We start from the raw sequence: 230,686 nt of genomic DNA, 5'->3' as shown, positions 1-230,686 counted from the left end.
TCAAACGGATAAATCAAATCAAATGTGGCCTTATAACAGCCTGCACTGTTTGAACACAATCAAAATTCTCATTAGGAGAAAATCTAAACTCATAAATAAATGATTTTGAGAATTTTGAGTGTGTGAGTTTGCAGGGTGCAGTTTTTTTTGCTTCGTTTTTTTTCGAAAAAAAATGAAGGCCCAGGCGGCAGCCGACACAAAGAATTTAATAAGTTGTTTTTCTATTTTTAACAAAATATCATCTAAATGTAAATTTGGGTCTATTTTTTAAGTTAAAAAAAAATAACCGATTGACAGTATATTTAAAATTAGGCTAATCCATATCAGATTGCCAAATCGCGAGAGCCAGTCTGATTTTGCCGTAATCGACATTACCTTCAAAATGCTCAAATATGGGCTTCAAAGGTTCTCCAAACAGATATTTTAACTCTTTGGCAGCATCTACTATGGCATTTAGATCCCAGGAATCTATCAATTTTGACAGATCAATATCAGCCCCATTTTCTTTCATTTTTATCAAATGTGAAGCTATGGTTCCGGCCGTAAAACCCCGTTGCTGGGCTATCTCTTCAATGCTCATGCCCTCTTTGAAAAGCTCATATGTGACCTCATAAGTCAGGCCTTTAGGTAAGCTTATTTTTTCATCAGATTTTGATTTAATAAATTCCAGAATCTCCTTGATAAACACCTCTCCGTACCTCCGGAATTTCTCCTGACCTACACCTGACACCGCCTTAAACTGAGCCTCGCTGATGGGCTTTTTCTGGGCCATTTCTGATAGCGTAGCATCGTTAAATACCACATAAGGAGGCACTCCCATGGCATCTGCAATTTGTTTTCTCAAAATTCTGAGTTTTTCAAACAGCTCATTTCTGATAATATCCGATTTCCGCGGGCTGGCTTTTAGTTTTTCTTCTTCCTGCTCTGCCTGACGCTCAGCAGGTGATATATATTCCGAAATCTCCACTTTTCTATGACCCTTCAAAATCTGCCAGCTCACTTCATTGAGTTTAAAGACGTGCCCTTCGTCATAAGCGATATCAAAAGCTCCATAGTTGAGCAATTGCAAAATATAATCATACCACACTTCTGACCTCAGGTCCTTCCCTACTCCAAAAGTCGGAATCTGGTCAAAGCCGGCTTTCATGATGGTTTGGTTTCTACTGCCACGCAATATATCCACAAGATTAGTCAGGGCAACTTTCTCATTTGTTCTAACTATGGCCGAGAGTGCTTTTTGTGCAATCACGGTGGCATCAAACTGGCGGCGGGGATTTTTGCATACATCACAATTCCCGCAGTTTTTCCCTATATCTTCATTGAAATAGCTGATTAATATCCTCCTCCTGCAAATATTGGCTTCGGCATATTGCCGCATCCGCTCAAGTTTTGCATTCATGAGTTCTTTTTGCTCATCAGGCATTTCGGAGTCCTGAATCATGCGGTTACGCTGGATTACATCGGCAAAACTGTAAAAAAGAATGGTCTTAGTGGGAAGTCCATCTCTTCCGGCCCTACCGATTTCCTGATAAAAACCTTCCACATTTCCAGGCATATTGTAATGAATAATCCACCGCACATTGGATTTGTCAATGCCCATACCGAAAGCGATGGTGGCCACAATAATGGGCACTTCCTCAGTGATAAACATCTCCTGCACTTTTGAGCGTTTGGCTGCATCCATTCCGGCATGGTAGGCTTTGGCTTTAAAACCCAGGGAATTTAAGTCTTCGGCAACATTTTCAGTTGATTTCCGGCTCAAACAATAAATAATGCCTGAAGTATTGGGCATTTTACTGATAATCTGCTGAATCTGTTTGATACGTTGACGGCCGGGCAATACTTCGAGGCTCAGATTAGGCCTGTCAAAACTGCTTATATAGATATTTTCTTCATCAATGTTGAGCTGTTTACAGATATCCCGACGTGTTACTTTATCTGCTGTGGCGGTCAATGCCAACACGGGTACACCAGGGAAATAATCTCTCAGCACAGAAAGTTGGCGATATTCGGGTCGGAAATCATGCCCCCAGCTTGAAATACAGTGGGCTTCGTCAACGGCAATCAGGCTCAGGCCCAGTTCCTGTAAAAACGGAAGCGTATTTCCCGAAAAAATCCTTTCCGGTGCAATGTAGAGCAATTTCAATTCACCCAATTTTGCCGCCCACTGTACCCGATCCTGCTCTTCGGGAGCCAAGCTGCTGTTGAGAAATGCAGCTTGCACACCATTGGCTTTCAATCCTTCCACCTGATCTTTCATCAAAGCTATCAATGGGCTGACCACCAAAGTCAAACCAGGCTGCATTATAGCCGGAATCTGATAACAAATGGATTTTCCACCTCCGGTCGGCATAATCACCAGTGCGTCTCTTTTATTTAATACTTCTTCGATGATTTCAGATTGCAGAGGTCTGAATTCATTGTATCCGAAATACTTTTTTAGTATGGAATTTTTGTTCATGATTTCAAAAAAATTATCTTTTTCTTTTTTTTGTGATTTTAGTTTCGTTTTCTAATAGGCGTGCAACTATGATTTTTTTAATTAATATTTCGGGAATCTCTTCATCAAATTTAAATCTGATTGTGTTTTTGGCAAAATCAAGACCTTCCATTTCGGATCTGAATTCCAGAAAACCTGAATTGTTCATAGCATAAAAAGCCACATGATTTTTCGTATATCCTATCGCACAAAGTACCCCAAAATATAGGTATGTGGGTATTCCATAACTTATTACTTCTTCGGCTTCGGGCACAACTTCTTTGATAATTGCCTGTAATTTCCTCATATTTTTTAGGCAAATTTCAGGAGCACGCAAAAAGAATTCTTCGTGATTGGAAGCGTATGGCCTGGTTATCATTTTTTGAAAATTTACATTTTCTTTAGTTTAATAATAATACCTTTTCCTGTACCCGGATTTATGGTGTCGGATAAGTATCCTTCTTTTTCAAATCTCAAAAGCAGTTCGGGACAGTCTGATGCCGGTCCTATTTCTGACTTTTCAAAATACCCGTTTTGATCTGTTAAATCCTCTGTGTCATAAGCGGCAATATTTTGAACTTTTACGCCTGAAAGAGGCAGACCGCTGGCAGCATCAACTACTGTTCCGGATGCACTTTGAAAGCAGTCGCAACTGATAAGGAAAAGAGAAATTAGAAGCAGACCTTTTTTCAAATCAAAAATATCTTTTCCCAAAACTAAAAAATATCCTTAACAAATGCTAACAACGAAAAAGCTCCCCGGAAAATCCGAAGAGCTTTTTAACTTTTCTGGTCGAATAAATAATTAATTAAAAACAAATAAAGAATTTTTCATCAGAAAAAACCGGTTTGGTTACCCTCCCACGGTTTTCCCAATAACCTCAAATATGTTCTCGAATTAAATATACTGGTTAATAATCATTTCAAACAGCTCTTGTTTGCCGCTGATTTGAGCGGGTTCACCAACTTCTTTGGCAATTTTGGCAAGATCTTCAAGGCTCAATTCACCTTTTTCAAACTTAGCACCGTTACCGGTATTAAACGAAGCATAACGCTCGTCACGAAGTTGGGTATATTTTGATTTGGTCAAAATAGCATCGGCAGCCAAAAGGGCTCTTGCAAAAACATCCATACCACCAATATGTGCGATGAATATATCTTCCAAATCTGTTGAATTACGACGGGTTTTTGCGTCAAAGTTGATACCACCTGTTTTGAAACCACCGTTTTCAAGAATCACCAACATGGCCTCGGTCAATTCGTAAACATCAACCGGAAACTGGTCAGTATCCCATCCGTTTTGGTAATCACCGCGGTTGGCATCAATGGATGAAAGCATACCAGCATCAGCTGCCATTTGCAGTTCGTGAGCAAATGTATGACCAGCCAATGTAGCGTGGTTAACTTCGATATTCAGACCGAAATCTTTATCCAAACCTTGAGCTCTTAAAAATCCGATAACTGTCTGAGCATCAAAATCATACTGATGTTTTGAAGGCTCGGCAGGCTTAGGCTCAATATAATAAGTGCCTTTGAAACCTTGTTTGCGGCCATATTCAGAGGCAGTTCTTAGAAACTGTCCCAAATGGTCAAGTTCTTTTTGGGTTTTGGTATTCAGAAGCGACATGTAGCCTTCTCTACCTCCCCAGAAAGTGTAACCTTCGCCACCCAAAGCGATTGTAGCGTCGATACAGTTTTTAACCTGTAATCCGGCATGAGCCACTACTTCAAAGTTGGGGTTGGTTGAGGCCCCGTTCATATAACGAGGGTTTGAAAATAGGTTTGCTGTACCCCAAAGCAACTGAGCTCCGGAAGCTTTTTGTTTGGCCTGGGCGTATTCCACCATTTTGGCCAGATTTGATTCATATTCTGCTAATGAACTTCCTTCAGGAGACATATCTACATCATGGAAACACCAGAATTTTGTACCTAATTTTGTAAAAAACTCAAATGCGGCATCCATTTTTTCATGAGCTGCCTGCAATTTGTTGGCATTGCTATCCCAAGGGAAATTCTTTGTACCTGGTCCAAAAGGATCGCCACCAGTACCACAGAATGTATGCCAGTAAGAAATAGCAAATCTCATGTGCTCGGCCATAGTTTTTCCGGCAACTACTTTATTTGCGTCATAATATTTAAATGCAAAAGGATTATCTGATTCTTTTCCTTCAAATTTGATTGCTTCTTTTATAAATGGGAAGTACTCCTTTTCACCCAGAGTTACCTTTAGACTAGACATATTCTATATTATTATTTCAAGTTAAAATATTAAAAAACTTTATTAAGTGTCAAAATTACATTTATGATTTGTTTTTCCAAAACATTTTTTAAATTTTTTCTAAATTTTTTTTTAAGCGAATCAATTAAATAGTTAATTCTAAAATATTTGGCAAAAAATATGACCAAAATGCCCCTTATTTGAAATAATTTTGAATTCGTAATTAAAAACAATGAACCGACTTGACCGTCTTTCTGCCATTCTGATTCAACTACAATCCAAAAGAATTGTAAAAGCTCAGGAAATTGCTGACCGATTTGAAATCAGTCTCAGAACCGTTTACCGTGACATCAGGTCACTTGAGCATGCCGGAATCCCGATTATGTCAGAAGCAGGTATTGGATATTGGCTCATGAAGGAGTACAGGCTTCCGCCTGTCCATTTTACTGAGCATGAAGCCATGGCTTTTGTTACTGCTGAAAAATTGGTTTTGAAAATGACTGACACTGAAACCACCAAAAATTACCAGTCGGGTCTTTTTAAAATCAAAGCGGTGCTGGGTTCAGAAATTCAGGAAAAAGCCAATGATGTAGGCGAACATATTGCAATGGTAAAAAATCAATACCTTCCTGACTCAGTTCCTGAAAACATTCAGTTGAAAACAATTCTTGATGCCGTTTTAAATAAAAATCTTATAAAAATTGAATATCTGACTAATGCTTTTTTACAGGTAAATACCAGAACTATTGAGCCTGTGGGAATTTACGCCCAGGGTAATTACTGGTATTTAGTGGCTTTTTGTCAGCTGAGAAACGATTACCGAAACTTTAGGTTGGACAGGATTATTAAAAGTGAAGTTCTAAAAGAGCGGTTTCAGCAAAAACATCCGGCGTTACAATCATTCATTGAAAATACCTCCTCAGAAAAAAATCTGACTAAAGTTGTCATCAGATTTGACCGCCAGCACTTCAGATATCTGGGTGACCAACATTATTATATGGGTTTTGTTTCACAAAAAGATCTGGGGGAACAAATAGAAATTACTTTTCTGAGTGGTAACCTTATTGGCTTTTCGGTGTGGTTTATGTATTTGGGTGCTGTGGCAGATATCATTGAACCGGTAGAACTAAAAGAACTGGTAAAAAAGAATGTAGAAAAAGTAACCCTGAGACTTAATGGCTGAAAATCTAATAATTACTGAAAGAGAATATGTTATTGAAAAGTTTCCGGGTAAAGGTGGCTGGACTTATATCAAATTAGAAGTAATTCTAAATAAGGAATATTCAAAAGGAGGTTGGACCAAAATCCGCGGAAAAATAGACAATGAGATCATCGAAGGATACAAAATAGCACCTATGGGGCAGGGCATTTCGATGTTGCCACTTAAAGCCGACCTCAGAAAAAAGTTGAACAAAGGCCAAGGAGATAAAGTTTTCGCCCGGTTGGAATATGATTTAAGCACTTACATGGTGCCCGATGAAATCATGGAATGCCTGGAGCATTTTCCTGAGGCCAGAAAATTCTTTTTATCTATGACCGAATCAAACCAGCGGTATTTTGTGGATTGGATTGCAGAGGCTAAAAACGATGAAACCAAAGTCAATAGAATAAATAAAGTAATCGACAGACTTTTGGAAGGAAAAAGGATGTATGATTTATAAAAAAACAAAACCCTACTGACATACTGTTGACATTCGGTCATCATACTTTTGATAAAAAAATCAGAGGTATGGAAAAGATAGATCTTACAAAAAAACACAAAGATTACTTCAATGCGGGCACCAAACCTTTCCTGGTTGAGTTTGGCTCATACAATTTTCTTCAAATCTGTGGCAAAGGCGATCCCTCATCTGAAAATTTTGCTGCTGACATTCAGGCTCTTTACAGTTTGGCCTATGGATTAAAACCGGCATATAAACCCCGCGATTTTGTAGTTTCCAAACTGGAAGGGTTATGGTTTTTTGATGAAAAAAAATATCCCGGACTCACTGTCGAAAACTCTTCGATACTAGTTCCCCGGTCGGAATGGGAGTATAAACTTATGATTATGATGCCCGATTTTGTAGAAAAAAATAATGTGGAAAAATACAAAGAATGGATAAGCCAGAAGAAAGGAATCGAAAGGGTCAAAGCCATTGAATTTGTGACCATAAATGAAGGTTTGTGTGTGCAAATGATGCACATAGGTCCTTTTTCAACCGAACCCGAAAGTTTTAAACTCATTCAGGATTTTTGTAAAAAAGAAAATTTGGGCAAGAATGGCCTGCATCATGAAATCTACCTTTCAGATTTCAGGAAAACGGCTCCTGAAAAACTAAAAACAATATTGCGAGAACCGGTCAAGCGATTGACGATTTAACGATTGATTCGATTTATGATTGATGATTTAACAATTTTGGATTTACGATTAAAAAAAAAGAATTTTTTACAAATCAAATTATAAAACTATGATGACATTTATTGAAGCTTTTAAGAAAGAGTTGGCACAGGAAGGTGTACAAACCCGCCGAATGCTGGAAATAATCCCTGCCGACAAAATGGACTGGCGACCACACCCAAAAAGCATGGATATCAGAACTTTGGCTACTCACCTGGCCGAAATTCCGGATATGATTACCAACGGTCTTTTGCATCCAAAATGGGACTTTGCCGAAGGCGGCTGGCAACCTCAAAAATTTGATACGGCCGAAGAGATGGTGGCCCGCTTTGATGAGTGCCTTTCCCAAGCTACTGATGCCCTCAATGCCTCCACAGATGATATCCTGCAAGAAAAATGGTTACTTTGCTCCGGTGACCAAATCTTCATGGAACTCGAACGCTGGGAAACATTCCGCCATGCCATGGGTCAAAATGCCCACCATCGTGCCCAGTTGCAGGTTTGCCTTAGACTTCTGAATATTCCGGTGCCGGGTCCTTATGGTCCTAGTGCCGACGAAATGGGGGAATGAGTCTTAAGTTTAGGTTTTAGTTTTAAGTTTAAAGACCATCTTCGGATGGTCTTTTTATTTTGTTAAACTTTTTGTAAAAAATACTTGATTAAAAGTAAAATATAGTTTACATTTGGTAAAATATGTTTTACTTAAAATTATAAAATAATGGATGCCAGATTTTTGTTTCCTCATCGTTTGAAAATTTATGGAGTAGTTTTAGCAATTCCATTTTTGGTTCTAAGTTTCTTTTGTTTGTTTTATGAATTTCAATTTGAGTTTTTGACACTTAAAGTTCCGGGCTTTTTACATTTTGATTTTAATATTAATTCAAATGATATATTTGTTAAAGATTCACCGAATTTTCTTAACCTAACCAATGATTTTGCTCTACTAGGAACAACGGTTTCTCTTTTGCTGATAGCTTTTTCAAAGCATCATAAAGAAGATGAATATATTTCGAAAATCAGGTTAGAGTCGCTTCAGTGGGCACTTTATGTAAATTATGGGCTATTGCTTATTGCCACCCTTGTGATTCATGGATTTACTTTTTTATTTGTGCCTTTTTTAAATATTTTCACACCCTTAATTATATTTATTTTTAGATTTCACTTTTTAGTTTATTCGGATAAATAAATGAAAAACAAACTTAAAATCGAGCGGGCAATATTGAATATTACGCAATCCGAATTAGCTGATAAAATAGGTGTAAGCCGACAGACAATAAATGCTATGGAAAGTGGGAAATACGTACCGTCAACAGTTTTGGCATTGAAGATTGCCAGATTATTTCAAAAGCCTGTTGAAGAGATATTTATTCTTGAAGAATCAGATTGATTTTCCTTTCTTTCATTTCGAAATGATATTACAAAATGGCGTAATTTTTCGATTATATTCTAAAAAAATGGCGTATTTTTTCGATTATATTCTAAAAAAAAGGCGTAATTTTTCGATTATAAAAAATAATTGATATATATTTGAGCATAATTTTGAATGAATATGATCAAAAGAATGCTCTTAAATAACCTTGTACAGCAGTGCTTTAAGGGAAAAGTTATTATGCTTTTGGGAGCAAGACAGGTAGGTAAAACTACTCTTTTACGCACATTGACACAAACCATTGGCAAGCCGTTTAAGTGGTTTAATGCCGATGAGGCTGACATTTACAGAGCGTTTTCTGATGCTGACACCAGCACTCAGCTGATGGGATTAATAGGCAATGATACCGAACTGGTAATCATTGATGAAGCCCAGCAGATACAGGACATTGGAAAGAAAATCAAATTAATTTACGACAATTACCCTCATATTCAGGTAATTGCTACGGGCTCTTCGGCACTTGATCTGATGGACAAAACCGCCGAACCCCTTACCGGTAGAAAGCGGGAGTTTCAACTTTTCCCGGTCAGTTTTCAGGAATTAACAGATACTTTAGGAACGCTTGAGGCCAAAAGGCTTTTACATACCCGCCTGGTTTTTGGATCATATCCAGAAATAATCAACAACCCCGGAAATGAGAAGGAAGCTCTGCTCGAAATTTCGAAAAGTTACCTTTACAAAGACCTGCTGATGATTGACGGCATCAGGAAAACGGCGGTATTGGAAAAACTACTGCAAGCTTTGGCATTTCAGGTGGGGCAGGAAGTAAACTTCAACGAACTGGCAAGACTGATTGGAAATATTGATACTGCTACAGTAGAAAAATATATCGATTTACTCGAAAAAGCGTTCATAGTATTTAAGTTACCAGCCCTTAGCCGAAACCTGCGGAATGAGCTCAAAAAAGGCAAGAAATACTATTTTTATGACAATGGCATCAGAAATGTACTCATCAGCAATTACAATCCGGTAGATTTGCGGGCTGACGTGGGGGCATTGTGGGAGAATTACCTGATTTCGGAAAGGAAAAAACGGAATGCCTACACCAGTCACACCCCCAATACGTTTTTCTGGCGTACCCGCGACCAGGCCGAAATTGACTATATCGAAGAAACCGGCGGGATGCTAAATGCCTACGAAATCAAATGGAAAAACCAGAAAGTGGGCTTTCCGAAGTCTTTTTTACAGGCTTACCCTGAGCATACTACACAGGTAATTACAAATGAAAATTATGGGGAGTTTGTGGTATAGGAAATAAAATGCCGAACCATAGGTGCAGATTATTCTTTTTCGTTAATAAACTGAATAGCAAAATCCAATACTGTATCTTTTCCAAGACTAAAATCACTCAAAGATTGATTAACAAAAATATTCGGAGAAATTCCAGTTCTTTGAGTTGAAACATCATTTGGAAATCGAAAATCTATTCCTGTAAAACCAATTTCTATGTCACCAATTAGATTACAAATTGCAACATTCCCGTTTGAACCTGAGGTATTTGAACCAATCAAAATAGAATTTTTACAATATGCCATCAAAGCCATAATATTGGTTTCGCCAAAAGAATTCGCTCTTTCATTAACTAAAATGATTGCTTTTCCCATAAAAGGCTTTCTAAAAGTGGGAACAATCTTCTTTGCATTCTCTCTTAAAAGGCCTGAAATCTTTAAAGCTATTTCAAAAGATGACCCATAATAATTATCCTGTCCATAAATAAAATAACCTGGAATCTTAAAAAACGGATAATAATAAGAAGCAACACTCTTTGGTTTACCATTTAACAAATAACCATAACGCAAAACAGCCAAACTTGCATAACCCCGGCAATCAAAAATAATAAATTCTTTATGCTTTAATTTTTTGATTGCTCTGCCAAATTCAAAGTAGCCAATTTCTGATGCATTAATGAACCCAATTTTTTCTGAAATGTCTTTAGAAATAATTAATTCTTTATAATAATCATCCAAATTGATCTTTTCATCTTTAATTTTCTTGGAACTAACCTTAATTGAATCATTAAAAGTTAAGCTTACTGAATCGTTTAACAAGGTTGGTAGACTCCTGGAAAAATTAAAAAAAGCAATCCTAGAATTAGACTGAGAATGATATTTTAAAAAAGTTTGGAAAGCTGAGTCTACAGAAATTTCATTAATCTTGGTTAATAAAGCACCTTTTTTTAATGGTATCGATATCCTAACACTGTCATTTAAGATTGAAAACAGAACAATTTTATTTTCAATCGCTTTAAAACCTAATGGGTGTCTTAAATTATTATCTTTTTTATTTTTTTGCTTTACAAAAACATGAGAATCCCTCAAAATAGTGGTTAGGGACATCAATTCCATTTTAAAATTATTGTCATTATTCACCGTTAAAAATGATGGTAAATTATCATTCAAAACATTATCCCAATTTTTATCTATAGATTTGAGATGAGGATAATAATATTTAATTACATTCCAAAACTGAAAAAAACCAACCAGATATTTTAAATTACTTTGAGTGGAGTCACTTTTGAGAAAATTTTTGTGATTAATTACTTTTGACTTCTCAGTCAGATTGAAGCTTTTATTATTTTTTGGTATATAAGAGTTAATTATGCTATAAATCTTTCTTTTATTTTCTGCACTAAACGCTTCATTATTAATCCAAAAAAAGTCATTTCGGTTTTCAAATTTTTGGCTTTTCAGATATTTATTAAACCTGATAAAATCTATTGAGTCACCTTTAATACTTTTTGTTTTGAAAGCATCTAAGTATCTGTTTAATAACACATTAATATCATCATTAAAATCATTTTTTTCTACAAAACTATAGGTGTAATCTTCAATATTCAGTTTTCCACTTGCACATTCCTTCGAAAAATATTTTACCACGCCGTAAGCACGGCAAATTGTAATATAATTGTCAAATTTTGGGGTATTTGAAAATGATTTTAAAGGCAAGTTAATAAGTAATAATAAAATAAAAAGTCGCATTTCAATCAGTTTTATTTACAAAGAAAAAACTCTTTAAAACAACAAACTCCACACCAGAACCCCTAAAATCGAACTTAAAACGGAATACGTACATAAAACTCTGGGTATTGACTATTCATAAAATGAATTTCTTGCTTAAAAAACCAAGAATAACCTATTAATAATCAACCAAAATAAGACTTTTAAATTTCAGCCAAACGTATTTTACGATACTGAATACTCATGTCATTGCCCGGGTGCAATTGTATGCCGATGGGCCCTGTATTGGGTATATTTTCGGAGGTATAGGTCATCACTTCTATTCCGTTTAGCCAAACAGTATAGGTTTGACCCAAAACTTTAACTTTTAAAGTATTCCAGTCGCCAACTTTCAATATTCCTTCGGTTTTGGCCTCAACAGGGTACCTTTTGCCCGGTATATAGGGTGAAGCCGTAAGGTCTCTTTTTAGCGACCCCGAAATCCCAATCTGTATCTGGTCGTTTTCTCCCCTCAAAAAAATTCCTGAATCCACTACCCCACTCACATCCTTATATTCAACTTCAACGATAAAGTTTTTATAAGTTTTTTGCGTCCAAAGAATACTTCCTTTGCGGTCATCGCTGCTTTTTACCAAAAGCATTTTGTCTTTTACCGACCAGTTATCGTAATTAGGATTAGGGACAATCCATCCATCAAGGTCTTTGTTATTAAAAATCTTTCTGAGTTTTTGTCCATGTGTAACATGACAAAAAGAACCAATCAAAAAAATAAAAATTAAGCTTCTCATAATTAACGTTTTAAAATAACAAACTCCCCACCACAGCCCCTAAAATCGGACCTACAACCGGAATCCAGGCGTATGACCAGTTGCTGTCGCCTTTGCCGGCAATAGGTAACAAAGCATGGGCTATTCTTGGCCCCAAATCGCGGGCAGGATTGATAGCGTAACCAGTAGTGCCACCGAGGGCATTTCCAATTACTAACACCAGCATGCCTACCAAATAGGGAGATAAACCGGAGCCTTGTGAGGCATAAATAGAAGAAACACCTACAAATAAAATAAATGTACCCAAAAACTCTGCGAAGAAATTGGAAGGGGTATGTTTAATGGCCGGAGAAGTAGCAAAGACACCCAATTTTGCTGCTTTATCTTCTGTAGCTTCCCAATGGGGGTAATAAAACAACCATGTGAGGGTGGCACCAAAAATAGCTCCCAGCATTTGTGCAGCAATAAAAGGCAAAACATTACTCCAATCACCTGATTGAAAGGCAAATGCAATGGTAAGTGCCGGATTGAGGTGAGCAGCTTCACTGCCAAATTTTTGAGCTACAAAAACGCCAAAAGTTACCGCCATAGCCCATGCAGTTGTAATTACTATTAATCCGGAATTTTGTCCTTTGGTTTTCGAAAGTAAAACGTTGGCAACTACGCCGTTACCAAATAAAAGGAGCACAAGCGTGCCCATGAATTCGCCTAAAAATGGTGAAGGTTCAAGCATTTGAGTATATTTTAAGGTTGATTTTGGAAGCAATTTAGTAATTTTGCCTTTTAATAAGCAAAATATGACGTTAAATTCTCTAAACGCAATTTCACCGGTTGATGGCCGTTACCGCCGCCAAACCAGTGATTTAGCCGAATACTTCTCTGAGTTTGGATTAATCAGGTATCGTGTAAGGGTCGAAATCGAGTACTTCATTGCACTCTGTGAGCTTCCTTTGCCACAGCTGAGTACTTTTGACAAGGTTTTATACCCGGCTCTGAAGAAAATCTATGGAGAATTTACCGAGCAAGATGCCCTGGAAATCAAAGAAATTGAAAAAACCACCAATCACGACGTAAAAGCAGTGGAATATTTCATCAAGAATAAATTTGAAGGTCTCGGTGTCGGTCAGTTTTCGGAGTTTATCCATTTTGGTCTTACCTCACAGGATATCAACAATACAGCTATACCGCTTTCAATCAAAGATGCCCACGAGAAAGTAGTGCAACCGGCATTAATAGAAGTGATGCTCAAAATCAAAAACCTGGCCACTGAATGGAATCATATTCCGATGCTGGCCAAAACCCATGGGCAACCGGCTTCTCCTACCCGATTGGGCAAAGAGCTCAATGTGTTTGTGGAGAGATTGGTCAATCAGGTAGGCCTGCTGGCTTCAATTCCGTATTCTGCTAAGTTTGGTGGAGCTACCGGCAATTTTAACGCCCATCTTATAGCTTTCCCTGAACACGACTGGGTGGCTTTTGGGAATGATTTTGTAAACGGAATTCTGGGTCTCAGCCGCAGTCAAACCACAACCCAAATCGAGCATTATGATAACCTTGGAGCTTATTTTGACAATCTGAAACGCATCAATACCATACTAATTGACCTTTGTCGGGATGTGTGGCAGTATGTGTCCATGAATTATTTTAAGCAAAAAATCAAAGCGGGTGAAATTGGTTCATCGGCCATGCCACATAAGGTAAATCCTATTGATTTTGAAAATGCAGAAGGAAATCTGGGAATTGCAAACGCCCTTTTTGAGCATTTTTCAGCCAAATTGCCCATTTCGAGGCTGCAAAGAGACCTCACTGATTCTACTGTTCTTCGTAATGTTGGAGTTCCGCTTTCGCATACCATAATTTCCTTGAAATCAATATTGAAAGGACTTGAAAAACTCGAACTCAACGAGGCAGCCATCAAACAAGATCTGGACGACAACTGGGCAGTGGTAGCTGAGGCGATTCAGACGGTGTTGCGTCGTGAAGGATATCCGAAACCTTATGAGGCCCTGAAAGACCTTACCCGTAAGAATGAGAAAATCACTGAAAAAGCTATCAGAGATTTCATCGAAACGCTTGATATTTCTGACAAAGTGAAATTTGAACTGAAGCAAATCAGTCCGTTTAATTATACGGGAATTTAAAACCTGAATGTAGGTCAGCACCGAAGGTCAGACCGGTTCACAAGATAAATACTGCGTGAGGGAGAAAAATAACCTTGGTTAATTCCAAACGTAGGTCAGCACCGAAGGTCAGACCGGTTCACAAGATAAATACCGCGTGAGGGGGTGAGCGGCATGTTTGAGCCCCCGCACCACGCTATAGGCGTGGGAGGAGGCGAGTAGCGAACACCCGACCTCCTTTTGTGGAGACTTAGCGAAACAAAAGGAGGGCACGCCCAAAAAAATCAATACAGTGTTTAACCCAAAAATCTCAACAGGATTTCGATTCCGAGTCATAAATACTTCAAAATAAATTAGTTTCGGTAAAATTTTAGTCAAAAAGAGGTCACTAAAAGCAGTGCTTTTTCTTCCCAAAATTTTACTTCCAGCAAATTGATTTTATTGTATTTAAGTCTCTCATCATGAAACCTTTTGAGATTTTCGGGTTTACAGTTCAAATTTATTCTCGCCGCTTTTCAATGGCAACGTTTTTCCGGCAAAAACAAATTTCCCACTTACTCCTACCGGAAGTTTGATGATACTTTTAAGTTTGCCATTTTCTATTTTGTAGTTTACAGCAAGTTCGCCGGCGGGATGCGGAATGCTTCCCGAGGCCTCTTTGAGTTTCCCTAAAATGGGTTCGATTCTGACTTTTGAAAAACCCGGGCCGTCGGTGTCGATTCCCAAAACTGTACGGTAAAACTCGATGTTGGGGTGGGCACTCCAGGCATGGCAGTCGGAGCGACTTTTGGTGGGGTCGGTCATTTCGGGCCAGGTGCTTAGACCCTGATCCATAGCGGCATCCCAGAGATTGAGGTAGTCGAGGTAGTCGTTCATGAGACCAGCCTTGCGGGCAGCCAGATGCAGGTAATATTTAAAATAAATACTGCAAGGCATCAATGAGTTGTCGCTCAAGGTTTTCTGCATTATTTCTTTGGCTTCCTGTCCGACAACAACCCCTGTAAGCACTGCCAGCACATTGGGATGTTGACTGTAGTGTTTCCACTCGGGTGTGTCGCTAAACAAGCCTTTTTTGGTATCAAAATACTTTGGTTTTATGGCAGATTTGAGTTTCAAAATTTTGGCTTTATAAATGGCAGCCTGCTCGGCTGAGCCCAGTTTGAGTTCGAGTTCGTATGCGTTTTGTAAAGCCCACAGCAACTGTAAATCCATAACTGATGACTCTCCCTGTTCGGTTGATGGAGCACGCCCGCCATTCCAGTCGGGGTCTTCTGACCAATCCGAAAAATTCCAGTAGGGCACTTTTTTTAACGTGCCATCGGGTTGCTGTAGCTTGCCAAACCACTCCAAAATTCTACGCGATTGTGGCAATAAGTCTTTGACAAATGGAGCATCGGCCCGGTAATAGTAATAGTCATGAAGCATGCCTATCCACCATAATGAAAAAGGAGGAATTTGCTGCGGAACATAGCTTGGAAACCTACTTTGAGTGACTCCTTCAGTTAATTGTGAATGAGCAAAATGCAAAATGGCATTGCGGGCGAGGCGGTCATCACCGGCATTATAATAAGAAATCATGGCCTGAATGCGGGTGTCGCCCACATATTGGAGTTGCTCATAAAAAGGGCAGTCCATGTAGGTTTCGGTGGCACATAGTCGGGCAGTACGCCAGCCTATTTCAAGCATCTTGTTGATTTTGGGATTATCGGAACTAAACTTCGATTTCAAATCGAATGGATAGCCGGTCTGGATGGCCCGGAAATTAGTCAGGATCAGGGGTTCTTCTCCGGTTTCAATTTCAAGTTTTACATACCGGAAAGTGCGGTACCAAAGTGACTCCCAGGTCTGATTTTTCTGTCCATTGCTGATTATGAGGTCTTTTGGACCCACCATTCTGAAGTTTTCGCTTACTTCGTTTCGGTTGGGTTTGGTCATCTCTCTTCGCCAGTCTCCGGAATTTTGATTGAAATAAAATGCTTCGGTGCATTGCAGGCTCACTTTGGCGTTTTTGCCGCCGGAAAGCTCAAAAGCCGGATAGGCATTCATAAGTTCCTGCTGGTCAATCAATATCTCTACTTTACTATTGGCGGGGACGTCGAGCCGGGCCCATTCGTAGGGAAAATCCTCAGGTACGTTCATGCCTTTTGCTGATCTCACTTTTTTAAAAACCACCTCATTCCTTTCCATGAGAGGAATTCTCCGGGGCGTAAGCAGCCAGCCTTCTGACCAGTCGGTATTGGTTTTGAGAAGCCCCTGACCGGCTCCCTGAGCTTTTTTCCATTGGCTGTCATCAAAATTCATCAGCTCCCACCCTACGGGATATTTGTTCATATCGACGGTTTCCTGCGGGCCTACTACGTAATAAACGTAAGTGACTTCAGGCTTTTTTACTGAATAAGCTTCATTTCGGATTCCTTTCCAGGAATTATTTGTATTTACAATCGCTTCTTTTTCGGTTTCACCCTGCAAAATAAAACCCGTACGGAAGGTGATCTGGGCCATGGGACGTTCTTCGGCCAGTTGCCAAACCTGAGCAGCTAAAACATTCTTACCTGATTTTAAGTAAGGAGCTATATCGACAGTTTCAAAATTCCAGTTAAACACATCTCCTCTTGCCGGACCCATAGAAACCATCTCGCCGTTTATGTACAATTTATAACGGTTGTCGGCCGAAACGTGTACCACGAATTTATCGGGTTTGGACGCCAATTCTATAGTTTTTCTAAAATGATAAACGCCAAAATTATAGTCGGTTTCACCAGGGACTTTGATCCACTGGGCAGTCCAGGGCTTTTGGGCGATTGCAGAAAATGATATCAGGAGAAGAAAAAGAAATTTTTTCATCAATTTATTTATGGTTGAAATGTATTAGTAAATATATGTATTTGCAGAAAATAAAAAAAATTGAAGCTAAAGGTATTTTACTTTTTGATTTCTATTAAAAAAAATAAAACCATAACTATCTGTATATAAGATAGCTAAATATTTTTTAACATTTATTACGAAAAAAATCGTAGAAAATATTTGCACATACGAAAACTTTCGTTTTAAATTTGTACGAAACAATTCGTAAAATGGAAAATATAATAAAGCCAACCGATTCGGAACTCGAAATCCTGAATATTCTGTGGGAAAAAGGCCATGCCACAGTGAAGGAAGTCAATGAGGAAATCAACAAAACCAAAGAATCGGGTTATACCACCACTTTGAAATTACTCCAGATTATGCATGAGAAAGGACTGGTGAGCAGGTACCCAACCGGTAAACAACATGTATATCAGGCCAAAATTGAGGAAGAAAAAGCCCAGAAAGACATTCTTAACGGATTTATGCATAATCTATATCGTGGCAACGCCATGAAAATGATGATGCAGATTTTGGGCAACCACAACACGACAAAAGACGAATTGGAACAGCTACGCCAGGTTATTGATGATCTGGAACAAAAATCCTGACACTTTTACAAATTATGAAAAAGCAAATTTGAGTAATGGCCTGCGGGTCATTGCTCCTAAACAAAATCTTTATGGAAACCTTAGTAAAATTCTTGTCCGGCCCATTGGCAACCGCCCTAGGTTGGACTCTCCTTCATGCCATTTGGCAGATTTTATTATTTTCACTTGTTTATTTTTTGGTAAATCTTTTGACCAAAAATGCGACGATCCGGTACCGCACCGGTCTGTTGGTCATGACTTTACAATTTTTTACTTCAATTGCCACATTTTTGTGGATTAGTCAAAACACGTCAACCAACAATTCAGGGCTATATTTTGAAACCAAAGCTTTAACCTTATCATTTTTGGCAAAGACTCTTATTTATTTCAAACAAAATCTACCAATCATCGTGGGGCTTTGGAGTGTGGGTTTTGTGATGTTATCCTTAAAAATGCTGACGGGGTACTTTTGGATTGTAAATCTGAAAAACAAATCAAATGCGGTAATTACTCAAAATTTAATTACTCTTTTTGAAAATTTAAAAGCCAAAATGGGGATCAAAAAGGGCATTTTATTAAAAACCAGTGCAATAATCGATGTACCATTGATGATGGGTTATTTCAAACCGGTTGTTTTGCTACCGGTGAGTCTCGTGAGTGGTTTTTCGATGAGCCAAATCGAAATAATTCTTGCTCATGAATTGGCCCATATAAAACGCAATGATTATCTGGTAAATCTGCTTCAGTCGTTTCTTGATGTTGTATATTTTTATCATCCTGTTTTTTGGGTAGTTTCGGCTCAGATTAGAAAAGAAAGAGAAATATGTACCGACCAACTTGCTTTGGAATACACCGGGGATAAAATCCTGCTGGCCAACACTTTACTAAAACTACAGGAAACCCGTATTACGCCGGCACTTGCACTTGCATTTGGCAAAAAGCAAAGTGCATTTACGGAACGCATCCACAGGATTCTGGGACTAAAATCAAGCCGAAGCTTTCCAAAAGAAAGTTTATGGATATTAATGGGCTTGCTGGTAACTTTTTTCGCAGTGGCCCAAAGTAAAAAAACTGAAAAGCCTGCAAAAGTTAATAAAAGTCAATATGTTGCGGTTGCCGATACGCTATTTCCTCAGCATAACAGTATATCCATAAGTTCGGATAATAATAATTTTACGATAAAAGATAAAAAGCTGTTTTTCAATGGAAAAGAAATAGAATTGAGTCCTGAAAATAAGGTAATTGTTGATCAGCACCTTGACGCTCTTGAAGAACATAAAAGGCAAATGGATATTCAGAGTAAACTCATGGAGGAGCAATCAAAACTGATGGAAGAACAAAGCAAAAAAATGAGCGAATGGTCAGCAAAATTGAACCTGGACCTCGAGCCGTTGCAAGCATATAGCAATGAAATAACCCAACTGAGCAATGCAATCAGCAAAAAATCCGGCGATTTTTCAAAGAAAACAGCTAAGCTAAGGCCTGATTCGAAAGAGTATGAAAAATTGCAAAAAACCTACGAGACTGAGGTGGATAAGCTTAGTTCGGAAATCGATAAAATTGCTGAAAAGATGGATGAAGTCGCACAAAAAGCTGACTTAAATAATGCTGATATGGAGAAAGTTTCAGAAGAAATGGACCGAAAGGCAGCTGAAATGGATAAAATTGCTGAGCCTATGGACAGAATCGGAAAAGAAATGGATAAAACTATTAAGGCCATAGTAAACCTTTTACCACCTGAAGTAAAATCAAAAATTAATACTGATTTTCCGGAGGCTCCGAAACCGCCAAAAAAACCAAAATTTCCGAAAGGTTCAGTTCCGCCACCTCCTCCCCCAAGGCCTGCGAAAGGATTGATGCCTCCACCACCACCACCGGCTCAGGTAACTCCATTTCCCGAAACAGAAATGGCTCCGCCGCCACCTCCACCCGCACCGCCTAAGAAGAATTAAAATCAAGTACCCTCAACTCCCATGCTGAGGGTACTTTTTTATCGAACTTTCATTCTAATGAAATTCTGAAACCTCCAAAAAGCCGTATCCCCTGTAGTGATGCATACACATAAGAGGGATCAAAGGTCAGTCCATAGGGATTTTGGGCGGTTGGCACAGCCGTTCCGTTTTGATCAAAAACCACTTGCTTGTCAAATGGATCCGAGGCATTGGCGATGAGAAATGGAATATTGCGATAAGGTAAAAAATCAAAAAGGTTCTTTATGCCTGCAAAAAATTCAAAACGCTTACTCTGGGTATGTGTAATCTGTAAATTGTGGATTTGGGTAAATGGCGAATACTCAGGTCGCGGGTCTGATGCCCCCTGCAAAGGTAGCCGCATGGGGCTGAGCCAGTTAAACGTATAATCAATAGTAGAATTTAAACGGTTAAACTTATAGCTAATCAAACCGGTACCACTGGCTTTTTCGGTTAAAATCGGCCTGTTCCAACTTTTGTTTTCATGATTTCTGATATCTAGCAGACTTATACTTGTGTTGACCCTGAAACCCGAGCTGTGATTGTAATCTAATGATAAGCTAAAGCCCTTGGAATCAAGAAACCCCGGCAAGTTATCGTAGTATATTTTTTCGGGGTGACGGTCATAATCAGGTATAATTTTGTTTGAGAAATAACTATAAAAAACCGTTAAATCCAAGCCTATAAAAGCCGATTTCATAGGTAACTTCCGCTCAAAATTCGCTGAAATATTTTGGCTACGTTCGGGTTTTAAGTCATCTGAAATATAAACCGTCCGTGCTCCGGTGAGGGCGGCATGATCCTCAGAAAAAACATTGACCCACCTAAAACCATTGCCATAATTGAGTCGAAGATTGCTCAGTCGGTCAGAACTTTGGTATTTTATTGCCAGTCGGGGACTTTGCACCCATTTTTTGTTGGAAAAATAATCGATTCTAAATGCCGAAAGTGTTTTGAGCCTGCTACTCATTTCTTTTTCATATTGAACAAAAACCGCTGGGTTAAAAAGCCGCTGGGGCTGAAGGGCAGTTATCGCTGTGTTATCTTCATAAAATGTGTATTTCAAAGGCAATCCTACTAAATAAGAACCTGAGGATTTGGAAATTCTATATAAACCCTGGGCAAATGCTATATTTTGAATGGCCATGAATGGCACTTTTCCATAGTGGGAATCCTGCTTATGGCTCACAAAAGAATAATTTATATCAAAAAGAGAGGAAATTTTATTTTTCCCGATAATCTCCAACCTATGGCTTAAAATACTCTCCCCATATACCTGGTCGGTTCCCCTGAAGCGGTTATTCCATTGTGTCTGTCCTCCCCACCGGTCTTCAAAGAGGTATCGCAATGCAAGGTTTCCGGACAAATTTTTGCCGTAAGATATTTTATTAAACCAAGAAATCCTCTTTTGAAGACTAAGGTCAGTAAGGCCATCCTGATTTTTGTCAATTTTACGGTCAAAACCAAAAAGGCTCATCCCCGAAAGCAAGCTGGCCTTATTATTTCGAACGGTAATCCCCAAATCCAGAGCAGCCTCGCCCCAGGAATTGAGGTTGGTTTCCATCCAAAGTCGTGGTCCTTTGCCTGGAACTCTCGTAATAATATTGATCAAACCGGCTACTGCCTCAGTGCCATAAAGAGTTGATGCAGGCCCTTTTACAACTTCGAGCCGCTCAATCATTCCGGTAGGTATCCCCAATAGCCCGTAAACAGTCCCCAGTGATGATACTATAGGCATACCATCCACCAAAACCGCTGTATATGGCCCTTCCATGCCATTTATATGAATATCTCCGGTATTGCATATACTGCAGTTGACTTGCGGCCGCACACCGGAAATCATCTGTAAACCCTCAAACAAGCCTGGCGAGGCATTTTTTCGAAATAGCTCAGGCTTGATTATGTCAACCGCAATAATACTTTCTGATTTCGACACTTCCTTCAGAGCACCACTTACTACCACACTTTCCAGCATATTTTCGGCTGGCATCAGCTCTACAATAAGTTCGTGGTCATAGTCCTGTACTTTTAATTTTTTGTAAAAAGGTTGAAAACCTACCGAAGTTAATCTAAGTAAAACCTCCTGACCACTTAACTCTTTGAAAATAAACATACCCAGGGTATCAGTTATCACCGAATTTCCCGCAACCGTTACTGTGGCTCCCACCACTATTTCAGGTCCAGATCTCACTTTTCCAGACAATTTGTATTGTGAAAAAGCGGTATTTGCCGCCAAAATAAATGGCAGTGCCAAAAAGCTAAGGTTCCAATTCATCCAATCAAAATTTTAACAAAATTATATAAATAAAATTAAAAAGTTAGAATAATCTAACAAAAAAGATTTATCATCTCTTTTTACAGAAAAATATCTTTCTTAAATTTGAGGTATTATGACACTCACCGAAGAAAATTATCTCAAAGCCATTTTTCATCTGAGTTCCGAAAGGCAAGATGTGTCGGTGCTGGATCTGGCCAATAGCCTCGACATAAAAATGCCGACAGTCAACAGCATGGTTAAAAAGCTGGCGGCAAAGGGTTTGCTTATTTATGAAAAATACAGGCCACTTTCACTTACCGAGGCTGGTAGATTAGAAGCCGGAGTGATAATAAGAAAGCATCGCCTTGTTGAGATGTTTCTGGTCGAAAAAATGGGTTTTCAATGGGACGAAGTACATGAAATTGCCGAACAGATAGAGCATATAGATTCCACAATATTTTTTGACAGAATCAACGATCTGCTTCATAGCCCGAAATTTGACCCTCATGGTTCGCCCATACCCGATCAGGAGGGAAGAATAGCCAATACAGCCTACATGAAACTCAGTGATGGCAAGATTGATAAAGATTATATTTTTACTTCGGTTGCTATTTCCCAGAGTTCGTTTTTAAAACAGATCAACCGGCATGGCCTTAAACTCGGTGATAGATTAAAAATCAATGAAATTCTGGATTTTGATAAATCAATTGTGGTGACTATCAACAATCAATATATTGAAAATCTGAGTGGAATGGTTGCCGGAAATATTTTGGTGGATGCAAACTAATTAGCATAAAAAAGCTTCAGTTATTATTGGTCATGTCCTACAAATACATGATTTCTATTTCTCTTTTGTGAAAAATAACTCCTCGATTGGCATAATTTTAGCTCATTATCAGGTAAAAATGCACGAAAAGGCCTCCAAAGTCTTTTTTTTTGAAAAATACTTTCAGAAAATTTTGAAAATTCAATAAGACTATTTTAATTTGGAACTTCTTAAGACACGTGCAAGTACTTAAAAAAAAGATTTATGGAATTAAAAGAAGCGAAAGATAGGTTTATTCATACCTGGGGTACACTGGCTACCCAATGGGGTATCAATAGAACTATGTCGCAGATTCACGCTCTGCTACTGCTTTCGCCTAAGTCGCTCAACGCCGACGAAATCATGGACGAACTCCAGATTTCCAGAGGCAATGTAAATATGAACCTCCGCGACCTGATGAGCTGGGGGATCATCTACAAACAGCTGCTTCCGGGTGAAAGAAAAGAATATTTTATTGCCGAAAAAGACATTTGGAAAGTGGCAAGACTCATAGCCAGAGAAAGGAAAAAAAGAGAACTAACGCCAATTGTTGACACAATAGAGGACATCAAAAAGAACTTGAAAGACAATACTGCAGAAGGAAAGGAATTTCAGAAAATAATAAATGATATTTCGAGTGTGAGTTCTTTCACCGAAATGACACTGGATCAGATAGTAAAATCGGAGGAAAGCTGGTTAATCAACACTTTCCTGAAGGTATTTAAATAGAATTTTTGGGGTTAATCAGACTGTATCTTTAATATTTAAGGATACAGTTTTTATTTTGGTATCGCCCGCTCCAATTGTTTTCTTTTGTTCCATGGAGCGGTGGTTTGCCGGGCCATGTCTATTAAAACAGCTATTACTCCCAATAAAAACAAAAAAAACACGATCTTAAAAATCTTATTATTCTTCATTGTTTTCCAGACTTTTCACATCAATTCTTTTAACCATTTTCCCGCTTTTTTGTGATATTTCAGCCCATTTTACACCGTCAAATTGCAAATGTATCATTGTACATTTTTTCATGTGACCTTGTGTATCATCACGGGTAAGGTATTCCGAAAAAAAAGTAATATCGGGATTATGTCCAACTATTGCGATGGCAGAAACGGTTTCTGGAAGCCCATTTATCAATGCCAAATAGGCTCTTGGGCCACTTCCGTAGAGGCTTTCAATCATTTGTAACTTTTCTTCGCCAAGGGTCATTTGTTCTGCTATGAGCCTGGCTGTGGCCTCCGTTCTGCGTGCGGGGCTAAAAAATATTTTCTCAATTTCTGTACCTGATTCTGTTAAGTATTTACCCATTCGGGCCGACTGCATGATGCCTTTTGATATCAGTTCTCTCTCAATATCTTTAAACATGGCAGAGTTTGCTCCGTCTTCAGCAGTGGCATGTCTGATCAGATATAAGTCTTTTTTCATAATTTCCTTTGTTTTATTTTAAAAAATGGGTCATTTTGGTGCTTGTCGCAAAACTATTTTTTCTAATATTTTCGGAAAAAATCTTTTCAAAAATACACCCATTCCTTCTTTTCCTGCAATAATCACCTGCGATTTATCTGTTTTTATTGCTTCCACTATCTTTTTTCCACATTCTTCGGCCGATATTCCCTTTTCCTGGTTTTTATCCATTTTACCATAAGAAGTACCTTCCGTATTGAGTGCATTGAGTGAAATGTCGGTTTTGATATATCCGGGACAAACGAGTGTGACTTTAATATTATACTTATGCACTTCGGCTCTGAGTGCATCGAAAAAGCCATGTAAGGCGTGTTTTGAGGCGGCATAACCTGACCTTAAAGGTGTCGATACGATACCGGCCACACTACTGGTAGCGGCTATATGACCTGATTTCTGTTTTATCATGACCGGCAACACGGCTTTGGTGAGAGCCACCACTCCGATAAAATTGACCTGCATGAGTTTGGAATAAACTTCCATTTTACTATTGAGCACATCTCCACGCTGCGAAATCCCTGCGTTGTTAAATAAAATGTCTATTCTGCCAAATTTCTCCAAAACTTGCTGAACCAAACCCGGGAAAGAATCCACATTTTCGACATCCATGGGTAAAACGAGTACGTATTCATCACGAAGGTGTGTAAGTTTTTTGACTCTTTCCAACTCTTCTACTCTTCTTGCCGACAATACCAGCATGGCACCTTCGTTGGCACATGACAGAGCGGTGGCTTCTCCAATTCCTGCCGAAGCTCCGGTAATCCAAACGACCTTATTTCTGAATTCGCTCATAATATTAAATTTGCTACAAAGATATGTTTAATCATATTATTCCTTTGATTTTGGAAATAATATTGCCTGTTGCTTATTACATTTTTTATTGATTAATTTTTTTTAAATCAAGCTAATTGATTTCACTCTCAACAAAAAAAGAGCATGGTTTAGAAAAACCACGCCCTTTGAAGAATTTATAGAATCCCAAAAAATGAATATTTCATCCGTATCCTCCCCTGAATTTATAAGTACTTGCAACTTTGTCAATGGCTACAATATATGCAGCCAAACGCATAGATACATTGTGTTTTTGTGAAACTTCAAATACATTGTGGAAAGCCTCTTTCATGGCTCTGTCTGACCTGCGATTGATGCGGTCCAGTGTCCATTTATAACCTATGCGGTTTTGTACCCATTCAAAATAGGAAACTGTAACCCCTCCGGCATTGGCAAGGATATCAGGCACCACCATTATTCCTTTATCATTAATTATGTCATCGGCAGTAGCAGAAGTTGGGCCGTTGGCTCCTTCTACAATTAGTTTAGCCTGAATATTCCCGGCATTATGATGAGTAATCACATCTTCTTTTGCAGCCGGCACCAACAAATCAACAGGAAGAGCCAATAATTGCTCTCCATCAATCTTTTCTGCTTCTTTATAGCCCTCCAAAGTGCCATTATTGGCATTACGGTAGGCCATAGCTTTCTCAATATCAATGCCTTTATCGTTGTAATAAGCCCCACTTATATCGCTAATTCCATGAATGCTTACACCTTTTTCACGAAGAAGCAAAGCGGCATATGAGCCAACATTTCCAAATCCCTGCACAGCCGCGGTTGACCGATAAGGATTTAGCTTTAGTTTTTCCATACCTGACATGGCCGATACCATCACTCCTCTTCCAGTTGCTTCTGTACGACCCAGAGAACCTCCCAATACCAATGGTTTACCCGTAACCACTGCCTGAGTTGTCATACCTTTGGCTTTGGAATATTCGTCCATAAGCCATGCCATTTCTCTTGGACCAGTACCCATATCAGGGGCAGGAATATCTTTATCAGGGCCAAAAATATCGAGCATTCCCAATGTATAAGCCCGGATAAGCCTCTCAATTTCTCCTGCTGACATTTCTCTGGGATTACAGGCAATACCACCTTTAGCACCGCCATAAGGTATATCCACAACCGCACATTTCCAGGTCATCCATGCTGCCAGGGCACGCACTTCGTCAATTGTAACATCCGGATCGAGTCTGATACCTCCTTTACCGGGTCCAAGGATAGTAGAATGGATTACCCTGTAGCCTTCAAAAACTTTAATTTTGCCATTATCCATCGTTACGGGAATCCCAATTATCACTTGCCTTGCGGGTACTTTGAGAATATTATACATCTCATCGCTGATTCCCAATATTTTAACCGCCGCGTCAAATCTTGACATCATTGACTCTAACGGATTCTCCTTATCATGAATAGGAGCTGGTTCTAAATATGTCATACTGAATCGATTTTTTAATCTTATTTATATTAAAACACAAACTTATACAAATTCCTTCAATTCTGTAAAATATTATATTTTTCCTGAATTTAATACTATTGTATTTTTCGATTTTGAAAATATTTAGAAAGGGATAACACCAAAAATGCAACTGATTCTATGGCTAATCAGGACTAACTCTTATGTAAAATTTTTTTTCAAAAAAAATATTTATCAAGCTAACCCCGCACTTTGGATGATTCCTGAAAAATAAATATTTAATGTCTGATTGTTAATAATTTCTGAAAGGTTTATATTTGCGACAAATTTATACTTACTTATTTTTTATAACCCAAAATAGCTTAACAATGGCTACTTCACAAGAGGAAAAAATCAGATATTCTGACAGCGAGCTGGCGGAATTTGAGGCTTTAATAAACAAAAAACTTGCAGCCACTTATAGCGAAGTAAATTTTATTAAGGAAACATTAAGCAGAAAGAATGATAACGGAACTGACAATACCGCCGTTGGTTCAAAGACATTAGAAGATGGAGCTGATGTAAGGGAAAAGGAACAAATGAGTCAGTCTGCTGCCAGATTGCAGAAATTTGCCTCTCAACTGGAAGCAGCTTTAATCCGGATTAAAAACGGCACTTACGGAATTTGTAAAGACTCAGGTAAACTGATTCCTAAAGAAAGATTAATGGCGGTTCCTCACACCCAACAGACTATAGAAGCTAAAATGAAACAATCATAAAATGACCCCGAAAGGGGTTTTTTATTTTGTAAAGATATTCTGAAGAATAGTTATCATTCCTAAAACTGCAAATAACCCACTCATAAAAATCGCCAGTTTATAGTGGAATCTATTAAAAAATGTGCCCATAAAATAGATTATCACAGTCAAAAAAGCCAACAGAGCTATAAAAAGATACCGGTCAACAAAAAAACTATCACCCAATAATTTAGTATTGTTTTGGTCTGGTAAAAAAGGGAAACTAAGCAGACTTAAAACGAAAAATAACAAGCAAAGCCTGATTAAAAATTTACTAAAATTCACATTAAAAGTTTTTTCTAAAATTATCAGAAAATGACTGAATTGACAAAATTTTAAATTCTTAAAATCAATTCAATTTATATATTCCCATTTTAGTTCTAAATTAATTCAGAAAAAAACATTTTAAAAAATCCAATTCCCAATTTCCTCCAATAAAAAGTATGCTTTTATCTGATTTCTCTAAAAAAAATCCAAAAAAAAGAATGATTTAGAGTTTGTTTTATAGCTGCTTTTTAATAATTTTGCAGTCCAAAATCACTTGATTAATTTTAAATAATTCATAAATGGCAAATATTGGTAAAATCTCACAAATCATCGGACCTGTAGTGGACGTTAGTTTTGAGGGGGGAGCCGCTTCTCTACCTGCAATTTTGGATGCATTGTCGGTAACAAAATCGAATGGTCAAAAAGTAATACTTGAATGTCAGCAGCACCTGGGCGAAGATCGCGTTCGTACTATCGCTATGGACAGTACAGACGGACTTCAGAGAGGTCAGGAAGTAGTACATTTGGGTTCACCTATCAAAATGCCTACCGGCGAAGCCATCAAAGGTAGATTGTTTAATGTGGTTGGTGAAGCTATTGACGGTTTAGGGCCAGTTAATACCCCGGGACTTTCGATTCACCGTTCTGCACCGAAATTTGAAGATTTGGCCACTACTACCGAGGTTTTATTTACCGGAATTAAAGTAATCGACCTGTTGGCTCCTTATGTGAAGGGGGGTAAAATTGGTCTTTTCGGTGGTGCCGGTGTGGGTAAAACTGTATTGATTCAGGAGCTTATCAACAACATCGCCAAAGCATATGCGGGTCTATCGGTATTTGCTGGCGTGGGTGAGCGTACTCGTGAAGGTAACGATTTGCTTCGTGAAATGATCGAATCAGGTATTGTGAAATACGGTGAAGCATTCAAGCATTCGATGGAAGAAGGCGGTTGGGACCTGAGTGTAGTTGACCGTGAAGCTTTAAAAGAATCACAAGCAACATTTATATTTGGACAAATGAACGAGCCTCCGGGAGCCCGTGCACGTGTAGCCCTTTCGGGACTTACAGTAGCTGAACACTTCCGTGATGGTGATGGCGAAGGCAAAGGACGTGATATACTTTTCTTTATTGATAACATTTTCCGTTTTACTCAGGCTGGATCTGAGGTATCGGCCCTTTTGGGACGTATGCCTTCAGCGGTAGGTTACCAACCAACATTGGCCACTGAAATGGGTGTGATGCAGGAACGTATCGCCTCAACAAAAAGAGGTTCGATCACTTCGGTACAGGCTGTTTACGTACCTGCCGATGACTTGACTGACCCAGCTCCGGCAACTACTTTTGCTCACTTAGATGCCACTACGGTATTGAGTCGTAAAATCGCCGAGTTAGGTATCTATCCTGCAGTGGATCCTTTGGATTCTTCATCAAGAATTCTTTCGGCAGAAGTATTGGGCAACGCACATTATGACTGTGCTCAAAGGGTTAAACTTACACTTCAACGTTATAAAGAACTTCAGGATATCATTGCAATCCTGGGTATGGAAGAGCTTTCAGAAGACGACAAGCTTGTGGTATCACGTGCTCGTCGTGTGCAGAGATTCCTTTCACAGCCTTTCTTTGTAGCTGAGCAGTTTACAGGTTTGAAAGGGGTATTGGTTGATATCAATGATACCATCAAAGGTTTCAACCAAATCATGGACGGTGACTATGATCATCTTCCTGAGGCTGCCTTTAACCTAGTAGGGACTATCGAAGATGCAGTAGTAAAAGGTGAGAAATTGATTGCTGAAGCATCTGGCAATTAAGCAGCCCCTAGAGATATTTTAAAAAGAATATAGAAGATTAGAGATTAAATTAATCTTCGCATTTAAAAAAAATATGGTTTTAGAGATAATTACTCCCGAACAAAATGTGTTTCAAGGCGAAGTGGATGCAGTTTTCCTTCCTGGAAAAGTGGGTCGTTTTGAGCTATTGAAAGATCACGCTCCTATGGTAAGTACCCTGAAAGACGGTGCTTTGGTTTATGCCATTGGAAATAAAAAAGAAAGCATCGAAATTGGCGGCGGAGTTTTGCAGGTAATCAACAACAAAGTGTTGGTTTTGGCAGAAACAGTTATCTGATATTTCGAAAAAAATAATTTAAGAAAGCCGGAGTGAAAGCTTCGGCTTTTTTTTTGTTTTGAAATTTGAAAATCAGCATTTTTAAAATTACATTTTTCAAAAAATAGGTTATATTTATATTGAAAACTAAATCATAACTCTCATGAAAAAGATAATCTACCTTTTGCTTTTAGTATTTCCTATGATTTCATTTTCGCAGGAAATAAGAATTGGTGTAAATACCAATGCTTCATTTTTTAAAATAAATGAAAAGTCAGCCTCCACTTTCCGGGTAATTCCCGGGCTTGAGTTAAGTGTAAATAAAAATCTGAATAAGCTTATTGGGATAAAAACAGGTTTCAGTTTTGGCTCTTTTCAGTATCAGGCGGAGTTTCCAAATACCCCAAATTCAGAATCCGAAATATTTGTAAATAACAGATTACTCGAGATTCCGGTGATGTTTTCGGTCAATTCTAAGAAACATGGATTTAACTTTGATGCGGGGATTTCGGCTTTTGGCACCAAAGCCAGAGGGTTCAATGGAAAGACAAAAGTAAGCTCAACTGCCGATTCACCCACCAATCAGGTGTCATTTATTAATACCGAAATCAAAGATTTCAACTTTGGTATTTCTCCCAAAATATCGATTGGAAAATCTATCCTAAAAAATAAAATCATGGTAGAACTTTCAGGTGTTTTCAATATCAAAGTGCCTGATTTCACTGTATTAAGGAAGTTAAATGGGGCGGTTACGCCAAATGAGGCGGTATCCAAGGTTTCGGTTATGAGACTGGGAATTTTGTATAAATTAAAATAGCATTGATAATATTCAAAAAATATTGCCGGAGCGAAAGCCCCGGCTTTTTTTGTGCCAGAAAATTCAATTTTTCTTTATTAAAAAAATATTAATACCCTGACTTTTTAAACTTCCTTTCTCAAAAATCAAATTGCATTTCTTTATATTTACCCAAAAAAAAGAACCCTAAATGAAAAGAATCATTCTATTGGGATTGCTCAGTAGTAGTTTGGCGTTTGGCCAGACCTCCCTCCCACTGACCGACCTCTCTGATTTTGAATCAAAATCAAGCAATTGGAAGATTACCGGCGACGTAAATGTTGACATTAACACTAACAATACTATTAGTACAAAACCGGGAACGGGTGTGCTGGTATGTGAGCACCAGCAAGGAAAATATGGCACTGACTATGACCTTTTTAGCAAATTTGCACATGGCGACATGGACATAGATCTGGAATTTATGATCGCAAAAGGCTCCAACTCGGGCATTTATCTTCAAAGCCGGTACGAGATTCAGCTCAACGACTCATGGGGAGCAAAAACACCAAAATACTTTGATTGTGGTGGAATATATCAACGTTGGGACGACACCAAAACTGAGGCAGAAAAAGGCTATGAAGGTTACGCTCCCCGCTATAATGTTTCTAAAGCTCCCGGAATGTGGCAAAAAATGACCATTTCGTTTCAGGCTCCGAGATTTGATGCTACAGGTAAAAAAATAGAAAATGCCAAAATACTTTTTATAAAACTCAACGGCGTAATCATACATGAAAATGTAAGCCTGTCGGGAGTAACCCGTGGAAGTATCTCTGAGATGGAAGTGGCATCCGCCCAATTGAGGATTCAAGGTGACCACGGCTCAGTGGCTTTCAGAAATATCATAATCAATAATTTCGATAAAAAAGCGGGAAGTATCAAAGACCTGAACTATCAGGTATATTATGGGTCTTATGCCCACAATGCAGACCTTTCGACCCTGAAAATCGATGAAAAAGGCAATACCCCTGAATTGACCTGGGAGGTGACCAAAAAATCTAACGATTATGCGTTTTTAATCAAAGGAAAATACATAGCTCCAACAACAGGCAAGTATGAATTTGCTACCCAATTGGGTGGTAACAGCATGTTGAAAATAGACAATCAGGTGATTTTGGACAACATTTGGACTGTAACCTCAGAGCAGCGAAGGGCCTCCATCAATCTGACAGAAGGGGAGCATACTTTTGAAATATTCAATAATAAACGTGATGGCTGGCTAAGACCGGGACTGGGATTTTGGTCGGCAGGGCCGGGGTTCCGTCAGGTGGCACATCACACTTTTGGGTCGTTGATTGCAAGTGGTGCTTCAGATCCGATTTTGCTGACTGCCAATACGCCCAATTTACTGAGAAGCTTCATGGATTTTGAGGAAGAAGGAAAGAAAAAACGAATCGTGCATGCGGTTTCAATAGGTACTCCTTCCAACATTCATTTTACTTATGATATGGACAAAGGTGCCTTGTTTCAGATATGGAAAGGAGCCTATCTTGATGCATCACCCATGTGGAATGACCGCGGTGACGGCTCATCAAAGCCTTTGGGTAGCCTCTCTCCCCTTTCTGATCAACTGTTCATAGGCAAAGGAAAATCCGCTGCTACAGATACTACAGCATCAGGTTATAAACCACTGGGCTATGAGTTGGATGAAGAAGATATGCCAACTTTCAGATACAAAATATTTGGAAATGAAATCGCTGATAAAATAAGGATTTCGAAAGGAAAAATGGTTAGCCGGGAAATAGCATTTAAAAACAACGATTCGGAAATATTTGGAAGGCTGGCAAAGAGCAGTAAGATTGAAAAAGTAGGTGATAACCTTTATGCAATTGATGATAAATCGTATTTTATCCAAATCAATACCGGGCATGAAGCCGGAATTGTTGATGGAAATTTATTGGTGGTAAAACCGGCCGACAATAAAATCATTTATTCCATTTTATTCTGAAAGAAGAAAATAAATTTCAGGCTTTCAGTTTTAAAATTTGAAATAATAAAATATTGAAAAATAAGACTTTATAATTTTAATTATATGAAGAAAATATTAAATATAATGCTTTGGGTTATATTGACCACAGGGGTAAGTGTAGCTCAGGAATCGCCCAAAGAAGAAGATTTTTATAAAATAGCCACTCTTGCGGTGCCGGAAGGAGTGCTTCTTGAAATTGGTGGAGTAACCATGCTACCAACAGGTTCGCTGGCATTGGCAACCCGCCGGGGCGAAATCTGGATAGTGGATAATCCAACTTCAAAAAACCCTTATTTCAGAAAATTTGCTTCGGGACTACATGAAGTTTTAGGTCTGGTTTATAAAGACGGCTCATTTTACTGTGCCCAAAGAGGAGAATTGACCAGAATCACCGACAAAAATGGTGATGGGAAAGGTGATTTGTTTGAAACTGTTCACGCATGGGAAGTTTCGGGCCACTATCATGAATATTCTTTTGGACCAAAAATCGCACCCGATGGAAGCTTTTTTGTAAGTGGAAATGTGGCATTTGGAGATGAAGAATGGTGGCGTGGTGAATCAAGAGCAAAAACCAGAGGTTCGATTTTTAAGATATTTCCTGACGGAAAATATGAGCCGTGGGCATCGGGGATGAGATCACCCTGCGGCTTGGGAATGATAGATGGCGAATTGTTTTACACCGATAACCAGGGCGACTGGATGGGCTCAGGTGGATTATGGCATGTAAAAAAAGGGGCATTTGTGGGGCATCCTGCCAACCTTAAATGGGTTGACGCCAATCATCCTGTGAAAATTACTGAGCAGCAGTTTTTTGCTGAAAGAGACAACCGAAAAAACAGAGATGCCAACGGAAATGCCATTAAGCCTGAGAATGTAGTTAACGAAAAAGGCCAACTGCTATATGAACTAAAAGAAAAATATCCAGCAGTGCAGCCGCCTGCAGTCTGGCTTCCTCACGGTGTTTTGGGTATTTCAAATTCTGAAATCATCAAAGATGAAACATTAGGTGGTTTCGGACCATTTTCGGGTCAATTATTTGTGGGTGATCAGGGCCAATCAAAAATCATGAGGGTGTTTCTGGAAAAAGTAAATGGAGAGTTTCAGGGAGCTGCGTGGGATTTCAGGTCAGGATTTCAATCGGGGGTTTTGAGGATGACTTTTTCTCCTGATGGTTCCATGTTTGTGGGAGAAACCAACCGGGGCTGGGGCTCAGCCGGAGACCGCAATCAGGGGCTGCAAAGACTCATATGGAACGGAAAGGTACCTTTTGAGATGGAAACTTGCAAAGCCATGCCTGATGGTTTTGAAATCAAATTTACGATGCCTGTTAATATAAAATCGGCAGAAGATTTGGCATCGTATGCCGCTACCAGCTTTATTTACAAGCATCATCCGGTGTATGGCTCACCACCAGTCAACAAACTAGACCTGAAAATAAAAGGTGTAAAAGTGAGCGAAGATGGCCGTACAGTAAGAATTGTAATAGATGGCTTGCGGAAATGGTATATTCATGAGTTGAATCTGGAGGGAATCAGGTCGGCAGAAAAATCCTGGAGCTTGGTGCACCCTACGGTCTATTATACTTTAAATACAATACCCGAAGGCAAAAAACTGGCGGTTAATGAAATGAAAACTAGCAGTTCGGCCACAAAAACTGCAAAAAGCCAGATCAGCAAAACCAAAGAACTGAAATCGCCTGATGGTAAAAATGCTCCGGCGAAGTCAGCTGCTACTCCAATAACTTATGCTGCAGTGAAACCATTGCTGCAAAAACACACTTGTCTGGCTTGTCATGCAGCCGATAAAAAAGTGGTGGGTCCGGCATTTAAAGATGTGGCCAAAAGAGGTTATTCTAATGAGAAAATCGTGGATTTAATTTATAATCCAAAACCCGGCAACTGGCCAGACTATGCCACTGAAATGGCTCCCATGCCTCAGGTACCCAGGAAAGATGCCCTCACTATTGCGGCTTATATAAATTCGTTGAAATAAAATCATTAACAAAAAAAGTCAGGGATTATACCTGACTTTTTTTGAATTGATAAAAAATAGCTATTATTTCAAAATAGTTTTAAAAGGCTCAATGGCCTTAAGTTTTTCGTAGTCAGATTGTGAAACTTTGAAACTAAAATTATCATTACTAGGGCATTCACAAGCCTGGCAATAAATGTTTGAATCGGTAGTTTTTTTAAAATCAATCAGATTGGTTATCCCTTTATCTTTCAAAAAAGCCTTAATTCTGTTTTCCCTCGAATTGTCGGCCAGTGATGTATAAGGTTCTTTGTCCCAGAGTTCCGAACATTGCGTAGGTTTAAAGCTTACCGAAAGTAATTCACCATTTACGGCATCTTCACTTTCACATGACAAAAATCCAATAGTACAAATTGCCAGAATTTTTAAGATATTCATTTTTATTTTGTTTATGTGTATGACACTTTTTTATCCCGGAAAGTTGGAATAAAAATAATCATTTAAAACAAATCTTATTCAAAAAAATTGAAGAGGGCCTCGCTTTAGCGAAACGATACCCTCTTTAATATACTAAATATCAAGGTTTCTTAAAAAATTAATTAAAAAAACCAACTTCATTAAACTGAGCTAAAATGTCGGTCTTCTGAGCTTTTTCGTTTCTGAAAACTAAATAAACATCGTGTTTCCCGTTTACCGCCTCATTGAGTTTTATAGTTGCTTTCGTGCTTCTCGCTCTTGCCCATTCCGCAGCTCCTGCACCTGCCGGTGGTCTCTCAAAAGGTACTTCTTTATTTCCAACAAATTCGGAAACTCCCAGAAGTTTACCGGTAGGACTGTCAAGCCTTAATTCCACATTGGCACCTACTGCTCCATTTCTTGAGTTAACCTGCAAAAATGCAACCACTTCTTTGATTGAAGTTAAGTCAATATTTTTATAAAAACCATAAGACTTATCTCCAATAAATGAAAACGAATATGATAAAGTGGTGATGATCTGAACACTTGAAGAACCACTCAAATCCTGCGGACGTAAATACTGGCTTCTTAAATAAAGCATTTTTTCTGAAAGTATTGACTTGGTTTTTGCGGCTCCTTTATCTTTATAAGCTGCTCTGAGCACATAGTTTCCACCTGCATTTTCGTAAGTAGGTGCAATTGGCTCTACTTTCCCTGTCAACCCAAGTCTTGGAACATTTGCTGCTGCACCACCCAAACTAAATATATAATCTACCATGCGTTTGGCATCTATATCGCTCACATTTGGGTGAGCACTCATGCCATGTTCGCCCCAAACTCCGCTACCGCCTTCTTTGATTTTCTTTACCAAATAATTCATATTATCAGGTGTTTTGGCATATTTTCCTGCCACATCTTTATAGCTTGGCCCGATAGATTTTGTGGCATATTGATGACAAGATTTACAATCAGATGCCTCGATGAGGTTTCTACCGATAGCATATTGAGCCATGTCATCGGCACTTTTCTGTTTTGCGGCAATCTCTATAGGGTCAAATCCCTGCGGGATAAAGTCAAAAGTAACCGCTACTTCATCGTCTTTGATTTTTGAGCCGGTTTCGCCATCTTCTTTATCTTTTACTTTTACCACATAATTGATGGGCTCTTTTCCGAAATAGAATGTCTGATTGGGGGAGCTTAGTACCACTTCAATTTCAGGAGCGGCATTGCCTGCGGTAACAGGAATGGAAATGCTGTTTTTAGCACCTTTGGTGTCAGTTACTTCCAGAGTCACATTATAGTTTCCTGCAAGTTTGAAAGTATAAGTTGCCTCTTTTCCTGAAAGTAAAGCTACCTGAGCTTTCTTTGCATCGGTAATCTTCCATTTATAAGTCAGCTTATTTTGATCATAATCGTCAAAATCAGAAGACCCTTCCGCTGAAAATTTTACAGTTAATGGTAGAGATCCCGAGTTTTTGTCTGAAAAAGCAACTGCTGACGGTCTTCTGTTTCCGGCATTATATTCGATTTTCACTAATTTGGAATTGGCATTGCCCCTAAACCATGCCGAACCATATTCGAGCACATACATATCACCCGACGGGCCAAAATCCATATCAATGGCAGAACTAAAGTTCATGTCTGGCAATACTCTTTCCATTGACTGATAATCGCCCTTTTCGTCCATAGTTATGGCAAATATCCAACCTCTCATAAAGTCGGTAATTAGCCACTTGCCCTCATAATAGTCAGGCCAGGGACGGGGAGCACCCACAAAATCGGCTTTCCTGAAAACTGGTCCACCTGTGGCACTTCTTCCAGAGGTACCCAACTCAGGGAATTCCGGAGATTGCCCGTAGGGATAATAAAGCATGGCTGGCATAGGTTTTGGTAAATTCACCAAACCAGTATTATTTACCGAGTTATTTACCGGGTTATTGGGATCAAATGGCTCTCCGTAAGTTTTGGTTTCAGAGTTATACTTTCTGTAAGGCTTATTGTTTCCGATAAAATAAGGCCAGCCAAAAAATCCCGGTCCTTTTGCCTGATTAAACTCATCATAGCCTTTGGGACCCCAGGTCGAATCTTTTCCGGCATCAGGCCCAACTTCTCCCCAGTAAATATATCCGGTTTTACTGTCGATATTAATCCTCCAGGGGTTTCTGTGGCCCATGGTATAGATTTCAGGCCGGGTCTTTTCTGTTCCTGCCGGGAAAAGATTTCCCTTAGGAATGGTATAAGTTCCGTTGGCTTCTGGATGTATTCTTAGGATTTTACCTCTTAAGTCATTCGTATTTCCCGGACCTCTTTGGTCGTCTTCGTTTTCATGACCCGGAGTTTCCACAAGGTTAGAAGAGCCCTGAGGAGGGTTTACGGTATTGTTTCCTACAGTAAGAAACAAATTTCCTGCCTTGTCCCAGGCCAAACCTCCACCAGTATGGCAGCATTCTTCTCTTTGGGTTTTTACTTCCAGAATCAATTTTTCAGACTCCATCACGAGGGCATCGTCTTTCAAAACAAATCTGGTAAGTACGTGTTTTGCCTCTTTAGGATGAGCATAATATAAATACACCCAATGATTAGTCGCAAATTTTGGATCCAGGGTTACTCCCATCAAGCCCTCTTCTGCTTCGCGAATCTGGCCTTTTTTATTGGTATATTTAGTATTTACTTCAATAAATCCTGCATCCAATACTTCTTTTGTCTTTTCATTGATGATTTTTACGCCACCTTTTCTTTCCACAATCAGGACTTTATTTCCGGGCAAAAATGCCATTTCCATGGGTTCGTCGAGGCCTTCGGCAAGTACAACTTTTGTAAATCTTTTCCAATCAGGTGGGGTGGGTTTGTCGGCCTGCATTCCAAACCAAGCCATAATACTCAATAATACTGAGATAGTAATTTTAAACATTTCAATTAGGGTTGATATTTTTTCAAAAATAACATCAAAATATCTAATTGATACAATTATTAGATGGAATACATTTTTTTAAAGATAAATCTGTAAAAATGAAAGATTTTTATATCCAAATTATCCTAAAAGCCTCTCTGGTTTTTCTACCCAAAACCTCCAGAATGTAATTCCCGCTTCCAAGTTTTAATTGAACCGGAAAAGAATGAGATCCCGCCAGTAAAGGAATATTTTGAAAAACCGAAAGCCTTTGGCCGGAAAGTGTGGTTTGAAATAATGAGATTGTGTCTGGCTGAGCAAGGTTCAAATTGAGCGTAATAAATCCATCAGTGGTTGGATTGGGAAATACAGTATTTTTAGATGGTACCTCCGTGGCCAAAGGAGAGCCGGTAGTCAGGTAATCATTTAAGATTCCTCCCTGAATGTGCGTATAACGTTTCTGAAGTACTGTTTTTATTGCGGTGTCACTCCCTCCCATCCATTTGTATAAAATCTCATCATAAACCGCCCGGTAATCAAACTGATGTATAAAATCACCATTGGAATCCAACTTGCTGAAATCAAAATTATTACCATAGAGCCCGCCTTTCACTTCATCCCCAAAAACAAACATAGCCCCAGCCGCACCGTGGTCGGTCCCTCCGGATTCATTTTCATTGGGTCGGCGACCAAACTCCGAAATGGTCATTCCAATTACGTTCTTTGACAAATTCTGAGCCTTCAGATCGGCCATAAACCATGCGATGGAGTCATTGACTGACTTCAGCAAAGCAGCATGTTTGCCGTCAGTAGTACCTTGAGCCGCATGAGTGTCAAATCCATTGATATTGAGCAAGTAAACTTTGGTTTTTAAGCCGCCTGAAATCAAACGGGCCACCAATTTAAGTTCACTTACCAGGCCATCGGTTGAATAATCTTTTGTATTTTTACCCTTATCAAAAGCATCTTTTACGACTTTAGAATATTTATTAGACTTGATACTTAAATCGAGCAGATAGTTAAATTCCGAAGCATATTTTGAGGTGCCATCCACAAAACTGTCACCGGTTAAAAGGTCTTTTCCGCTTTCGTAAAATTGCACGGGATCACTTACCGCCAATCCAAAATTCTCTGCATTATGTCTGAAAATTAGCGAAGAATTGCTACCGATATTCAGGCAGTCGGGATGATCGCTGGTGCCGGGTGCTCCTTTTGAAGAAAGATAGCTCCCAATCCAGCCTGATTCCAATCTTTCTGAATCTGCCACCGGTACATTTCCACTCAACCAAATATCTGTTGACCTGAAGTGAGAAAGATTGGGATTGGGGTAGCCCACTCCTTGTAAAATGGCCACTTTCCCTTCTTTAAAAAGTCCGCTGAGCCCATTTCCGGGCCCTGAGTTAAGAGAAGGATGTAAATACGTATTTGAATTCCCAAGCCTAACGGTCTTATTTTTAGAAATATTGAGACTTTTTCGAAATTTGGAATAATACAAATCATTGTCAGCAGGGATAATTGTATTGAGGCCGTCATTTCCGCCAAACATCTGAATAATCACCAGAACCCGGTCTTCCAGTTCAGGCATAGATGGAAGATTTTGTGCCCACACGGGTACCTTTCCCAGTGCAAAACCTGCACTCAGTGTAGACAATTTCACAAAATCTCTTCTTTTCATAATCTTCAATTCAAATGAAATGCCGGTGATTTTATCATTTCAATTAAGGCAATTTTTAGTCTGAAAGCTGCCAATTCTTCATTTTTTAAAATATTTGCCCACTCATAATCTGGACTACCACTGAGCAATATTTTGGTGTACTTTTCAACTTGAGCGGTATTGGTTTCTTTTGAAAAAAACAACCTTAAAATCCTTTCTATCAACACTTTTGGATCACTTCCTGCGTCAAAACCTTCAATCCATTTTATGAGATAATCCTGTTTTTGATTCCAAACAAAATAACCCATCTGTTGCACCGCGAACGGAAAAGTACGGCTGTCCATCCACTGCCTGTACCCAGGCCAGCCTGCCACATTGGGCGGATTGAGCAATTCCTGACCCATGGTCACCATCACCCATTCTTTCCATTCTCCATCTACATCAAAATGGGCTGTAATCCCCACCACTGTTTCGGCCGGAGTTTTAATCTGAACACTCTTATTTTTAGTGTCAAAAAAATGTTCCGACTGCAATAATGCCATCAGAACCGGCTTAATTTCCCAGTCTTTACTGAAAATCGCCATCATATCACTGATTACATCGCTAGGTGGGTTTCCAGAAGAAGAATACACAAAAAACCGGTATAATTTTTCACAAATAAATCTGGCAACGGCCTCTTTTCTCTCAGTATGTATGATATCAACAAGATATTTAATTTCATTTTTCAATACCGCCTCCTGGGTGTTCTGTGTGGTTACGGGAATATTTCTGCCAAGGTAAGTTTTGCTGTTGGTATCGTGATTTTCGGGCACAAAAAACGGTACATATACCCCCGGTGGAGTACCCTCATCAGAGTAAATACTCACGTACCAGCCCGAAAGCACTCTGGCACCTTCTTTTACATCTGTTTCGGTATAATTTCCAATTCCACAGGTATATAATTCGAGAAGCTCCCGCGAAAAATTCTCATTGGGAGCTTTTTTTACACTTCCATTCCCATTCAGAAAAATAAGCATGGCCGGGTCAAGAATAATATTTTCGACCAGCTTCTTAAAATTTCCCTGATGTGAATCTCTGAAGAGTTTATTCTGCCTGTACATCAACTGGGCAGGCATCGGTTCGTCAACAACAAATTTGGTGGTAAAATGCCCATGCCAGAAAAGTGTAAGTTTCTCTCTGATAGAAGCCGTATCGTTTTTCATGGCCTCCATCCACCAGCGTTTCAGTTCATAATTTTGACCATAAACTTTGCCATAAATTTCATCGAGAGCCTTTTGAATATCATCTTTTGGGAGTGTCCAAAACATCTTAAATGCATCGTCTTTCCAGGCTGGGGCTGAGGGAGCAGGATTTTTGAGAGCATTGTCAAAAAGCAACTTTACCGCCTGGGCTGCCGTGAGATTCTCAAAAGATTTGATTGTTTTCCAGGAAGATGCGAAAGTCACCCTGCCCAGCAAATGTCGGGCATCAGATAGGTTAAGCTTCTGACTGTATGGTGTGAGCATAATTTTTCGACCGGGAAATTTTTCAAAATAACGTGTGAATTTAGGATTAATTATCTAATCTCAGCCATACAAGTATATATAAAATCAAACTTTCCTCTTCAATTCGAAATTCATTCCTAGATATACCCTGCGGACCAATTCATCGGCAGCGAGCTCCTCGGCAGTACCCTGGCGTAAGATTTTGCCTTCAAAAAGCAGATAAGCACGGTCGGTGATGGAGAGGGTTTCGTTAACGTTGTGGTCAGTTATCAATATGCCGATGTTGCGGTGCTTGAGCCTGGCAACAATACTCTGAATTTCTTCTACTGCGATGGGGTCAACTCCGGCAAAAGGCTCATCGAGTAGAATAAATTTGGGGTCCACAGCGAGAGCTCGGGCGATTTCGGTACGGCGACGCTCCCCACCGGAACACACAATTCCTTTGTTCTTTCTTACGTGCGTGAGACTGAATTCCTCCAATAGCATTTCGGTTTTTTCTTTCCGCTCTTGCTGGGTCATTTCGGGTTTGGCAAGCTCCATGACTCCCAAAATATTTTCTTCTACAGTAAGGTCCCGAAAAACTGAGGCCTCTTGTGCAAGATAACCCACGCCCAACTTAGCCCTTTTGTACATGGGCAGACTCGTGATGTCGGTATCATCGAGCCAAATTTTACCTTCATTGGGTTTTACAAGTCCCACTGCCATATAAAAAGAGGTGGTTTTACCGGCACCGTTGGGTCCAAGCAAACCCACGATTTCGCCCTGAGCTACCTGATAGCTCACCTGGTTGTTGACCAGCCTTTGTCCATATTTTTTTACCAGGTTTTCGGTGCGAAGAATCATGCTTAAGTGTTTTTGGTTTGCAAAAATACCAATAAAAGAATAAAAATATTGTTAAAAAAACTTACTGAAACTTAAAATCCCTCGCAAATAACTGCAAAGTCGTTTTATCTCTAAAAGTATTTTCTTCGAGAGAATAGGCCATACTGAAAGATTGTCCACTAAGCAATTTTTTATAATAATCAGCTACCATGTTAAATCCAACGGCGGTCATCACCGAACCCGATTCAGCGTCCAATATTTCAAGCCTTAAGTGTTTTTCCTTCATTATTCTTGGGTCAGACGCCAGCTGAAGGTTTTCGGAAACGAAAACCGGTTGCATATTTTGAGGGCCGAAAGGAGCCATCTGCTTCATGATCCGGTTGAATTTAGGGCTGATTTCAGAAAGTGGGATTTTCACATCAATCGTGATTTTGGGTATTAATTGCTCTTCTGTAATAAACTCATTTACAATTTGGTCAAAATACTTTCTGAATGCGTCAAGATTCCCGATCGGGATGGTCATGCCAGCCGCATGCATGTGGCCACCGAATTGTTCCAACAGATGTGAACACTTCTCAAGAGCACCATAAAGATCAAATCCGGGAACGGAGCGAGCCGAACCCGCAGCATAATTTTCTTTTGATTGGGTAAAAATTATGGTTGGACGATGAAAATTTTCAATACAGCGTGAAGCCACAATTCCTATGACTCCTTTGTGCCAGTTTTGGTTAAAAAGCACAGTACTTTTGGCCTCATACATTAGCCAGGGATCCTGTCTGATCATTTCAAGAGCCTCTTCAGTGATACGACTATCCAAAGTTTTCCGTTCGGTATTGTGAGCCTGAATTTCGTAAGCGAAAGCCAGAGCTTCTTCATAATCTTCAGAAAGCAAAAGACTTACCGCAGCTTTGGCATGTTTTATTCGACCGGCAGCATTGATTCTTGGCCCCAACACAAAAACCACATTTTCTATGGTCATCTCACCTGTGAATCCTGCCACTGCTTTTAGTGCTTTCAGGCCTGTTCGTGGATTTTCATTTATTTTTTTTAAGCCGAAATATGCTAAAATCCGGTTTTCGCCCACGATAGGTACTATATCAGATGCAATACTGACCATCGCCAAATCGAGGAAGTCAAATATTTCCGAAAGAGGTATATCTTTTTTTATGCAAAAAGCAGTCAGTAGTTTAAAACCTACCCCATTTCCGGTAAGCTCTTTAAACGGGTAATGACAATCGGTACGTTTGGGGTCTAGTACGGCTACAGCCTCAGGAAGCTCATCGCCAGGCTCGTGATGGTCACAGACGATGAAGTCAATCCCATGTTTTTCTGTGGCATATTTTACTTTGTCAATAGATTTGATGCCACAGTCGAGACTAATCATCAAGGTACAGCCCAATTCCGCAGCCTTATCAATTCCCTGAATCGAAACACCGTAACCTTCCAGGTAGCGGTCGGGATTGTAAGTTTCCAGATTGGGATAGTATTTTGAAAGAAAACCATAAAAAAGAGCAACTGCCGTGGTGCCATCCACATCGTAGTCACCGAAAATCATGATTTTTTCATTGTTTTCAGTAGCCTTAATGAGTCGATTTACAGCCAATTCCATGTCTTTCATTAAAAAAGGATCATGCAGGTCTGCGATATCGGGCCGAAAAAAATGTTTTGCTTCATTAAAATCAGAAATACCTCTCTGCCAAAGCATAACAGCCATAGACTCAGAAATTCCCAGGTCTTTCTGAAGATTTAGCACCTGCGTGGTTTCTGTTTCGGAGGTGGGGGTGGGTTTATATTGCCAGATTTTTTCCATAAGATTTCAAATTTAGAAAATTATGGCACAGAAATTGAATTTCTATTCAATGAAATCACAAAAAAGACAATTTACACGGTCTGAGAGGTTTTACACTTAAAGATGTAGTTTCGCTAAATTTGTCAAAATAAACTAGAAGGAAGGGTGTCGTGGAGGCACTCTTTTTTTCGTTTAAACATAAAATAACCACAATATTACTACCAAGTTTTGTTCATGAAATTGTACTAATACATTATTTTTGGGAAATTAATAATAAAAGGCGTATTCGGTTTACAAAAATCGAAATCTTGAAAATGAACAAAATACTTAACAGACTTATTGCCGGTGAAAAATTTGACTCCACAGAGGCAGAAGCGATAATCATAAATATTGGAAACGGAGAAGTTAACCCTTCACAAATAGCCGCTTTTTTGATGGGAATCCAACAAAGAGGTATCACCGTCGATGAACTAATGGGCTTCAGAGAAGGAATGCTCAAGTTGGCTAAAGCTATTGATCTTGAAGACTTTGAGGCTATGGATGTGTGTGGTACAGGTGGTGACGGTAAAGATACTTTCAATATTTCAACCACTTCAGCTTTTGTAGTAGCCGGTGCCGGACAAGCAGTGGCCAAGCATGGAAATCATGGGGTAAGTTCGGCCGTGGGGAGTAGTACGGTTTTGGAATATTTGGGAGTAAAGTTTACAAATGATGCCGATTTTCTGAGAAAAAAAATGGAAACGGCAGGAATTTGCTACCTGCATGCACCGCTTTTTCACCCGGCTATGAAATATGTAGCTCCAATCAGAAAAGAATTGGGGATCAGGACATTCTTTAATATTCTCGGGCCTATACTTAACCCTGCGATGGTCAAAAAGCAGTTTACCGGGGTATCAGATATGACTACTTTTGATTTATATAAAAATCTGTTTCTAAAATCAGGTGCTAGTTTTGGTGTGGTACATTCCTTAGATATTTATGATGAAATCTCTCTTACTTCGCCCTTTTTGCTGGCTATGGGGGAAGATGCAAAAACTTTTGAGGCAATTGATCTGGGCTTTGAACCGGTTTTACAGGAACAGCTTCATGGTGGAGCCGGGTTGGAAGATTCAGCCAAAATTATGCTCGATATTTTGCAAAACAAGGGGACTAAAGCTCAAACTCAGGCCGTGTTGGCCAATGCCGCAGTGGCTTTATCAATAGGAAAAGGTGTGAATATTGACAATGGATTAGCTCTAGCCCAAGAATCTCTCGAAAGTGGTAAGGCTTACAGTAGTTTCAAAAAACTGGTGGAATGAACTTAACAACCATAAAAACTTAAACGAAGATATCACCGCTGCCATCAAAACTGCAAGGAATTATGTGATGGAATTTTTGGATTAATCAAAAATCGCATATACTGCAAAAGAAGCCAGCCAGTGGTCTCCTCCATAATTCCCGCTGGTTACATTAGGTAGCGTATTTTTTAGAAAATCAAAAGAGGCCTTCTCAAACTTAGCCTTCAAAGGGTTGGTCTTTGGAAGACTGGCACCTATTCCTTTAAAACACCAGGCACGGCTAAGGCTCAATCCATCAAGATGTACAATCTGAAAGTCGGTACGGTCGCTCACTACTGGCTGATTCAGCACATTTTGTATAGATTTGGGTTCCAAAAAGGCCTTAAACCAAACTTCAAATTCTTTCGGCCCCAAAATTCTCCTCATAAGGTCTGCAATTTCGAGATTGGGAGAAAGGAAATCTGAACCATCAGGCTCCAAATATGCAGGGGCAGCTTTTTGCTCAAAATAAAATCGGTTGGCTTTATCTATCACAGAGATTTCAAAGTCAGTGTTTTTTGTGGCTCTGGCCCAATCGAGAGCAAAACACAGCCCAAAAGCCGTATTGGGGTGTACCCCTGTGCGATTGGGGTAAGTCTGTTTGGGTAAAAAATCATCCCAAATTCTCACAATTTCTTTGGTAAGAGGCTGCAAGGTTTGGTGCCATTTTTTGGCCATTGGATCATTCCAGGTCAGAAGTTCCTGGTCGAGTTTAAGCAACCATGCCCAGCCATAAGTTCGCTCAAACGTCTTTGTTGTCTTATATTTTGTAAAGTATTCTGACTCAGTTTTGATTTTTTCCGGCTGAAAACTATGGTCTAAAACTTTTATAATCTCTTTTCTTTGAGAAATTTCGGGATAAAGCTTGAGCAATTTTACCAACATCCAATGCCCATGAACACTCGAATGCCAATCCAGACAACCATAAAAACTTGGGTGAAACTCTGAGGGCAACAATTTGTGGTCATCGGGTCCATCGGAGCTATGGCCGGTTTTGTTTGGAAATTCCTGTGAGATACAGTGAAGAGGCATTTCGGCCAGTTTTTCTGCAATTTTGATATTAAAAAGGCTGTCGGTTTGGGCCATCCCTGTGAAATAGGTGAAAGTAAGAAAAACGAAAATAGCTTTTTTTAGCATGATGAAGGTTTTACTTTTCAAATAAAAGGAATTAATACATCTAAAACAATGATTTCAAAATTTCGGCTCAACCCATAATAATGTAAACAAAAGAATTACCAAAATCCACTTCCAAACTTCACTTATCTCCTCATAGCCTTCAGCCTCAACGTTGTTAAAGGAATTTAAATTATTATATTTCAGTATTTTAGAAATAATATTTGCTTTTTGATAAGGCAATTCGGCCTTCTCAACAAATATTTCTATGCTGTCATTTAAAGTCTGCCACCCCGGTTTTTTCAATAACATTTTCCCCGAAAAATCACTTTGTCCATTTGCCTGTAAACTAATTGAATCTCCCGCTAGAATATTGGTTTTAATCAATTTTTCAGGCTTATTAATTACTATTACCTGGAACTGCTTTTGTAAAACGGGAGCCTCAATGATTAGATTATTCTTTTGGTCAGGAATGATGACATTGATTGCAGATGCCCATATTTTCCCATATTCCAGGGAATCGCCGGAAAGCATCAACGGGTAAGTTTCAGAATATAATGACACCGCCAGTTTTTCGGGACTTACCGCCAAAATTCCTTCTTTTTCCTGTAGGTAAAAATTTGATTTTTCAAAAACGAAAGGGTGGTGAAAAGCACCGTTTTTTAACGAGATTTCAGACTCATTACTGACCCTTTTGATTCTGAACTTTTCTGCAAAAACGTTATTAATTTTATTGATTTCAACCGTCGGATTTTCGAGATTCATTACTAAAACTCCGGTACTTTTCAATTCTCTATTTTGAAGGTTTTCAGGAGAAACTATCATAATATCAGCTTTTTGTGAGGATTTTTTATTGATTTCCAAAACACTGAAATCACTTTTTGACACTTTAGAAACCAGCTCCACTTTGTGGCCTTGTTTTCCCAGCCAATCGGCCAGAGTCTTCATCTCAAAATCCGGATTTTCTGCAAGCATTTTTAAGGAGAGTTCAGGAAGTTTTTTTGTGAAAAAATTAACCTCCGCCACAGGTTTTCCTTCAAAAAATAATTCAACTTTATTTCTACCAATACCAAAGGCTGGAAAATTAAGAGAGAAACCTTGATTTTCTTTAGAAATTTTCACCGAGTCCAAAATTGTATCTCCGTATTTTACAGTTAAAATTCCGGAACTTTTAGAATAAATCTTGCCTGTAATTTCCTGATTTTCGAATTGATTCAAATTTCCTTTCCAATGTAAGTCCGATATGGTTTTTTCTTCAAAAAAAGGAAAATAAAGTATTTTTTTTCCCGATAAGGCAGCCAAAAATGCAGGTTCAAAATTGGTCCCGCTTAATATGATTTCATCATAATTCTTTAATAAATCTGAAACCTTATTCTTTTGTATAGAATTGATAGAAAGCAAATTATCCACTTTTAAGCTGTCTTTCAGATGATTCAGGAAATCCTGACTCAAGCTCTTGTCATGAATTAAGATTTTTCTTTGATTTTGATCGGCTTTCCATTTTATTGGGAAAACCAAAATCACAAGCGATAACAAAAAAAGGATATTGAGCACCCATTTCCGGGGCTTCACAGGCCGGCTTTTCCATAGCTGAAAAACCATGATGGCAATTACCATCAATAACCCCAAACTCAATATTACTATTTCTGTTTTATCCATTTATTTATTGCAACAAAGACCTGTACGCATTTCTTAGAGCCTTGTTCTTGTTTTCAAAATTATTCCTGATTTCTGCCGATTGCCTTCCCGATAAATTGAGAAGTGCATTTTGTAAGTGTTTCAATTCTTCTTCACCTGCATTTTGTCCATTAATTAATTTTTGAAGCACCGAAACCCACTTTTTATCAAGACTTTTGGCCTGAATAAATGCCTGAGCTAGGCGGGCTAATTCTACCTTATCCCTGTCTGTGGGTTTGCTTTTTTCAAGGATATCAATGGTTTCAGCAGCTAAAATCTGGATTTCTGCCGCCGAAAACGCCTTCATAAATCGCTGCCGGGCATTGTATTTGGTCAGTTCTCCGGTCAGTCTTTTCTCTTTTTCTTTAATAGGTGGTGGGTCAAATCCCGATTTTTTCACATAAGTCCGGGCTTTTTGCTGGGCCTCTTTGAGATATTCAAGTGCTTTATTTTCAAATGGAAGAGCTTTTTCCGGCTCATAAAGCCTCAAATGTAGCTCTGACTGCCACATTTGTTCAAGTGCCATTTTGAGCAGGCTGCGGGTACTTTGTTCATAAAAAGTATTGGTTTCGGCGTCGTCATGAGAATGCACAAACTGCTCCATCAAGGCGGCCAGCGGGTCATCATTCTGAGTTTCCTGACCTGCGTGCTCATGTTCGTGGTGGTGCTCAGCTTCCACATGGTTATCTTCCTGCTCCTCAGAATCATGAGCGTGCACAAATCCTTCGAGAATGTTCCCGCTTTCACCACCTGGGGCCACATGGCCAATGTTGTCTTCAAATTCCTCTCCAAGATATTGACCATATCTCAGCCTGAGCACTTTCTGATCATATCCGATTTCATTTGACTCACTTTTAAAAACCTGAGCTGCAATCTTTTTTCGTTTTTTTATGAGTTTCTCGGTGTCAATAATTATCTGCCGCTGACTTCTGAAATATTCGGGAAGAATATTCATGGCCATGGTGGCCGGCTCGGTTTCATCCTGATTGGTGGTGTCGCGATAGACCAGAAAATAGGTGTCAGATTTAGTAAAATTTGGCTCAGGCAGCCGGTTGTCAAAAGCAGCCCAATAATAGTAAAGTTCATCACCCGGACTAAAATTCAATCCTTTGAGGTCTATGTTTTTGGTAATCTGCTCAGATTTAAAATTCTTGCCTCCAACCGGCCATTTTACCTCTCTAAACTTCACGTTTTCGCCACTTCCCCGTGCCACTGTAGCCACAAGAAAAGCATTGCTGACCTTAAAATCATCAGAGATTTTGGCCGAAATACTGATATTTGAGCCCGATTTTGGAGCATATACAGAATATAGTTCTTTTGAAGCGGGTTCAATTTGAGGAGGGGCATCAGGTAAAGCCTCCAGGCGATAAAGTGGCGACTGATAAACCAGGCTGTCACGCCAGAGGGCTTTTAAGTTGTAAAATCCTGAAGCAATTAGTTTGTCGGTATGGATAAAACTCCCCCTTTTTTTTTCAAATGAAAGCCTTAAACCATATGCATTTTCGAGGAAAACATTCAGATTTTCAGAATGACTAAATCTCATTTCCCACATAATATTAGTACCCGTAATGGCTTCAAAATTAAGGTCATAACTATATTTAGTCTTCAGGCCGGTATAAGGAGGTGGGCTCAGTTTAACTTTTGCTCCGAGAAATTCCGGTGCTTTGTTTTCCGTTTTAACTTCAGGTTTTTCACTGAAAAAGGACGTCAAACTGTTTTCATTTCCTGATATTTTTTTGGGTAAAAAATTAAGGCCAATACCCAGACCCAGGAAAAGCAAGGGCAAGACCAGAGCCTTAGGAAACTCAAATATTTGCAGCTCTTTTTGTTGGGAAATTCTCTCAATTTGCAGACTTTCTACGGCATTGCTTTCAGCCAAATAGAGCAGAGGCAATGAATATTCGAGGCTTTTGTTTTTCTTATGCAAAAACAGTATAGCTTCTTCTTTTCGGAAACTAAATATACGGTATTCCCAAAAACCAAAAATAAGAATTAAAAATCTGAATATCAGTGAAATATATTTAGAAATTTCTAAATATTTGAACAAAAAATAAAAAGCAAAAACATAGCATCCTACTGACAGTATTTTGATTGTCAACAGCTGCACCGAAGTGAGTTTTACTATGTTTTTAAGTCGATTCATTGACCTATTTTAATGTTACTTCCAAAAATCTTGAAATCAAGGGGTCTATAACCTCACCCCCAACCCCTCTCCCCGGGAGAGGGGAGTTGCTTTGAAATATTCTTTCCCAATTTTTTTAAACCTTTCATTTATTCTTTTTAATCGAAAAATATCTTTCTGTTGCCACTATAACTAAAAAAGCCAAAGCCCAATAAACCTCATAAAATTTGTTTTTTTTAGGAAAATAAGCGGGATTAACTTCAAAACCGGCCTTCATTTGACTGACTGAAATTTCATTATTTTCAGGTTTTAATGACCAAATATTCAGCAGTTTATCCAGCAGCTTTTCAGGCAAAGCACCTTCAAAACTCAGATTTCCCATATCGGCATTTATGGTTTCAATCATTTGGGTCTTTGTGTCAGTTATTTCCAATTCATTTTTTGAAATTTCAAAAATCAAATCAGGTTGTTTTTCGTCGGTTTCGAAAACCAATCCATACACTTTCCAGATACTCTTTAAGGAGTTTTCAACCTTGCCCTTTTCTCCTACAATTTTATATTTTATGCTTTTATTTTCAGTCAGTTGTACATTTTGGAGACCGTTTATGGTTTCACTTTTTTTCAAAGTATTATTTTCTACATAATAATAGTTTTCACCATTTTTCAATACTCCATTTTTCTTATTTTCCTTCTGATTTCCAAAAAGTATTTTGGCCGTGTCAGGTAAAAAAATACTGCTTTCAGTCCTGTTTTTCTCTAAAATCAGCGTGGCATTTTTCTCTGTAAAAAGATATGGGTTTTTGTTTATAAAATACTGTAAGCCAGATTTTTGATCAAAGGCTATCACCTCTGAAAAATTTCCCTCTCTATTATTGATTTCAAATCTAAATTCCTCCTTAATACCCGGGGTATTTTGGTAAATCAAAACTTCTGATTTCTTAGTTTTTTTTTGAAAATCAAAATAAGGTCTGGCCAAAAAAGTCGTCAGAAAAATCACAGCCAAAATCCTGAGTACCAGCAACCACCATTCCTGAAAATTAAGCCCTCGTGCCACCGTTTGTTGTTGCTCCATGAGCCACCTCATAGCCGCCCATTGTACCACTGTGCTCTTTTTCCGGTTCCAGAGATGAATCAACACCGGAATCCCCACAGCCGCACCGGCCCAAAGCATATTTGGATTTAAAAACTCCATTTTATCTTGCTGAGGGTTTGGGTTAATATTTCGGCAACAGGCGTGTCAAACGTGAATCTGGAATAGTGGATATGCTTGTCTGTAAGCACTTTTTCAATTTCTGAGAGATAATTCTGAAAAGAGACCTTATACTTTTCTCTGATATTCCCCGCCGAAAGCTCCAGTTCTTTACCGGTTTCCAAATCCCGAAACCGATGCATTTCTTTGAAGTCGGGGTCCAGCTCTTTCTGTCCCAAAAGCTGCAAAACTATGATTTCCTTCCCGGGCATAGCCCATGACTTAATCTCATTCGCAAAATCCAAATCATCAGAAAAAAGGTCGCTTACAACTACAATTAATTCCTTTTGTTTGGTGGCAAGCACACCCTTATTTATGTTGCCTAATTCCAGCTTCTCTCCTGCTTTCAGATTTTCAAGCTGATAAAGCACATTTCTGAATGCCTGTTTTCCGGCAGGTACCAACAAGCTTATCTCTCCATTCTGAATTACGCCCAACTGTACATTATCATTCTGAATATAAGCCATATAGCCCAAAGAAGCCAACAATATTTTTGCTATCTGTAACCTCGTGACCTCACTTTCGGCATAATTCATGGAGCCGCTCAGGTCCAATAACATCGTCACCGTAAGTTGACTTTCCGAGGTCGATTCTTTTATCTGATGTTTTCCGGTGCGGGCAAAAAGCTTCCAGTCGATACGCTTGGGGTCGTCGCCTGCCACATAATGTCGGTATTGCTCAAATTCTACCCCCACGCCAGTTCTTCGGCTGCGATGCATGCCTAAAGCCACCTGCTCGCTCACCAGTCTGGCGGCAAGTTGAAGGTTTTTGATTTTTACGATTTCCTGGTTGAGCAACATCCCGCAACAGGCTTATTTTTGAGTAATTATTTGTCTGATCACATCATCAGTACTGATATTTTCAGCCTCAGCCCTGAAGTTCAGTGTCAACCTGTGTCTCATGATCGGATACGCCAGTTTCTCCAGATCCTCCGGTATCACTGCATACCTGCCATGAATCACCGCCCGGGCTTTTGCACAAAGTATCAAAGCCTGTCCTGCACGCGGGCCGGCTCCCCAGTCGCACCAGGTTTTTACATAATCGAGCTTGCTGGTCTCCGGCCGGCTTGATCTCACCCAATTATTGACAGTTTTTAGTAATTCTTCATCAATAAAAACTTCACGGGTCAAGGTTTGTAAGTCAATTATATCTTTACTGCTCAATACTTTTCCAACAGACCCAGAAGCCGTTCCGGTCGTAAGTTTCAAAACTTCAAGCTCTTCATTTTCAGCCGGGTACCCCAGTTTAATATACATCAAAAACCGGTCAAGTTGGGCCTCCGGCAACGGATAGGTACCCGACTGCTCAATAGGGTTTTGCGTAGCAATAATCAGAAATGGTCGCTCAATGGGGTAATTGGTGCCGGCATAAGTCACCTTGTATTCCTGCATGGCCTCCAGGAGGGCCGCCTGCGTTTTGGGCGGAGTACGGTTTATCTCGTCGGCCAGTACAATATTGGAGAAAATCGGTCCCTTGTTAAATTTAAAAAACTTCCTGCCCGTTTCATGGTCTTCTTCCAGGATTTCAGTACCCAGGATATCCCCCGGCATCAGGTCGGGCGTAAACTGTATGCGTTTAAAATCCATATCGAGGGCCTCCGCCAGGGTCTTCACCATCAGTGTCTTAGCCAGACCCGGTACTCCTTCGAGCAAGCAATGCCCACCGGCAAGAAACGAAATCAGAATTTCCTCCACGGCCTCCTGCTGGCCCACAATTATTTTTCCAATCTCCGTCTTAAGAGCCGGCAGCTTGCTCACTAGCGTTTTGTAATGTTCTTTGGTTTCCAATTTTTTAGCGTGTTAAAGCGTAATTTATGATGTTGACACCAAATTTGGTGTTGTCTTCTGCCAGCCATCTTTTGTTTCTGAAATCATAGTCCCACTCACAACCGTAATCTTTGTTGGAGTACAGCAAGCCTATCCTGCCACCCACCGTGATGGCCTTCAGGTAATCGTGCACCAGGTCGTCGCCCCAGCCATTTAGCTCAAAACTCGTGGTAGGCGGACCTTCAAACTCGAAGAAACTACGATAAATTTCGTGGTCATTGGGGATTTTTTTCAGGGCATTTTGGCCAAAAATACGGCCCATTTCCTGCTCAAAAGACTTGGCAAAAAGCCCGTCGATGTCGTGGTTGCAATCATCCACAAACAGAAAACCGCCGTTTTCCACATACCTTTTCAGTGCCTCGCGTTCCTGGGCGTTAAACTCCACCAGCTTATGCCCGCTCAGATAGGTAAAAGGGCTTCTAAACAGGTTTTTATCCGTCAGAAAAATCACCCTTTCCTTTTCGTCGATGGGTATGGTCGTGTATTCCACCAGCGAATTGAGCAGATTGGAGGGCATCTGTTGGTCGGTGTCCCAATCGCCTGACTGGTATTGAATACGCGTAAAAACGAAAGGTTTCAATAGCTTTTTCTTTCTTTTTAAGATGGAAATTTATGAAAAATGATGCAGATTTTTCCGAAAAATTGATGAAAGGAGAAATTTAGGTGGTGTTTCAGGAGATTTGGGATATTATTTTGGGCAGCTGCCCACGCAAAGGCGTGGTCACCGGGCTCTCCGCACTCGCTCCACGCTTAGGCGTGGGAGCTCAAACAATGCTCCGATCCCTGCTGCGGGGATGGAGGTTTTCGAACACATTTGTTACAATGAGCTTGTCAAAGCGTACTCTCTTTTGTGGCTTCGACAGGCTCAGCCAGACACTGTTTGTCACACTGAGCTTACCAATTGTAAACTTTCCAGTGGCTTCGACAGGCTCAGCCTGACATCGTTTGTCACACTGAGCTTGTCGAAGTGTAAAACTTTACAATGATTCCTCCAGGCTCAGCCTGACAATTATTCCCTACACCGCATCACTCAGACTCGAGAAGGTGAAGTCTCTGATTTTGAGGGGCGGCACCAGATTGCCACTCACACGCACAGGTTTGCCCATTTCCTCCAGGTTGTTGAGCATTATCACCGGGCTTTCATTGAATCTGAAGTTTTTTACGGGGTATTTTATCTTTCCGTCTTCGATGTAAAACGTTCCGTCGCGGGTAAGACCGGTATAGAGTAGGGTCTGAGGATCCACAAATCTGATATACCACAGGCGGGTCACCAATATGCCTTTTTTGGTTCCTTTTATCATTTCGGCCAGTGATTTGTCGCCTCCTTCCATGATAAAACCTGCTGGCGGCGGTATGGCTTTCACACCCTTTTTCTCTGCCCAATACCTCGAATAGGTCATATTTTTAACTATTCCTTTTTCTACCCAATAAACCTTTTCCTGCGGGCGACCATCACCACTAAACGCCGAGCCGGGCAAAAGCGGATTTTGAGGGTCAGAGTAGATATTTACCCTTTCGTCAAAGAGTTTTTCGCCTAATCGGGTACCGCCACCTTTTTTACTTAAGAAACTGCGGCCTTCGTCGGCATTGCGAGCGTCCATGCTACGCATCATATTTTGAAGTAAATCTACCCCTGCGGCAGGTTCCAGAATCACCGTATATTTCCCCGGCTCCAAAGCCTGTGCCTTTACCGAAGCCCTGGCTTTTTGTGCCGCTACCTCTGTGGCCGATTTAGCTTTCAGGAGACTCACATCATTGAAGTCTTGCAAGGCATATCCTGATCCGAGGCCGTCGTCTGTTCTGACCGTCACCGAAAAATCAACTTGTGATTCTTTGTTATATGCAAACAGCCCCTTATTGTTGCCCATAGCGGCAAATCCGCTGCTATCTTCCAGATAACCGGCTGCTATGAGTCCGTTTTTGGCACAAACTCCTATACTGTCGGCAGCAACTTTTGCTCTCAATTCAGGCGTAATATTGGCCGTAGCCTGGGCAAATGTCTGATTGTCCACATATACCGGTGGACCAAGGGTAGGAACATAGTCAGGGTTTTCGGGAGCAAGTTTTGCAATCTCCTCGGCTCTTCTTACAGCTTTTTCAAGTGAGGCATCATCCAACTCATTGATGGTGGCTGTACCGGACTTTTTTCCAAATCCTGAAGTGACTGCAAGAGACAGATTTTCTGACTCCCCTGCCGTCGAAACCGTATTGCGGGCATAACGAATATTGCCTCTTCGGCCACCACTGAGGGTGACGCTTATTTCATCAGCTTTCGAAAAACCAATCACTTTGTCGATGATCTTTTTGGCTTCTTCTTTTGATAATATTTTCATAATTTTTTTAGTTAACAGGGAGTAGGTAATAGTAATTTTTGACCGGTCTGACCTTCGGTGCTGACCTACTTTATTCTTTCCAACTCTTTTTAAATCTTCCTTCCGGTATTGATCACATTTACACCATTAAAGCGGGTGGTAGAGCTTCCGTGCGACACAGCCGAAACCTGAGAAGGCTGACCTTTGCCGTCAAAGAATGAACCGAAAGTTCGGTAATCGTCTTTATCGCATATTTGTACACATGAATTCCAAAACTCCTGTGTATTTGACTGATATGCCACATCTTCCAGCATTCCGGCGATTTCACCGTTTTTGATTTCATAAAACAGCTGCCCCCCAAACTGGAAGTTATAACGCTGCTGATCAATAGAATAAGAGCCGCGACCTATGATGTAAATCCCTTTTTCTACACCTTTAATCATGTCGTTCACGTTTAACTTTTCGGTGCCGGGTTTCAGAGAAACATTGGGCATCCGCTGAAACTGCACCGAGCTCCAGTTGTCGGCATAACAGCAGCCATGCGACTCATTTTCACCCAAAATATTGACCTGGTCTCGGATGGCCTGATAGTTGACCAATGTTCCGTCTTTGATGATATTCCATTCTTTACATGGCACGCCTTCGTCGTCATAACCCACTGTACCGAGGGCATTAGGTTGGGTTTTGTCTGCCACGATATTGACCAACTTGCTGCCATAGTTAAAGTTGCCGGCTTTCCACTTGTCTAGTGTGGCAAAGCTGGTACCTGCATAATTGGCTTCATAACCCAGTACGCGATCGAGCTCGGTCGGGTGACCCACAGACTCATGTATAGTAAGACCAAGGTGGTTGGGGTCAAGTACCAAATCATATTTTCCCGCTTCTACGCTCTTGGCTGTGATTTTTTCTTTGGCTTGTTGTGCCGCAAAAATGGCATCTTCAACCATGTCGTAGCTGTTTCGATAGCCTACGAGATTTTTTGGTCCGGCAATTTTCTCCGATGCCAGACCATCAAGATACTCATATCCCATGCCCATTGGTGAGCTGAGGGCATCGCGGGTTTTAAATTTCCCTGCCGCTTTATCAATTGCAGTTACCGTAAATGTGGGCCAAATTCGATGCACATCCTGATCGATATAAGAGCCATCGGTGCTGGCAAAGTATTTTTGCTCGTTGATAAAAAACAGATTTGAGGTAACAAAAGCTGCCCCGTTTTTCATTGCTTCGCCATTTACCTTCATCAGCAGGTCAATTTTTTCCTGCACGGGTATCTGAAAAGCATTTTTCTGAATGGGCGTATTCCAGGTTACTTCACCCACACCTTTTTGAGGAGCGAGTATAACCGGCTCGGTTTGCATTTTTGAATTGGCTTTGGCAATCGCTACAGCCGTTTCGGCACATCGGGCAATACCGTCAGCCGAAACGTCGCTGGTGGCAGCAAAGCCCCAGGTACCATTGGCTATAACTCTGATTCCGACGCCATACGATTCGGCATTCACAATATTCTGCACGCGGGTCTCACGTGTGAAGAGGTACTGCTGTAGATACCTGCCTATTCTGACATCGGTGTAAGTGGCTCCCTTGGATCGGGCGGCATTTAGGGCGATGTCGGCAAATTTCTTTTTGGTCGCAATGTCCACCGTATTTTCTGCCATAAGTTCGGCAGTAGTGGCCTGACCAATTATCGGGATGGACGTGGCAGCAAAGGCTCCAAGCCCCATTCCGGTCATCTGAATAAATTTTCGTCTATCCATTAGGGTTAGTTTGATGATAATAAAGATTTGTAAAAGTATTCTTTTTTTTGAAAAATGAAACCACCCATTGTGATTTTTGGAAAATCTATCGGTTAAGGGGCTGAATGGGTCGATTATTTGATTGATCTGATTTACGATTGATTCGATTGACGATTGATTCGATTGACGATTAATTCGATTTGGGATTTACGATTAACTCAATTTACGATTGATTCGATTTGGGATTTACGATTGGGGGAAATTTTTTAAATGGGGAATTTTATACAAATAATGTTAAAAAAATATACAGAGGCATCGAAATGGGAATGAAATGCGTCTATATAGATGAGTTTTTTTATTTTAAGGATAAAAGAATTAATAACTGGGATTAGAACAGAATTGCGGCTCATATTTTTTAGGCCGCAATTTTTTTATCCTTCAATTAATTTCAAAAACTCCAAAATACCCATTGCTTCTATTTCAGCATTCATAGGAAAAGTCTCCGTTCCGTTATACAAGAGAAATTTGCGGGTTGCTTTAATGTCTTCACTTGCTCTTATGAAGCCCACAGGCACTTTGGGGGTGAGATTTCTTTTTATTTCAATTGCCCATATTTCATTACCTTTTTCCAGAATTAAATCTATTTCTGTTTGTTCTGCCGAGCGATAATAACTTGCTTGCCATTGATCAGACAAGGAATTTAAAATATTTTCGATCACAAAACCTTCCCATGAATACCCCACAACCGGGTGTCCTAACAGATGCTGGAAGTCCTGAATCATAAGAAGTCTATGAAGTATGCCTGAATCTCTGATATATACTTTTGGAGACTTAACCAATCTCTTTTTGGTATTGCCTGACCAAGTTGGCAACTGCCTGACCATAAACAGTTCCGTCAAGATATCCAAATAATTTCGGGTGGTGGTATGGCTTACATCCAGGCCTTTCCCCAGAGCTGAAAGATTAAGTTGTTGTCCTTGAAGATGTGCCAGCATGGTCCAAAAATTTCGCATTCTGGATGGTGAAATGCCCAGACCTGCTCTCGGAATATCTCTTTCCACATAGGTAGAAATAAAGCCGGTTCTCCAGTCCCAGCTTACATTTTCGCTATTGGCAAGAAAACTATCAGGATATCCCCCTCGTAACCAAAGTTTTTCCAGAGAAAAATTAAAATCTTGACTTTCAACAAGTTCCTTTATCGAAAAAGGAGTCAGTTCCAGATACAAAATACGACCAGCCAACGTTTCAGAGCTCTGGTTAAGCAAATCTCTCGAAGCTGAACCCAGAAGCAAAAATTGGGCATTGGGTTCACCGGCCCGTTTTCTTTGATCGATTATCACCCTCAAAGTTCTGAAAAGATCAGGCATTTGCTGCACTTCATCAATAATGATAAGTTCGTTAAAATGTACCTTTAAAAATGCTTCCGCATCGAGGAGTTTTGAGCGATCAGCATCAGACTCCAGGTCAAGATAGATTGACTTTTTGGCAGTAAAACTTTCTGCAATCTTTAATGCCAAAGTAGTTTTTCCAACCTGTCGGGAGCCCAAAAGAGCCACCGCGGGAATATTACTTAATGCATCTTTTAGCCTATTTTCTAATTCTCTCGAAATCATATTTCCAGATTTTTTTGCAACAAATATATGATTTTTTCTTGCAAATTGAAACTTTCACTTTCAAATTACAATATTTTGAGTGAAATTCTTGCAAATTGAAACTTTCACTTTCAGATTACAAAAAATAAAATCAAAAATCTGTTTTCAAAAATGGGTTCCGGATAGTTTTTCCAGACCTTATTAAATTTCCATGAAATAAAATCCGGCTAGAAATTGAATTTATTTAATAAAAAATTTTATTAAATATAGAAGTTTTATTAATATTGTTAAGATATACAATTCTAAACCCTATTAATGGAAAAACTGCTAAAAATCCTGATTCCCGGGCTTCTTATTGCATTGACCTATTTTCAGATGCAGTGTACCACTTCTGAAGGACATAGTTTGCCTGACGTAGTGGACTATAATTTCCACATTCGTCCGATTTTGTCAGACAGGTGTTTTCATTGTCATGGACCCGATGCCAATAAGAGGGAGGCCGACTTAAGGCTGGATACCGAAAATGGGGCTTATGCAGCATTAAAAGATAATCCCGATGCTCATGTGATTGTTAAAGGAAAACCTGAGCTTTCTGAGCTTTATCTTAGAATCAGCACTTCAGATACTTCCTTGAAGATGCCGCCACCTTCATCTAATTTAAGCCTTAACGAGGAGGAAATAAAAATTATTAAAAAATGGATTGAGCAGGGAGCTCCTATCAAAAAACACTGGTCTTTCCTAAAACCTGAAAAATCAAAGTTGCCCGAAGCTAACGAGGAATGGGTTAGAAATCCAATTGACAACTTCATTTATGATAAAATGAAATCTGCAGGGTTGAAGCCATCTGAAGAAGCGGGAAAAGAAACGTTGCTAAAGAGACTGAGTTTTGATCTGACTGGCTTACCACCGACCATCGAAATGCAGGAGGCATTTTTAAAAGACGAAAGCCCGCAGGCCTATGAAAATGTGGTAAACAGACTTTTGTCTGATAAACATTTTGGAGAAAAAATGGCCATAAACTGGCTGGATGTGGCTCGTTATGCCGATTCTCATGGGTATCAGGATGATGGCCTGCGTACTATGTGGCCATGGAGAGACTGGGTTATTCATGCTTTCAATTCCAATTATTCTTACAAAAAATTCATAACCTGGCAGCTGGCGGGTGATATTCTTGCCGAGAAAATGAAGGGGCACCCAAAAGCCAAAGAAATGATACTAGCCACGGGTTTTAACCGCAACCATAAAATCACACAGGAGGGTGGAGTAATTGATGAAGAATATAGGGTAGAGTATGTGACCGACCGTACCAATACTTTTGGGAAATCAATGCTGGCTCTTACATTGGAATGTTCCAAATGCCACAGTCATAAGTTTGACCCAATAAGTCAGGAAGAATATTTTGGCACCTTTGCTTTTTTTAATCAGGTGCCCGAAAAAGGCCTCTTCGGTACTATAGATGCTTCATTTGCCGATCCACCCAATATGCGAATCAAAGATGAAGACATAAAAAGCATTTTTAAATTTATCAATAAAAAAGATACTGCCCGGCTGGATGTGATGGTCATGAAAGATTCTTCAAAAATAAGACCTACCTATTTACTGGAGAGAGGCAATTATGATGCCCACGGAAAGGTGGTAGATTTTGGACCACCGGCAGCCATTATGCCATTCAGAGGATTTGAAAAAAATCGCTTGGGACTGACTCTATGGATGTTTGATCCGCAAAATCCACTGACCTCAAGGGTTTTTGTGAACAGAATTTGGGAGCAGTTTTTTGGAAGAGGCATAGTAAAAACTCTGGGTGATTTTGGAATGCAGGGAGAGCTGCCAACTCATCCTGAACTCTTGGATTGGTTATCGGTTGACTTCAGAGAAAATGGATGGAACATGAAAAGACTTGTTAAACAAATCGTGATGTCGGCCACCTACAGACAGTCATCCACTGTAACTGAAAAACACCTCAAAACCGACCCTGAAAATAAATATTTGTCGAGAATGTCCAGGTTACGATTTCCTGCAGAAATCGTCAGGGATCATGTGCTGGCTACTTCCGACTTATTGAATCAGGAAATAGGAGGTCCAAGTGTGAAACCTTATCAGCCGAAAGGCCTCTGGGAAGTGGCTACTTCGGGAAGAGGCACCCTAGCCAGATATGTTCAGGATCATGGAAAAGAATTGTATCGAAGGGGTATGTATGTTTTTATAAAACGTACCGTGCCACCGCCATCGATGCTTATTTTTGACGCCAGTAACCGCGACCAATGTGAGGTGCAAAGAGGCCGGACCAATACCCCCTTGCAGGCATTGGCCATGCTCAACGACCCGCACGTACTGGAAAGCTCCAGGGTAATGGCTCAGTCTGAATTATTGAATAAAAAAACTATCGATAAGGCTCTTACTGATGGTTTCAGGAAAATTGTATGTAGAAAACCCTCCAGTGATGAACTGAAGATATTAAAGGCTTATTTCGAAGACGAAATGAAATATTTTCAGAAAAATCCAAAGAAAATAGAAGCCCTGAAAAAGATAGGAGAATACGAGAACAAATCGGTAAAAAACAATATTGAACTGGCCGCACTTTTACAAACCTATCAGATGATTTATAATATGGAAGAAACCCTGATCAGAATCTAAATTATGGAAAATGAATTTTTGAAAAACCGGCTGAATATTACCCGCAGGCACTTTCTGGGCAAAGCGGCAGTGGGTCTGGGCTCTGCGGCCCTTGGTTCACTTTTAATGCCGGATTTATTTGGGTCAGGGGAAACTTCAAGTGCATTTCCGGTGGGCTTACCGCATTTTGCTCCAAAGGCAAAAAGAATCATCTATTTGTTTCAAAATGGGGCTCCTTCTCAGCTCGAAAGTTTTGACTACAAGCCACTTCTCAACAAAATGGCCGGGCAAGATTTACCTGAATCCATCAGAAACGGCCAGCGGTTAACAGGTATGACTTCCGGACAAAAGAATTTTCCGTTGGTAGGTTCTTATTTTAAGTTTAATCAGCATGGAAAATCAGGAGCCTGGATAAGTGAACTTTTCCCCAATATTGCAAAAATCGCCGATGATATTTGTATCGTAAAAACAATGAATACCGAGGCTATTAATCATGATCCAGCACTTACTTTTTTACAGACCGGTGCTCAGGTGGGAAATCGCCCCAGCATGGGTGCATGGCTAAGCTATGGTCTGGGAAGTGAAAATCAAAATTTGCCGGCATTTTGTGTATTGCTGTCAAGAGGACGAGGCAATGGTCAAGGGGTCTATTCAAAACTATGGACCAACGGCTTCCTGGATTCGACCCATCAGGGAGTAGTTTTTTCGAGTGGAGAAGAACCCATTTTATATCTCAATAACCCCGAAGGAACCGACAAAGAAGCCCGCAGAAGAATGCTGGATAAACTGGCAGAACTCAACCATTTGGGTTTTGAACAAAACAAGGATCCTGAGGTGGAGGCCAAAGTTAAGCAGTATGAAATGGCCTATAGGATGCAGACCGCCGTACCTGAGCTCACCGACCTGAGTAAAGAACCTGATCATATCATAAAAATGTATGGGCCCGATTGTCTTGTGCCTGGCACTTATGCAGCTAATGCACTGTTGGCCAGAAAATTATCGGAGTCTGGGGTGCGATTTGTTCAATTGTACCATCAGGGTTGGGATCAGCACGGAAATCTCACCGGTGAGATGCCCCTCCAGGCCGAAGATGTGGACAGAGCATCGGCAGCATTGGTGATGGACTTAAAGCAAAGAGGCCTGTTAGACGAAACACTTGTGATATGGGGAGGCGAGTTTGGCCGTACCAACTACTCACAGGGAGCTTTCGGAAAAGATAACTACGGACGCGATCATCACCCCAGAGCTTACAGTATCTGGATGGCAGGAGGTGGGGTAAAGCCCGGAATAGTGTATGGTGAGACTGACGATTTTGGCTATAATATCATCAAAGACCCCGTACATGTGCATGATTTTCATGCCACGGTACTCCATCTGATGGGTCTCAATCATGAAATGCTCAACTATAAACACCTTGGTCGCAGGTATCGCCTGACCGACATTGCTGGCAAATTAGTCCCCGGAATCATCGCCTGATATGAAAAGAATTCTCTCTCTGCTGACTTTAGGGCTTAACGTCATCGGTGTTTTATTTTTTATTTTCCAGGAAAAAGTACAATCTCCTGATTGGTTAAATTATGCAGGGAAGTTCCACCCGCTCATTCTGCATTTGCCTATAGGCTTTGCGGTTGCTATACCTTTATTTTTTCTTGTTCGTTCCAATATCGAAAAGGCATCTTCTGAAATAATATTTGAATATCTTCTTTTAATCCTGGCGTTTTCGGCTGCTGTGACCACTTTTTCTGGCTTTTTGCTTTCATTTGGAGGAGATTATGAGATAACACAACTCAAGTATCATAAAACCACAGGACTGATAGTAAGCGTGTTATCATATATGCTTTATGAATTTAGAAAAAACATAACAGATAATCCCAAGCTTAGCCTATGGTCCGGAATTTTAGTTTTTGGACTAATGGCCGTTGTCGGGCATTTGGGAGGAAGTATAACCCATGGAGAAGATTTTTTGAGCTTCAAATCTGAAAAAAATACACATAATGATACGGTTTTTGGGAAGTTGGTGAATCCTATTTTACAGAATAAGTGCAAAAGCTGCCATAATCCACAAAAAGCTAAGGGAAAACTGGATGTAACAAGCATAGAATCCATTAAGAAAGGCGGGAAAAATGGTAAATTGTGGGTTGCCGCCGATACCACTAATAGTCATATTTTGAAAAGGATTGCTTTGCCCGAAGAAGATAAAAAGCACATGGCTCCCAAAGGGAAACCCCAATTGACAAAAGAAGAAATTGAAATACTAAAAAATTGGATCAAAGAAGGGACAAACTACACTTTGAAAATTAGCCAATTAACCCCCAATTCATTTTTTTTTAAATGGAAAAGCAACTTAGAGGCTCCTGAAAAAGTTTATGATTTCAAAGCCCTATCGGAGTCGGATATAGAAAAATTAAATACACCTTTTTGTACAGTTGAACCCATCGCAAATGGTTCACCTGCTTTGATGGCCGATTTTTTTGTTAACTCAAAATTTGACCTGAATACCCTTAAAAACTTAGAAAAAGCAAAGGGACAATTGGTGGGTATTAATTTAGCCAAAATGCCAGTTGGGGATGAAGTTTTTGATATTCTTGCCAAATTTTCCAACCTCGAAAAAGTAACCCTTAATCAGACCAATATTAGTGGAAAAGGTATTGAAAAGCTTAGAAACTGCAAAAATCTCAATCATCTGGCTCTTTCCAATACAAAAATCAGTTTGAATGAGCTATCCAAATTGCTGCCTTTGAAATCATTGAAGGAGTTGTATTTATGGGAGACAAAAATTACAAGTTCAGAAGCTCAAAATCTCCAAAAAAATGGATTGCTGGTTTATACAGGTTTTGTGCCCAATCCTTCGGAAAAACTAAGATTAAACCCTCCTTCATTGGTCAATGAAAGTCTGATTATCAATGACCAAACTGAGATAAAATTCAAGCATTCTCTTCCCAAAGTTACGCTCAGATATACCATTGATGGCTCTCAGCCTGATACGTTGAAGGCACAGGAATATAAAACTCCCATCAGGCTTTCCAAATACACTAAAATTAATGTTTTGGCCACCAAAGAGGGTTGGCTGGCATCTGAGGCTAAAACTTTTACTTTTTATAAGTCAGGCATAAAAGCTCAGAAAGCCGAATTGATTACTCAACCTGACCCCCAATATCAAGGAAAAGGAGGGATAAATCTAATCAATAGCAAATTGGGTGATGTCACCAATTTTAAAGATGAAAACTGGCTGGGTTATCGGGGAAAAGATTTTGAAAGTATAATTTATTTCGAAAAATCCACAAAGGCCACCGGGATGACCATCAGCTATTCCGAAAAACCTGATTCTTACATCATGCCCCCGGAGTGGGTCGAAGTATTTTATCGACAAAAAGGTAAAAGCTGGATTTTACTAAAGAAAGTCATTCCTGATCCTTTGAAAAAAATGGGCAGCCAGGCAGCAAAAGGAATTGATTTGAGTATGACAGGGACTGAAATCAGTGAAGTGAAAATTGTGGCTCATCCTGTTTCAAAACTTCCCGCATGGCATCCCGGCAAAGGAGATAAAGGCTGGTTTTTCATTGATGAGGTGTTTTTTTACTAATCATCTGCAAAAATTATTGGTCAGCAAATTCTGAATATTTGAGTTTGCAATATTTTCTTACATTTTACAGCTTAAAAGCGTAATTTTGCATTTCAAAATCTAAGAAAATGTCTGTACAAATCGGGCCAATCTCCGAAACGCTAAGCCAATATTTAAGCGATAAAAATTATTCCAAAGTGATGGTTTTGGTTGATCAAAATACCAAAAAACATTGCTATGAATCAGTTAAGCCCTTGCTTCCTGCCCATAAAGTAATTCAGATAAAAGCGGGAGAGGAAAACAAAAATCTTGAAACTTGTTCATATATCTGGGAACAAATGACTGAAAATGAACTTGACAGGCATTCACTTTTGGTCAATCTTGGTGGTGGTGTGATTGGTGATATGGGTGGCTTTTGTGCAGCAACTTATAAGAGAGGCATTGATTTCATACAGATTCCGACCACCTTACTTTCGCAGGTAGATGCCAGCGTAGGAGGTAAATTAGGCATTGATTTTCAAGGATTTAAAAACCATTTGGGAGTTTTTACGTTGCCAAATGCCGTGTTGATAGATAAAGAATTTCTTAAGTCTTTGCCCGAAAGAGAGTTGAGGTCGGGATTTGCGGAAATTATTAAACATTGCCTGATTCAGGATGCCGCCAAGTGGAAAGAAATCAAGATTCTGGATTTGGATCAACAAAATCTGGGAGATTTGATACAGCATTCGGTAGAAATTAAGAAAAAAGTTGTGACAGCTGACCCAACTGAAAAAGGACTGAGAAAAATCCTGAATTTCGGTCATACGCTCGGGCATGCAATCGAAACTTTCTTTTTAGATAAAGGCAAAAAAAGGCTGCTGCATGGTGAGGCTATTGCCGCCGGAATGATTGCAGAAGCATACATTGGATTCCAGAAAGGGATGCTCAAAGAAGACGAACTGGCTCAGATTGAGGAGTTTATTTATGCAGTTTATGGTACTGTAAATATTGATTCTGCTGATTTTGATACCATTATAAAATTAACACAACAAGACAAGAAAAACCGGGGCAAATTAGTCAGGGCATCTATTTTGAAAGGAATCGGCGACTGTGCTTATGATATTTCACTTTCAAAAACTGACATGAAAAAAGCACTTGCTTACTACTCAGGAAAATAAACGCTTTTCCGAATTGCAGCCGTGATTGAGCCATTGTTGGAGCTCCTTTTTTTGCTGGCGATAGCCGCAAAAAAGAGCGACTGGTGAAAGCACGATTTGCTGCCCAAATAATAAATTATGAAAAATATTTTTGGGTAATGATAGGTGGGTTAAAAAAAATTATTAAAATTTGTTGAAATAAGCAACTGAAAACTAAAGTATTGCGTATTTACTGAAATTTTAAAATATTTATACCCTAATGAAGAAATACCTATTACTCGCCGTGGCGACTGCCATGACTATGTTGAGCTGTAATACAGCTAAGCTGCTCGTTGACAACGATTATAGCTATGATACAGATTTTACTACTTATTCATCTTACAATTTTCTGAATTGTGAAATTGATACAAACGACATTTGTACCGAAATACAGGATGCGATAAGGCGGCAAATGAAGGCTCGTGGATATAAAATGCAAGACGAAGATCCGGGCTTGTTGGTAAGCTACAGTATTATCAAGGAAAGGGTTGGATATAAGGGGTATTTTCAGCCTTCTTTAGACAGATGGGTGAATAAATACGAGAATGAGGATGTATATAAAGTCCAGAATTATAATTTTGGGGGCGGAATGATTCTCGTATCCTTGTTGGATGCACGTAGCAGTCGATTGATATGGAGAGGATATGCTTCGGGGGTTTTCAATAAGAAAGTAAATAAGCCTGTAAATTATTACCGAAGTGTAGTGAGAAGTATTTTTGATCAATACCCTTTGTTTGCTGCCGGTGAAAAGCCGAGGAGAATAGTTGAGATGTGAGGTAAGTGGCTACAAATTAGATATTTTTTTTAACTGGAACTATTTTTCTGACAAACTACATATTATCAGCCCTTTACAATTATCAATAAAATGACGCCTTTCAAATCAAATTTTGCAAGGCGTCATTTTGTGTTAGGTTTTTGTATTTTTTTGAAAAAAGTAAGTTTCAAATATTCTGTTTGCTTGTTGAAAATCTTTTTTGTCAGTATGTTTACAGATATTTAAATTTTGTTAAACTAAGTTTAACAATTTTAATCGTTTTTAAATTATTCACAATCAATTCCCATTTTCCGGAGAATGAATAGTACTTTTTATTTTAAATTTGACAGATTCAATTCCACATTCTATTTACTTATTTTAGTGTTTTATGCAATAGTTATTACCAGGTTTAAATCCACATTTCATGTAATGGACGAAAACAGGTTCTATGCCCAGGAAATAATTAATTATTACTATAAAGAGGGATTGTGGCATTATCTATTTACTAAAGAAAGTGAGAGCCTTCCTCTTATTCAGCGTATCATCTTTCTAATCAATTTCAAATTATTTGGAACAATTAATATCAGGTATTTTTACTTAAATTCACTTGTTTTTGTTTTTGGAATAACACAGTTGTTTTACAGCTATTTCAAAACATTGCATTTTCCATCCTACTTTACAATACCGGTTTTCTTAAGTATCTTTACACTAAACCATTACATAATTTTTTGGGGTACGGCTAACTACTTTTTGTCAACCTTCTTTTTTACCCTCTTGCTTTTTCATTTGTTAATCAAAAGGCCTCAATCCTATATATTAAATTTTTTGATTTTTTTCTTGATTCCATTTGGTACTGCGAATGGGTTCATTGCATTAGTTCTGGCAATTTTATTCTCGGTATTTATTCGTAACTTCAAATTACTAATTGGGTTCATAGCAATCTTTACTTTTCATTACTTTTTGTTTTTTAAATTCACTTATACAAGTAATTTCAAACCAATTTCAGGAAGTTTAATTTCAATATTGTACAACCCATTTTATTTTCTGAAAATATTTTTTTCTGAGGTTGGAGCATTTTCGATTATATCGGACAACGAATCGCTTAAAATCCTGATGGCTTCAGGCATGGGAATCATATTTGTCGGAGTGACTATTTACTTGTTTTTCAGGAATTTTCTATTCAAGAAGGGCAATGATACAGAAAAGTGGTTGGGCCTTGTATTATTATTTTTGATTTTAAGTGTTTTTGCAGTTACTGTTCAAAGGTATCAGGAGAAATCGATTTCAGAGATTATGAATGTTTCATGGTATCTGATGTTTTCCTATCTTTCTTTTGGGTGTGTTTATATAGCAGTCTTAAAATTTTCAAATAACCGTTTAAAATCAAAAATTGCTGGTTTTGTGGTTTTATCAGCCTTTTTGGTTTTTTATATTATTCAAATCAGAACCGGAATTTCCAATTTGTATTTTTTAAGAAATATGGGAGAATCTAATAGGTTCAATTTTATTCATAATCAATATGTTGAGGAAAATGACAAGTATAGGTCAAGCTCGGTTTCCATTCAAAAATTAATAGATAAAAAAAAATATACGCTAGAAAAGTCACCGGAATTCGAATATTTATATAAAGAGAATTTTGACTACAATAAAAATAATATTATTTCAGAAATTTCTATTCAAAAAAATAACAATCCATATGAAAATGACACACTATTTAAATCTGACATAATGAAGGTTTCCATAAATGAACTACCTCAAAGTGTTGACGTAAAAAATACATTCTTACTACTTGAAAATAATTCCGGAGACAAATGGATTTTCTATCCTTATCTTTCTAAAAAACCGATTTCCGATTTTATCGTTTCCGCAATAAATGGGGACTTTTTTCAAAATAGAACTAGTTTTACTTTTTCTCTTGCAGGTATGAAAAGAGAACCATACAAAATGTCTTTGATTAGCCCCACTGAGGTACTTCCTTTTAGCAATATTACCGTAAAAAGTAAATATAATAATCCGAAATGAACTTTATGGCACCGTTATATTGGATTAAATAGGTAATGTGCCGTTACATGTAGTCAACACTTATATCTAAAGTAAAAAATAATTCTTAATTTTGTCGGTTGTATTATTTTAAAAAAATCAATCTCAAAATAGGTCAAAAGAAATATTTCAGATCTTCTCAATATGTCAAAATCTATAAAACAAACCGAAATCGATTTCTTCAAATCTGCTCTCACGAAAGATTCAGAAATAATGCCTTCGGCCAAAGTTTTGGATTGGTTAAAAGAAAAAAATGCCGAAACAAAATACAGTCTAAATCAAATCCCACTTGACAAACTTAAGTTATGGCATTTTGATATTGAAAGTGGTAATCTTGTTCATGATACAGGGAAGTTTTTTTCAATTGAGGGTATTGAAATTAATACAAATTGGGGTAAAATAGACCGCTGGCAACAACCAATCATAAATCAACCCGAAATCGGTTTTCTGGGAATTTTAACCAAAAAAATAAATGGTGTCCTGCATTTTTTATTGCAGGCAAAAATAGAGCCCGGAAATTTGAATATTGTCCAGTTGTCACCAACTTTACAAGCCACTAAAAGCAATTATACCAAAGCTCATAAAGGAAATGCCCCTCTGTTTTTGGAATACTTTAATGGCACCAAAAAAGTTATCACACTACTTGATCAGCTCCAATCTGAACAGGGTGCAAGATTCCTGAAAAAAAGAAATCGTAACATAATAATTGAAATTGAAGAAGAGATAGAAATTCCGGAAAATTTTGTTTGGCTTACATTAGGACAGATTAAAGGACTTATACAACATAACAATATAATAAATATGGATACCCGAACCGTAATTTCGGGAATTCCTTACGGGTCATATGATGCCAATACTTTAAAATTTTTCTCGAGCCTTAGCAATAAAGATGTAAATGAAATTTTACTAAATTCAGTATTAATCAGAGATGTAAGTTATAAAAATTTAGACCAAATAATTTCCTGGATTACTTTGCTAAAAATTAAGTATTTCCTTGAGATAAAAAATATCCCTCTTAAAAATGTGCAGGATTGGGCTTATGATGGAATGTCAATAATGCATAAAGACAAGAAATATTTCACTGTAATAGGCGTAAATGTCGAAATTGGTAACAGGGAGGTATTAAGCTGGGATCAACCAATGATTAAACCAGCCCAGGAAGGTATCATTGCTTTCCTTGTAAAAGAAATCAACGGCATATATCATTTTTTGGTCCAGGCAAAATTTGAGGCAGGAAATTTTGACATTGTGGAACTTGCTCCTACAGTTCAATGTCTTACAGGAAATTACCGCACCGGCAAGAACGAATATTCTGTGCCTTTCATTAATGATGTTTTGGAAGCTTCGCCAGACCAGATATGGATGTCAACTTACCAAAGTGAGGAAGGGGGAAGATTTTATAAGGAACAAAACCTTAATATGATAGTAGAAGTAAAAGAAGATTTTCCCCTAGATGTACCGGAAAACTATTGCTGGATGACATTAAACCAGATACTTACATTCATAAAGTTTAACAATTATTTAAATATTGCTGCCAGAAGCCTGATTTCTGCCATTTCGTTTTAAAAATGAACAAAAAAATAAAAATTGGAGTACTTGGATGTGCCAATATTGCTCGCAGATCAGTTATTCCTGCTATTTTGGAATTGCCGGAATTTTTTGAGTTGGTATATGTAGCGAGCCGTAATCTGGAAAAAGCTAAAACCGTCGCTTTGGAATTTAATTGCGGATATTTTGGCAGCTACCAGGAGCTCATTGATTCTTCAGAAATTGAGGCACTTTATGTACCACTTCCAACCGGATTGCATCGGGAATGGATAATTAAAGCTCTTGATTCGGGGAAACACGTATATGCCGAAAAATCTTTCGCCTCCAACTATAGTGAAGCGTGCGAGATGATGGAGCTGGCAAAAGAGAAAAATCTTGCCGTAATGGAAGGCTTTATGTTTCAGTACCACAAACAACATCAAATAGTTTTTGATTTAATAAAAAGTAACCGCATTGGTGCCATCAGAAATTTCTCGGCCACTTTTTGTTTTCCTCCTTTAGACCATGGCAATTTCAGATATGACGATATAGTAGGCGGAGGAGCCCTTCTTGATGCTGCTGGCTATACAGTTCGTGCGTGTCATTTTATGATGGGTGAAAATTTTCAACTAAAAGCCGCCTCACTTTTTATTGACAAAAACATAGGAACCAATATTTTTGGCAGTGCATATTTGGTAGATCCTGAAACCAAAGTTGGAGCATCTTTAGCTTTTGGCTTTGATAACTTTTATCAGAGCCGATACGAAATTATAGGTCAGACCGGAAAAATTACTGCAGAAAGGGCCTTTACTCCCCGAAAAGACTTCAGCCCGAAACTAATCATTGAGAATCAGGGAGAGACTGAAGAAATTATGGTAGAACCTGAGGATCATTTCGTAAATGCATTAAAAGAATTTTACGAAGTAATATTTTCTGACAAAATAAAAGAGAAACATTACAAACAAATAATGCTTCAAAGTCAAACTTTAGAACAGATAAAAAACATTGGATAAAATGGAAACCAAGCCGAAATTTTCGATTGTAAGTCCGGTATATGGAGCCTCCAGTTTATTAATAGAACTTGTTGCCAGAATCCATAAATCTGTATCAGAAATTACTGATAATTATGAAATTGTCCTTGTAAATGATCACAGCCCGGACAATAGCTGGGAAATTATTCAGGAAATAATAAAAAATGACCAAAAAGTTACTGGAATCAACCTGAGTAAGAATTTTGGCCAACAGAATGCAATTAATGCCGGTTTGGATTATGCAACCGGAGATTATATCGTAACCCTCGATTGCGATCTGCAAGATGAGCCGGAAAGAATTAAAGAATTATATTTGCCCGCATCAAAAGGAAAAGACATTGTTTTTGCCAGCAGAGTACAACGTCAGGATGATTTCATAAAAAAATTAGGGTCAAAAATTTTCAATAACTTACTTGGGTACCTTACAGAAACCCAACAAGATAGTTCAGTTGCCAATTTTATTTTATACAAAAAAAGTGCAGTAGATGCTATGGCACAATTGGGTGATTATCACAGATATTATCCAATGATCAATAAATGGGTTGGATTCGATACTGTAACGGTACCTATTCAACACGCTCAAAGAAAGGACGATGTAAAGTCATCTTATACATTTAAAAAAAGAATAAGACTGGCTCTTACAACCATCATTGCTTTTTCTGATAAACCATTGAGGTTAATTCTAAAATTCGGATTTTCTCTTGTATTGCTTACTTTTTTCTTTGCAATTTTTCTGGTTTATAATTACGTATCCAACGGAAAAGAAGTAAGTGGATGGCTATCAGTATTTTTATCTATCTGGTTTTTATTTGGAATTGTAATTATTATTTTGGGAATTTTAGGTATGTATGTTGGTAAAATATTCGAAAATACTAAAAACAGACCCAACTATATTGTTAAAGAAGTATTAAAAAATAAAAATGTCAACTAACATCCATAATACTAAAAAAGCCATTGTTTTCGGAGCCAATGGTTATTTGGGCAGACATCTGGTTCACTTTTTAAAAGGACAAAATATTGATGTCTTGCCTGTTGATATTAAAGAAGATTCAATTGATGGGCTCGAAAATTATAAAAGTATTGATGTAACTGAAAAGAGCTCCCTTGTGGAATTAGATTGGAACCAGGACTATATTTTTATTTTCTCCGGAAAAACCGGCACCATGGTAAGTATTCATAATTATGAGGATTTTGTTTCTATCAATGAAATTGGTCTGTTGAATATTTTGGAACAGATAAAAAGTCTGGAAAATAAACCAAAAATTATCTTTCCATCAACCCGGCTTGTATATAAAGGTGCCGACTCCCCTATTGCTGAAGATGGAGAAAAAGAAACAAAAACAATTTATGCCGTAAACAAACTTGCATGTGAGTCAATACTGACAGTTTACAGCAATCTGTATGGTATCCCCTATACCGTTTTTAGAGTATGTATTCCTTACGGTACTCAAATAAAAGATGGATACTCTTACGGAACAATTGGTTTCTTTTTAAAGGAAGCAAAACAACTTAAGCCTATCAGACTTTACGGTGATGGAGCTTTAAAAAGAACTTTTACGCATGTAGAAGACATTTGTAACCAAATAATTTCATCTTTAAATAATGAAAAATCAATTAATCAAATTTATAATATTAAGGGCGAAACTTTTTCATTATATGAAGTAGCTACTATGATTGCTGAAAAATATGGCTCAAGTGTTTCTTTTACTGATTGGCCTGAAAATGATTTAAAAATTGAATCTGGTCATACAGTATTTGACGGCAGTAAAATTGAAAAGGATTTTGGCATCACCCTAATAAATAGTTTCAAAAATTGGCTTGCCAATAATTTATAGCATTTACTTTTTGAAACCATCCTAATTTGAAACTAAGAAACCTCAAAAAGAAAAAGATAGGCAAAAGGAAAGAGATGCAAAAAGCGTCTCTTTATTTTTATGCTTTATGTGTCTTTAAAAGGCAAAGAGAGTCTAATAAATGAAATCAACCAAATCATTTTTCGGGTTGATTTTTCGTTATTTTTACATAAAAATCAATTTTAATCATGAAAAAAATCATCTGCATTATTCTTTCATTATTTGTTTTTTCGGCAGTAAATGCTCAGTCAATAGACGAAGTTCTTGGAAGATTTGACCAGCTCAACGACGATTCAGATAAAACCGAACTAACAACTAACCTTACCAGTCTCACTGCTGCAGTCGAAAAAGAAGCCAATGATGGTGAAGGGCAGTTTAAAAAACAATTGCTCGGTCAGGTAGGAAATATCAAAAATATTATACCGATGGTAACCGGAGGTACTGCCAAAGGAGGCATCATTCAGAAATTGATTCAGACCATAAAAATGCTTGTTGGTGCCAACAGATTGAGCAAGATGCTGGGTGGCGGTTCACTGTTAGGCAAAGGTGCCGGATTAGCCGGTAACCTGAATATGATGAAGGCTGGAGCTTCACTTTTTGGTGAAAAAGAAAGCAGCGGATTTACTTCACTGATAGGAAATATCTCCGGAAGCACATCCAAACTCGATGGCGGTGGAATGGCGGCAAAAGCTGCAGAAACTGCTCTGAAGCCTCAACTTGGCAATCTGATGGGTATGGTCGGAAAACTGATGCCTTGATAATACATTTCTAAACTTTAAAACCGTGGCATTCTAGCTGAAGACCACGGTTTTTTTTGCAAAAATAATGAAGATCATCACATGGAATTGCAATATGGCATTCAGGAAAAAAGCAAGGCATATCCTAAGCTATAATCCTGATATATTGATAGTTCCGGAATGTGAACATCCCGAAAAACTGAAATTTAAAACAGGAATACCTATTCCTAACGATATTTATTGGATAGGAAAAAATCCAAATAAGGGATTAGGCGTTTTTTCTTATAGCGAAAATAAATTCACATTGCTGGAATGTTATAATACTGATTTTAAGAATATTCTGCCACTTCAGGTTAGCAATAGTAGTTTCGAATTTGTGCTATTGGCCATTTGGGCAAATAATCCTGAAGACAAAGACGGGCCGTACGTAACGCAGATATGGAAAGCGATACAACATTATAACGACTTGTTTTTCAAAAAAAATGTAGTGCTTGCCGGCGATTTTAATAGTAATACGATTTGGGACAGACCCAAAAGAGAGGGTAACCATACCACTGTAGTTAATTGGCTGTCGGATAAAAACATCCATAGCACTTATCATTATTTTCATAAACAAGAACAAGGAAAAGAATCACACCCCACTTTATATATGTACAGGCATCTTGATAAGCCGTACCATTTAGATTATTGCTTTGTATCTCAGTCGATAATTGAGTATCTGGACCATGTTGAAATAGGTACTTTTCAGGATTGGACTCAGTATAGTGATCATGTACCGGTTATTGTGGATTTTCGAGGTCTTTTCGGATAAGTTTTAAATCTCTTTTCTATAAAAACAAAGCCCCGGAATCCTAAAGGAAGCCGGGGCTTTTACAGTTTAGAGGGTTATTCTATAATGATATTTCCAACTGAAGTGGTGATTTTCACTTCTGCTCCACCGCCATTTACTTTTCCTTTTACTTTTCCACTTTCCAGATTGTTGCTAACCTTGGCAAGTTTGGTACTTTTGATTTTTCTGGCTGAAAGATCCAGATCCATGCCCTGATTGAAAGGTAAATCCACATTGATATTACCCGCACTGGTGCTTAGATGCAAGAATTCGCCAATTTTTGTGATTTTGGCATCGATACCACCTCCGGAAGTCTTGGCACTGATATCTCCCGCCACATTATTGAGGTCAATTCCACCACCCGAGGTTTTTACATCCAGGCTTCCTTTTACAGTTTCTACGTCTATGCCTCCACCACTTGTGTAAGCCACAATATTTCCTTTCAGATTTTTGAGGTCAATGCCGCCACCCGAAGTATTAAGATAAATATCCCCTTTGCTGTTTGATGCATCGATGCCGCCACCGCTGGTGTTTAGGTTTATATTTCCTTCAGAGTCAATCAGGTCAATGCCGCCACCAGATGTTTTTCCTTCCACTTTTCCTGAAAGGCCGGCCAGTTTCAGTCCACCACCCGAGGTCTTGAATTTCAGGTTACCATTCAGGTTTTTCATGGTGATACCTCCGCCCGATGTATGAAGATCGGTGTCGATATTTTTAGGTACATCTACTTCGAATCCTATAGAAAGCTTGTAACTTCCTGACTTGGGTTCACGTGGTTTGGCCGAACAAACAATAGTACCTTCACTAAAACCCACATCAATGATATAACGGTTAAGTTCATCTTCAATTTCTTTATCTCCCTGCACGTAGTAATTGTTGTTTTTTCTTACAAAAACTCTTACCTGAGCTTCTTTTGAGTCGGTTCCGGCCACTTTTATGCCGCCACCAGAAGTGTTCACCTGTAGTTTTTCGATCTTTTCATTGCTGAAGTTTTTTACCAAAAACGGTTTTTCATCTTTGGATTGTGCAAAGACAAGCGTCAATGCAAAACACATCAAAACCAGTAGATTATACTTTTTCATAAATTTATATTTAAGTTTTTATCAAAGATGATTCCTGATTAAAATGGTTGCATGAATGGCAGAGGAAAATATTGATTTCTAAAATGATATTTCTACCAGCTTTTTTTTGGATAATATTCTATTGAAAAAAATTTCTATTTTTACAAAAAATTAAACCCAAATAAACCATGAAGTCAATAGTTTTGATTGTCAACATTCTGGCCTCTATATCTTTACTTCCGGCCTTGTATATGGCCATATTTTCACCATTTTTGTTTGACTCAGGAGCCACTACCCGCACCTGGACCTTGTTTTTCACTGTTCTGGCAATTCCGGCTTCAATCATCATTACCCAGATCATTTCATGGATTCTATTTTCGAGAGGCAATTATTCAACTGCCCTTTGGGTAAGTTTGATCCCTCTGATTTTCGTGATTTTGTTGGTAATTATGTTTTTGAGTTCAAACAAACTGACCTGAAAACTCAGCGTTTGATAAGCCTAACGGTTTTCTGAGACACGACATTTTGGTATTTTGCAAAATAAATACCTGTTGGCAAATGGCTTAGATTTAGAGAAAAATCCTTTTGAATTACCTCGATTTCCGGAATGACTACAAATCCTTTCAGGTCATAAATCTGTAAGTTACCTTGTGGATTTTCTTCATTTATTTTGAAAAATATTTCCTCAGAAAAAGGATTTGGATAAGCTTTAAGAAAATCCTTTGCATTTTCTGGTTCATTGGCAAGCAGGTTTCCGCAATTGCCCCCCAGCGTAATAGGCAGAGCTTCAAATTCATCAAAAAGAATATTTTTTATTTCGGAAGAATCGACACAAAACCAATATTTAAAAATGGATGCGTAAACCGCCCTAAAGTCATATTGCATCGGAATATTATCATTATTTCCAACTGTGGCAGATATGGTGGTAGGTTTTCCAAAATATCTGGAATTGACTTTTGCCCCAAAATAAAATAAAGGTGCAGCTGCTCCATGATCGGTTCCAAGACTAGCATTGGATTTAATCCTGCGGCCAAATTCAGAATAAGTCATGCCCATTACCCTGTCCTGAACGCCCAAAAACTTCAGGTCTTCCTGAAAAGCCTTGATGGAGTCGGCGAGTTGAGCAAGAAGGTTGGCATGCGTGCCCGTGCTGGTGTCGGTGGCTACCGCCTGTGTACTATGCGTATCAAAGCCACTGAGTTTTACATAATAAATCTTGGTTTTCAGTCCACCCGCAATGAGCCTGGCCACTATTTTGAGCTGGTTGGCAAGGTTGAGATTGGGATACTCTTTTTGCTGGCTTACTTTTAGAGCAGCTGCTTTTATTGTGGATGCATATTGATTGGTTTGACTCGAAATTTTACGAATAAAACTCAATTCTTTTCCAGCCAGGGTGTTGGGGGCTGGTTCAACTGTATCGTCAATGAGATTATAAAAATTTGCGGTGTCAGAAATAGACATACCCATGCTGAAAATTGGACCCTGAAGTGCTGTAGAGACCACAGAGCCTATCTGAATCGCAAGCGGGTCGGGATATTTTTCAGATGGATAGCCTTCCGGGAAATTGGGGTGCTCCATTGCCAGATACCGTCCTGCCCAACCACTCTCCAAAACTTCGTTAGAATCAGATGCTGTATTCCAGATATCGGTTGCTCTGAAATGCGAATAGTTGGGATTGGGATAGCCCACATCCTGAATGATACCGGCCTGCCCCTCGGCAAACATACCTGTTAAGTTTTTTAAAGAGGGATGGAGCCCGATTTGGTCACTTTGGCCAATTTTCAGAACTTTGTTTTCCGCAATCGCTATATTTTTCCTGGCATTGAGGTAATTGGCATATTGGTTGACAGGAATAATGGTATTCAGTCCGTCATTTCCTCCATTTAACTGTATCACCACCAGTACTTTATCGTTTTCCAAAAGACTCTCACTGAGGCGACCCATTCCCCACAGATTTTGTCTGTCGAGTAAAACCGGAGCCATCAAACCGGTCATTGAGTTTTTTATAAAATCTCTTCTTTTCATGGTTTAATGCAGTTGGTATTCGGGTAAATCCATCAAATATGTGAGCAGTTTTCTCAGTCTGGTATTAACCAAACTAATATTGGTATTTGTAGGTTTTTCTTTGGCAGCGGTCCATATTTCGGTCCAATAATAATCTGAGGCTTGATTGTCAAGCAAAAAATCAGTTTTGAAATCTGATTTTGTTTTTGCCGAAAAGTCAATTTGAAAAAACAAGGTAGTAAGTTCCTCGATCAAAGCGTTTGGATCTGAAGGATTCTTGAGTTTTGAAATGAAGGCAATTGGGTCAAAACTCAAAGTTTGGTTATTTCGTTTGAGACCTTTGGCTATGAAATTATCGCTTGCTTTGGTTCTTTGCGGCAACGTCGTGGAGTTGATCCAGATTTCATGAAAAACCGGTGACTGATAATATGCAGGCCAGCCCGCCACACTGGGTGGGTTACCTAAAACCTGTTCTCCTTTATCTGCTACACCACCTAAGTCATTAGCCAGCAAGTAATATTCAAGAATATAATTCTCATAAACCGGCCAGGTAGGTTCATAAACCCGCAAAACTCCCAAAATGTGATCGACCGGGCTTTTAATCACAGCTCCCCGCAATTCGCTATCATAAAAATGTTTACTCGAAAACATTGCTTTCAATACGGGGGCTATCTCATATTTATTATCTCTGAATATTTTGGCGATTGGAACAATGAATTTTTCCTCTATTTCCGCCGTTATTTCGTAGTAAAAAAAGAAAATATAAAGTTTTCTTACTATAAAAAGACTGACTTCTTCGACTGAAAATATCATAGTGAGCAGGTCGTCAAGTTCGTTTTGAGCCGAATCACCGGTGCGGCCGGTTATAGTCTTATTTCCAAAAAATGTAGAAAACTTTTTATCCGTAGTATCGTGTCTGTCCGCCTGAAAATATGAAGTTACCGTATCACGATTCACTCTGTAACCCGTCAACACTTTGGCTGCATTTTTTACATCATCCTCGGTATATTTTGAGTTAGGGCCTTTGCCCAGCGTAAATAATTCCTGAAGCTCCCGGGCATAGTTTTCGTCAGGAGCGGTTTTAGTATTATGATACCCATTGAGATAAACCAGCATGGCAGGGTCAAGCGAAATCGCTTTAACAAAATCTTTGAAATTGCCCAAAGCAAATTTTCTAATAGTATTCAGATATTTATAGCCCATTCGGGCATCATCGTAGCTGCTGATTTCGGTCGCAAAATGGTTGTGCCAAAACAAGCACATTTTTTCGTGAATGGAGGTGGTCTGAAAATGCATCTGCAATATCCACCAGGCTTTGAGTGATTGCTGGCGGCGACTGTTTACCGTTCCATCGCCATAAAGAGCGTTGACCCAGGTTTGACCCAAAGCCACTCCAGTGGTATCTTTTACTGATGATTCATAATGGTTGACCGGAGGATTGGGCGTAGCGGCAACTTTTACCAATTCATTTACGGCCTGATCCAGATTATATTTCTCAAACTTCTGTACATCTTTCAGGCTAACCCCAAAAAGAGTTCTGCTCAGTAAATGTTTTCTGGCTTTTGCATCAAATGTACCCGTAAATTTTTCATGACTGATGGGTCCGAAGGACTTCATAGGATCGGGAGTTTATACCATTTGACGCAAAAAATACGCCAAGGTTTAAAACTTCGCTTCAAATATTTTATCCTTTTCCAAAGAAATATTTTTTACATAATCTTTATACACTATCTCGGTCTCACCACCTGGTTTTCCTTTGATAGTCAAAGTTTTAAGCTTTCCTGCTTCCCAACTCATATCTACTTCAAATCCACCGCGGGCTTTTAGTCCTTTTACCGATCCGGTTTTCCAGGCATCAGGCAAAGCGGGCAGCAAAATTATCTTGTCTGAAGTACTCTGAAGCAGCATTTCGGCCACAGCGGCTGCTCCGCCAAAGTTTCCATCGATCTGGAAAGGTGGGTGTGCGTCAAAAAGATTGGGATAGGTGCCACCACCTCTTTGGTAGTTTACTTTAACTTCGTCGGGCTCCACATATTTAAGCAGCTCTCTGTACATTTTATATGCCCTGTTGCCATCCCAGAGCCGTGCCCAGAGGTTTATTCTCCAACCTTTTGACCAGCCTGTAGTTTCATCACCTTTGATTTCCAGAGTAGTTTTTACAGCTTTGGCAAGACCGGGTGTTTCGGTCATATTGAGATGTGAGCCCGGAAACATTCCATACAAATGTGACTGATGACGATGCTGGGGCTCAGGGTCGGCCCAATCATAATACCACTCCTGCAAATTCCCCTTTTTGCCCACCTGATAAGGGTGCAGATTGGCCAGCACTTCTTCAAGTTTATTTTTGAAATCCCAGTCGTTTTCCAAAACGTTTATTGCACCTATCAAATCAACAAAAAGCTCTTTTATCATCGCAATGTCAGCGGTACCCCCATAAAGTGTGGCTCCTTTGTAACCTTTATCAGTGATATAGACGTTTTCTGGCGAAGTAGAAGGCGAAGTAATGTATTGGTCGTTCTGATCTTTTACGAGCATCGAAAGACAAAATTCAGCAGCACCTTTCATGAGTGGATAGGCTTTTTCTTTCAGAAATTGCTTGTCTTTTGTGAAAAGATAATGCTCCCACAAATGCGTACTGGCCCAGGTACCTCCCATGGCCCAATTGGCCCAGACTGGGTCACCTTTGCCAAAATTACCCACCGGATTGGTCATGGCCCAAATATCGGAATTATGGTGACAAGCCCAACCGTTGGCTCCGTAAAAGGTTTTTGCAGTGATTCGACCGGTTTTTTCGAGGTTTTCAATAAATGAAAGAAAAGGGGCATGCAATTCAGAGAGATTGGTATTTTCAGCCAGCCAATAGTTTTCTTCGGCGTTGATGTTCATCGTGTAGTTACTGCTCCACGGTGGCCTCACATAAGGATTCCACAAGCCCTGCAGGTTTGCTGGTACTCCCGAAGTCCTGGAACTACTGATGAGCAAATATCTTCCAAACTGGAAATATAAGGTTTCCAGATAGCGGTCTTCAGCACCTGTGGCATATTTTTTTAGTCTTTCATCTGTGGGTAGGTCTTCGATTTTTCCGGGGTTCAAATCGAGTTTTACCCGGTCAAAATAATTTTTGTAATCTGCTAAATGTCTATTCTTTAATACTTCATAAGATTTTGACTGCATGGCACTTAATTGATTTTTTACAATGGCTTTTTCATCTTTACCTTGTGTAAATGGGTCTATATCAAATCCATTGAAACTGGTTGCCATACTCACGATGACAACGACCTCTGTGGCATTTTGAACCGAAATTGCGGTAGCAGTTTTTCCAATTTTTCCACCTTTATTTTTTAAAGTTATATTTCCAAAAAATCGTGTCCCCCGATTTTCAGCATAAACTACAGGGTCTATGTTGTTATTCACATAATTGGGATCGGCCTTAATGGGAGCTCTGCCTTCAAAAACCAAGGTCTTATTTTCGGGTTTTACCGAATATTTCAGAAGCGATTCAAACCTGAGATCAAAATTCAACTTTCCGGGGGCTGAACTTTTTATCTTGATAATTAATGCTTTATCAGGATTTGAATAAAAATATTCCCGACTGATTTTGGAACCATCCTGTTCATAATTTACTCTGGCGAAGGCATCATCGAGAGATAGTTCCCGGTAATAATTATTGGTTTTTCCTTTTTTGAAATCAAAATATAGCGTTCCCAAAGGAGCATAAGATTCCGAGAATTTCCCCTGAATATTTCTGATTAATGAATCGGCAGCCTTGTAATTTTCATTTTTCAAAGCTTCTCTTACCAATGGCAAATATTTGTAAGCTTCAGGATTCATATTGGCGTTTACCGGTTCTCCCGACCACAAAGTGAGGTCATTTAGAAATATTTTATCGGTCTCGGTACCTCCAAAAATAGTAGCTCCCTGCATCCCATTTCCTATAGGCAATGCTTCTTCAAAATAGCCTGCAGGTTGTTTGTACCACAGTTTTAAAGGCGTTTTTTGGGAAAAAGAATATTGAGAAAGCAGGAAAAAGAGAAGGAATTTGAACTTCATTTTTTTAAGGTTTGAATGTTTCTCAAAAATAAGGAAAATTGCCGATAGCAGCGTTTTATTAAAAGATGAATTGTTTTGAATTGATAAATATTGGTTTTCTTTGGAAAAATTTTAGAAAATGAAAATAGTTTTTCTTGACTCCTATACAGTAAACCCGAAAGAAGTAAATCTGGATAGATTCAAACAATTGGGGGATTTTATACATTATGACCGCACTACACCTGGGCAGGTTTTGGAAAGAGCCAAAGATGCCGAGATTATCCTGACCAATAAAGTGGTGATTTCGGCTGAAATAATGAAACAACTTCCTGATTTGAAATTTATTGGAGTCACCGCTACCGGATATAATGTGATAGATATAGCCGCCGCAAAAGAAAAAGGAATAATTGTAACCAATGCCCGGAATTATGGTTCTAATGCAGTGGCTCAACATGTAATTGCCATGATACTTGAATTCACCAATCGTTTGCCGGAGCATGATAATCTTAAAAAATGGGCCTCACAACCAGATTTTTGTTATTATGATTTTACTTTTTCAGAGCTTTCAGGTAAAACATTAGGACTTATTGGCTTTGGAAATATTGCCAAAAAAGTAGCTCAGCTGGCACTGGCCTTTGGAATGAAAATATTGGTATTTAAGCCCAATCCATTGCTGGAAAATATAGAAGGAATTTCCCAAACTAATCTTGAATCGCTGTTGGAGAAATCAGATTTTGTGAGTTTACATTGTCCATTAAGTCTAGAAAATGAGAAATTTATGAATATAGAGGCATTTGAAAAAATGAAAAAAACAGCTATTCTCCTAAATACTGCTCGTGGAGGGTTAATCAATGAAACTGATTTAAAAAATGCACTTGAAAACGAAATCATTGCCGGAGCCTATCTCGATGTTTTAACTGTAGAACCACCCCAAGTGGATCACCCTTTTCTTGGACTGAAAAACTGCAAAATATCACCTCACATAGCCTGGGCGAGTATTGAGGCCCGAAATAGATTAATGGATATAGTCTTTGAAAATATAAGGATGTTTCAGGAAGGAAAGCCTCAGAATGTGATAGAGTAACTTAAAAAAAATAAAACTTTTAGGCTATTAAAACCTCTGCCGATATTCCAAGATTCTTATGTATTTCTCTTATCATTTTTAAGCTAAGCCTTCTCTTTCGGTTTAACACCTCCGAAACACGGTTTTCACCACCAAAATATTTTGCAACTTCTTTTTGTGAAAGATTTAACATTTCCATTCTTTCGATAATCGCAGAAACCGGGTCTGGAGAAGGAATAGGAAAATGCTTTTTTTCATATTCAACAGCAAGTGTTGTAATTGCATCTAAAATTTCAAGGGCCTTTTGTCTTTGAGTGCTGTCTTCAATCATATCAGAATCAATTAGATTATTTATGATTGCATTAGCCTTTTCAAAATCTTCTGTATTTGCAATAGGCTTTATTACAATACTTTCAATATCAATGCTTTGCTTTATCATTTTTTTAAACATTATGAATATCAACTATTTTATCATATTCTTTATGAGTTCCAATAAACCTAACATAAGCTGACTGAAACTGAAATTCAAATTTCACAATTAACCTGTACTTGTTGCGACAAATATTGAAAATTATTCTATTGTTTTTTAGACTATCAGCATTTTTAAACAATCTGGTTATTTCTCCAGGCTCCTTAAAACTCGTAGCTTCAACAATTGAATACCAGGTTTCTAGTGAAGGCCTAGCATCGGGATACATATCCCAAAACTTCCTGAGGGTACCTTTACTATATATTTTCATAACGTAAATTTACAAAAAAAATTCCACTTTTTGGGAAGTCCTAATCTGTCTTTTTTTTTTTTTCAGTTGTAATAATAAATTTTATTATCCAGAAGTTTTTCTTCATTTCGGAGGGGAATTCCGGCAGGTACATGTGGAGCCGCGATACCTTCACTCAATATTAAATGACTTTTTATTACTCTTATTTCGTCATAAAGCCCGGCTTCAAAAAATGAGTTGATGGTTTTAGGCCCACCCTCAACTAAAACGGAGTGAATTCCTTTTTGAGCCAGTACCAGCATGGCGTTTTGAAGAAAATCACCTTCAATTTTTAAATATTCCAGATGACCTTCTTTTTGATTTTTTAAACTGTTAAGGATCAAGGTTGGTGCAGACTCATCAAATATTTTATTTTCTCCGGAAAGCTCCAAAACTTTATCAATAATCACCCTGACCGGGTTTTTGCCTTCCGGCCAAAGTCGATTAGTCAATTGCGGGTTATCGTTTTTCACCGTATTAAAGCCAACCAAAATTGCGTCCTCTTCTGCCCGCCAGCGATGAACATTAAAATCAACAACGCTATTTGATATTTTTACCGGAGAGCCATCTTTTGCAGCTACAAAACCATCGGCAGTTTCAGCCCATTTAATAATAATGTAGGGCTTTTTCACTCGCATGGCTTTAAAAAACCTTCGGTTGAGCCACTCTCCTTCTTTTTCTAATATTCCGGTTTCGACTTCAATTCCTGCTTCTCTAAGTCGCTTGACCCCTCTCCCGCTTACCAACGGATTGGGATCAAGATTACAGATAACTACTTTTTTTACATTCAGATTTACCAGCAAATCGGCACAGGGGGGAGTCTTCCCAAAATGGCTGCAAGGCTCCAGACTTACATACACTGTGCTCTCTGAAAGTAAACTTTGGTCTTTTACATCAGCCACGGCATTGACTTCGGCATGTGGACCACCATATTTTTGGTGAAATCCTTCCCCAATAATCAGGTCATTATGTACAATCACACAGCCCACCATTGGGTTGGGACTCACCCACTCACGAGCAAGAGCGGCCAGATCAAGAGCCCGCCTCATGTACATTTCTGCCTGATTCACCATTTACAAATTGGCAACTCTGATCGGAGTAACTTTATGTTCTTTCCAAACTCCATTCTGGATATAAGGCTCAGTACTGAGATATTCCTCTATTCCGGATTCTGTTTCAAACTGCAAAAACATTGTTGAACCATTCATTTTTTCATCGGCAGTCAAATGAGCCCCGGCCATAAGCAGGTTACCGTTGGCTTTTAGTTTTTTGGCATATTCGAGATGCTGAGGTCTGATTGCCATCCGATGCTCGAATGCCCCTTCTGCATCGCCATCGTGTCCTGTTACAAGATATTGAAACATAGTTTTTTTTTATTAAAGATTTAACCAATATGTCATTTTCAAAATAATAGCTCTGTTCTTAGGAGTCCAGGGTTGAATCCTGTACCTCGGGATTTCTTCAGCAAAATAATTGTCGGTATAAACCAAAAATATATCACTTACCGGCTTATATCTCCACTGGATTCTGGTGTTGATATTTGTATTGTTGGTTTGAGAATTATACTGAAAATAAGTATTCAAAAACAAACTTTTAGAAAACGAAACCTCGGCTTTAGGACCGATCAACCAATATCTTGTTGAATTATGCGGTTTGGGCAGATGAATGTCGTTCATGTATAAATCCATAGATACACGGCCATAGGGCTGAATTCGATAGGAAAACTTGGATTCAATCCCTGTATTTTTTCCTCCAAAATAGGTACCATGATACAAAAGAAACTCGGTGCTGAAATTATATTTTTGCGGGCTTTTTACATTTATAAATACACTTCCCATTTTATAACCTCCAGTACTCACCGGAACAACCCCTGTTTGAAAATCAGGATTAGGATTCTCACTTGCATTGGTGGGATCAAAAGGTTCATAAAGATAGGTATAGGCCATGTAATAGCCTCCGGAAAGCTCACCTTCAGCAGGCGTATTCAAAAACAAAAACACCGGTTGTTCGGTATCAAGCCTTTTACCCTTCAGGTCGAATACATCAGAGCCCTCCATTCCGATCCCATAGGCATTGATATATTTTGAAATTTTCTTATTTTTTGGATTCAAAATAATCGTGATTGGCCTGTAAACTGTATAAACTCCGGTTCTCGGAGTATAACCAACTTCTGACTGAAAGTCCTTACCAATACGGGCTACACCCAAATTGACATCTAGATGAGGATGATGATAACCAATATATTGATTGATCGTGCTGGCGTCTTTTCCCCCTATCGGGCTGAATGTCTGATGATAATAAGATTCTGTTTCAAGGCGGTTATCAGGTGAATAATAATTAAATTCCAGTCCCAGCAGCCGGTTGTATTTATTGACACCTTGTAAAGAACTTTCCGGGATATTTCCAAAAATAGTCTCTTTATTGATACCTATAACCCCAATATACGAGCGGGTCCAAAGTTGCCTTTGAAGTACACCCACCGAATAATTTGTTGCAGGCAAATACCGGTTATCACCCTTACTTACTTTGGCTGTCTGCATATTCATCAAGCCTACCCGCCAGTCTTTATTTATTTTACCGCTTAATCGTGCACCTGCAATAATAGGTACCTGCTCCACCAAATGAGTAAATGGATTTTCTGTCAAGCCTATTCTCCTCGAAAAAAATGGTCGTGAACCCGGGAAGCCAAACTTGTCAAATAGATCAGAGTTTTCAATAAAAAATTGCCTTTTTTCTGGAAAAAACAATTCAAAACGACTCAGATTGGTTTGTTGAGCATCTACTTCCACCTGCGAAAAATCAGGATTAATAGTAAGATCAAGATTTAAAGAGGGGGTAATGGCCACCTTTGCATCCATGCCAATTCCTTTGGTGGAAGATTTGTCATGGGGTAGTTCTTCCAGCTTATCTCCTCTTGGAAAGTCAACTGCATAACCTCCGGAAATGTATGGAATAAGCGAAATATTCACTCCGGGCTCAGGGGGATTATCATCCCAAATCATTTCACCGGTAAATGCAAGGTTATTGGGTCTGAAGTTCCTCGGCACAGGCGTCCAGGTGGAAACTTCGTTGGTTTTCATAAAAAACCTGCTGAAATTTATTCTCCAAATATTCTGGGATGGCCTTACTTTGTATCTGAGTGTAGTGAAAGGTATAGCCACTTCCAAAACCCAGTGGTCCTCGTGGTTGCTTACCACCGAAAACCATTTATTATCCCAAGAATAGTCAATTTCTTCTCCAAGAGAAATCAAACCCTCACGCTGAACATTTAATGGTGAAACTCCAAACTGCATTCCATTGAGTTGGTCACTGAAAGCATCAATATTTATGGAAAAAACATCACTTGTACCGCTTTCAAAATCTCTTTTAAATGAGCTGATGGTATAGTCGCTTTTTTTCTGCTGAGCCACCATAGCCACATACAAAAACTTGTCATCAAAAGTCATTTTTACCTCCGTCTGACTTTTTGCAAATGAAGTGTCAAAGGGTTTATTCAGGAAAAAATTATTAACTGTTTCCGCTGCCTGCCAAACTGCTTCATTTAATTTTCCGTCCAGTTTGATGGGTTCGTTTGATTTCCTGATATGAAAAACTTTTCGGTTATCTTGTGCAGAAATTTGTATATTTATCAAGGAAAAAATAAGAATAATTAACGAAATTCCGAAACTTCATATAGGTTTATTTGTTATCTCAAAGAAGAATTTAACTACAAATATGGTAGATTTATATTTCTAAATTTTATTTTCTACTGATTTCATGGCAAAAAGAAAGAAAAAAGGGGCCATTGCCTCGCAAAAAGAGCAGATTCACAACTTTTATAAAGAGTTTAATGACAGAATTTATACCCTCAATGACCTCTTCAATTATCTGGATGTATATGATGACGACGAGAAAGTTTTTGTAAAACTCATACTCGAAGATCTGGTAGATGAAGGAAAACTGGTACAGGTGGGCAGAGGAAGATTTGCCCTTTCTGAAAAAAACTCTGAGGTAGAAAATATTACCGGAAAAGTAGATTTTGTAAATCCGAAATTTGCCTTCATTAGATATGATGACAATGAATCGGATGTTTTTGTACCCGCCGACGACCTCAATGGAGCCCTTGATGGCGACACCGTAAAAGTGGTCATTACCGGAAAAAGAAGAGGTGGGAAAAATCCGGAAGGCAGGGTGGTTGAGATTCTGGAAAGAGGAAAAAACCGGATAGTAGGAAAAGTAAAAGTTTTTGCGAATTATGCACTGGTAAAACCTGACAACAAAGGTTTTCATGAAGATGTTTTTGTTTCAAAAGATAAAATAAACGAAGCCAAGACCAACGATCTGGTTATCGTTGAGATAGAATCCTATCCCAACGGCAGCATACAGGCTTCCGGGAAAATAATAGAAATTTTAGGACAAGCCGGCGACAATGATGCCGAAATGAACGCCATTATGGCTGAGTTTGGATTGCCAGTAAAATTCCCCGACGACGTACACAATGAAGCCGAGGCCATAAGTGAGGTAATTACCCCAGCCGAAATTAAGAAAAGAAAAGACTTCAGAGATACGCTTACTTTCACGATAGACCCGGCCGACGCCAAAGATTTTGATGATGCCATAAGTTATAAAAAACTTGATAACGGCAATGTTGAGGTTGGAGTACATATCGCAGACGTGTCACATTACCTGCAGCCAGGCACCCGGCTTGAAGAAGAGGCATACCGCAGGGCCACATCTGTTTATCTGGTTGACCGTACTATTCCGATGTTGCCCGAAAAACTTTCTAATAATCTGTGCTCTTTGAGACCTCATGAAGATAAACTAGTTTTCTCTGCTGTATTTGAGGTGAATGAAAATGCGGAGGTCCTCAGGGAGTGGTTTGGCAGGAGTATAATTCATTCTGACCGGAGATTTTCGTATGAAGAAGCCCAGGAAATATTGGAACCTGACGCCCCTATTGACCAAAAATATACTGAAGTGCTCAATAATCTCAACCGCATGGCCAAAGTGCTAAGAAATGAGCGGTTCAATAAAGGAGCTTTTAATTTCGAAACCAATGAGGTAAAATTTACCCTTGACGAAAAAGGCAGGCCAATTGGTGTTTACCAAAAAGTAAGAAAAGATGCTCATAAATTGATTGAAGAATTTATGCTGCTGGCCAACAAACGTGTGGCCATGTATGTATATAATCTCAACCAAAAAACCAAAGCTCCGGAGCCCTTTACCATGGTTTACAGGGTGCATGAGCCCCCAAATCCTACTAAAATCGACACCTTTGCAAGGTTTGCCACAAAACTGGGTTTTGAAGTAAAAACCAATACCAACGCCCAATTGTCAAAGTCTTTGAACGCTCTGATGTTTAAAATTGAAGGAACCCCCATGCAAAATGTGCTGGAATCGCTTGCAGTAAGAACCATGAGCAAAGCTCGATATTCTACTGCAAACCTTGGGCATTTTGGATTGGCTTTTGATCATTACAGCCATTTTACTTCGCCTATCAGAAGATATCCCGATGTGATGGCACACCGCATGTTGCAGCATTACCTCGATGGCGGCTCATCGCTACCGGAAGATGATTTCGAATCCCGGTGCAAGCACAGCTCCGACATGGAAAAGCTCGCCTCAGAGGCCGAAAGGGCATCCATTAAATATAAACAAGTGGAATACATGAGTTATATGCCTTCAGGAACTGTCTTTGAAGGTGTGGTAACCGGTGTAACTGACTTTGGATTATTTGCCGAAATAGAAGACACCGGCTGTGAAGGTATGGTAAGATTGGCCGACCTCACCGACGATTTTTATGAATATGATGCTGACAATTACCGTGTAGTTGGGAAAAGAAGCAACAAAATCATTGGTTTTGGAAATAAAGTAAAAGTAAAAATCCTGGCTACTGACCTGGAACGCCGAAGTATGGACTTACAACTCATTTCGGTTGAGGGAAGCAGTTTTAAAACCAGTACTAATCCTACCTCCAATAGCCGACGTTCTAAAAATCCTGGACGAGCTGATGGTAAACGTAGCAGCAAGAAGCGGAGATAATCAGGATAATGTGTTAATTGCTAATGTGTTAATGTGCTAATTATTTTTAATGTTTTGTAAAACAAAATAATTCTCGCATTTTCTCAGTTTTTTTATTTGAGGTCTTTCCCTATTTAACTGCAGCCTTTTTGCTAACTTTTTTCTTTGCAAAATATTCAGCCTCAAAAATCTTGGCATCAACCAAAAATCTAAACCAAAAGCCCTGTAGAAAATGGAAAATCAAACCTTCTTTTCCATCTAAAAATCCCATTCTAAAAAAATATCTGTAAATAAAATACAATGAAGATCGCCAAAATATAGGAGATTGGTAGTATTTCATTCTTTTGTATCGGTGGCGTTCCATGGGGTTACCATTTTTATTGGGTTTGATGGTATTTCCGGCTCCGGTTTGGGTGGTCATGCTCAATGCATCGATGGCTTCAAGGGTTGACCATTTATTATGTCTTTCGGTGAAGTTGGCCAGTGTATCTGTGATTGTATCGATTATTGTACCTTTTAAAATCAGACTTTCGCCCTCAATCACAAAATGCTGGTCGTATAATTTATCCTCACAATATCCAAAGCCTTTTTTGAAAATCACCCCATGATAAATCGGAAAATGGCCACCATGTTTCACCCACTTCCCTAAAAATATGGTCTTTCTGGAGGCCATAAACCCTTTTATATTTTCAGGAATACCCTTTTCAAAATGTGTGCTGAGTTCGGTTTTAAATTCCGGGCTAACTTCGTGGTCGGCGTCGATATTCATAATCCATTCGTTGCTGATTTTGACATTTTTCAATGCCCAGTTGCGTTGAGCAGAGTAGTTTTCGAAGGGATGCTGATATAAATTTTCAGTATATTTTTTTGCCAGATTTACTGTATCATCCGTTGAGCCCGAATCCACTACAATAATCTCCGAGGCCCAGTCATAAATACTTCCAAGACAGGTTTCAATGTTTTCTTCTTCATTGTAGGTAAGGACTATTACAGTTAAAGGTATTTTGGGCATTTCCAATGATTTTTCCCTTCAAAGATAGCAGTTAGAAATAAAAAGTGGAAATCAGAAACACAAAATAGGGCACAAACAAAAAAATCCGGGTATCTTATCGATTACCCGGATAATAATTTAGCTAAAAAAATTATTTCTTTTTTAAGGAATAAACCAAAGAGAATTTTTGAGGATTATTGCCCACTTTAGCTTCCCAGGCCTGATATGCTGAATCACTTGTGTCTAATTTAAGCAATGCAAACATCAATAAAAATGATTCAGGCGTGATAACTGTGGCATTTTCAATATCAGTCAAAGACATCCCCTGAGTTTCAAATATTACTTCTGATCCTGCAAGAGAAACTTTACAAATGCTATTAAATTGATAATCAACCCTTTCAGGTTCTCCAAAAGTTATTATTCTTTTAGAGTCATCATATTTATATTTCCCATCGAAAAATTCGAGACCATCAGGCATCACAAACGTTCCGTCTTCATTGAATTTTGCCTCGCGGCTTTCAAATTCATTCGGAATCTCAAGCTTGTGACCGTCAACATTGATTTCAACTTTCTGAAATTCATAATTTCCTACTATTGATAAAGCAGGCACAACTTCTTGCTCGGTTTTATCACATGAGACAAATAAAAACGGCAATAAAAGTACCGGGAGTAAAACTTTTCTAAACATTATTCTGGTAAAAAAATTAGTAAAAAATGGCATAATTAACCATATATTTTACATCAAATTTTTTGCCAAAACGTTAATTTTCAGATAAAAAATAAAGGAAATTGATATAGATAAAACTAAATCTTCCAAAATTTAGAATTCAAATCCCAATCTGATCTGCAAACGGTTGAGGTTTCGGGTTTCATTTACAGAATAATAGTAGTCTTCGGGATAGGACGAATTCAGCTCCAGATACTGGTATTTATATCCAAAATTTATCAGCCAGGCAGATCCATTTTTTGTTGGAAAAATAAACCCTAATGCCGGATTTAACATTATACCACCATGGGTTTCGGTCTGACTGTTTTTGGGATTAAATACTGTAGATCCATAACCTGCATCAATTCCCAATTGTAATTTTGCACCTTTGTCAGACTTCTCTACCATTATCTGTCTGATTCCCAGAGCTATGGGTGTTACCAATACACTTGCATAGGAATCAATACCCACCGTTAGCCCCAAAGTAGTATTTTTTCTGATTTTAAAACCATTGAAAGTCTGTAAACTTAAACTCGCCACATTTTTGGTGGTATAGGTTTGTTCGGGCACTACCGGATTGGGATAATAGCTGTAATAATATGGATAGTAATAATTCATCTCCTTTACTCTACCTGGCAAAAGACCAAATTCCGTTTGGTTTACAAAGGGATACTTAAAAATTTTAGTTTTTTGAGCAAAACCAGTACTAAACATGGCAACCATTAAAACAAATGCTATTGAAATATTTTTCATTTTTGATTCAGTTTTCTAATTGATATATACAATTCATTATCAAATACTTATTACTTCTTTTTTACTTCAATTTTACTTAGAAGTTTCAGGTTTTTCGGATCAGAATTGTCGTATTGATAAAATCCGTCATCACCAATCATCAGCAACAGATTGTTGTCAAGCTGAATCACATCAAAAGCATTGATGCCTTTTATATGTTGTTGAAGTTTGATATCGGTAGGGTCTGCCACATTATAGCTTTTTAATCCAAAATTACCCTCACAAAGGGTGAGTTTACTTGCCATCACTGATAATCCGTGAGGATTGTCCATCGTATATGATTTTATCAAAAAAGGATTGGTAAGGCTACTGATGTTGACTATATCCAGTTGATTTGGCGACTGCCCACACCAACCCTGACGAAGCGTAACATAAGCTTTGTCACCCTCAACCACCACCGGATCACAGGCTCTGGCATGTTGGAATATCGACTGCCTTACCGGCTTGGCAGGATTGGAATTATCAAAAATGTACATGCCTGTATTGCTGCCAATAAATAGTTTGTCTTTATACGGGAAAATCGTTTCGATACCCCAACCCAGATTAATTTTATTTACAGAATCGGGCTTTTCAGCAGTACTTATGTCAAAAACTAACAAGTCAGATTGAGTGGCTGCATAAAGGTATTTGTCAAAAATTGTAAATCTTGCCATAGATCCACCAGTTCCGGTGGTGCCATTTGCCCCTGTGGCACCGTTGCTGGTTGAAAGGTCTTTTGCCGACTCATAATACACACCGCCTCTGTAAACGGGCCAAACTGTACTATTTTCTCCACAGTTGGTATTGATGGTTTCGGTTACGATTTTGATTTCATAATCTGTAATTATTTTGGAATAGGGATCATAATACCATGAAACACCATCCACCAAACCATAATTAAATACGTTCGTCTTTCTCCCTATCTCCTTGGCTGACAAAGGATTAGAAATATCAAAAGCAACAAGGTCAGTGTAGCTGTCAACATAAAGCACATTGTCTTTGATCGCCATATCTATCACTCCCGGAATCTTCAGAAAAGATAGCTTTTTAGGACTGGAAGGAACAGAATTATCAATGATATGAATGCCCTTTTTGGTTTCACCAATTAACAGATAGTTTCCATAGGCATATATTTTACCCGGATTTTCGAGTTCTCTTGGAGCCTCAACCGCAACTCCGCTTCTGATCTGCTCCTGCCCTATCGAAAAAGGAACTGTGGCTTTATAGGTCCGGGTTTGCCTGCAGTTGTCGGTACATGACCACGAAAGCAAACCTGCGATCAGGATAAAAATTAATTTTTTCATTTTTTCAAAAAATTATAATGTCTTATAGATTAGCAATCTTTCCGATAAACATAATGGTGTCGGAAGTTTTTTCAGTAATAACTATAGCAAATGGCTGATTACAAATAATCTCGGGATAAACCGGCATCGAAGTCAACACTATGCCGATAGATGTCACTGCGGCAGCTTCGGTCCCTTTTTCATCTATTGCCAGGAATGTATCCTGTTTTACAAATCCTACCTTGATTTTACCGGCGGGTTTCATGATTTTCGATAAATCAGCCTGATCAGAAAAGGCTTTTTTCATTCCCAATCCTTCTAATACGGAATTCAATTTTTTGGAATACTCTAATGTGAACTTAGGCAGGCCAACAACCACTTTTTGTTTGGTCATACTATTTTCGAGTGATTTCCAGGTATTGGGTGTCATTTCAGCTATTGTCTTTTGCAAATCATTATTTTTGGGAAGCAAAACCTTCATGGAATACTTTTCGTTTCCATAGGGGAGTTCCACCATCTTAAGTTGCTCATTTTCAACAAACCTAAACTCTTCAGTTTGATTCATCATGTCAACGGGTCTGGTAGTTTTTGTACCTGCAAAATCCTCTTTTACGGTATTTTCGGTTTTAAACTGTTTGCTCCAATCTCCTTTAAAGTATAAAGCATTGATTAAAAACATCACATCATCAGCTTTAATCTCATCAAGGATTTTTTTGATCTTCTGATTGGTATTGTCGGCAGCCCATTGATTGATTTTATTTACAGTAGCCTGATTCCCAAAATCTTCTGTATAAAGGCGGGCATTAAAATTGGCAGTGAGAGCATCAGTAAAGCTTTTTTCTGCCGTAAAGTTTTTGTTTTGCCAAACTGAATTGGCAATTGTGTTTACTACTTTTGGATCAACAAGTGGCAGATTATCAATCAGTTCTTTATAGGTCTTATTGATTTCCTCCATACTTTCTGAGTCGTAGCCCAGCATTTTCTGGATTTCATTTTTGGTATCAGTATCGGCACCATTTAGGAGCATTCCCAGAGCTATATTCAAACTGAGAGGTGATACAAAATAATTGGATTCCGGTTTTTCGTCTTTATTCAGAGCTTTCCAAAAATCAAAAGCAAAACTGTCGGTCTTTTGTGCAAAATTTTCAGAAATACTAATCGATTTCCCTTCAGGTGAGGGGGCATTTTCACAATTGGTCATTATCAAAAAAAGAGGTAGAGTGGCTAAGATTAAAACTATTTTTTTCATAAAACTTTAAAATATTATTTTACTTAAATTCTTTATCAAAATTGAAATCAAGCTTATTCCGATATGACGAAATACATTTTTTGGGGAGAATTTCCCGTTGAAATCAGGGTTAAAGTTTTGTTATCTTCTGATATTTCATATTTTCCAATTTTAGCTAACCTGGTTAAAAAGTCAGTCTCAATTTCCTGATCGGCTTTTGCTCCTGCTATCTCGGTCACACTTATGTCTTTAATACTGAACGTCTTATTATCGGTATTGTATTCAAATCCGGCATAGTAAAAATTTATGGTACTTTTCCCATTTAAAATATAGAATCCCTTTTCGTTTTTTTCAGGCTTGAGCTCCATGATTACATTGAAATTGAGAGCTTTTCTGTTTTCATAGGAAGCTAATTTCCACTTTTTAAAAAAACCTACATTGGTTATAGAATTTATTGTGTTTTTATCACCTGAAGGCACTATAGCATCATTGGTTTTGCACGAAACCATTGCCAGCATCAATATTATTATCAGATTTTTCATAATGATTGTTTTTAAACCCATCCTCCAACATCACAGTGTTTTTTAGATTTTGAAGGGCGGATCGCCAGAAAACCGTTGACCCGCCTTCAATTACCCTTAAACCTCTTTGAAAATAAGATACTATTCTTGTGAAAATCGTTGGAATCGATACAAAATATTTAATTTTTAATATGATTTTACTTTTCAAAATTTGTACCTAAAAAAATGTTAGCACAAATCAACTTCCGCTTTCCCCGCCAAAAAAAAACATATTTACAGAACTATTTTCAGGAATTTTTGATTATATGAAAATATGTTCATATAATTATATCGAAAATAGATTTCGAAGTCATTTTCTATAAATAAAAAAAATAAATGAAAGAGACCTTGTTGACTGGCTGGTCGTTTGTGAGATGGTTGCGGTTGTTTATCGGAGGATATTTTGTTATAAACAGTATCAGCGAGCGAAACTACGGTGTGGGAATGATCGGGGCTTTGTTTGTCTTCCAGGCTATAACCAATACTGGTTGTATGGGCGGTGCCTGCGGTGTGCCACAGCAAAATGCTAAAACAGACAAAAATACTGACCCGGAAACTGTAGAATTTGAAGAAGTTACAAAAGAATGAATAAATTAAGAGATACGGTAAAAAACATGAATTATCAAAAATTAATAGTACCGGCTATTGGGGTGATTGTAGGAGGAATAGGTGGCTATTTATACTGGCATGAGATTGGTTGTACATCCGGTACATGTCCGATTACATCAAAACCTTTAAATTCTACGCTTTATGGTGGAGTGATGGGTTATTTGATTTCGGATTTGGTTTTTAATTTTTTCAAAAAGAAATAGGGTTGAATAAAGATTATACAATTAAGGCGGACCATTGAGATCCGCCTTTTGTATTTAGAGTCTTTCTAAAGCTTATTTTTGATCTTCGGGAAGCATCATCTCCAGGATTTCTCTTGACACACCGGTCATCGAAAAACCACCATCATGGAAAAGATTCTGCATAGTGACCATTCGGGTCAAATCCGAGAATAGCGTAATCACATAGTCGGCACAGCTATCAGCAGATGCATTACCCAAAGGTGAATTTTTCTCGGCATATTCATAGAATGTGCCAAAACTACCGATACCGCTACCGGCACGCGTCATGGTAGGAGACTGAGAAATGGTATTTACCCTTACTTTTTTCAATTTTCCGTATCTGTAACCATAACTACGGGCAATCGACTCAAGCAAAGCTTTCACGTCGGCCATGTCGGTATAGAAAGCAAAAGTACGCTGTGCAGCAATGTAACTTAGGGCTACAATAGACCCCCACTCATTCATAGCGTCAAGCTTTTCGGAAGTTTGCAAAAACCTGTGAAAAGAAAGAGCCGAAATATCAACGCTTTGTTTAAACCAGTCATAATTAAGGTCGCCGTATTCTTTTCCTTTACGAATATTGGGCGACATACCAATAGAGTGCAACACAAAGTCGAGTTTACCACCCAGCACTTCCATTGATTTGGTGAAAAGATTTTCGATATCTTCTTCGGAGGTAGCATCAGCAGGGATAATTTCTGCTTCACATATTTCAGCTAATTTATTGATTTCACCTAGTCTCATAGCTATCGGAGCATTGGTGAGAGTAAAAATCGCTCCTTCTTCTTTGGCTTTCAAAGCTACTTTCCAGGCAATAGAATTTTCATCTAAAGCTCCTGAAATAATTCCTCTTTTGCCTTTAAGTAATCCGTATCCCATAAATTATTTGGTATTGGTTATTCGGTTCAATATTTTTCAGAATGCAAAAATAGGAATTTTTTGATTAAGATTGGTATTTAGGATGAAAGGGCACCGGCTGTGGATAAAATATTTCCCGATGGACACATTTAATTTTTGTCGAAAGCCCTCAATCGCTTACTTTTGATTCCCTTTTTTTAAAATTCTTATATGATCGTTTCGCCATCTGAGCCGTTTAAACTTATTTTTAGTCTTTATGAGCACGAATTCCTCGGTTTTTTGGTCGAATCATATGTTGCCCAGCTTAATGCCAAGGGTCAGATCACTTATCAAACACAAAATATCTCAAGTGTAAACTTTAAAGACTTTAAGGCCCAGCTGGAAAAAGGCGACGAAGACCTCGTAAAATGGACCGATGCTATTCAGCAAGATGAGATTCTGAAAAAATTTAACAATAAGAAACTTTCAGCACAAGACTTTTTTTCCAGAATTTTTAACGAAGAAAAGGGCGATAAGTTACTGAAAGCCACCATACTTTCGTATATCGAAAATTACAAAAGGGAGATTTTCATGCACCTGAAAAATAAACCTGTTTTTGTAATGGGTAACGATGGCATCCCGACCTGGAAAGAAATAGAGGTTATACAGGAACCTGCCAGGGCGTATTTTCACTTTGAAAAACAAGAAGACCAAACTATATATTACCCCATAATTAAGTGTGGAGAGGAAAAGATAAAGTTTCAATTTAAAAATGCCTACATCGTTAACGATCTCCCGGCAGCACTCTTGGTCGAAGGCAAACTGTACCTTTTTGATAAATATGCTGACGGTAAAAAACTTAAACCATTCCTCAACAAGCCCAATATTGTTATTCCAAAAAAAATTGAGGAAACCTATTACCGCAAATTTATTGTGCCGCTGGTAGCCAATTTCAAGGTTTTTTCAAAAGGGTTTGAAATTCAAAGAGAAAAACATGAAAGCAAAGCTGAAATCCTTGTGACAGAGGTAAATGCGAGCAAAAGTGGTTCACTGTTTGAATCAAATACCGGTTCTTCATCGCAGGATAGCAAATTTGTCTTTGAGCTTTCATTTAACTACGGTACTTATAATTTCAAGCATGATAATTTCAGCTCCCCGGCACATGTTTTTCTTGAAAAAAATGAAGAAAGCTGGACGTTTCATAAAGTTGACAAAAACCTTGAAGCAGAGAAAGCAACCATTCATTTTCTAAAAAACCATGGCCTTGACCTCAGAAGTGGTCGTTCGAGCACTACCAAACACGATGCCATTGACTGGATCAATCAAAACGCTCCCGCTCTGGAAGAGGCCGGAATAAAAATAACCCAAAACAAAGAAAATGCGGTGAAGTATTTTCTGGGGTATTCGAAAATGGAAATCAAAATCGAGGAAAATCACGACTGGTTTGATATCCATGCATTGGTGCAATTTGGAGAATTTAAGTTGCCTTTTTTAAAAATCAGAAACTATATCCTGAAGGGGCAAAAGGAATTTGAGCTACCCAATGGCGAAATGGCTTTGATTCCTCAAACCTGGTTTTCACAATACTCCGAGTTGTTTGAAAGTATTGAAATTGATGATAACGAAACTCCGAAACTTCGAAAATATCAGATCGGACTCATACAAAGTCTGGCAGACGAAGGGCTGGCCAATACAGTAATCAACCGTAAGCTTATGGCTTTGCGGGAGTTTAAAGAAATAGAGGAAATACCGCTACCTGAGGACTTCAAGGGAATCCTGAGACCCTACCAAAAAGCAGGTTATGATTGGTTACATTTCCTGAAAAAATATAAGTTTGGAGGATGCCTTGCCGATGATATGGGTCTCGGTAAAACTGTTACTACGCTGGCATTTTTGCAGAAAATTGCTGATGAAAAGCCTGAAACTCCCAGCCTGCTGGTAATGCCCACCAGTTTGATTTACAACTGGCAGAAAGAAGCTCAGAAATTTACTCCAAAACTCAGGATTTTAATACATTTCGGTTCCAATCGATACAAAGACACCATGGCATTTGGATTTTACGATCTGGTGATATGTTCTTATGGTGTGCTTAGACTGGACATTGATTTTCTTAAAAATTTTAAATTCAATTATGCCATTCTGGATGAATCGCAGGCCATCAAGAACCCCGGCTCGATGATTTTTAACAGTGTAAACCAACTTTACACCAACAACCGTATCATCCTTACCGGTACGCCGCTCGAAAACAGCACCATGGACCTCTGGACACAGATGAGCTTCATCAACCCCGGTCTTTTGGGGAGTATGAATTATTTCAAAAATCAGTTTCAACAGCAAATTGAAAAACAAAAAGATGAAGACACGCTGAAAAAACTCTACAATCGCATCAAGCCTTTTATGCTCAGAAGGCAGAAAAGCCAGGTTGCAAAAGAATTGCCCGAGAAAATAGAAACTGTTCAATACTGCCAGATGACCACTGAGCAAGAGAAAATATATGAGGAGACAAAGTCATTTATCAGAAACCAACTTTTGCAAAATATAGGTAAAGAAAATCTAAAAAGCAGTAGTATTTTGGTACTACAGGGCCTTACCAAACTCCGTCAACTGGCCAACAACCCACTGATGGTCGATGAACACTTTGAGGGGGAATCGGGCAAAGACAAGGATATTATGCATAAGCTCATAGAAGTTGTAAACGAAGGATACAAAGTGCTGGTATTCAGCCAATTTACAAAACACCTGGCTCTGATAAAAAACAAATTGGAAGAAAAAAATACCAAATACCTTTATCTTGATGGAGCTACCCAAAACCGTATGGATTTGGTGGATAAATTCCAGAATGATTCTGAACCGAAAGTATTTCTGATTTCTCTCAAAGCCGGTGGTGTGGGACTCAACCTTACCGCTGCTGAATATGTATTTATGCTTGACCCCTGGTGGAACCCAGCCATTGAAGCACAGGCTGTGGACAGAGCCCACAGGATTGGCCAGACCAAAACGGTCTTTTCTTATAAATTTATCACCAAAAATACGGTCGAAGAAAAGATTTTGGATCTCCAAAATTCTAAAAAACAGCTATTTAATGACCTGATTACGGCTGAAGAAGGGTTTATTAAGTCACTGTCTGAGAAGGATATATTGGGCTTGTTGGAGTAGTAGGGGAAATCTTATTCGTTCACCACTTTTGTTCGCGACACTTTATCGTGCCATCCGAATCTTTTTTGACTAAAAAATGTAAGAGGTTCGTAGGGTAAAAATCTGGAAAAAGAACGAATCAATATTCTCCAAAATGCCGGCTTTTCTCCATTAAAATCTACCACTTTGGTCTTCGTGATGGATTTTCCGATTGTTTTTCCAAATAAACTCTCCGAAACGATATAATAAAACGGCCAAAAAAAGTAAAAAAACAATACAAAAATTGCATCATTTTCCAGAAAACTATATTCCATAAAAATGCCGGAAAAATCCAGAATTAGGTTCAAAATCAATGATAATAAGCCGGCTAAAAAGATTGAAACAAGGTAATCAACCAAGAAATTAATTAGTCTTTTCTCTTTGCTAGCCAGAACCAACCGGGGTTGTGAATTTTCAATAAAAATTGTTTCCATACTGCTGGATAGATTATCAAGTGGTAAATTTAGGATATTTTTATAATTACACTTAAATGCTCAAGTTAATATTCAAAATACTGGACAATAAAAGTCCATTGAACTCAATCTTTCAAAACATCCTCAGCCGGAAATTCCAGACCTTCAAAAATCTGGCATTTGATAATGTCTGAAGAAATAAACAGGCGGTGCGAAATTATTTGAAACTTTCCAAAATTAAACAAAATCAAATCAAAAACTCAAATAAATCGGGTTTATCATTGATATAGGTAAACTGTACATTGGCTGCCTTCATCCTTTCGAGCAGATGCGGGAATTCATCTTTGTTACTGAGTTCCAAACCAACCAAAGCAGGGCCTCGCTCTCTGGAGGTTTTTTTCGAATATTCAAAAAACACAATGTCCACCGTTTTGCCCAATACCTCTTCCAGAAACTCTTTAAATGCACCTGATCTTTGTAAAAACCTGATAATGAAATAGTGTTTCAGGCCTTCATAAAGCAACGATCGCTCTTTTATTTCTTCTGTCCGGGTGATATCATTGTTTCCACCACCGATGATGCAGACTACGTTTTTGCCTTTGATTTTTTCTTTGATAAAATCTAAAGCCGACACGCTCAAGGCACCCGCCGGCTCAGCTACTATGGCCTCCTCGTTGTAAAGCTGAAGAATGGTGGAGCAAACTTTCCCTTCGGGAACCAACAAAATATCATCCAGTTTGTCTTTAACAATCTCAAAAGTGAGGTCACCCGCACGCTTCACAGCGGCACCATCCACAAATTTATCAATGTGTTCGAGAGGTGTTACTTTGTTATTTTTAATCGAAACCTTCATCGTAGGTGACCCTTCGGGCTCAACGCCTATCAGTTTGGTTTTGGGACTCAATGTCTTGAACACCGTACACACTCCTGACGATAAACCTCCGCCACCAATTGCGAAGAGCAGGTAATCAATTTTAAAATCGGCATCTTTAAATATCTCCAGGCCTACCGTTCCCTGACCTTCAATTACTTGTTCGTCATCAAAAGGATGCACAAAAACCCCACCCTCTTCTACAATATGCCGCTGTGCAGCATCAAAAGAATCATCATAAGTATCTCCTTCCAGCCGAATCTCCACCCACTCTTTTCCAAACATTTTCACCTGTTTTATCTTCTGGGCGGGGGTGGTTGTAGGCATATAAATCAGGCCTTTTACACCCATTTTCTGACAAGCGTAAGCTACTCCCTGGGCGTGGTTGCCAGCAGATGCACATACTACTCCTCCTTTTAGTTGCTCGGGACTCAGATTGGCCATCTTGTTATATGCCCCTCTGATTTTATAGGATCGCACCACCTGAAGATCTTCCCTTTTCAGATAAATGTTAGCACCATATTTCTCTGAAAGATTCTTATTCAGCATCAATGGAGTTTTAATCGCTACGTCTTTTAGATTTGAGGCAGCAGCATATATGTTTTCGATATCGATTTTTGTTGGCATGAGTTTATTGAAGATTTTTTGGGGAACGGAAACCTTTCTCCACTCCAATTACAAAATAAGAGATTATTTTCCCGGAAATCAATTTTGAAAAAGGTATTCGAAATTTAAATTTTTATAACACAATAAGAATAATTGACGATTTCGAATTACCACAGTAGAATTCTAAAAAAAAAAGACCCAAAACTTTCGCTTTGAGTCTTTTTGGATCAATCAAAAAAGTTGGGGGGATAAAGAAAACTTATTTATTTTGGGTTCTAAATAATAGAAATTGAACCAAGACTTAATCCAATTACTTCTACCAGAAGGCTTATTTGAATACTTTGAAGTAGTTAAAGTAGAAAAATTAGAAAGTTCTTTCAATATCCATATTGCAGAACGAAATCTAATTCCTAAAGAATTCGGAGGTCAAAAACTTGAATCCAAAGGGTACTTTGAAGAAGAATCTGTGAGGGATTTTCCACTTCGTGGCAAGGCTTGTTTTTGAAAATTAAGCGACGCAAATGGCTCAATCATGACACAGGAAAAATAGTTTACAGAAACTGGGATTTAGTTGCTTCAGGAACGCGAATGACATCAGAATTTGCGGCTTTTTTAAAAGGAGCTTTTAGATAACACACCTATTAGTTGCAAAATAATAGGTGAATTGTTTCAATTAGACGGTAAACGCCTACAAGAGCAATATGCTGCCCACCTGAGTGGATATACAACTTGGGTTCAACGAGAACATGCTCAACAGTGGATACTTTTTCCCGAAAATATTGGCGAATATTTATCATTAGACGAGACCTGTCTTTCAAATGGTGATTTGTATACTATACTTACAAACAAAGCGGCAAAGGGCAAAAAGGGAGCTTTAATTGCTATGGTGAAAGGTACTGTAAGTGATACGGTCATTGAGGTTTTGTACAAAATCCCAGAGTCCAAGAGGAAGAAAGTAAAAGAAGTAACATTGGATTTAGCCCCAACTATGGAACGAATCGCTAAGAGAAGTTTTCCAAAAGCTAAACTGGTATCTGATAGATTTCATATCCAAAAACTAGCTAATGATGCAGTACAAGAAATCAGAATCAAACATCGTTGGGCGGCAATAGAACAAGAAAATAAAGAAATAGAATATGCTAAAGAATTAAAGAAAAGATACGTTCCCGATGTTTTGGAAAACGGCGATACCTTAAAGCAACTATTAATCAGAAGCCGATTTCTTTTGCATCAAAGAGAAAATAAATGGTCTGCTTCTCAAGTACACAGGTCTGAGGTTTTATTTAGACTATATCCCGATTTAAAACAGGCCTACGACCTCAGCATAGAACTATCCAATATTTTCCATCAGTCAAAAAATAGACTAATAGCATTTAAAAAGTTAGCCTTATGGTATAATTCAGTAGAGAAGTTTGAGGAGAAAACATTCAATACCATCGCCAGAACTATTCAGAACAACTATGAATACATCCTTAACTACTTCGATAATAGAAGTACAAATGCTTCAGCAGAGTCTTTCAATGCAAAAGTAAAAGCACTAAGAAGCCAATTTAGGGGTGTAAGGGATATTAGCTTTTTCTTATTCAGATTACAAAAAATATATGCGTAATCCCCCCCCCAACTTTTTGGGTTGATCCGTCTTTTTCAGTACCGGGGACGGGACAGGGACGCCTGCCCGGTCGCCCCCGTACAAGCGATAAGGCTCAATTTAAAAAACAAAAAAGGTCTTAAAACCTAAGTTTTAAGACCTTTGAGTACCGGGGACGGGAATCGAACCCGTACGAGCGATAAGGCTCACAGGATTTTAAGTCCTGCGTGTCTACCAGTTCCACCACCCCGGCAGCCGTAAGAAAAAAAAAAGTCCCCATTTTCATAGGAACTTTTTATCTCTTGAGCGAAAGACGGGTCTCGAACCCGCGACCTTAACCTTGGCAAGGTTACGCTCTACCAACTGAGCTACTTTCGCTATTAAAGAACCTGTCTCGTTCAATGTGGGTGCAAAGATAGAAGTACTTTTTTTATTTGTCAAGGCTATTCTCAAAAAAAATAATAAAATTTCTGTTTGAACTGAAATTTCCTCAAAGCCTGCGTATTTTTGCCTAATTTTTAATTTATGGAAAGAAAACCCGATTTCTCTAAAGGCTTATTGCCCGCAATTATTCAGGACTCATTGACCGGCAAAGTTTTAATGCTGGGTTACATGAACGATGAAGCCTTTAATAGTACCATTTCAACAAAAAAAGTAACTTTTTTCTCCAGATCGAAAGATAGACTTTGGACCAAAGGCGAGACTTCAGAAAATTATCTCAACTATGTTTCCCATGCTGTTGATTGCGACAATGATTCCATTTTGATCCAGGCCTCACCTGATGGGCCCACCTGTCACACCGGTGATGACACCTGCTGGCAGGAAGAAAATACAGGGAAAGTACAGTTTATCAGACATCTCACTGAGGTTATAAAAGATAGAAAAAACAATCCCAGCGATGTTTCCTATACTGCCTCGCTCTTTAAAAAAGGCATCAATAAAGTTGCTCAAAAAGTAGGTGAAGAAGCTGTTGAGCTGGTTATTGAAGCCAAGGATGATAATAAAGATTTATTTTTGGGAGAGGCGGCAGATCTGTTGTTTCATTATTTGGTGTTGTTGGAAGCCAAAGAATATACCCTTGATGAAGTGCTGGAAGTGCTAATTAAAAGACATCAACTAAAGTCCTGATTATAAAATTATTAAATTAAAAAATTATGATCAATTACATTGTAAGATTAGTGATTATCGGTGCAATCGTGATGATTGTCCCCCGTTATCTGAAAGGAATATATGTGGATTCTTTCCTCACCGGAGTAATAGTAGCTTTTGTGATGAGTATCCTAAATACCTTCGTTAAGCCAATACTCAAGTTTATCTCAATTCCTGTTACATTCATGACCCTTGGATTATTTTCTTTGGTCATAAGTGTTTTGATGGTATATGTTTGTGATTATTTGGTCGATGGCTTTAATGTTACAGGTTTTTTGCCTCCTTTGCTTTTAAGTATTCTAATTTCGGTTTCCAACAGTCTTGTTGGTTTATTCCAGCCTGATAAGAAAGATAAATGAAAAGATTCTTAATTCTTATTTTTATTTTCTCGTCTTGCAGTTATTCCAAACCTCTGGATATTCCGGGATTTGATAAAACTGTTTTCAGTGGTGATCGTGGAGCCTGCAAAAACCAGCGAAGTACGATGAGGGAGACTTTATTCAAAAACAAAGATATGATTTTGGGTATTTCGGAGAATGAAGTTTTCAAAGCATTGGGCAGATATGATTATCAGGGTTTAGGGAGAAAAAATGAAAAATCCTGGGTTTATTTTTTTGAAAAAGGCCCTCAATGCGAAAATATCCAAAATCCCACTTCTTCAGAAGCCATGATTTTACAATTTAATTCCATAGGATTGGTTAAAGAAGTTGTATTTAATAAGGGTGGACTGGCCTCAGAAATACCGTAATTTTTTTCTTGAAACATTACGTTCGGGTTTCGACTTTCATTCAAATAATATTTCTTAATGATCTTAATTCCTTCATGTTTAAAAACATAACTCCCATTTTTTTGAAACATTAAGGTAGATTAAGAAATTATGGACATTAAGATGGGTGCTGATTTTCTTTCAAATAATATTTCTTAATAATCTTAATCTCTTCATGTACTTCCTGTTTCATATTGGAGAACAGTTGGCTTCTTTGTGCATTTTGCGGCACCTTTGAGTCTTTTGTGTAATATGAAAGTAACACAAAGACCGCTAAGAAGACACGAAGTTTCACGAAGTAATTGCCCAAATCTCTCAACGTACCTCATGTTTTATATTATAGAATACTGCCTTCTTTGTGCATTTTGTGGCTCCTTTGTGTCTTTTGCGTAATCAAAAGTATCGCAAAGACCGCTAAGAAGACACGAAGTTTCACAAAGAAATTGCCTAAATCTCTTAACGTGGCTCATGTTTTAAATTTTGGAACACAGACTTCTTTGTGGATTTTGTGGCTCCTTTGTGGCTTTTGCTTAATTGAAAGTAACACAAAGACCGCTAAGAAGACACGAAGTTTCACGAAGAAATTGCCTAAATCTCTTAACGTGGCTCATGTTTTAAATTTTGGAACACAGACTTCTTTGTGCATTTTGCGGCTCCTTTGAGTCTTTTGCGTTATTAGATTTTAGGCAACAGGCAGTAGGCAACAGTTATTTTCAGTTAGAAAGGTGGTATTTAGAAAGAGTGAATTCTTAATGTACTTAAACCCTTCATACTCTTAATGTTAATGTTCAAGGAATTCCTTGTGCATTTTGCGGCTCCTTTGTGGCTTTTGCGTAATAAAAAGTATCGCAAAGACCGCTAAGAAGACACGAAGTTTCACGAAGAAATTGCTTTAATCCCCCAATTTCCTTCATATTTGAAACATCACTCACCTTTTTTGTTAACATTAAGGTAGATTAAGAAATGAAGGGCATTAAGTAAACCGGTTTCCTCATGCAATTTTGAATTTCGCTTTCTAAAATATATCAAATATCAGTACCTTTGCGTTAGATATACGCCGGGATCAAAAAAATGCCTGCTTTTGGGATGAGGTTAATTCTTTTTACTTGTATTTTTTTAATATTTTTTGCTTCTGGCCGGGCACAGCAGAGCCGGCTTACCACCAACACTACCCTAAGTATTTCCCTGGGCTCAAGTACTTACTATGGAGATTTGTCTCCTTACAGATATCCATTCAGGGGAATCATAAAATCCAGTTCATTCAATGGAGCAATTTCTCTTACCCGCGAACTCAATGAAAGATGGGCCCATCAATTAGATTTGCGATTTACAGAGCTACACGGCAGTGATTTTAAATACAATACCAATTTATTCGGCAATCAAAACGTTTTTTCAAACTTACTGGAAAGAAACCTTCATTTCAGAAATCATATTTACCAGGTTTCTTATGCTCTAAAATTCTATATCATTGAAAACAATGCCACTATCAATCGCAGACGAGGCAACTTTTTACCGTATCTCATTGCAGGAGTTGGGCTTGCCTCCAATAACCCAAAAGCCAAAGCTCCATCAGCTGATGGAAGCGGTGCCTGGCAGGCCTTAAGACCCTTGCATACCTCCGGCGATGGCATAAGTTATTCTCCTGTTTTTTTAAACCTGCCTTTGGGAATAGGTTTTAATAAAAAAATAAACCGCCGCTGGGATTTTAAAGCCCAGGTGATGTTCAATATCCCCTTCAACGACTATCTCGATGATGTGAGTGGTACATTATATTTGAGCAAAGAAGAATTCTCTAACAGTGATTCTTATACTTTTCACAATCGTATTTTTGAAACTACCGACGCTCTGACCGGAAAAAACCGTATGGAAGTTCTGTTAGCCAATGGGATAAAATTGGAAGAAGTGGACCTTTTGGGAAAAAGCAAGGGCTCCAGCTCAACACCCTTAACCTATTACGATATTTATTTGACCACTGAAATAGGACTCACCTATTGGCTGGACTGGAAAATCAGATAATTGCCCTTCTCTTTTTAGAGTTTAAGCCCGCTAAATAAATTTTCGAATCACTGACCCGGAAATTTCATTAAATTAGTGAAAAAATTTCTCCCTTTTTTGAAAAGCTTAGCTTACATATTGGCTTTACTTCTTATCATGCCCGGTAGTGTAGTTTTGGCACAAAGCCAAAACCTATGTAATACCTTGCCTGCCGGTGCTGTAAGCGGTGCTTTCGAAATAGATGGAAATATCACATCGGGTTGCACCCCCCTTACATTAAAAGTAAAAGACCTTTCCGGAGCGGAAGAAGTTCATTATATGTTTGATTACAGAGATGAAACCTCAATACAACTGGATTGGATTGGAAGTAAAGATGCTGAAGGTGCCATCATTAATATAAGTGACAGCCCTAAAGATTATAAAATTATCCAGTATGGCAAAAAAGGTGGGCAGGAAATGTACACCTGTAAAATTGTAACGGTATTACCTAAACCCAAAGTAACTTATACCCAATGTAATAATTTTGTTACCGTTTTTATTCCCAAACAAAATCTGGCCTCCAATCAGAAAATTAATTTTAAATTAAACACCCTGGCGGATATTTCTTTATCTATTCCGGATTTACCCTATAATTCCGGTCCAAAAACGGTTACTTATCCTTCGACCTTAAGCTTTTATTATTTGGACAATTCCAGCCAAAAAATTTGTGAAGTAAATCAAACCATTACCAATAATGCATATCTAAACCCAAATCGGGGAAATATTTCTTCAATTGAAATGGTTTCTTCGACGGAAGCAAAAATGGAGTTTTCCGGTGCTTTTGACCCATATGGTTATTATATAAATTTATCTGAAAAACATTCTCCAAATCCTTCTGTTCTTTTAGATAAAAAACCACCCGGTATTTATTCTTTCAATTTGCCGGATTCAAGCAAATCTTATTGTTTTTCTGTTTCGAGAGAAGAAAATTGCGGGGGCACCGAAAGATCATCATTTTTGTGTACGATTCCATTTGAACCTATTTCCCCGTCTCCTTCAGAAAACACCTTGAAATGGGACACCCCACCTATTCAGCTCAACAACAGCATGGTTCCATTACCTCCTATTTTTGGGAATATTACTGTAAAAAATTCAATAATAAGCAAAGAAAATAACACCCGACTACCCGACGATGTAATTTCAAATACTCTTTTATCTAAAACATATTCCATAGATTGTAAAAAAGATTATTGTTATCAGCTGGTTTCAATTTCAGAGGGAATATTTATGAATCAAAATTTCAAGGGCATTTCAAAATCACTTGAAAGATGTATTTCGAGAAAAACCATGCTGACCCCTGCCATTACAGATATTCTTCTGAATGTAACTGAAGACCAAAAAATTGAGATCGATTTTAAGGATGATTCGGGTTGGCCCTTGGCGAAGGATTGGTATTACTTGATTAAAATAAATAAAACAGATTCTGTAAAAACAGACAGTATAAGTACCAGTCCTTTTCATTTCAAACCTCATAATGCAGATCCCTCATCAGAAGAGCTTTGCTTTAGAATTCAATACAAGGATATTTGTGGAAGTAAATCCATTCCTTCTCCGAATGTTTGTAATCTAGTCCTGAAAACAGACAAAAATGAGGATTTACTCTGGAATAAAGCCCAACCTTTTGGAAATTCGACCATTGCTTCTTTTGACCTGCTGGAATATTTAGACAACCAAAATGCGGTCGGTAAGCAATATGGTATAAATAAATCAGAATCAAGTTTTCAAACCAACCTTGATCTATTTGAGACAGAGGCAAAATTCAGACTGAAGGCTATTTCCTCTCCGGGCAAAGAGAGCCATTCCAATATCGTATCCATACCCATTGAAGCATTATTTTATATACCTGATGCTATTTCAATGGATGGAAACCATATTAATGACTTATTGGAAATGAAAGGCAGATTTGGAAGAGTGAAACAAACCAACTTTGAAATCTATGATCGATGGGGAAGCATAATATATTCCGGTACAGGAAAAGATTGGAAACCGGAAGGAAATTTGCCCGCCGGTACTTATTTTTACAAAATATTTTTTTCACTCACCGACAAAACTTATCAAAGTAAATCGGGAAAGCTGGAAGTTTTGAAATAAATCCATAAACCTATAAATCTTAAAAATTGACCTTACGGTATGAAAATAAAATATTTACTAATTTTCCTTTTTACAATTAACCATTTTTCTTTTGGTCAAAAAAACATCTGGATCAATACCCGCATTTCAACTACCGCAGGCTTAATCGTTTCAAGTGATAGTCAGACGCCCTTTTTGATGAGAAGCTTGCAATATGGCACTGTTCCTATCAACAGTCAATTAGCTTATTTTTCGGGAAGTATCAAAAAAAAATATGATTCACTTTATACTGCAGATAAAAGCTCCGGAAATTTGATTGGGGCTATGAAATAGAACCCCATATCAATGCCGGTAAAATCAATCAGATCCTGCTCCCGCAAGCTTATATCAAAGTCCGTTATAAAATATTTGAATTTTTTGCCGGCCGAAGAAAAGAAATACAGGGATTGGTAGATACTTCCGGCACCATGGGCTCTTATATTTGGTCAGGAAATGCCTTACCTCTTCCCAAGCTGGATATTTCTATTCCCAGATTCACTTCAATAATTCCTGGTGGTTTGATAGCTATCAAAGGAAACTATGCCCATGGATGGTTTGGCGATGGGGACTCCGTTAAAAATTATTTTCTTCATCAAAAAGTTTCTATGGCAGGCTGGGAAAACCGCCTGGAAAATTAAAGTAATCGCCGGCTTCAATCATCAGGTACAATGGGGAGGAAGACCCGCCGTACCTTTTTATGATAAAATTAGTGACCAGATGATCTCGAGTTTTGGGTCGGATATTTCTGCCTATTTTAACGTAGTGACAGGATTAAGCATGGGTCGATTAGGAAGCTGGGACAGTCAGATTGGAGTACCAGCCAATGAAGCAGGAAACCGAACGGGTAACCATCTGGGTACTGTGGATGTGGGAGCAGAAATCAATACCAAATGGGGAAATATCCTGATTTACCGACAAAACATTTATGAGGATGGATCTTTATTTTATTTAAACAATATCAGGGATGGTCTAAATGGGGTTTCATTTACTCTGAAAAAAAACAAATTTCTTAAGAAATTCACTCTCGAATATCTGGATACCCGTTCTCAGGGGGGCAATACCTTTAGAAACGAAATAGCAGAATTGAGAGGGAGAGATAATTATTTCAATAACAGCATTTATCAGGATAGCTGGAGATATAGGAATAATAATCTTGGCAGTCCTTTATTAATTACCGAAATTGATCAAATCGAAAAATCTAATAAACAGAATCAAAATTATTTTGTCAATTCTAAAGTCAAGGCCATTAATCTTAAAGTATCCTATGTATTTTCATATCTTAACTTTTCTACACAAATACTTCATTCCAATAATAATGGAAGTTTGGAGTTCCCAATCAATGCCTCCCAATTTTCTTTTAAACAAGATTGTCACTGGAAATACAAAAACTATTTTTTGAGAGGGATTGTAAGTGCTGATATTGGCGAATATTGGAGCCAACATGCCGGTCTTCAATTTCAGATTCAAAAATTCTGGCGATAGTCAGACATTGCTTTTATCAAAAATTTCATATACAGAATTCTTGCTGATAAATTCCGGCACCATTCTTTTTAGATACTGTACTATTTCGGCCGGTGTCATATTATTCAATTCCGTTCGGGTATCGGTAAAAGCCTTATCCAGTTCCATAAAATCTCCGGCCTTGAGTTTAGCAACCATGATTTTAGGATGATGGGTTGGTAACGTGGTTTCTTTGTCTCCCAATAATTCTTCATACAGTTTTTCTCCGGCTCTCAGGCCCGAAAACTCGATGGGAATCTGGGTATAAGGTTCAAAGCCACTCAATCGAATCATCCTTTCAGCCAGATCCAATATTTTTACCGGCACACCCATGTCAAATACATATATTTCTCCCCCTTTACCCATGGTACCTGCCTCCAATACCAATTGACAGGCTTCGGGTATGGTCATAAAATACCTTATTATGTCCTTGTGGGTTACCGTTACCGGGCCTCCTTTTTCAATTTGCTTTTTAAACAAAGGGATCACTGAACCATTACTCCCCAACACATTGCCAAATCGGGTAACCACAAATCGAGTTTCATTTTCATGGTGAGAATTCAGACTTTGCACATACATCTCAGCCAACCGTTTACTCGCTCCCATTACATTGGTGGGGTTCACCGCTTTATCGGTCGAGATGAATACAAATTTCTCTGCCTTGTATTTACTGGCCAGTTTGGCAAGCATAGCAGTACCCATGGTATTGACTTCTGCTGCCTTGAAAGGGTTCTCTTCCATCATAGGCACATGCTTATAGGCTGCAGCATGAAAAACGATTTGAGGGCGGTATTTTTGAAATAATTTTTCCATCTGCACGGCATTGATGATGTTGCGGATTTCATATTTCAAACTTACTTCCCCTTTGGTTTTATATTTCAGTCGGGAAAATTCAGTCTCCAGATCATACAAAGGAGATTCGGCCTGATCCACCAGGATTATTTGGGTGGGATGGAAGGTAAGGATCTGTCTGACAATTTCACTTCCTATAGAACCTGCAGCACCAGTAATCATAACCACTTTAGATTCCAGATAATCATTCACCAGCCGATTGTTGATTTGTATGGTGGGCCTCTCCAGTAAATCTTCAATTCTGATATTCTGAATCTGATTGACACTCAACTGACCATTGATCCAATGACTTACCGGGGGTACCATTCTGATTTTTAGTCCCAGATCCATAAACTCATCGGCTATTTCACTTTTTCTTATGGGAGAGATGGCCTGTACAGCCATAATCAATTCAATATCCAAATGCCGTTTGTTCTCAATTACTTTTTTAACCTCTTCTTTATTCAGCACTTTAATACCCTCAATTGTCTTGCCGGTTTTATTGGGATTGTCATCCACAAAACATAAGATTTGATAGAGATTCTTCCGGTCATTTTGCAGGGTATTCTTGGTTATCATACCCAATTGACCGGAACCATAAATAATCACCGCTTTATTGGACTTAAAGGTATTGAGCAGGCTTTCATACACTGCTTTGATCAAAAACCTGCTAGCCACTAAACCCAGTGAGAGAACAAAAAAGTCAATAATTACAATGGAGAGCGGAATATGAAAATAATTGGAATAAAATTTAATATCAATCCAGGAAAGCAAATAAATAAGCATTGAGCTAAAAAGGGAAGCTTTAAAAAGCAATTTGGCATCCTCTACACTCGTGTGGCGGATAATCCCTTTATAGGATCCAAGCAAAAGAAACACTAAGGATTTAATAAAAATAACCCCCACCAAATGGTATTTAAATAAAAAAGGATCGGTATAGGTCAGCTTAAAATTAAAACGAATAGCTGTGGCCAACAAGAAAGCCAGGCCAACAATAAACATATCCACCGACAATACCAGCCATTTGGAGACGAAACGATCGTTGAATTTGTATAAAAATTTTACCATATTTTCTTGGCTTTGAAAAGTCTCTATAAACAAATTTAGATGTAATTGCCTGGTTTAGCAATTAATATGGTATAATTTTATTATCTGGTCATCATAAAAAAAGGTCGGTTGCCCGACCTTTTTTTAATTATTAAAAATCAAATTATTTTCTTTTCAAAGCCTCATTTTCAGCTTTCAGAGCCTTCACTTCTTTGTTTAATTCAATCATATAGAGTGTCAATTCTTCTATTTTCTCCATAAACATCTTCGAAGTTTCACCCACATCCATGCCATTGTCTTTCAACTGTTGAGCCGAAGGGACATTAGGCAAATGTTTGTTTTCTTTGGCAAATTTTTCTACTTGTTCTAAACTCATCATTTTATTAAGATACTCGGGTTCAAAAACATAATCAGCCCAATCTGCTGTAGTTTTTAAAGCAACTTTAACTTTTTCAGTAATGATTCCATCTTGCACAATAAGTCTATATGAGTTTTGAGTAGCATTTATAGTACCTGGCATAGAAAAACCAGCATCAAAATTTCCTATAGCAAGGAATCCAACCGTAGAGGATGTAGTTGATCCAGTGTTAATCTTTAAATTTTTATTGTCAAATTCCCCTTTGATTAAGGGATTAGCAGTATTTGATGCAGCAATGTATAATTTATTTGATCCAGTTTCATTATAACCAGCTTGATATCCAAGAAAAACATTAGAAGACCCAGTATTTAAATAACCAGAATTTGTACCAATTGAAACATTATAATTTCCCAAACTATTTGTATATAGTGCCTGTGAGCCAATGCCAGTATTAAATGTACCTAAAGTATTGTTATATAAAGCATTTGTTCCAATACCCAAATTATTATTCCCAGTTGTATTTAATCTCAAAGCATTTGTACCTATGGCCATATTTGATCCTGGTGTTGTTGAATTTGTTAACGCATTTTGACCTATACCCACATTATTATTCCCTGTCAAACCTGCCCCATTATACCCCATTGAAAATAATCCTAAACCAATATTGGCAGTACCAGTTACGTTTGTACCAACTCTATACCCAATTAATGTATTTGTAATTGACAATTCACCTGTCTTAAAACCGCCAATTTTTAAATTAATTGGTACATTACTTGGTGTTCCAATAAAACTAGAAGCAGTTGCAGCTGCTTTGTTAATAGTAGCAGTGCCATTTCCATCCAATGCCCAACCATTGATATCTAAGGTTGCGACAGATTTAGCCTCATCACCGGTCATTGGTTTCCAGGCATCTCCATCATAGAAATAAAATCCGGACTTTTCGTTGGTTTGATAAATCATCAATCCATTGGCAGGACTGGCAATATTGTTTCTTTGATCTACGGTAAGCCTCGGAATCAACAAACCTTTGTTTGCAGACTGAATATCGAGTACTGCAGATTGATCAGGAGTAGAAGTCCCGATCCCCACATTGTCTTTGGTGGCAGCTTTTTGAGCCATGGTAGCGGTGGCCAGTAAAGTACCGATAGCGAGTAAATAAACTTTTTTCATGTTATCAATATTTTATGTTATTCAAATTTTCATTATAAAAGTATAGTAGTTTTTTGCGATAAAAAAATTCTATTTGTATTTTTTATTAAATGGATTTCAAATTTAACAATTTTACAATTCTTTCCAAATCAGAATCAATCAAATTTGAGCCTGATGGCAGACAAAGTCCTTTCTTAAATAGATTTTCCGAAATTCCATTTAAGTAGGAGGGATAATTTTCAAAAACTGGTTGTAAATGCATGGGTTTCCAGAGTGGACGACATTCAATGTCTTCACTTTCCATTCTTAACCTCAATTCTTCTCTTTCTTCAAAACTGCCGGTAATGATGGCTGATAACCAACGGTTAGATTCCAATCCACCTATCCCCTCCTGAAATTCATAAGATAGATTTTCTTTATAAAATCTATAATTCTCTCTTCTGTTTTTTACCCATTGATCCAAAACTTCCATTTGACCTCTTCCAATACCTGCCGCAATATTACTCATGCGATAGTTGTAACCAATGTGTGAATGTTGGTAGTGAGGAGCAGGATCTCTGGCTTGTGTTGCCAAAAATCTGGCCATTACAATTTTTTCTTTATCATTCGAGACCAAAGCACCACCACCAGATGTAGTGATTATTTTATTCCCATTAAAAGAAAACACCCCAAAATCCCCAAAAGAACCTACTTTAGCTCCTTCAATCTCCGAGCCCAGGGCTTCTGCTGCATCTTCGATGAGAATAATATCATACTTCTCACAAATCATTTTTATTTCCTTCATTTTTGCAGGCATACCATACAAATGCACCACAATACAAGCTTTGGGCTTTTTGCCATTGGCCATTCTGTCTACAATCGCTTTTTCTAAAAGCGATGGATCCATATTCCAGGTTTCGGCTTCACTATCCACAAATACCGGAATTGCCTTTTGATATACAATAGGATTGGCCGTTGCCGAAAAAGTGAAACTTTGACACAGAACTTCGTCTCCTTCTTTAACATCTGACAAAATTAATGCCAGATGTATGGCAGCAGTTCCTGAAACCAAAGCCGCACAATGCTCTGCTCCAACATAATGGGCAAGGGTATTTTCAAATCCATCTACATTTGGGCCTAAAGGGGCAATCCAATTGGTATCAAAAGCCTCTTTTATATATTTCTGCTCGGCACCTCCCATATGCGGAGAGGATAACCAGATTTTATTTTTCATGAAATTTGATAGGTTTTGCAGGTAAACCAACTGCTGTACAATTTGGAGGGAGAGATTTGTAAACTACTGCACCTGCTCCAACAATAGTATTTTCGCCAATTTCCAATTGATTTATAATTTTCGCTCCAGTTCCGATATAAACAGATTTTTTCAAATTTACTTCACCTGAAATATTAACTCCTGGCATAATTGAACAAAAATCTTCTATTACCGTATCATGACCAACAGTACAGGCTAAATTAAGTATAATAAAATTACCAAATTGTACATTCGTAGTAATAATATTACCTTCACAAATAATATTTCCAACACCAAACTTATTACCGTAGTTATTTAAAAATACAAGAGGGTGAATAATATTTGGAAAAAGTATAAATTTATTCTTTATCAATTTTTCGATAATACTCTTTTTTGTCAATGGGTTTCCAATAGCTACAACAACATTTATTTCCTCATTTTGTTTAGATAAGTAATCAATGCCACCTAAAACAGGAAAACCATTTATCATTTCTCCTGAAGCTATTCCATCGTCAATAAATCCAAAAAAAGCGTATTGTTCTTCAAGTCTATTAATAGCCTCAATAAGAGAAAGAACCTCTCTCCCAAATCCCCCGGCTCCAATTATTACTATTTTTTTCATTTCTATTCCGCTGAATATGCACCATCAACAATTAAATCTATTCCAGATATCCATTGAGATTTACCAATGGCTAAAAATAATACCGCTGGTACAACATCTTCTACCTCACCTATTCCTAATGGATGTTTTTCTATGATTCTGTTCCTACTTTCCTGACCTACTTCAAGGAATAATCTTTGGGTCAATTCTGTATTTACAATACCGGGAGAAACTGAATTTACACGAATTTTTCGCTTTGATAATTCCAGGGCTGAAGATTTCACCAAACCATTTATTGCGGCCTTTGAGGAACAATATCCAATTTTTCCTGGTTGACCTAAATTCCCCATAACGGAGGAAACTAATACTACACTTGAACCATCGTTTGAATATTTTTTTAAAGAAAATAGTCGAAGAATCTCTATTGTAGAAAAAATATTAACTGTAAATATTTCGAAAATTTTCGAATTGTTATATTGTTTTAAAGGAATGGTCTCCTCAAAACCAGCACAATTAATAAATGAATCAAATTTTAAATTATGCTCCTCCACTTTCTGAAAAATCTCTGAAACATTTTCTATTTGGGATAAATCTACTTTAATAGGGAAAAAATTATTTTTAAGTTCCTCTTTGAAATTATCAATTTTTTGAAAATTCCTACCCACACCAAATACTTTATGGCCTTGTAAAAGCAATTCTTTTAAAATCCCGAATCCAATTCCTGAAGTTGCTCCAGTTAGCAATATTACTTTGGGATTATTCATCGAACTTTTCAGGACCAATTTTAGATATCAAATCCTTGAAAGTGTCAATTTTCTCAAGTTCTAAGGCATTCAATGAAATATTAAATTTCCTTGAAACAAATCCAATAAGAACCATAACATTCATGGAATCCCAATCCGGTAAAGCTTTGAAATTTGTATCAAAATCGACCGTAGAGTCTAATTCCAATTCTTCTATTGCTTCTTCAAGAAACTTTTGTTTATTCATTTTATAAATTGTTTGAAATTTTTATTAAACCACCAGACCAGGAAAGGCCTACCCCAAAACCTAATATTAAAATATTTTGAGGGAATGATAAATTTGAATTATTTGAATATTTTTTTAATGCAATAGGTATGGTACTTGAAACTGTGTTACCCTCAAATCTCAAATCATTAAAAAAATTATCATTTTCAACTTCAATCATTTTTCTCAAATGGTTTAACATGAAACTATTTGCCTGATGAAAAATGAACTGATTAACTTCAATCTTATTTATTTCATTTTTCCTGAGAATTTGTTCAACAGAATCCGGCACAACATTAATTGTAAAATTAAAAACTTCAGGCCCATCCATGTATAGATATTCATCGTTCTCTTTAAAAACCGAATTTTCGGGAGAAAATGCAATACTTTTCGAGCCGCTTCTTTTGATAATTAATTTTTCATAACCTGAACCATCTGTCCCAAATATAAAATCACCTATTCCTTTCTCAAAATCTTTGACAATTAAAGTTGCAGTGGCAGCATCTCCAAAAATTGAACGATTAGTTCTATCCGATTGATGCAAGTATTTTGTATAGGTATCCGCTGTTACAAGTAATATTTGATTTGCCATGTCTCCTTCAATCAATGATTTAGCCAAGCTTAATCCATAAGGATAACCTGAACAACCTAAATTAAAGTCAAGTGCACCAATGTTTTTTCTTAAACCCAATCTATCCTGTAAAATACAAGCTGTTGTAGGAAGTATGTATTCAGGGCTTTGGGTACAATATAATATAAAGTCAATTTTGTCTTTGTCAAATCTCTCAAATAACTTATCGCATGCTAATTTTGCCAAATCCAAAGCAGTTTGATTAATCTCAGAAACATGCCTTTCAAAAATCCCAACTTTTTTCTCAAATTTTTGAAAATCGTAATCTGGAAACTCCGATTGCAATTCAGAATTGGTTAAAACCCCTTTTGGCAAATAGTATTCAATTGCCTTTATTGAAACGCCCATATTCAATTTCCATTAAATGTTTCCATAGTTGCCATACCTTCTTGATTAATACCCTCTGATTTAAAGACTTTCAAAATTGTAAGCCAAAATATCTTCAAATCTAGGGAAAAACTCAGATTTTCAACATACCAAACGTCAAATTCGAATTTTTTTTGCCAACTTATGGCATTCCTGCCATTGACCTGAGCCCAACCGGTTATTCCAGGTTTTACATCATGCCGACGTTTTTGAAATTCATTGTACAGTGGTAGATATTGAATTAGCAAGGGTCTTGGACCAATCAGACTCATGTCTCCTTTTATTACATTAAATAGTTGAGGGAGTTCATCGAGTGAGGTTTTTCTTATAAATTTCCCTAAGGAAGTTAATCTTTCTGAATCTGGCAGCAAATTTCCATTCTCATCCTTTTTGTCGTTCATGGTTTTAAATTTCACCAATTTGAATATTTTTTCATTTTTTCCTGGCCGGTTTTGGTAAAAAAATACGGATTTTACATTGAAAAAATATAACAGGATGCATATTCCAATAATGAATGGAAAAAAAATCAATGATAATATCAATGAAATAACCAGGTCAAAAGGTCTTTTAAAAAATGAATTATACATATTATCAATCTGTGATTTTTACTTTCTGATGGATTAAGTTAAAAGATAAATCAGCTGTAAAATTGGTTTTCAATAAATTATAACCGTTTTCTCCTTCATTTTTTAGGCATTCGGGGCAATCTATATAATAGTTGACAGCCTCTTTCATTTTTGAAATATTGCCTGAAAGTACTGCTTTCCCTGAATTTGTCTGCTCTAATATTAAACCGATATCGGTAGATTCATCTGTTGCAGAAATTACGGGAAGTTTATTTTCAAGATAGCTCAATAGGCGGGAAGGGAAATTTGGTATTGTAAATCTTTTATCAAGAAATATTAATCCTATATCACAATTTACAATTAATTCGTCAAATTCTGATTTGGGGAGATTTGCAATCATTTTCACATTGGAAAACGATTCATTTTCAATAAAACCTCTTAAGGAATTCTCTTCTGTTCCTCCTCCTACAATTAAAAAAAATGTGTTTTTGTTATTTTTAAATTCAAAAGGGTATCTTTTAAAAAAGATATTCCCTGTGGTATTCCCAAATTCCCGGAATAAATCAATTTCAAAGTATTTTTGGGAATGCCATGTTTTTCTAAAACTGAATAATTTTTAGGAGGGAGGTCAATAAGCTCAATTGAATTGGGGTTAATCTCTATTTTTTTATTGGTCAGATAGTTGTAATGATTCTCAAGAAACTTTTTATTTGCTTCTGACATACAACCTATGTAGTCGGATAATTCATACAATTTTTTTTCTTTCTTTTCGAAAAAACGATGCAAAAGCCCTCCTGATTTCATCATTTCCAAATCCACCGCGTTTTGAGGAAATATGTCTTTTAGGAGAAGGTAGGTAATCCCTCCTTTTTTCTTCAGATACGCAATGGGTTTTATCAATGTTATGGGAGGTGTGGAATATAGAATAACATCATATTTTTGATCTTTAAAAAAAAACCTGATTGCTTTTAATAACTGAAATTCAATAAGTAGTGTTCCCAGGCCTTTTTCAATAAAACTAGTTTTCTGAATATTAAGTGTCCTTACCTGTAATATTTCATAGTTTTCTTGCCGGATAATTCTTGTTTTTTCACCAAAACGCCTTTCTATTGGGCAAATAATGGTTACATAGTAATTATTTTTAATAAATTGGCGTAACAAATCCTGATAGATTCCTCTTTCGTCCAAAGAATCAATTCTTACTAAAGTTAAAAATATTAATTTGCTTTTCTTCACAAAAATTAGAATTTGAAAAACGGATTTATTGCTCCTGCCAAACAGTTCTTTTTATATAATCTACATAGGAAATAATTATCCTGACTACTTTTTCTGAAACATTGGGCATAGAATAATCTGATACCGGTAACAGGTTTCTTTTCTCTTTGAGGTTTTGGTTCAAAACCTGTATGAGACCCTGCATTATTCTATCGGTATTAAGTCCAACCATCATCACCGAAGCTTGCTCCATTGCCTCGGGTCTTTCATGAGCATCTCTGATATTTAGGGCTCTGAAATTTAAAATGCTTGATTCCTCTGAAATCGTCCCTGAATCAGAAAGAACTGCATAAGATTGCATCTGAAGGGCATTGTAGTCGTGAAATCCAAGGGGTTTTAAGAACTGAACTTCGGGTCTGACTTTTACCTTTAGTTTTTCTATCATGTTACGAGTTCTGGGGTGAGTTGAAACAATGATCGGATAGCCATATTTTTCGGCAATCAAATTCATACTGTCAATCAAGCCCATAAAATTCTTTTCAGAATTAATATTTTCTTCTCTGTGAGAAGAAACCACGAAGAATTCACCTTTTTTTAAATTGAGTTTTTCCAAAACATTGGATTTCTCTATTTGGGGTCTGTAATGATTTAAAACCTCAAACATGGGTGAGCCCGTTTTGATGATTCTATCTGCAGGCAGCCCCTCCCTCAATAAATATTCTCTGGCAATATCGCTGTAAGTAAGATTTATATCAGAAATATGATCAACAATCTTTCTGTTGGTTTCTTCGGGTACCCTCTGGTCAAAACATCTGTTCCCTGCTTCCATATGGAAAATAGGGATATGTCTCTTTTTTGCGGGAATGGCACACAGGCAGGAATTGGTGTCGCCTAGTACCAGAAAGGCATCCGGTTTTAATTCCTCCAACAGGGGATCTATTTTGATTAAGATATTTCCAACAGTCTCGGTAGCGGTTTTTCCTGCCGCCTCCAGGAAATAATCCGGTTTTCTAAGATTTAAATCTTCGAAGAAAATTTGATTCAATTCATAGTCATAGTTTTGGCCGGTATGAATAATTATGTGCTCAATTGCCTCTGAGTTATCCAGGGCATCCAATACCCTTGACAATCTTATAATTTCTGGACGGGTACCTACAACGGTTACAACTTTTAATTTTTTCATACAGTTTCAAAATAAGTATCCGGATCATTGGGATCAAAAGCCTCATTTATCCAAAATACAGTTAATAACTCTTCATTACCAATATTCTTAATATTATGTGTGAACCAAACCGGCATATCTACATAAGAAGGAGATTCTCCGTCGAGAAAAAAATTGAATACTTTTTCGGAACCAACTTTTCTTAATTGAATAAGAGCCTTCCCTTTTATTACAGCAAATCTCTCAATCTTCCGGGTATGAAAGTGATTCCCTCTGGTGATTTCAGGAAATGTGGTAGAATAGGAAGTCTGTCCACCAATATCCGACCTGATAATTTCTACAAATCTCCCCCGATTATCGGCATGAGGAATCAAAGGACGGGGGTTTATTTCAGGATTAATAAAACTCCGGAAAGTATTAAAAAGATTAATTTCAAATTTGTTACTGAGAACAGGTATTTGTCCGGCTTCAAGGTATTGAACTTTATACTGAGATAATAGTCGTAATACCTCAGAAACTTTAATGTGGTAGCCCGGTTCAATAATTTCTTCTTTGATTCCGGAAAAAATAAGATTTTTGGTAATTCTTTCAACCAATTCCTGAACATATATTAAACCAACTTCAGAATCGACTTTAATTTCAGGTTGGTGATTGTTAAGCAGCTTATGGCAAAATGTAGCAACAAAAGAATTATAGTCAGGTAAACCAAAAGGACCAAAGACATTTGGAATTTGCATAGAAACAAAAGAACTGTTATGCTCAGTGGCAAAGGTCTTAAACAGTTCCTTTCCTTTTAGCTTTGATTTTCCATATAAATTATCCTGAGTTTCCTGAGTGGAAGACGAAAATAAAATCAGAGGATATTTTTTTGCATTTTTACAGGCAGCTATTAGTTTTTCAACCAGCGTTACATTGGTATTATATATAATTTCCTGATTTTGATGCCGGTTTAATGCCGACAAATGCACTATAACATCACACTCTTTTACAAATTCAATAAGTAAAGAAGTATCTTCAAAATACTCCCGATTAAAATTTACAAGTGTGAATTCTTCTTTTTTTGTATTTAGCCATTGATATAAATGCCAACCTACGAATCCATTCTGCCCGGTAATACCAATTTTTTTCATTTTTTCAATCCTGATAAATCTTCCTGAATAAAAGATAACTTCAAAAGCAATTTTTTCATGCCTTCAATATCAAGCCTCTCCGTATTATGTGAGTGGTAGTCTTCGATCTGTGAAATATCTTCAACCCCTTCTGAAAAGAAATTGGCATAATTTAAGTCCCGGCTGTCCATTGGGATACGGAAATATTCTCCTAAATCTTCGGATTTAAGTCTTTCTTCCCGGGTTAATAAAGACTCATAGAGTTTTTCTCCATGCCTTGTTCCAATGGTTCTAATTTCAGATTTAGAATTATAAAGTTCTAAAACAGCTTTGGCTAATACCTCTATCGTAGCTGCGGGAGCTTTTTGGACAAATAAATCTCCGGCTTTACCATTTTCAAAAGCAAACCACACTAAGTCAACAGCATCTTCCAGTGTCATCATAAACCTGGTCATAGATGGATCGGTGAGCGTAAGATGTTTGCCTTCTTTTATTTGTTCTACAAAAAGTGGAATAACTGACCCCCTGGAGGCCATCACATTTCCATATCTGGTGCCACATATTATAGTATCAGTGGAGTTTCTGGATTTGGCAATAAAAACCTTTTCCATCATTGCCTTAGAAATACCCATGGCATTGATTGGGTAAACTGCTTTATCGGTGCTCAAAACCACTACTTTTTTTACACCATAGTTAATGGCAGCCTGTAGAACATTTTCGGTACCCAAAACATTGGTTTTTACGGCCTCAATTGGAAAAAACTCACAGGAGGGTACTTGTTTTAAAGCTGCTGCATGGAAAACATAATCCACACCTACCATGGCATTTGCTACAGAGTAATAATCACGAACGTCGCCGATATAAAACTTAACTTTGGAGTTACTCAATTGCCTTCTTAGGTCATCCTGTTTTTTTTCATCTCTGGAAAATATCCTGATTTCAGAGAAAAAATCTGAATCCAAGAATCTGGTTAATACAGCATTTCCGAAGGAACCCGTGCCTCCTGTAATAAGTAGCGTTTTCATCATTTCAATTTCTTAGAAAATAAATAATAATACTTCTCTAATTTAATATTCATTTCCTCTGGTTTATTGGAAAATTCATATGCCTTATTACTTTGGACATTAAATTCTTTTTGGTTCATATAAAGGAAATATTTAATTATATCAAAAAATTCATCTTTATTATTCAAATTTGCACAAAAAACACCATTATCATTTTCCCGCCAGGGTGTCCTATCTCTACTTATTAATACTGGTGTTCCACAGGATAGTGATTCATAAATTACATGTCCAAAATTTTCTGATAATGTCGGGAAAAAAAAAAGATGATAATTACTTAACAAACCTATTACATTAACCTTTTCAATTTCTCCCAAAAAATTAAATTTAATTTTTGAAGATAATTCATCCACTTTTTTGAGGCAGATATTCCAATAATCCTTATTTTCAATTATACCAGCTACATTGAATTCGATTTCACCATCTATATTTTTTAATTCAACAAGAGTTTCTAACGCAAATAATAAATTCTTCTTTGGAACAATTCTTGAGAAAAAAACAATCTTTAACTTTTTTTCTTCTTTATTTCTATATTTTAGATTGTAATTGGAATTTGGAATATTCTCTGCAAGAATAACTTTGTTTAATGAAAAAATTTGTTTAATATTTAATTCTTCATTTTGATTAGTAGCATGAAAAATAACATTTTTATATTTAATAACTATTTTAAGTAAATAAATAAATATCTCTTTTTTAAATTTTTGTAAATTCAAAACCTCTGGTTCTAATTCGCCTCTTGGTGCAATAATTGTAGTTCTATTTTTTCCCTTATTCAAGTTCAAAAAAGAAAACAAAACACTTACAGTACTAAGGGAGAAAAAACTATTCATATATAAAAAATCTGGAGATTCCTTATTGATAATTAATAATTTACCAAACAAAAACTCAAAATTTGATAAATAATAAAGAGTTATGTTGTCATTTATTACTTTTCTATTTACCGGAAACTTTTTTTTCTTTAGACCAAAATCATAGTTTCTAGTTATGATTACTATTTTATAATCAGATTTTAATTTTTCAACAAAATTATTAACACTATTTACAGGGCCACCCAATCGAAAACCAGGCAAAAAATGTTCAATTACTATTACAATCTTTTGCATTCTCAATATTTAAATTTATATAATCTCTTTAATTCAGTAAAAAAATATATAAAGAATAATAATAAATTATGATTAATAATAATTGGAACAACTGACTGAATACCCGCTCTGTTTAAATTATATGCCACAATCACTACGAGATAAATCAATAGCATAATATATTTTTGATTTAAATAATAAAGTCTATTTAAAGTACTTAAAATTAAAGCAACAAAAATAGCATTTAACCAAAAAAAATATTTTCCAAAAACATATAAACTCTCTGTAAGAAATCCTGGGAGAAATACATTAAAATTTTGATCACTTCTTGAAAAACCACTTACAATCTCAGACATTTCATAAGAAGGTAAAGCAAATTCCAACTTTATTACTCCAAATTTGGGAATTGGAAGAGTAATTAACCATTTGAAATAGTTTGTCAAATTAATTGTTTTCCCTGAATTTAATATCTCTTTGGATATAGTTGGTAAAGAAGTTTCCGATTTTACAACAAATTCAATTATTTTAGAAAATGAATTGAATTCAATGTAATCCATGGCATCCTTTCTAAAAAACTGATAATAAAAACTAAATAATACGAACAAAGGGAAAATAAATACGCCAATTATTAGCAATTTTTTACGTAAGTCTTCCCTTTCAATCCATAAAAACAATATTATTTGAATTATCGAAGTAAGCAATATGGCCCTGCCAATATATTCATTAAAACAATATTGCAAATACAAGTTTACCAATAAAAAAAAGATAATTTTATAAGAATTTTTTCTAAATTTATATAGTAGAATAAGAATTAAAGGATACAAAACAGTAATTACGTAGGTTAAAATTTTACTAAGAATATTCGTTTCAAAATCATTGAATCTGTTTAATAAGTTTTCAGCTATATTTGGTTTGGGAGGAATTATTAAATTCATAATTTTATTTTCCGGAAACAGAAAAAGAATAAACCAACTAAAAAAATAAAGGTTTACCAAAGTTTTGAAAATTAGTGGATATGATAAAACTTCAAAAGTTTTAATAATAGAGGCTTTTGAAAGAAAACCGAAAGAAATCTTGGAAAAAACCAAATAGCTTAAGCCAAATACATAATTGAATATTGTAAAATAAATTGGATACAATTCTACTAATCCTGTACTATAAATAACAGCACATCCGTTGTAGAAATAATAAAAAAATATAAAAATAAAATAATTTGCTTTACTAAAAAAAAAAACCTTCTGCCTCAATATTATTATTGAAATTGGTAAGTTAAATAGAATTAATAGACCAAGATTACCGAATGACTCTATTTCAAAATTGTATTTTAACATATTTGAGAATAAAGATTCAATAATTTATTTTCCTCATTTGCCCAACTCACCTCACTTGAAAGATAATCTAAACTTTTTTTGTAGTCAGTTTTATCACTTTCGATAAGGAAATCAATTTTTTTTTGCAATTTCAAAACTTGAAGACTCATCAACCACCTCGCCAATTTTTCCAAATTTATTATTTAGGATTATTTTTGGAAAAGATTTATTATTGCTAGCTAATATTGGAGTTCTTGCAATTATAGATTGATATAATTTATTTGGCGAATTAATTTCACTATTTTCACTATTTTTTTGATACAACATCATAGATAAATCACTTCCAGAAATATAATTAATTACCTCATTAGGGGGAACTGGCTCTAAAAAATGAACTTTATCCTTATAACTAGATAGTTCATTTTCCACAATAAATCGATTTATATATTCTTTAAATGCCAATATTCTTCCTACGCCCAAAATCAAAAAAAAGCAATCATGTTTCATTAATGCTAAAGCCTTAATGATTTGTTCAATTCCTCTAGTTCCAACTGATAAATAACCAACATATATTAAAAATATGTTATCACCCGATAATCCTAATTTCTTGTTAAAATCAATAGGTTGTAAATCTTTACTTTCAACGTAAAGAGGTCTATTTCCTACCACAGTAACATTGCAATTATATTCATTTACCATGTAGGAACAAATGGTACTATTGACCGTTATATTTCTATCTGAAAATTTAAGTAAAAACCATTCATACATCTTAAATAGCCATTCAAATCCTTTGCCACCTGTAGTATATTCCAGTTCATGAGCATCGTAAACAATTTTAGCTCCTTTAAAAAGCTTAGCTAATAACCCGACAAAACCAGGTTTCAAATCATGAATATGAATAATATCAAATTTTGTTTTTATTAAAATTAAACTAAATTTAAAAATAATTTCAATTAATTGAAAAGTCCTTTTCAATGTTTTAACCGAAGTGAATTTTTTCTTTGTCCATAAAATGACTGGTGTACTATTTATACCTGACATCGAAATGGAATAATTGTCCAAAGCATCCTTTAAATTTGGAATACTTTCAAGCATTTCTTCATCTTCTATATAAAAAATATCAACTTTATATCCAGCTTTTAAAAGACTATTTGCTTCTTTTTGAATTCTTGCATCAAAAAGCATGGGTGCAAATGAAATCATTAAAACACTATTCCTCATCCTGTACAAAATGTATAATATTATCAAAAATCATTTTTCCGCAATTTCCGTCACCATATAAATCAAAATCCAGTACCTCTAATTTACACCTTTCCCTATAGAGATCTAATAAGGAAATCTGTGAATATCTATTAAATAAAATGTTATAACCATGCTCAACTAGTTCAATCCATTCTGTTTCTGTTCTTAGAGTTATACATTGTTTCCCCAAGTAAAAAGCTTCTTTTTGAAGACCACCAGAGTCTGTCAATACAATTTTTGAAGATTTAATTAACCTCATTGCATCAAAATAATCGATAGGGTCAATTTCAATTATTTTTGATGACAGTAAAATATTGTTTTCTCTTATTATTTTTTTTGTTCTAGGGTGAATAGGAAAGACTATTTTAATTTCTTTGGATAATTCATTCAAATTATTAATTAAAAACTTTAATGTATTTAAATCATCGGTATTTTCTTGCCTATGAATTGTACAAATTACATAATTATTTTGCTCTAATTTATATTTTGAAAGAATTTCACTTCTATTAATATTATCTTTCGCATAATGAAGACAAGCGTCTTTCATAATATCCCCAGAAATAAAAACATTTTTTGTAATTCCTTCATTTTTCAAATTGTTTACCGAACCAAGATAGTGTGAAAAAAGTAAATCAGATAGATGATCTGTTATTTTACGATTAATCTCTTCGGGCATCAGGTTGTTAAATGATCTTAATCCTGCTTCAATGTGGCAAATTTTAATACCTAATTTTGATGCAGCTAAGGCCCCTGCCAAAGTAGAATTTGTGTCTCCATAAACTATTATTAAAGATGGTTTTTCAAACATTAATATTTTTTCAATCTCCAATAACATCTGCCCAGTCATTTGCCCATGAGACATATTAGAAATCCCCAGAAAATACTTTGGCTTGGGGATATTTAATGTTTCAAAAAAGACACTTGACATATTATCATCATAATGTTGACCCGTGTGAATCGTAATTTCATCAACAATTCCAGAATCTTTAAAAAAATTAGATAATATAGAAGCCTTTATAAACTGAGGCCTAGCTCCAACAACTGTTACAAACTTCATAATTATTTTTTTAGAGATTTCCTGATTCTTGATTTTACTTTCACTAACCATTCATTGTTTGGATAATCTTTATAGGACTTATTTGGCAATTCCAAAAGTTTTTTTAAGTCATTAGAAGTAATTTCTAGTTTTTTAGATATATAATCAAAATCCTCACTAATTGTATCGGGATTATATGGCGATTTATTAATTTCTACTAATGCTTCTTCTCTTGAAATGATTCCAGATAAAATCATTGATGATAAATGAGCTCTTCTTTTATCAATTCCAAATTTTACCGGTAAATAATAACCTTGGAAAAATTTCGTGAAACGTGATTCTGAATGCTTACCTCCATAATCTTTAAAACCAACCTCTTTTATTAAGGTATTAATTGCAAGTTCTCTATCATAATACATATAATTCAATAACCTTGCAACTTTCATCTTTTTTATAAAAGGAAAATAAAAATGATAATCAAAAAAATTTACAATTGGAAATGATTTAAGCTTTATACTTCCAAATTGTTTATGAATTGAAAGTAGTGATTTTGAATCCATTGCATGATACCCCCAAGAAGTTGGTAAAATAAATTCCGTTGCAATATTACTACCGTGAAGTACCCAATTAATATTATTTTTTATTGCGAAACCATATAAAGCTGCAAAAAATGCATGGTCCTGAGGAACATCTTGATTTGCAATAGCAGATTTTAGGTAAGCAATTTGCAAATCTCTCATTTCCTGCCAATCAACAACATGCGTATGTAAGTCAATTTTACAAACTTTTACAATTTGTTCAATATTTTGAACTGCTAACTCAGAATTCCACCCTCCATCCACATGAACTGCTAGAATTCTTAAGCCTAATTTGCTTGCCTTATATGCCAAAAAAGAGCTGTCAATACCACCACTTAAGCCAATTATGCAATCATACTCTTTACCCTTACCATCATTTTTTATTTTGGAAACGATTTCTTCGATTTTTCTTCCCCCTTCTTGATTTGGGAACCAAATTTTATTTTTTAATTTATCAAAATCTTCACAATAATTACTTTCTCCATTCTCGTTAAAGGTTATTTCCGGATCCGAGGTATCCATTATTGTGCGGGTACATATTTGATATGCTTTTTTATTCATAACATTGTTCGGTTTAAAGATGACTCATTGGGGTAGCTTATTAAAACGGCATTATGTTTACCATAATAAATAAACATACTTGCGGCCGCTGGAGATATTCCTAAATCTAAAATATTTTGCAATTCAGAGTGACTTTTCCCCCCACCTGCTATTATTATTGGAACATTTATTTTATTTTGAAGAAAATCCACTAATTCATAATCAAATCCTTGCATAACCCCATCCTTTTCAACAGATTGGAATATTAATTCTCCGACTCCAAAATCAATAATCATTTTAATGAAATCAAAAAATTTATACTTAGACTTCTTTTTTCCTGATTCATAAAAAATCTCATAATCACCCCAGAAATTTTTTTTATAATCAATACACACAGCAACGCTTTGGCTGCCAAACAATGAGGTTATTTCTTTGATGATTTCTGGTTTCAAATGGACAATTGAATTTAGAATTACCTTTTCAAATCCTAAATAAAACAACTTCTTACAATCGGTAATATTCTTTATGCCACCTCCATATGCAAGAGGCATAAATGCTTCAGATGTAATATTGCTTAAATATTTAAAATCAATCTCAGATTTATTTAAAGTAACCCCTGTATCAAAAATTACAAGCTCATCAACTTCCTTTTCATTAAAAATTTTGACAATGTTTATAGGGTCTCCTATATACCGTTGGTTACCAAATTTTACTGTTTTATAAACACCTTTATTATTTAATAATAATATTGGAATAACTCTATTTTGCAGCATTATTTTTTATTTTACACTTAAAAAATACTTAAAAATTCAATCCCATATTTGTGACTTTTCTCGGGATGAAATTGAACTCCAATTAAATTCTTTACTTTAAAACCTGCACAAAAATTAATACCATATTTCGCTTCGCATAAAATATTGGAACTATCATATAGACTTAAGTAATAAGAGTGCACAAAGTAAAACTTATTTTTTTGTGAATTTCCCCAATAATCTGTATTTAAAAAATTTGCATAATTCCATCCCATGTGAGGAATTTTATACCTCTCCTCAATTTTTCCTTTAAAGCTTACTACATCGCCATCAACTAATCCTAAACCATCCTGATTTCCCTCTTCACTGTTTTTAGCAAATAGCTGCATCCCAAGACAAATACCTAATATTGGAATATTTTGATGAAATTTATTAACTAAAAACTCATCCAAACCTAATATTCTTAAGTTGTTTATTCCATTATCAAAACTTCCCACACCGGGTAAAATAAGCCTATCACACTCACTCAAAATTCCTAAATCATTTGTAATGATATTTTTTTCTCCTATTTTTTTTAACATATTAGATATGGAACTAACATTTCCCATATTATAATCAATGATTCCAACCATACTTTAAGTTTGAAATTTTAAATGAAATAAAAAATAAAACGATATACATAATTGAATAAAAAATTGAGTAAACCATTAAGACACTTTCGACATTTAGATATTTTGAAAATAAAAAGAATATAATGATTGTTACAAAAAATAATAATATTTGCCAAATTAAGTCAATTTTTTGTTTATTGTAAATGTATAGAACGAAACTTAAAGGGCTAACAATAAACTTAAAAAAGAATAGAAAGACTAATATTTGTGCATAATGTCCTGAATTAATCCAATTATTTCCAAATAAAAATGAAAAAATATTTGGAGAAAAAAAACCGAATACAATAAAAATTGGCAATGAAATAACAATTAAAATTAAGAACGTTTTTATAAATGTTTTACTACAATTACCTATACTTTGTACCTCATTTACTGCATTTTGCTTAAAAACTTCTAAAATTGAATTCGAAATAAAAACAAGAGGTAAGCCTAATAATCTCAATGTCAGTCCATAAAACCCAGCCTCCTTTTCTCCATAAATTAAAAAAATAAAGAATAAAGGCATTTGATTGGTAAAGCTATTAATTGTATCAGCAAAAAGAGAGAACTTCGGGTAATTAATATATTTTTTCAACAATTCAGTTAATTCATTTATTCTGAATTTTAAAAAAAACAAAAATGTAAGTTTTGACTGAATTAAGAGATAAAAAGAAGAAATAAAAATTGATATTATATATCCAATAATAAGTCCATTTAAATAATAAAATGAAAACCCAATTTGGAAAATAACTAAAAATAAAGACTTTACAAATTTTGATATACTAATACTTTTATACTTCTCCCCCTTATTTAAATAGTTAAGTATAATTTGATAAAAAGCAGTTAGAAAAACACTTATTGGAATAAAATATTTAATCTCATCAATTTTTTCAATTTTTATAAAAAATAAAAAAAGTGATAAAACAACTGTCGAACCTAAAGATATTAATACACTTAACTTTGTTAAATTTAAAGATTCAATTATATTCTGAGGTTGAAGTATTGAAATTTCATATCTACCTGTTGAAAAAATTGAACCTACTGTAATAATTGAGATAAATAAATTAAAAACCCCAAAATTTTCAGGAGTATAAATTCTTGTCAAAAAAGGAGAAAAACCTATCACAATAGCTTGAGATAAGAATGTTCCTGTAAAAACCAAGAGAATATTTCTAAAATATTTTTTATCGAACTTATTTAGCATTGTTTCTAATTTCACTAACAATACCAATTGCAGTTTTTGAATCATTTAACCCGAAACCAAAACCATTTAAAATTTGTTTATAACTATTAGTATGTAACTCGGTGAAACCATCCGAGAACTCTATTTCTATACCATCCATATTTAGTGTACGGTAAGTTCTTTTTCCTTGCACCTTAATTTCTTCAGGAATTTGATTGAAATCAATACTTAAAACCCAATTCACTTTGGCTCTTTCCAAATGTAAATATCCAGCAGCAGTTTCATTTGTATGTTTTAACACAACATTCTCCTTTACATCTCCAAAAACCCATGTTAACATATCAAAAAAATGGACCCCTATATTAGTTGCAATACCTCCAGATTTGCTCATATCTCCTTTCCAACTATGGTGGTACCATTTTCCTCTGGAAGTCATATATTTTAGCTCTACATCATAAATTTTATCTTTCGGTCCATTAAGTACTTTCTCCCTAAGTGCAATAATTGCAGGGTGCAATCTGAGTTGAAGTATCGTAAAAACATTTCTACCGGTTTCTCTCTCAATTTCTTGCAAAGCATCAACGTTCCAGGGATTGAGCACCAAAGGTTTTTCACAAATCACATCGCAACCAGCTCTAAGACCAAATCGGATGTGAGCATCGTGCAAGTAGTTGGGGGAACAAATACTTATAAAATCAATGGGGTTTCCTTGTCTTCTCAGCTTATCAATATGTCTGTCAAACCTTTCGAATTCGGTAAAAAAATCTGCATTAGGAAAGTGACTATCCATAATACCAACTCCATCGTAAGGGTCATAGGCTGCCACTAATTCATTGCCTGTATCTTTTATTGCTTTCATGTGTCTAGGTGCGATATATCCAGCTGCCCCAATTAATGCAAATCTTTTCATGATTATAATTTATTATATCTTTAATATTTCCCAGAAATAAGTATCAAATTTTAAGAGCAATTAAACATTTTTCATCCTAAAAACATGACCATCAATCAATTCATAATTAATTTTTGATTCAGGGCAAATTGCAACGTTTTCTATATTGAATGTGAGTCTATGTCCAAACTCGCTCATCCAACCAATTTGTTTGGCAGGATTACCTACAACCAAAGCAAAAGCCTTTATTGATTTAGTCACCACCGCTCCTGCTCCTATAAAAGCAAATTCACCAATGTCATGACCACATACAATAGTAGCATTTGCACCGATTGTGGCTCCCATTCCAACTCTGGTTTTTAGATACTCGCCTTTTCGGTTAATAGCACTTCTTGGATTTATCACATTGGTAAATACCATTGATGGCCCTAAAAATACGTCATCCTCACATATTACCCCGGTGTAAATTGAAACATTGTTCTGAACCTTAACATTATTTCCTAGAATAACCTCCGGAGACACAACAACATTCTGTCCTATATTGCAATTTTTTCCAATTCTACAATTTGGCATAATGTGAGAAAAATGCCAAATTTTAGTTCCCTCACCGATTTCACATCCCTCATCAATAATTGCAGAAGAATGAATAAATATATCAGCCATTAAAAAATCTTGTTATGTTCTCAATAATAAAATTCAGCTCTTCGTTCTTCATCTCTGTATGAATTGGTAATGACAAGACTTCAGAACAAAGTGATTCAGAGACTTCTAATTTCCCGGACAATTTACTAATTGACTGGAAAGCTCTTTGGAAATGCAGAGGCATTGGGTAATATATCATACTCGGAATACCTTTTTCTTTGAGATAAGTTTTAAGAGAATCCCTTTTACCATTTTTTACTTTAATTGTATATTGATGAAAAACATGAGTTGAACTTGGGTTACGAAAAGGAATTTCGAGTTCTGCAATATCGATAAAGGCAAGATCATAAGCATCGGCTACTTTTCTTCTATTTAGATTGTAATCATCCAAGTGCACTAATTTTTCTAACAAAACAGCAGCCTGAATAGTATCTAACCTTGAATTGACCCCTATTTGCTCATGAATATATTGTACAGCTTGCCCATGATTTGAAATAATTCTTATTTTTTCTGCCAATTCCAAATCATTTGTAAACATAGCCCCTCCATCTCCAAAACATCCCAAATTTTTGGAAGGAAAAATGAGGTGGTACCAATATCTCCCATGCAACCAGCCTTAACTCTTTTTCCGTTACTAAAAGTATAATCGGCACCTATGGCCTGTGCTGTATCTTCAACCACTTTCAATTGATGTTTATTGGCCACATCCATAATAGATTCCATATCCGCACATTGGCCAAACAAATGCACCGGTACAATCAAACGTGTTTTTTCTGTTATTGCCTTTTTAACTATTTTCCCAGTTAAATTAAATGTTTTTTCATCTACATCGACGATAACAGGTGTTAGGCCTAATAATCCAATTACTTCCGCGGTGGCCACATAAGTAAAAGAAGGAACGATGACTTCATCTCCCGGTTTTAAATTTAATGCCATTAAGGCGATTTGGAGAGCATCAGTCCCATTTGCACAAGTAATTACTTTGTTTACATTTAAATAATTTTCCAGGTTAAATTGAAATTGTTGTACCTTTTCCCCTTTAATAAACTGAGAAGTATTTATAACTTCCTGGATAGAATTATCTATTTCAGATTTTATTTTTGAATACTGATCAATTAGATTGACCATTTTTATATTCATAACATTTATATATTTTTTATTATTTTCCGAAAATTATTTTTGTAAATTAAGATAAAAAAAGCCCCTATTATTCCACCAAAAATTGAAAATATTATTATTATAATAGCCTTTTGGGGTTCACTTTTCAAATTTGGAACAACTGGAGCTTGTGCAATTTGAAATACAGGAGTCTCTTGATGCAATTTCAATCTTGCCTCCTCCAGTTTCTTTAATAGTTCATTATACACATTGGCCGAAATTTTATATTCAGATTCCAGCCGCTCTCTTTGTACATCAGCGGTTTGGAGTCTGATGGTAGGTGCCTGAAACATATCGGTATATTGGGCTTTTCGTTCCTGAGTAGCATAATATTTACCTTTTGATGCAGCAACTTTGTCGGACAGGAAATCTACTTCTTTTCGGATTTTTTCTGTACGATAATTGGTAATATAGTTCGTCATGTAGTCAATTGCAAACTTGGCCACATCGGCAGCCACCACTGGATCGGGCATTTTTACTGAAATCGATATTACACCGGTCTTTTTATCAATGGAAGCCGAAATCCTATCTTTTAAATCTTTTATTCGGTCTTCTGTTAATCTATTAATTACCACTACTCCATCGGGCTTTCCTTTAGGGGTTTTTAAGAATTTATCCTCAAATTTTTCATTCTCTTCAATCAATCTATGGTAAAATTTCTCAAAAACCTCTTTTTGAGCACTTTTGGTCGTAATCTCTTTTTTTAATAAATTCATAAAAAAAGGAGTAGCTTGTAAAATGTCTGGATACAAATCGGGTCTGATTGCATCTGTATTATTTTTGAGTCCCAATTCAAAACCGCCGATACCCACCAAATTCGCCAAACTACCCAGGCTATTGCCGGCACCTCCAGATATCTCAGGCAAAAGTTTTCCTTCTGAAACAAATTCTTCACGGGCAGTAAATGCATAAATTCCTCCTAAAACAGTGAAAATACTTGTTATTAGAATTATCCACCATTTATTCTTCCAGACAATACTGAACAGAGCCTTGAAATCAATCACCAAAATATCTTCATTTTCTCCCATAATAATTCTTTATTTTGTAGTGCTTGTGCTTGGAATCAGTCTAATCAAAGTTAATAACACCGCAGACATGGATACCATACCGGTACTTAAGGAGATAATTTCAGCTTTGCTGAGTCTTTCTCTGTGCTTAACTGGTACAATAATTACCATGCCTCTTTCCACTCTGGGAAAATCTTTTATCCCCAAAAAATATTTGGTTCGGCCGGTGTAGCCATTGGCATATTTCACATAAGTCTTTTTCACTCTGGCAGAGTCAGAAAAACCACCGGCTTGCGAAATATAATCTCTGATACCAAAATCAGGTTGATATGCGACCGAAGTAGGATTTAAAACTTGTCCGGTAACCCGAACGGTTTGCTCTTCTTTGGGTAAGACCAATTTATCTCCTGCTTCCAAAAATAAATTAATAGAAGCGTTTTTGTTTTTCATCACTTTAGCAAGATCCACCGCTACTTGTTTGCCGGCTCTGTAAAATCTGGCACCAAAAATATAAGCCTCAGGTCTGAAACCTCCTGCACGTTCAACCAGATCACTGATACGTTCGTTTCTGTTTTGAATTACGTAATTGCCCGGATAATTTACCTCTCCTTCAATATTCACTATACTTTGAATCTGGTAATTGGGCAATTCCCTGATAAATAACTGATCAAAGGGTCGCAAAACGGTTCTTTTGGCACTCAGACTCAGATCTTTGCTACCATCCAGGCTGATTATTTGAACGGTTTCGCTGTTGTTTTCATCATTGTATAGTCTTCTGGCTATTTCAATTCGTTTATTGGTAGCTCCTTCTCGGTATCCGCCTGCCAGTAATACCAGGTCATTCACACTCATGCTATCCACAAAATCAAATTCCCCGGGCTGATTTACCGCACCCTGGATACTTACTTTCCGCATTTCTCTTAGCTCCACAGTGGATTTGATAATCAATACATCCTGTCTTTTCAGCATCAGATCTTCTCCCTCCAATATTTTGTTCAAGTCTAAGGAGATATATTCCGGATCAAGGTTTTCACGTTCTCTTTTCAGAATGGCCCGGTTTCTAAAGGCATCTTCCCGAAGCCCTTCCGCACGCATAATGAGATCTTTAACCGTTTTCAAACGGGAATCTAAGGCGTATTGTCCAGGTCTGAATACGGCACCCAGCACTTCTACTTTGTTGGTATAGCGATCTAAGATGGCGTTAATTTCTATCTGGTCGCCGTTTTTGAGCGTGATAGTTTTGTAATCTTTCCGTGCCACATCCAGCAATACCCGCTCTTTTTCATTATTTCTTTGAATCTGAATGTTTTCTGTAAAAGCCTCCTCTGTAAATCCCCCTGCAAACTGAATGGCTTCGTCCAGGTTTTCATCTGCCTTTAATTCAAAAATCATGGGGCGTTTTACCTGTCCCTGAAAAGTGACTTTTCGCTCCAGGGTCGGGATAAACACCACATCCTGATCCATCAGATTTACATTTCCATTCATGGTGCCTTTCAACAAAAACTCATAGAGGTCAAGTTTCTGAATCACCCGGTTGTTTCGCAATAGTTGTATGTTTCGTAAACTTCCCATGCCTGAGGGTCCACCGGAAACATAAAGGGCATTGAATAGCGTAGCCAGGGAAGATACATTATAGGTACCCGGGTTTTTCACATCACCAACGACAGTTACTTTAATGGATCTAACCCTTCCAAGCGTCAGATCCATCTCCAAAGTGCCATTTCTTAGACCTGCAAAAAGAGATTTAAGTCTCTGTTCAATTTTTGTTTTGGCTTTCTGTACTGTGAGTCCATTGACATAGATGGGGGTCAGGCTTTCCAGTTTTACGGTGCCTTCAGCCGAAACTTTGAGATCATAGTGCTGATAGGCATAGCCAGTGATATCGATGCTAAGCTCATCATCAGGTCCGATGATATAATTGGCCGGTGTGGGAATGCGGAGATTGGGTTCAAAATTGAGGTTTTTACTGCTGAATAAATCTGAACCAAATAATACTTTTTTGTCTTTAATTGGTGCTTCGATTTGAACCACTGCCCTTTCTGATACTTCGCCTAATTGTTCTCTTACTACAGAATTTTGTGAACCTGCGTTGTTGTTTGTTCCGGCTTTAAGGCGATTGACTCTTTCTCTTATTTTGATGATATCTTCATTGGTATAACCGTTGGCTTTGGCGAGTGCTTCTACCTGCAATTCGGACAAACCTTTACTTTCTGCTTCTTTGATAAAGGACTCAATCTGTGCGTCCGACACTTGTTTCAAAAATATAATAGACTTGAAAACCTTGCAAGCTTTTGTTTTAATTGATTTGGAAAAATAATTATTTGATTTACCAAAGTGCTAAAGCTTCACGACAAAATGTAAATAAGATTTATAAAAGTGTAAAAGCTTCATGACAAAGTATAAATAAGATTTACAAAAGTGTAAAAGCTTCATGACAAAGTATAAATAAGATTTACAAAAGTGTAAAAGCTTCATGACAAAGTGTAAATAAGATTTACAAAAGTGTAAAAGCTTTACGACAATTGGTAAAAGCTTCCTAATAGGTTTTAGGCAGTAGGCAATAGTTATTTTCAGGTGGTAAGGTGGTAAGGTGGAAAGTTAGAAAGAGTGAATCCTTAATGATTTTAATCCCTTAATTTTCTTCCTGTTTTAAATTATAGGGCTCAGATTTCTTTGTGCATTTTGCGGCTTCTTTGTGGTTTTTGTGTAATTGAAAGTATCGCAAAGACCGCTAAGAAGACACGAAGTTTCACGAAGTAATTGCCCAAATCCCCTCATTTGTTTCATGTTTAAAATATCACTCCAATTTTTCTTAAACATTAAGATAGATTAAGATATGAAGAGCATTAAGATGGGGTGCAAGCTATCCTTCCAGGTAAAATTTCTTAATGATCTTAAACCCTTCATGTTCTTCATGTTTAAAATTTTAGGGATCAGACTTCTTTTTGCATTTTGCGGGTCATTTGTGTTTTTTGCGTAATCAAAAGTATCGCAAAGACCGCTAAGAAGACACGAAGTTTCACGAAGTAATTGCCCAAATCCCCTCATTTGTTTCATGTTTAAAATATCACTCCAATTTTTCTTAAACATTAAGATAGATTAAGATATGAAGAGCATTAAGATGGGGTGCAAACTATACTTCCAGGTAAAATTTCTTAATGATCTTAATCCCTTCATGTTCTTCATGTTTAAAATTATAGGGCTCAGCTTCTTTGTGCATTTTGCGGCTCCTTTGTGTCTTTTGTGTAATCAAAAGTATCGCAAAGACCGCTAAGAAGTCACGAAGTTTCACAAAGTAATTGCCCAAATCCCCTCATTTGTTTCATGTTTAAAATATCACTCCAATTTTTCTTAAACATTAAGATAGATTAAGATATGAAGAGCATTAAGATGAGGTACAAACGATACTTCCAGGTAAAATTTCTTAATGATCTTAAACCCTTCATGTTTAAAATTTTAGGGCTCAGACTTCTTTGTGCATTTTGCGAGTCATTTGTGTTTTTTGCGTAATTTCTGGAACCTCAATATTTTTAGATAATATTAATTTTCCTCCGAAGACAAAAATTGAAAAAAACATTTAATAAAAAAACAGCTCATATACTATTGTACATAAAACTTCATTCATTATATTTGCATCATAAATCCGTCACGGCTACAACACCTCTTCAGTTAATCTTTAGATGTGAATGTAGAGACGATAAAGTTGAAATTCGTTACGAATCAAATTGTAATGAAATTGTGAAGGATCCTTTGTGAAAAAGGAATGGATTGTGAAGTTGGAATTGTCGGGTTAAACCGACTCAACAAAAAGAGTTTTTACATTCGCTGCAATCACTTCGAATGTATTAAATCAAGTTTTGAACACTTATGGGGTTGCGTGTTCATGGGCTAAATTTATTTAGTCTAATGGTTTTTGTGAATAAGTAAAATCAAAAAGGCCACCGGTTGCAAACGGTAGCCCCTTTGGGTACGAGAATACTAGAAGCTTCAAAAGTATCTAAAGATTTGATTTATACCTAGTCTGCAATCCATTTTGTTGGTTTTTTTTATAAGAAAAATTACTTTAAACCTTTTCAGCAATGAAAAAAATAAGTAATCTCGCCATATCATTGGCAAACCAAAGGCTCGCCGGAATGAAATCCATCGATCCTGAGTTAGACCTCGGAAATGGTCTGACCATTCTAAGTTACCAAACTGCTGTCAGTGAAACTGAAGCCTTGGTATCTATGTACAACAGTCACAAAGCTACCCTCGGAGAAATCCGAAACCAGCTGGCAGAAAAACAGAAGGCTCTGAATGACCTCTCTGAACGTATGTTGATAGGTGTAGGTGCCAAATTTGGCAAAAACTCCAATCAATATCAGAAGGCAGGAGGAACTAAGAAGTCCCTTCGGAAAAAGCCCCGAAAGGCAGTCCCTAAAACAAATGAGGCTGCTTAAAATGGCAAAAGGGGGATGAAAGTCCCCCTTTTTTATATTAAAGTTTAATAAACATTATGATTATAATCTTCCGTCAACCATATTTTTATCCAAAGTTGATTTAACATCAAAAAGCACATGAACCGGCTTAAGGATTTCTCCATATTGTATTTCGGAAAATACCTGATGGCTTACGGCATGCAACACTACTTCGTATTGGCCTTTTATTTCAGAGATAAGTTTGATACCATATTCCTCCCTTACTTCCTCTTTATCGGCCCAGGGATCAAAAATCTCTACTTCCAGTCCAAAATCTTTCAATTCGGCATATATATCCACCACCTTGGTATTGCGTATATCGGGGCAGTTTTCTTTAAAAGTGACACCCAGAATCAATGCCCTTCCACCCTTTATGTTCAGGTTTTTTTGAATCATTAGTTTTATGACCTTATTGGCCACAAATGAACCCATATTGTCATTAATGCGTCGTCCGGAACCAATCAAGGCCGGAAAATATCCTAATTGCTCGGCTTTATGCAACATATAATAAGGATCCACCCCGATGCAATGCCCTCCCACCAGGCCGGGTTGAAACTTAAGAAAATTCCATTTGGTACCTGCAGCCTCCAGCACTTCCTGTGTATCGATATTCATTCTTTCAAAAATCAATGCCAGTTCATTGACAAAAGAAATATTTACGTCTCTCTGACAGTTTTCTATGAGCTTGGCGGCTTCGGCTACTTTCATGCTTGGTGCCTTGTGGGTACCGGCTTCGATGATGCTTTTATACAATTGATCTACCTCCTCGGCAATCTCTTGGGTAGAACCCGAAGTGATTTTCAATATTTTTGTGAGTGTATTTTTTTTATCTCCCGGGTTGATACGTTCCGGGGAATAGCCACAAAAGAAATCTTCATTAAATTTTAAACCACTATTTTCTTCCAATACCGGCACACAATCTTCCTCGGTACAACCGGGGTACACTGTACTTTCATAGATTACGATATCTCCTTTTTTTAAGACCATACCCACCGTTTTACTGGCGGAAATCAATGGCCTTAAATCAGGTTTGTTAGCACTATCAATCGGAGTTGGAACGGTAACTATAAAGATTTTTTTTCCTTCCAGATTATTAAGGATGGCGATATCTGTGGCAAAACTTAAATGCCGGCTATTGAGTAATTCCTCCTTTTCCGTCTCGCGGGTACGGTCAAAACCGGATTTCAATTCCTCAATTCGTTTAAGATTAATATCAAATCCAATTGTGGGATATTTTTTTCCAAATTCTACGGCCAGGGGTAAACCCACATAACCCAATCCTATTATGACTATATTCAATGTTAAATGCTTATTTGACACAAAATTAAGGATTTATTATCAAATGATGAATTTATCGAATAAATGTGGGGGATTTTAAGGAAAATTTTATTATCTGGTTCAAAGGTTAATATCCCGAAATGATAATTGATTATTTTTGCAAAAAATTAAAATTATTACATGAGAAAAGCAGAAATGATAACCGATAAGGGTACGATGTTGATTGAGTTTTATGATACCGACGCCCTATTGCAGTTCAAAATTTTATTGATCTTTCCAATAAGGTTGGACGTTAAATATTTTTGCAGCCGAATTCTATTGAGATTTTGGGTTTAATTATACTAACTACTGCGAACCAGCAAAAAATCTATTCCCAAGTTTCCTCCAACTATTTTGCTTGATCCTTTAAACAGATTCAAATAACCTAAATTTAAAATCCTTTCTATTTTACACGTTTAAAATTATTTATTATTCATTTCCTTTACACTTCAAAATAATTTTTAAAAATGGTTTAAATAAAATCAGGAGGTTCTTTTTCAGGCAAAATCAAATCCCCTGCTTATGGACTATAAAAACCTCAAAGGTAAATACCACAATCTGGCAGTAGAAATTGTTCTGACGGATTGATTATGTGAACAAAAAAAATAACTTTTCCCAATTCTAATTACATATTCAATTTAACAAAAAAGCACGCCCCTTCACAGAAGCGTGCACATAATATCTTTGTAAAATTTTGATTGATCAGAACGGAAGATCGTCTTCTCCTTCCAATGCTGCCGGAATCGGAGGTGCAGGAGCCGCCGGAGCTGCCGATGCAGAAGGAGCCGAGGTTTCAGCCGCATTTTTCTCTATTCTCCAGCCTTGAATACTATTAAAATATCTAACTTCACCTTGCGGGTTGGTCCATTCTCTTCCGCGAAGATTAATAGATACCTTCACAAAATCACCTACATTATATTGATTCAAAAGATCACATTTATCTTGCGTAAACTCAATCATAATATGCTGAGGATACTGTTCGTCGGTAGTTACAACCAATTCTCTTTTCTTAAAAGTTGCACTTACCTGCTGTTCTGCATTTATTACTTTGATGCTTCCGGAAACTTCCATTTGTATAATTGTCTATTTTTGTAAAACTTAATACAAATATATAATCTCTTGGACTTTAATAAAACCATAGACCAAATAATTTCTGAAATTGATATCGAAGCTGACTTAGGTCTGAACAATGACGGCAATTGGTCAGTCAGATATAATCCGTTCTGGAGATACCACAGAGCCGATAACAATATCTTTGCACCCGCTTCTACCCTTTTTATCCTCAATCAACTTAAGACTCATTTAACTAAAAATCAACAAAGTAAAATCGAAAAAATTGCCGAAAAAATAACTTCGGTTTATCCAAAATATCAAAACAAAGATGGTAGAATAACCTATAATTTTTACCCTACAAAACCTTCAAAGCACTTTGCAAATGGGTATATGATGCACAGGTTTGATCACTTCAGATTACCCGATGACATCGATGATACAGCCCTGATTTATCTTACTCAACAAAATGAGAAACAAGATATCTTTGAACTGAAAAATCTCTTAAAAAACCACCTGGTTCAAACCCAATCCGGCAAAGTTTACGACACCTGGTTTGGGAAAAACATGCCTCCCGAGCAGGATGTATGTGCCCTATGCAACTTGATGTACCTGATTTTTTCGAAGAAAATCCCGCTGGATTCTGAAGATATCAATACTTTGAATTTTCTAAATGAAAGTATCAGTTCAATAAAAACACAACCCTATAAAATCGCCCGGCATTATGGTCACCCCGCTCTGATTGTATATCACTACGCCCGCCTGATGGCCGATTTTGAAATTGAGGTTTTAGAAAAAAAGAAGATGGAATTGATTACAATTTCAAAAGAATTACTGTTAGTCGAAAAAGATCCATTTTTCAGACAAATCCTGGAGATTACATTGATGAAATGGGGCGAAATAATTATAGAAGAACCTTTTGAAACAAAAAAATCAGAAGGCTATTCTTTCATTGGAGCCCCGCTTGCACCCTATGCTATTTTTGAAAGTTTGGCATTCAAAAACCCTTTCCTGATATTTTATAAATCAAAAATCCACCAATTGGCATTTAAGCTTGAACATACCCTGCTAAGCTCAAATATTGCCACAAAATGAACGTTTTAACCTATATTTTCGTACTTTTGCAAAAATTTTCTCTGAACATTCAATGAAGGCAGTTCTTGGTTTTATTTCCATAAACATTTTATTATTCTCACTTATTTCCTGTGGTTCCAATGATGCTAAGAAAATAGCAGAAATTCCCCTAAATCTTGAAATCAGGAGATTTGATAAAGAATTGATGCAAACCAAAACGAAAGAAGAACTGGCATCATTATTTCAGAATAACCCGGTATATATTCGCTCTCTTTACAATACTTTTCCCGGCGACACGGCCTTGGTTTCACATGTATTTTATCTTACCCAACATCCTGAAACCCGAAAATTGTATGATTATACCTTGACGCAGTTTGGAAACCTGGAAAAACTAAGCTCAGAACTGGAAGGAGCCTTCAAAGCCATAAAATACTATTATCCTCAATTCAAAGTTCCTCAGGTCGTGACCACATTCTCAGGTCTTGAAAACGACATTTTTGTATCAGACAGCCTTATTATAATTTCATTGGAAGCATTTGCAGGACCAAAAGCACCCTACAGGCCCGAGCAGCCCAATTATATTTTGAACAGATATACGCCTGACTATATTGTACCTACGGTAGTGCGGTTTTTATCCAATTCCTACAATAAACTTGATGCCCGGGACCAAAGCTTTGTGGCCGACATGATGTTTTTCGGAAAATCACTGGAGTTTACCAAACAGATGCTTCCCAACACGGCTGACTCTCTGATTTTAGGATATTCTGATGCCCAGATGAAAGAAACCTGGGAAGCACAGGATTTGGTGTGGGCACACATCATTGATAAAAATCTTTTGCAGGAAAAAACACCGGCAATCAAAAACCGGTATTTTGGAGAAAGACCCAATGTACCGGAAATAGGGCCCTCATGCCCGGGAAGAATTGGACAATGGCTGGGCTGGCGAATAATACAGAGGTATAGAACTGAAAACCCAAAAGTGACGTTTCAGGATATGATGGCTAATGCAAATCCCAACGAAATTTTACTAAAATCAAAATACCGCGGGCAGACCGAAGAATAAATAATGGCGAAAGGAAGAGAAGGTTTTTGGGATGAGGTAGCCCCAAAAGATAAAAGAAAAATTAGCAAAGACGGGTTCAAAAAAGCATTGAGCTTGTTCAAATTCATGCTTCCCTACAAAAAGACCTATATCATTGGAATGGTTTTTTTGGTGCTTTCTACACTTACTACCATGGCATTCCCACTGTTGATAGGCGAAATGACCAAAGTAATGGAAGGCAAATCGGCATTTACGATCAATCAGGTGGCAATATATTTTGGAGCCATTTTACTTGCCCAGGGCATTTTTTCGTTTTTCAGGGTATATTTCTTTGCTATTGTAAGTGAAAAAACTGCCGCCGATCTCCGTAAAATCCTGTTTGATAAATTTATCAAAGCTCCGATTACATTTTTTGAAAATAACCGTGTGGGTGACCTCATGAGCAGGCTTACTTCTGATGTGTCGGCAGTTCAAAACGTACTTTCCACCACTTTGGCAGAATTTTTCAGACAGATAGCCACCTTGGTCATAGGAATTACGATGTTGATATATATTTCCTGGAAACTCACCCTTTTTATGTTGGCAACGTTCCCTATAATTGTGATTGCTGCTTTGGTTTTTGGCAAGTATATCAGAGTTCTTTCCAGAAAAGTTCAGGACAGGCTTGCCGAAGCCAATACAATCGTTGAAGAATCACTACAGTCTATCTCCATCGTAAAAGCATTTACCAACGAGCGTTTGGAATCCAAAAGATTTGGAAAAAGTATAGATGAGACTGTAAGGCTGGCATTGAAAACCGCCAATCTCCGCGGTGGATTTATTTCCTTCTTTATAATAGGTTTGTTTGGTGGAATCGTGCTGGTAATCTGGTATGGTGGAAACCTGGTCATTGAAAAAGAAATCCTGATTTCTCAGTTGATTACCTTCCTCACTTTAACAATCTTTATTGGCGGAAGTATGAGTGGTCTGGGCGACCTTTATGCCCAGCTTCAGCGTACTGTTGGGGCGTCTGAAAGAATTTTGGAAATACTAAGTGAAAAAGATGAAGTTAATCTGGAAAAACAGCCTTTGCCTAATCCTATTTCAGGTAATATTTCTTTTGAAAATGTAAAATTCAGATATCCTTCACGCACCGACATCGAAGTACTTAAAGGCCTGAATATAAATATAGCGTCGGGTAAAAAAATTGCATTAGTAGGTCCTTCCGGTGCCGGTAAGTCAACCATCGTGCAGTTGCTGATGAAATTGTATAACCTGGCCGATGGAAAAATAAAAATTGATGGTCAGGATATTGCTGCTCAGGATGTCAGTTATTTAAGGCAAAATATAGCCATAGTTCCGCAGGAAGTCATATTGTTTGGAGGTACTATTCTTGAAAACATTGCCTATGGAAAACCCGACGCAAGCCAGCAGGAAATTGAAGACGCAGCCCAAAGAGCCAATGCTGTTGAGTTTATTGATAAATTTCCCGAAAAATATGAAACTGTAGTTGGGGAACGAGGTGTGAAACTATCGGGTGGTCAAAGGCAGCGTATTGCCATAGCAAGGGCTATTTTGAAAGACCCAAAAATCCTGATTCTCGATGAAGCCACCAGTGCTCTTGACTCAGAATCAGAAAAACTGGTACAAGATGCCTTGAACGAACTCATGAAAGGCCGTACCACAATAATAATTGCTCACAGGCTTGCTACCATCAGAAATGTTGACCAAATTTATGTAATAAAAGATGGCGAAATTGCCGAGACAGGAAGTCATGATGATCTCATGACCGACAGAAACGGCATATATTCCAATCTGGTAAAAATGCAATACGATTTAGAACCTTTGGATTCTTAATATCATGTTAAACAGAGACTCCTCCGAAATATTAAAACAATTTGACCTCAGGCATACCGATACCCGTGAGAATATACTGGACGGTTTTATTTCTAAACCTACTGCCCTCTCACATGCCGACATCGAATCATTTCTGATTGATGGATTTGACAGGGTTACCATATACCGTACTTTAAAAACTTTTCTCGATAAAGGCATCATTCATAAGGTATTAGACGACCAGGGTGGAATAAAATACGCCCTATGTAAAGAGGAATGTAGTCACTCGGCACATCATCATGACCATGTGCATTTCAAATGTTCGGCCTGTGGAGATACTACATGTATTGAAAAACTAACAGTACCTGAAATCATCCTTCCTGAAGGATATCAAAAAAAAGAAATCAATGTATTGGTTCAGGGAATATGTCCCAAATGCCAGTAAAAAATTATACTATGTATCAAATCAAAGAAGCGGTATTCGAAAAAAGTGCATCCAACTATTTGCAATGCCCAAAAAATGAGCTGCCCGAAATCGCTTTTATTGGCCGGTCCAACGTAGGAAAATCTTCCCTGATTAATATGCTTACCGGAATAAAAAACCTTGCAAAGACCTCGCAGACTCCGGGAAAGACCCAACTTATAAATCATTTTTTGGTAGATAATAAATGGTATCTGGTTGATTTGCCCGGTTATGGATTTGCCAAAGTGCCATTATCCGAAAAAAACAAATGGGAAAAAATGACCTGGGATTACATGCTCAATCGTCCAAACCTGAAATACATCTTCGTTTTGATTGATTTGAGAATCCCACCACAGAAAATTGACCTTGAATTTTTGTATAAATTAGGAGAAAACGGATTACCAATAAAATTGATATTTACCAAAGCCGATAAGGTAAAATCTATGGAGGCTCAGAAAAATACGACAGCTTTCAGAGAAGCCATGGCAGTGGATTGGAAAATCATCCCTGAGTTTTTCATTACCTCCGCAGAACGGAAAACCGGCAAGCCCGAACTTCTGGGTCTGATAGAAGAAATAATCTTCGACAATTTTTAATTTTTTTTAATATATATTTGCGAAAAATTACTATAATTTAATAATGGCAACAGAATATTTGGGCATAGACGTAGGCGGCACTAATGTAAAAATGGGTATTGTAAATGCCGACAATGGCAATATCACCAATTTTTATAGTCACGATACCGGAGCATGGAGACAAAACAACCGATTTGTCGAAAGTCTGGGTGACGCCATCGCCGTAATGCTCAATGAAAATCCCGATGTTCAGAAAGTAGGTATAGGCGTACCCGGCTTGATTACCCGCGACAGAATGACTTTACTGGAGATCACCGCAATTCCTGAAATTGATGGTACCCCGCTGATTCCTTACCTGATGGAAAGATTTCAGGAAAAAGAATTTTATCTTGAAAACGATGCCAATGCAGCAGCACTGGGTGAATATTATTTCGGAGAAGAAAGTGTACCCGAAGACTATATCTTTGTTACACTTGGAACCGGAGTAGGTGGTGCTGCCATTATCGACAAGCAAGTATTTAAAGGAGGCGGCGGAAATGCCATGGAGCCCGGTCATATGCCTTCAGCCAATGGTAAAGTATTGGAAAGAAATATCGGAAAAAATGAATTGCTGGCATTGGCCAATAAAATGCGGGCCGAATACTTAGGCGAAACTAAATTACCGGCTGATGGCTCTATTTCTACCACCGGTTTAGTAGCTGCTGCTACGGAAGACGATGAGCTGGCTTTGCAAATTTTTGACGTAATCGGTACCTTATTGGGTGATGGTCTGGTTTCGATGATCAGAATCCTTGATATTACCACTATCCTAATTGGCGGAGGTCTTTCAGCCAGTTTTGATTTTATTATGCCGGCAGTTAATCGTCAACTTAAATACTGGCTTACTCCTTATTACATTAAAACACTAGAAATAAAACGAGCCACTTTGGCTAACGACGCCGGACTTTTAGGTGCTGCGAGTTTGTGTTTTTGATTTATAATTTTCTAAAAAATACACAAAAAAGCTTGTCATGAACCAAAATTAAGAATTGGTTTTCTGACAAGCTTTTTACTTATATAAAACTTAATGCTTCACAGCGGTTACCATTGACTCTCTGGAAGTAGTTTTCATACCAAAATACAATACCACAAAGAAGCACAACAATGGCACGATGTAGGCAATCTGTATATTATATTTATCTGAAATCAATCCCATTATCACAGGGAATACAGCTCCTCCCACAATCGACATAATCAGCAGTGATGAGCCAAGCTTTGTTTTTGAGCCTAATCCGGTTATACTCAATGAAAAAATAGTCGGGAACATAATCGACATAAAAAACTCAACGCCTATCAAGGCATAAATAGAGAAATGCCCCCCGAAAGTGACGGCCAGAAATAACAAAACAATATTGCTGGCACTGTAAATAATCAACAATTTATAAGGTGCCACAAACCGCATCAGAAAAGTACCTACAAACCTGCCAACCATAAAAGTAAGTAAAGCAACTGATAAATATATTGCGGCTGATTTTTCCTCTATGCCTGCTGTTTTTCCCAAAAATCTGATAAAAAAGCTTGTAATACTTACCTGTCCGCCGACATAAAAAAACTGAGCCAATACCCCCAAAACAAGGTTTTTGTTTTTTAGAATACTCTCCTTTTCTGTTGTATCCGCTGAAGATTCAGCTTCGTCAATCTCCGGCAAATTGGTACGCCAGATAAATATTGCAACCAACAGTACTACTATTCCAATTATAATATAGGGTATTTTAACAGAGGCCGCTTCTTCTAATAAATATTGATCGAGTTGGACATCTGAAAAACTTGATTTCTCTGCTTCAGTCAAAGTTTTTCCTGACAAAATAAAAATTCCTCCCATAAGTGGAGCCAGTGAAGCCGCCAGTCCATTAAATGACTGTGAAAAATTTAGCCTTTGAGTAGCCGAATGGCTGTCGCCAAGCACAGTGACGTAAGGATTAGCCGCAGTTTCGAGGAAGGTTAGTCCACTCGCAATCACAAACAACGCAAATAAAAACACCGCAAATGCCCGTGTATTGGCTGCCGGAACAAACAAAAAGGCCCCCACTGCAAAAAGCAGGAGTCCGAAAATTATCCCATATTTGTAACCATACTTTTTCATAAAAAACCCGGCAGGCAATGCCATCACAAAATACCCGACAAAAAACGCCGAATCAATCAATGCCGATTCCAAATCAGACAATTGACAAGCTTTTTTGAGATGGGGAATTAAGATAGGGTTTAGATTATGAGCAAAGCCCCAAAGGAAGAATAAAATTGTAATAAGAATGAAGGGAAATAAATACTGGTTCTTTTGTTTCATTAAGGTTAGGCTTATATTATTGCCCGAAATATAAGGAATAATTGCAAAAAAATCCGGCATGCGAAAAACTAAGTTTGAATTAAAATTCATTCCCTTTCATTTTGTTTTATTTCTTCATGCTTTTAAATTAGATTTGAAAAAAATAAATATTTGGCCCGAAATTCTTATCCTGTATTTTCTCATGAATATTTCATGACCAAAGCTCTCGAGCTTGCCCACCAGGCATATGAAAACAATGAAGTTCCGGTGGGAGCATTAATTGTGGCAGAAGGCAAAAAGATTATTGGTAAAGGTGCCAATCAGACTGAGCAACTCAATGATGTAACAGCCCATGCTGAAATTCTGGCTATTACGGCCGCATCAAACTTTCTGGGAGCAAAATATTTAAAAAAATGTACTTTATATGTTACTCTTGAACCCTGTGTAATGTGTGCGGGGGCAATTGCCTGGGCACAGATTGACCGGGTGGTTTTTGCTGCCCATGATCCTAAAAAAGGTTATACAAAGTATTCTCCGGCAATTATCCATCCCAAATATGATATTGTTCCCGGTGTATTATCAGCAGAATCAGAGCATTTATTGAAGTCCTTTTTTAAACGTCTTCGTGACACTTAAAATTTACATATTTTTACTTTTTTCATTAAAACATTATTAAATTTTAACCTAATTTTTAAATAAATCATGAGTTTCCCGATAATAATAGCAATAATCGTAGTTGTACATTTCATAGTTGGAATTGGCTATATTGTGTATAAAATAACCACCGCAAAGCCATCAGAAGAGTTAAAAGAGGAAAAGGAAGATTGATAAATATTTCTAACTTATTATCTTTTTCAGAAAATAGATTAATTCTCTCAACAACTACCCAATCTTTTTGTTGGTTTTTCCCCGAAAACCAAAAGAATATTTTCTACCCAGAAAATCGACCTAATATTATATTTTTTGAATAAAAATATAACTATTTCAAGATTAGAGAGCAAGAAACATCAAATAAAAAATTTAACTTCTTTAATTTCATTTTAATTAAAAAGAAATAATTATATATTCGATTTTTAAAATATTCAATAAACTTAATCTTAAACTGTATGAAGAAATTTTTACTAGTCTTCCTGATTTTGGGATTTACACTTCCGGTGTTCTCTCAAGGTCAAAAAATTTCAGGGAAAGTTACTAGTGCCGAAGATGGGTCACCAATACCCGGTGCGAGTGTAACAATTAAAGGCACAAATAACGGAACGCAAACCGTGGCTTCCGGCGATTACAGCCTAACTGCTCCCAAAGGTGCTACGCTTGTTTTTAGTTTTATTGGTTTCAAAAATGAAGAAATCAAAGTAGGTGATGGTACCACAATCAATGTGTCACTGGCAACCAGTGTTGACATACTGAATGAAGTAGTGGTTACAGCCCTGGGTGCAGTAAGAGACAAAAAAGCTCTTAATTATGCTGTTCAAGAACTTAAAGGAGAAAACCTGACAGTTGCTAAATCATTAGACGTTAGTTCTTCATTGGCCGGTAAAATTGCAGGTGTACAACTTGTTGGCTCTCCAAGTTCTACTTTTGACAATGCCAATGTCCTTATCAGAGGGGTTACCGGTTTAGGATTAGCCTACCCGATATTTGTGGTAGATGGAACAATCACTGACCAGTCTGCTGTAATCATGGATAATATGGAAAGTATCACTGTACTTAAAGGACCAGCAGCAACGGCCCTTTATGGTCAACGTGCTGCTAATGGAGCTGTAATTTTAACAACAAAAAAAGGCAAAAGAGGCAAAAACTCTTCAGTTGATTTGAATTTGGGTGTTTCTTTTGAAAAATTGGCCTTATTACCTCCTTATCAAAACGAATACGCCGGTGGATATTCTTCATCTTTAACTTCAAAAGGTACTTCTTTTGATGATCAGGGATATTATCTTTTCAAATATAATCCCGCCATTCACCCTACTTCATGGGCTAGTTTTAACGGCCAAAAAATGCTAGAATATGGGGCTGATGAAAGCTGGGGTCCAAAAATTGATGGCTCTACTTTATACAGACCTTACTATAGCTGGTACCCGGGTGAAGAATTTGGCGTACAAGTACCTATGACTGCCCAACCTGATAATGTTAAGAACTTCTTTAATACAGGCCATAATTATAATAACACTGTTGCTTTCAGTAGTGGAGATTATAACTACAACTACCGGTTAACTTATGGAAATCAGGACAGGACTCTTACCATTCCCGGTGCTCGCCGTCAGCAACATCAGTTTGCTTTAAATGGCTCCTATGATATCAATAAACTAATAACAGTTTCGTCTGATATAACTTATACCACCAGAAATACTTCCGGCCAACCTTTAGAAGGTTATCGTTTGGATGGACTCAATGTTACGCAGAACTTCAACCAGTGGTTTCAACGTCAGTTGGATATTGAAAAAATGCAGACCTATCGTCAACCCGATGGCAGTTTGAATTCGTGGAACATTGGAGACCCTAACGCAAGCAGTGATCTTTCAGTTTATGGTCAACCCCAATATTGGGATAACCCATATTTTGTAATCAAAGAAAATTATGCATCTCAAATGCATAACAGATTGGTTGGAAATATTGGTTTAACTCTAAACCTGGCTAAAGGCCTTGAGCTTAAATCATTCGCTCGTATGAGCAATTATACCAATGAAAATGACCAAAGAGTTGCCTCAGGGGGATTAAACCTTGACAGTTATTCTATTCTTCAAAACTTTTACAGAGAATTAAACCTTGAAAGTAATTTGATTTACAAAAGGAAATTCGGAGATAATATTTCATTTGATGGACTACTTGGTGTAAACAAAAGAAAGAATTATTACAGTCAACTTAGTCAGGCAACTGCCGGTGGCCTAAGTACTGCCAATTATTTTGATTTAGCTGCCTCTATAGCGAGACCAACTGTAACTCGTGATTATGAGAAAAAAATCGTAAATAGTATATATGGTAAAGCTTCTGTTGGTTATAAAGACTTTTTATTCTTAGAAGGTACATTACGTAATGACTGGTCTTCAGCTTTACCTGTTAATGCCAATTCATATTTGTACCCATCTATTGGGGCCAATGTTATATTTACTGAACTTTTACCTAAAAACAACATACTGACTTTCGGTAAATTAAGAGCTTCCTATGCATCTGTTGGTTCTGATTTAAATCCACATTCTTTGGATTTGGCTTTAAACAATGGTGCTTTCTATGGTTCTAACTCGTCAGTAGCAATTGGAGACCAATTCAGAGGTGGCACGATTAAACCTGCACTTACGAAAGCATGGGAAGCAGGAACTGAATTGAAATTTTACAAATTGGTTACTTTAGATGTGGCTGTATATAAAAACAATAATACTGACCAAATTCTATCTGTTGACGTTTCCCCTTCAAGTGGATTTACTTCTACGCAGATTAATGCCGGAAATATTGAAAGTAAGGGTATAGAATTAACGCTTACCACCAATGCAATAAATAGAAAGAACTTCAACTGGGATATATCTTTAAACTGGGCACGTAATAAAAACCTGGTTAAGTCATTACATCCTGACCTGAAAACTTACCTGTATGCAACAAACCGTTATGATACACGTTTGGAGCACAGGGAAGGCGAAGAGTGGGGTCTTTATGTTGGCCGTAAATGGAGAACCAACGATAAAGGTCAAGTAATTATTGACGCAACTGGCCTTCCACAATATGATATCAATGTTCCGATTGGCAATGTATTACCAAAATGGACCGGTGGTATGTTTAACTCAATGAGTTATAAATCATTTAACTTGTCGTTCTCAATTGATTTCCAAAAAGGTGGATTGTTTTATTCTGAAACCCGTAACTTCAACACAGGAGCCGGACTTTCTGAAGAAACTGTTGGTATCAATGATAAAGGTTTTGACTGGAGAGACTACCCTGGATCATACACTAAAGAAAAAGGTAATACCGGGAATGGTGGTATTAGAATTGATGGTGTTTTTGCTGATGGCACTCCTAATAACAGGTATATTTCTGCCAGGGCTTATTGGTACACTGCCCGTCAACGCGATGCCTCTAATGTTCTTTTGGATGCTTCATATGTTAAACTTCGTGAGGTTAGATTTGGCTATGATATTCCTGCCAAACTTGTTCAAAAAACAAAATTTGCAAAATCTGCAAACTTTGGGGTAATTGTTCAAAATGCATTCCTTATCTGGGCAAATACAAAAAAATATGGTGTGGATCCATCGGAACTTGAAGTGTTCTATCGTGAAGGTGGACAGCTTTCTGCCTCAAGATCAACTGGTTTTAACCTAAAGTTAATGTTTTAATCAATCACAAAGAATTTAGAAAAAATGAAAAGAATACTAACAATAATCACTATGTTATTCATACTCTCCGGGTGTGATAACTTCGGCGATACGAATATTTCTCCGGCAAAGCTTACTTCTGCTTCAACCCGTTCCTTACTTACAAACTCAATTCAAAGTATCAATGATTTGGTTTTGGGGAACACTGCTGCAAGTAGATTAGCTGCTTTATATGTTCAACATTTGGCTGAAGGCCCTTATCCGGGGTCATCACTTTACAGCGACCGTAACCTTACGTTTTCTGCCTGGTATGCAGGTTCTGGAACTGTTACTCCTCCCAGTAATCTTAATGGACCGTTGTACAATCTGGAAACCATCATCAATTATAACAATGACGGTAATGCAGCCATAAACGGCAATGGTTCAAAAAGTAATCAAATTGCTGTTGCAAGGATACTAAAAGCATATTTTTATCTTTTGATGACTGATAAATGGGGGGATATACCTTACACTGCAGCATTAAAGGGAAGTGAAGATTATACCCCGGCATATGATAAACAGCAAGATATTTACAACGCTCTGTTTAAAGAATTGACTGAAGCATCAGCTCAAATCAAAGAAGATGAAAGTGCTGTTGCCGGAGATGTCCTTTTAAATGGAAATATGGCTGCATGGAAACGTTTTGCAAATACTCAAAGATTAATTATGGCTTTGAGGCTGTCAAAAGTAGATCCGGCTAAAGGAAAAACTGAATTCGCAGCTGCCATGGCCGCTGGTCCAATTTCATCCAATAGCCAAAATATTAACTATACATTTGTCGCCGGAGATCCAAATAATTACAATCCCTGGTACAATAACTATTCAGTGAGCAATCGTAATGACTATGCCATTAGTACTACACTTACAGGGTATATGGAACCAAAAGCCGACCCTCGTCTTTCAGTTTATGCTGAAACATTAGCAGGAAACGCTATAAAAGGCCTACCTTATGGTCGTAATACTGCCGTCAACATTCCTGCTGCTTACAGTAGAATTGGTTCAGCTTTCAGAAGCCAGGGTTCTAAACTAGGAATTTACAACTATGCTCAGGTTTTGTTCTGTATGGCTGAAGCAGCAAAAATCGGATATATTTCTGGTGGAGATGCTGAAGCAGAAAAATATTATAATCAGGCAATTAAAGCCTCATGGGAACAGTATGGTGTATTTGATCAGGCAAAATATGATGCATATATCGCTTTAACTGATGTAAAATATAGTTCTGCAACCGCAGTAAAACAAATCATTACCGAAAAATGGGTTCATGCTTACCTTAACAGCTGGGAAGCATGGAATGACTGGAGAAGAACCGGATTCCCTACCCTTTCTCCTGCACTAGATGCGGTTGATTCAAGAGGAATTCCTTTTAGACTAGGATACCCAACTAACGAATCGGCTCTGAATGGTGAAAACTATAAAGCTGCTGTAGCTGCATTAGGAGGAACTGATGATAATTATGCTAAAATGTGGTGGGCGAAATAATTAGAATTTTTCGCTAAAAAATGATATTTAAAGAGGCTATAGTTAAAGACTATAGCCTCTTTAATTTTTAAATCACCTTGATGCAAAAACCCAATTATAAATTGGCTAATTAACAAAACTCAAATTAATATTGAAATAGAAAAACATTTAATAGAATTAATCTACAGCAAAACAAAAAATTAACAAATGTTAAGGAAAATAAAAAAAATTATATAACTTTTCTAATATTTCATATAACTTCATTTATTGAAATATTAAATAAATCCTATTTAAATCATGAGCAAACAATCATATCATTTAACTTGCATTTTTAACCAAACTTTCATTTTAAACTTTAAACTGTATGAAGAAATTTTTACTAGCTATGGTTTTGATGGCAGGAACATTATTTTCCTATGCCCAAAACATAGAAATTTCTGGAAAAGTTACTTCTGCAGATGATGGATCGGGTCTTCCGGGCGTATCTGTGGCAGTACAAGGAACTTCAAGAGGTACAACTACCGATTCTGACGGTATGTACAAAATCTCAGCAAGCAAGGGCTCAACACTTGTATTTTCATTTGTGGGTATGATTACCAAAACTGTGGAAATTAAAAATCAGACTACTTTGAATGTCGTTCTTGATTCTGATGCCAATCAGCTTTCAGAAGTTGTTGTAACTGGTGCTTATGGTACTAAACAAACCGGACGTTCTGCAGTATTTAGTGCTCAGGTTATCAATAATGACCAATTGAACACTATCAGACAATCTAACTTCAATAACGCTCTTGCGGGTAAAGTTGCGGGTATTCAGGTTCGTAGCCAATCTGCTGCTGCCTTGGGCCGTCAAACTGAAGTAAGACTTAGAGGTGTTTCAGGATTTGGAGCCGGTGGTGGTGCTCTTTATGTAGTAGATGGAACAATCCTTCCTAATATTGATGATATCAATAATGATGATATCGAGAGTATTTCAATACTTCAAGGTCCTGCAGCTGCTGCTCAGTTCGGTTCACAAGGTGCAAACGGTGCCATTGTAATTTCGATGAAAAAAGCCAGACAGCAACAAGGATTAGGTGTTACTTTGAATATGGGTGTTCAATTTGACAAAGTTTATATTTTACCTAACTACCAAAACTCTTATGCAGGTGGTGGTGCTGGTGAGTTATCCAAATATACCTGGAAAGCTACTGATCCTGTAGAATGGAAAGTGCTTGATGGTAAATATTATCACGACTACAGTGATGATGCTAGCTGGGGTCCAAGAATGGTAGGTCAGGAATATATTCCATGGTATTCGTGGTATGGCGGTCATGACAAATCATTTACAACGGCCAAACTTACACCTCAACCAACCAATGCTAAAGATTATTTCGAAACAGGTGTATTTACAAATAATAGTATTACGATCAATAAAGCTTATGAAAACCTACTTTTCAAAGTAACATATGGTAATCAATACACCAATGGTTTGCTTCCTACAAGTAGTCTAAGCAAAAACACTTTGAACGTAAATGCAGTGTATGATATTAATAAATATCTGGAACTGACAACCAATATCAACTATGCCAATACGGTAAGAACCGGCCAAATTGATGATGGTTATTCAAGCCAATCTACAGGGTCATTTAACCAGTGGTTCCACAGAGATTTGGACATGGGAATCATGAAAGAATTGAAAGACCTTCGTACTCCTGAAGGATGGTATGCCAGTTGGAATAAAGCCAATCCTAATTCTTTTGACCCTGCTAATACAAGAGCTTTTTATGCTGGTAATTACTGGTATAATTTCTATTCATTCTATGATATGATGAGTCTAGTTAACAGCCGTGACAGACTTTTTGGTGATATCGCCTTGAAATACAAAATCAACAAAGATATCAGTGTAAAAGCAACATATCGTAAGCAACAAACTACTACCTGGTACGAAGACAAATACAGCAGTGACTTAAAAGAAAGTGCTACCCAAACTACAGGTAACTGTCCTGAATGTTTTGGTTACTATGGTACAGGAAACCTCTATAGCAATAGAGAAAACCTTGAGCTAATTGGAACTTACAATAAAAAAATTGGTGCTATTTCAGTTGATGGATTTGTAGGAACTGACTTCTTTAAATGGACATATAAAGCCAATGAAGGGAATACTAACCAAGGTCTAAGTGTTCCAAACCTTTATACTCTTGCTAACTCTGTCAATTCAGCTTCAATTTTCAATTCAAGAACCAATGAAGCCTACAATGCCATATTTGCAAAAGCTTCTGTAGGATATAAAAACTTCTTCTTCCTTGATGGAACTGTAAGGAAAGACTGGTTCTCTACCCTCAATCCTGAGAACAATGGTGTAATTTCCAAGTCACTTGGTTTCTCATTTGTATTCAGCGATTTCATCAAAGAATCACTTCCATGGATGTCTTTAGGAAAAATTCGTGGATCGTGGGGTGAAATTCCAAAAGCACTTGGTACTTCTAATGAAACTTTTGGTGCCTATAGATACCCAGGTATGGCATATGGCGTAGGTCAGTTTAAATGGGGAAGTAATTTCTTGATGGGAACTCCTGACCAAGTAGTGGATCCAAATATTGCCGGTTCTGTGGCTTCTCAGAAAGAAATCGGTTTAGATCTTGAATTCCTGAAAGGAAAATATGGCTTAAGCTTTACATATTGGGATGGAAGTGAAATCGGTTTCCCTTATGCATTGACAGTTAACGGTGCCAGTGGTTTTAGTTCAGTACTTACCAATATTGGTAAAATTGCAAAACAAGGTATCGAATTAAAATTGAATGCAGAAGTTTTGAACATCAAAAACTTCAAATGGAATGTAATTGCAACTTATGCTGACCTAATCAAAAACGATGTAGTTGAGCTAAGTAAAGAATATGAGGTAACTCAAACTTCAAGCCAGGGTGATGTTTGGGGTAGTACAATGCCATATTTACTTCATCAGGAAGGAAGAAGATGGGGACAAATATTTGGTAATGGTGCAAAACGTATCAATGGTGTGCCTGTCGTTAATAGCGATGGAACATTCGTAAATGACCCTAACGTAAACTTTGGAAGTGTTGTACCACGTTATACAGGTGGTCTTCAAAACTCATTTAGCATTTTCAAGAACTTCATTGTTAACGCTAACATTGACTATCAATTTGGAGGAAAATTTGTGTCCCTTTCAAATATGTGGGGTTCATATAGTGGTTTGACAGCTCAGACTGCAACTGTAAATGACAAAGGAAATCCTATTCGTGATGCTGTTGCCGATGGTGGTGGTGTGCATGTGTCAGGAGTCAATGCAGAAGGCAAACCTGTTGATTATTACGTTGAAGGTCAGGATTATTTCCATGGATTGTACAACAACAAAATATTCGATAGTTTTGTGTATGACCTAACATTTGTTAAACTTAGAGAGTTGTCAGTAGGATACGGCTTGCCGGTTAATAAACTGGGACTTTCTAAATATGTAAATAATGTGACCTTGTCAGTTGTATCAAGAAACCCATTCTTGATTTATGCTAAAACCAAAGATTTTGATCCTTCAGAAATCAGTGCTACAGTGGGTGAAACTGCTCAGCTTCCTGGTACTAGAAGTCTTGGTGTAAACCTAAGAATCGGATTTTAATTAATTTTTATTTATAAAAAGATATGAAAAAATTTAGTAAATATATATTAACCACTCTGGTTGTAGGTTCGCTTACTTCATGCGAAATGCTATCAGACTTTGGCGATACAAACCTTAACCCTTCTGCAACCAACTCTCCTACTTATGCTGCTTTGTTAACAAACGTACAAGCGGGTTTAGGTGGATATGCGGCACAGACTACTCCGGGTTATTTTTGTCAGTACTTTTCTGAAACCCAATATTCAAGTTCTTCTTTATATGCTATTCCTCAGGTAGATTTCACAGCAAACTATTCGGCTAGCCTTTATGATCTTGAAAATATTATCACTACAAGTGGTAATAAAAGTATGTCGGCTATATCAAAAATATTGCAACAATACATTTATTGGAACATGACCGACCGTTGGGGTGATATCCCTTATAGCGAAGCATTGAAAGGTGCCGAGTCAACCAGACCAAAATATGATACTCAGGAAAATATTTATAAGGGTATGATACAAGCATTAAAAGATGCCAATGGGATGTTTGACGGTAGCCTTATTTCAGGCGATGTAATTTACGGTGGTGACGTTGCAGCATGGAAACGTGCAGCCAACTCTATGAGAGTTTTGATGGCAATTCAGTTATCTAAAAAATTCCCTGCTGCCAGTGCCTATGCTGCTACAGAGTTAAAAGCTGCCTTGGCTGATGGAGTAATCACAAGTAATGCTCAGAACTTCAAAATCTCTTATCCTGGAGGTAATTTCCAGTCTCCATGGTTTAACCTTTATAACGGTCGTAGAGACGTTGCCGAAAGTGCTACTTTGGTAAATTTGATGGGTTCACTCTCTGATGGCCGTCAGGCGGCTTTTGGTGGAGAAACTGAAGAGCAAGGTGTTGCAAACTCTAATAATTCTTCAAGCATTGGTGTTCCTTACGGTGTTGAAAGAACAAAAGCAGAGGCATTTACAGGTGCAAATCCTAAATGGGCAAGAGTACTAAGAGGAGATTTCAGAACTCCTACAGGTTCTGTTGTAATTATCTCAGCTGCTCAGGTTGCTTTAGCTCGTGCTGAAGCTGCTGATTTAGGCTGGACTTCTGAGTCACTCAATACTGTTTATCAGGATGGTATCAAACTTTCGTTTGATCAGTGGGGACTTTCAGCTCCTGCAGCCAGTTATTTCACTCAAGCAGGTGTTACCCTTGCTGCAGCCGGAACTGGAGCTAATCTTAAAAACATTAGTATTCAAAGATACATTGCTTCTTATCCTGATGGTTTACAAGGATGGAATATCACCAGAAAATCTGGTTTTCCTGCATTGACTCCAGCTCCTGATGCCGTAAATAGCTCAAAGAAAATTCCTGAGAGATATGTTTATGCAACAGGTGAATATTCTTCAAACAAAGTGAGTGTTGAAGACGCTGTAAAAAGAGTTGCGGCGTATGATCAGGATGCCAAAGTTTGGTGGAACCAATAATATCTTGAACTTTTAAATTTTTAAAAAATATGAAAAAACATTTTGTAAAAATATTAGTCGCTTTTGTTTTACCATTCTTTGCTACTTCTTGTATTGAAGACAATTTGGTAAAACTAACCGACCAGGGATCAATGTTTATCTCTACTTATTTTCCGGGTAAGGAGAAAAAGGCAACTGCTGAAGAATTGGAAGAAAAACCTATTGAAAACAAATATAGATCAACTGCAAATAAGTTGTATTTCAGCCCTTTTAAAGAGGTTAAGAAAGTTGATTTATTAAATATCAGGAGGAATGTTCCTTCGGAAGCAGTACTTCAAACATCAACAACAGTTAAGTTAATTGAAGCCCCTGAATTATTGGATACTTATAATGAAGAAAATGAATCAGATTTTGAATGGTTACCATCTTCAATATTTAATTTATCAGATAACCCAGGTGTAACAGTTGCAGGAAAAGAAGTAACAATAAATTTTGGGTCAGGTGATTTTGCCAAAGACTTAACCATCAACTTAGATGGTTCAAAATGGGATTTGGCTAAGAAATATGCAGTTGCTTATAAAATTACTGACACAGGCAATGGCAAACTCTCTGGAGATGATTATATCATTACTTTGATAAGTGTTAAAAATAAATGGGATGGAATTTATGATGTAACCAGTAGTACAATGGTTGATGTAACTAACGCTGCATTTACTTCTGCATTTACTTCAGGTGAATCTTATCAATATGCACTTGAAACAGTTTCACCTACTCAGTGTGTAATTAAAGATAAAACATTTGGCCTCAATGCTCCATTCTTTATTTTCTATACCGGCTCTGGATTAAGCTATTATGGTGCATTTGGTTTGATTGTAGAGTTTGACCCTGCTACAGACAAGATAGTGGCAGTGACTAACTATCACGGACAACCCGCTGCTAATACAAGAGCGGCAGCATTAGATCCTTCAGGAATCAACGCATATAAAAATGGTACAATTAATATTAAATTTAATATGTTGCAGCCAAGTGTTGTAAAAGATCCCCCTAATATCAGGACTAAATGGGATGAAACCTGGAAATATGCCAAAGCGAGGTAATTTAATTTGAATAATATTTCAAAAGGAGGTTGATGAAAGTCAACCTCCTTTTTTTGTATTCTTTTGAAAAAATCTTCTTTCCTTTGAACACATTTCTAAAAACTGATGTTAATCATATAAATACATCGAAATACAGATTAAAAAAATAAAATTATGGCTTTTACATTAGCACCTCTTCCTTACGCAAATAACGCTCTTGAGCCGCATTTTGATGCCATGACTATGGAGATTCATCATGATCGTCACCACAATGCTTACGTTACCAACCTCAATGCAGCTATTGCAGGTACTGATCTTGACAATCAGACCATTGAAGAGATTTTAGCAAATATCAGCAAAGCCTCGCCTGCAGTAAGAAATAATGGTGGAGGACATTATAATCACGATTTATTCTGGAATATATTGGCTCCTCAAGGTGTTGGAGGAAATCTTTCAGGAGCTCTTAAAGATGCAATCATTGCCGCTTTTGGGTCTGTTGATGAGTTCAAAGCTGCCTTCAAAACAGCCGCCACTACCAGATTTGGCTCAGGATGGGCCTGGTTAATTGCCAAAGAAGATGGCTCGGTAGCTGTGTGTTCTACTCCAAATCAGGATAACCCATTGATGGATATTGCAGAAGTAAAAGGAACGCCGGTTTTGGGTCTTGACGTATGGGAACATGCCTATTACCTGAAATTTCAAAATAAAAGACCTGACTACGTAGATACTTTTTGGACATTGGTAAACTGGAATGCCGTAGAAGCAAGATACGCAGCAGCAGTGAAGAAATAAATGATTGGAATTGTTTAAAGTTTGAGAAGGGTGGACATATGTTCGCCCTTTTTTTATTGCAACCTTAAGGAATTGGTTTCCGTATTGGCATTAACTAAACTATTCCCGGTTCCAAATAAAACCTTTTAACAATGAAAAAAAACTTTAAAATTGCGGCTTCAATTTGCCTTTCTATTTTCTTATTTTCAAGTTGTACAAAAGAGGAAGCAGCTCCACAAGTAGCAAAAATCACTTATGTAACAGACATTAAACCCATAATAGTGGCAAACTGTACCCCTTGTCACCTATCCGGAGGAGGCAATCCCAATAAATGGGACGATTACCTTCAGGCAAAAAACAAAATAGCATCTATTCTTGACCGAATTCAGAGAGAACCCGGCACAACCGGAGCAATGCCCAATGGAGCTAAAACAAAACTATCGACCGAAACCATTAATAAATTTAAACAATGGGTAACGGATGGTACTTTGGAAAAATAATCTGAAAATATTTTGATTTAAGCTTTAACTAGCTACTTTTGCAATATGAAATCATTAAACAACATAGCAACAAAAGGTTGGTGGCGTTCTTCTCAAAAGAGTTGATCAACATTCCGCTATGTGGTTTTTTACATAATTACGGCTTGCTGTTCGACTACAGCAAGCCGTTTTTTTTTATTTTTCCAAATTGAAAGCAGAAATACCAGAATCATGAAATTCAATATTGCTACCAGAAGTAAAAGACTATTATCCGATACGCTTACACCGGTGAGCATTTTTCTCAGAATCAGAGAACAATTCCCGCTTTCGGTTATCCTGGAAAGTGCCGATTATCACGCCATGCATAATAGTTTCAGTTATATAGCATGTGACCCTATCGCCTCTTTTGTGCTTGATAATGATGAAGTTACTCAAACTTTCCCTGATGGAACCATTGAAAAATTTAAACTAAAAAACAGAAAAGATGCCGTAAATACCCTTCAGGCATTTGCAAATGTATTTGTTCCTTCCGAAAACGAGCATTCTTTTATTTCCAATGGTTTATTTGGCCACATAACCTACGATTCGGTTGAATATTTTGAAGATATCGAAATTCAGGAAAAAAGCGATGAGACATCCATTCCACAAATTCTTTACAGAGTTTACAGGTATGTTATTGCGATAAACCATTTTAAGGACGAATTATACCTTTTCGAACACGCTTACGGAAAAGATAACATCCTCCCTGATTTTAAAAAAGACGGACTGGAAACTTTGGAATTTTATGTAAAAAACCCAAAACGTACGGCCTCACATTTCCAAACCATAGGCATTGAAAATACCAATATTGATGATAAAAAAATGGTTGAAATCATCGAAAAATGTATCAAACATTGTCACCGGGGAGACGTATTTCAGATAGTGCCTTCACGCAGGTTTTCACAGGAATATTCCGGTGACGACTTTAATGTGTACCGGGCACTTAGAAGCATAAACCCTTCCCCCTATTTATTTTATTTTGATGGTGGCGATTACCATATTTTTGGCTCAAGTCCTGAAAAACAGATATTTATAAAAGACGGAATGGCCGAAATACACCCCATCGCGGGTACTTTCCGCCGTACTGGTGATGATGCTAAAGATACGGAACTTGCCCGTCAACTCCATGCCGACCCTAAAGAATCAGCAGAACATGTAATGTTGGTTGACCTGGCCAGAAATGACCTTTCTAGGAGTTCAGATGTAGTAAAAGTTGAAATCTTTAAAGAAGTGCAATTTTATAGTCATGTGATACACCTGGTTTCAAAAGTGACCGGTCACATGACCTACGGAACAAATCCATTTCAGTTGGTGGCAGATACTTTTCCTGCTGGTACCTTGTCTGGTTCGCCCAAACACATGGCCATGACCCTCATCAATGAAATGGAACCTACAAACAGGAGTATTTATGGCGGAGCGATTGGTTTCATGGACTTCAATGGAAACTTTAATCACGCAATAGCCATCAGAACATTCCTGAGTAAAAATAATACTTTGTATTTTCAGGCCGGGATGGGCGTGGTGGCAAAGTCTGTAATTGAAACCGAAATGAACGAAATTCATCTGAAATTGGGGGCTTTGAGAAAAGCGATAGAAATGGCAGAAGAAATTTAATTTTATTAAATCAAATTATTTATTTATGAATAGTTTATTAAAAAAACTGAATCTTAAAAACCAAAAAAGTATTCTGATTTTAAATGCTCCTGAGGATTTGAATGGTGTTTTTAAGGAATTTTCGGAATATATTGAAGTTAAAACTTCCACCGAAACATCCGAAACTGAATTTGCATTAATTTTCTGCACTAAGTTGGAAGAAATTCGGAAATTTGCCCCCATGGTTGATAAAATCATGGCAAATGAAGGCTTATTTTGGTTTGCGTATCCAAAAGGAAGCAGTAAAAAATATAAATGTGAGTTTAATCGTGACAATGGCTGGCAATCAATGGGCGATTTGGGATATGAACCGGTCAGGATGGTGGCCTTTGACGAAGACTGGAGTGCTTTGAGATTTAAAAAAGCTGAAAACATCAAAAAGATGATCAGGGACACCAACTGGAGAATGTCAGAAGAAGGAAAAAAGAAGAATTAAACATTTGAAATCAATATCAATGAAAATATTAGTTTTAGACAATTACGACTCATTTGTATATAATCTGGTTTATATCCTGAAAGAATTGGGTGGGGATGTAGAGGTATTCCGAAATGATAAAATCACGGTTGAAGAAGTGAAAAAATATGATAAAATTTTACTCTCACCAGGTCCAGGAATACCCGAAGAAGCTGGAATTATGATGGATTTACTGGCAGAATACAAAACCACCAAGAGTATTTTTGGGGTTTGTCTGGGGCATCAGGCCATTGGGGAGGCTTTTGGATCCAAATTACACAATATGGGCGAAGTTTTGCACGGGGTCACAACACCTTGCCTTATTCAGGACTCAGAGGAGTTGCTATTTAAAGGAATTCCGGAAAAGTTTGATGTTTGTCGTTATCATTCATGGACGGTTGTGCCTGAAACCATGCCTGAAGATTTGAAAATTACTGCCATAGACGAGAAAGGTTATGTATTGGCCGAGGCTCATCAAAAATACGATGTCAGGGGCGTACAATTTCACCCCGAGGCCTATCTTACAGAACACGGGGTGAAAATGGTAGAAAACTGGATGAAATCTTAGATATTATAAATCTTTACAATCAGTATTATCAAGCTCGTCTTCAACTTCTCTTTTTTCAGCAGCTGTGAGGTTGGCACAAGACTTCAAATATGATTTTGTTGCATCTAAATATGCATTACAATTCTTTTCGGTAGGTGTAAAAGCAAAAGAAATCAATGCGGTTGAAAAGTCTTCTGTGGCATCTTCACAAGATTTTACAGGGTCAATTCCTAGTTTTTTACAAGAGGAAAAAGATAAAGCTAAAAGGGAGATAATTAAAAGTTTTTTCATTCGGATAATTTATTTTTTTCAAATTTAAATTCTAAAAAATTCAAAACCCTCCATTTAAATAAAATAGTAAAAAGTTTTTTATTTTAAGGCATTTTGGGTTAAAAAAATAAAATAATAGGCATTTGCTTATTAATTTTAGGCAATGTGAATTCTTTTTTCAGAATAATTATAAAGTAAAAACCGTGTTCGGATTTTTAAAAAAGAAACCTCCCCATTTATTAGATACTTCTGAAAAAAACTTCAGACGGGTTTTAGAAATGAAAATCCCGGAAACTGCTGTTAATTACATTATTTTACTTTGGACTGCCAGTCCGTTCAATTTTGCTGTGGCCCGTTCCAGAAAAACTTGTTTGGGAAACTACCAGTTTAAACACCAGCGACATTATATCAGTGTCAATGGAGACTCTAATCCCTATTCTTTTTTAATCACATTAATACATGAAATCGCCCACCAACACGTAACAATCAATAAAAGTATTTTTCGAAGAAATCCGGCTCCACATGGTCTGGAATGGAAAACTACCTTTTCAAAATTGATGAAACCCATGTTGACCGAAAGTGTTTTCCCGGCTGATATTCTGATTGTTTTAAAAAAACACATGGAAAACCCGGCGGCGAGTTCGACCAAAGATCAGGAATTAGTAAAAGTCCTTTCAAAATACTCCGAAAATGAGGATGAAGGCCATAGCCTTGAAATTTTGGCTAAAGGCAAGGTTTTTGTTTTTAAAAATAAGAAGTACAGGAAAATTGAGGATCGCCGAACCCGGACTTTGGTAGAATGTATGGTTTCGAAAAAAAAATATACCATACCATCTTTTGCCAAAATTATACCGACAGAGTAAGTTCATTTTTTTTCTCAATACCAAATTTGGTTTTTATTTCGTTGCCATAGTGTCAATTCTGTTTTGATGAAATACCTAAAAACTATTCTTTTATTATTGATTTTTTCGTCTGCCGGGGCTCAAGCCCTCGATAGTATCGACGGTCAATGGTATAGATTAGGTATCAAAAACACGGCAGTTTATACTTTAAACCTAAATTTTCTAAAAAACTATATCAAAGACACCAAAAAAATAAATCCTCATAAAATCAGAATTTTCTCGGCAAGTCCTCATCAGTTGCCTCAGGCCATAAGCCAATCAGGAAATGGAAACCTCACCGAAATTCCTGTTTGGTGCAACGATACCGATGAAAAATTTGACAATAAAGACTTTGTGAAGTTTTTGGGAGTCTCCACCCACTTTACAGGCAGGGACTCTAAGGGTGTGTTTTTCCATAAGATTAACCCGTACTGCGATTCCAGTTATTATTTTATCAATATTTCTGAAGCGGATTCAAAAAAAATAAAAACAATTGAATCACTTTCTCAAACGGGAGAAAAATCAATGCAGTTTTTTGACTATGAAGAGAAAGAGCTAAAAAATGTTTTGAGCTCGGGAAGGGAATGGCTTGGTGATTTTTTCTATTTTCAATACAAAAAAAATTACAGTTTGGTTGATCCTGTCTCAGATGTTAATGTCAAACTCAATTTAATGGGAATAGGACGAGCCGACCAGGATTTAAAAATAACTATCAACAAAAAAGATATTCTTAATGCCGTATTGCCTAAATCATATTTCAATCCCAACGACAGTTATGCCAGATACAACAGGTTTTCTGACTTTTCCCAATTTGAGTTTTCAAGTCAGGACGATGAACTGGAATTTGAATTAAATGTATCAACGCCCAATTCGCCAAGTGCCGGGGCTTATATCGATTTTTGGGAATTTAACTATGAACGGCAACTCAGGTTTACCAACAACTCGAGTATCATTTTCTGGCCCAAAAACTATAAGATCAAACAATATTCAATTGTAAATGCCAGTCAAAACACCAAAATCTGGCGGTTTGATTCGGCTATAAATCCCGAAAACCTCGCCTTCAGTCCTCAAGGAGATTTCACGGTTGAGGCCGCAGGAAATGATACCAAAATTCTGATTTTTGATTCTGCCCTAATCCAATATCCTGGATTCAGTGGGATTCCCAAACAAAATCCAGGCCTTTATGCCCAAAAGCCGGAAATGATTATGGTATTTCCTGAAAAGTTTAGAGCCGAAGCACAAAAACTAATCGAAAATAAAAAGGATAACCAAGACCTTGATGTATTGGGAATAAGTACTCAGGAAGTATATGACCGGTTTAGCGGAGGGAAAACCGACCCTTCTGCCATACGTGATCTATGCCGTTTTTTTTGGAAAAAAGATAATAAAACACTTAAATACCTACTTCTTTTGGGTGATGCATCTTATGACTTTAAAAATAACAACAAAGTTGATTATGTAAATATAAAAACACTCATTCCTACTTATGAATCCAGAGAGTCATTTGAACCCATATATAGCTATTCTTCTGATGATTATTTTGGATTTCTTGAGGACCATGAAGGTGAATGGCCAGAAGGAAAAAGCATTATCAATGTGTGGTACAGCACCGAATCAGAAGATCACAGTCTGGATATATCGGTAGGAAGGCTGCCTGCAAAAAGTCAGTTGGAAGCCAGAAATATTATAAATAAAATCATCAGATACGGTAAGTTTGACGCAGATACAAAATGGCAAAATAATGTAACTTTTGTGGCCGACAACCGGGATTATAATATACATCAAAGTGATGCCGAAAACCTTTCAGATCTATTGAAATCCAATTCTCAGGGCTCAGAAATCAAAAAAATATATCTTGATGATTATGAAATTACAAATATCGAGAACTTCCCGACTGCCCCAAAAGCCAATGAAACGCTCAATAAATACATGGAAGAGGGTAGTTTTGTAATAAACTATAATGGACATGGCTCTGAAGAAGGCTGGGCACAGGAAAAACTCCTCACTTTTTCAGATATCCTAAACTGGAGAAATCAAAAACAGCCTATTTTGTTTACCGCTACTTGTCAATTTGGAAAATTTGACAATCCTGCAATAGTCTCAGGTGCCGAGCTTAGTCTCTTAAATGCAACTGGCGGAGCAATTGCCCTTTTGACAACCACAAGGCCGGTGTATTCGAGTACCAATGAAAAAATAAATTCGGCATTCTATAGAAATTTTAATAAAACCAACACACTGGGTGAGTGGTTCAGGTTGACAAAAAACCAATCTATAGAAGGTGAACTCAACCGTAATTTCAGCCTGCTGGGGGATCCTAGCTTGCCCCTTCCAGTAATCAACAATGAGCTAATAATAAATCAAATAAATAGTGAAAATACGGGTCAAAAAGTTGTAAAAGCACTCGAAAAAATCAAAATCAAAGGTCAGAGTCAGAATATCAGAAATGGGAAGGTGATGATAAGTGTTTTTGATAAACCACACGAAAAAAAAACTAAGGGAACTTATTCTGACGGGCCAGCCTATTCTTATAAATCCGAATTTGAGAAAATTTATCAGGGTATTTTTGAAATAAAAGAATGGCAGTTTGAAGGGGAAATTATGCTTCCTGCAACTCAGATTCCGGGAGTTGGAAAAGGAAAAATGCATTTGTTTGGGATTGATACTGATTCCTCATTAACCAGCAGAGGTTATTTTGAAGATTTCCTTCTAAATAGCGAAGCAAATGGTGTTTTGACTGACACTTCACCACCGGAAATATCTATGATATCTTCTGAAAATCAAAACCTTAAACTGGAGATATTTGATGAATCAGGAATCAACATATCTACTTTTTCAGAGTCCGTTTCTCCAAAAATCATAATTAATGATACTCTTGAACTGAACTGGGATAAATATGCTACATATCTCCTTCAAAATCAGCAAATTTTGCTTAAAATTCCAATTGCGTTTTTGCCCACAGGAAAGCACAAAATTTCTATAAAAGTGGCTGATTTAAACAATAATATAACTAATAAATCGTTTGTTTTTGAAACTATAAAACCAAAATTGGAGATTACCGGATATTTGGGGTATCCTAATCCTTTCGTTAGTTACACCAACCTTATCTTTCAACATAACCGTCCCGGCGAAAATCTGGAAGCCATCATAAATGTTTTTGATATGTATGGCCGAACAGTCGCTGAGCAGCAAAATACTTGTAACAATTGTGGCGACAAGATAGAATTTGGATTAGATTTTGAATCAAAAAAGGATTTTGGAAACCAGTTTGTATTTAAAATCCTGCTAAAATCAAACTCTGACAACACAAGCACTCAGGCAAATGGGAGGCTTATATTTTGGAAATGACAATAAAAATATATTATTTTGAAAACTGTTAATAAAAAGACAAGCTCATATTATAATTTTCTTATGAAAAAATCCCTTTTAGGCGGAGTTTTCGGGTTGCTTTGTATCCCGGCTTTTGTCCAAGCTCAGGCCATCACAAAAGACTATACCGTTGTTACCACTGCCGTTCCTTTTATGACTTTAAGTCCTGACTCCAAAGCAGCAGCAATGGGAGATGCAGGTGTTGCTTCTGCTCCTGACGCAAGCTCTGTATTCTGGAACACAGCAAAAATTGCTTTTGCCGAAAACAAGATGGGTGCCAATATTTCTTATGCCCCATGGCTAAGAGATATTGTGGGAGACATGGGTTTGATGACGCTTCAGGGATATTATAAACTCAATAGTAAGCAGGCAATTGGATATGGCGTAACTTATTTTGACCAGGGTCTTATTGAGTTCACCACTGCCAATGCTGAGTCGGCCGGTGATTTTCGTTCCCGTGAGTTTAATCTTGCACTTGGGTTTTCACAAAAACTCAATGCCAGCCTTTCTACAGGGCTAAATATGAAGTTTATCAACTCCAATTTGGTAGGGAATTTTGCCTCCGGAAATCAAGCCGGAAAGCCGGGTCGAACTGCTGCGTTTGATTTTGGTTTATATTATAACAAAACTGTTCCTACCGACAAAAACTCGGATAATCCTAAAAAAGTAGATATGGATTTTGGTGTGGTGGTTCAAAATATCGGAGGAAAAGTAAACTATGGTTTTGGTCAATATTTTATACCTGCAAATCTAAAATTAGGTACTAAAATCACTTTAAAACCTGACGATTTAAACGCGTTTAACTTCCTGGTGGATTTTAATAAACTGCTTGTTCCCACCCCTAAAGCTGATGAAAACATTTCCGACATTACTGTTTTCAAGTCCATTTTTAGTTCATTTAACGACGCTCCTGGAGGTTTTGAAGAAGAAATTAAAGAAGTAATGGCTTCATTAGGAGCCGAATATACTTATAGTGATCTAATTGCTCTTCGTGCAGGATATTTTCATGAATCAAAACATAAGGGTTCCAGACAATATTTTACAACCGGTTTTGGATTATCATTAAAAGAACTCTATAGGATTGACTTAGCTTATTTGATTCCTACTACTTCAGGGAATCCACTTGCAAATTCCTGGAGAATAAGCTTGAATATCAATCTACCAAATGGACTTAAGGGGGCCAGAAAGCTTGAAATCGAAGCTGAAGAAGAGGAAGAATAAAAAATATTAATTTCTATTTACTTATGAGCCCGTAAATGCGGGCTCTTTTTATTTCAGTCAAAAAAATACTAAGATAACTAATGCAATATTTCGAGCTCGACCTAAAAATAGAACCTGACTTTTCAGAAATTTTGGTGGCTGAATTGGCCGAAATCGGCTTTGACTCATTTCTTGACTCCCCTGATGGCATCATTGCCTATGTTACAGAAGATCTCTTTGACGACCGGGCAATAAAAAATTTGCTGGAAAACTACGCCTCAAAAACACCTTTAAGCTACAGCATTAAGGCCATAGAAAAACAAAACTGGAATAAAGAGTGGGAATCGGCATTTTCACCAATTGAAGTTTCTGATAAAATATATGTAAGAGCTACTTTTCATGAACCAGCACCTGCCGTTTTTCCTTATGAAATCATAATTACTCCGAAAATGTCGTTTGGCACCGGCCATCACGAGACAACCTCTCAGGTGCTGGAGTTGCAACTCGGAATTGATCATAAAGGCAAATCGGTTCTTGATGTAGGAACCGGAACAGGCATATTGGCTATTTTTGCATCAAAACTCGGGGCAGAAAAAATCCATTCTTTTGACATAGATGAATGGTCTGTCGAAAATACCATTGAGAACATTGCCCTCAACAATACCCCCGAAATAACAGTAAATCAAGGCACAATTGCCGACCAGAAAGTCGAAGAATACGACATTGTGATTGCAAATATCAACCGAAACATACTGTTGGATGAGATTCCGACCTATGTGAAATTTATGAAAAAAGGCGGATATCTGATTTTAAGTGGTTTTTATGAACATGATGTTCCGGAAATTGAATCAAAATCTAATGACAATCAATTAAAAAAACTTAAACAAATAAGTAAGAACAACTGGGCAGCGGTCGTTTTCATCAAAGAATAAATTTTTGCCTATATCAGTGAGAAACTCCTTTTTAACCTTTTTATTAATAATATTCGGATATATCTCTGAGGCACAAGTACTTACTCTGTCGTCAGAGCCTGAAGTTTTTATTGAAGATTTTTCCAGACAGATTGATAAGCATCTGGGCAGCCCATATACGAAGAATGGGCTTTCTGCATTTTCAGATTTATACAAAAATAAAATAAACGAAAACGGCAAAAAAGAACTCATCTTGCTGTTTCAGAATATTACCCGGAAAGGCATAAAACCATTAGAAATTTACACCACTTCTCAGTTTCTGACTTTATATTATAATACCGGAGCAATAGATGCCGCCGGTTTCGCCACGTTTGTAAATTATTTTCGCAGGACTTTAGAAGTACAAAGCACCAAAAAAATCAATGAGATAATCTTCCAGTTTGATGCCTTTTTTAGAAAAAGCCAGCTTTATTCTTCCAGTTTCAATAAAGTTTACGCTTTAAATGGCAGTTGCAATTTCAGGTTTTTTGAAAAAAAGCAAGATTACTTTATCCCATTGGAAACTCCAAAAACTCCTAAACCTGTTGAAACAGAAGAAGAAGATATTGGCTGGGGCGACAACACACAAGAAGAAGAATACGATCCCTGGAATGATCCCAATCTGGAAGTAAAACCCAATGGTATATCAGATGAATATCAAATTGCTAAACTTCCCTTGGTAGAAGGTATAGTTGCAGTTTTTCAAAGTGTTTCGCTGGCTTTGGTAAGCCCTTCTGACTCAATCATAATCAAAAACACTACAGGAGGTTATGACTTTGTAAATGGTATTTTTATAGGTGAAAAAGGACAAATAGACTGGATAGCAGATTCTGACCAGGCCTCTGCCCGATTAGAAAAATACTATTTCAAATCGATAACAGGGCGTTTTTTCGCAGATAAGGTGCAATTTGAGCATCAGGAACATCTGATGGGTACTATCCAGGGTGTACTGGAAATAAAACTAGAAAAAAGAGGATTGGGGCAAAAATCAAGCTACCCCAGATTTAAATCTTATAAGAATGACGCAAAAATTAAAATCAACTATCCCTTTTATAACTATTCCGGTGGATATTCGCTTGTTGGTTCGATAGTTTCCTCGCAATCAATTCTTGAGCCCTTTTCTAAATTAATCATAAACAAGAGTCAAAGAAATCAGTTTGAGGTTATTGGCCGGAATTTTTATTTTTCAGACACCCTGATCAGGTCTGACAAGGTAAGTTTTATGACCAAATTTGGAAAAGATTCGGTAAGCCATCCTGCCGTAAAAATGGAGTTTGACTTGAAAAACAACCATTTGCAGCTTAATAAACTTGAAAAAAGTGGATTTAGGAACAGCATGTATTCTGATACTTTCCATCAGGTAGATATTAAAAGCGACGCCATGTCTTGGGATTTGGCTGGAGGCAAAATGAATTTTTATATAGTTGCCGGAAAAGCCGAAATCGAGGCCGTATTTGAATCATTCGATTATTATAACCCCGATAGAATCAGAGCCCTGAGTGCTGCGTCGGGCTTTAACCCTTTGATAGCCGCAGGAAATTTGGTAGCCCGCAAAAAGAAAAACATAATCACCATTGATGAAATGCAAGCCTTTACCCGCAAAGAGCGTTTTCAGGTGAGCAATGGCATGCTTATTGGCAACCAAATGGGATTCTTTGATTATGACCCATTCACCAACACCTACCGCCTCAGCCGAAAAGGTGAACATTATTTTCTGGCATTTCATGGTAAAAAAGATTTCGACGACCTGGTCCTCACTTCCATTTCTTCAGGAGGAAAAACCTCTGGAAATGCTTCAATTGACCTGGAATCCAAATCCTTGGATATCAAAGGTGCACAGGATTTTAAACTTTCAGATTCTCTTGGAATCAGTTTTGTTCCTACCGATAAAAGTATGAAAGTGGTTGGCAATAAAGTTTTCTCGTTTGAAGGCAAAATCGTTGTTAAAAACTTTAAATTCTTTGGTGATTTTGAAGTTGAATATGAAAAATTCCTTGTTAAACTCAAAAGGATAGATTCTATCACTTTCATTCCTTTGGAAATTTATAAAAACGGAGGGAAGACCGAAATAGGGGGAAATTTTAAATATGGAACTACCGGAGTGTTGTATCTGAATAGCCCCAACAATAAATCTGGCCGTAAAAATCTTTCCGAATATCCTAAACTCGACATCCCGGGTGGGGTTCTGGTATATTTTAATGAAAAAGGAAGACGGCAGAAATTTGAAAAAGAGGTATTTTTCAAAGCCACTTCAATCAATATCGACAGCCTCAACTCGACCAACCCGGCTTTTGCGGGAGTTTGGCAATCAGGAGGGATTTTTAAGCCTATCAACGAAAATCTGGTGGTAATGCCTGATACCTCGATGGGGATATTTCACCGGGCAAAATTCCCATATAAACTTTATGACACTGAGTCTCAATTAAAACCGAGCACTGAAATCTCTTTAAACAGATCAGGTATAAAATCGGCCGGTGAAATCACACACCTGGCAGGAAAACTGATTTTAAAAGAGGTGAAATTCTATTCTGACAAGGTTGTTGGAAATGGAGAATCCGGAAAAATCATTGAAACAAATTCAACCTCGGGCGTTTTCTATCCTGATGTAGCCATCAACGAATTTAACATGTTCTGGGCACCGGCTGAAGACAGCATGGCCGTCAGTTCCAACAAAGGTTTCAGTTTTTACAATGGTACTTCAACACTTAAAGGGGCCATTGTTCTTAAAAAACCCGGACTTTTTGGTGACGGTAAACTTGACCGTCAGGATTCCGATACCCAGTCCAAACATTTCAAATTTAACCGGGCGGGCTTTTTGGCTGAAAATGCCACCTTTAACATCAAGTCAGCCGATAATCCCGAAAGACCCATTTTTTCAGGTAAAAGAGTGGGAATTGATTTTTCTGTCCAAAAAAATATTGTGGGTATAAAATCACAAAACAACGACCTGGATGGCAATCTCAACTCTACGCTTGAGTTCCCGTATTCTGCCTATTCCACCACCATCGATAATGCTACCTGGAATATAAAAGAAAAGAAAATCACAATGGAAGGTGCTTTGGAATCTTCGCTTTTCACTGCCACTTCTCAAAACCAATATGGCCTGAAATACTACGGTACGGGTGCATTGTATGATATACCCAATACCAGTTTAAACATTACCGGAGTACAGGAAATACACTCAGCCGATGCAGCCATTTTACCGCCTGATGGCAAAGTTTTCGTTAAGAAGGATGGTACTTTGGAGTCTTTTACAAAAGCTAAAATCATTACTGACACCCTCAATCGCTACCATACACTGACCAATGCCACAGTTAAAATCAACTCCAGGTTATCATTTGCCGGAAATGCCGACTATCAATATGTCAATGTCAGTTCTGATACCTTTAACATCAAACTTGGTAATTTTGAATTTGCCGAATTGACAGCCGACGGACAAATGTTAAGTACAAAAAGTTCAGGAAAACTATCTACCATAGCCAGAGCAAAAATTACTGAAAAAGACAGCGTTTTTCTTTCTCCCAAAATGCTTTACAAAGGAGAAATCACCATGCTGGCACCATTTAAAAACCTGGCAATGAACGGTCAGGTATTGCCCGACCTGAAAAAATATCCGATGTTTGGTGGTTCCTGGATTAATTATAAAGGCAATAAATCAGAGGCTATCAGTATCAATGTGGACGAAACCCTGCGAGATGGAGGTAAACCTCTGTGGGTAGGCTTGCACATTAAAGACGGGGCTATGATGGATGCCCTCTATCCTACTTTTCTTTCAACAAAAATTTCAGGCGATGACCTCGACATATTTTTAGCTACAGGAGTTTTTAAACGTGATGAACCCAACAAGAAGTTTGTGGTGAGTGCATCAGACGAAAGCCAAATCGCCAACCGCTATGAGTTTTACGACGACAGAGGCATAATAGCCCTGGAAGGGAAATTTAATCTCCTGGGTGCTCCTACCAAAATTTTTGAAACTGTCGGTATTGCCAATATCTACATGGATTCGCTCAAATATCAATTTGCAACCATGATGAAGCTGGACTTCCCCCTTTCGATTCCTAATACCCAAAAACTAGGTCAAAATATCGTTAAAGCCAATCTGGATGCTGGAAACAGTGATGCTGCTATTGAACCCGATTCTCCGGTGTTTCAGGCAAAACTTAATCAATTTGTTGGCAGAAAAGATGTCGATTCTTATGCATCAAAATCTGCGAAAGAGCATATGCCTTTGTTTAAGTTTTCCAACAAATTCCTGAGCACCATGGTGATTTCTGACCTAAATCTCAAATGGAATCGTGTAACCAACGCTTACTATAGTGTGGGCAAAATTGGAATTTCAAATATTGGAGATGTGGATATCAATGCCAAAACCAACGGCTACGTAGAGATTGTAAAAAGTCCGCAAACCGGAGATGAGATTCACATTATGATAGAGATTTCACCTGCGAGTTGGTATTATTTCACCTATAAATCAGGTTCTTTGGGTGTGACTTCATCAGATGAAGAAATCAACAAGCTTCTTGCCGGCCCGGTAGGAGGAAAAGAAAAGAAATCAGAAGTGGAGTTTTTGGATTTGGCTCAGGCTCAGAAATTTAGAAAACAATTTTTGCAAAAATACAGAGGTATCAAAGAAGATGAAGTGGTGAAAAAACCTGTAAGCTCAAAAGAAGACCCTGCGACACCTGCCAAAAAAGCACCCGTTAAGAAAACCGAGGAAAAAGAAGGTTTCTAGAAATGATTGATTATGAGATCAATAAGTAGTTTTACGGAAATAACCACCTAAAATCTGATCTAACTTTAATTCTACGTTATTAGGTTTCAAAGGCTCTAATTCTTGTGAATTTCTCTGATAGAAAGCCAGGTTGGAGTTCTTTACGTCGATAATAAAGAAAACATTGGTAAAATTAGCTTTATAGGGTACAGGAATGACCCTTCCTCCTGTCAGCAGTCCAATGCCAATGCCTTTGGCGATTTGCATACCAAAATTACCCTGTTCACGGGTAAATCCTTTCGAATAAGCTACAAATAAATATTGTTTGTCACTGAGCCTTAAAAACTCTAATAATTGACTATTAGGTTTATAATTTTTAATTTTCTTCTTTTTTTCAACGTCAAGAATAATCCTAAACAATTGGTTATCAATATCATATTTGACATCTTCGTCGAAAATTTCAAACTTATTAAATTTCAGATCCGATTTTAGAGCAATCGGAAGCTTACTTTCAAAAAGTAACCTAAGGGAGTCAGAAAGAAAAGGGTTTAACCTGGCTATATTTGCTTTTTCAATCAAAGAAATCTTGCTTGGAAGAACATAAAATTCCAGTTCTTTAATATTATCCGGATCCAATTTTGACTTTTGAGGAACAGTAGTGCCACAGCCAACCAGGCCCAATCCGGCAAAAATTGTTGATACAAAAACAATTAAAAGTCGTATTTTCATTTTTTAATTATTTCGTGGAAAATAATATTATTAAGTAAAAAAACTAATCTGGTGTGGGCAGGTTATTTTTTCTCAAAATCTGTAACCTCGTAAAAACTCTTCGGTGCTCATGCGTTTTTTACCTTCCAACTGAAGATGTTTTATACCCGCAATAGCATCAGCACATTTTATGCCAAGTATCCTTTTGTGATCGGTAAAAAGTTCAAAATCAAATCCTTCAATTTTTGAAAGTTCTGCATTTAGTGAGTCAATTTTTCCCACTTCAAAAACCTTCAATTGCTTGTCACCCAACATGGTCCAGGCAGCCGGAAAAGGACTCATTCCTCTTACAAAATTATGAATCGTTTCTGCTGTTTGATTCCAGTCTATTCTGCAGGTCTCTTTAAATATTTTAGGTGCGGGTTTAAGGTCTGCCGAAAAGTCCTGAGGAGTACTGGGGTAATTCCCGTTTTCAATGGCTTTACAGGTCTTAACCATAAGATCAGCTCCAATCCACATCATTTTGTCATGTACGTCTCCAGCGGTTTCATTAGATCCGATTGGGATGCTTTCCGAAAATATTGTGTGACCGGTATCTATTTCTTTCTCAATAAAAAAAGTGGTAACTCCGGTTTCTTTTTCCCCATTGATAACGGCCCAGTTTATGGGGGCAGCACCACGGTATTGCGGCAAAAGAGATCCATGAAGGTTTATGGTACCTTTGGGTGGCATTGCCCAAACTACCTCAGGAAGCATCCTGAAAGCCACCACCACTTGCAGGTCGGCATGATATGAGGCTAGCTTTTCTACAAATTCTTTATTTTTTAGTTTTTCAGGTTGAAGTACATCAATCCCTTTTTCAACAGCAAACTTTTTTACGGGCGACTCGCTCAGTTTTTGACCCCGGCCCACCGGTTTATCAGGGGCAGTCACTACAGCAACTACCTCAAATCCAGACTCAAGCAGCCGCTGCAAAGTAGCAACTGCAAAGTCTGGGGTACCCATGAATATTATTTTCAAATTATTGAATTTCAGAAATTTAAAATACTAAATCAGAAAAACGTAAAGGCTTTTAGAAAAAAGAACCGACACCCTTCCTCAACGCATACGGTCGGCATCTTTGACTAATTTCTCGTCTCTTTTGATAAACCTGTTGGCTAACAGATTGCTCACCATGGCAACGAATGCGGCCCAGGTACCAAAGGTATAACTACCTTCACCTGTTCCAAGTGGAAGTGCGTCTTTTTGAATATGATAAACCACCACAGCCAGAGCAGATCCCATAAAAAGCGAAATAATTGAGATTAAAAGTACCTGCTTTAAACGGTTCTTGTATTGAAAAATAGTATAAATTGTCAAAATCAAAGCCAGTCCGGCTAAAACCGCCACATAATATATTGGCTTGTCAATCAGTGCCATTTCTCCAGATTGATGATAAACATGGAAAGCGTTTACAGCCACTTTTTCGGTAGGGCCAATAGCTTTTACAAATGAATTGGTCCCCAAAAACACTGCTATGCTGGCAGCGGTAATAATTAAAAATATTGATTGAATTCTTTGAAGCATTTCGTTAATTTTTTTGCAAAATTAATACATATACCAGCAATTAAAAATAGAAATTTATGAGCGGGTTAGAGCGATTATAATATCAGAATATGATGGATATTCCAAAATCAAGGCATTTCTTTCTGCCATTTCAAAATCCTGAAAATCAAAACCCGGCGATACAGTACAACCTACCAAACCAAAACCAGAGGGCGATAATAGTCTGCTGGCAAACCAGCATCCGGCAGGCACTACGGCCTGAAACACCTCATCGTTTTCAGGGTTACTACCTAATAAAATCCGTTTTAGCTCGTTTTCAAAATAAAAAATCTCAATCGGTTCCCCATCGTAAAAATGCCATATTTCGTCAGATTTTATTTTATGAAAAGCCGAAAAATTATTTCCTGTAAGCAAAAAAGAAATGGAGGTACTGAAATTTCTTCCTTTGGGAAAATCAATTCCTGAATGATCCGAGTCAAAAGTTTCAGCTGACCTGTAGGTTTCTTTAAAATAACCACCTTCAGGATGTGCCACCAAACCAAGTTTTTCTACCCAATATTGAGCTGAATGCATAACTAATATTTATTTTATGCTTAAAAAAGCGTAATTTTAACCCAAATTTCCGGCAAATTAATGAGCAAATTCTCAAAAAAATACCTTTTTCTGATATTGATTTTAATCCTTGTTAATATTCTGGGATTGTGGTTATTTTTCAGAATTGACCTCACTTCTGACAATAGGTATTCGATTTCCAAACCCACAAAAAATCTTCTCAAATCACTCGACGACCAGGTAGTAATAAAAGTGTATCTTGAAGGCGAAGAGCTCAATGGGAGTTTTGAAAGACTAAAAAGGGCGGTTGGTGAAACGTTGGGGGAATTTAAAAATTTCGGGAGAAAGAATATTGATTATCAATTTATTAACCCCAATTCGGGTACCGAAGAGGAAAGAAAAGCAACTTTCGAAAAACTGCTTCAGAAAGGTATGCAACCCACCAACATTGTTGAGGCCAGAAATGGTAAAAGGTCGGAAAATCTTATATTTCCATATGCGACGGTTTGGTACCAAAACAAAGAGGTGACAGTTTTGCTTTTAAAGGCCAATCAAGCCGAAAATGCTCAAAGCAAACTTAACCAATCATACGAAAATATTGAATATGAGCTGGCCTCTGCCATTCAAAAACTTACCAATAAACAAAAGAAAAAAATCGGGCTTCTTTCAGAATTTACACAGTTAGAACCTGTAAATTTTGCTGGCTTAATTACTTCGTTACAGGAATACTACGATTTGTTTATCGTAGATGCCAAAACCTCTCCTAGCTTTTCAGGCCTGGATGCTCTGATTATCCCTAAACCCGACAAGCCTGTTGACGACAGCACCAAATTTAAGCTGGATCAATATCTCATGAGTGGCGGAAAACTGCTGTTTTTTGTAGATGGCCTAAAGGTGGACAACATAGGCCTGGAAGGTACTTTTGCCCAACCACTCAACATTAACCTCGACGATATGCTTTTTAAATACGGTGTAAGGATAAATAAGAATATTGTAAAAGACGGGCTCAACACAGCGGTGATTCCGATGGTTGTGGGCAACATGGGTGACAAACCCAATATTCAACTGATGCCTTACCGGTATTTTCCGCTAATTAACAATTACGGCAAAAGCCTGATTACTAAAAACATAGATATGGTTTATACCAGGTTTTCTGCAAGCATTGATACTGTAAATGCAAAAGATGGACTTACAAAAATCCCTTTGTTACTCACTTCTCCTTACACCAAAATCCTCAATGCTCCGGCCTTAATTACATTTAACGAAGCCAGAACAGACACGGATGAAAAAGAATATCAATCAGGGGTAAAAGTGATTTCATATTTGATTGAAGGTAAGTTTAAGTCATTGTATCAGAACCAGTTTACCCAAAAAGTTTTGACAGAATCACCCGAGACCAAGATACTGGTTTGCTCAGATGGCGATTTGATAGTAAATGAAATTGACAAAAAAACCGGGAATCCACTTCCCTTGGGTTTTGATAAATATTCACAACATCAATATGGAAATCAGGACTTTGTCTTAAATGCCCTAAATTATCTTACTGATGAAAAAGGATTGATAACTTCCAAAACCAAAAGCATAGGTTTGAGACCCCTGGACCAACTAAAAGTAAAAAATGAGAGAGTAATGTGGCAAGCGATCAATATTGTAGCTCCATTGGTTCTTTTAGGCATAATCGGCCTCTTGAGGTTTTGGTGGCTGAAGAAAAACTATGCTTAAGACTGAATTTTTGCCTCTCTTATAAATTTTACTCTTCTCAAAAATTATTTTTTGTTAATAAAAAATACTGTCCATCTGTAAAAAAGATTTAAGAATCCTATAAAAAGACTTCTGAGAATTCCACTTTTAGCTATTTGTTTAAAAATCTGACCTTTAAATAAGTTTGGAATGCCAAATACCTGAAAAATTGATAATTTAGCCTTCTAAATAATTCACAATGAAAAGAATTTTGTATTTCACAATTTTCCTGGGAATTAGCCAAATTTCGATAGCACAATCCTTTCTATTTACTGAATTTGGCAACACAATTTTGCTCAGGCCAAATCTGGGTTATGAATTCCGTAAGAAAAATCATGCGTTTGGCATTATCTCTCGTTATCAATCCAATTCATTTATATGGGTTACAGAATATCCCGGATTAGCCAAATCTAGAGGTGCGACTATTGATATTTTCTACAAAAAATACTTCAAAAAATATCTGTATTTTGAGACAGATTTCAGATTTCAGAAGTATTCAGCACCTGACTTTATTCATGGTTGGCAAGGCGGCTCACTCTATAATTCCAATACCCGATTTGGGCCAATTTTAAGGATTGGGGCATATACCGGAAATCATAAAAGGATGCCACTTGATTTTGGGCTTGGTTTAGGGTTTTTATATGGTCAAAAAAACATGTGGATTAGTGATAGTCAAAAATTTACGCCAGATAATAAAAGCGAAAAAACTTTAGAAGAACTAAAAAAAGAATTTCCAAAGGAGAAAGGACTTAAGTTTGGTTTTTATCCTCAAGTACAATTACGATGGTTTTTCAGGCTGAAAAAGAAATAATTTTTTAACTTTATCAAAAAATCATCATCAAGAATGAAAAAATTCTTAACCCTGACCATTTTTCTCTTTACGATTAGGTCTTTTGCCCAAATTGATACCAAAGAAAATTATACCAAAATGCAGGCCAACATCACCATGCGTGATGGCGTGAAACTATTTACCAATATCTACATCCCAAAAGATGCATCGACTACTAATTCATATCCAATTTTAATGAACCGAACCTGCTATTCGATAGGATATTACGGCAAAGATGAGATGCCTGCAGTGATGCACTCGCCTTCGTTTACCAGAGAGAAATTTATATTTGTAGAACAAGATGTTCGGGGCCGATATATGTCAGAAGGCACCTGGACCAATGTGACGCCACAGGTTAATCCCAAAACGAAACCTACCGACGTAGATGAGTCGAGCGACACCTACGATACCATAGATTGGTTGGTAAAAAATGTCCCCAATAACAATGGACGGGTTGGTATTCATGGCATATCTTATCCCGGCTTTTATACGGTAGTTGGGGCTCTTTCAGGTCATCCGGCTTTGAAAGCGGTATCACCGCAAGCACCTGTTACAGACTTTTTCTTTGAAGATTTTCATCATAACGGTGCTTTTACACTGGGTTATGGCTTGACTTTCCCTGTTTTTGGTGTTCAGAATCCGCAACCGACTTCCGACAACTGGTTTAATTTTCAGTTTCCGGAAATTAAAACCAAAGACGGCTTCGAATGGTATAAATCGATGCAGCCGCTGAGCAAGTTTTCAGAGCAATACAAAGACAATTTCTTCTGGAACGAAATCGTACAACACCCCAATTATGATGATTTCTGGAAAAAACGAAATACCTTGCCTCACCTGAAAGCAGCCAAAAATCTCCCAGCTTTTATGACAGTGGGTGGCTGGTTTGATGCCGAAGACCTATATGGACCTCTAAATGTGTATCAAACCATAGAAAAAGCACATCCCGACAACTACAATACGATTGTGATGGGGCCATTTGGCCATGGGGACTGGGCTAGGGAGTCGGGTCATCATTTTCATTCCAATGTGTATTTTGGGGATAGTATATCAACCTTTTACCAAAGTCAGATTGAACTGAAGTTTTTTAAGCATTTTCTGAAAGGTAGCGGAGACAAGAATTCCGGACTTCCAGACGCCTATATGTTTGATACCGGAAAGAAAGCGTGGAAGACTTTCGAAGAATATCCTTCCAAGAATGTTGAGAAGATAACTCTTTATCTAAATCCAAACGGAAAACTAGATAAATCTGATTCTAAAGGGGCTGCTGAGTATATTTCTGATCCCAAAAAACCGGTCCCCTATACCGAAGACCCTGACCAGATTCTCGGATTTTCACCACGCCGATATATGAGTGAGGATCAGCGATTTGCGTCAAGAAGAACAGATGTTTTGACTTTTGAAACAGACGAACTTTCGGAAGATATTACATTAACCGGCAGCATCATGACTCATCTCAAAATCAGCACCACAGGTACCGATGCCGATTATTTTGTAAAACTCATCGATGTATATCCAGGTGATGAACCCAACAGTGAGTTTGCCAGCAACTGTACCACCTATGGCGGTTATCAGCAGATGGTACGTAGTGAAGTAATGCGGGCGAGATTCAGGAATTCGTTTTCAGAGCCCAGCCCTCTGAAAGCCAACACCTTGACCAACATAGATTTCAAGCTCCAGGATGTGCTGCATACGTTCAAAAAAGGCCATAAAATTATGGTGCATGTGCAGTCAACGGCCTTTCCACTGTTTGACATTAACCCTCAGAAGTATATTCCCAATATCTATCAGGCAAAAGAAAGTGATTTTATAAAAGCAACTCATAGAGTTTTTGGAACGAGTAGTATTGAGGTGATGAGGTTGAAGGAATGAGTAAAATATTTTGTGAGAATGTTAAAGAATTTAAAATGGAGAGCCTTTCAGTTTCCTTTAAAAATTATTTTTTCTTTTTTCCATAATGGCATTTTTGAATAATTCCTTTGCCCAATCCTTCCTCCAAACTCAACTCCAATACGAAAGAGTGAAGGATTCTTATGAGGAAAAAAGGAAATATATTGAAGAATTATTGAAAGAAAAGGGATTTGAAAATAAGCCTTTTCAAATTTTTATCAGGGCTTTTAAACAAGAAAAAAGCCTGGAGTTGTGGATAAAATCAGGAAAAAGCTCAGAATTTTCTTTGCTGAAAACCTACAAAATCGCTGCTTCCTCGGGAATTTTAGGTCCAAAAAGAAAAGAAGGCGACCTGCAAGTCCCTGAAGGTTTTTACCACATTGATCGTTTTAATCCACTAAGCTCTTACTATTTGTCTTTGGGCATAAACTATCCCAATGCTTCGGACAAAAAACTTAGCGATAAAAAGAAGCCCGGAGGCGATATTTTCATACATGGCTCTGATGTGACTGTGGGCTGCCTGCCACTTACCGACGATATGATAAAAGAAGTATATTTTATCGCTGCCATGGCCAAAAACTATGGGCAAATAGAAGTACATATTTTCCCATTCAAAATGGAGAAACTTGAGGATTACAAAACCAATCCAAACTTTGTTTTTTGGCAAAATTTATCTCCAGGCTACACTTTTTTCGAAAAAAATCATAAACTTCCAGCCATAAAAGTGGTCAAAGATGGAAAATATCGCTGGTAAGGTTCGGAAAATCATCCATATCGACATGGATGCGTTTTTCGCTTCGGTAGAGCAGCATGATAATCCGGAGCTTCGGGGAAAGCCGGTCGCCGTTGGAGGAAGTGCCGAACGGGGAGTAGTGGCTGCGGCTAGTTATGAGGCCAGGAAATTTGGAGTGCGATCAGCCCTGCCCTCTAAAACCGCGAAGAGACTTTGTCCAGAGCTTATTTTTGTAATGCCCCGTTTTGACAGATATAAAGAAATCTCAGGTCAGATCAGAGAAATATTTGCTGAATATACCGACCTCATCGAGCCACTTTCACTGGATGAAGCCTATCTTGATGTGACCGAAAATAAAAAAGACATTAGCTCCGCCACCCAAATCGCTACTGAAATCAGACAAAAAATATTAGAGAAAACGGGTCTAACGGCATCGGCTGGAGTCTCTTACAATAAATTTCTGGCAAAAACTGCCTCAGATATAAACAAACCCAACGGCCAATGTGTGATAAAACCTGCTCAGGCCGTTGCTTTTGTGGAAGCACTTCCCATCCATAAATTTTTTGGAATCGGTAAAGTAACTGCCGAAAAGTTAATCCAAATGGGCATCCTGACCGGAAAAGAACTGAAAGTGCAAAGCCTGGAATTTCTGGTAAAAAACTTTGGTAAGGTTGGTAAATATTATTTCGAAATCGCTCGTGGGCAAGACCATCGGGAAGTGAGTCCCAACAGAGAGAGTAAATCGATTTCGGTAGAAAATACGTACTCCAAAGACCTGGAATTGCTTTCCGAGATTTATCATGAACTTTATACCCTCACCGAACAGCTACTGAAAAGAGCAGGAAAGCAGGGTCTTTTTGGGCGGACTTTGGTGCTAAAAATAAAATATGCTGATTTTGAGATTATTACTCGCTCAAAAACTACTACAAAAGGGTTTTCAAACAAAGAAATTATCAACCAGGCCGTCGAGAAATTTATTGAAAATCTGTTGCCATTTCCAAAAGGAATACGGCTGATGGGCCTTGGACTGGCCAATCTTTATGAAGAATTGCCATCCTCAGGGCAATTGACATTGGACTTGTAGGTTATTTGGCTAAAGCCTGACTTTTATGCTTGTTCTTTAGACAAATGGGCTAAAGCCCATTCCAATTAATGGTTAATTTATCATTTTGAATATTCAGAAGAATAAATACAATGCTCAGGGCAGCTGACTTTGGACATATAGATTATTTGGCCAAAGCCGGATTCTTTTAGTTTATTTCTATTAAAATGGGCTAAAGCTCATTCCAATTAATAAATACATGCTTCAGGATAGCTCACTTTGGACTTGTAATTTGTTTGTTTACAGATATTTATCATTTTTCACAAAAGTAAACTTACGCAAATAGCTCTTTCAGTTTTTTCTCTCTAAACTCAAATATTCCTCTAACCTTCTTATCGACAAAAAGCCAGCCTGCAATTTTCCCAAAAATCCATTTTCCGATATCATAATGCAAGATGTCAGTCATCAAAACACCTCCATCTTTTTCTTCAAAATGATGCTCATGATGCCAAATATTATATGGGCCGATTCGCTGCTCATCCACAAAAAACTTATTCTCTTTTACATGTGTAATCTCTGTAACCCAATCCAACGGAATGTTAAACATGGGCGAAACTTGGTATCTAATCATCAGCCCTTCGTACATCTTTTGAGGGATATTTCCCAAAATCTTAAAAGTCATATCCGCTGGTGTAATCTCATTCAGGTTTTTTGGAGATGAAAAAAAATCCCAGGCATCGGTAAGACTCATGGGTAAAAACTGTTGTACTTCCAATCGCTTCATTTATAAATCTTTTTTAGAATATTAATTTTTCAAAAACTCAGTCTGGAAATAAAACCATATTAATGTCGGAAAGTTTAGAAATATATATTTTCAAGATTAAAAAGAAATCGATTCAAAAGGCTAAAAGGTCGAAAAAGGCAATACTATAGTCCATATTTAGAAAGCAGTTTCAGAAATAATTGTATTTTTACTAAAATAAATATGACAAAAATGGAAAACGAAATACAGAATGCCTCCAGAAGGAGTTTTTTAAAAAATCTGGGCCTCACTGCCGGAATAGTCGCCGGAGGTTCAAAACTTTTTGCCGGGCCAGCAATTCTGACTGATTTATACCAAAAAGGTTCATTGATAAAAGGCGTTCAGATAGGCGTTATTACTTATTCTTTCCGAGAAATGCCCGACCAGAGTTTGGAGGCCACTTTGCAATATATTCTTGATAGCGGTTTAAGTGCTACCGAACTGATGGGTGACCCCGCCGAAGTCTTTGCAGGTAAACCAAAAAATCCGGTGGATTTCAGAACTTTATTCCCTCTGATGAGAAAAAGAAGAGAAAAACAGCCAATGACTGAAGAAGAAACCAAAAAACTGGATGAAGCCGATGCTCTGATGAAGAAATACAGAGCCGAAGTGAAAAAATGGCGTAGTTCTGTATCTTTCAATAAGTTTGAAGAAGTTGGTAAAATGTTTAAAAAAGCAGGGGTAAAAATCTATGGTTTCAAGCCTGATGCTTTCGGGAAAGATAATTCAGATGAAGAAGTTGCTTTTGGTATGAAAGCCGCAAAAGCTTTGGGTGCCAGCCATGTTACTTTGGAACACCCGTCTGATGATAACCAAACGCTAAGATTGGGGAAACTGGCCGTTAAATATGGCGTAAAAGTGGGTTATCATGGTCATGAGCAACAAACACCCACTTTCTGGGATACTGCATTGGCACAAAGCCCCGGCAATGCCATGAACCTTGACTTTGGTCATTTTGTGGCTGCCGGAAATACTGAACCATTGGATTTTGTTAAGAAAATGAACAAAAACATTGTGAGCATGCACATCAAAGACCGCCAAACTCCGGCTAATGGCAAAGGCAACCTGCCCTGGGGTACTGGAGATACTCCTTTGAAAGAGCTTTTGAAACAAATGCAGACTGGTAAATATGCCTTCCCGGCTACTGTGGAGCTGGAATACAAAATTCCAGAAGGCTCTAATTCGGTAAAAGAAGTTCAGAAATGTCTGGAGTTTTGCAAAAATGCACTTAGCTGAAATTTAATTTCTATTAAAAATAAACAAAGGGCTTCGGCTCTTTTTTTATTTCAAAATCCCACTTTCTAATACTATTTTCCTTACCTCGGCTTCAAAATAGTAACTGATACTAAAATCGTCAAAACACTGATTTTCAAGAACAATTATGCTAGTTTTGGTTTTAGGATAATATAAATTCACAGAGGTGAATCCTTGTTCGGGTACGATGCCTGTATGGCCAAATTCAGTGATTTCAGATTGATCATTTATCCTGATTCCGTATCCGTAGCCAATTGCTTTTTCACCAAAAACATCGTGTTGAGCCAGGATATCATACGAAATCATTTTCTGATAAGATTGTGGTTTTAAGAGTTTTCCATTATGGAGTTTTTCGTTCCAAATTACCAAATCAGAAACGGTAGAAACCAGGCCGGCTGCCGGAATTCTATCTTTTGGAATGATGTATTTTGAAACCTCTTCTCTTTTTTCTGAAAAATGAAAACCATTAACCAGAGCATTTTGAATAGCACTATTGGGATATCCAGAATTTCCCATTCCACAAATGCTAAACAATTCATTTACAACATTTTCGTATGTATTTTTTGTAACCGCCTCCACAATTTTTCCCAAAAGAATATAATTCAAATCGGTGTATTTAAATGTAGAACCGGGTTTTGTAGCCAACGGTTTTTCTAAATTTACTATACCGGAAGTATGATTGAGCAATTGATGGATATTAACCGAATCCGCCCATTTTTGTTGATAATTTGGTAGATAAGTACGAATATTTTTTTGTAAATCTATTTTTCCTTTATCCACTTCTCTCAAAACCAAAACTGCCGTAATTTGCTTACTGTTAGAGAGTAAAACAAACTTGCTGCCTGGATTAAGCTTTTCATTATTTTCCGATTTTGCTAAACCTACAGCATTTTGATACAGCGTTTTACCATTTTGAGAAATCATAACAACGCCATTAAATGCCCGAGGTTGCGTTACATTTAATAGACTATCAATTTTTTCTTGCAAATGGGTTTGGGCTAAGGAAACATTTGCAAAAACACTTAAAACAAAAATTATAATTTTATTCACAATCTATTACTTTTAAAAACCAAATTCCAGCGTTTCGGCATCAATTTTCTCAACTTTTCGCCCCATTTTTTTCTGAATAATATAAAAATGATGCTCCTCCTCGTCAGTAACCAAAGAAATGGCTTCTCCGCTGGCCTTGGCTCGCCCAGTCCGCCCAATTCTATGTACATAATCTTTGGGTGAGCGAGGCAATTCGTAATTAATCACAGTCGGAAGTTGAACAATATCAATACCTCTCGAGGCGATATCTGTGGCCACCAAAACAATGACATTGCCATTTTTAAAGCCACTTAAAGCCTCACTACGAGCACTTTGTGATTTATCGCTATGGATTGCTGAGGCATTTATTCCGTTTTTCTTGAGTTTGGCCACCACATTGTCGGCAGTGCGGGTACTAGATACAAAAACCAGCACTTGCTGCATATTTTGAGATACAATCAGATGACGTAAAAGTGGTCCTTTTTTCTCGGGTTTTACAATATAGGCCGTTTGTTTTATCAAATCCAGATTCAACACTTCCGGCTCAATCTCAATGATTTCGGGCTCATGCAGCACCGAAGATTTTATTTTGTCCAGCTTGGGGTCAAGGGTTGCCGAAAACAACAGATTTTGTCTTTTCGTAGGAATCAATCTCAGAATGTCAGCCATTTCGTCTTGAAATCCCATATCAAGCATTTTGTCGGCTTCGTCGAGTACCAATATCTCTATTTTACCCAAATGAATGGAGTTCGTCGAGACCAAGTCGAGCAACCTTCCAAGTGTTGCTACCAATATCTCGGTGTTTTTTAGTTTGAGCATTTGCTGGTTCAGCGGCACACCGCCATAAACCGCCAAATTTTTAGGAGCAATGGGTAAACCTGCTGAAAATGAAGTAAATACTTCGCTAATCTGCATAGCTAGTTCACGAGTAGGAGCCAGGACCAGTACTTTTAGATGTAAGTTTCTTGATGTTTTTTTTTGCTGAAAAAGCTCCAAAATGGGCAAAACAAAACTGGCAGTTTTGCCCGAACCAGTTTGGGCCTTGGCTTGTAAATCCCTGCCTTTCAGAATCACCGGAATGGCCTTCTGCTGAATAGGATACGGCTCAGCATATTCCATCTTTTCGATGGCATCCAGCAAAGGTTTAGATAGTCCGAGAGATTGGAAAGACATGTTTTGTTTTTTATGCAAAGGTAGGGCAAATTTTCAGGTGGAATCGCAGGTTTTTTAAATCAATATTGTTAATAAATATAATTTTTCAAACTAGAATAGCTAAGGAGATAGAGATCAAAAATTAAGAAAAAATTACAATTGTTAAGAGTTCTTTTTTATAAGTTGCTCTATATCATTTATATCTCTACTTCTTCCGGCTGCTTTTTTCGCTTCAATAAGGTGATGAAACTGAATAGTCCGAATTGCCAATCCGTTATCTTCAAAATATCTGGAACCTTTAAATGCCTCCTCGAAATCAAGGCCTTTGACTAATGTTAAGATTTCTATAGATACCGGAGGTCTGCCAAAAATAAAAACATCAAATTGTTCCGTATTGAGAAACTTATCATTAGTAAGATCAAACAATGGCATTCCAAAAAGCTTAAATGCGGACTCTAAGTTCAAATAATTCTCTTGAGTTGGTTTTACCCAAACATCTAAATCACCGGTTGTTCTGGCATAACCATGTAAAATTACTGAGTATCCTCCAACCAAAATATACTCGACATTCGCCTTATTCAAAGCTCTGATAAAATCCCTGAAATCATCATTGAAAATATTTGCCATCAATCTCTTTTTCTCATTGAAAACACGGTTCTGTCCATTTTGGGAGGGTTATTCACATCATAACCATATACTATTGAGTTCAAATAATTCGCAGCTTCGAGTCTTTCCCGAACAGAAGCGTTGTGCCAATATTCTTTTATTCGCTCTTCGTTTTCTTCAAATTTTCCTGCCCAATGATAGCTTCTATCCATTTTCATAATACAATTTCCTTATGAGTAAGATTTACAAATGTCAAATAATTTTCTGAGAATAACAATACATCACATCACCGTCAAAACACTCTCCAATCCTACACCTCGTGATCCTTTAACTAGAAAATAAGTATTGGCAAAAGCCTTTTCTATCAGCCAGTTGTGGAGTGAAAACTTATCAGTAAAATAGTAGGCTTTGGGTAAATGAGCTAAGGCATGTTTCATGTTTTCGCCATAAAGCACTACAATCTCAAAATCTTGTTCTGAAACCAATTTGCCAAGGGCGGAATGTTCAGCTTGGCTGTATTCACCCAATTCAAACATATCGCCCAATATCACGACTTTCTTTTTTTCGGTCTTTAGATTCCCGAAGTTTTTCACAGAGGCCGCCATTGAAGATGGATTGGCGTTGTAGGCATCCATCAGGTACGAATTGCTGCCTTTTTCTATCACTTGCGAGCGGTTGTTATCGGGGTTGTAGTCGGCAATAGCTTGTGCCGCATCTGTGTGGCTTACACCAAAAAATCTGCCAACGGAAAAAGCCGTCTGCATATTGTCAAAATTGTATTTTCCGCCAATATGAGTAGTGTAAATATATTCACTTTCAGGTATTTGAAAAGAAACTGTAGGACTTTCTGCAGTCATTTTTAATGAAAATTCGTCTGCTCCATAGTAAACCACCAACATCATGTTTTTTTCTTTTGCCAATGAAACTACTTTTTCATCTGTCTGATTAACAAATGCCGTTCCCCTATTATTTTTCAAAAAATCAAAAAGCTCTCCTTTACCTTTTCTTACGCCTTCTTCTCCACCAAAACCCTCCAAATGTGCTTTGCCGAGATTGGTAATAAAACCATGTGTAGGCTCACAAATTCCGCAGAGCATCTCTATTTCTTTCTGATGATTGGCTCCCATTTCTATTACGGCCATCTCAGTGTCAGTGGGCATTTCGAGCAATGTCAATGGCACACCTATATGATTGTTGAGATTGCCTTTGGTGGCATGAACTCTAAATTTTTTACTTAAAACTCGGGTTAAAAGCTCCTTATTGGTCGTTTTCCCATTTGAACCGGTAAGGCCAATAACCGGAATATCAAAAGTTTTTCGGTGAAAATTGGCCAGTTTCTGGAGCGTTTCCAAAACATCATTAACCAAAATACATCTGGGGTCGGTAGCATAATTTTCTTCATCAATCACTGAGAAAGCAGCTCCTGCCTCCAAAGCCTGCAAGGCAAACTCATTGGCGTTAAATTTCTCCCCTTTCAAGGCAAAAAATAACTGCCCCGCTCCTATTTTGCGGGTGTCGGTGGTTACGCCTTTTGATATTTTAAATTTCTGGTATAATTCTTCTATCTGCATTTGCTCAATTTTTCAGCACCAAAGTTCTGTGTTTTTTAAGTAATTTCGTGAAACCTAATCAAATTTTTGTGTCAGAATATTTTACTGCATTTCTGGAAGCATCGGGACGGAAACTAAAAATCGAGTCAGATGAAACCGCTATTAAGGCCGTTTCGTTTGTTAATGATTTGGGAAAAGACTCCGAAACACAACCTGAAATTTTGCTTTCAGCCAAAAAACAATTGGCTGATTATTTTGCAGGAAAAATAAAGGATTTCGACTTAAATCTGGCACCAGAAGGTACTGACTTTCAGAAAAAAGTATGGGAATTTTTGTGTAAAATTCCATACGGAAAAACCCTTACTTATGCTGACATGGCCAACCGATTGGGAGACCCGAAGGTGATCAGAGCGGCGGCATCGGCCAACGGAAAAAATCCGGTAGGCATCATCATTCCCTGCCACAGAGTAATCGGAACCAACGGCAGTCTCACAGGCTATGCCGGGGGACTGGAAAACAAACGCTTTCTGCTTGACCTGGAAAACCGAATTGCCAATGGGGTGATGGATATTTTTGCTTAATTTTGGCAAATACAGTCATAAAATTAATTATGAAGAAACTAATTTTCGGAATTCTCTTTTTTCTAAGCCTTAATTCTTATGCCCAATCCGACACTATTTCGGTAGCTCAGGCAAAAGACTATATCAATAAAGAAGTGGTGCTGAAAGGCGTTTTGAAAGGTGTAAAGCCCTTTAAAGACCGAAACGGAAAAGATATTATTTTCCTGGATATTGATGAAACTTATCCCAATACTGCGATAGGTGTTACCATCTTTCCGGATGCTGTTCCTGAAGTAAAAATTGGACCGGAAGATATAGGACGCACCATTTTGATTTCCGGAATAATGCAGGACTTTCGGGGAAAACCCAGTTTGCCCGTAAGTGAAGGAAAGCAGATTTCCTGGAAACCATAAAAAAAGCCGGATTTCAATTTCCGGCCTTAAATTTTATAACTCTTTGATCCTGATTCTTCGGTAGGATACCACATCACCGTGATCCTGAAGGCCGATTTTCCCTTTTGAGAATTTACCGAAACCTTCCCAACCTTTAAACTTGCTGCCTTCTATCATGGTATCCCATTCTGAGCCGGCAGAAGGGTATGTCACGGCTAACTGGCTATTTTGCCAAACAGTCACCTGATTATTTAACTTCTTGATTTTAACCTTGTTCCACTCTCCTGCTGGCTTTGCTTTTGATGCGGTAGGGATAACGTCATACAGTGACCCTGCCTTACGATTGCCATTCTTTCCCTGCTTGGCATCGGGATGACCTTCATCATCCAAAACCTGAATTTCGGGGCCTGTCAGATAGGGTGTGCTGTATTTTTTATCCTCTACAACTCCATAAAAAATCCCGCTATTCCCTTTTTCGGCAATTTTCCATTCCAATTCCAATTCAAAATTTTCATATTCTTTGTCAGAAATCAGGTCGTTAACTTTAAATTCACTTTTTGCGGTTTTATCAAAAACAAACGCCCCGTCAACAATCTTCCATTTCTCGTTAACAGGCTCCCCCGGATGGTTGTAGATGTGCCAGTTTTTAAATGATTTTCCGTCTGTCAATTTTACCCATTTTCCTTTCTGAGCATTGGCTAATACTACTGAAAATAAAGCAAGGATTAATAAGATATTTTTATGTTTCATAATTTCTTTTGACTTCAATTTGGGCAATTTTCTACAATTTTAGCATTAAAAATCGAATTTCCCAAAGTACTAAAGCCAGGAGCCAATTCAATACTTTTTGAAGCCTCATAAAAAACAGAGGAATTATTCTCAATTTTTGCACCAGAGATGATTTTGCCAAAAGAGTATTGGTTTGAAGATTGTGTTATATTATTATCAAGTTGTTTTTTAGTTGTGACAATAATATCATCAATCCTTAGTTCTGCTCTGGCACCACTTGCTTCGTTGCCATAAAAATAATATCTCCACAATAATTGCACATAAGGCTTATTTAGTGTTTCCGAGGGTAATTTAATGTTTTCATACTGAAAATGATGGCCGGCAACTATATTCCTTTTGTACTCAATAGGTGAGCCGTTCTCGTCAAATATATCTTTGAAGTCAGAAAGATCCCCTACTCTATATTGTAATCTGATGCCATAACTTTTTACATTTGGAGCAATCGTACCCCCGACCCAAGAAATGAAAACTGAATCTTGATTAAGAGTGCTTATGGCAAGAACTATTCCTCCTAGTTTACCTGCAGGGTAACCGGTATTTCCTCCGCCCGTATTAACAAGTGAAATCCCTTGAGAACCCAATCCATTTATTCTTGTACTTTTAGTTAAATTATAAAAACCATAAGTTACTCCTCCCAAAGTGTCGGTTAATTTTGTTTCTGATTGGTTAGTATTTATTGGCAATAAATAATAAAATGCCATATTTGATGGGAAAACCCCGGAAGGGGAAGAAGATTGCCATTCACTAAATCTGTATCCACAAGCATTTAAAGTTTTGGCAATCGGAAAAGGGTTAGAAGACAACACATATTCTTCAAAAATTGCAATAAAACTTTTATTATTATCTAATGTTACAGTAATTGAGGCAGAAGTAGAAAAAATATTGTCATTTAGCAACCAGTGTTTAAACTTAAAGCCTTTTTTTGGAATCGCAACAATTTTTACGGGTATTGTCTTAAAGTAAATTCCCATCCAGGGATAGGGTTGTTCTGGTACCCCCGGTGTTGAAGGTAAAATATTGATGGTATTAATTTTAATATAGCCTTCTGAAGAACTTGAAACATTGATTTGTATAGTTCGTTGATCTTCTAAACCAAAATATTGAATTAACTGTTCTCTTTCTGCTTGAGGCCTGTAATTATAAAAATCAACCATAGATTGGACTCCACCATTCCACTCGCTTAAATTTGGCGTATTCCATCTATTTCCATGCTCTATAATTTCCGGATCATAGATACTTTTAAAGTTATTAATTATTGAAACTGTTCTATCCGGAATAAAATTCGTATTTAAAATATCTGCAAATCTTGATAAGAAATTATTTTTAAAAATTTGATTCTCCAAAAGTTTTCTAAATAAGAGCGTATATTCTGAATTTGAATTAATTAAACCTGCAATATTAATATCGCTAAAATTTTCTAGAGTAAGGTCTGTATCATATAGAATAAATCTAAATCTTCCATCGCTCGGGCCGACAAAGGCCTGATTAAACACTTTTACTTTTTTTCTCCATAATCTTACATTGTTACTGGGCCAGTCTCTATTTGAAACAAAAATATTTGAGATTTGATAATCTATAAAATTATCAATATCAAGAAAGTTTTTTACTGAATCAAAAGCTATATTATTTGATAAATCATTATAAGTAATAAAATTTATCATTGATTGATAAACACTCAAATCACCTTCATTTGCAGAAGCCCCAAAACTAATTTCGATTAAATCAAGACTATCTTTTGGTACATTAAACAATTCATTTAAATAATGTTCATCTATTCTTTCTCTAATATTGTGTATTCCCCAATATTCCCCATTTAGAAAAACTATGCTTGGTCTTGATTCCTGTTTTCCAAAATTCAAGCCATCCATAATTTTTTGATTAGCTACATCTTTAAATAATTGGATATCCCAATTATTTCCTGAGTTTCGCAATAATATATTTCTATGATTTCTATTTGGGTAATCAGAAAAAAATGGATAATTAAAATCTGTACCACCATAGATTCTTAGAGTTTTTCTAGGAAATGCTCTCGTACACCCTCCATTTATTGCCAACTCTACCGGACGATGTACCTTTATTTCTCCTTGATCAAAAAACTCAAAGAAACCTGAATACCTTGTTGAAAGCGAATAGTTTCCGGTAGCACATTCGTCGGTGGATGCACATAAAACACCTGGTGTGTAAAAACCTTTGAAGTAATCAAATAGTTTATCTTCATCTAAACTAATAGAAGTAATTGGTAGTGAATATTTATTATTATTTTCAAAAATAAAATAACTGTTTACCCCAACCTCTGACAAAGCATTTGGTTTATAGGCGATGGCTTTTACTACCGTACCTTTACTAACGGGCTGATTTGGAAAATAAAAGTTATTTGAATTTCTAATAAATGAAGAACTTTTATTAGAAATTTTATTGGGAAAATTTGACCGGTCTTCAATAGTAATTGGACTACTGTAAATAAATGTGTTAATTTGATCGCTTAACATTCCACCAAATAATTCATTTTTGTATTCATAGGTCTTACCATTAATATTGAGAGGATCAGGGTCAGAACCATCCAAAGTATAATAAATTATTGTGTTAGGATCATTGGAAGATATTCCTAATTCAAAGCTTGATTGGTAGATACCCCCAGAATGAGAAAAACTAGGTGGCGATATGATTGAATCATAAAAATCAATTAAGCTATTTTCACTATTAGGACTAGGTGTTTTAAAAAATTTCCAATTTTCTATGTTATTTCTATCTCGTCCATAAGAAATATTTTCTATTTGCCTTTGAAATCTTATGGAATCAACAAGTGTCACACCATCAGGGGCGAAAATTGCAATCGATTCCCCTTGTGCTGACAATCCCAAAACAATATGATTGGGACCTAAACTTGTGTTATCACTACAAATTAATGTTAGAAAACCATTTGGAGGTATTGTTAAAAGCCCAGGGGAATTAGGAAGTTTAACTTTTGTAGGAGTATTAAAATTGTCCGTAATAAAATATCCAGAAATATCAACAGGAAATTCTTGTGTGTTTTTAATCTCTATCCAATCGTAACTACTATTTCCTGCATAAACTTCCACCATGGAGTTAGATGCCATGAATTCATTTATAAATATTCCGCCAGGAGTAAATTGAAGGTAGTTTAAGGTAAAATCTAAAGATAAATCTGTACTTGAAATAGAATTTTGGTGCATTTCCACCGAAATTAAATTTGGCTGATTACTTAGTATCAAGTTTATGGGAATAGAAAAAGTTTTCCAAGTATTTTCATTTTCTGAAGTTAAAGATAGAGTAGAAAATAAAATCTCTCCGCTTGGGAGATTGTCCCTAAAAACTTCTATCCCATTAAAATAAACTACACAACCATAATCTATTTTGACACTTGCATTTAAATTGATAATATTTCCAGGAATTTGAACTTCTTTCCTAAAATAAGAAGTAATGTTTTTGTGTGTTAATGAAGACCCAAATCCAATAATGGTTTCTTCATCACCATCTCCATAACCTAATTCAGAATTGCCTGATTGCCAACCTGAATCATCATAGTTAAGGTTTTTCCAAGCTGAGGATCCGATTTCTCCATTATCAAAATAATTCCAAACATCACCTGAAGAAACTAAATTTGTCTGTGCTTTTGAACTTAATGTTAGGCTAAATAAAATAATTGCTAACCGGATCGTTTTATTAATTTCTGTGAAAAAAAAATTCATTTTATAAAAATATTAGTTCGTAGATACTTCAAAATTAGTGTACTTTTTGACTCACTTATGTATTTGTACTAAAAAAAATACGTTTTTTTATTATTTGGATTTGTAATAAATAAGCCCAATGTTTTTTACACAAAAAAACCTATTTTTACACTTCAATTAATATTTCTTGCAACCTCACATATGCTCCTCCCCTACTACAACCAAAACTACACAGAAGCCGGGCTTGATGAGGCTGGAAGGGGCTGTCTGGCCGGACCGGTGGTGGCTGCAGCGGTGATTTTGCCCAAAGACTATGAGCACCCTTGGCTCAATGACTCTAAGCAGCTCAACAAAGACCAGCGGCTGGAACTGAGAACCGAAATCGAAAAGAGTGCATTGGTTTGGGCGGTAGCTGAGGCCTCGAATATCGAAATTGACAAAATCAACATATTGAAAGCCAGCTTTTTGGCGATGCACAGAGCGGTGGAAAAGATTTCTGAAAAAATTATACCTGAGCACCTTCTGGTGGATGGAAACAGGTTTACACCCTATCCAATGATTCCGCATACTTGTATAGTCAAAGGTGACGGCAAGTTTCTTTCTATAGCTGCAGCTTCGATTTTGGCCAAAACCTACCGTGACGAATTGATGGAAAAACTTGCCGCAGAATATCCGATGTACAAATGGCATGAAAATGCCGGTTACCCAACGATATATCACAGAAAAGCCATACAGCAGCACGGCTTTACGCCTTACCACCGTATGACTTTCAGGGTGAGGGTTTGAAAAATCAAAAATTAATTTCCAAAATCACATTCCCAACCTATTACTTTTTGAACAACTAGAACACTTAAGAAACTTCGACAATTCTTCCCTTAGTACTGAAAATACTAATATTTGCTTTGGTCATATTGAAAACTGCCGATGGAATATTTAAAAGAGTATTAAATGATATTTTTTTGTACAAATATGATGGTATTGAAATAATGAATACAAAGCCAAGACCCGCTGTCAAATAAAAACTCGAGAACATAGGATTCCAAAATGTCAACTCTGAAAGATTGAGCATACCAATTAGCACCAATAGCATAATTCGGGGAGGCATGGCAAACTGCAACACTTTATTAAAGAAGTCAAAATTCCTATTTTTTAACAACTCAACCCAGCCTTTGATAAAATTGGCTTTAAGAAAATACATCTGAGCGGCAATCCATCTGGAACGTTGATTCATAAATACCTCAGAATTAGTAGCTTTTTCGTCAAGAAGATACACATCGTCCATATAATAAATCTGTTGTTTATCAATGAGCAAATCCAATTCAAGCTGTTTGTCAAAACTGGTTGAAGTGTCGATTTTTTGCATATATTTTTTAAACAAATCGTAATCCATCACCAAACCTGAGCTGGAAAGAGCCGAAGTCAAACCGGTATTGAAATGACCTCTTCTGAACACCGCATTGTTGATTTCCTCACTGATGGCGTCAAGAACGGCCATGGGTGTCTCCGGATTGTTGGCGATGCGGTGAGTTTGTATAATTTTGTGTCCACGGCCATAAGCAGCCTTGGTCATACTTATAAAAGCTTCGGTGAGATGATTGTCGGCATTAAGCAGTGCAACCAGTTTTGAAGAATTGTTCCAAATCTGAAGATTCTTCAGTGCCAGATTGATGGCCATTGCTTTGGAATTGTTTTCGAACTTCACTTTAACCACAGTAGTGTCAAGAGCGTAAAGCTTTTCCAGCGTTTCACTTTTTAGCGAATCGGCTATAACTACAACCTCATCTTTTTTACCAAAATCAGCTTGGGAAAGTATGTTTTTTACGGTTTCCAATATCCTGGCATCATCTTTATAAGCCGGAATAATAAATACCATTTCAGTTTCTGACGGAGTCAGTGCTTTTGAATATTCATTTGGCTTTTTTTTGAAAGCCATGATGGCAAAAAACAAAAGATATAAAACCGAAAGAGCGAAAAATATAAGGATAATATTCATATCAAATGTTTGATTTTTAAACGTTTTCTGATTGGAACAATGCCGGGAAAGTCTTGGCTACCAGTTTCATATCCATTTTCCAGTCATGATTTTTGGCATATTCGTTGTCAAGTTCCTGACGTTCTTCGGCCGACATCTCACCCCGTCCTCTTTTTGATACCTGCCAAAGGCCGGTTAATCCGGCAGGAGCCAAAAATCTTGCAGCAGCCTGGTCACTTGTAAGTTTCTCTGCTTCATACAGTGGAAGTGGTCTGTTACCTACTATCGACATATCACCTTTCAAAATATTAATCAATTGCGGAAGTTCATCGATACTGGTATTTCTCAGGAAATTGCCCAGTTTGGTAATTCTCGGGTCATCTTTAAATTTCAAATATGCCGACTCACCACTTTTCTTTTCCAGGAGGTGACCTTCACTTTGCCAACCTTCATCATTGATCAATTCACCTTCTTCACTTATCTTCTTTGCTTCTTCTTCTTGTGGTGCTGAGTACATATTAAGATGGCCCATGTTGGCAATCATTTTTTCGGCACCCACTTTCATTGTTCTGAATTTGTAGAGTTCAAACACTTTATAACCTGAGCCTATTCTTTTTGATAAGAAAAATACCGGCCCTTTAGAATCAATTTTAATCAAAATAGCCACTATCACCAGGAGAGGTGATAGGGCTAGTAATGCCAGTGACGACAAGAATATATCAAAAAGACGTTTCCTGAACGATGGAGCAGGATTTGGAACCGAAATTTGGTTTTGAAGATTAATGTTTTCAACTTTCTTTTTCAGAAAATCTGCATCTGACTTCATAATAAGTTTTTCGATTCTAACAGTGAGTTCTTCAGGGTGAAACGGCTTCACGATGTAGTCGTCGGCTCCTAAAGTAAGACACTCGATGCGGGTATTTGACTTTTCGTCTCCTGAAAGTACAATCAGCGGAATGCTTTTAAACTTCTCGTCATTTTTCAGAAAGCTAATAAGAGATTTACCGTTTTCGTTTTTAAGATACAAATCTGTCACGATCGCTTGCGGAATCACTCCTTTTTCTAATAATTCCTGTGCTTCCTTTAGAGAAGTACTTAAAAAAACATCAAATCGATCCTGTAATACCTGACTAAGTAATCCAAGTACAATTTCGTTGTCGTCAATTAATAAAATTTTGTTCTTCATGTTATTAAAAAAAGTATTTGCAAAACATTTTTCAAAATCATTGCCAAGTGTGCCATTTTTTTATAAATAACTCATTTTCAATATTTTAAAAAAATCAGAATCCTTACAATTTTTCCAAATTTTGGAATTTTGGTACAGTTTTTGGGATGAATTTTAAAAAACAAATTACCATGGAAAACGTGCAGACAATCTTTATTGTAGAAGACGACGCCTTTTACGGGGCTATGCTTGAGTATCACCTGTCACTCAATCCTGAGTACAGTATTCAAAGATTTGAAAACGGGAAATCGTTTTTGGAAAGCATGTATAAAAAACCCATGGCAATTACGCTTGATTATTCTTTGCCAGATATGGACGGCGAGACCATTCTTAAGAAAATCAAACAAGATTATCCTGAGATTCCGGTAATAGTCATTTCGGGGCAGGAAGATATTTCAACAGCGGTACAATTGCTCAAGTTGGGTGCTTATGATTATATTGTTAAAGACGAAAATACTAAAGAGCGGCTTTGGAATGCCATTTTAAAAGTAAAAGAAACCCACCAATTGAGGGAGGAAATATCGGTACTGAGAGAAGAGGTAAGAGAAAAGTATGAATTTAGTAATATTATTAAAGGTAACTCATCAAGTATTCAGCGGGTTTTTTCTTTAATGGAAAAGGCATCAAACAGCCAGATAAATGTTTCGATTTACGGCGAAACAGGAACTGGTAAGGAACTGGTAGCCAAGGCCATACATCACAATTCGGCGAGAAGCAAAAAACCTTTTGTGGCCGTAAATATGGCTGCAATACCTAGAGAACTTGTTGAAAGCGAGATGTTTGGTCATGAAAAGGGCTCATTTACGGGTGCTCAAAATCGCCGTATAGGCAAATTTGAAGAAGCTACCGGAGGGACACTTTTCCTTGACGAAATTGGTGAGATGGACCCTACCATGCAGGCAAAAATATTACGTGTGCTGCAAGAACAGGAAGTAGTGCGGGTCGGAGGAAATCAGGTTGTAAAAATAGATGTAAGAATAATTGTAGCAACACACCGAAACCTTGCAGAGGAAGTTCAAAAAGGAAATTTCAGGGAAGACCTTTACTATCGTTTACTAGGTCTCAACATACAGCTGCCTCCACTTCGTGACCGGGGCAATGACATCGTATTGCTATCAAAATATTTTATTGAAGAATTTATAAAACGCAATCGCCTTCCAAGGCTACAGCTTTCACAAGAAGCCTCTCAAAAACTAATGGGCTACACTTATCCGGGAAATATCCGAGAGCTTAAGGCAATTGTGGAGCTTTCGTGTGTGATGGCTATAGATGGGGTTATAACCGAAGAGGACATTACTTTTAACTCTATTAAACCCGAGGGAGCGTTTTTGCTGGAAGAAATAACCCTTCGGGAATACACCCGAAAGATAGTCAGTCATTTTTTAAAAAAATACGACGGGGATGTTTTGCTTGTAGCCGAAAAACTCGATGTGGGTAAATCTACAATTTATAACATGATAAAAAACGGGGAAATATAATAGAGGTAAGAATTTTCCAAAATCTGGAAAAGCTTCCATTTATTGAAAAATGAACAAATTCAAATCGCTAATTATAAACACTTTACAAATAGGCATGATTTCTGAATCACATATGAATAATAATTATTAAAATAAATATGTATTTCGAATCAATCAAAAATATCACCCAGTCAACACTTGAGCAGCTAAAGGCAGCTTCAGGTTATCATTTGGTTTTTGTAGCTGAGCATTCAGGGCACGAAGCTGAGGATCTAATCAAGCTCCTGAACCAAAACAATATTGATTTTTTTGGAGCCATTTATCCCACAATATTTATGGAAACCCATAATTATACCTCTGGTTTAATCATTATTCCTGCCAAAGGTGTAAAAAAAGTGGTTACAATTACCAAGTCTGATGAAGCAGTCAAAGAGCAACTGGGAGACATGTCACAATATCAGACAGCTTTTTTGTTGATTGATGGTCTCATGGACAATAAAGACGAGCTTTTCCGCAACATCTATAGTTTGGTCGGAACAAATATCAATATAATCGGAGGGGGAGCAGGGTATTTTACATTAGAGCAAAAACCCTGTTTGTTTACCAATGAAGGCATTTTTATGGATGGAGCCGTTTTGGCAATGATAGAAAACAAAAGTATGGTGGCCGTAAAACATGGTTGGGATATGTTTGCGGGACCTTTTATGGTGACTTCATCTGATAAAAACATCATTCAGGAAATCAACTGGCAGCCTGCATTTGAAATCTATAAAAGTGCAATAGAAGAAAAAACAGATTATAGATTTACTGATGAAAACTATTTCGAAATCGCCAAGATGTTCCCCATAGGTATTCACAAAGACGGCAAAGAATATGTGGTACGCGATCCTTATGTATTGCACGAAAACGGACATATCGAATGCATTTCCGATATACCTGAGAATTCGATGATATATATTCTAAATGGAGACCCTGATACACTGATTGATGCAGCACAGGAAGTAGCACTTTCTACTGCCGACAAAGACCGCGACTGTAAATGCCTTATGGTTTTTGATTGTATTACACGTGTGATGTATCTGGGAGATCGTTTTGAAGAAGAACTCAGCGTCATGAAAAACCTTAACGCTGGGGTGCCTCCTACCGTATATGGAGTTTCAACCCTTGGCGAAATCGCTTCGACCGGTTATGGTTATGTAGAATTTTATAACAAAACAATTGTAGCAGCAGCAATTTATTAGAATTAAAAATTATGGGAAGTACAATCAATTACGCCATTCTTCAGGAGTTTGCTTTATTGTATGAACTGTCACTTTCCGTAGGAAACTCACTTGATCTGCACAAAACCAGTGGCGAGTTTATGTCGGTGTTGCTCAGGCAAAAAAACATAGACTATGGAGCAGTATGGTTTGAAAACAAAGATTCGGAAGAAAACGGACAAACTACTTTTGATTTGATTTATTCTTATCCTGATTTTAGTTTTATTAAAAAACGGAAAACAATTAGTTCCGATTTTTACGAAAATATAAAAATTAATGGTAGTGAATTGATTGAAAATGAAGAAGATATAAAAGTTTTTTCTCACAACTCCAATGAACAAACCAAAGGCGACTATTGGATAATCAACCTACCTGATCTGGGTTTTATCAAATTATTTTTCAGAGAAAATAATCAATCAAAAACTGGATTTAACAAACAAACCGTAAAAAAAATCGCCAAGGTTATCCAGAAATTCAGCATCGCTCTTAAGTCTTGTCAACTACACAGCCGCATAATAGAAGAAACAAATGAAAAATTAAAATATCAGGCCGAAACCAAGAAACTGGCAATTGTAGCCCAAAAAACAGACAATGCCATTGTAATTACTGATACTTTTGGCAGAATAGAATGGGTTAACGAAGCTTTTACCCAGATTACTGAATACACCATTGATGAAGCAGCTGGAAAAACGCCGGGATCTTTACTTCAAGGGCCGGAAACCGACTTAAAAACCAGGGAGATCGTTAACACAAAAATTAAAAACAAGGAAAGTTTCAGAATAGAAATTTTGAATTATGCAAAGTCAGGCCGTAAATATTGGATCGACCTATCCATACAGCCAATTTTCGATACTCATGGTAATCTTGTAAATTATATTGCTGTAAACACCGATATCACTCAACGTAAAGAATTTGAGCTCAAACTGACTGAAGCCAAAGAAAAAGCAGAAGAAGCCGGCCGTATAAAACAGGAATTCATGGCGGTGATTTCGCATGAAATTCATACTCCGCTCAATGCAATTGTGGGCATGACCAACCTCATTCAGAAAACCGTGCTTACACCTCAGCAAACCGACTATGTGCATACTTTGAGTGTTTCTTCGGAAAATCTGAGAGGAATTATTAATGGAATTCTTGATTTTGCAAAGATAGAATCAGGAAAACTGAGCCTGCAAAATGTACCTTTTAACCTCAAGAAAATTCTGAGTAACATCGTTGATAGCAACCAATTCAGGGCCGAAGAAAAAGGTCTGGGATTGTTTCTTAAATTTGACGACCGTGCCGATCTGCCGTTGGTTGGTGACCCTGTAAGAATTAGTCAGATTCTTCTAAATCTGATCAGTAATGCTATTAAATTTACAGAAAAAGGTCATATTCAAATCGAAACAAGGCTAATTACCCGTATGCGTAACGCAATGGTTCTCGACATAAGCGTTACAGACACAGGTAAAGGAATTTCACCTGACAAAATAGATAAAGTCTTTGATAGCTTTACCCAGGAAGATTCCTCTATTTCAAGAAAATACGGTGGTACAGGACTGGGTTTGAGTATTTCAAAAGAATTGGTAGCCTTAATGGGGGGAGATTTAAAAGTGAAAAGTCAATTGGGAACAGGCTCAACATTTAATTTTGTTTTAGGTTTCCAAATAAGCGAGAGCGTACTGGAAGAACAGGAAACCGACCAAAGTGCGGAGAAAAAACTCGCCGGCAAACAAATATTGTTGGTGGAAGATAACCCTATGAATCAGTTTTTTGCAAGAAAATTGCTGGAAGGCTGGGGAATATATGTTGAAATCGCGGAAAACGGAAAAATAGGTCTCGAAAAATCCAATTCCAAATATTACGATGCCATTTTGATGGATATTCAAATGCCGGAGATGGACGGATTTACCGCCACAAAACTCATAAGAGCAGAAAATAAAAGCATTCCGATAATTGCCCTCACTGCCCTTACCGTTGAAGAGGAAGTGGCGAAATTTAAGAGCGTTGGCATGAATGACTATATTTTGAAGCCATTTGAGCCGCAAAATCTTTTGAAAATATTATTAAAACATCTGTTGCCTCATGAAGAGTTCTCGCTTTCGGGAAAAATAAAAAATGAAGCCGAAGAGGTAATGAGTACCAGCCATTACAATCCTGACCTTATGCTTCAGATGATGAAAGGCAATAAGGTGCAGGCAAGTCAAATGGAAAATCTGTTTTTAAAACAAACTCAGGAAACCATAGAAAACTTCGAGAAATTCTATAAAAACAAGCAATGGAATGACATTTGTATGGCTGCCCACAAAATCAAAGCCTCAATTGACTGGTTGCACGTGAACTCATTGAAACAGCCCATCAGAGTTATCGAAAATTCATGTCGTCAGGAAATCAATGAAGCCGAACTCAAAGAGCAGCTTGATATCTGTATAAAAATAATGAAGGAAGTGTGCGTTGAAATCAGTAATCTGGGGCACTGAAAATTATCTAAAAAACGATTTCTCCAAATTGGTTTTTTTACCAAAGAATTTTTTTTACAAAACCGGATATATAAAATGCAAAAAACCAATTTGCTTAAAATAAGTAAATTGGTTTTCGATTATTAAGCTTTTGATTTCAGTTTTCCTGATTCTGATTTTATCCAATCGAGTTTGTTTTCAAAGAGAGTTTTTATGGTTTTAAACTCATTTTTAATCTCAAAAATTTCAGATTGATTCTTGGCGAGTTTTTCAAGACTTTGAAAAGATGTAGTGAGCTCTGGAATTCCTACCATCGAAAACGATGGCTTCATCTGATGAGCCAGATACCCAATGTCACCAATTTTTGCATCATTTACCAGGTTTTCTAACTGTTGCATTTGAGCCGGTACGGTATTCAAAAACAATTCAAACATATCGGAGGCATACCTAACATCATTACCATAGATCTTTTCCAGGTAGTCGTTGGTAGTTTCTTCCGGTTCCTGAATCTTTCTATTTTCGGAAGGTTTTTGTACCAACAAATATTTGCCCAACATGGCTTTAAGCTGATTAGGTGCGAAAGGCTTGGTCAGGATATCGTTCATACCGAATAGCCTTGCCTGCTCTATTTCATCGTTAACTGCTGATGCGGTTAAAGCAATAATAGGCGTTAATTTATCATTTTCCCTTATCTTTTTGGTGGTTTCATAGCCATCCAATTCCGGCATTCTTATATCCATCAAAATCAAATCAAACTTGTGATTTTCATGGAGTTGCAACGCTATAAGGCCATTTTCGGCTTTGTGAACTTCAATGCCCCATTTGGTTAGTAAGCTCTCGGCATATTTCAGGTTGAGCAGGTTGTCTTCTGCCAAAAGTATTTTCGCATTAAATACCGTATCTGACAGATTTTCACTCATTTCTATCAAATCTTTTGGTTTTTGATAAGAATCTTTGAGTGGCATCGTAAAAATAAATGTAGAACCTTTACCTTCTTCACTATCTACCGATATTTCCCCACCATGGAGGTTTACAAGCTGCTTTACAATAGCCAAACCCAGTCCTGTACCACCATATTTGCTTTTATTCTGTTCATCAACCTGTTTAAAACTGTCAAATATTTTACCAATCTGGTTAGCAGGTATTCCTTTTCCGGTATCCGAAACTTTTATTTCGGTCATATAATAATCGCCCAATTTGCAGAGCAACCCTACTTCCACACCTATTTTCCCCACCTCTGTAAACTTGGCAGCATTACTTAGAAGATTCATCAGAATCTGAGTTAAAAATGTAGAATCGCCGATTACCTCATTCTCAATTTCTGAATCATAATTAAAATCCAGCTCTACATTTTTGCCGGTAAGCCTCAACCTGAAAGTCTGTAAAATACTGCTTATCAAATCTTTGAGACTAAACGTTTGTTCCATTAGCTGCATTTCGCCGGCTTCAATTTTCGATATATCCAAAATATCAGATACCAGATTTTGCAGCATATCAGCCGAATACAAAATTGCTCTGATATATTCCGATTGCTTAGGCGAAGGCATCGTGTCGGCCAGTAAATGAGCCATTCCTAAAATACCATTAATTGGAGTTCTGATCTCATGGCTCATATTAGCCAGAAACCTCTTCTCAGACATCCTGGCTTTTTCGGCTTCATAATTTGCCTGTTCGAGAGCCTCCTGTGTACGTTTTTTGTAAGTAATGTCATAGTGAATGCCCACCGAGCCCACCACATTACCATTAATATCCTTAATGGGGGAACCACTGATAATAACCCAAATCACTTCACCATTTTTCTTTTTTAGTGGAAGCTCATATATTCCCGACTCTCCATCTTTTCTTTTCGAATTCTGATTACTTATAGTTTGTAGAAATGCCGGGTCTGCCAAAAGTATATCTTTGGCTATTTTTCCAAGCAGGTCTTCATCAGTATAACCGGTTAGCTTAATAAAACTTGGATAAACCTTCGTGATTTTGTCTTCAGTGTCAACCTCGATCATTCCGAGTTCAAGGTTTTCCATTACTTTCCGATATTTTTCCTCAAAGTTATTTAGCTCAGTAGTCCGTCTTTCGATTTCATTTTCAAGCTCTTTTTTGGCCAAATAAAGCTCGTATGACTTCGCTTCAAGCAAAGTTTCGGCTTCCTGACGGGCGGCTTTTTCTCTTTCGATTCGCTTTTTTAATAACTCTAATTCTGAGCTCATATTTTGGAAATAATAAACTTAACCATAGGTTCTTCGCCAAGAATTTCTTCTTTTTCCAATGTCGCTTTTGCCTTGAAATGCTCCAGCGTAGCGGCAAATAGCCCCTCGGCTAAAAACGCAATTTTCTTCTTTGAATAATATATCATCTGATCTGCTCCATTTTCTGATTGCACAAACTCAAACTGGTGCTGATTGGCCGCCACGTTTTGTTTTGATACTTCCAAATGGATAAATTGATCAATATTTTGATAAAATTTAAAAACATCCTGAGTTTCCTCAAAAAACACCCCGAATTTCTGAATAAAGACTTCTATTAGGTGGTGACCATAAGATTTCATTATCTCCGTGGTCGGAATTTGCTGAATCTTTGAAAGTTCAGTAACCAAAGCCATAAGTTCTCTGTGCGAATAATTACCTATGGAGGTATATTTCCCACCAGAGGGCAATTCTGAAGATTCGATGATTTTGTCCACGGTTACGTAGCCAAATTTCTCTTCCACCATCTCCAAAAACTCTGTAAATACTAAACCTTTCATTTATGTTTTTATATTAATCTGAAACGTTACAAAAATCATGCAAAAGATATTTTCTTCCAGAATAAAATTTATTCCAGAAAATGGAAAACCATTAGCCCGATAAAGTTTTATAAATAGCTTATTTACAGATATTTAATACTAATATATTTAATTGGCATAAGTTTGGTTTTAAAAGAATAAAATGAAATATCTGGTATTAAAAAAAAGAAAAAACTTATTAAAAGGATATAAAACATTCCCGGGTTTTTACTGGCACACAGAATTTCATTCGAAGTGATAATTTGACAAAATAACGAGTGATGACAATAAATGAATTAAAAGAAAACTGCATTGCAGTTGAAAACGTGTATCTGAACAAAGACCAGGAAAGTAAAAAAGACAAACAAATTCTAAAAAGCAATTTTGATTTTACGGATAAAGATATTCTGGTGGCAGGTTGCGGAATGGGTGGCCTGACTTTATGGCTCTCCAAAGAGTGGAATTGTAGTGTTACCGGGGTGGATTCTGATCCTTATAAAATCGAAATTGCTGAAATTGTTAAAACAAAACACAAACCCAAAAACGTAAGGTTCGAGCATAAAGATATTTTGCTTCAGCCGGTAACAGAGAGATTTGACTATATCATTTTAGGTAATATTACTGAAAATATGCCATTGCAGATATTAGAAATATTATTGAAAAAATTGTCAAATTCGCTGAAAAACAAAGGCAAAATTATCCTGGAATACAGGCCATGGGGTAGCCCATATCTTACTGATTTTCAAGAAAAAACAAATCAATATTGGGGGTATTTGTTGCCAGCCTCTATCAGGTCATTTTTGTTAAAAAGAAAAACAAATATAAAAATGACTGGTTTAGATGAAAATGATTCAAATTGCTATATCAATTATAAAAAAGTAAGTACAATTTCTAGCCGATTAGGTTTGGAGATGAGCTCAAGAATCACTCAATCTATTCTTGATAAATATGCTATTTTCAAAAATACAAAACCCACAAAAAGCATTTTTAAGTTTTTTATTACCAAAGAGTTTTTGGTCCTTTCAGGCAAGCAGGAAATAAAAATAGGAAATATTAAAAGAAAAATTGCAGAGGTAGCCTAACCGCTAAATCTCCTCCAACAGGGAGGACCCTTCTGAAAAATCACCGCAAGTCCAACGCCACTTTTCATGTAATCGGAGCTTCCCGTTTTCCATGATTTCAGGGGTAGAATTGCACACACCGGTCATGATTTCTCCCGCGGTATTGATATGATGATACCTCATATCTATATGGCCATTTTCATCAACCAAAGCGATGAGATGCCCTTCCATGATATTCCCACCCTTATAATTTGAGGTAAGGATATTGCCGGATTGTTGATATTCGAAAACGGTTTCCGAAGAAGTATCGCCGTTTTTGGTATTTGACACCGGCCTGAATTTCTTTCCGTTGTAGTTAATCATCACTTTCCAAAATATTGTCGTACTTCACCACCGGCATCCTGAGCCCACCATCTTTTCTTACTTTAAACTCCAGATAATATATCCCAATTAAAAAACTGATAATAAGAAAATTATTTACTAAAATCCCTGGAATTCCTAAAGGTTTAATGACATATCCAAACGCCACAATTAGCCCCGTAGCAACTACAAAATAGAGCATCAGATATTTGAGATCATATGGCACCGGAAAATATTTTTGACCATAATAATAACTGGCCACCAACATACCAAAAGTACTTACTGCAAAAGTTATGGAGCTTCCAAGATAACCCAAAACTGGTATTAGCAAAATATTCAAAACCACGGTGATGATCATCCCTCCCACTGTGAAATAAGTTCCAAACTGGGTTTTATCTGAAAGTTTGTACCAAATCGAAATGTTCCCAAAAACACCCACAAAAAGGTTGGCAAGCAATAGTACCGGCACTATATACACTGCTGAGCGGTAATTTTCGCCAATCAGGTTTTGAATCCACCCGAGATTCAGGCTTACACCCAACCAAATAGCCATACAGGCAATCGTAAACCATTTGGTACTCAGTGCAATGAGACCCGGTGAACTTTTGTCGCCCATTTTTGCAAAAAACAATGGATCGGCAGCATAACGGTAAGCCTGCACCACCAAAGTCATAAAAATTGAAAGTTTATATACCTGAGCATAAATACTAAATGCCTGATCTGACCTTGGGAAGTCGGGGTAAAAACCTTCCGGAAGCAAACTTCGAAACATCAGCCTGTCGGCAGTAAGATTTATAGCTCCCGCAAGCCCCATCAGCATCAGCGGAAACGCATACTTTACAATTGGTTTGATTTTTTCTAAATTCAGGTCAAATTTAAATCCGACAAATTCCCGCCAAAGCAAAAGTAAGGTTACTAAACTCGCTACATAGTTGGCCCAGATTATATAATCGGGACCTACCGCAGGATTATAAAAAAAAGAGGCAAACCCAAGCCAATCGGGCAGACTCTTGCCCTCCACAATATTTTTGCAGAAAATAATCAGAAAAAGATTAAGGCCAATATTGATTGAAATATTGAGAATACGGGCGATAACAAACTTTTTCGCACGGTTATTGGCTCTGAGTTTTACGAATGCAATGGCACAAAGGGTATCGATAAACATAATAATGGAAAGCCAAATCACCAGCCTTTCTTTCCCCGGAAACCCAATGGCCTCAATAATAGGTGTGGCAAAAATTATAAACAAGCCCGATAGAACGGCACCCAACACCAACACAAAGCTAAGTATTTGATTAAAAGCCTCTTGTTGATTTTCTTTTTTTGAGCCATACCTAAAAAAGGTCGTCTCCATACCAAAAGTATAAATGATATTAAGCGTGACCACATAGGTATAAAGTTGCGAGTTGTCTGCCAGCATTTCGGGCTCAACAAACGCTCTGGTATGCACTATCACCAGCAGCCAGTTGATCAGTCGCGGCACAATAGTACCCATGCCATACAGCATGGTGTCTCCCGCAAGTTTTTTTAACATTCCCATTTACAATTATTCCAATAGTGGAATTTTAGGGCAATTTTCCGAAAATTTTGGGTGGAAACAAAGGGATAGATAGCAAAATCAAGCAGCTCACAAGAAATCTACTTCCAGAAAGACCATTTTGGCGGGCATACAAATTTTAAGATCAGGGCATGCCCACCCCGCTTGGGCGTGGTGGTCGGGCTCTATGCTCCCGCTCCACGCTAAGGCGTGGGAGCTCCGCGTCGATCCCTCATGCGGCCTTCTGAGTAGAAAAAAACTCATGCGTAATTCTGCTTAATTTTCTCAGAACCAAGCTAAAGGGAATGTCAGACCATTAACTAACTGCTCTTTATTGACCTAGTCAAAATTATTTTTCCGAAGCATTTCGTAAAGTCAAACCGTGAGATTTCCACTTTGCTAAAAAACCAATTCATGATTTTTCACGAGAAAAATCTAGTTCATGCAGTCATAATATTTATAAAACAAACAAAGTAGGTTACCAAACTTTGACGCCTGTTTTAAGAAAGGTGGGCGGCACATTAAGCATTATGGGATTCGCTATTTATTGTGTAAAACTGCTTTTTGGCATATTATGTAGTTCGACCCTTCTGAATAATACCTTCTGAATTAATTTCTATAAAAAAATTCCGACATTGGATATCGATTCACCGACACTTTTTTATGATCCTCAATTTCAAGTTTTTGCTGGTTAAGTGCAATTAATTTTTACTCTGGTAAACTCAGAATTTTGTTTATCAAAAAACATATATTATCCACCAAAAACTTACTATCTTCATACTCGAATTTTCAACCGTAAAAAAATGAAAAATACAAATACTCAAAACCGTAGAACCTTTCTGAGTCAAGCTGCCCTTACATTGGGTAGTTTTATGATTGTCCCCCGTCATGTACTGGGAGGCAAAAGTGCTTATGGTGAGCTATATAAAGCTCCCAGCGACCTCATTAATCTGGGCTTTATAGGTACTGGCAAGCAAGGTAGATTGCTGGCTAATTTTTTCTTAAATACTGGCGAAATCCGTATCTCGGCCATCAGCGAGGTATATAAAGCCAAGGCCAATCAAATGCTGGAGCACATTAGCAGTATATATAAAAAAAATACCTCATTGGGTGTTTATTCCGACATCGCCGTTTACAACGATTACCGTGAGCTTCTTTCAAATAAAGACATTGATGCGGTGGTGATAGCTACGCCCGACCACCAACACGCGGTTATGGCCGTTAATGCAGCCCGTGCCGGAAAAGATATTTATTGCGAGAAGCCACTAGCCCTCACCGTAAAAGAAGGCCGGGCCATGGTAAACGCAGCCCGAAAATACAAGAGGGTTTTCCAAACCGGCAGCATGCAACGCTCCTGGCCTGAGTTTCGTCAGGCACCCGAATTGGTGAGAAATGGTTATCTGGGCGAAATAAAACACATAAAAGTTAATGTAGGTAAGCCACCTGTAAAATACAATCTGGCCGAAGAGCCCATTCCCGAAGGCCTGGATTGGAACCGTTGGTTGGGTCCTAACGAATATGTGCATTTCAATTCCGAACTGGCACCTCCGATAAGCAAAGACGTGTATCCCAACTGGCGAAACTATCGTGAGTTTGGCGGTGGTATGGTTACCGACTGGGGTGCTCATATGTTTGACATCGTGCAGTGGGCTTTAGAAATGGACGCCAGCGGACCTGTATCAGTTAGACCGGCAGACGGAAAAGAAATAAAACACTTGACCCTGCAATATGCCAGCGGCATAACCATGACCCATGAACCTTGGGCATGGAATAACGCCATCCATTTTATAGGCTCAGCCGGAGAAATGAAACTGCAACGAGGAAAAATAGAAACCACTCCAGCAGACCTGGCTACCCGGGTTATTGCCGAAACCGAAAAGCACGTCTATAAAAGTGAAAATCACTACAAAGACTTTTTGCAGGCTATGCGAAATCGCAGCAAGCCGGTCTGTGACGTAGAAATTGGTCACCGCACCTCCTCGGTTTGCAATATTGCCAATATAGCCTATCAACTCAACCGACCATTGGCCTGGAATCCCGAAAAAGAAACCTTCAAAGACGACAAAGAAGCAAATGCACTTTTGGGTAGAAAATTGATAGGAGAATGGGCAGTGAAGATTTGATAATGACAAAATTTTCAAGTGCAGGAATAGACAGCATTTGATTGTAGTTTTTTTTGGGGACGGTTAAGGTAAATTCAAGAAAAATGAATGGCCATGTATGACCATTGGTGGCTAATCATAGGTGATTACTTTTCATTTATCTTTTTACTGAAATAAAATAGGTCATAATGGTTTTTGAGCGAAGGGGAAATTGAACATTCTATGAATAAAATCTAAATTTTTATATGGGTAAAAATATCAAAAAAATAATTTGGATTTTAATTCTTACACAATCTCCCACGCCCACATCCAAAAACTTTAAAGCTTACCTTCTATATTTACACAAAAAAACCCAATATGCTTCTCAGCGAGATACTTTATAACATTTCACTGGAGTCGGTCTCGGGACGTACTGACCTCGAAATCAACAAAATAGAGTTTGATTCCCGAAAAATCGAACCAGGAACACTCTTTGTGGCTATAAAAGGCACACAAGTTGATGGCCATGATTTTATCGAAAAAGCAATCGAAGCGGGAGCATCAGCTGTTTTATGTGAAAAACTTCCCGAAAAAATAAATTCAGAAATTAGTTATATTCAGGTGCCTAATGCTGCCAAAGCCATGGGTTTTGCAGCAGCCAATTTTTACGGTAACCCTTCTAAAAAACTTAATCTGGTGGGAGTAACCGGAACCAACGGTAAAACCTCTATAGCAACCTTACTTTTCAATTTATTCCGGAAACTGGGTTATAAATGCGGTTTGCTGTCAACAGTACAGAATCAGATCGAAGACCGGATCATCCCTTCTACACACACTACACCTGACTCAGTAAAAATCAATGAGTTAATGGCTCAGATGCATGCTGAAGGTTGTATTTATGTATTTATGGAGGTGAGCTCACATGCAGTAGAACTACATCGGGTGAGCGGTTTGGTATTTTCTGGTGGCATTTTTACCAATATCACTCAGGATCACCTCGATTTTCACCTGACATTTGACAATTACATTAAAGCCAAAAAAGGCTTTTTCGATATGTTGCCCAAAACAGCTTTTGCCCTCACCAATGCCGATGACCGCAATGGCAAAGTGATGTTGCAAAATACCGCCGCCAGTAAGTCCTCTTATTCTTTGAAAAATATCGGAAATTTTAAGGGCAAAATTTTGGATTGCGGTCTTTTTGGTCTTCAAATGGACATCAATGGGCTGGAAGTGTGGTTTAAGCTCATCGGCAAATTCAATGCCTACAATCTGCTCGCGGTATATGGTACAGCCATGCTTTTGGGCGAAAATTCTGACAATGTGCTCACCATACTTTCTGAGCTTACGCCGCCTCCGGGCAGGTTTGAACAAGTGGTTTCCCGAGACCAAACGGTAGGCATTGTGGACTATGCCCACACACCAGATGCTCTCGAAAATGTACTTGAAACCATCAATGATCTCCGTGACGACAATCAACAGGTCATCACCGTAGTGGGTTGTGGCGGTAACCGCGACAAGGGCAAAAGACCATTGATGGCCAGAATCGCCGCTGAGCTTTCGACCAAAGTGATTTTGACCTCTGATAACCCCAGAAATGAAAACCCCGGGGATATTTTGGCAGATATGCAGGCAGGTGTTACAATCACCCAAAGACGAAAAGTAGAACAAATCAACGACCGCAGGGAAGCCATCAAAAAAGCTGTTGCGATGGCGGGTCCTCACGATATAATTCTGGTAGCCGGAAAAGGACACGAAACCTACCAGGATATTGCAGGCGTAAAGCATCATTTTGACGACAGAGAAGAATTACGAAACGCATTTTCAGCAAAATAAATTGACCGAAAACTACGAATATCACTGGCCGGTAATGCTTACCGAATGTCTCGAAGGATTAGCTATTAAGCCCGGCGGGATTTATGTTGATGTCACTTTCGGAGGTGGAGGGCATTCCAGGGCAATTCTGGAAAAACTCACTTCCGGTCATCTTTACAGCTTTGATCAGGACGAAGATGCAGAACGGGAGTCGGAAAAAATAAAATCCGGGAACTTTACTTTTATCAGAGCCAATTTCAGGAATATTCAAAAATACCTTAAACTCTACGGAGTGACTCAGGTTGATGGCATTCTGGCCGATTTGGGAATATCTTCGCATCAGATTGACACACCAGAAAGGGGTTTTTCTACCCGTTTTGATGCCGCACTCGATATGCGGATGAACACAACCGCTGAAGTAACCGCCGCCGAAGTGCTCAATGAATATACCGCCGAAGATCTCCACAAAATGTTTGGCATGTATGGAGAGCTCAAAAATGCAAAAACAGTAGCCCATACAATTGTAAATAAAAGACATAGCTCACCCATAAATACAATTAAGGATTTAAAAAATGTTCTGAATACTTTGGCTCCCCGGGGAAAGGAGAACAAATATTTCGCACAGGTTTTTCAGGCCTTGAGGATAGAAGTAAATCAGGAAATGCAGGTGTTGGAAGAGTTTCTTCAGCAAGTACCGGAAGTACTGGCTCCCGGTGGCCGACTGGTGGTCATGGCTTACCACTCTTTGGAAGACCGCCCGGTAAAAAACTTTATCCGTAGCGGAAAGTTTTATGGTGAGGTCGAAAAAGATATGTTTGGACACGAAATAAAGCCATTATCGTCAATCACACGCAAGCCTGTTGAGGCCAGTTTGGAGGAAATCGCCCGAAATCCAAGAGCAAGAAGTGCCAAGTTGCGAATTGCCGAAAAATCAGCGTAAAAAATTCTGTTTTGTGTTTTTGCCAAAATATTTATTAAATCCTGAAAAAAACTGATAATTTTATTTTTATTTTTGAAAAGAAATTTTGCTTTTCTTAAGAAAAACCAGATTTCTTGTTAGTGCTTTTCCAAAAAATAATACCTAAAAAGATGCCTCAGAATTCCCCAAGAAAAAAGGTGGTTACCTCGCAGCCATCTCGTAAGCGAAAAAATAATATCACCGCTCAGGTGTTCCGATGGGTCAATCAAAAACTTGAGATTGATGAGAAAATATCGATGGGTACCTTCAAAAAAGTAGTCTGGCTGATGGGCCTTACGGTAATCTATATTTTTTTCCAGCATAATTTCGACAGCCTCATTCGTAAGCTCAACAAGGCCGATACCCAGCTCAATGAGCAAAGGGCAGCGTATATTTCGCATAAATCAAAATACCTATATGCCTCCAAACAATCTGAAGTAGAAAAAAAACTCGAAATTCAGGGATTTAAAGACAACCAGAAGCCACCCGTTAAAATAGCAATCAAAAACCATTAATTCCCATGGCAGAAGGCAATAGTATTAAAGACCAGATCAGAAAGCGGTCTTATTGGGCCATTTTCGGACTAGCAATCGTAGGCATCCTGATTGCAGTCAAAATAGTGTATCTGCAAACCAAAAAGAAGAAAGAATTGCTTGCAATGGTGGTAGATATTCAGAAAAAAGAACGGACTATTCCGGCAACCAGGGGCAATATTTACGCCTCAGATGGAGTAAGTCTTTTAGCCACTTCTGTGCCAAAATACCAGGTGGTTTTTGACCCTTCACAAGCAAAAAAAGGCCTTTTCAATGAAAAAGTAGATTCTTTGGCTACATTATTATCTCAGTTTTTCGGAGATAAAAGCTTTCTGGAATACAAAGAAAAAATCACTCATGGAAGAAAAGTAAAATCGCGGTTTTTAACACTTGGAAACCGACGTATCGACCATACCGAAAAGCTCATTATTGAAAAATTTCCCCTATTTCGTGAAGGAGCCAACAAAGGAGGCGGTCGGTTTGAAAAAGAAGAATTCAGGTTTTTGCCTTTTGACAATCTGGCCATGAGGACAGTCGGAAAGCTTGATCCTGAAACCAACCGAATGGGTGACTTTGGTATAGAGGCCAGTTTTGACAACTATCTGAGTGGAAAAGATGGCAAGGGTTTCTATGAAAGGCTTGCCGGTGGATATATGAAACCCATTGATTTGGAATCAGATATCAATGCCGAACCCGGGCTAGATGTTATCACCACCCTTGATGTAAATTTTCAGGATATCGTTGAAAATGCTCTCAGACAGCAAGTAACCAAAATGCAGGCAAAATATGGTACCGCAGTGGTGATGGAAATAGAAAGCGGAGAAGTCAAAGCCATTGCCAACCTGACCCGCAAAACAGATGAAAATGGATTGCTGCAATATATTGAAGATCAGAACTATGCCGTAAAAGAAGGTACCGATCCCGGTTCAACTTTTAAATTGGCTACGATGGCTGCTATTCTCGAAAAAGCGAACCTCAATCCCAATGACTTTGGTGTAACTTGTACAGGAGAAATCAAACATAATGGTGTGCCGTTTACATGTTCACATGAGCATGGAGACCTCACAGTACAGCAGATTTTTGAGCAATCTTGCAACATCGGGATATATGAACTCATGAAAAAGCATTTTGGATTTAACCGCCCAGAAGATTATTTTCAATATTTGAGAAATTTCAAACTGGACAAAGCTTCAGGTTTTCAACTGAAAGGCGAGCCTGTGCCAGTTCTAAAAAACTCAGCCAGCTCTACATTTAGCGGAACTACAGTACCTTGGATGTCAATCGGTTACGAGTCCAGAATGACTCCTATTCAGATGTTGACATTCTACAATGCCATCGCCAACAATGGCAATTGGGTCCAACCCATTATTGTGAAAGAAATCAGAAATGGCACCAAGACCATCGAAACCTTTGATGCCAGAAAACTCGATGAGCCAATATGTTCAGAAAATACCATCAGAAAATTAAAAAATATGATGGCAGGTGTAGTCCAAAACGGAACTGCCAAGGGCATAAAAGGGGGCAACTGTCCACTTGCCGGAAAAACCGGAACCTCCCAAAAACGTACCTCTGCGGGATATCGCAAGGGTCTGTACTACACTTCATTTATCGGATATTTTCCTGCCGACAAACCCAAATACACCTGCATAGTGGTAATTGATGAACCCGTGGGCAGCAATCTCTACGCCGCCGATGTTTCGGCTCCGGTTTTCAGGCAGATAGCCGACAAAATTTTTGCCTATGATATATCAATGCACCGCAGGCTGGTATTGAAATCTAATACACAAAAACTTGCAGAATTTCAGAACGCCGGTAAGGTTTCTGACCAAAAATTAATCGGGGAAAAATTAGGGATAAAAAGCCAGCCGGCAGGCGATGGATACGCAGTGCCAAAACCCATCAAACGCGATTCGGTAGAATGGAAATCTAAAAACCCGGACAAAAATATTGAAGCAATTGTAGGACTTACCCTAAAAGATGCCCTGCCTTTACTCGAAAACAAGGGTTATAAAGTAAAATATTCCGGATTTGGCAAGGTTCAATCATATGAAATAATAAATAAATATTTAGTAGCTTTGACCCTAAAGTAATGATTTAGAATGGAGAATTTTGAAGAAAGTCTGTATAAAAATTTTGAAAAATACAAAGAAAAAGCCCTGTCTGTCAGGCGTTTTAAACAAAAAGACATTCTTCCATTAATTCAAAAACTTCCATTCGAAAAGCTGGTTGTGGGGCATTCATACGAAGGCCGCGAAATCATTAAAGTGGCTTTAGGACAAGGCAAACGCCAGATACTTCTGTGGTCACAAATGCATGGCAACGAAGCCACTGCTACTATGGCCATTTTTGATATTTTTAATTTTCTTCAGGACAAAAGCGACCTTTTTCAAGCTGAAAAAGAAGAAATACTTGAAAACCTCCACCTGCATTTTATTCCAATGCTCAACCCTGACGGAGCCGAAAGGTTTATCCGATATACCGCTCAGGGTATTGACATGAACAGGGATGCTCTCAGGTTGCAATGCCCCGAGAGCCGAATTCTGAAAGACAATGTAGGAAAACTCAAACCAGAATTTTCGTTTAACCTGCACGATCAGGGTACACGCTACAGTGCGGGTATAAGCCCAAAACAGGCCACTGTTTCGTTTTTGGCAACAGCCTACAACGAAGCCCGGGAGTGGAATGATGTGCGAATTAAGTCAAGGCAGGTCATCAGTCACCTCAACTCGGTACTGCAAAAGTTTATTCCCGGAAGTATCGGCAGGTTTTCCGATGAATTTGAACCCCGGGCATTTGGTGATAATATTCAAAAATGGGGCAGCAGCCTTATTCTTATCGAGTCTGGCGGGCTGGTAGGAGACCCCGAAAAACAGGAAATTAGAAAACTGAATTTTGTGGCAATATTGAGTGCCCTTTTGGCCATTAGCAGGGGGAATTATGGGCATTTTAGCCTTCAGGACTACGAAAATATTCCTCAAAACGAAAAAGCACTTTTTGATCTAAAGATTGAAAATGCACAAATGGAAGGCCCCGGTGGTAAATACACGGTGGATCTTGGGATAAATATTGATGAAAAAAATAACCCGCGAGCCACGAATTACACTCATACCAGCGTTATAGAAGATATCGGCGACCTTTCGGTATTTTTCGGATTGAAAACCATCGATGCCCAAGGGGCCATTTTAAAACCCATCAGCCAATTTCCGGCTTTGGTACAAAAACATAAAATAAAAGGGAGCACACCTACCCAAATAGAATTGGGCGGCAAAGCAAGTTTTGTAATTGACTACAAAAGTGCCCAAAAAGTGATTTCGAATGGAAAAATATTGGACTAAAAGCCTGCTCTCTTTCTTGTTTTTTATGCTGATTACCCGCTTCTTATTTGCTCAGGAAAAGTCAGTGTATGGCAAGGTTGTTGACCCACATACCCAAAAGGGAATTGCCAATATCAATATTCTCAATAAACGTAACGGACAGATTGTTGTCACCAATGAAAGTGGCGAATTTTATCTCAGGGCCCTTAAAGGTGACTCCATTCTGATAAGTACTTTTGGCTATAACCGGAAAGGAATCCTTTGGGACGGTATCGATAAAAACCCTGTCATAAAAGAAAAGCTCCAGCCCATTATGCTTCGCGAACTGGTGGTGGAAGAAAAACGCTGGGCCGAGCTCAACCGCGACATCAACCTGCTACTGGCCAACCCTTATGACTCCAAAACCCTAAAAAGCAAAATTTGGCGTAACATGCTCAACACCAATACTTCCCAGCCCGGACTAGGGATTTCGATTGATGGTTTGTATCAAATGTATAGTAAAGAGGGGAAAGCCAACCGTAAACTCGCCGACCTGCAGTTTCAAGACGTAAAGACTTTTTATGCCGATATCAAATACAACAAACAGACGGTAATGCAAATCACCAAATTGCCGGAAGAAGAAGTTGATGCTTTTATGAAATATTGCAAAATTCCACAGGATTTTATTCTCAGAGCCACCGATTATGAGCTTACATTTCGTGTACTCAAATGCCTCAGTGGCTTCCGCACTTCCCGTATCATCAGGCCGTTCAACGGAAATTGATTTTAGAAAAAATTTATTTTTCCTTTAATGTAATTGATTGATAATTAGTTGTTTTTATTAAGCTTTTCAATTCTCAATATTATATTCACTTTTGTAAAAAAACCGTTCCTTAATTTAAAAAATACATTGTAATTTTTAATATGGCCACCTTCCTCTGTGCTCAATGCCATTTTGTTTCGAAAATACATACACTCTGATATCCCCTCTTGCATCGTCGGTAAAAGACCTCCTGCCATCAGGAATAATTCTTTCCTTTTTATCAGAATTTAAAATAGGTTTTCCGTCCTCCCATCCATCATAAGTCAGCCTCCATGAACGATTTTGTTTTTCTGGTTTGATATAAATACGGTCTCCAATTATTTTTGACCAACAATCATTTATTTTTTCACTATTTGAATACGCTTTTTGTTCTTTATTTTTAAATAGAATTAAATCACTGTAATATTTTGCATAAGTAAAAGAAGAATCAGGCCAAATAGAGTTATCAATGGATATACTTATTTCCCATTTCACTTTTGGTAACTGCGAAAAATCCTCTGAAACTACAACTACACCCATGTCTTGCTCAAACCAATTATTTTTAGCGGCTTGATCAATGTACTCCCGAATAATACTTTTTTCTAACGAATCAAGTTGCCTTTTTTTACAATTTTCCTGACCAAAGGAGCTTGAATGGCTTAATAGCAACATTAAAATAAGGATAATTAATTTCATTCTGAACGGGATTAGTATTTTGAATAAGTATATAAATTTAGAAGTTTTATTTGTGAAAATAAAAGATAGGTTTTTTTTGTCGTTTTAAGGCAATTCCCTTACCATCTTTTTAATGTATAACGCTTTAAATCCCGGCAATTGTAAGCAGATGCTACTCTACAATCCTTAGCAATTCACTCACATGCTAATTTTTCAAGCATTAAATTGCCAAAAATATTACCACATTTGAAGTGTGAATACTTACTTATTTTTTAGAAAAAATGAAATCTGCCATAAACCGTACCGTTGCCCACTTTGACCTCGACTCCTTCTTTGTGTCGGTCGAAAGGCTCAAAAACCCACAGCTCGCCGGTAAGCCCGTGATAGTGGGCGGCATAAGCGAGCGTGGCGTAGTGGCGGCCTGTAGCTATGAGGCCCGTGCTTTTGGTGTGAGCTCAGCCATGCCTGCCAAGCTGGCCCGTCGCCTGTGCCCCGACGCCATCTGGATACGCGGCGACTATGAAAACTACAGCCAATATTCGGCTGTGGTAACTGAAATTATGGACTCCAGCCTGCCGCTGCTCGAAAAGGCTTCCATCGACGAATTCTACGCCGACCTCACCGGCATGGATCGCTTTTTTGGTAGCTACAAATATGCTTCTGAACTGCGGCAACGGGTGATGCGGGAAACCGGCCTGAGTATATCATTTGGAATGAGTAGCGGTAAAACCATAGCCAAAATTGCGACCAATGAGGCCAAGCCCTCCGGACAAAAACTCGTGCCCATGGGCGAAGAAAGGCCTTTTCTAAACCCGCTGAGTATCGACAAAATGCCCTATGTGGGCAAGGTCACCGGCCAGCAGCTACGCAACCTGGGCATCACGAGCATAGGTATGCTGGCACAAATGCCAAAAAAAATGCTGCAAGCTGTACTGGGTCAAAATGGCCTCAGCCTGTGGGAGCGGGCCAACGGCATAGATTATACTCCCGTGGTGCCGTATCATGACCAGAAATCCATGTCAAAAGAGATGACCTTTGACAAAGACACTACTGATGTGAACATGCTACGCAGCATTGTGGTAAAAATGACCGAAGACCTTTGCTATGACCTCCGCAAAAAAAACTGTTGTGCCGGACAGATAACCGTAAAAGTCCGGTACTCCAATTTTGACACCCACAACCGGCAGGTGGCAATTGCTTTTACGGCCAACGACCATCAGCTGCAACAAAAAGCCCTCGAGATATTCGAAAAACTCTATGACCGCCGTTTGTTGATTCGCCTCATTGGGGTACGGCTCAGCAAATTGGTAGCAGGGCATAGTCAGATTGCCCTCTTTGATACCTCTGCCCATATGGCTGACCTCTATCAGGCCATGGATCGTATCCGTCACAAGCACGGACTGCAGGCAGTGATGCGAGCCTACGGCATGCAACTCTACGAACGCCGCAAAGAGGTACGTGTCGATGGTGCCGGGCTGCCCGACGGAAAACTAAAAAGAATGTATCAGTAAAGGGCGATTCAAACAAAACCTGAGAAACTGAGTTCGGTATTTCAAAACCCAAAATCATAAAAATACTGACTGCCATAATCATAGTTTTGAAAACAAAATCCCCTAAATTGCATCAGAAATTTTTACAATATCATGGCCTCAATATTTACCAAAATAATCAACGGCGAGATCCCTTGCCACAAAATAGCCGAAACCGAAGACTTCTTTGCCTTTCTTGATGTGTTTCCCTGTGCTCCGGGTCATACGCTGGTTGTTCCCAAAAAAGAGATTGATTATCTTTTCGACCTCAGTGATGAAATGTATTCCGGCTTGATGGCATTTGCAAAATCTCTGGAGCCGGCCATCAGAAAAGCGGTACCCTGCAAGCGGGTGGGTGTTGCAGTGATTGGTCTCGAGGTGCCTCATGCACACGTGCATCTGATACCCATGAACAGTATGTCAGATATGAATTTTAACGCCAAAATAAAGATAAGCCAGGAAGAGTTGGCTGAAATAGCCAAAAAAATAAAAGCCAATTTGCTCTGATTTTAGAGAGAAATTGGCTTAGAATATAACCGATTTTAATTGAAATTACCTTACCAAACGATCTTTTAGCTCCTTTCGGGCGATGTGAATCCGGTTTTTAACAGTACCAATGGGAATTTCGAGTTGCTCAGCTATCTCGTGATATTTATAGCCTTCGAAATACATCTTAAACGGCACACTGTGCACCTGGTCTATTTTCGAAAGTGCCTTGTTGATTTCTTCCATTGAAAGATTTCCCAGAGCATCATTTTCTACCGCATTTCCGTCTGAATTGATGTAATGCTGGTGGTCGGTATGGTCAAAAACGGTATTACGCTTAATCATTTTCTGGTATCCGGTGATAAACGTATTTCTCATAATAGTATAAAGCCAGGCAGCCAGATTGGTGCCATCTTCAAATTTATCCCGATTTACAAAGGCCTTCATCAAAGTGTCTTGAATCAGGTCGTTGGCATCGTCATAATTTCTGGTAAGTTTTAAGGCAAAAGGCCTCAAAGTTTTTGAGTTATTGCTGAGAGCGTAATTAAATTCAAGAGCTGTCATATTTGCTGATTTGCTTTTTTGTTTAATCAAAAATATATTTTGTTAAACAAAATACAATAAAATATATTAACAATTTAGCCTAAATATCAATATATTTATACACAATATGAGAAATAGACAATATTTTTGTTTAATGAAAATAAATATTCAATAAACAAAATAATTAATCCTGAAATTTTAAGCACTAAAAACTTACTATAAAAGAATAACCCGACCTCCTATTTCAGGTTGTTTGTTAATAATAATAGAAAAAATAAAATTTATGTTAATCAAAAAATATTTTCAAAAAAGCCACCTTTAACCTTTTATCCTGCCGGCAGGAAACTATTTTTGTATATGATCAATCAAAATGCTCATTTGGCTCAAACAGAAACCACCACTTTTGTGGACGTGTTACTTCCGGTGCCTATTCCCCAGACTTTTACTTACAGGGTGCCTCGTGAGCTGGCCGAATGGGTGAAAATCGGCAGCAGGGTAGTTGTAGAGTTTGGCAAATCGAGGGTTTTGACGGCAGTTATTGTAAAAATACATAACGACCCGCCACAAAAATCACAAGCCAAGTACCTATTGGAACTGCTCGACGTAGAGCCTATGGTGCTACCCTCGCAAATCTGGCTGTTTAATTGGGTAGCCGAATATTATATGTGTAACCCGGGCGAAGTATTAAACGTGGCTTTGCCTTCGGGACTGAAAATCAGCAGTCAGTCAAAGATTCAGTATAACCCGGAATTTGCTCATCCTGAATTACTTACACCCGAGGAGTCGCTATTGATGGAAGTGCTGCTCAAAGAAGACTCGCTCAATTATGAAGAAGTAGGCCGGTTGCTCGACAAACAGGACGTCAACAAGGCTATAAAAGATCTGGTGGCCAAGCATGCAATAATCGTTTTTGAAGAGGTAAAAGAAAAATTCAAACCCAAAATTGTAAAGAAAATCAGGCTGAAACGTGTGTATGAGGGCTCTGAAGAGATTTTGAGTCTGGTCGAAAGTCTCGAGAAAAACCAAAAACAACAAGCCGTTGTACTGGAATATCTCAGCCATGTGGCCATATCTGATCTCCATTTTAAAAATAAAGAAGGGATTTCTAAATCTATTATGCGGGAAGGGAACATTTCAGATTCCTCACTTAAAACATTGATAGAAAAGGGAATAATGGAGGAGTTTGAAGTGGTTGTTTCCAGATTTGAGGCCGAAGAGATGCCCTCAGATGTTGAAATACTTCTTTCTGATCCACAGCAAAATGCCTCAGATCAAATCATGACGTCTTTTGCCGAAAAAGACGTGGTACTATTTCATGGAATCACAGGCTCAGGAAAAACCGAAATCTATATCGATCTCATCAGGAAAGTTTTGGATTCTGGCTCTCAGGTGCTGTTTTTATTGCCCGAAATAGCCCTTACTACCCAAATTGTAGCCCGACTCAAAAAAGTTTTTGGCGATATTATGGGAGTTTATCATTCCAAGTTTTCTGACAACGAACGGGTGGAAGTTTGGAAAGGTATCCTCGAAGGCAAATTTAACTTTGTGGTTGGGGTTCGTTCAGCCATTTTTCTGCCTTTCGATAACCTTGGATTGATAATTGTTGACGAAGAGCACGAGTCATCGTACAAACAGTTTGATCCGGCACCCCGATATCATGCCCGTGACGTGGCCATAATGCTGGCTGCTAAACAGAAATCAAAAGTTTTGCTGGGCTCGGCAACTCCTTCGTTGGAATCATTCTATCAGGCAAAAAATAAAAGATATGGATTGGTGCAACTCCACACCCGCTATGGCGAGGCACAGTTGCCCGATATAAAACTTGTTGATCTTAAAATCGAAAGAAAGGAAAAAACGCTCCTGAAAGATTTTAGCCTGGAATTAAGAGAGGCGATTACCCATAATTTGGCCCATAAAGAACAAACCATTTTGTTTCTCAACCGCCGGGGTTATGCCCCTTATCTCAACTGCCAGGAGTGCAACTGGATTGGTCGCTGTGACCAATGTGCGGTTACACTGACTTATCATTATTATGACAAAAACCTGGTATGTCATTATTGCGGACACCACGAGCCGGCTCCAAGGGTTTGTCCTGACTGTGGCTCTCCCAGAATCAATGCGGTGGGAACAGGTACCGAAAAAATTGAGGACGACCTTCACGAACTGTTTCCGGAGGCTTCTGTGATACGGATGGATCTCGACACTACCCGAACCAAAAATGCTTATCAGGAAATAATCGGACAATTTGAAACAGGCGAAACCGATATTTTGGTGGGTACACAAATGGTCTCCAAAGGGCTTGATTTTGACAAAGTAAGTTTGGTTGGGATTTTCAATGCCGACAAAATGATTCACTTTCCCGATTTCCGGGCAGCCGAGCGGGCGTTTCAGCTTATTACTCAGGTGAGTGGTAGGGCAGGCAGGCGGGATAAACCCGGCAAAGTACTGATTCAGACCTCCAATCCGCAAAACCGAATCCTGCAATTCATACTTGCCAATGACTTTGAAGCATTTTATGAGGCTGAAATTCCTGACAGGGAGGCCTATAACTATCCGCCGTTTTCAAGAATTATTGAGGTTACTGTAAAGCACCAGGAGCAATTGCTGGCCCATCAGGCTGCAGCCCGACTGGCTGAAAATCTGGCAACCACCCTAGGCCGAAACCGTGTGCTGGGACCTGATAAAGCCCTGGTAGAGCGAATCAGAAATAAGTTTCTTTTTAAAATTATACTTAAACTAGAGAAAGACCGCTTAAATATTCAGGCAACAAAGATTTTTTTGCAGAAAGAAATCGTAAATTTGATAACTGACAAAAAATTCAAAACTGTACAGGTGGTGGTCGATGTCGATGCTGTTTAGACCAAAAATATTTAAATCATGAGTTTAAAATCTTCTGTAACTGATTTCTTCAAATTTGATGAGCTTAAAGACAATTTTATCAAACTCATCGAAGCAAAATTTGAATTAAAAAAACTTGAGATTCAGGAAAAGGTAGAAGATGTAGCTTCCCGCTTGATTGTGAAATTGTTTTTGGGATTATTTTTAGCCATGGTTTTTATATTTTTGAATATCCTTTTGGCAATTGGCATCAATTATTTGACCCATACTATTTGGGCCGGCTATGCGATACTGGCCTTAATTTATATGATACTTTGGTTTATCTTCAATACCAAAAAATCAGATATTGAGAAAACCATAAAAGAAAAAATCAGGGAAGGTATCGAAAAAAGTGGCATTTGATTAAAAAAAACATTATTCTAAATATTACTATTCTTAATTATAAAATACTTAAATTCAGCATTATAAACCTAAAATCACATAAGATGAAGTACATTCTCACATTGATTCTATTCATAACTTATTTTTTTACATTTTCGCAGGAAATCTATAAAAAGGGAAAAGTATTCCAAAATAACGGTGACACACTTAAGGGATATATTGGAAATATATTTGACTCAAAAAGTGTTTTTTTTAAAGAAAACCTTAATTCCAAACAACAAGAATTGTCCCCTGATAAAATCAGTGGTTTTGAATTAGAAGGCAATATTTATCTTTCAAAAAAAGTCTTGAAAAACGACTACATTTTTAATAAGAGTCTGAAAAGTTATCCATTTGTTTCTAATGGTGTTTTTTTAGAAAAAAATGAAGATTTTGTACCTTATTGGGACTCTGTATTTGTGCAAAGGCTTTTAAAAGGAAAGATTAGTTTGTTTGAATTAAACACAAAAGATGCGACTAAGGGTTTTTACGCCGAAAAAAACGAAAAATTAGTAGAGTTGCCCCCTGTATATTTCGAATTCAAAAAAGACACCACTCGTGGATACGGTTATTTTATTAGAAATGGAATTTATAATATGATTCCAAATTTTAGCGGAACTTATACCCAAAGAAAGTATTTTCTCGATACCCTTCGGAGCCTAATAATTGACGATGCCGAATATTATTTAAAGCCCCTGGACTATAATTTAAATTGCGAAAGAAACGAGCTTATAGAATTTATCAATAATTATAACCAAAAATATCCCGAAGAAAATAATAGTATCATTTATCAAAAAAGACGCGGGAAAAAATATTTTGGACTCAATGCGGGCACTGTTTTTCCTACGCATTATCTGTCTTTTGAAAGCTATGACCGGATGGTCACCACCGGCAGCCGCACATTCGGGTTGTTTGTTTTATTTCCTCTTTACAAAGAAAACATAAACCTCTCCTATCGTGTGGGATTTCAACAATATTATTTCAAATCACAATTGTATTTACGCAATAAAAACCTGGGTGAAGATATCAATATTTTAAATTCAATAAATTTTGGAATCAGATATTCCTTCATGAAAGGAATTATACGACCATATGGGGGATATTCTATTTCTGTAATGAAAAGACAAATAAATGAGTACAAACAACAATTTACGTTTCCAGCATTTGTTGAATATGGCATTCTGATACCTGTAAAAAGAATAAACTTCTTTGTTGGTGGGGAAAGATATCCAATTCTTAAATCAAAAAGACATGTATTTCAGTTTAATGCCTTCAATGCCGGCATACTATTTTGAATTACACCATATTCTTTTTTCTGGAAATAATCAGCCCACTTAAAATAATCAGCAGCATACCCATAAATCCCAAAAATTTTGGAAACTGATCACCTAATATCACGCCAAACCACACCGAAAACAAAATATTGAAATACCCGATGGCCGAAACCTCCCCGGAGTCACCGATAGAAAACGCTTTGGTGAGTGCCAGTTGTCCAAATAGTGCCGAAAACGCCAGTAAGAGAATCCAAAGCAAGTCAGAACTTTGCGGAATCACAAACCTGGCGATAAGAAAATCAAGTCCGGTAAAATTGAAGTAATTTGCTGTAATAAAGCTAATTAAAGGAATAATGATGCCCGAAAGCATAAACGAAAGTACAATGGCTCGGGAGTCATAATAAGCCGCCAGTTGCTTGATACTCATATAAGCCAGGGCGGTCATAATGGCATTGGAGATACCCAAAATATGAAATCTCACTGAGTGTATGCCGTGATTAAACTGCGGAAAAAATATCAGAAATATACCAGAAAAGCCAATAACGATTGCCCACCATACTACTGGCCTTGGGGTTTCGTTAAGGAGAAAAATGCCGATGGCGGCCAAAAAAACAGGGTACGACTGCTGATAAGTGATGGCTTCGGCCAAGCCAATTTTGGTTATTGCATAAAAGAAAGTAAATAAAGCCAATGTGCCTATCACTCCCCTGAAAGCCAGCAATGCAAACTTTCCTCCCCGGTTTTTTAAGGGTTTTTTCAATATAGAAATCAGCACAAAAATTACCCCAATAATATTTCTGAAAAAAACCAGTTCAACTGAATTGAGGTGCTTACCCAAAACTTTGGTAGTAGCACCCGATACAGAAAAGAAAAATGCTGCCAGGAGCATAAATATCATGCCCTGAGCACTATTTGAAAATCGTTTCTTTAGAAAATCCAAGCTAGTAACAAGCCTAAAATCAACCAGTAAAAAGGTAAAGTGAGCAAAATAGCCCCGTACAATATTGAATCATAAAAAACAGTACCCCGTGTTTTTGATTTTACAATTGCCGAAAGCAATAAATAGAGCGGAAAATTGACTAACCAGCCCAACCAATAAATCAAATTGGAATTCCATTTTGGTAGGGAAAGTTCACCCTCTGATAGTTCTTTTAGACGATTGCTAAGCACAATATTAAAATTACTGACAAAAACCCCATCTCTTGGTTCCAGATCAGCAAAATCTTCGTGTATAATGCTTTTACCGATATTCATTTTGATGTTTTTACCAAAATTAGAAAAGGAATCATATTTTATTGAAACAGGCAGTACCTCTAAGTCTGAGCCCTGTTGCCAGCTTTGCAAAGCCATGCGTCCGGTTCCTTTTTTTAAGGGTAAAAGTGTTTTTTGATGGGCACACAATCCTTCACTAAAAATCAAAACCGCTCCATTGTTATTAAAGACCTCATTACATTTTTCAAATGTCTTGTCATTTTTGCCCATATTTTCTATTCCTTCTGATATCCTGAAAATAGGCAACATGTTTATACTGGAAAGAAATTTGTTAGCCATGGGGTTTTTAAATGCATCACCTCTGGTCAACGGATGCACCGGTCTATCCAATATACAGGCTTCTACCACTGCATCAAAAAACGAATTGGGATGGTTGCTCGCTATTAAAAGGGCGGTTTTTTTAGAAAAGTTTTCGAGGCCTTGAACTTCAATATTCCTGACAAAAAACCTCAGGATAAATTTTGCGTATAATCTTAGATATTTATAAACCATGAATTCAAACATTAAAAAGGGAGAGTATTTCACTCTCCCTTTTATAAAATTACACTATTTTTTTATTTTTTCTTTGTAAC

194 protein-coding genes, 2 tRNA genes and 2 pseudogenes (1 of these 198 running past the window's edge) are annotated in these 230,686 nt (G+C 37.6%); 95 read left to right on the top strand and 103 right to left on the bottom strand.

Annotated features, from left to right (window positions below):
* Nucleotides 1–313 precede the first annotated feature (313 nt).
* The 4 genes from recQ to xylA all read right to left on the bottom strand — a co-directional run bounded on the left by recQ (nt 314) and on the right by xylA (nt 4,717).
* The gene (gene recQ / locus IPP61_08960) at nt 314–2,461 is read right to left on the bottom strand and encodes a DNA helicase RecQ (GenBank protein MBL0325295.1); all 2,148 of its coding nucleotides are present in this window, start codon (nt 2,459–2,461) and stop codon (nt 314–316) included.
* Nucleotides 2,462–2,474: 13 nt separating this feature from the next.
* Nucleotides 2,475–2,858 (bottom strand): DUF1801 domain-containing protein, encoded by a 384-nt coding sequence (locus IPP61_08955; protein MBL0325294.1) that lies wholly within the window; start codon nt 2,856–2,858, stop codon nt 2,475–2,477.
* Nucleotides 2,859–2,869: 11 nt separating this feature from the next.
* Entirely contained in the window at nt 2,870–3,172 is a 303-nt protein-coding gene (locus IPP61_08950) for a hypothetical protein (protein ID MBL0325293.1), read from the bottom strand.
* Between the two features lie 204 nt (nt 3,173–3,376).
* The gene (xylA, locus tag IPP61_08945) at nt 3,377–4,717 is read right to left on the bottom strand and encodes a xylose isomerase (GenBank protein MBL0325292.1); all 1,341 of its coding nucleotides are present in this window, start codon (nt 4,715–4,717) and stop codon (nt 3,377–3,379) included.
* A 211-nt stretch (nt 4,718–4,928) separates the two neighbouring features.
* On the opposite strand from xylA, the gene IPP61_08940 reads away from it, so the two are divergent.
* The 7 genes from IPP61_08940 (at nt 4,929) to IPP61_08910 (ending at nt 9,753) form a co-directional block, all read left to right on the top strand.
* Complete coding sequence (locus IPP61_08940; protein ID MBL0325291.1) at nt 4,929–5,879, top strand: YafY family transcriptional regulator; 951 nt, start codon at nt 4,929–4,931, stop codon at nt 5,877–5,879.
* Nucleotides 5,872–6,357, top strand: a complete 486-nt coding sequence (locus IPP61_08935; protein MBL0325290.1) for a DUF1905 domain-containing protein — start codon at nt 5,872–5,874, stop codon at nt 6,355–6,357. Before IPP61_08940 ends, IPP61_08935 begins: the two co-directional genes overlap by 8 nt.
* Nucleotides 6,358–6,425: 68 nt before the next feature.
* A complete protein-coding gene (locus IPP61_08930) occupies nt 6,426–7,055 on the top strand; it encodes a GyrI-like domain-containing protein (GenBank protein MBL0325289.1) in 630 nt (209 codons plus the stop codon).
* An 88-nt stretch (nt 7,056–7,143) separates the two neighbouring features.
* Nucleotides 7,144–7,644, top strand: a complete 501-nt coding sequence (locus IPP61_08925) for a DinB family protein (GenBank protein ID MBL0325288.1) — start codon at nt 7,144–7,146, stop codon at nt 7,642–7,644.
* Nucleotides 7,645–7,791: 147 nt separating this feature from the next.
* Nucleotides 7,792–8,259, top strand: a complete 468-nt coding sequence (locus tag IPP61_08920) for a hypothetical protein (protein MBL0325287.1) — start codon at nt 7,792–7,794, stop codon at nt 8,257–8,259.
* The gene (locus IPP61_08915; GenBank protein MBL0325286.1) at nt 8,260–8,460 is read left to right on the top strand and encodes a helix-turn-helix transcriptional regulator; all 201 of its coding nucleotides are present in this window, start codon (nt 8,260–8,262) and stop codon (nt 8,458–8,460) included.
* Nucleotides 8,461–8,622: 162 nt separating this feature from the next.
* Entirely contained in the window at nt 8,623–9,753 is a 1,131-nt protein-coding gene (locus IPP61_08910; protein ID MBL0325285.1) for an ATP-binding protein, read from the top strand.
* A gap of 29 nt (nt 9,754–9,782) precedes the next feature.
* Here the strand turns inward: IPP61_08910 and IPP61_08905 are convergent, their stop codons facing one another.
* The 3 genes from IPP61_08905 to IPP61_08895 form a co-directional block, all read right to left on the bottom strand.
* Nucleotides 9,783–11,480 (bottom strand): hypothetical protein, encoded by a 1,698-nt coding sequence (locus IPP61_08905; GenBank protein MBL0325284.1) that lies wholly within the window; start codon nt 11,478–11,480, stop codon nt 9,783–9,785.
* 182 nt (nt 11,481–11,662) lie between these two features.
* Nucleotides 11,663–12,247 (bottom strand): DUF1080 domain-containing protein, encoded by a 585-nt coding sequence (locus tag IPP61_08900; protein MBL0325283.1) that lies wholly within the window; start codon nt 12,245–12,247, stop codon nt 11,663–11,665.
* A gap of 10 nt (nt 12,248–12,257) precedes the next feature.
* Nucleotides 12,258–12,959, bottom strand: coding sequence for an aquaporin family protein (locus IPP61_08895; GenBank protein ID MBL0325282.1), 702 nt, complete (start codon nt 12,957–12,959; stop codon nt 12,258–12,260).
* 64 nt (nt 12,960–13,023) lie between these two features.
* Here IPP61_08895 and purB point away from each other — a divergent pair, with 64 nt between their 5' ends.
* Complete coding sequence (gene purB, locus IPP61_08890; protein ID MBL0325281.1) at nt 13,024–14,367, top strand: adenylosuccinate lyase; 1,344 nt, start codon at nt 13,024–13,026, stop codon at nt 14,365–14,367.
* A 465-nt stretch (nt 14,368–14,832) separates the two neighbouring features.
* On the opposite strand, the gene IPP61_08885 is transcribed toward purB, so the two are convergent.
* A complete protein-coding gene (locus IPP61_08885) occupies nt 14,833–17,190 on the bottom strand; it encodes an alpha-L-rhamnosidase N-terminal domain-containing protein (GenBank protein MBL0325280.1) in 2,358 nt (785 codons plus the stop codon).
* Between the two features lie 230 nt (nt 17,191–17,420).
* Here IPP61_08885 and IPP61_08880 point away from each other — a divergent pair, with 230 nt between their 5' ends.
* Nucleotides 17,421–17,801, top strand: a complete 381-nt coding sequence (locus tag IPP61_08880; protein ID MBL0325279.1) for a BlaI/MecI/CopY family transcriptional regulator — start codon at nt 17,421–17,423, stop codon at nt 17,799–17,801.
* 71 nt (nt 17,802–17,872) lie between these two features.
* Nucleotides 17,873–19,732 carry a M48 family metalloprotease gene (locus IPP61_08875; protein MBL0325278.1) on the top strand — a complete coding sequence of 620 codons (1,860 nt, stop codon included), beginning with the start codon at nt 17,873–17,875 and terminating at the stop codon, nt 19,730–19,732.
* 49 nt (nt 19,733–19,781) lie between these two features.
* Here the strand turns inward: IPP61_08875 and IPP61_08870 are convergent, their stop codons facing one another.
* Nucleotides 19,782–22,025: a TonB-dependent receptor plug domain-containing protein gene (locus tag IPP61_08870; GenBank protein MBL0325277.1), complete on the bottom strand. Its 2,244-nt coding sequence runs from the start codon at nt 22,023–22,025 to the stop codon at nt 19,782–19,784.
* Nucleotides 22,026–22,137: 112 nt separating this feature from the next.
* Between IPP61_08870 and IPP61_08865 the strand changes: the two genes are divergently transcribed.
* A complete protein-coding gene (locus IPP61_08865) occupies nt 22,138–22,794 on the top strand; it encodes a metal-dependent transcriptional regulator (protein ID MBL0325276.1) in 657 nt (218 codons plus the stop codon).
* 243 nt (nt 22,795–23,037) lie between these two features.
* Nucleotides 23,038–23,541 (top strand): transcriptional regulator, encoded by a 504-nt coding sequence (locus tag IPP61_08860; protein MBL0325275.1) that lies wholly within the window; start codon nt 23,038–23,040, stop codon nt 23,539–23,541.
* A 50-nt stretch (nt 23,542–23,591) separates the two neighbouring features.
* On the opposite strand, the gene IPP61_08855 is transcribed toward IPP61_08860, so the two are convergent.
* From IPP61_08855 to IPP61_08840, 4 genes are all read right to left on the bottom strand, one after another.
* The gene (locus IPP61_08855) at nt 23,592–23,729 is read right to left on the bottom strand and encodes a hypothetical protein (protein MBL0325274.1); all 138 of its coding nucleotides are present in this window, start codon (nt 23,727–23,729) and stop codon (nt 23,592–23,594) included.
* A complete protein-coding gene (locus IPP61_08850; protein MBL0325273.1) occupies nt 23,719–24,237 on the bottom strand; it encodes a histidine phosphatase family protein in 519 nt (172 codons plus the stop codon). The genes IPP61_08855 and IPP61_08850 overlap by 11 nt, the downstream gene beginning before the upstream one ends.
* Nucleotides 24,238–24,267: 30 nt before the next feature.
* A complete protein-coding gene (locus tag IPP61_08845) occupies nt 24,268–25,065 on the bottom strand; it encodes an SDR family oxidoreductase (protein MBL0325272.1) in 798 nt (265 codons plus the stop codon).
* Between the two features lie 202 nt (nt 25,066–25,267).
* A complete protein-coding gene (locus IPP61_08840; GenBank protein ID MBL0325271.1) occupies nt 25,268–26,545 on the bottom strand; it encodes a Glu/Leu/Phe/Val dehydrogenase in 1,278 nt (425 codons plus the stop codon).
* Nucleotides 26,546–26,892: 347 nt separating this feature from the next.
* Between IPP61_08840 and IPP61_08835 the strand changes: the two genes are divergently transcribed.
* The 6 genes from IPP61_08835 (at nt 26,893) to IPP61_08810 (ending at nt 34,466) form a co-directional block, all read left to right on the top strand.
* Nucleotides 26,893–27,282: a TraR/DksA C4-type zinc finger protein gene (locus tag IPP61_08835; protein MBL0325270.1), complete on the top strand. Its 390-nt coding sequence runs from the start codon at nt 26,893–26,895 to the stop codon at nt 27,280–27,282.
* A gap of 584 nt (nt 27,283–27,866) precedes the next feature.
* Nucleotides 27,867–29,375, top strand: coding sequence for a F0F1 ATP synthase subunit beta (atpD, locus tag IPP61_08830; protein ID MBL0325269.1), 1,509 nt, complete (start codon nt 27,867–27,869; stop codon nt 29,373–29,375).
* 73 nt (nt 29,376–29,448) lie between these two features.
* Nucleotides 29,449–29,691, top strand: a complete 243-nt coding sequence (gene atpC, locus IPP61_08825) for an ATP synthase F1 subunit epsilon (protein MBL0325268.1) — start codon at nt 29,449–29,451, stop codon at nt 29,689–29,691.
* Between the two features lie 142 nt (nt 29,692–29,833).
* The gene (locus IPP61_08820; GenBank protein ID MBL0325267.1) at nt 29,834–30,487 is read left to right on the top strand and encodes an outer membrane beta-barrel protein; all 654 of its coding nucleotides are present in this window, start codon (nt 29,834–29,836) and stop codon (nt 30,485–30,487) included.
* A gap of 169 nt (nt 30,488–30,656) precedes the next feature.
* Nucleotides 30,657–32,453: a DUF1080 domain-containing protein gene (locus IPP61_08815; protein ID MBL0325266.1), complete on the top strand. Its 1,797-nt coding sequence runs from the start codon at nt 30,657–30,659 to the stop codon at nt 32,451–32,453.
* 84 nt (nt 32,454–32,537) lie between these two features.
* The gene (locus tag IPP61_08810; GenBank protein ID MBL0325265.1) at nt 32,538–34,466 is read left to right on the top strand and encodes a hypothetical protein; all 1,929 of its coding nucleotides are present in this window, start codon (nt 32,538–32,540) and stop codon (nt 34,464–34,466) included.
* 63 nt (nt 34,467–34,529) lie between these two features.
* On the opposite strand, the gene IPP61_08805 is transcribed toward IPP61_08810, so the two are convergent.
* The 6 genes from IPP61_08805 to recJ form a co-directional block, all read right to left on the bottom strand.
* Nucleotides 34,530–34,883: a hypothetical protein gene (locus IPP61_08805; protein ID MBL0325264.1), complete on the bottom strand. Its 354-nt coding sequence runs from the start codon at nt 34,881–34,883 to the stop codon at nt 34,530–34,532.
* A 157-nt stretch (nt 34,884–35,040) separates the two neighbouring features.
* Nucleotides 35,041–37,812, bottom strand: a complete 2,772-nt coding sequence (locus IPP61_08800) for a PQQ-dependent sugar dehydrogenase (protein MBL0325263.1) — start codon at nt 37,810–37,812, stop codon at nt 35,041–35,043.
* A gap of 109 nt (nt 37,813–37,921) precedes the next feature.
* Complete coding sequence (locus tag IPP61_08795) at nt 37,922–39,466, bottom strand: DUF1501 domain-containing protein (protein MBL0325262.1); 1,545 nt, start codon at nt 39,464–39,466, stop codon at nt 37,922–37,924.
* Between the two features lie 5 nt (nt 39,467–39,471).
* Nucleotides 39,472–40,950 (bottom strand): DUF1800 domain-containing protein, encoded by a 1,479-nt coding sequence (locus tag IPP61_08790; GenBank protein ID MBL0325261.1) that lies wholly within the window; start codon nt 40,948–40,950, stop codon nt 39,472–39,474.
* An 84-nt stretch (nt 40,951–41,034) separates the two neighbouring features.
* Complete coding sequence (gene lptB / locus IPP61_08785) at nt 41,035–41,772, bottom strand: LPS export ABC transporter ATP-binding protein (protein ID MBL0325260.1); 738 nt, start codon at nt 41,770–41,772, stop codon at nt 41,035–41,037.
* 61 nt (nt 41,773–41,833) lie between these two features.
* Entirely contained in the window at nt 41,834–43,561 is a 1,728-nt protein-coding gene (gene recJ / locus IPP61_08780) for a single-stranded-DNA-specific exonuclease RecJ (GenBank protein MBL0325259.1), read from the bottom strand.
* Between the two features lie 293 nt (nt 43,562–43,854).
* On the opposite strand from recJ, the gene trpD reads away from it, so the two are divergent.
* Complete coding sequence (trpD, locus tag IPP61_08775) at nt 43,855–44,838, top strand: anthranilate phosphoribosyltransferase (protein ID MBL0325258.1); 984 nt, start codon at nt 43,855–43,857, stop codon at nt 44,836–44,838.
* An 81-nt stretch (nt 44,839–44,919) separates the two neighbouring features.
* Here the strand turns inward: trpD and IPP61_08770 are convergent, their stop codons facing one another.
* From IPP61_08770 to IPP61_08725, 10 genes are all read right to left on the bottom strand, one after another.
* Nucleotides 44,920–45,993, bottom strand: a complete 1,074-nt coding sequence (locus tag IPP61_08770) for a DUF2891 domain-containing protein (protein MBL0325257.1) — start codon at nt 45,991–45,993, stop codon at nt 44,920–44,922.
* Nucleotides 45,994–46,047: 54 nt separating this feature from the next.
* Entirely contained in the window at nt 46,048–47,628 is a 1,581-nt protein-coding gene (locus IPP61_08765) for a hypothetical protein (GenBank protein MBL0325256.1), read from the bottom strand.
* A gap of 4 nt (nt 47,629–47,632) precedes the next feature.
* Nucleotides 47,633–49,789, bottom strand: a complete 2,157-nt coding sequence (locus IPP61_08760; protein MBL0325255.1) for a hypothetical protein — start codon at nt 49,787–49,789, stop codon at nt 47,633–47,635.
* Between the two features lie 124 nt (nt 49,790–49,913).
* Nucleotides 49,914–50,960 (bottom strand): BatA domain-containing protein, encoded by a 1,047-nt coding sequence (locus IPP61_08755; protein MBL0325254.1) that lies wholly within the window; start codon nt 50,958–50,960, stop codon nt 49,914–49,916.
* Nucleotides 50,948–51,817 carry a DUF58 domain-containing protein gene (locus IPP61_08750; protein MBL0325253.1) on the bottom strand — a complete coding sequence of 290 codons (870 nt, stop codon included), beginning with the start codon at nt 51,815–51,817 and terminating at the stop codon, nt 50,948–50,950. Before IPP61_08750 ends, IPP61_08755 begins: the two co-directional genes overlap by 13 nt.
* 12 nt (nt 51,818–51,829) lie before the next feature.
* Nucleotides 51,830–52,804, bottom strand: coding sequence for a MoxR family ATPase (locus tag IPP61_08745; protein MBL0325252.1), 975 nt, complete (start codon nt 52,802–52,804; stop codon nt 51,830–51,832).
* A gap of 4 nt (nt 52,805–52,808) precedes the next feature.
* Entirely contained in the window at nt 52,809–53,423 is a 615-nt protein-coding gene (locus IPP61_08740; GenBank protein MBL0325251.1) for a DUF4159 domain-containing protein, read from the bottom strand.
* A gap of 436 nt (nt 53,424–53,859) precedes the next feature.
* Complete coding sequence (locus IPP61_08735) at nt 53,860–55,176, bottom strand: TldD/PmbA family protein (GenBank protein MBL0325250.1); 1,317 nt, start codon at nt 55,174–55,176, stop codon at nt 53,860–53,862.
* An 89-nt stretch (nt 55,177–55,265) separates the two neighbouring features.
* A complete protein-coding gene (locus IPP61_08730; protein MBL0325249.1) occupies nt 55,266–56,909 on the bottom strand; it encodes a TldD/PmbA family protein in 1,644 nt (547 codons plus the stop codon).
* Nucleotides 56,910–57,319: 410 nt separating this feature from the next.
* Entirely contained in the window at nt 57,320–58,501 is a 1,182-nt protein-coding gene (locus IPP61_08725) for an ATP-binding protein (protein MBL0325248.1), read from the bottom strand.
* Nucleotides 58,502–58,795: 294 nt separating this feature from the next.
* Here IPP61_08725 and IPP61_08720 point away from each other — a divergent pair, with 294 nt between their 5' ends.
* The 12 genes from IPP61_08720 (at nt 58,796) to IPP61_08665 (ending at nt 74,583) form a co-directional block, all read left to right on the top strand.
* Nucleotides 58,796–61,114 (top strand): PSD1 domain-containing protein, encoded by a 2,319-nt coding sequence (locus IPP61_08720; protein MBL0325247.1) that lies wholly within the window; start codon nt 58,796–58,798, stop codon nt 61,112–61,114.
* Between the two features lie 3 nt (nt 61,115–61,117).
* Nucleotides 61,118–62,569, top strand: coding sequence for a DUF1501 domain-containing protein (locus tag IPP61_08715; GenBank protein MBL0325246.1), 1,452 nt, complete (start codon nt 61,118–61,120; stop codon nt 62,567–62,569).
* 1 nt (nt 62,570) lies between these two features.
* Nucleotides 62,571–64,676 carry a chitobiase/beta-hexosaminidase C-terminal domain-containing protein gene (locus IPP61_08710; protein MBL0325245.1) on the top strand — a complete coding sequence of 702 codons (2,106 nt, stop codon included), beginning with the start codon at nt 62,571–62,573 and terminating at the stop codon, nt 64,674–64,676.
* Nucleotides 64,677–64,783: 107 nt separating this feature from the next.
* A complete protein-coding gene (gene aroB / locus IPP61_08705) occupies nt 64,784–65,812 on the top strand; it encodes a 3-dehydroquinate synthase (protein MBL0325244.1) in 1,029 nt (342 codons plus the stop codon).
* Nucleotides 65,813–66,050: 238 nt separating this feature from the next.
* On the top strand, nt 66,051–66,605 hold the full coding sequence (locus IPP61_08700; protein ID MBL0325243.1) for a DUF4136 domain-containing protein: 555 nt from the start codon (nt 66,051–66,053) through the stop codon (nt 66,603–66,605).
* Nucleotides 66,606–67,544: 939 nt separating this feature from the next.
* Nucleotides 67,545–68,606: a hypothetical protein gene (locus IPP61_08695; GenBank protein MBL0325242.1), complete on the top strand. Its 1,062-nt coding sequence runs from the start codon at nt 67,545–67,547 to the stop codon at nt 68,604–68,606.
* 162 nt (nt 68,607–68,768) lie between these two features.
* Nucleotides 68,769–70,190: an NDP-hexose 2,3-dehydratase family protein gene (locus tag IPP61_08690; protein MBL0325241.1), complete on the top strand. Its 1,422-nt coding sequence runs from the start codon at nt 68,769–68,771 to the stop codon at nt 70,188–70,190.
* A 2-nt stretch (nt 70,191–70,192) separates the two neighbouring features.
* Nucleotides 70,193–71,164 (top strand): Gfo/Idh/MocA family oxidoreductase, encoded by a 972-nt coding sequence (locus IPP61_08685; GenBank protein ID MBL0325240.1) that lies wholly within the window; start codon nt 70,193–70,195, stop codon nt 71,162–71,164.
* A 1-nt stretch (nt 71,165) separates the two neighbouring features.
* Complete coding sequence (locus IPP61_08680; protein MBL0325239.1) at nt 71,166–72,113, top strand: glycosyltransferase; 948 nt, start codon at nt 71,166–71,168, stop codon at nt 72,111–72,113.
* Nucleotides 72,103–73,017: an NAD(P)-dependent oxidoreductase gene (locus tag IPP61_08675; protein MBL0325238.1), complete on the top strand. Its 915-nt coding sequence runs from the start codon at nt 72,103–72,105 to the stop codon at nt 73,015–73,017. Before IPP61_08680 ends, IPP61_08675 begins: the two co-directional genes overlap by 11 nt.
* Nucleotides 73,018–73,223: 206 nt before the next feature.
* Nucleotides 73,224–73,793: a hypothetical protein gene (locus IPP61_08670; protein MBL0325237.1), complete on the top strand. Its 570-nt coding sequence runs from the start codon at nt 73,224–73,226 to the stop codon at nt 73,791–73,793.
* A 67-nt stretch (nt 73,794–73,860) separates the two neighbouring features.
* The gene (locus tag IPP61_08665) at nt 73,861–74,583 is read left to right on the top strand and encodes an endonuclease/exonuclease/phosphatase family protein (GenBank protein ID MBL0325236.1); all 723 of its coding nucleotides are present in this window, start codon (nt 73,861–73,863) and stop codon (nt 74,581–74,583) included.
* Nucleotides 74,584–74,657: 74 nt separating this feature from the next.
* Here the strand turns inward: IPP61_08665 and IPP61_08660 are convergent, their stop codons facing one another.
* Complete coding sequence (locus IPP61_08660) at nt 74,658–75,683, bottom strand: DUF4097 family beta strand repeat protein (GenBank protein MBL0325235.1); 1,026 nt, start codon at nt 75,681–75,683, stop codon at nt 74,658–74,660.
* A gap of 167 nt (nt 75,684–75,850) precedes the next feature.
* Here IPP61_08660 and IPP61_08655 point away from each other — a divergent pair, with 167 nt between their 5' ends.
* Complete coding sequence (locus IPP61_08655; GenBank protein MBL0325234.1) at nt 75,851–76,141, top strand: hypothetical protein; 291 nt, start codon at nt 75,851–75,853, stop codon at nt 76,139–76,141.
* 4 nt (nt 76,142–76,145) lie between these two features.
* Here the strand turns inward: IPP61_08655 and IPP61_08650 are convergent, their stop codons facing one another.
* The 3 genes from IPP61_08650 to IPP61_08640 are packed head-to-tail and all read right to left on the bottom strand — an operon-like array spanning nt 76,146 to nt 81,716.
* On the bottom strand, nt 76,146–77,687 hold the full coding sequence (locus IPP61_08650; GenBank protein ID MBL0325233.1) for a DUF1501 domain-containing protein: 1,542 nt from the start codon (nt 77,685–77,687) through the stop codon (nt 76,146–76,148).
* 3 nt (nt 77,688–77,690) lie between these two features.
* Nucleotides 77,691–79,283, bottom strand: a complete 1,593-nt coding sequence (locus IPP61_08645; protein MBL0325232.1) for a DUF1800 domain-containing protein — start codon at nt 79,281–79,283, stop codon at nt 77,691–77,693.
* Between the two features lie 45 nt (nt 79,284–79,328).
* Complete coding sequence (locus tag IPP61_08640; GenBank protein MBL0325231.1) at nt 79,329–81,716, bottom strand: glycoside hydrolase family 95 protein; 2,388 nt, start codon at nt 81,714–81,716, stop codon at nt 79,329–79,331.
* A 118-nt stretch (nt 81,717–81,834) separates the two neighbouring features.
* Between IPP61_08640 and IPP61_08635 the strand changes: the two genes are divergently transcribed.
* Nucleotides 81,835–82,779 carry a D-2-hydroxyacid dehydrogenase gene (locus IPP61_08635; protein ID MBL0325230.1) on the top strand — a complete coding sequence of 315 codons (945 nt, stop codon included), beginning with the start codon at nt 81,835–81,837 and terminating at the stop codon, nt 82,777–82,779.
* A 19-nt stretch (nt 82,780–82,798) separates the two neighbouring features.
* Here the strand turns inward: IPP61_08635 and IPP61_08630 are convergent, their stop codons facing one another.
* The 5 genes from IPP61_08630 to IPP61_08610 all read right to left on the bottom strand — a co-directional run bounded on the left by IPP61_08630 (nt 82,799) and on the right by IPP61_08610 (nt 87,148).
* Nucleotides 82,799–83,197, bottom strand: coding sequence for a helix-turn-helix domain-containing protein (locus IPP61_08630; GenBank protein ID MBL0325229.1), 399 nt, complete (start codon nt 83,195–83,197; stop codon nt 82,799–82,801).
* Between the two features lie 4 nt (nt 83,198–83,201).
* On the bottom strand, nt 83,202–83,498 hold the full coding sequence (locus IPP61_08625; GenBank protein ID MBL0325228.1) for a type II toxin-antitoxin system HigB family toxin: 297 nt from the start codon (nt 83,496–83,498) through the stop codon (nt 83,202–83,204).
* Between the two features lie 62 nt (nt 83,499–83,560).
* Complete coding sequence (gene ribD / locus IPP61_08620; protein ID MBL0325227.1) at nt 83,561–84,565, bottom strand: bifunctional diaminohydroxyphosphoribosylaminopyrimidine deaminase/5-amino-6-(5-phosphoribosylamino)uracil reductase RibD; 1,005 nt, start codon at nt 84,563–84,565, stop codon at nt 83,561–83,563.
* A gap of 24 nt (nt 84,566–84,589) precedes the next feature.
* Complete coding sequence (locus IPP61_08615; GenBank protein MBL0325226.1) at nt 84,590–84,880, bottom strand: hypothetical protein; 291 nt, start codon at nt 84,878–84,880, stop codon at nt 84,590–84,592.
* A gap of 12 nt (nt 84,881–84,892) precedes the next feature.
* Nucleotides 84,893–87,148 carry a carbohydrate binding family 9 domain-containing protein gene (locus tag IPP61_08610; GenBank protein MBL0325225.1) on the bottom strand — a complete coding sequence of 752 codons (2,256 nt, stop codon included), beginning with the start codon at nt 87,146–87,148 and terminating at the stop codon, nt 84,893–84,895.
* Between the two features lie 124 nt (nt 87,149–87,272).
* On the opposite strand from IPP61_08610, the gene rnr reads away from it, so the two are divergent.
* Nucleotides 87,273–89,537 (top strand): ribonuclease R, encoded by a 2,265-nt coding sequence (rnr, locus tag IPP61_08605; GenBank protein ID MBL0325224.1) that lies wholly within the window; start codon nt 87,273–87,275, stop codon nt 89,535–89,537.
* A gap of 109 nt (nt 89,538–89,646) precedes the next feature.
* Here rnr and IPP61_08600 read toward each other — a convergent pair whose 3' ends face one another.
* The 7 genes from IPP61_08600 to IPP61_08570 form a co-directional block, all read right to left on the bottom strand.
* Nucleotides 89,647–90,528 (bottom strand): glycosyltransferase family 2 protein, encoded by an 882-nt coding sequence (locus tag IPP61_08600; protein ID MBL0325223.1) that lies wholly within the window; start codon nt 90,526–90,528, stop codon nt 89,647–89,649.
* Nucleotides 90,529–90,658: 130 nt separating this feature from the next.
* Entirely contained in the window at nt 90,659–91,195 is a 537-nt protein-coding gene (locus IPP61_08595; GenBank protein ID MBL0325222.1) for a hypothetical protein, read from the bottom strand.
* A 132-nt stretch (nt 91,196–91,327) separates the two neighbouring features.
* Nucleotides 91,328–91,966 carry a hypothetical protein gene (locus IPP61_08590; protein MBL0325221.1) on the bottom strand — a complete coding sequence of 213 codons (639 nt, stop codon included), beginning with the start codon at nt 91,964–91,966 and terminating at the stop codon, nt 91,328–91,330.
* A gap of 50 nt (nt 91,967–92,016) precedes the next feature.
* A complete protein-coding gene (locus IPP61_08585; protein ID MBL0325220.1) occupies nt 92,017–93,288 on the bottom strand; it encodes a hypothetical protein in 1,272 nt (423 codons plus the stop codon).
* A 22-nt stretch (nt 93,289–93,310) separates the two neighbouring features.
* The gene (locus tag IPP61_08580) at nt 93,311–94,516 is read right to left on the bottom strand and encodes a serpin family protein (protein ID MBL0325219.1); all 1,206 of its coding nucleotides are present in this window, start codon (nt 94,514–94,516) and stop codon (nt 93,311–93,313) included.
* A 53-nt stretch (nt 94,517–94,569) separates the two neighbouring features.
* Nucleotides 94,570–95,037: an META domain-containing protein gene (locus IPP61_08575; protein ID MBL0325218.1), complete on the bottom strand. Its 468-nt coding sequence runs from the start codon at nt 95,035–95,037 to the stop codon at nt 94,570–94,572.
* Nucleotides 94,982–95,224, bottom strand: coding sequence for a hypothetical protein (locus tag IPP61_08570; GenBank protein ID MBL0325217.1), 243 nt, complete (start codon nt 95,222–95,224; stop codon nt 94,982–94,984). The genes IPP61_08575 and IPP61_08570 overlap by 56 nt, the downstream gene beginning before the upstream one ends.
* A gap of 167 nt (nt 95,225–95,391) precedes the next feature.
* On the opposite strand from IPP61_08570, the gene IPP61_08565 reads away from it, so the two are divergent.
* Together IPP61_08565 and IPP61_08560 are read left to right on the top strand one after the other, a co-directional pair.
* Nucleotides 95,392–95,643, top strand: a complete 252-nt coding sequence (locus IPP61_08565) for a hypothetical protein (GenBank protein MBL0325216.1) — start codon at nt 95,392–95,394, stop codon at nt 95,641–95,643.
* 26 nt (nt 95,644–95,669) lie between these two features.
* Nucleotides 95,670–95,867 carry a hypothetical protein gene (locus IPP61_08560; protein ID MBL0325215.1) on the top strand — a complete coding sequence of 66 codons (198 nt, stop codon included), beginning with the start codon at nt 95,670–95,672 and terminating at the stop codon, nt 95,865–95,867.
* A 72-nt stretch (nt 95,868–95,939) separates the two neighbouring features.
* Here IPP61_08560 and IPP61_08555 read toward each other — a convergent pair whose 3' ends face one another.
* Entirely contained in the window at nt 95,940–96,764 is an 825-nt protein-coding gene (locus tag IPP61_08555) for an SDR family oxidoreductase (protein MBL0325214.1), read from the bottom strand.
* Between the two features lie 189 nt (nt 96,765–96,953).
* On the opposite strand from IPP61_08555, the gene IPP61_08550 reads away from it, so the two are divergent.
* Nucleotides 96,954–99,878: a DEAD/DEAH box helicase gene (locus IPP61_08550; protein ID MBL0325213.1), complete on the top strand. Its 2,925-nt coding sequence runs from the start codon at nt 96,954–96,956 to the stop codon at nt 99,876–99,878.
* A gap of 11 nt (nt 99,879–99,889) precedes the next feature.
* Here IPP61_08550 and IPP61_08545 read toward each other — a convergent pair whose 3' ends face one another.
* On the bottom strand, nt 99,890–100,330 hold the full coding sequence (locus IPP61_08545; protein MBL0325212.1) for an RDD family protein: 441 nt from the start codon (nt 100,328–100,330) through the stop codon (nt 99,890–99,892).
* A 226-nt stretch (nt 100,331–100,556) separates the two neighbouring features.
* A complete protein-coding gene (ilvA, locus tag IPP61_08540; GenBank protein MBL0325211.1) occupies nt 100,557–101,807 on the bottom strand; it encodes a threonine ammonia-lyase in 1,251 nt (416 codons plus the stop codon).
* A 268-nt stretch (nt 101,808–102,075) separates the two neighbouring features.
* Here ilvA and IPP61_08535 point away from each other — a divergent pair.
* Together IPP61_08535 and IPP61_08530 are read left to right on the top strand one after the other, a co-directional pair.
* Nucleotides 102,076–102,419: pseudogene (locus IPP61_08535) on the top strand (transposase).
* A gap of 7 nt (nt 102,420–102,426) precedes the next feature.
* Nucleotides 102,427–103,395 carry a transposase gene (locus tag IPP61_08530; protein ID MBL0325210.1) on the top strand — a complete coding sequence of 323 codons (969 nt, stop codon included), beginning with the start codon at nt 102,427–102,429 and terminating at the stop codon, nt 103,393–103,395.
* A 146-nt stretch (nt 103,396–103,541) separates the two neighbouring features.
* On the opposite strand, the gene IPP61_08525 is transcribed toward IPP61_08530, so the two are convergent.
* Both IPP61_08525 and IPP61_08520 read right to left on the bottom strand, forming a co-directional pair.
* Nucleotides 103,542–103,627, bottom strand: a tRNA-Leu gene (locus tag IPP61_08525).
* 52 nt (nt 103,628–103,679) lie between these two features.
* A tRNA-Gly gene (locus IPP61_08520) sits at nt 103,680–103,752 on the bottom strand.
* Between the two features lie 147 nt (nt 103,753–103,899).
* Here IPP61_08520 and IPP61_08515 point away from each other — a divergent pair.
* From IPP61_08515 to IPP61_08480, 8 genes are all read left to right on the top strand, one after another.
* Nucleotides 103,900–104,502, top strand: coding sequence for a bifunctional phosphoribosyl-AMP cyclohydrolase/phosphoribosyl-ATP diphosphatase HisIE (locus IPP61_08515; GenBank protein ID MBL0325209.1), 603 nt, complete (start codon nt 103,900–103,902; stop codon nt 104,500–104,502).
* A gap of 26 nt (nt 104,503–104,528) precedes the next feature.
* On the top strand, nt 104,529–104,882 hold the full coding sequence (locus IPP61_08510; protein MBL0325208.1) for a phage holin family protein: 354 nt from the start codon (nt 104,529–104,531) through the stop codon (nt 104,880–104,882).
* Nucleotides 104,879–105,271: a hypothetical protein gene (locus IPP61_08505; protein ID MBL0325207.1), complete on the top strand. Its 393-nt coding sequence runs from the start codon at nt 104,879–104,881 to the stop codon at nt 105,269–105,271. Before IPP61_08510 ends, IPP61_08505 begins: the two co-directional genes overlap by 4 nt.
* A 1,104-nt stretch (nt 105,272–106,375) precedes the next feature.
* A complete protein-coding gene (locus IPP61_08500) occupies nt 106,376–107,305 on the top strand; it encodes a hypothetical protein (GenBank protein MBL0325206.1) in 930 nt (309 codons plus the stop codon).
* Between the two features lie 117 nt (nt 107,306–107,422).
* Complete coding sequence (locus IPP61_08495) at nt 107,423–109,414, top strand: gliding motility-associated C-terminal domain-containing protein (protein ID MBL0325205.1); 1,992 nt, start codon at nt 107,423–107,425, stop codon at nt 109,412–109,414.
* A 39-nt stretch (nt 109,415–109,453) separates the two neighbouring features.
* Complete coding sequence (locus tag IPP61_08490) at nt 109,454–109,726, top strand: hypothetical protein (GenBank protein MBL0325204.1); 273 nt, start codon at nt 109,454–109,456, stop codon at nt 109,724–109,726.
* Nucleotides 109,723–110,070 carry a hypothetical protein gene (locus IPP61_08485; protein ID MBL0325203.1) on the top strand — a complete coding sequence of 116 codons (348 nt, stop codon included), beginning with the start codon at nt 109,723–109,725 and terminating at the stop codon, nt 110,068–110,070. Before IPP61_08490 ends, IPP61_08485 begins: the two co-directional genes overlap by 4 nt.
* A complete protein-coding gene (locus IPP61_08480) occupies nt 109,979–110,914 on the top strand; it encodes a hypothetical protein (GenBank protein ID MBL0325202.1) in 936 nt (311 codons plus the stop codon). The genes IPP61_08485 and IPP61_08480 overlap by 92 nt, the downstream gene beginning before the upstream one ends.
* Here the strand turns inward: IPP61_08480 and IPP61_08475 are convergent, their stop codons facing one another.
* The 26 genes and pseudogenes from IPP61_08475 to IPP61_08350 all read right to left on the bottom strand — a co-directional run bounded on the left by IPP61_08475 (nt 110,915) and on the right by IPP61_08350 (nt 137,595).
* Complete coding sequence (locus tag IPP61_08475; protein ID MBL0325201.1) at nt 110,915–112,831, bottom strand: polysaccharide biosynthesis protein; 1,917 nt, start codon at nt 112,829–112,831, stop codon at nt 110,915–110,917.
* Nucleotides 112,832–112,973: 142 nt separating this feature from the next.
* Nucleotides 112,974–114,338 (bottom strand): hypothetical protein, encoded by a 1,365-nt coding sequence (locus IPP61_08470; GenBank protein ID MBL0325200.1) that lies wholly within the window; start codon nt 114,336–114,338, stop codon nt 112,974–112,976.
* An 85-nt stretch (nt 114,339–114,423) separates the two neighbouring features.
* Complete coding sequence (locus IPP61_08465; protein ID MBL0325199.1) at nt 114,424–115,530, bottom strand: DegT/DnrJ/EryC1/StrS family aminotransferase; 1,107 nt, start codon at nt 115,528–115,530, stop codon at nt 114,424–114,426.
* A complete protein-coding gene (locus IPP61_08460; GenBank protein ID MBL0325198.1) occupies nt 115,520–116,170 on the bottom strand; it encodes an acetyltransferase in 651 nt (216 codons plus the stop codon). The genes IPP61_08465 and IPP61_08460 overlap by 11 nt, the downstream gene beginning before the upstream one ends.
* 2 nt (nt 116,171–116,172) lie before the next feature.
* A complete protein-coding gene (locus IPP61_08455) occupies nt 116,173–116,913 on the bottom strand; it encodes an SDR family oxidoreductase (protein MBL0325197.1) in 741 nt (246 codons plus the stop codon).
* The gene (locus IPP61_08450) at nt 116,906–117,139 is read right to left on the bottom strand and encodes an acyl carrier protein (GenBank protein ID MBL0325196.1); all 234 of its coding nucleotides are present in this window, start codon (nt 117,137–117,139) and stop codon (nt 116,906–116,908) included. Before IPP61_08450 ends, IPP61_08455 begins: the two co-directional genes overlap by 8 nt.
* Nucleotide 117,140: 1 nt before the next feature.
* The gene (locus IPP61_08445) at nt 117,141–118,136 is read right to left on the bottom strand and encodes a ketoacyl-ACP synthase III (GenBank protein ID MBL0325195.1); all 996 of its coding nucleotides are present in this window, start codon (nt 118,134–118,136) and stop codon (nt 117,141–117,143) included.
* Nucleotides 118,137–118,138: 2 nt separating this feature from the next.
* A complete protein-coding gene (locus IPP61_08440; protein ID MBL0325194.1) occupies nt 118,139–118,741 on the bottom strand; it encodes a sugar transferase in 603 nt (200 codons plus the stop codon).
* Between the two features lie 4 nt (nt 118,742–118,745).
* Nucleotides 118,746–119,120 (bottom strand): hypothetical protein, encoded by a 375-nt coding sequence (locus IPP61_08435; GenBank protein ID MBL0325193.1) that lies wholly within the window; start codon nt 119,118–119,120, stop codon nt 118,746–118,748.
* A 71-nt stretch (nt 119,121–119,191) separates the two neighbouring features.
* The gene (locus IPP61_08430; GenBank protein MBL0325192.1) at nt 119,192–119,956 is read right to left on the bottom strand and encodes a glycosyltransferase family 4 protein; all 765 of its coding nucleotides are present in this window, start codon (nt 119,954–119,956) and stop codon (nt 119,192–119,194) included.
* A 25-nt stretch (nt 119,957–119,981) separates the two neighbouring features.
* Nucleotides 119,982–121,118: a UDP-N-acetylglucosamine 2-epimerase (non-hydrolyzing) gene (gene wecB, locus IPP61_08425; protein ID MBL0325191.1), complete on the bottom strand. Its 1,137-nt coding sequence runs from the start codon at nt 121,116–121,118 to the stop codon at nt 119,982–119,984.
* On the bottom strand, nt 121,115–122,227 hold the full coding sequence (locus IPP61_08420) for an NAD-dependent epimerase/dehydratase family protein (GenBank protein ID MBL0325190.1): 1,113 nt from the start codon (nt 122,225–122,227) through the stop codon (nt 121,115–121,117). Before IPP61_08420 ends, wecB (IPP61_08425) begins: the two co-directional genes overlap by 4 nt.
* Nucleotides 122,224–123,234 (bottom strand): polysaccharide biosynthesis protein, encoded by a 1,011-nt coding sequence (locus IPP61_08415; protein ID MBL0325189.1) that lies wholly within the window; start codon nt 123,232–123,234, stop codon nt 122,224–122,226. The genes IPP61_08420 and IPP61_08415 overlap by 4 nt, the downstream gene beginning before the upstream one ends.
* Nucleotides 123,231–124,370 (bottom strand): glycosyltransferase, encoded by a 1,140-nt coding sequence (locus tag IPP61_08410; GenBank protein MBL0325188.1) that lies wholly within the window; start codon nt 124,368–124,370, stop codon nt 123,231–123,233. Before IPP61_08410 ends, IPP61_08415 begins: the two co-directional genes overlap by 4 nt.
* A 2-nt stretch (nt 124,371–124,372) precedes the next feature.
* Nucleotides 124,373–125,680 (bottom strand): hypothetical protein, encoded by a 1,308-nt coding sequence (locus tag IPP61_08405; GenBank protein ID MBL0325187.1) that lies wholly within the window; start codon nt 125,678–125,680, stop codon nt 124,373–124,375.
* A 111-nt stretch (nt 125,681–125,791) separates the two neighbouring features.
* Nucleotides 125,792–126,862, bottom strand: coding sequence for a glycosyltransferase (locus IPP61_08400; protein ID MBL0325186.1), 1,071 nt, complete (start codon nt 126,860–126,862; stop codon nt 125,792–125,794).
* A gap of 7 nt (nt 126,863–126,869) precedes the next feature.
* The gene (gene wecB, locus IPP61_08395; protein MBL0325185.1) at nt 126,870–127,958 is read right to left on the bottom strand and encodes a UDP-N-acetylglucosamine 2-epimerase (non-hydrolyzing); all 1,089 of its coding nucleotides are present in this window, start codon (nt 127,956–127,958) and stop codon (nt 126,870–126,872) included.
* Nucleotides 127,959–127,960: 2 nt separating this feature from the next.
* Nucleotides 127,961–129,076 carry an N-acetyl sugar amidotransferase gene (locus tag IPP61_08390; protein MBL0325184.1) on the bottom strand — a complete coding sequence of 372 codons (1,116 nt, stop codon included), beginning with the start codon at nt 129,074–129,076 and terminating at the stop codon, nt 127,961–127,963.
* Nucleotides 129,073–129,828, bottom strand: coding sequence for an imidazole glycerol phosphate synthase subunit HisF (gene hisF, locus IPP61_08385; GenBank protein MBL0325183.1), 756 nt, complete (start codon nt 129,826–129,828; stop codon nt 129,073–129,075). Before hisF ends, IPP61_08390 begins: the two co-directional genes overlap by 4 nt.
* A 17-nt stretch (nt 129,829–129,845) precedes the next feature.
* On the bottom strand, nt 129,846–130,439 hold the full coding sequence (gene hisH / locus IPP61_08380) for an imidazole glycerol phosphate synthase subunit HisH (GenBank protein ID MBL0325182.1): 594 nt from the start codon (nt 130,437–130,439) through the stop codon (nt 129,846–129,848).
* Nucleotides 130,423–131,676, bottom strand: a complete 1,254-nt coding sequence (locus IPP61_08375; GenBank protein ID MBL0325181.1) for an oligosaccharide flippase family protein — start codon at nt 131,674–131,676, stop codon at nt 130,423–130,425. The genes hisH and IPP61_08375 overlap by 17 nt, the downstream gene beginning before the upstream one ends.
* A complete protein-coding gene (locus IPP61_08370) occupies nt 131,651–132,550 on the bottom strand; it encodes a Gfo/Idh/MocA family oxidoreductase (protein MBL0325180.1) in 900 nt (299 codons plus the stop codon). Before IPP61_08370 ends, IPP61_08375 begins: the two co-directional genes overlap by 26 nt.
* Before the next feature lie 60 nt (nt 132,551–132,610).
* On the bottom strand, nt 132,611–133,192 hold the full coding sequence (locus IPP61_08365) for an N-acetyltransferase (GenBank protein MBL0325179.1): 582 nt from the start codon (nt 133,190–133,192) through the stop codon (nt 132,611–132,613).
* Nucleotides 133,185–134,311 (bottom strand): annotated as a pseudogene (locus IPP61_08360) (DegT/DnrJ/EryC1/StrS family aminotransferase). Before IPP61_08360 ends, IPP61_08365 begins: the two are co-directional and overlap by 8 nt.
* Nucleotides 134,312–134,316: 5 nt before the next feature.
* Nucleotides 134,317–135,357: a lipopolysaccharide biosynthesis protein gene (locus IPP61_08355; GenBank protein MBL0325178.1), complete on the bottom strand. Its 1,041-nt coding sequence runs from the start codon at nt 135,355–135,357 to the stop codon at nt 134,317–134,319.
* Between the two features lie 9 nt (nt 135,358–135,366).
* Nucleotides 135,367–137,595, bottom strand: a complete 2,229-nt coding sequence (locus IPP61_08350; GenBank protein ID MBL0325177.1) for an SLBB domain-containing protein — start codon at nt 137,593–137,595, stop codon at nt 135,367–135,369.
* Nucleotides 137,596–139,415: 1,820 nt separating this feature from the next.
* On the opposite strand from IPP61_08350, the gene IPP61_08345 reads away from it, so the two are divergent.
* Nucleotides 139,416–139,775 carry a hypothetical protein gene (locus IPP61_08345; GenBank protein ID MBL0325176.1) on the top strand — a complete coding sequence of 120 codons (360 nt, stop codon included), beginning with the start codon at nt 139,416–139,418 and terminating at the stop codon, nt 139,773–139,775.
* 60 nt (nt 139,776–139,835) lie between these two features.
* On the opposite strand, the gene IPP61_08340 is transcribed toward IPP61_08345, so the two are convergent.
* Both IPP61_08340 and IPP61_08335 read right to left on the bottom strand, forming a co-directional pair.
* Nucleotides 139,836–141,092, bottom strand: a complete 1,257-nt coding sequence (locus tag IPP61_08340) for a nucleotide sugar dehydrogenase (protein ID MBL0325175.1) — start codon at nt 141,090–141,092, stop codon at nt 139,836–139,838.
* Nucleotides 141,093–141,812: 720 nt separating this feature from the next.
* Entirely contained in the window at nt 141,813–142,181 is a 369-nt protein-coding gene (locus tag IPP61_08335) for a DUF3127 domain-containing protein (protein MBL0325174.1), read from the bottom strand.
* A gap of 48 nt (nt 142,182–142,229) precedes the next feature.
* Between IPP61_08335 and IPP61_08330 the strand changes: the two genes are divergently transcribed.
* From IPP61_08330 to IPP61_08305, 6 genes are read left to right on the top strand one after another with little or no spacing between them, the layout of a single operon-like run.
* Nucleotides 142,230–143,255, top strand: a complete 1,026-nt coding sequence (locus IPP61_08330) for a hypothetical protein (GenBank protein ID MBL0325173.1) — start codon at nt 142,230–142,232, stop codon at nt 143,253–143,255.
* Nucleotides 143,256–143,307: 52 nt separating this feature from the next.
* A complete protein-coding gene (locus tag IPP61_08325; protein ID MBL0325172.1) occupies nt 143,308–144,297 on the top strand; it encodes a gliding motility protein in 990 nt (329 codons plus the stop codon).
* Between the two features lie 3 nt (nt 144,298–144,300).
* Nucleotides 144,301–146,112, top strand: coding sequence for an ATP-binding cassette domain-containing protein (locus IPP61_08320; GenBank protein MBL0325171.1), 1,812 nt, complete (start codon nt 144,301–144,303; stop codon nt 146,110–146,112).
* A gap of 4 nt (nt 146,113–146,116) precedes the next feature.
* Complete coding sequence (locus tag IPP61_08315) at nt 146,117–146,536, top strand: transcriptional repressor (GenBank protein ID MBL0325170.1); 420 nt, start codon at nt 146,117–146,119, stop codon at nt 146,534–146,536.
* An 11-nt stretch (nt 146,537–146,547) separates the two neighbouring features.
* Nucleotides 146,548–147,150 (top strand): YihA family ribosome biogenesis GTP-binding protein, encoded by a 603-nt coding sequence (locus tag IPP61_08310; protein ID MBL0325169.1) that lies wholly within the window; start codon nt 146,548–146,550, stop codon nt 147,148–147,150.
* 43 nt (nt 147,151–147,193) lie between these two features.
* Complete coding sequence (locus IPP61_08305) at nt 147,194–148,102, top strand: ROK family protein (GenBank protein ID MBL0325168.1); 909 nt, start codon at nt 147,194–147,196, stop codon at nt 148,100–148,102.
* Between the two features lie 90 nt (nt 148,103–148,192).
* On the opposite strand, the gene fucP is transcribed toward IPP61_08305, so the two are convergent.
* Nucleotides 148,193–149,452 (bottom strand): L-fucose:H+ symporter permease, encoded by a 1,260-nt coding sequence (gene fucP, locus IPP61_08300; protein MBL0325167.1) that lies wholly within the window; start codon nt 149,450–149,452, stop codon nt 148,193–148,195.
* A 192-nt stretch (nt 149,453–149,644) separates the two neighbouring features.
* Between fucP and IPP61_08295 the strand changes: the two genes are divergently transcribed.
* The 11 genes from IPP61_08295 to IPP61_08245 all read left to right on the top strand — a co-directional run bounded on the left by IPP61_08295 (nt 149,645) and on the right by IPP61_08245 (nt 165,312).
* On the top strand, nt 149,645–150,067 hold the full coding sequence (locus IPP61_08295) for a nucleoside deaminase (protein ID MBL0325166.1): 423 nt from the start codon (nt 149,645–149,647) through the stop codon (nt 150,065–150,067).
* 470 nt (nt 150,068–150,537) lie between these two features.
* On the top strand, nt 150,538–153,750 hold the full coding sequence (locus tag IPP61_08290) for a SusC/RagA family TonB-linked outer membrane protein (protein ID MBL0325165.1): 3,213 nt from the start codon (nt 150,538–150,540) through the stop codon (nt 153,748–153,750).
* Nucleotides 153,751–153,774: 24 nt separating this feature from the next.
* Nucleotides 153,775–155,247 (top strand): SusD/RagB family nutrient-binding outer membrane lipoprotein, encoded by a 1,473-nt coding sequence (locus IPP61_08285; GenBank protein ID MBL0325164.1) that lies wholly within the window; start codon nt 153,775–153,777, stop codon nt 155,245–155,247.
* A 343-nt stretch (nt 155,248–155,590) separates the two neighbouring features.
* Nucleotides 155,591–158,836 carry a SusC/RagA family TonB-linked outer membrane protein gene (locus IPP61_08280; GenBank protein ID MBL0325163.1) on the top strand — a complete coding sequence of 1,082 codons (3,246 nt, stop codon included), beginning with the start codon at nt 155,591–155,593 and terminating at the stop codon, nt 158,834–158,836.
* 23 nt (nt 158,837–158,859) lie between these two features.
* The gene (locus tag IPP61_08275; protein ID MBL0325162.1) at nt 158,860–160,293 is read left to right on the top strand and encodes a SusD/RagB family nutrient-binding outer membrane lipoprotein; all 1,434 of its coding nucleotides are present in this window, start codon (nt 158,860–158,862) and stop codon (nt 160,291–160,293) included.
* 29 nt (nt 160,294–160,322) lie between these two features.
* Complete coding sequence (locus IPP61_08270; protein MBL0325161.1) at nt 160,323–161,369, top strand: DUF1735 domain-containing protein; 1,047 nt, start codon at nt 160,323–160,325, stop codon at nt 161,367–161,369.
* A 153-nt stretch (nt 161,370–161,522) separates the two neighbouring features.
* Nucleotides 161,523–162,140, top strand: a complete 618-nt coding sequence (locus IPP61_08265; GenBank protein ID MBL0325160.1) for a superoxide dismutase — start codon at nt 161,523–161,525, stop codon at nt 162,138–162,140.
* A 131-nt stretch (nt 162,141–162,271) separates the two neighbouring features.
* Nucleotides 162,272–162,619, top strand: a complete 348-nt coding sequence (locus IPP61_08260; GenBank protein ID MBL0325159.1) for a cytochrome c — start codon at nt 162,272–162,274, stop codon at nt 162,617–162,619.
* A gap of 210 nt (nt 162,620–162,829) precedes the next feature.
* Nucleotides 162,830–164,251 carry an anthranilate synthase component I family protein gene (locus IPP61_08255; protein MBL0325158.1) on the top strand — a complete coding sequence of 474 codons (1,422 nt, stop codon included), beginning with the start codon at nt 162,830–162,832 and terminating at the stop codon, nt 164,249–164,251.
* 25 nt (nt 164,252–164,276) lie between these two features.
* On the top strand, nt 164,277–164,726 hold the full coding sequence (locus IPP61_08250) for a hypothetical protein (GenBank protein MBL0325157.1): 450 nt from the start codon (nt 164,277–164,279) through the stop codon (nt 164,724–164,726).
* A gap of 19 nt (nt 164,727–164,745) precedes the next feature.
* Entirely contained in the window at nt 164,746–165,312 is a 567-nt protein-coding gene (locus IPP61_08245) for an aminodeoxychorismate/anthranilate synthase component II (GenBank protein ID MBL0325156.1), read from the top strand.
* A 3-nt stretch (nt 165,313–165,315) separates the two neighbouring features.
* Here the strand turns inward: IPP61_08245 and IPP61_08240 are convergent, their stop codons facing one another.
* Nucleotides 165,316–165,582 carry a hypothetical protein gene (locus IPP61_08240; GenBank protein ID MBL0325155.1) on the bottom strand — a complete coding sequence of 89 codons (267 nt, stop codon included), beginning with the start codon at nt 165,580–165,582 and terminating at the stop codon, nt 165,316–165,318.
* A gap of 257 nt (nt 165,583–165,839) precedes the next feature.
* Here IPP61_08240 and IPP61_08235 point away from each other — a divergent pair, with 257 nt between their 5' ends.
* From IPP61_08235 to IPP61_08215, 5 genes are all read left to right on the top strand, one after another.
* On the top strand, nt 165,840–166,424 hold the full coding sequence (locus IPP61_08235; protein MBL0325154.1) for a transcription elongation protein SprT: 585 nt from the start codon (nt 165,840–165,842) through the stop codon (nt 166,422–166,424).
* A 66-nt stretch (nt 166,425–166,490) separates the two neighbouring features.
* Complete coding sequence (porU, locus tag IPP61_08230; GenBank protein MBL0325153.1) at nt 166,491–169,787, top strand: type IX secretion system sortase PorU; 3,297 nt, start codon at nt 166,491–166,493, stop codon at nt 169,785–169,787.
* A gap of 63 nt (nt 169,788–169,850) precedes the next feature.
* Entirely contained in the window at nt 169,851–171,029 is a 1,179-nt protein-coding gene (gene porV, locus IPP61_08225; protein ID MBL0325152.1) for a type IX secretion system outer membrane channel protein PorV, read from the top strand.
* Nucleotides 171,030–171,109: 80 nt separating this feature from the next.
* Nucleotides 171,110–171,940: a 50S ribosomal protein L11 methyltransferase gene (gene prmA / locus IPP61_08220; GenBank protein MBL0325151.1), complete on the top strand. Its 831-nt coding sequence runs from the start codon at nt 171,110–171,112 to the stop codon at nt 171,938–171,940.
* A gap of 16 nt (nt 171,941–171,956) precedes the next feature.
* A complete protein-coding gene (locus IPP61_08215; GenBank protein ID MBL0325150.1) occupies nt 171,957–176,690 on the top strand; it encodes a hypothetical protein in 4,734 nt (1,577 codons plus the stop codon).
* Between the two features lie 18 nt (nt 176,691–176,708).
* Here the strand turns inward: IPP61_08215 and IPP61_08210 are convergent, their stop codons facing one another.
* From IPP61_08210 to IPP61_08195, 4 genes are all read right to left on the bottom strand, one after another.
* Nucleotides 176,709–177,398, bottom strand: a complete 690-nt coding sequence (locus tag IPP61_08210) for a hypothetical protein (GenBank protein ID MBL0325149.1) — start codon at nt 177,396–177,398, stop codon at nt 176,709–176,711.
* Nucleotides 177,399–177,470: 72 nt separating this feature from the next.
* Nucleotides 177,471–178,382: a methionyl-tRNA formyltransferase gene (locus tag IPP61_08205; GenBank protein MBL0325148.1), complete on the bottom strand. Its 912-nt coding sequence runs from the start codon at nt 178,380–178,382 to the stop codon at nt 177,471–177,473.
* Nucleotides 178,383–178,475: 93 nt separating this feature from the next.
* Nucleotides 178,476–178,943 (bottom strand): DUF4293 domain-containing protein, encoded by a 468-nt coding sequence (locus IPP61_08200; GenBank protein ID MBL0325147.1) that lies wholly within the window; start codon nt 178,941–178,943, stop codon nt 178,476–178,478.
* A gap of 54 nt (nt 178,944–178,997) precedes the next feature.
* Entirely contained in the window at nt 178,998–179,495 is a 498-nt protein-coding gene (locus tag IPP61_08195) for a cupin domain-containing protein (protein MBL0325146.1), read from the bottom strand.
* A 60-nt stretch (nt 179,496–179,555) separates the two neighbouring features.
* On the opposite strand from IPP61_08195, the gene gldG reads away from it, so the two are divergent.
* From gldG to dinB (IPP61_08170), 5 genes are all read left to right on the top strand, one after another.
* Nucleotides 179,556–181,196 carry a gliding motility-associated ABC transporter substrate-binding protein GldG gene (gene gldG / locus IPP61_08190; GenBank protein MBL0325145.1) on the top strand — a complete coding sequence of 547 codons (1,641 nt, stop codon included), beginning with the start codon at nt 179,556–179,558 and terminating at the stop codon, nt 181,194–181,196.
* A 217-nt stretch (nt 181,197–181,413) separates the two neighbouring features.
* Nucleotides 181,414–182,025 (top strand): hypothetical protein, encoded by a 612-nt coding sequence (locus IPP61_08185; GenBank protein ID MBL0325144.1) that lies wholly within the window; start codon nt 181,414–181,416, stop codon nt 182,023–182,025.
* A gap of 33 nt (nt 182,026–182,058) precedes the next feature.
* Nucleotides 182,059–183,912, top strand: coding sequence for a CocE/NonD family hydrolase (locus IPP61_08180; protein MBL0325143.1), 1,854 nt, complete (start codon nt 182,059–182,061; stop codon nt 183,910–183,912).
* 85 nt (nt 183,913–183,997) lie between these two features.
* Nucleotides 183,998–184,684, top strand: coding sequence for a L,D-transpeptidase family protein (locus tag IPP61_08175; protein MBL0325142.1), 687 nt, complete (start codon nt 183,998–184,000; stop codon nt 184,682–184,684).
* Nucleotides 184,665–185,747, top strand: coding sequence for a DNA polymerase IV (dinB, locus tag IPP61_08170; GenBank protein ID MBL0325141.1), 1,083 nt, complete (start codon nt 184,665–184,667; stop codon nt 185,745–185,747). The genes IPP61_08175 and dinB (IPP61_08170) overlap by 20 nt, the downstream gene beginning before the upstream one ends.
* Nucleotides 185,748–186,039: 292 nt before the next feature.
* On the opposite strand, the gene IPP61_08165 is transcribed toward dinB (IPP61_08170), so the two are convergent.
* Nucleotides 186,040–186,489: an SRPBCC family protein gene (locus tag IPP61_08165; GenBank protein MBL0325140.1), complete on the bottom strand. Its 450-nt coding sequence runs from the start codon at nt 186,487–186,489 to the stop codon at nt 186,040–186,042.
* A 210-nt stretch (nt 186,490–186,699) separates the two neighbouring features.
* Between IPP61_08165 and IPP61_08160 the strand changes: the two genes are divergently transcribed.
* Entirely contained in the window at nt 186,700–187,743 is a 1,044-nt protein-coding gene (locus tag IPP61_08160) for a sugar phosphate isomerase/epimerase (GenBank protein ID MBL0325139.1), read from the top strand.
* 45 nt (nt 187,744–187,788) lie between these two features.
* Here IPP61_08160 and IPP61_08155 read toward each other — a convergent pair whose 3' ends face one another.
* The 5 genes from IPP61_08155 to IPP61_08135 form a co-directional block, all read right to left on the bottom strand.
* Nucleotides 187,789–188,811 (bottom strand): beta-lactamase family protein, encoded by a 1,023-nt coding sequence (locus IPP61_08155; GenBank protein MBL0325138.1) that lies wholly within the window; start codon nt 188,809–188,811, stop codon nt 187,789–187,791.
* A 12-nt stretch (nt 188,812–188,823) separates the two neighbouring features.
* On the bottom strand, nt 188,824–189,963 hold the full coding sequence (locus IPP61_08150) for a DEAD/DEAH box helicase (protein MBL0325137.1): 1,140 nt from the start codon (nt 189,961–189,963) through the stop codon (nt 188,824–188,826).
* Between the two features lie 141 nt (nt 189,964–190,104).
* Complete coding sequence (locus IPP61_08145) at nt 190,105–190,569, bottom strand: hypothetical protein (GenBank protein ID MBL0325136.1); 465 nt, start codon at nt 190,567–190,569, stop codon at nt 190,105–190,107.
* Entirely contained in the window at nt 190,569–190,766 is a 198-nt protein-coding gene (locus tag IPP61_08140) for a hypothetical protein (GenBank protein MBL0325135.1), read from the bottom strand. Before IPP61_08140 ends, IPP61_08145 begins: the two co-directional genes overlap by 1 nt.
* Nucleotides 190,767–190,829: 63 nt before the next feature.
* The gene (locus IPP61_08135; GenBank protein MBL0325134.1) at nt 190,830–192,119 is read right to left on the bottom strand and encodes a UDP-N-acetylmuramoyl-tripeptide--D-alanyl-D-alanine ligase; all 1,290 of its coding nucleotides are present in this window, start codon (nt 192,117–192,119) and stop codon (nt 190,830–190,832) included.
* Between the two features lie 92 nt (nt 192,120–192,211).
* On the opposite strand from IPP61_08135, the gene IPP61_08130 reads away from it, so the two are divergent.
* Together IPP61_08130 and IPP61_08125 are read left to right on the top strand one after the other, a co-directional pair.
* Nucleotides 192,212–192,679, top strand: coding sequence for a methylated-DNA--[protein]-cysteine S-methyltransferase (locus tag IPP61_08130; GenBank protein ID MBL0325133.1), 468 nt, complete (start codon nt 192,212–192,214; stop codon nt 192,677–192,679).
* 29 nt (nt 192,680–192,708) lie between these two features.
* Nucleotides 192,709–193,071: a hypothetical protein gene (locus tag IPP61_08125; GenBank protein ID MBL0325132.1), complete on the top strand. Its 363-nt coding sequence runs from the start codon at nt 192,709–192,711 to the stop codon at nt 193,069–193,071.
* 33 nt (nt 193,072–193,104) lie between these two features.
* On the opposite strand, the gene IPP61_08120 is transcribed toward IPP61_08125, so the two are convergent.
* On the bottom strand, nt 193,105–193,800 hold the full coding sequence (locus tag IPP61_08120) for a DUF1080 domain-containing protein (GenBank protein MBL0325131.1): 696 nt from the start codon (nt 193,798–193,800) through the stop codon (nt 193,105–193,107).
* Nucleotides 193,801–193,814: 14 nt separating this feature from the next.
* Nucleotides 193,815–197,549, bottom strand: a complete 3,735-nt coding sequence (locus IPP61_08115) for a CotH kinase family protein (protein MBL0325130.1) — start codon at nt 197,547–197,549, stop codon at nt 193,815–193,817.
* Between the two features lie 180 nt (nt 197,550–197,729).
* Here IPP61_08115 and IPP61_08110 point away from each other — a divergent pair, with 180 nt between their 5' ends.
* Nucleotides 197,730–198,314 (top strand): ribonuclease HII, encoded by a 585-nt coding sequence (locus tag IPP61_08110; GenBank protein MBL0325129.1) that lies wholly within the window; start codon nt 197,730–197,732, stop codon nt 198,312–198,314.
* A gap of 64 nt (nt 198,315–198,378) precedes the next feature.
* Here the strand turns inward: IPP61_08110 and IPP61_08105 are convergent, their stop codons facing one another.
* A complete protein-coding gene (locus IPP61_08105) occupies nt 198,379–199,521 on the bottom strand; it encodes a glycosyltransferase (GenBank protein MBL0325128.1) in 1,143 nt (380 codons plus the stop codon).
* A 16-nt stretch (nt 199,522–199,537) separates the two neighbouring features.
* Complete coding sequence (locus IPP61_08100; GenBank protein MBL0325127.1) at nt 199,538–200,686, bottom strand: sugar transferase; 1,149 nt, start codon at nt 200,684–200,686, stop codon at nt 199,538–199,540.
* A 170-nt stretch (nt 200,687–200,856) separates the two neighbouring features.
* Here IPP61_08100 and IPP61_08095 point away from each other — a divergent pair, with 170 nt between their 5' ends.
* The 3 genes from IPP61_08095 to IPP61_08085 all read left to right on the top strand — a co-directional run bounded on the left by IPP61_08095 (nt 200,857) and on the right by IPP61_08085 (nt 205,900).
* Nucleotides 200,857–202,203 carry a sigma-54-dependent Fis family transcriptional regulator gene (locus tag IPP61_08095; GenBank protein ID MBL0325126.1) on the top strand — a complete coding sequence of 449 codons (1,347 nt, stop codon included), beginning with the start codon at nt 200,857–200,859 and terminating at the stop codon, nt 202,201–202,203.
* A gap of 137 nt (nt 202,204–202,340) precedes the next feature.
* A complete protein-coding gene (locus tag IPP61_08090) occupies nt 202,341–203,423 on the top strand; it encodes an FIST C-terminal domain-containing protein (GenBank protein MBL0325125.1) in 1,083 nt (360 codons plus the stop codon).
* Nucleotides 203,424–203,434: 11 nt separating this feature from the next.
* A complete protein-coding gene (locus IPP61_08085) occupies nt 203,435–205,900 on the top strand; it encodes a response regulator (protein MBL0325124.1) in 2,466 nt (821 codons plus the stop codon).
* 122 nt (nt 205,901–206,022) lie between these two features.
* Here IPP61_08085 and IPP61_08080 read toward each other — a convergent pair whose 3' ends face one another.
* Together IPP61_08080 and IPP61_08075 are read right to left on the bottom strand one after the other, a co-directional pair.
* Nucleotides 206,023–208,086 carry a response regulator gene (locus tag IPP61_08080; GenBank protein ID MBL0325123.1) on the bottom strand — a complete coding sequence of 688 codons (2,064 nt, stop codon included), beginning with the start codon at nt 208,084–208,086 and terminating at the stop codon, nt 206,023–206,025.
* Nucleotides 208,083–208,622, bottom strand: coding sequence for a heme NO-binding domain-containing protein (locus tag IPP61_08075; protein MBL0325122.1), 540 nt, complete (start codon nt 208,620–208,622; stop codon nt 208,083–208,085). Before IPP61_08075 ends, IPP61_08080 begins: the two co-directional genes overlap by 4 nt.
* A 299-nt stretch (nt 208,623–208,921) precedes the next feature.
* On the opposite strand from IPP61_08075, the gene IPP61_08070 reads away from it, so the two are divergent.
* Nucleotides 208,922–209,722: a class I SAM-dependent methyltransferase gene (locus tag IPP61_08070; protein ID MBL0325121.1), complete on the top strand. Its 801-nt coding sequence runs from the start codon at nt 208,922–208,924 to the stop codon at nt 209,720–209,722.
* 3 nt (nt 209,723–209,725) lie between these two features.
* Here IPP61_08070 and IPP61_08065 read toward each other — a convergent pair whose 3' ends face one another.
* Both IPP61_08065 and IPP61_08060 read right to left on the bottom strand, forming a co-directional pair.
* Complete coding sequence (locus IPP61_08065; GenBank protein ID MBL0325120.1) at nt 209,726–210,064, bottom strand: n-acetylglutamate synthase; 339 nt, start codon at nt 210,062–210,064, stop codon at nt 209,726–209,728.
* Entirely contained in the window at nt 210,057–211,601 is a 1,545-nt protein-coding gene (locus IPP61_08060) for a polysaccharide biosynthesis protein (GenBank protein ID MBL0325119.1), read from the bottom strand. Before IPP61_08060 ends, IPP61_08065 begins: the two co-directional genes overlap by 8 nt.
* 800 nt (nt 211,602–212,401) lie before the next feature.
* Between IPP61_08060 and IPP61_08055 the strand changes: the two genes are divergently transcribed.
* From IPP61_08055 to IPP61_08025, 7 genes are all read left to right on the top strand, one after another.
* Complete coding sequence (locus IPP61_08055) at nt 212,402–213,721, top strand: Gfo/Idh/MocA family oxidoreductase (GenBank protein ID MBL0325118.1); 1,320 nt, start codon at nt 212,402–212,404, stop codon at nt 213,719–213,721.
* 336 nt (nt 213,722–214,057) lie between these two features.
* Nucleotides 214,058–215,512, top strand: a complete 1,455-nt coding sequence (locus IPP61_08050) for a UDP-N-acetylmuramoyl-L-alanyl-D-glutamate--2,6-diaminopimelate ligase (GenBank protein MBL0325117.1) — start codon at nt 214,058–214,060, stop codon at nt 215,510–215,512.
* Between the two features lie 34 nt (nt 215,513–215,546).
* Nucleotides 215,547–216,431: a 16S rRNA (cytosine(1402)-N(4))-methyltransferase RsmH gene (rsmH, locus tag IPP61_08045; protein ID MBL0325116.1), complete on the top strand. Its 885-nt coding sequence runs from the start codon at nt 215,547–215,549 to the stop codon at nt 216,429–216,431.
* Between the two features lie 149 nt (nt 216,432–216,580).
* Nucleotides 216,581–216,964 (top strand): hypothetical protein, encoded by a 384-nt coding sequence (locus IPP61_08040; protein ID MBL0325115.1) that lies wholly within the window; start codon nt 216,581–216,583, stop codon nt 216,962–216,964.
* Nucleotides 216,965–216,969: 5 nt separating this feature from the next.
* Nucleotides 216,970–219,072 carry a penicillin-binding protein 2 gene (locus IPP61_08035; GenBank protein MBL0325114.1) on the top strand — a complete coding sequence of 701 codons (2,103 nt, stop codon included), beginning with the start codon at nt 216,970–216,972 and terminating at the stop codon, nt 219,070–219,072.
* A 9-nt stretch (nt 219,073–219,081) separates the two neighbouring features.
* A complete protein-coding gene (locus tag IPP61_08030; protein MBL0325113.1) occupies nt 219,082–220,317 on the top strand; it encodes a peptidase M14 in 1,236 nt (411 codons plus the stop codon).
* Complete coding sequence (locus IPP61_08025; GenBank protein MBL0325112.1) at nt 220,298–221,059, top strand: hypothetical protein; 762 nt, start codon at nt 220,298–220,300, stop codon at nt 221,057–221,059. Before IPP61_08030 ends, IPP61_08025 begins: the two co-directional genes overlap by 20 nt.
* 135 nt (nt 221,060–221,194) lie before the next feature.
* On the opposite strand, the gene IPP61_08020 is transcribed toward IPP61_08025, so the two are convergent.
* Nucleotides 221,195–221,773, bottom strand: coding sequence for a hypothetical protein (locus IPP61_08020; protein MBL0325111.1), 579 nt, complete (start codon nt 221,771–221,773; stop codon nt 221,195–221,197).
* Nucleotides 221,774–222,033: 260 nt separating this feature from the next.
* On the opposite strand from IPP61_08020, the gene dinB (IPP61_08015) reads away from it, so the two are divergent.
* Both dinB (IPP61_08015) and IPP61_08010 read left to right on the top strand, forming a co-directional pair.
* Nucleotides 222,034–223,263 carry a DNA polymerase IV gene (dinB, locus tag IPP61_08015; protein MBL0325110.1) on the top strand — a complete coding sequence of 410 codons (1,230 nt, stop codon included), beginning with the start codon at nt 222,034–222,036 and terminating at the stop codon, nt 223,261–223,263.
* 132 nt (nt 223,264–223,395) lie between these two features.
* The gene (locus IPP61_08010) at nt 223,396–223,788 is read left to right on the top strand and encodes an HIT family protein (GenBank protein MBL0325109.1); all 393 of its coding nucleotides are present in this window, start codon (nt 223,396–223,398) and stop codon (nt 223,786–223,788) included.
* A 45-nt stretch (nt 223,789–223,833) separates the two neighbouring features.
* Here IPP61_08010 and IPP61_08005 read toward each other — a convergent pair whose 3' ends face one another.
* The gene (locus IPP61_08005) at nt 223,834–224,331 is read right to left on the bottom strand and encodes an RNA polymerase sigma factor (GenBank protein MBL0325108.1); all 498 of its coding nucleotides are present in this window, start codon (nt 224,329–224,331) and stop codon (nt 223,834–223,836) included.
* A gap of 336 nt (nt 224,332–224,667) precedes the next feature.
* On the opposite strand from IPP61_08005, the gene priA reads away from it, so the two are divergent.
* The 3 genes from priA (at nt 224,668) to IPP61_07990 (ending at nt 228,863) form a co-directional block, all read left to right on the top strand.
* The gene (gene priA, locus IPP61_08000; GenBank protein MBL0325107.1) at nt 224,668–227,169 is read left to right on the top strand and encodes a primosomal protein N'; all 2,502 of its coding nucleotides are present in this window, start codon (nt 224,668–224,670) and stop codon (nt 227,167–227,169) included.
* 18 nt (nt 227,170–227,187) lie between these two features.
* A complete protein-coding gene (locus IPP61_07995; GenBank protein MBL0325106.1) occupies nt 227,188–227,550 on the top strand; it encodes a phage holin family protein in 363 nt (120 codons plus the stop codon).
* 83 nt (nt 227,551–227,633) lie between these two features.
* A complete protein-coding gene (locus tag IPP61_07990; GenBank protein ID MBL0325105.1) occupies nt 227,634–228,863 on the top strand; it encodes a hypothetical protein in 1,230 nt (409 codons plus the stop codon).
* A 1-nt stretch (nt 228,864) separates the two neighbouring features.
* Here the strand turns inward: IPP61_07990 and IPP61_07985 are convergent, their stop codons facing one another.
* The 3 genes in view from IPP61_07985 to IPP61_07975 are tightly spaced (at most 50 nt apart) and all read right to left on the bottom strand, a layout consistent with a single transcriptional unit that may run on beyond the window.
* Nucleotides 228,865–229,782, bottom strand: coding sequence for a DMT family transporter (locus tag IPP61_07985; GenBank protein ID MBL0325104.1), 918 nt, complete (start codon nt 229,780–229,782; stop codon nt 228,865–228,867).
* Nucleotides 229,770–230,618 (bottom strand): 1-acyl-sn-glycerol-3-phosphate acyltransferase, encoded by an 849-nt coding sequence (locus IPP61_07980; GenBank protein ID MBL0325103.1) that lies wholly within the window; start codon nt 230,616–230,618, stop codon nt 229,770–229,772. The genes IPP61_07985 and IPP61_07980 overlap by 13 nt, the downstream gene beginning before the upstream one ends.
* A gap of 50 nt (nt 230,619–230,668) precedes the next feature.
* Nucleotides 230,669–230,686: the 3' portion of a vanadium-dependent haloperoxidase gene (locus IPP61_07975; protein MBL0325102.1), read on the bottom strand. Its footprint extends 1,305 nt past the window's final position; the window shows 18 of its 1,323 coding nt (coding positions 1,306–1,323); its start codon lies off the right edge, out of view — the gene reads right to left on this strand; its stop codon occupies nt 230,669–230,671.

Source organism: Cytophagaceae bacterium (genome assembly GCA_016722655.1).
Taxonomy (GTDB): domain Bacteria; phylum Bacteroidota; class Bacteroidia; order Cytophagales; family Spirosomataceae; genus Leadbetterella.
The sequence above is the reverse complement of the archived record's forward strand: the minus strand, read 5'-3'. Positions and strand labels throughout refer to the sequence as shown.

Excerpts from the sequence above, each read along its gene's own strand:
- IPP61_08280 (MBL0325163.1), top strand. The coding sequence starts at position 155,591 with ATGAAGAAATTTTTACTAGCTATGGTTTTGATGGCAGGAACATTATTT.
- IPP61_08055 (MBL0325118.1), top strand. The coding sequence starts at position 212,402 with ATGAAAAATACAAATACTCAAAACCGTAGAACCTTTCTGAGTCAAGCT.
- IPP61_08405 (MBL0325187.1), bottom strand. The coding sequence starts at position 125,680 with ATGTTAAAATACAATTTTGAAATAGAGTCATTCGGTAATCTTGGTCTA.
- IPP61_08795 (MBL0325262.1), bottom strand. The coding sequence starts at position 39,466 with ATGAAAAGAAGAGATTTTGTGAAATTGTCTACACTGAGTGCAGGTTTT.
- IPP61_08070 (MBL0325121.1), top strand. The coding sequence starts at position 208,922 with ATGACAATAAATGAATTAAAAGAAAACTGCATTGCAGTTGAAAACGTG.
- IPP61_08255 (MBL0325158.1), top strand. The coding sequence starts at position 162,830 with ATGAAATTCAATATTGCTACCAGAAGTAAAAGACTATTATCCGATACG.
- IPP61_08590 (MBL0325221.1), bottom strand. The coding sequence starts at position 91,966 with ATGAAAAATATTTCAATAGCATTTGTTTTAATGGTTGCCATGTTTAGT.
- IPP61_08125 (MBL0325132.1), top strand. The coding sequence starts at position 192,709 with ATGAAGAAACTAATTTTCGGAATTCTCTTTTTTCTAAGCCTTAATTCT.
- IPP61_08895 (MBL0325282.1), bottom strand. The coding sequence starts at position 12,959 with ATGCTTGAACCTTCACCATTTTTAGGCGAATTCATGGGCACGCTTGTG.
- gldG (MBL0325145.1), top strand. The coding sequence starts at position 179,556 with ATGAGCAAATTCTCAAAAAAATACCTTTTTCTGATATTGATTTTAATC.
- IPP61_08730 (MBL0325249.1), bottom strand. The coding sequence starts at position 56,909 with ATGGATAGACGAAAATTTATTCAGATGACCGGAATGGGGCTTGGAGCC.
- IPP61_08040 (MBL0325115.1), top strand. The coding sequence starts at position 216,581 with ATGCCTCAGAATTCCCCAAGAAAAAAGGTGGTTACCTCGCAGCCATCT.
- dinB (MBL0325110.1), top strand. The coding sequence starts at position 222,034 with ATGAAATCTGCCATAAACCGTACCGTTGCCCACTTTGACCTCGACTCC.
- IPP61_08690 (MBL0325241.1), top strand. The coding sequence starts at position 68,769 with ATGTCAAAATCTATAAAACAAACCGAAATCGATTTCTTCAAATCTGCT.
- IPP61_08585 (MBL0325220.1), bottom strand. The coding sequence starts at position 93,288 with ATGAAAAAATTAATTTTTATCCTGATCGCAGGTTTGCTTTCGTGGTCA.
- IPP61_08310 (MBL0325169.1), top strand. The coding sequence starts at position 146,548 with ATGTATCAAATCAAAGAAGCGGTATTCGAAAAAAGTGCATCCAACTAT.
- atpC (MBL0325268.1), top strand. The coding sequence starts at position 29,449 with ATGGTTTTAGAGATAATTACTCCCGAACAAAATGTGTTTCAAGGCGAA.
- hisF (MBL0325183.1), bottom strand. The coding sequence starts at position 129,828 with ATGCTGCAAAATAGAGTTATTCCAATATTATTATTAAATAATAAAGGT.
- IPP61_08710 (MBL0325245.1), top strand. The coding sequence starts at position 62,571 with ATGAAAAGAATTCTCTCTCTGCTGACTTTAGGGCTTAACGTCATCGGT.
- IPP61_08725 (MBL0325248.1), bottom strand. The coding sequence starts at position 58,501 with ATGATTTCGAGAGAATTAGAAAATAGGCTAAAAGATGCATTAAGTAAT.
- IPP61_08510 (MBL0325208.1), top strand. The coding sequence starts at position 104,529 with ATGATCAATTACATTGTAAGATTAGTGATTATCGGTGCAATCGTGATG.
- IPP61_08840 (MBL0325271.1), bottom strand. The coding sequence starts at position 26,545 with ATGACATATTTAGAACCAGCTCCTATTCATGATAAGGAGAATCCGTTA.
- IPP61_08175 (MBL0325142.1), top strand. The coding sequence starts at position 183,998 with ATGGCATTTTTGAATAATTCCTTTGCCCAATCCTTCCTCCAAACTCAA.
- IPP61_07980 (MBL0325103.1), bottom strand. The coding sequence starts at position 230,618 with ATGTTTGAATTCATGGTTTATAAATATCTAAGATTATACGCAAAATTT.
- IPP61_08720 (MBL0325247.1), top strand. The coding sequence starts at position 58,796 with ATGGAAAAACTGCTAAAAATCCTGATTCCCGGGCTTCTTATTGCATTG.
- IPP61_08085 (MBL0325124.1), top strand. The coding sequence starts at position 203,435 with ATGGGAAGTACAATCAATTACGCCATTCTTCAGGAGTTTGCTTTATTG.
- IPP61_08595 (MBL0325222.1), bottom strand. The coding sequence starts at position 91,195 with ATGTTTAGAAAAGTTTTACTCCCGGTACTTTTATTGCCGTTTTTATTT.
- IPP61_08630 (MBL0325229.1), bottom strand. The coding sequence starts at position 83,197 with ATGATAAAGCAAAGCATTGATATTGAAAGTATTGTAATAAAGCCTATT.
- IPP61_08955 (MBL0325294.1), bottom strand. The coding sequence starts at position 2,858 with ATGATAACCAGGCCATACGCTTCCAATCACGAAGAATTCTTTTTGCGT.
- IPP61_08685 (MBL0325240.1), top strand. The coding sequence starts at position 70,193 with ATGAACAAAAAAATAAAAATTGGAGTACTTGGATGTGCCAATATTGCT.
- IPP61_08505 (MBL0325207.1), top strand. The coding sequence starts at position 104,879 with ATGAAAAGATTCTTAATTCTTATTTTTATTTTCTCGTCTTGCAGTTAT.
- porU (MBL0325153.1), top strand. The coding sequence starts at position 166,491 with ATGAAATACCTAAAAACTATTCTTTTATTATTGATTTTTTCGTCTGCC.
- hisH (MBL0325182.1), bottom strand. The coding sequence starts at position 130,439 with ATGGTTGGAATCATTGATTATAATATGGGAAATGTTAGTTCCATATCT.
- IPP61_08900 (MBL0325283.1), bottom strand. The coding sequence starts at position 12,247 with ATGAGAAGCTTAATTTTTATTTTTTTGATTGGTTCTTTTTGTCATGTT.
- IPP61_08635 (MBL0325230.1), top strand. The coding sequence starts at position 81,835 with ATGAAAATAGTTTTTCTTGACTCCTATACAGTAAACCCGAAAGAAGTA.
- IPP61_08875 (MBL0325278.1), top strand. The coding sequence starts at position 17,873 with ATGGAAACCTTAGTAAAATTCTTGTCCGGCCCATTGGCAACCGCCCTA.
- recJ (MBL0325259.1), bottom strand. The coding sequence starts at position 43,561 with ATGGAAAAAATCTGGCAATATAAACCCACCCCCACCTCCGAAACAGAA.
- IPP61_08195 (MBL0325146.1), bottom strand. The coding sequence starts at position 179,495 with ATGCATTCAGCTCAATATTGGGTAGAAAAACTTGGTTTGGTGGCACAT.
- IPP61_08515 (MBL0325209.1), top strand. The coding sequence starts at position 103,900 with ATGGAAAGAAAACCCGATTTCTCTAAAGGCTTATTGCCCGCAATTATT.
- recQ (MBL0325295.1), bottom strand. The coding sequence starts at position 2,461 with ATGAACAAAAATTCCATACTAAAAAAGTATTTCGGATACAATGAATTC.
- IPP61_08105 (MBL0325128.1), bottom strand. The coding sequence starts at position 199,521 with ATGAATATTATCCTTATATTTTTCGCTCTTTCGGTTTTATATCTTTTG.
- IPP61_08050 (MBL0325117.1), top strand. The coding sequence starts at position 214,058 with ATGCTTCTCAGCGAGATACTTTATAACATTTCACTGGAGTCGGTCTCG.
- IPP61_08600 (MBL0325223.1), bottom strand. The coding sequence starts at position 90,528 with ATGCCCAAAATACCTTTAACTGTAATAGTCCTTACCTACAATGAAGAA.
- rsmH (MBL0325116.1), top strand. The coding sequence starts at position 215,547 with ATGCTTACCGAATGTCTCGAAGGATTAGCTATTAAGCCCGGCGGGATT.
- IPP61_08440 (MBL0325194.1), bottom strand. The coding sequence starts at position 118,741 with ATGTATAATTCATTTTTTAAAAGACCTTTTGACCTGGTTATTTCATTG.
- IPP61_08715 (MBL0325246.1), top strand. The coding sequence starts at position 61,118 with ATGGAAAATGAATTTTTGAAAAACCGGCTGAATATTACCCGCAGGCAC.
- IPP61_08645 (MBL0325232.1), bottom strand. The coding sequence starts at position 79,283 with ATGAAGTCCTTCGGACCCATCAGTCATGAAAAATTTACGGGTACATTT.
- prmA (MBL0325151.1), top strand. The coding sequence starts at position 171,110 with ATGCAATATTTCGAGCTCGACCTAAAAATAGAACCTGACTTTTCAGAA.
- IPP61_08035 (MBL0325114.1), top strand. The coding sequence starts at position 216,970 with ATGGCAGAAGGCAATAGTATTAAAGACCAGATCAGAAAGCGGTCTTAT.
- IPP61_08235 (MBL0325154.1), top strand. The coding sequence starts at position 165,840 with ATGAAAATCCCGGAAACTGCTGTTAATTACATTATTTTACTTTGGACT.
- IPP61_08345 (MBL0325176.1), top strand. The coding sequence starts at position 139,416 with ATGAAAAAAATAAGTAATCTCGCCATATCATTGGCAAACCAAAGGCTC.
- IPP61_08925 (MBL0325288.1), top strand. The coding sequence starts at position 7,144 with ATGATGACATTTATTGAAGCTTTTAAGAAAGAGTTGGCACAGGAAGGT.
- IPP61_08800 (MBL0325263.1), bottom strand. The coding sequence starts at position 37,812 with ATGTTTAAAATTACTATCTCAGTATTATTGAGTATTATGGCTTGGTTT.
- IPP61_08665 (MBL0325236.1), top strand. The coding sequence starts at position 73,861 with ATGAAGATCATCACATGGAATTGCAATATGGCATTCAGGAAAAAAGCA.
- IPP61_08550 (MBL0325213.1), top strand. The coding sequence starts at position 96,954 with ATGATCGTTTCGCCATCTGAGCCGTTTAAACTTATTTTTAGTCTTTAT.
- priA (MBL0325107.1), top strand. The coding sequence starts at position 224,668 with ATGATCAATCAAAATGCTCATTTGGCTCAAACAGAAACCACCACTTTT.
- fucP (MBL0325167.1), bottom strand. The coding sequence starts at position 149,452 with ATGAAACAAAAGAACCAGTATTTATTTCCCTTCATTCTTATTACAATT.
- IPP61_08165 (MBL0325140.1), bottom strand. The coding sequence starts at position 186,489 with ATGAAGCGATTGGAAGTACAACAGTTTTTACCCATGAGTCTTACCGAT.
- IPP61_08760 (MBL0325255.1), bottom strand. The coding sequence starts at position 49,789 with ATGAATCGACTTAAAAACATAGTAAAACTCACTTCGGTGCAGCTGTTG.
- IPP61_08920 (MBL0325287.1), top strand. The coding sequence starts at position 7,792 with ATGGATGCCAGATTTTTGTTTCCTCATCGTTTGAAAATTTATGGAGTA.
- dinB (MBL0325141.1), top strand. The coding sequence starts at position 184,665 with ATGGAAAATATCGCTGGTAAGGTTCGGAAAATCATCCATATCGACATG.
- IPP61_08445 (MBL0325195.1), bottom strand. The coding sequence starts at position 118,136 with ATGGGCGTTTCAATAAAGGCAATTGAATACTATTTGCCAAAAGGGGTT.
- IPP61_08010 (MBL0325109.1), top strand. The coding sequence starts at position 223,396 with ATGGCCTCAATATTTACCAAAATAATCAACGGCGAGATCCCTTGCCAC.
- IPP61_08140 (MBL0325135.1), bottom strand. The coding sequence starts at position 190,766 with ATGAAAATGGATAGAAGCTATCATTGGGCAGGAAAATTTGAAGAAAAC.
- IPP61_08265 (MBL0325160.1), top strand. The coding sequence starts at position 161,523 with ATGGCTTTTACATTAGCACCTCTTCCTTACGCAAATAACGCTCTTGAG.
- atpD (MBL0325269.1), top strand. The coding sequence starts at position 27,867 with ATGGCAAATATTGGTAAAATCTCACAAATCATCGGACCTGTAGTGGAC.
- IPP61_08090 (MBL0325125.1), top strand. The coding sequence starts at position 202,341 with ATGTATTTCGAATCAATCAAAAATATCACCCAGTCAACACTTGAGCAG.
- porV (MBL0325152.1), top strand. The coding sequence starts at position 169,851 with ATGAAAAAATCCCTTTTAGGCGGAGTTTTCGGGTTGCTTTGTATCCCG.
- IPP61_08245 (MBL0325156.1), top strand. The coding sequence starts at position 164,746 with ATGAAAATATTAGTTTTAGACAATTACGACTCATTTGTATATAATCTG.
- IPP61_08935 (MBL0325290.1), top strand. The coding sequence starts at position 5,872 with ATGGCTGAAAATCTAATAATTACTGAAAGAGAATATGTTATTGAAAAG.
- IPP61_08305 (MBL0325168.1), top strand. The coding sequence starts at position 147,194 with ATGGCAACAGAATATTTGGGCATAGACGTAGGCGGCACTAATGTAAAA.
- wecB (MBL0325191.1), bottom strand. The coding sequence starts at position 121,118 with ATGAAAAAATTAAAAGTTGTAACCGTTGTAGGTACCCGTCCAGAAATT.
- IPP61_08910 (MBL0325285.1), top strand. The coding sequence starts at position 8,623 with ATGATCAAAAGAATGCTCTTAAATAACCTTGTACAGCAGTGCTTTAAG.
- IPP61_08180 (MBL0325143.1), top strand. The coding sequence starts at position 182,059 with ATGAAAAAATTCTTAACCCTGACCATTTTTCTCTTTACGATTAGGTCT.
- IPP61_08285 (MBL0325164.1), top strand. The coding sequence starts at position 153,775 with ATGAAAAGAATACTAACAATAATCACTATGTTATTCATACTCTCCGGG.
- IPP61_08150 (MBL0325137.1), bottom strand. The coding sequence starts at position 189,963 with ATGTCTTTCCAATCTCTCGGACTATCTAAACCTTTGCTGGATGCCATC.
- IPP61_08450 (MBL0325196.1), bottom strand. The coding sequence starts at position 117,139 with ATGAATAAACAAAAGTTTCTTGAAGAAGCAATAGAAGAATTGGAATTA.
- IPP61_08025 (MBL0325112.1), top strand. The coding sequence starts at position 220,298 with ATGGAAAAATATTGGACTAAAAGCCTGCTCTCTTTCTTGTTTTTTATG.
- IPP61_08160 (MBL0325139.1), top strand. The coding sequence starts at position 186,700 with ATGGAAAACGAAATACAGAATGCCTCCAGAAGGAGTTTTTTAAAAAAT.
- IPP61_08765 (MBL0325256.1), bottom strand. The coding sequence starts at position 47,628 with ATGGATAAAACAGAAATAGTAATATTGAGTTTGGGGTTATTGATGGTA.
- IPP61_08270 (MBL0325161.1), top strand. The coding sequence starts at position 160,323 with ATGAAAAAACATTTTGTAAAAATATTAGTCGCTTTTGTTTTACCATTC.
- IPP61_08930 (MBL0325289.1), top strand. The coding sequence starts at position 6,426 with ATGGAAAAGATAGATCTTACAAAAAAACACAAAGATTACTTCAATGCG.
- IPP61_08110 (MBL0325129.1), top strand. The coding sequence starts at position 197,730 with ATGCTCCTCCCCTACTACAACCAAAACTACACAGAAGCCGGGCTTGAT.
- IPP61_08240 (MBL0325155.1), bottom strand. The coding sequence starts at position 165,582 with ATGAAAAAACTTTTAATTATCTCCCTTTTAGCTTTATCTTTTTCCTCT.
- IPP61_08200 (MBL0325147.1), bottom strand. The coding sequence starts at position 178,943 with ATGCTTCAAAGAATTCAATCAATATTTTTAATTATTACCGCTGCCAGC.
- IPP61_08390 (MBL0325184.1), bottom strand. The coding sequence starts at position 129,076 with ATGAATAAAAAAGCATATCAAATATGTACCCGCACAATAATGGATACC.
- IPP61_08545 (MBL0325212.1), bottom strand. The coding sequence starts at position 100,330 with ATGGAAACAATTTTTATTGAAAATTCACAACCCCGGTTGGTTCTGGCT.
- IPP61_08120 (MBL0325131.1), bottom strand. The coding sequence starts at position 193,800 with ATGAAACATAAAAATATCTTATTAATCCTTGCTTTATTTTCAGTAGTA.
- IPP61_08810 (MBL0325265.1), top strand. The coding sequence starts at position 32,538 with ATGAAGAAAATATTAAATATAATGCTTTGGGTTATATTGACCACAGGG.
- IPP61_08260 (MBL0325159.1), top strand. The coding sequence starts at position 162,272 with ATGAAAAAAAACTTTAAAATTGCGGCTTCAATTTGCCTTTCTATTTTC.
- IPP61_08320 (MBL0325171.1), top strand. The coding sequence starts at position 144,301 with ATGGCGAAAGGAAGAGAAGGTTTTTGGGATGAGGTAGCCCCAAAAGAT.
- trpD (MBL0325258.1), top strand. The coding sequence starts at position 43,855 with ATGAACAAAATACTTAACAGACTTATTGCCGGTGAAAAATTTGACTCC.
- IPP61_08680 (MBL0325239.1), top strand. The coding sequence starts at position 71,166 with ATGGAAACCAAGCCGAAATTTTCGATTGTAAGTCCGGTATATGGAGCC.
- IPP61_08555 (MBL0325214.1), bottom strand. The coding sequence starts at position 96,764 with ATGGGATACGGATTACTTAAAGGCAAAAGAGGAATTATTTCAGGAGCT.
- IPP61_08410 (MBL0325188.1), bottom strand. The coding sequence starts at position 124,370 with ATGCAAAAGATTGTAATAGTAATTGAACATTTTTTGCCTGGTTTTCGA.
- IPP61_08805 (MBL0325264.1), bottom strand. The coding sequence starts at position 34,883 with ATGAATATCTTAAAAATTCTGGCAATTTGTACTATTGGATTTTTGTCA.
- IPP61_08400 (MBL0325186.1), bottom strand. The coding sequence starts at position 126,862 with ATGATTTCATTTGCACCCATGCTTTTTGATGCAAGAATTCAAAAAGAA.
- IPP61_08870 (MBL0325277.1), bottom strand. The coding sequence starts at position 22,025 with ATGAATTGGAACCTTAGCTTTTTGGCACTGCCATTTATTTTGGCGGCA.
- IPP61_08005 (MBL0325108.1), bottom strand. The coding sequence starts at position 224,331 with ATGACAGCTCTTGAATTTAATTACGCTCTCAGCAATAACTCAAAAACT.
- IPP61_08065 (MBL0325120.1), bottom strand. The coding sequence starts at position 210,064 with ATGATTAACTACAACGGAAAGAAATTCAGGCCGGTGTCAAATACCAAA.
- wecB (MBL0325185.1), bottom strand. The coding sequence starts at position 127,958 with ATGAAGTTTGTAACAGTTGTTGGAGCTAGGCCTCAGTTTATAAAGGCT.
- IPP61_08855 (MBL0325274.1), bottom strand. The coding sequence starts at position 23,729 with ATGAAGAATAATAAGATTTTTAAGATCGTGTTTTTTTTGTTTTTATTG.
- IPP61_08315 (MBL0325170.1), top strand. The coding sequence starts at position 146,117 with ATGTTAAACAGAGACTCCTCCGAAATATTAAAACAATTTGACCTCAGG.
- IPP61_08465 (MBL0325199.1), bottom strand. The coding sequence starts at position 115,530 with ATGAAAAATAAAATCTGGTTATCCTCTCCGCATATGGGAGGTGCCGAG.
- IPP61_08860 (MBL0325275.1), top strand. The coding sequence starts at position 23,038 with ATGGAATTAAAAGAAGCGAAAGATAGGTTTATTCATACCTGGGGTACA.
- IPP61_08880 (MBL0325279.1), top strand. The coding sequence starts at position 17,421 with ATGGAAAATATAATAAAGCCAACCGATTCGGAACTCGAAATCCTGAAT.
- IPP61_08115 (MBL0325130.1), bottom strand. The coding sequence starts at position 197,549 with ATGAATTTTTTTTTCACAGAAATTAATAAAACGATCCGGTTAGCAATT.
- IPP61_08475 (MBL0325201.1), bottom strand. The coding sequence starts at position 112,831 with ATGGTAAAATTTTTATACAAATTCAACGATCGTTTCGTCTCCAAATGG.
- IPP61_08415 (MBL0325189.1), bottom strand. The coding sequence starts at position 123,234 with ATGATGAAAACGCTACTTATTACAGGAGGCACGGGTTCCTTCGGAAAT.
- IPP61_08625 (MBL0325228.1), bottom strand. The coding sequence starts at position 83,498 with ATGAAAATATATAGTAAAGGTACCCTCAGGAAGTTTTGGGATATGTAT.
- IPP61_08575 (MBL0325218.1), bottom strand. The coding sequence starts at position 95,037 with ATGAAAAATCTGATAATAATATTGATGCTGGCAATGGTTTCGTGCAAA.
- IPP61_08135 (MBL0325134.1), bottom strand. The coding sequence starts at position 192,119 with ATGCAGATAGAAGAATTATACCAGAAATTTAAAATATCAAAAGGCGTA.
- xylA (MBL0325292.1), bottom strand. The coding sequence starts at position 4,717 with ATGTCTAGTCTAAAGGTAACTCTGGGTGAAAAGGAGTACTTCCCATTT.
- IPP61_08080 (MBL0325123.1), bottom strand. The coding sequence starts at position 208,086 with ATGAGCTCAGAATTAGAGTTATTAAAAAAGCGAATCGAAAGAGAAAAA.
- IPP61_08560 (MBL0325215.1), top strand. The coding sequence starts at position 95,670 with ATGAATTATCAAAAATTAATAGTACCGGCTATTGGGGTGATTGTAGGA.
- IPP61_08500 (MBL0325206.1), top strand. The coding sequence starts at position 106,376 with ATGAGGTTAATTCTTTTTACTTGTATTTTTTTAATATTTTTTGCTTCT.
- IPP61_08205 (MBL0325148.1), bottom strand. The coding sequence starts at position 178,382 with ATGGGTACCCCAGACTTTGCAGTTGCTACTTTGCAGCGGCTGCTTGAG.
- IPP61_08355 (MBL0325178.1), bottom strand. The coding sequence starts at position 135,357 with ATGGGAGAAAATGAAGATATTTTGGTGATTGATTTCAAGGCTCTGTTC.
- IPP61_08455 (MBL0325197.1), bottom strand. The coding sequence starts at position 116,913 with ATGAATAATCCCAAAGTAATATTGCTAACTGGAGCAACTTCAGGAATT.
- IPP61_08250 (MBL0325157.1), top strand. The coding sequence starts at position 164,277 with ATGAATAGTTTATTAAAAAAACTGAATCTTAAAAACCAAAAAAGTATT.
- IPP61_08655 (MBL0325234.1), top strand. The coding sequence starts at position 75,851 with ATGAAGTCAATAGTTTTGATTGTCAACATTCTGGCCTCTATATCTTTA.
- IPP61_08435 (MBL0325193.1), bottom strand. The coding sequence starts at position 119,120 with ATGATTGCAAATCTCCCCAAATCAGAATTTGACGAATTAATTGTAAAT.
- ilvA (MBL0325211.1), bottom strand. The coding sequence starts at position 101,807 with ATGCCAACAAAAATCGATATCGAAAACATATATGCTGCTGCCTCAAAT.
- IPP61_08580 (MBL0325219.1), bottom strand. The coding sequence starts at position 94,516 with ATGAAAAAAATAGTTTTAATCTTAGCCACTCTACCTCTTTTTTTGATA.
- IPP61_08815 (MBL0325266.1), top strand. The coding sequence starts at position 30,657 with ATGAAAAGAATCATTCTATTGGGATTGCTCAGTAGTAGTTTGGCGTTT.
- IPP61_08820 (MBL0325267.1), top strand. The coding sequence starts at position 29,834 with ATGAAAAAGATAATCTACCTTTTGCTTTTAGTATTTCCTATGATTTCA.
- IPP61_08100 (MBL0325127.1), bottom strand. The coding sequence starts at position 200,686 with ATGAAGAACAAAATTTTATTAATTGACGACAACGAAATTGTACTTGGA.
- IPP61_08020 (MBL0325111.1), bottom strand. The coding sequence starts at position 221,773 with ATGAAATTAATTATCCTTATTTTAATGTTGCTATTAAGCCATTCAAGC.
- IPP61_08700 (MBL0325243.1), top strand. The coding sequence starts at position 66,051 with ATGAAGAAATACCTATTACTCGCCGTGGCGACTGCCATGACTATGTTG.
- IPP61_08670 (MBL0325237.1), top strand. The coding sequence starts at position 73,224 with ATGAAAAAAATCATCTGCATTATTCTTTCATTATTTGTTTTTTCGGCA.
- IPP61_08185 (MBL0325144.1), top strand. The coding sequence starts at position 181,414 with ATGAAAAGAATTTTGTATTTCACAATTTTCCTGGGAATTAGCCAAATT.
- IPP61_08650 (MBL0325233.1), bottom strand. The coding sequence starts at position 77,687 with ATGAAAAGAAGAGATTTTATAAAAAACTCAATGACCGGTTTGATGGCT.
- IPP61_08480 (MBL0325202.1), top strand. The coding sequence starts at position 109,979 with ATGGATGGTTTGGCGATGGGGACTCCGTTAAAAATTATTTTCTTCATC.
- IPP61_08490 (MBL0325204.1), top strand. The coding sequence starts at position 109,454 with ATGAAAATAAAATATTTACTAATTTTCCTTTTTACAATTAACCATTTT.
- IPP61_08790 (MBL0325261.1), bottom strand. The coding sequence starts at position 40,950 with ATGCTCACACCATACAGTCAGAAGCTTAACCTATCTGATGCCCGACAT.
- lptB (MBL0325260.1), bottom strand. The coding sequence starts at position 41,772 with ATGATTCTTCGCACCGAAAACCTGGTAAAAAAATATGGACAAAGGCTG.
- IPP61_08660 (MBL0325235.1), bottom strand. The coding sequence starts at position 75,683 with ATGAAAAAGTATAATCTACTGGTTTTGATGTGTTTTGCATTGACGCTT.
- IPP61_08885 (MBL0325280.1), bottom strand. The coding sequence starts at position 17,190 with ATGAAAAAATTTCTTTTTCTTCTCCTGATATCATTTTCTGCAATCGCC.
- IPP61_08210 (MBL0325149.1), bottom strand. The coding sequence starts at position 177,398 with ATGAAAATACGACTTTTAATTGTTTTTGTATCAACAATTTTTGCCGGA.
- IPP61_08845 (MBL0325272.1), bottom strand. The coding sequence starts at position 25,065 with ATGAGCGAATTCAGAAATAAGGTCGTTTGGATTACCGGAGCTTCGGCA.
- IPP61_08145 (MBL0325136.1), bottom strand. The coding sequence starts at position 190,569 with ATGGCAAATATTTTCAATGATGATTTCAGGGATTTTATCAGAGCTTTG.
- IPP61_08370 (MBL0325180.1), bottom strand. The coding sequence starts at position 132,550 with ATGAAAAGATTTGCATTAATTGGGGCAGCTGGATATATCGCACCTAGA.
- ribD (MBL0325227.1), bottom strand. The coding sequence starts at position 84,565 with ATGAGGCGGGCTCTTGATCTGGCCGCTCTTGCTCGTGAGTGGGTGAGT.
- IPP61_08850 (MBL0325273.1), bottom strand. The coding sequence starts at position 24,237 with ATGAAAAAAGACTTATATCTGATCAGACATGCCACTGCTGAAGACGGA.
- IPP61_08750 (MBL0325253.1), bottom strand. The coding sequence starts at position 51,817 with ATGTTGCTCAACCAGGAAATCGTAAAAATCAAAAACCTTCAACTTGCC.
- IPP61_08675 (MBL0325238.1), top strand. The coding sequence starts at position 72,103 with ATGTCAACTAACATCCATAATACTAAAAAAGCCATTGTTTTCGGAGCC.
- IPP61_08755 (MBL0325254.1), bottom strand. The coding sequence starts at position 50,960 with ATGGAGTTTTTAAATCCAAATATGCTTTGGGCCGGTGCGGCTGTGGGG.
- rnr (MBL0325224.1), top strand. The coding sequence starts at position 87,273 with ATGGCAAAAAGAAAGAAAAAAGGGGCCATTGCCTCGCAAAAAGAGCAG.
- IPP61_08075 (MBL0325122.1), bottom strand. The coding sequence starts at position 208,622 with ATGAAAGGTTTAGTATTTACAGAGTTTTTGGAGATGGTGGAAGAGAAA.
- IPP61_08470 (MBL0325200.1), bottom strand. The coding sequence starts at position 114,338 with ATGAAAAAAGTTTATTTACTCGCTATCGGTACTTTACTGGCCACCGCT.
- IPP61_08030 (MBL0325113.1), top strand. The coding sequence starts at position 219,082 with ATGGAGAATTTTGAAGAAAGTCTGTATAAAAATTTTGAAAAATACAAA.
- IPP61_08615 (MBL0325226.1), bottom strand. The coding sequence starts at position 84,880 with ATGTTTCAATATCTTGTAACAGGACACGATGGCGATGCAGAAGGGGCA.
- IPP61_08325 (MBL0325172.1), top strand. The coding sequence starts at position 143,308 with ATGAAGGCAGTTCTTGGTTTTATTTCCATAAACATTTTATTATTCTCA.
- IPP61_08565 (MBL0325216.1), top strand. The coding sequence starts at position 95,392 with ATGAAAGAGACCTTGTTGACTGGCTGGTCGTTTGTGAGATGGTTGCGG.
- IPP61_08295 (MBL0325166.1), top strand. The coding sequence starts at position 149,645 with ATGACCAAAGCTCTCGAGCTTGCCCACCAGGCATATGAAAACAATGAA.
- purB (MBL0325281.1), top strand. The coding sequence starts at position 13,024 with ATGACGTTAAATTCTCTAAACGCAATTTCACCGGTTGATGGCCGTTAC.
- IPP61_08095 (MBL0325126.1), top strand. The coding sequence starts at position 200,857 with ATGGAAAACGTGCAGACAATCTTTATTGTAGAAGACGACGCCTTTTAC.
- aroB (MBL0325244.1), top strand. The coding sequence starts at position 64,784 with ATGTCTGTACAAATCGGGCCAATCTCCGAAACGCTAAGCCAATATTTA.
- IPP61_08905 (MBL0325284.1), bottom strand. The coding sequence starts at position 11,480 with ATGCGACTTTTTATTTTATTATTACTTATTAACTTGCCTTTAAAATCA.
- IPP61_08365 (MBL0325179.1), bottom strand. The coding sequence starts at position 133,192 with ATGGCTGATATATTTATTCATTCTTCTGCAATTATTGATGAGGGATGT.
- IPP61_08735 (MBL0325250.1), bottom strand. The coding sequence starts at position 55,176 with ATGAAAATATTATCAAAAGAAGAAGCCAAAAAGATCATCGACAAAGTG.
- IPP61_08275 (MBL0325162.1), top strand. The coding sequence starts at position 158,860 with ATGAAAAAATTTAGTAAATATATATTAACCACTCTGGTTGTAGGTTCG.
- IPP61_08290 (MBL0325165.1), top strand. The coding sequence starts at position 150,538 with ATGAAGAAATTTTTACTAGTCTTCCTGATTTTGGGATTTACACTTCCG.
- IPP61_08940 (MBL0325291.1), top strand. The coding sequence starts at position 4,929 with ATGAACCGACTTGACCGTCTTTCTGCCATTCTGATTCAACTACAATCC.
- IPP61_08835 (MBL0325270.1), top strand. The coding sequence starts at position 26,893 with ATGGCTACTTCACAAGAGGAAAAAATCAGATATTCTGACAGCGAGCTG.
- IPP61_08335 (MBL0325174.1), bottom strand. The coding sequence starts at position 142,181 with ATGGAAGTTTCCGGAAGCATCAAAGTAATAAATGCAGAACAGCAGGTA.
- IPP61_08460 (MBL0325198.1), bottom strand. The coding sequence starts at position 116,170 with ATGAAAAAAATAGTAATAATTGGAGCCGGGGGATTTGGGAGAGAGGTT.
- IPP61_07990 (MBL0325105.1), top strand. The coding sequence starts at position 227,634 with ATGAAGTACATTCTCACATTGATTCTATTCATAACTTATTTTTTTACA.
- IPP61_08060 (MBL0325119.1), bottom strand. The coding sequence starts at position 211,601 with ATGGGAATGTTAAAAAAACTTGCGGGAGACACCATGCTGTATGGCATG.
- IPP61_08915 (MBL0325286.1), top strand. The coding sequence starts at position 8,260 with ATGAAAAACAAACTTAAAATCGAGCGGGCAATATTGAATATTACGCAA.
- IPP61_07995 (MBL0325106.1), top strand. The coding sequence starts at position 227,188 with ATGAGTTTAAAATCTTCTGTAACTGATTTCTTCAAATTTGATGAGCTT.
- IPP61_08420 (MBL0325190.1), bottom strand. The coding sequence starts at position 122,227 with ATGAAAAAAATTGGTATTACCGGGCAGAATGGATTCGTAGGTTGGCAT.
- IPP61_08770 (MBL0325257.1), bottom strand. The coding sequence starts at position 45,993 with ATGCTAAAAAAAGCTATTTTCGTTTTTCTTACTTTCACCTATTTCACA.
- IPP61_08640 (MBL0325231.1), bottom strand. The coding sequence starts at position 81,716 with ATGAAGTTCAAATTCCTTCTCTTTTTCCTGCTTTCTCAATATTCTTTT.